Origin of the sequence: Streptomyces asoensis (genome assembly GCF_016860545.1) — a bacterium.
Lineage (GTDB): Bacteria > Actinomycetota > Actinomycetes > Streptomycetales > Streptomycetaceae > Streptomyces > Streptomyces asoensis.
The window spans coordinates 571,119-801,804 of record NZ_BNEB01000002.1; the positions used below are offsets into that span (position 1 = coordinate 571,119).

The 230,686-nt window shown below is 72.0% G+C and carries 192 protein-coding genes, 7 tRNA genes, 3 rRNA genes, 3 pseudogenes and 2 riboswitches (1 of these 207 running past the window's edge); of the genes and pseudogenes, 149 read left to right on the plus strand and 56 right to left on the minus strand.

Features of this window, described 5'->3' with window-relative positions; genetic code table 11:
• Positions 1 to 25: 25 nt before the first annotated feature.
• The 5 genes from Saso_RS05690 to Saso_RS05710 all read left to right on the plus strand — a co-directional run bounded on the left by Saso_RS05690 (position 26) and on the right by Saso_RS05710 (position 9,133).
• Positions 26 to 664, plus strand: a complete 639-nt coding sequence (locus tag Saso_RS05690; protein ID WP_189926277.1) for a GNAT family N-acetyltransferase — start codon at positions 26 to 28, stop codon at positions 662 to 664.
• Positions 665 to 760: 96 nt separating this feature from the next.
• A complete protein-coding gene (gene cbiE, locus Saso_RS05695) occupies positions 761 to 1,984 on the plus strand; it encodes a precorrin-6y C5,15-methyltransferase (decarboxylating) subunit CbiE (RefSeq protein ID WP_189926275.1) in 1,224 nt (407 codons plus the stop codon).
• Between the two features lie 378 nt (positions 1,985 to 2,362).
• On the plus strand, positions 2,363 to 6,829 hold the full coding sequence (gene cobT / locus Saso_RS05700; RefSeq protein ID WP_189926272.1) for a nicotinate-nucleotide--dimethylbenzimidazole phosphoribosyltransferase: 4,467 nt from the start codon (positions 2,363 to 2,365) through the stop codon (positions 6,827 to 6,829).
• 153 nt (positions 6,830 to 6,982) lie between these two features.
• The gene (cobA, locus tag Saso_RS05705) at positions 6,983 to 8,215 is read left to right on the plus strand and encodes a uroporphyrinogen-III C-methyltransferase (RefSeq protein ID WP_189926270.1); all 1,233 of its coding nucleotides are present in this window, start codon (positions 6,983 to 6,985) and stop codon (positions 8,213 to 8,215) included.
• 63 nt (positions 8,216 to 8,278) lie between these two features.
• Positions 8,279 to 9,133, plus strand: coding sequence for a TrmH family RNA methyltransferase (locus tag Saso_RS05710; protein WP_189926269.1), 855 nt, complete (start codon positions 8,279 to 8,281; stop codon positions 9,131 to 9,133).
• Positions 9,134 to 9,206: 73 nt separating this feature from the next.
• Here the strand turns inward: Saso_RS05710 and Saso_RS05715 are convergent, their stop codons facing one another.
• Positions 9,207 to 9,548 carry a hypothetical protein gene (locus Saso_RS05715; protein ID WP_189926267.1) on the minus strand — a complete coding sequence of 114 codons (342 nt, stop codon included), beginning with the start codon at positions 9,546 to 9,548 and terminating at the stop codon, positions 9,207 to 9,209.
• Positions 9,549 to 10,039: 491 nt separating this feature from the next.
• On the opposite strand from Saso_RS05715, the gene sigK reads away from it, so the two are divergent.
• A complete protein-coding gene (sigK, locus tag Saso_RS05720) occupies positions 10,040 to 10,606 on the plus strand; it encodes an ECF RNA polymerase sigma factor SigK (RefSeq protein WP_229901465.1) in 567 nt (188 codons plus the stop codon).
• The gene (locus Saso_RS05725) at positions 10,603 to 11,355 is read left to right on the plus strand and encodes an anti-sigma factor (RefSeq protein WP_189926264.1); all 753 of its coding nucleotides are present in this window, start codon (positions 10,603 to 10,605) and stop codon (positions 11,353 to 11,355) included. Before sigK ends, Saso_RS05725 begins: the two co-directional genes overlap by 4 nt.
• Positions 11,356 to 11,379: 24 nt before the next feature.
• Here Saso_RS05725 and Saso_RS05730 read toward each other — a convergent pair whose 3' ends face one another.
• Entirely contained in the window at positions 11,380 to 12,738 is a 1,359-nt protein-coding gene (locus tag Saso_RS05730; protein WP_189926467.1) for a serine/threonine-protein kinase, read from the minus strand.
• Between the two features lie 613 nt (positions 12,739 to 13,351).
• On the opposite strand from Saso_RS05730, the gene Saso_RS05735 reads away from it, so the two are divergent.
• The 3 genes from Saso_RS05735 (at position 13,352) to Saso_RS05745 (ending at position 15,113) form a co-directional block, all read left to right on the plus strand.
• On the plus strand, positions 13,352 to 13,546 hold the full coding sequence (locus Saso_RS05735; protein ID WP_189926263.1) for a hypothetical protein: 195 nt from the start codon (positions 13,352 to 13,354) through the stop codon (positions 13,544 to 13,546).
• A gap of 238 nt (positions 13,547 to 13,784) precedes the next feature.
• Entirely contained in the window at positions 13,785 to 14,732 is a 948-nt protein-coding gene (locus tag Saso_RS05740) for a phosphotransferase family protein (protein WP_229901464.1), read from the plus strand.
• Between the two features lie 81 nt (positions 14,733 to 14,813).
• Positions 14,814 to 15,113: a TFIIB-type zinc ribbon-containing protein gene (locus Saso_RS05745; protein ID WP_189926259.1), complete on the plus strand. Its 300-nt coding sequence runs from the start codon at positions 14,814 to 14,816 to the stop codon at positions 15,111 to 15,113.
• Between the two features lie 55 nt (positions 15,114 to 15,168).
• Here the strand turns inward: Saso_RS05745 and Saso_RS05750 are convergent.
• The 5 genes from Saso_RS05750 to Saso_RS05770 form a co-directional block, all read right to left on the minus strand.
• Positions 15,169 to 15,240: transfer RNA gene (locus Saso_RS05750), tRNA-Val, on the minus strand.
• 34 nt (positions 15,241 to 15,274) lie between these two features.
• Positions 15,275 to 15,346, minus strand: a tRNA-Val gene (locus Saso_RS05755).
• A gap of 24 nt (positions 15,347 to 15,370) precedes the next feature.
• A tRNA-Val gene (locus Saso_RS05760) sits at positions 15,371 to 15,442 on the minus strand.
• 1 nt (position 15,443) lies between these two features.
• Positions 15,444 to 15,517 (minus strand) — tRNA-Cys (locus tag Saso_RS05765).
• 38 nt (positions 15,518 to 15,555) lie between these two features.
• Positions 15,556 to 15,628 (minus strand) — tRNA-Gly (locus Saso_RS05770).
• Between the two features lie 190 nt (positions 15,629 to 15,818).
• On the opposite strand from Saso_RS05770, the gene Saso_RS05775 reads away from it, so the two are divergent.
• The 3 genes from Saso_RS05775 to Saso_RS05785 all read left to right on the plus strand — a co-directional run bounded on the left by Saso_RS05775 (position 15,819) and on the right by Saso_RS05785 (position 18,714).
• Positions 15,819 to 16,943, plus strand: coding sequence for a chorismate-binding protein (locus Saso_RS05775; protein WP_229901463.1), 1,125 nt, complete (start codon positions 15,819 to 15,821; stop codon positions 16,941 to 16,943).
• Positions 16,940 to 17,761, plus strand: a complete 822-nt coding sequence (locus Saso_RS05780; protein ID WP_189926257.1) for an aminotransferase class IV — start codon at positions 16,940 to 16,942, stop codon at positions 17,759 to 17,761. The genes Saso_RS05775 and Saso_RS05780 overlap by 4 nt, the downstream gene beginning before the upstream one ends.
• 128 nt (positions 17,762 to 17,889) lie before the next feature.
• Positions 17,890 to 18,714: a GNAT family N-acetyltransferase gene (locus Saso_RS05785; protein ID WP_189926255.1), complete on the plus strand. Its 825-nt coding sequence runs from the start codon at positions 17,890 to 17,892 to the stop codon at positions 18,712 to 18,714.
• 25 nt (positions 18,715 to 18,739) lie between these two features.
• Here Saso_RS05785 and Saso_RS05790 read toward each other — a convergent pair whose 3' ends face one another.
• On the minus strand, positions 18,740 to 19,303 hold the full coding sequence (locus Saso_RS05790) for a DsbA family protein (RefSeq protein ID WP_189926253.1): 564 nt from the start codon (positions 19,301 to 19,303) through the stop codon (positions 18,740 to 18,742).
• Between the two features lie 333 nt (positions 19,304 to 19,636).
• On the opposite strand from Saso_RS05790, the gene Saso_RS05795 reads away from it, so the two are divergent.
• Positions 19,637 to 20,095: a hypothetical protein gene (locus Saso_RS05795; protein WP_189926251.1), complete on the plus strand. Its 459-nt coding sequence runs from the start codon at positions 19,637 to 19,639 to the stop codon at positions 20,093 to 20,095.
• Between the two features lie 211 nt (positions 20,096 to 20,306).
• Positions 20,307 to 20,459 (plus strand): hypothetical protein, encoded by a 153-nt coding sequence (locus tag Saso_RS05800; RefSeq protein ID WP_189926250.1) that lies wholly within the window; start codon positions 20,307 to 20,309, stop codon positions 20,457 to 20,459.
• A gap of 210 nt (positions 20,460 to 20,669) precedes the next feature.
• On the opposite strand, the gene Saso_RS05805 is transcribed toward Saso_RS05800, so the two are convergent.
• Positions 20,670 to 21,230 carry a CGNR zinc finger domain-containing protein gene (locus Saso_RS05805; protein ID WP_189926248.1) on the minus strand — a complete coding sequence of 187 codons (561 nt, stop codon included), beginning with the start codon at positions 21,228 to 21,230 and terminating at the stop codon, positions 20,670 to 20,672.
• A 296-nt stretch (positions 21,231 to 21,526) separates the two neighbouring features.
• Complete coding sequence (locus tag Saso_RS05810; protein WP_004002642.1) at positions 21,527 to 21,940, minus strand: SsgA family sporulation/cell division regulator; 414 nt, start codon at positions 21,938 to 21,940, stop codon at positions 21,527 to 21,529.
• A 191-nt stretch (positions 21,941 to 22,131) separates the two neighbouring features.
• Between Saso_RS05810 and Saso_RS05815 the strand changes: the two genes are divergently transcribed.
• The 7 genes from Saso_RS05815 to Saso_RS05845 all read left to right on the plus strand — a co-directional run bounded on the left by Saso_RS05815 (position 22,132) and on the right by Saso_RS05845 (position 30,751).
• Positions 22,132 to 22,590 (plus strand): TIGR02611 family protein, encoded by a 459-nt coding sequence (locus Saso_RS05815; RefSeq protein ID WP_189926246.1) that lies wholly within the window; start codon positions 22,132 to 22,134, stop codon positions 22,588 to 22,590.
• A gap of 78 nt (positions 22,591 to 22,668) precedes the next feature.
• Positions 22,669 to 22,740: transfer RNA gene (locus Saso_RS05820), tRNA-Val, on the plus strand.
• 1,431 nt (positions 22,741 to 24,171) lie between these two features.
• Positions 24,172 to 25,461 carry an ABC transporter substrate-binding protein gene (locus tag Saso_RS05825; protein WP_189926244.1) on the plus strand — a complete coding sequence of 430 codons (1,290 nt, stop codon included), beginning with the start codon at positions 24,172 to 24,174 and terminating at the stop codon, positions 25,459 to 25,461.
• A gap of 14 nt (positions 25,462 to 25,475) precedes the next feature.
• Positions 25,476 to 26,432 carry a carbohydrate ABC transporter permease gene (locus Saso_RS05830; RefSeq protein WP_189926242.1) on the plus strand — a complete coding sequence of 319 codons (957 nt, stop codon included), beginning with the start codon at positions 25,476 to 25,478 and terminating at the stop codon, positions 26,430 to 26,432.
• Positions 26,429 to 27,304 carry a carbohydrate ABC transporter permease gene (locus Saso_RS05835; protein ID WP_189926240.1) on the plus strand — a complete coding sequence of 292 codons (876 nt, stop codon included), beginning with the start codon at positions 26,429 to 26,431 and terminating at the stop codon, positions 27,302 to 27,304. The genes Saso_RS05830 and Saso_RS05835 overlap by 4 nt, the downstream gene beginning before the upstream one ends.
• A 10-nt stretch (positions 27,305 to 27,314) precedes the next feature.
• Positions 27,315 to 27,914, plus strand: a complete 600-nt coding sequence (locus Saso_RS05840; RefSeq protein WP_189926239.1) for a hypothetical protein — start codon at positions 27,315 to 27,317, stop codon at positions 27,912 to 27,914.
• 101 nt (positions 27,915 to 28,015) lie between these two features.
• A complete protein-coding gene (locus tag Saso_RS05845; RefSeq protein WP_189926237.1) occupies positions 28,016 to 30,751 on the plus strand; it encodes an exo-rhamnogalacturonan lyase family protein in 2,736 nt (911 codons plus the stop codon).
• Between the two features lie 7 nt (positions 30,752 to 30,758).
• Here the strand turns inward: Saso_RS05845 and Saso_RS05850 are convergent, their stop codons facing one another.
• Positions 30,759 to 33,158 carry an SCO7613 C-terminal domain-containing membrane protein gene (locus Saso_RS05850; protein ID WP_229901462.1) on the minus strand — a complete coding sequence of 800 codons (2,400 nt, stop codon included), beginning with the start codon at positions 33,156 to 33,158 and terminating at the stop codon, positions 30,759 to 30,761.
• 102 nt (positions 33,159 to 33,260) lie between these two features.
• On the opposite strand from Saso_RS05850, the gene Saso_RS05855 reads away from it, so the two are divergent.
• Together Saso_RS05855 and Saso_RS05860 are read left to right on the plus strand one after the other, a co-directional pair.
• Positions 33,261 to 33,707, plus strand: a complete 447-nt coding sequence (locus Saso_RS05855) for an SRPBCC family protein (RefSeq protein ID WP_189926233.1) — start codon at positions 33,261 to 33,263, stop codon at positions 33,705 to 33,707.
• A 39-nt stretch (positions 33,708 to 33,746) separates the two neighbouring features.
• A tRNA-Val gene (locus Saso_RS05860) sits at positions 33,747 to 33,818 on the plus strand.
• A gap of 56 nt (positions 33,819 to 33,874) precedes the next feature.
• Here Saso_RS05860 and Saso_RS05865 read toward each other — a convergent pair.
• Positions 33,875 to 34,600 (minus strand): 3'-5' exonuclease, encoded by a 726-nt coding sequence (locus tag Saso_RS05865; protein WP_189926231.1) that lies wholly within the window; start codon positions 34,598 to 34,600, stop codon positions 33,875 to 33,877.
• Between the two features lie 168 nt (positions 34,601 to 34,768).
• Between Saso_RS05865 and Saso_RS05870 the strand changes: the two genes are divergently transcribed.
• The 3 genes from Saso_RS05870 to thrS all read left to right on the plus strand — a co-directional run bounded on the left by Saso_RS05870 (position 34,769) and on the right by thrS (position 38,642).
• Positions 34,769 to 35,335, plus strand: coding sequence for a DUF4365 domain-containing protein (locus Saso_RS05870; RefSeq protein WP_189926229.1), 567 nt, complete (start codon positions 34,769 to 34,771; stop codon positions 35,333 to 35,335).
• Positions 35,332 to 36,576, plus strand: a complete 1,245-nt coding sequence (locus Saso_RS05875; protein ID WP_189926227.1) for a hypothetical protein — start codon at positions 35,332 to 35,334, stop codon at positions 36,574 to 36,576. Before Saso_RS05870 ends, Saso_RS05875 begins: the two co-directional genes overlap by 4 nt.
• Before the next feature lie 89 nt (positions 36,577 to 36,665).
• The gene (thrS, locus tag Saso_RS05880) at positions 36,666 to 38,642 is read left to right on the plus strand and encodes a threonine--tRNA ligase (RefSeq protein WP_189926225.1); all 1,977 of its coding nucleotides are present in this window, start codon (positions 36,666 to 36,668) and stop codon (positions 38,640 to 38,642) included.
• Positions 38,643 to 38,676: 34 nt separating this feature from the next.
• On the opposite strand, the gene Saso_RS05885 is transcribed toward thrS, so the two are convergent.
• Complete coding sequence (locus tag Saso_RS05885; RefSeq protein WP_189926223.1) at positions 38,677 to 39,336, minus strand: potassium channel family protein; 660 nt, start codon at positions 39,334 to 39,336, stop codon at positions 38,677 to 38,679.
• A gap of 67 nt (positions 39,337 to 39,403) precedes the next feature.
• Here Saso_RS05885 and Saso_RS05890 point away from each other — a divergent pair, with 67 nt between their 5' ends.
• Positions 39,404 to 39,970, plus strand: a complete 567-nt coding sequence (locus Saso_RS05890; protein WP_189926221.1) for an HIT family protein — start codon at positions 39,404 to 39,406, stop codon at positions 39,968 to 39,970.
• 184 nt (positions 39,971 to 40,154) lie between these two features.
• Here Saso_RS05890 and Saso_RS05895 read toward each other — a convergent pair whose 3' ends face one another.
• Together Saso_RS05895 and Saso_RS05900 are read right to left on the minus strand one after the other, a co-directional pair.
• On the minus strand, positions 40,155 to 41,816 hold the full coding sequence (locus tag Saso_RS05895) for a hypothetical protein (protein ID WP_189926219.1): 1,662 nt from the start codon (positions 41,814 to 41,816) through the stop codon (positions 40,155 to 40,157).
• A gap of 198 nt (positions 41,817 to 42,014) precedes the next feature.
• Positions 42,015 to 44,210: an elongation factor G-like protein EF-G2 gene (locus Saso_RS05900; protein WP_189926217.1), complete on the minus strand. Its 2,196-nt coding sequence runs from the start codon at positions 44,208 to 44,210 to the stop codon at positions 42,015 to 42,017.
• Between the two features lie 235 nt (positions 44,211 to 44,445).
• On the opposite strand from Saso_RS05900, the gene pgsA reads away from it, so the two are divergent.
• From pgsA to Saso_RS05975, 15 genes are all read left to right on the plus strand, one after another.
• Entirely contained in the window at positions 44,446 to 45,195 is a 750-nt protein-coding gene (gene pgsA / locus Saso_RS05905; protein ID WP_189926465.1) for a phosphatidylinositol phosphate synthase, read from the plus strand.
• A complete protein-coding gene (locus Saso_RS05910) occupies positions 45,192 to 46,109 on the plus strand; it encodes a phosphatidylinositol mannoside acyltransferase (protein ID WP_189926215.1) in 918 nt (305 codons plus the stop codon). The genes pgsA and Saso_RS05910 overlap by 4 nt, the downstream gene beginning before the upstream one ends.
• Complete coding sequence (locus Saso_RS05915) at positions 46,106 to 47,275, plus strand: glycosyltransferase family 4 protein (RefSeq protein ID WP_189926213.1); 1,170 nt, start codon at positions 46,106 to 46,108, stop codon at positions 47,273 to 47,275. The genes Saso_RS05910 and Saso_RS05915 overlap by 4 nt, the downstream gene beginning before the upstream one ends.
• 33 nt (positions 47,276 to 47,308) lie before the next feature.
• Positions 47,309 to 47,860, plus strand: coding sequence for a LemA family protein (locus tag Saso_RS05920; protein ID WP_189926211.1), 552 nt, complete (start codon positions 47,309 to 47,311; stop codon positions 47,858 to 47,860).
• Between the two features lie 163 nt (positions 47,861 to 48,023).
• Positions 48,024 to 48,935, plus strand: coding sequence for a pyridoxal 5'-phosphate synthase lyase subunit PdxS (pdxS, locus tag Saso_RS05925; RefSeq protein ID WP_189926209.1), 912 nt, complete (start codon positions 48,024 to 48,026; stop codon positions 48,933 to 48,935).
• A 7-nt stretch (positions 48,936 to 48,942) separates the two neighbouring features.
• Positions 48,943 to 49,554 (plus strand): pyridoxal 5'-phosphate synthase glutaminase subunit PdxT, encoded by a 612-nt coding sequence (pdxT, locus tag Saso_RS05930; RefSeq protein WP_189926207.1) that lies wholly within the window; start codon positions 48,943 to 48,945, stop codon positions 49,552 to 49,554.
• Between the two features lie 74 nt (positions 49,555 to 49,628).
• Positions 49,629 to 50,381 carry a YebC/PmpR family DNA-binding transcriptional regulator gene (locus Saso_RS05935; protein ID WP_189926205.1) on the plus strand — a complete coding sequence of 251 codons (753 nt, stop codon included), beginning with the start codon at positions 49,629 to 49,631 and terminating at the stop codon, positions 50,379 to 50,381.
• Between the two features lie 217 nt (positions 50,382 to 50,598).
• Positions 50,599 to 51,147, plus strand: a complete 549-nt coding sequence (ruvC, locus tag Saso_RS05940; protein WP_189926203.1) for a crossover junction endodeoxyribonuclease RuvC — start codon at positions 50,599 to 50,601, stop codon at positions 51,145 to 51,147.
• Positions 51,144 to 51,749 carry a Holliday junction branch migration protein RuvA gene (ruvA, locus tag Saso_RS05945; protein WP_189926201.1) on the plus strand — a complete coding sequence of 202 codons (606 nt, stop codon included), beginning with the start codon at positions 51,144 to 51,146 and terminating at the stop codon, positions 51,747 to 51,749. The genes ruvC and ruvA overlap by 4 nt, the downstream gene beginning before the upstream one ends.
• Positions 51,750 to 51,758: 9 nt before the next feature.
• Positions 51,759 to 52,817 (plus strand): Holliday junction branch migration DNA helicase RuvB, encoded by a 1,059-nt coding sequence (ruvB, locus tag Saso_RS05950; RefSeq protein ID WP_189926200.1) that lies wholly within the window; start codon positions 51,759 to 51,761, stop codon positions 52,815 to 52,817.
• Positions 52,818 to 52,992: 175 nt separating this feature from the next.
• Entirely contained in the window at positions 52,993 to 53,493 is a 501-nt protein-coding gene (yajC, locus tag Saso_RS05955; RefSeq protein ID WP_189926199.1) for a preprotein translocase subunit YajC, read from the plus strand.
• Positions 53,494 to 53,627: 134 nt separating this feature from the next.
• Positions 53,628 to 55,409: a protein translocase subunit SecD gene (secD, locus tag Saso_RS05960; RefSeq protein ID WP_189926198.1), complete on the plus strand. Its 1,782-nt coding sequence runs from the start codon at positions 53,628 to 53,630 to the stop codon at positions 55,407 to 55,409.
• A 3-nt stretch (positions 55,410 to 55,412) separates the two neighbouring features.
• Complete coding sequence (secF, locus tag Saso_RS05965; protein WP_189926197.1) at positions 55,413 to 56,534, plus strand: protein translocase subunit SecF; 1,122 nt, start codon at positions 55,413 to 55,415, stop codon at positions 56,532 to 56,534.
• A complete protein-coding gene (locus tag Saso_RS05970) occupies positions 56,531 to 57,079 on the plus strand; it encodes an adenine phosphoribosyltransferase (RefSeq protein WP_189926196.1) in 549 nt (182 codons plus the stop codon). The genes secF and Saso_RS05970 overlap by 4 nt, the downstream gene beginning before the upstream one ends.
• A 181-nt stretch (positions 57,080 to 57,260) precedes the next feature.
• Complete coding sequence (locus Saso_RS05975; RefSeq protein ID WP_189926195.1) at positions 57,261 to 59,783, plus strand: RelA/SpoT family protein; 2,523 nt, start codon at positions 57,261 to 57,263, stop codon at positions 59,781 to 59,783.
• An 80-nt stretch (positions 59,784 to 59,863) separates the two neighbouring features.
• Here the strand turns inward: Saso_RS05975 and Saso_RS05980 are convergent, their stop codons facing one another.
• Together Saso_RS05980 and Saso_RS05985 are read right to left on the minus strand one after the other, a co-directional pair.
• Positions 59,864 to 61,093, minus strand: coding sequence for a DUF349 domain-containing protein (locus tag Saso_RS05980; RefSeq protein WP_189926194.1), 1,230 nt, complete (start codon positions 61,091 to 61,093; stop codon positions 59,864 to 59,866).
• Positions 61,094 to 61,249: 156 nt separating this feature from the next.
• Positions 61,250 to 62,068: a peptidylprolyl isomerase gene (locus Saso_RS05985; protein ID WP_189926193.1), complete on the minus strand. Its 819-nt coding sequence runs from the start codon at positions 62,066 to 62,068 to the stop codon at positions 61,250 to 61,252.
• A gap of 180 nt (positions 62,069 to 62,248) precedes the next feature.
• On the opposite strand from Saso_RS05985, the gene Saso_RS05990 reads away from it, so the two are divergent.
• From Saso_RS05990 to nusB, 18 genes are all read left to right on the plus strand, one after another.
• Positions 62,249 to 62,965 carry an MBL fold metallo-hydrolase gene (locus Saso_RS05990; protein ID WP_189926191.1) on the plus strand — a complete coding sequence of 239 codons (717 nt, stop codon included), beginning with the start codon at positions 62,249 to 62,251 and terminating at the stop codon, positions 62,963 to 62,965.
• A 13-nt stretch (positions 62,966 to 62,978) separates the two neighbouring features.
• Positions 62,979 to 64,241 carry a histidine--tRNA ligase gene (gene hisS, locus Saso_RS05995; protein WP_189926189.1) on the plus strand — a complete coding sequence of 421 codons (1,263 nt, stop codon included), beginning with the start codon at positions 62,979 to 62,981 and terminating at the stop codon, positions 64,239 to 64,241.
• 303 nt (positions 64,242 to 64,544) lie between these two features.
• Positions 64,545 to 65,207 carry a vitamin K epoxide reductase family protein gene (locus tag Saso_RS06000; protein ID WP_189926187.1) on the plus strand — a complete coding sequence of 221 codons (663 nt, stop codon included), beginning with the start codon at positions 64,545 to 64,547 and terminating at the stop codon, positions 65,205 to 65,207.
• Positions 65,208 to 65,323: 116 nt separating this feature from the next.
• The gene (locus Saso_RS06005; RefSeq protein WP_189926185.1) at positions 65,324 to 66,679 is read left to right on the plus strand and encodes a replication-associated recombination protein A; all 1,356 of its coding nucleotides are present in this window, start codon (positions 65,324 to 65,326) and stop codon (positions 66,677 to 66,679) included.
• 298 nt (positions 66,680 to 66,977) lie between these two features.
• Positions 66,978 to 67,592 (plus strand): 30S ribosomal protein S4, encoded by a 615-nt coding sequence (gene rpsD, locus Saso_RS06010; RefSeq protein ID WP_189926184.1) that lies wholly within the window; start codon positions 66,978 to 66,980, stop codon positions 67,590 to 67,592.
• A gap of 178 nt (positions 67,593 to 67,770) precedes the next feature.
• A complete protein-coding gene (locus Saso_RS06015) occupies positions 67,771 to 68,220 on the plus strand; it encodes a DUF948 domain-containing protein (protein ID WP_189926183.1) in 450 nt (149 codons plus the stop codon).
• A 6-nt stretch (positions 68,221 to 68,226) separates the two neighbouring features.
• Positions 68,227 to 68,574 carry a hypothetical protein gene (locus Saso_RS06020; RefSeq protein ID WP_189926182.1) on the plus strand — a complete coding sequence of 116 codons (348 nt, stop codon included), beginning with the start codon at positions 68,227 to 68,229 and terminating at the stop codon, positions 68,572 to 68,574.
• Complete coding sequence (gene alaS / locus Saso_RS06025; protein ID WP_189926181.1) at positions 68,574 to 71,246, plus strand: alanine--tRNA ligase; 2,673 nt, start codon at positions 68,574 to 68,576, stop codon at positions 71,244 to 71,246. Before Saso_RS06020 ends, alaS begins: the two co-directional genes overlap by 1 nt.
• Positions 71,247 to 71,254: 8 nt before the next feature.
• Positions 71,255 to 71,719, plus strand: coding sequence for a Holliday junction resolvase RuvX (gene ruvX / locus Saso_RS06030; RefSeq protein WP_189926180.1), 465 nt, complete (start codon positions 71,255 to 71,257; stop codon positions 71,717 to 71,719).
• Between the two features lie 122 nt (positions 71,720 to 71,841).
• A complete protein-coding gene (gene mltG / locus Saso_RS06035; protein WP_189926179.1) occupies positions 71,842 to 73,662 on the plus strand; it encodes an endolytic transglycosylase MltG in 1,821 nt (606 codons plus the stop codon).
• Positions 73,643 to 74,500: a shikimate dehydrogenase gene (locus Saso_RS06040; protein ID WP_189926177.1), complete on the plus strand. Its 858-nt coding sequence runs from the start codon at positions 73,643 to 73,645 to the stop codon at positions 74,498 to 74,500. Before mltG ends, Saso_RS06040 begins: the two co-directional genes overlap by 20 nt.
• A 174-nt stretch (positions 74,501 to 74,674) precedes the next feature.
• Entirely contained in the window at positions 74,675 to 75,859 is a 1,185-nt protein-coding gene (gene aroC / locus Saso_RS06045; RefSeq protein WP_189926175.1) for a chorismate synthase, read from the plus strand.
• Positions 75,856 to 76,371: a shikimate kinase gene (locus Saso_RS06050; protein WP_189926173.1), complete on the plus strand. Its 516-nt coding sequence runs from the start codon at positions 75,856 to 75,858 to the stop codon at positions 76,369 to 76,371. The genes aroC and Saso_RS06050 overlap by 4 nt, the downstream gene beginning before the upstream one ends.
• Positions 76,368 to 77,462, plus strand: a complete 1,095-nt coding sequence (gene aroB / locus Saso_RS06055; protein ID WP_189926171.1) for a 3-dehydroquinate synthase — start codon at positions 76,368 to 76,370, stop codon at positions 77,460 to 77,462. The genes Saso_RS06050 and aroB overlap by 4 nt, the downstream gene beginning before the upstream one ends.
• Before the next feature lie 249 nt (positions 77,463 to 77,711).
• Positions 77,712 to 78,569, plus strand: a complete 858-nt coding sequence (locus Saso_RS06060; protein ID WP_189926169.1) for a Pro-rich N-terminal domain-containing protein — start codon at positions 77,712 to 77,714, stop codon at positions 78,567 to 78,569.
• A 171-nt stretch (positions 78,570 to 78,740) separates the two neighbouring features.
• Complete coding sequence (locus Saso_RS06065; protein WP_189926167.1) at positions 78,741 to 79,847, plus strand: aminopeptidase P family protein; 1,107 nt, start codon at positions 78,741 to 78,743, stop codon at positions 79,845 to 79,847.
• 51 nt (positions 79,848 to 79,898) lie between these two features.
• The gene (efp, locus tag Saso_RS06070; RefSeq protein ID WP_020117452.1) at positions 79,899 to 80,465 is read left to right on the plus strand and encodes an elongation factor P; all 567 of its coding nucleotides are present in this window, start codon (positions 79,899 to 79,901) and stop codon (positions 80,463 to 80,465) included.
• Between the two features lie 2 nt (positions 80,466 to 80,467).
• On the plus strand, positions 80,468 to 80,896 hold the full coding sequence (gene nusB, locus Saso_RS06075) for a transcription antitermination factor NusB (RefSeq protein WP_189926165.1): 429 nt from the start codon (positions 80,468 to 80,470) through the stop codon (positions 80,894 to 80,896).
• Between the two features lie 234 nt (positions 80,897 to 81,130).
• Here the strand turns inward: nusB and bldD are convergent, their stop codons facing one another.
• A complete protein-coding gene (bldD, locus tag Saso_RS06080; protein ID WP_189926163.1) occupies positions 81,131 to 81,631 on the minus strand; it encodes a transcriptional regulator BldD in 501 nt (166 codons plus the stop codon).
• Between the two features lie 241 nt (positions 81,632 to 81,872).
• On the opposite strand from bldD, the gene pyrR reads away from it, so the two are divergent.
• The 14 genes from pyrR (at position 81,873) to Saso_RS06150 (ending at position 98,551) form a co-directional block, all read left to right on the plus strand.
• Positions 81,873 to 82,490, plus strand: coding sequence for a bifunctional pyr operon transcriptional regulator/uracil phosphoribosyltransferase PyrR (gene pyrR / locus Saso_RS06085; RefSeq protein ID WP_189926161.1), 618 nt, complete (start codon positions 81,873 to 81,875; stop codon positions 82,488 to 82,490).
• Positions 82,491 to 82,585: 95 nt separating this feature from the next.
• Positions 82,586 to 83,566 (plus strand): aspartate carbamoyltransferase catalytic subunit, encoded by a 981-nt coding sequence (locus Saso_RS06090; RefSeq protein WP_189926159.1) that lies wholly within the window; start codon positions 82,586 to 82,588, stop codon positions 83,564 to 83,566.
• Positions 83,567 to 83,569: 3 nt separating this feature from the next.
• Entirely contained in the window at positions 83,570 to 84,856 is a 1,287-nt protein-coding gene (locus Saso_RS06095; RefSeq protein WP_189926157.1) for a dihydroorotase, read from the plus strand.
• The gene (locus Saso_RS06100) at positions 84,853 to 85,443 is read left to right on the plus strand and encodes a PH-like domain-containing protein (RefSeq protein WP_189926156.1); all 591 of its coding nucleotides are present in this window, start codon (positions 84,853 to 84,855) and stop codon (positions 85,441 to 85,443) included. Before Saso_RS06095 ends, Saso_RS06100 begins: the two co-directional genes overlap by 4 nt.
• Positions 85,440 to 86,582 (plus strand): glutamine-hydrolyzing carbamoyl-phosphate synthase small subunit, encoded by a 1,143-nt coding sequence (gene carA / locus Saso_RS06105; RefSeq protein ID WP_189926154.1) that lies wholly within the window; start codon positions 85,440 to 85,442, stop codon positions 86,580 to 86,582. Before Saso_RS06100 ends, carA begins: the two co-directional genes overlap by 4 nt.
• On the plus strand, positions 86,575 to 89,883 hold the full coding sequence (gene carB, locus Saso_RS06110; RefSeq protein ID WP_189926152.1) for a carbamoyl-phosphate synthase large subunit: 3,309 nt from the start codon (positions 86,575 to 86,577) through the stop codon (positions 89,881 to 89,883). Before carA ends, carB begins: the two co-directional genes overlap by 8 nt.
• Positions 89,884 to 89,934: 51 nt before the next feature.
• On the plus strand, positions 89,935 to 91,041 hold the full coding sequence (locus Saso_RS06115; RefSeq protein ID WP_189926149.1) for a quinone-dependent dihydroorotate dehydrogenase: 1,107 nt from the start codon (positions 89,935 to 89,937) through the stop codon (positions 91,039 to 91,041).
• The gene (pyrF, locus tag Saso_RS06120) at positions 91,038 to 91,880 is read left to right on the plus strand and encodes an orotidine-5'-phosphate decarboxylase (protein WP_189926147.1); all 843 of its coding nucleotides are present in this window, start codon (positions 91,038 to 91,040) and stop codon (positions 91,878 to 91,880) included. Before Saso_RS06115 ends, pyrF begins: the two co-directional genes overlap by 4 nt.
• Positions 91,881 to 92,158: 278 nt before the next feature.
• Entirely contained in the window at positions 92,159 to 92,482 is a 324-nt protein-coding gene (locus Saso_RS06125) for an integration host factor (RefSeq protein ID WP_003977346.1), read from the plus strand.
• Positions 92,483 to 92,542: 60 nt separating this feature from the next.
• On the plus strand, positions 92,543 to 93,136 hold the full coding sequence (gene gmk / locus Saso_RS06130; RefSeq protein ID WP_189926145.1) for a guanylate kinase: 594 nt from the start codon (positions 92,543 to 92,545) through the stop codon (positions 93,134 to 93,136).
• Between the two features lie 51 nt (positions 93,137 to 93,187).
• Positions 93,188 to 93,460: a DNA-directed RNA polymerase subunit omega gene (rpoZ, locus tag Saso_RS06135; protein ID WP_003988945.1), complete on the plus strand. Its 273-nt coding sequence runs from the start codon at positions 93,188 to 93,190 to the stop codon at positions 93,458 to 93,460.
• Between the two features lie 122 nt (positions 93,461 to 93,582).
• Positions 93,583 to 94,785 (plus strand): bifunctional phosphopantothenoylcysteine decarboxylase/phosphopantothenate--cysteine ligase CoaBC, encoded by a 1,203-nt coding sequence (gene coaBC / locus Saso_RS06140; protein WP_189926144.1) that lies wholly within the window; start codon positions 93,583 to 93,585, stop codon positions 94,783 to 94,785.
• A gap of 240 nt (positions 94,786 to 95,025) precedes the next feature.
• The gene (gene metK, locus Saso_RS06145; RefSeq protein WP_189926143.1) at positions 95,026 to 96,234 is read left to right on the plus strand and encodes a methionine adenosyltransferase; all 1,209 of its coding nucleotides are present in this window, start codon (positions 95,026 to 95,028) and stop codon (positions 96,232 to 96,234) included.
• A gap of 163 nt (positions 96,235 to 96,397) precedes the next feature.
• Entirely contained in the window at positions 96,398 to 98,551 is a 2,154-nt protein-coding gene (locus Saso_RS06150) for a primosomal protein N' (protein WP_189926142.1), read from the plus strand.
• Between the two features lie 768 nt (positions 98,552 to 99,319).
• On the opposite strand, the gene Saso_RS06155 is transcribed toward Saso_RS06150, so the two are convergent.
• Positions 99,320 to 99,898: a hypothetical protein gene (locus Saso_RS06155; protein ID WP_189926141.1), complete on the minus strand. Its 579-nt coding sequence runs from the start codon at positions 99,896 to 99,898 to the stop codon at positions 99,320 to 99,322.
• 224 nt (positions 99,899 to 100,122) lie between these two features.
• On the opposite strand from Saso_RS06155, the gene fmt reads away from it, so the two are divergent.
• The gene (gene fmt, locus Saso_RS06160; protein ID WP_189926140.1) at positions 100,123 to 101,055 is read left to right on the plus strand and encodes a methionyl-tRNA formyltransferase; all 933 of its coding nucleotides are present in this window, start codon (positions 100,123 to 100,125) and stop codon (positions 101,053 to 101,055) included.
• Positions 101,056 to 101,191: 136 nt separating this feature from the next.
• Positions 101,192 to 102,619: an RsmB/NOP family class I SAM-dependent RNA methyltransferase gene (locus tag Saso_RS06165; RefSeq protein WP_189926139.1), complete on the plus strand. Its 1,428-nt coding sequence runs from the start codon at positions 101,192 to 101,194 to the stop codon at positions 102,617 to 102,619.
• A gap of 318 nt (positions 102,620 to 102,937) precedes the next feature.
• On the opposite strand, the gene argG is transcribed toward Saso_RS06165, so the two are convergent.
• Positions 102,938 to 104,392 carry an argininosuccinate synthase gene (argG, locus tag Saso_RS06170; RefSeq protein WP_189926138.1) on the minus strand — a complete coding sequence of 485 codons (1,455 nt, stop codon included), beginning with the start codon at positions 104,390 to 104,392 and terminating at the stop codon, positions 102,938 to 102,940.
• Between the two features lie 27 nt (positions 104,393 to 104,419).
• Positions 104,420 to 106,579, minus strand: coding sequence for an MMPL family transporter (locus Saso_RS06175; protein WP_189926136.1), 2,160 nt, complete (start codon positions 106,577 to 106,579; stop codon positions 104,420 to 104,422).
• Between the two features lie 161 nt (positions 106,580 to 106,740).
• On the opposite strand from Saso_RS06175, the gene rpe reads away from it, so the two are divergent.
• The 6 genes from rpe (at position 106,741) to Saso_RS06205 (ending at position 112,824) form a co-directional block, all read left to right on the plus strand.
• Positions 106,741 to 107,427 carry a ribulose-phosphate 3-epimerase gene (rpe, locus tag Saso_RS06180; protein ID WP_189926135.1) on the plus strand — a complete coding sequence of 229 codons (687 nt, stop codon included), beginning with the start codon at positions 106,741 to 106,743 and terminating at the stop codon, positions 107,425 to 107,427.
• 90 nt (positions 107,428 to 107,517) lie between these two features.
• Complete coding sequence (locus Saso_RS06185; protein WP_189926134.1) at positions 107,518 to 108,561, plus strand: sugar-binding transcriptional regulator; 1,044 nt, start codon at positions 107,518 to 107,520, stop codon at positions 108,559 to 108,561.
• 119 nt (positions 108,562 to 108,680) lie between these two features.
• Positions 108,681 to 108,986, plus strand: a complete 306-nt coding sequence (locus Saso_RS06190; protein ID WP_189926133.1) for a barstar family protein — start codon at positions 108,681 to 108,683, stop codon at positions 108,984 to 108,986.
• 131 nt (positions 108,987 to 109,117) lie between these two features.
• On the plus strand, positions 109,118 to 110,557 hold the full coding sequence (locus Saso_RS06195) for a GuaB1 family IMP dehydrogenase-related protein (protein ID WP_189926463.1): 1,440 nt from the start codon (positions 109,118 to 109,120) through the stop codon (positions 110,555 to 110,557).
• Between the two features lie 328 nt (positions 110,558 to 110,885).
• Positions 110,886 to 112,361, plus strand: a complete 1,476-nt coding sequence (locus Saso_RS06200) for an amino acid permease (protein WP_189926132.1) — start codon at positions 110,886 to 110,888, stop codon at positions 112,359 to 112,361.
• Between the two features lie 10 nt (positions 112,362 to 112,371).
• A complete protein-coding gene (locus Saso_RS06205) occupies positions 112,372 to 112,824 on the plus strand; it encodes an Lrp/AsnC family transcriptional regulator (protein ID WP_189926131.1) in 453 nt (150 codons plus the stop codon).
• 59 nt (positions 112,825 to 112,883) lie between these two features.
• On the opposite strand, the pseudogene Saso_RS06210 reads toward Saso_RS06205, so the two are convergent.
• Positions 112,884 to 113,536: pseudogene (locus Saso_RS06210) on the minus strand (GntR family transcriptional regulator); the annotation flags it as partial.
• 137 nt (positions 113,537 to 113,673) lie between these two features.
• On the opposite strand from Saso_RS06210, the pseudogene Saso_RS06215 reads away from it, so the two are divergent.
• The 3 genes and pseudogenes from Saso_RS06215 to Saso_RS06225 form a co-directional block, all read left to right on the plus strand.
• Positions 113,674 to 114,201, plus strand: a pseudogene (locus Saso_RS06215) (MFS transporter); the annotation flags it as partial.
• A 174-nt stretch (positions 114,202 to 114,375) separates the two neighbouring features.
• Positions 114,376 to 115,164 (plus strand): carbon-nitrogen hydrolase family protein, encoded by a 789-nt coding sequence (locus Saso_RS06220; protein WP_189926130.1) that lies wholly within the window; start codon positions 114,376 to 114,378, stop codon positions 115,162 to 115,164.
• A 68-nt stretch (positions 115,165 to 115,232) separates the two neighbouring features.
• Positions 115,233 to 116,930, plus strand: a complete 1,698-nt coding sequence (locus Saso_RS06225) for a flavin monoamine oxidase family protein (protein ID WP_189926129.1) — start codon at positions 115,233 to 115,235, stop codon at positions 116,928 to 116,930.
• A 4-nt stretch (positions 116,931 to 116,934) separates the two neighbouring features.
• On the opposite strand, the gene Saso_RS06230 is transcribed toward Saso_RS06225, so the two are convergent.
• A complete protein-coding gene (locus Saso_RS06230) occupies positions 116,935 to 117,690 on the minus strand; it encodes a DUF5995 family protein (protein ID WP_268253245.1) in 756 nt (251 codons plus the stop codon).
• A gap of 142 nt (positions 117,691 to 117,832) precedes the next feature.
• On the opposite strand from Saso_RS06230, the gene Saso_RS06235 reads away from it, so the two are divergent.
• Complete coding sequence (locus tag Saso_RS06235) at positions 117,833 to 118,948, plus strand: glycoside hydrolase family 6 protein (RefSeq protein WP_189926459.1); 1,116 nt, start codon at positions 117,833 to 117,835, stop codon at positions 118,946 to 118,948.
• Here the strand turns inward: Saso_RS06235 and Saso_RS06240 are convergent.
• Positions 118,927 to 120,306: a uracil-xanthine permease family protein gene (locus tag Saso_RS06240; RefSeq protein ID WP_189926127.1), complete on the minus strand. Its 1,380-nt coding sequence runs from the start codon at positions 120,304 to 120,306 to the stop codon at positions 118,927 to 118,929. The genes Saso_RS06235 and Saso_RS06240 overlap by 22 nt on opposite strands.
• Before the next feature lie 143 nt (positions 120,307 to 120,449).
• Here Saso_RS06240 and Saso_RS06245 point away from each other — a divergent pair, with 143 nt between their 5' ends.
• Positions 120,450 to 120,923, plus strand: coding sequence for an acyl-CoA thioesterase (locus Saso_RS06245; protein WP_189926457.1), 474 nt, complete (start codon positions 120,450 to 120,452; stop codon positions 120,921 to 120,923).
• On the opposite strand, the gene Saso_RS06250 is transcribed toward Saso_RS06245, so the two are convergent.
• Entirely contained in the window at positions 120,883 to 122,103 is a 1,221-nt protein-coding gene (locus tag Saso_RS06250; RefSeq protein ID WP_189926125.1) for an MFS transporter, read from the minus strand. The two genes, Saso_RS06245 and Saso_RS06250, sit on opposite strands and share 41 nt — an antisense overlap.
• Positions 122,104 to 122,239: 136 nt before the next feature.
• On the opposite strand from Saso_RS06250, the gene Saso_RS06255 reads away from it, so the two are divergent.
• The gene (locus Saso_RS06255; RefSeq protein ID WP_189926124.1) at positions 122,240 to 123,508 is read left to right on the plus strand and encodes an ROK family transcriptional regulator; all 1,269 of its coding nucleotides are present in this window, start codon (positions 122,240 to 122,242) and stop codon (positions 123,506 to 123,508) included.
• A gap of 9 nt (positions 123,509 to 123,517) precedes the next feature.
• Here Saso_RS06255 and Saso_RS06260 read toward each other — a convergent pair whose 3' ends face one another.
• A complete protein-coding gene (locus Saso_RS06260) occupies positions 123,518 to 124,264 on the minus strand; it encodes an SDR family oxidoreductase (protein ID WP_189926122.1) in 747 nt (248 codons plus the stop codon).
• A gap of 372 nt (positions 124,265 to 124,636) precedes the next feature.
• Positions 124,637 to 124,767: riboswitch (FMN riboswitch) on the plus strand.
• A 146-nt stretch (positions 124,768 to 124,913) separates the two neighbouring features.
• On the opposite strand from Saso_RS06260, the gene Saso_RS06265 reads away from it, so the two are divergent.
• From Saso_RS06265 to Saso_RS06305, 9 genes are all read left to right on the plus strand, one after another.
• Positions 124,914 to 125,519 carry a riboflavin synthase gene (locus Saso_RS06265; RefSeq protein WP_189926120.1) on the plus strand — a complete coding sequence of 202 codons (606 nt, stop codon included), beginning with the start codon at positions 124,914 to 124,916 and terminating at the stop codon, positions 125,517 to 125,519.
• Positions 125,516 to 126,157 (plus strand): nicotinamide riboside transporter PnuC, encoded by a 642-nt coding sequence (gene pnuC / locus Saso_RS06270; protein ID WP_189926118.1) that lies wholly within the window; start codon positions 125,516 to 125,518, stop codon positions 126,155 to 126,157. Before Saso_RS06265 ends, pnuC begins: the two co-directional genes overlap by 4 nt.
• On the plus strand, positions 126,154 to 127,443 hold the full coding sequence (locus Saso_RS06275) for a bifunctional 3,4-dihydroxy-2-butanone-4-phosphate synthase/GTP cyclohydrolase II (RefSeq protein WP_189926117.1): 1,290 nt from the start codon (positions 126,154 to 126,156) through the stop codon (positions 127,441 to 127,443). Before pnuC ends, Saso_RS06275 begins: the two co-directional genes overlap by 4 nt.
• Positions 127,444 to 127,480: 37 nt before the next feature.
• On the plus strand, positions 127,481 to 127,966 hold the full coding sequence (gene ribH / locus Saso_RS06280; protein WP_020128903.1) for a 6,7-dimethyl-8-ribityllumazine synthase: 486 nt from the start codon (positions 127,481 to 127,483) through the stop codon (positions 127,964 to 127,966).
• Positions 127,967 to 127,999: 33 nt separating this feature from the next.
• A complete protein-coding gene (locus Saso_RS06285; protein WP_189926115.1) occupies positions 128,000 to 128,272 on the plus strand; it encodes a phosphoribosyl-ATP diphosphatase in 273 nt (90 codons plus the stop codon).
• A gap of 68 nt (positions 128,273 to 128,340) precedes the next feature.
• Complete coding sequence (gene hisG / locus Saso_RS06290; RefSeq protein WP_189926113.1) at positions 128,341 to 129,189, plus strand: ATP phosphoribosyltransferase; 849 nt, start codon at positions 128,341 to 128,343, stop codon at positions 129,187 to 129,189.
• Between the two features lie 14 nt (positions 129,190 to 129,203).
• A complete protein-coding gene (locus Saso_RS06295; protein WP_189926111.1) occupies positions 129,204 to 129,671 on the plus strand; it encodes a PH domain-containing protein in 468 nt (155 codons plus the stop codon).
• A 206-nt stretch (positions 129,672 to 129,877) separates the two neighbouring features.
• Positions 129,878 to 131,203, plus strand: a complete 1,326-nt coding sequence (locus Saso_RS06300) for a hemolysin family protein (protein WP_189926109.1) — start codon at positions 129,878 to 129,880, stop codon at positions 131,201 to 131,203.
• Positions 131,200 to 132,330 carry a hemolysin family protein gene (locus tag Saso_RS06305; protein ID WP_189926107.1) on the plus strand — a complete coding sequence of 377 codons (1,131 nt, stop codon included), beginning with the start codon at positions 131,200 to 131,202 and terminating at the stop codon, positions 132,328 to 132,330. The genes Saso_RS06300 and Saso_RS06305 overlap by 4 nt, the downstream gene beginning before the upstream one ends.
• Positions 132,331 to 132,348: 18 nt before the next feature.
• On the opposite strand, the gene Saso_RS06310 is transcribed toward Saso_RS06305, so the two are convergent.
• Entirely contained in the window at positions 132,349 to 134,211 is a 1,863-nt protein-coding gene (locus Saso_RS06310; protein ID WP_189926106.1) for an AAA family ATPase, read from the minus strand.
• Positions 134,212 to 134,650: 439 nt separating this feature from the next.
• Complete coding sequence (locus tag Saso_RS06315; RefSeq protein ID WP_229901461.1) at positions 134,651 to 135,256, minus strand: uridine kinase family protein; 606 nt, start codon at positions 135,254 to 135,256, stop codon at positions 134,651 to 134,653.
• Positions 135,257 to 135,840: 584 nt separating this feature from the next.
• On the opposite strand from Saso_RS06315, the gene Saso_RS06320 reads away from it, so the two are divergent.
• The 3 genes from Saso_RS06320 to Saso_RS06330 all read left to right on the plus strand — a co-directional run bounded on the left by Saso_RS06320 (position 135,841) and on the right by Saso_RS06330 (position 138,193).
• Entirely contained in the window at positions 135,841 to 137,226 is a 1,386-nt protein-coding gene (locus Saso_RS06320) for a peptidase C39 family protein (protein ID WP_189926104.1), read from the plus strand.
• A gap of 92 nt (positions 137,227 to 137,318) precedes the next feature.
• Positions 137,319 to 137,459 (plus strand): SCO1431 family membrane protein, encoded by a 141-nt coding sequence (locus Saso_RS06325; protein ID WP_189926102.1) that lies wholly within the window; start codon positions 137,319 to 137,321, stop codon positions 137,457 to 137,459.
• A 74-nt stretch (positions 137,460 to 137,533) separates the two neighbouring features.
• On the plus strand, positions 137,534 to 138,193 hold the full coding sequence (locus Saso_RS06330) for a TetR/AcrR family transcriptional regulator (RefSeq protein WP_189926100.1): 660 nt from the start codon (positions 137,534 to 137,536) through the stop codon (positions 138,191 to 138,193).
• Positions 138,194 to 138,279: 86 nt separating this feature from the next.
• Here Saso_RS06330 and Saso_RS06335 read toward each other — a convergent pair whose 3' ends face one another.
• From Saso_RS06335 to Saso_RS06345, 3 genes are all read right to left on the minus strand, one after another.
• Positions 138,280 to 139,542 carry a glycoside hydrolase family 18 protein gene (locus Saso_RS06335; RefSeq protein ID WP_189926098.1) on the minus strand — a complete coding sequence of 421 codons (1,263 nt, stop codon included), beginning with the start codon at positions 139,540 to 139,542 and terminating at the stop codon, positions 138,280 to 138,282.
• Positions 139,543 to 139,872: 330 nt separating this feature from the next.
• Positions 139,873 to 140,004, minus strand: coding sequence for a hypothetical protein (locus tag Saso_RS38915; RefSeq protein WP_307822200.1), 132 nt, complete (start codon positions 140,002 to 140,004; stop codon positions 139,873 to 139,875).
• Between the two features lie 323 nt (positions 140,005 to 140,327).
• On the minus strand, positions 140,328 to 140,789 hold the full coding sequence (locus tag Saso_RS06345) for a uroporphyrinogen-III synthase (protein ID WP_189926094.1): 462 nt from the start codon (positions 140,787 to 140,789) through the stop codon (positions 140,328 to 140,330).
• 274 nt (positions 140,790 to 141,063) lie between these two features.
• Between Saso_RS06345 and Saso_RS06350 the strand changes: the two genes are divergently transcribed.
• The 4 genes and pseudogenes from Saso_RS06350 to fxsA all read left to right on the plus strand — a co-directional run bounded on the left by Saso_RS06350 (position 141,064) and on the right by fxsA (position 145,585).
• Complete coding sequence (locus Saso_RS06350; RefSeq protein WP_189926093.1) at positions 141,064 to 141,504, plus strand: Lrp/AsnC family transcriptional regulator; 441 nt, start codon at positions 141,064 to 141,066, stop codon at positions 141,502 to 141,504.
• Positions 141,505 to 141,559: 55 nt separating this feature from the next.
• Entirely contained in the window at positions 141,560 to 143,176 is a 1,617-nt protein-coding gene (locus Saso_RS06355; protein ID WP_189926091.1) for an amidohydrolase, read from the plus strand.
• A gap of 584 nt (positions 143,177 to 143,760) precedes the next feature.
• Positions 143,761 to 144,561: pseudogene (locus Saso_RS06360) on the plus strand (polyprenol monophosphomannose synthase); the annotation flags it as partial.
• A 478-nt stretch (positions 144,562 to 145,039) separates the two neighbouring features.
• Positions 145,040 to 145,585 (plus strand): FxsA family membrane protein, encoded by a 546-nt coding sequence (gene fxsA, locus Saso_RS06365; protein ID WP_189926089.1) that lies wholly within the window; start codon positions 145,040 to 145,042, stop codon positions 145,583 to 145,585.
• A 204-nt stretch (positions 145,586 to 145,789) separates the two neighbouring features.
• Here fxsA and Saso_RS06370 read toward each other — a convergent pair whose 3' ends face one another.
• The 4 genes from Saso_RS06370 to yczE all read right to left on the minus strand — a co-directional run bounded on the left by Saso_RS06370 (position 145,790) and on the right by yczE (position 149,327).
• Positions 145,790 to 146,164, minus strand: a complete 375-nt coding sequence (locus Saso_RS06370; RefSeq protein WP_020128921.1) for an RNA polymerase-binding protein RbpA — start codon at positions 146,162 to 146,164, stop codon at positions 145,790 to 145,792.
• A 277-nt stretch (positions 146,165 to 146,441) separates the two neighbouring features.
• On the minus strand, positions 146,442 to 147,806 hold the full coding sequence (locus tag Saso_RS06375; protein WP_189926087.1) for an MFS transporter: 1,365 nt from the start codon (positions 147,804 to 147,806) through the stop codon (positions 146,442 to 146,444).
• Between the two features lie 52 nt (positions 147,807 to 147,858).
• Positions 147,859 to 148,629 (minus strand): glycerophosphodiester phosphodiesterase, encoded by a 771-nt coding sequence (locus Saso_RS06380; protein ID WP_189926085.1) that lies wholly within the window; start codon positions 148,627 to 148,629, stop codon positions 147,859 to 147,861.
• Complete coding sequence (gene yczE / locus Saso_RS06385) at positions 148,626 to 149,327, minus strand: membrane protein YczE (protein WP_229901460.1); 702 nt, start codon at positions 149,325 to 149,327, stop codon at positions 148,626 to 148,628. Before yczE ends, Saso_RS06380 begins: the two co-directional genes overlap by 4 nt.
• A 99-nt stretch (positions 149,328 to 149,426) precedes the next feature.
• Here yczE and Saso_RS06390 point away from each other — a divergent pair, with 99 nt between their 5' ends.
• The gene (locus tag Saso_RS06390; protein ID WP_189926083.1) at positions 149,427 to 150,923 is read left to right on the plus strand and encodes an SCO1417 family PLP biosynthesis transcription factor; all 1,497 of its coding nucleotides are present in this window, start codon (positions 149,427 to 149,429) and stop codon (positions 150,921 to 150,923) included.
• A 305-nt stretch (positions 150,924 to 151,228) separates the two neighbouring features.
• On the opposite strand, the gene Saso_RS06395 is transcribed toward Saso_RS06390, so the two are convergent.
• Both Saso_RS06395 and Saso_RS06400 read right to left on the minus strand, forming a co-directional pair.
• Complete coding sequence (locus Saso_RS06395; protein WP_229901459.1) at positions 151,229 to 153,025, minus strand: hypothetical protein; 1,797 nt, start codon at positions 153,023 to 153,025, stop codon at positions 151,229 to 151,231.
• 40 nt (positions 153,026 to 153,065) lie between these two features.
• Positions 153,066 to 153,260 (minus strand): hypothetical protein, encoded by a 195-nt coding sequence (locus Saso_RS06400; RefSeq protein ID WP_020128927.1) that lies wholly within the window; start codon positions 153,258 to 153,260, stop codon positions 153,066 to 153,068.
• 262 nt (positions 153,261 to 153,522) lie between these two features.
• Here Saso_RS06400 and Saso_RS06405 point away from each other — a divergent pair, with 262 nt between their 5' ends.
• The 5 genes from Saso_RS06405 (at position 153,523) to Saso_RS06425 (ending at position 159,289) form a co-directional block, all read left to right on the plus strand.
• Positions 153,523 to 153,915, plus strand: a complete 393-nt coding sequence (locus tag Saso_RS06405; protein WP_189926081.1) for an ankyrin repeat domain-containing protein — start codon at positions 153,523 to 153,525, stop codon at positions 153,913 to 153,915.
• A 323-nt stretch (positions 153,916 to 154,238) separates the two neighbouring features.
• The gene (locus Saso_RS06410) at positions 154,239 to 155,660 is read left to right on the plus strand and encodes a HEAT repeat domain-containing protein (protein ID WP_189926078.1); all 1,422 of its coding nucleotides are present in this window, start codon (positions 154,239 to 154,241) and stop codon (positions 155,658 to 155,660) included.
• 217 nt (positions 155,661 to 155,877) lie between these two features.
• Entirely contained in the window at positions 155,878 to 157,005 is a 1,128-nt protein-coding gene (locus tag Saso_RS06415) for a glycosyltransferase family 4 protein (protein ID WP_189926076.1), read from the plus strand.
• The gene (locus tag Saso_RS06420; RefSeq protein ID WP_229901458.1) at positions 157,002 to 158,351 is read left to right on the plus strand and encodes a glycosyltransferase; all 1,350 of its coding nucleotides are present in this window, start codon (positions 157,002 to 157,004) and stop codon (positions 158,349 to 158,351) included. Before Saso_RS06415 ends, Saso_RS06420 begins: the two co-directional genes overlap by 4 nt.
• Positions 158,348 to 159,289, plus strand: coding sequence for an SGNH/GDSL hydrolase family protein (locus Saso_RS06425; protein ID WP_189926074.1), 942 nt, complete (start codon positions 158,348 to 158,350; stop codon positions 159,287 to 159,289). The genes Saso_RS06420 and Saso_RS06425 overlap by 4 nt, the downstream gene beginning before the upstream one ends.
• Positions 159,290 to 159,362: 73 nt before the next feature.
• Here the strand turns inward: Saso_RS06425 and Saso_RS06430 are convergent, their stop codons facing one another.
• The 5 genes from Saso_RS06430 to Saso_RS06450 are packed head-to-tail and all read right to left on the minus strand — an operon-like array spanning position 159,363 to position 163,843.
• Complete coding sequence (locus tag Saso_RS06430; RefSeq protein ID WP_189926072.1) at positions 159,363 to 160,232, minus strand: 5-oxoprolinase subunit C family protein; 870 nt, start codon at positions 160,230 to 160,232, stop codon at positions 159,363 to 159,365.
• The gene (locus tag Saso_RS06435) at positions 160,229 to 160,882 is read right to left on the minus strand and encodes a 5-oxoprolinase subunit B family protein (protein WP_189926450.1); all 654 of its coding nucleotides are present in this window, start codon (positions 160,880 to 160,882) and stop codon (positions 160,229 to 160,231) included. Before Saso_RS06435 ends, Saso_RS06430 begins: the two co-directional genes overlap by 4 nt.
• Positions 160,883 to 160,884: 2 nt before the next feature.
• On the minus strand, positions 160,885 to 161,649 hold the full coding sequence (locus Saso_RS06440; RefSeq protein ID WP_189926069.1) for a LamB/YcsF family protein: 765 nt from the start codon (positions 161,647 to 161,649) through the stop codon (positions 160,885 to 160,887).
• 20 nt (positions 161,650 to 161,669) lie between these two features.
• Positions 161,670 to 162,530, minus strand: coding sequence for a putative hydro-lyase (locus Saso_RS06445; RefSeq protein WP_189926448.1), 861 nt, complete (start codon positions 162,528 to 162,530; stop codon positions 161,670 to 161,672).
• Between the two features lie 11 nt (positions 162,531 to 162,541).
• Entirely contained in the window at positions 162,542 to 163,843 is a 1,302-nt protein-coding gene (locus tag Saso_RS06450) for an MFS transporter (RefSeq protein WP_189926067.1), read from the minus strand.
• 171 nt (positions 163,844 to 164,014) lie between these two features.
• Between Saso_RS06450 and Saso_RS06455 the strand changes: the two genes are divergently transcribed.
• The 4 genes from Saso_RS06455 (at position 164,015) to Saso_RS06470 (ending at position 172,086) form a co-directional block, all read left to right on the plus strand.
• Positions 164,015 to 164,716, plus strand: a complete 702-nt coding sequence (locus tag Saso_RS06455; protein WP_189926066.1) for a GntR family transcriptional regulator — start codon at positions 164,015 to 164,017, stop codon at positions 164,714 to 164,716.
• A 129-nt stretch (positions 164,717 to 164,845) separates the two neighbouring features.
• Positions 164,846 to 166,375 (plus strand): hypothetical protein, encoded by a 1,530-nt coding sequence (locus Saso_RS06460; RefSeq protein ID WP_189926064.1) that lies wholly within the window; start codon positions 164,846 to 164,848, stop codon positions 166,373 to 166,375.
• A gap of 52 nt (positions 166,376 to 166,427) precedes the next feature.
• Positions 166,428 to 167,306 (plus strand): hypothetical protein, encoded by an 879-nt coding sequence (locus Saso_RS06465; protein ID WP_189926061.1) that lies wholly within the window; start codon positions 166,428 to 166,430, stop codon positions 167,304 to 167,306.
• A gap of 151 nt (positions 167,307 to 167,457) precedes the next feature.
• On the plus strand, positions 167,458 to 172,086 hold the full coding sequence (locus tag Saso_RS06470) for a hypothetical protein (RefSeq protein WP_189926059.1): 4,629 nt from the start codon (positions 167,458 to 167,460) through the stop codon (positions 172,084 to 172,086).
• A gap of 135 nt (positions 172,087 to 172,221) precedes the next feature.
• On the opposite strand, the gene Saso_RS06475 is transcribed toward Saso_RS06470, so the two are convergent.
• Positions 172,222 to 172,884: a hypothetical protein gene (locus tag Saso_RS06475; protein WP_189926057.1), complete on the minus strand. Its 663-nt coding sequence runs from the start codon at positions 172,882 to 172,884 to the stop codon at positions 172,222 to 172,224.
• A 420-nt stretch (positions 172,885 to 173,304) separates the two neighbouring features.
• Here Saso_RS06475 and Saso_RS06480 point away from each other — a divergent pair, with 420 nt between their 5' ends.
• The 4 genes from Saso_RS06480 (at position 173,305) to Saso_RS06495 (ending at position 177,741) form a co-directional block, all read left to right on the plus strand.
• Positions 173,305 to 176,223 carry a nitrate- and nitrite sensing domain-containing protein gene (locus Saso_RS06480; RefSeq protein ID WP_189926446.1) on the plus strand — a complete coding sequence of 973 codons (2,919 nt, stop codon included), beginning with the start codon at positions 173,305 to 173,307 and terminating at the stop codon, positions 176,221 to 176,223.
• Positions 176,220 to 176,654, plus strand: a complete 435-nt coding sequence (locus tag Saso_RS06485; RefSeq protein WP_189926055.1) for a roadblock/LC7 domain-containing protein — start codon at positions 176,220 to 176,222, stop codon at positions 176,652 to 176,654. Before Saso_RS06480 ends, Saso_RS06485 begins: the two co-directional genes overlap by 4 nt.
• A 9-nt stretch (positions 176,655 to 176,663) precedes the next feature.
• Complete coding sequence (locus tag Saso_RS06490) at positions 176,664 to 177,059, plus strand: DUF742 domain-containing protein (protein ID WP_189926053.1); 396 nt, start codon at positions 176,664 to 176,666, stop codon at positions 177,057 to 177,059.
• Positions 177,060 to 177,135: 76 nt separating this feature from the next.
• Positions 177,136 to 177,741, plus strand: coding sequence for a GTP-binding protein (locus Saso_RS06495; protein ID WP_189926051.1), 606 nt, complete (start codon positions 177,136 to 177,138; stop codon positions 177,739 to 177,741).
• A gap of 486 nt (positions 177,742 to 178,227) precedes the next feature.
• Here Saso_RS06495 and Saso_RS06500 read toward each other — a convergent pair whose 3' ends face one another.
• From Saso_RS06500 to Saso_RS06510, 3 genes are all read right to left on the minus strand, one after another.
• Positions 178,228 to 179,889 carry a GGDEF domain-containing protein gene (locus Saso_RS06500; RefSeq protein WP_189926049.1) on the minus strand — a complete coding sequence of 554 codons (1,662 nt, stop codon included), beginning with the start codon at positions 179,887 to 179,889 and terminating at the stop codon, positions 178,228 to 178,230.
• Between the two features lie 192 nt (positions 179,890 to 180,081).
• A complete protein-coding gene (locus Saso_RS06505; protein WP_189926047.1) occupies positions 180,082 to 181,272 on the minus strand; it encodes a lipid-transfer protein in 1,191 nt (396 codons plus the stop codon).
• On the minus strand, positions 181,269 to 181,694 hold the full coding sequence (locus Saso_RS06510; protein WP_189926444.1) for a Zn-ribbon domain-containing OB-fold protein: 426 nt from the start codon (positions 181,692 to 181,694) through the stop codon (positions 181,269 to 181,271). The genes Saso_RS06505 and Saso_RS06510 overlap by 4 nt, the downstream gene beginning before the upstream one ends.
• A 231-nt stretch (positions 181,695 to 181,925) precedes the next feature.
• On the opposite strand from Saso_RS06510, the gene Saso_RS06515 reads away from it, so the two are divergent.
• Entirely contained in the window at positions 181,926 to 182,462 is a 537-nt protein-coding gene (locus Saso_RS06515) for an NUDIX domain-containing protein (protein WP_189926046.1), read from the plus strand.
• Here Saso_RS06515 and Saso_RS06520 read toward each other — a convergent pair.
• Positions 182,453 to 184,831 carry a TIM-barrel domain-containing protein gene (locus Saso_RS06520; protein WP_189926044.1) on the minus strand — a complete coding sequence of 793 codons (2,379 nt, stop codon included), beginning with the start codon at positions 184,829 to 184,831 and terminating at the stop codon, positions 182,453 to 182,455. The genes Saso_RS06515 and Saso_RS06520 overlap by 10 nt on opposite strands.
• Positions 184,832 to 185,045: 214 nt before the next feature.
• Between Saso_RS06520 and Saso_RS06525 the strand changes: the two genes are divergently transcribed.
• Positions 185,046 to 187,022 carry an acetoacetate--CoA ligase gene (locus Saso_RS06525; protein WP_189926042.1) on the plus strand — a complete coding sequence of 659 codons (1,977 nt, stop codon included), beginning with the start codon at positions 185,046 to 185,048 and terminating at the stop codon, positions 187,020 to 187,022.
• A gap of 241 nt (positions 187,023 to 187,263) precedes the next feature.
• Positions 187,264 to 188,157 carry a hypothetical protein gene (locus tag Saso_RS06530; protein WP_189926040.1) on the plus strand — a complete coding sequence of 298 codons (894 nt, stop codon included), beginning with the start codon at positions 187,264 to 187,266 and terminating at the stop codon, positions 188,155 to 188,157.
• Positions 188,158 to 188,241: 84 nt separating this feature from the next.
• Here the strand turns inward: Saso_RS06530 and ptsP are convergent, their stop codons facing one another.
• On the minus strand, positions 188,242 to 189,912 hold the full coding sequence (gene ptsP / locus Saso_RS06535) for a phosphoenolpyruvate--protein phosphotransferase (protein ID WP_189926039.1): 1,671 nt from the start codon (positions 189,910 to 189,912) through the stop codon (positions 188,242 to 188,244).
• 78 nt (positions 189,913 to 189,990) lie between these two features.
• Entirely contained in the window at positions 189,991 to 190,440 is a 450-nt protein-coding gene (locus tag Saso_RS06540; protein ID WP_189926038.1) for a PTS sugar transporter subunit IIA, read from the minus strand.
• Positions 190,441 to 191,010: 570 nt separating this feature from the next.
• On the opposite strand from Saso_RS06540, the gene Saso_RS06545 reads away from it, so the two are divergent.
• From Saso_RS06545 to Saso_RS06610, 14 genes are all read left to right on the plus strand, one after another.
• Positions 191,011 to 192,536: ribosomal RNA gene (locus Saso_RS06545) — 16S ribosomal RNA — on the plus strand.
• A 318-nt stretch (positions 192,537 to 192,854) separates the two neighbouring features.
• A 23S ribosomal RNA gene (locus Saso_RS06550) occupies positions 192,855 to 195,977 on the plus strand.
• A gap of 85 nt (positions 195,978 to 196,062) precedes the next feature.
• Positions 196,063 to 196,179 (plus strand): 5S ribosomal RNA (gene rrf / locus Saso_RS06555).
• Together the 16S, 23S and 5S rRNA genes form the textbook arrangement of a ribosomal RNA operon.
• A gap of 109 nt (positions 196,180 to 196,288) precedes the next feature.
• Complete coding sequence (locus tag Saso_RS06560; RefSeq protein ID WP_189927336.1) at positions 196,289 to 196,900, plus strand: CDP-alcohol phosphatidyltransferase family protein; 612 nt, start codon at positions 196,289 to 196,291, stop codon at positions 196,898 to 196,900.
• A 112-nt stretch (positions 196,901 to 197,012) separates the two neighbouring features.
• A complete protein-coding gene (locus Saso_RS06565) occupies positions 197,013 to 199,508 on the plus strand; it encodes a mannose-1-phosphate guanyltransferase (protein ID WP_189927337.1) in 2,496 nt (831 codons plus the stop codon).
• 106 nt (positions 199,509 to 199,614) lie between these two features.
• A complete protein-coding gene (locus Saso_RS06570; RefSeq protein WP_229901531.1) occupies positions 199,615 to 200,511 on the plus strand; it encodes a DUF881 domain-containing protein in 897 nt (298 codons plus the stop codon).
• Positions 200,508 to 200,840: a small basic family protein gene (locus Saso_RS06575; RefSeq protein WP_020133151.1), complete on the plus strand. Its 333-nt coding sequence runs from the start codon at positions 200,508 to 200,510 to the stop codon at positions 200,838 to 200,840. The genes Saso_RS06570 and Saso_RS06575 overlap by 4 nt, the downstream gene beginning before the upstream one ends.
• Before the next feature lie 5 nt (positions 200,841 to 200,845).
• On the plus strand, positions 200,846 to 201,679 hold the full coding sequence (locus Saso_RS06580; RefSeq protein ID WP_189927339.1) for a DUF881 domain-containing protein: 834 nt from the start codon (positions 200,846 to 200,848) through the stop codon (positions 201,677 to 201,679).
• Positions 201,680 to 201,761: 82 nt separating this feature from the next.
• Entirely contained in the window at positions 201,762 to 202,646 is an 885-nt protein-coding gene (locus Saso_RS06585; protein WP_189927497.1) for an FHA domain-containing protein, read from the plus strand.
• Positions 202,647 to 202,689: 43 nt separating this feature from the next.
• Positions 202,690 to 203,427, plus strand: coding sequence for a transcriptional regulator FtsR (ftsR, locus tag Saso_RS06590; RefSeq protein WP_189927340.1), 738 nt, complete (start codon positions 202,690 to 202,692; stop codon positions 203,425 to 203,427).
• Positions 203,428 to 203,511: 84 nt separating this feature from the next.
• Positions 203,512 to 203,985, plus strand: a complete 474-nt coding sequence (locus tag Saso_RS06595; RefSeq protein WP_004934251.1) for a bifunctional nuclease family protein — start codon at positions 203,512 to 203,514, stop codon at positions 203,983 to 203,985.
• Positions 203,986 to 204,269: 284 nt separating this feature from the next.
• On the plus strand, positions 204,270 to 204,953 hold the full coding sequence (locus Saso_RS06600; protein ID WP_189927341.1) for a MerR family transcriptional regulator: 684 nt from the start codon (positions 204,270 to 204,272) through the stop codon (positions 204,951 to 204,953).
• Positions 204,954 to 205,019: 66 nt separating this feature from the next.
• Positions 205,020 to 206,519: a DNA polymerase IV gene (locus Saso_RS06605; RefSeq protein ID WP_189927342.1), complete on the plus strand. Its 1,500-nt coding sequence runs from the start codon at positions 205,020 to 205,022 to the stop codon at positions 206,517 to 206,519.
• 97 nt (positions 206,520 to 206,616) lie between these two features.
• Positions 206,617 to 207,081: a nucleotidyltransferase domain-containing protein gene (locus tag Saso_RS06610; protein WP_189927343.1), complete on the plus strand. Its 465-nt coding sequence runs from the start codon at positions 206,617 to 206,619 to the stop codon at positions 207,079 to 207,081.
• 173 nt (positions 207,082 to 207,254) lie between these two features.
• Here the strand turns inward: Saso_RS06610 and Saso_RS06615 are convergent, their stop codons facing one another.
• Positions 207,255 to 207,626 (minus strand): PRC-barrel domain-containing protein, encoded by a 372-nt coding sequence (locus Saso_RS06615; protein WP_189927344.1) that lies wholly within the window; start codon positions 207,624 to 207,626, stop codon positions 207,255 to 207,257.
• 112 nt (positions 207,627 to 207,738) lie between these two features.
• Positions 207,739 to 207,834: riboswitch (glycine riboswitch) on the plus strand.
• A 183-nt stretch (positions 207,835 to 208,017) separates the two neighbouring features.
• Here Saso_RS06615 and gcvP point away from each other — a divergent pair.
• Positions 208,018 to 210,903: an aminomethyl-transferring glycine dehydrogenase gene (gene gcvP, locus Saso_RS06620; protein ID WP_189927345.1), complete on the plus strand. Its 2,886-nt coding sequence runs from the start codon at positions 208,018 to 208,020 to the stop codon at positions 210,901 to 210,903.
• 49 nt (positions 210,904 to 210,952) lie between these two features.
• Here the strand turns inward: gcvP and Saso_RS06625 are convergent, their stop codons facing one another.
• A complete protein-coding gene (locus tag Saso_RS06625; protein ID WP_189927346.1) occupies positions 210,953 to 211,372 on the minus strand; it encodes a TOBE domain-containing protein in 420 nt (139 codons plus the stop codon).
• 119 nt (positions 211,373 to 211,491) lie between these two features.
• Positions 211,492 to 213,444, minus strand: coding sequence for an APC family permease (locus tag Saso_RS06630; protein WP_189927347.1), 1,953 nt, complete (start codon positions 213,442 to 213,444; stop codon positions 211,492 to 211,494).
• A gap of 417 nt (positions 213,445 to 213,861) precedes the next feature.
• On the opposite strand from Saso_RS06630, the gene Saso_RS06635 reads away from it, so the two are divergent.
• The 4 genes from Saso_RS06635 to Saso_RS06650 all read left to right on the plus strand — a co-directional run bounded on the left by Saso_RS06635 (position 213,862) and on the right by Saso_RS06650 (position 218,184).
• Positions 213,862 to 215,154, plus strand: coding sequence for an extracellular solute-binding protein (locus Saso_RS06635; RefSeq protein WP_189927348.1), 1,293 nt, complete (start codon positions 213,862 to 213,864; stop codon positions 215,152 to 215,154).
• A 6-nt stretch (positions 215,155 to 215,160) separates the two neighbouring features.
• Entirely contained in the window at positions 215,161 to 216,159 is a 999-nt protein-coding gene (locus tag Saso_RS06640) for a carbohydrate ABC transporter permease (protein ID WP_189927349.1), read from the plus strand.
• A gap of 125 nt (positions 216,160 to 216,284) precedes the next feature.
• Positions 216,285 to 217,049, plus strand: coding sequence for a carbohydrate ABC transporter permease (locus Saso_RS06645; RefSeq protein WP_229901542.1), 765 nt, complete (start codon positions 216,285 to 216,287; stop codon positions 217,047 to 217,049).
• Between the two features lie 49 nt (positions 217,050 to 217,098).
• Positions 217,099 to 218,184: an endo-1,4-beta-xylanase gene (locus tag Saso_RS06650; RefSeq protein WP_189927350.1), complete on the plus strand. Its 1,086-nt coding sequence runs from the start codon at positions 217,099 to 217,101 to the stop codon at positions 218,182 to 218,184.
• On the opposite strand, the gene Saso_RS06655 is transcribed toward Saso_RS06650, so the two are convergent.
• From Saso_RS06655 to Saso_RS06665, 3 genes are all read right to left on the minus strand, one after another.
• Positions 218,177 to 219,232, minus strand: coding sequence for a LacI family DNA-binding transcriptional regulator (locus Saso_RS06655; RefSeq protein ID WP_189927351.1), 1,056 nt, complete (start codon positions 219,230 to 219,232; stop codon positions 218,177 to 218,179). The genes Saso_RS06650 and Saso_RS06655 overlap by 8 nt on opposite strands.
• Before the next feature lie 225 nt (positions 219,233 to 219,457).
• Positions 219,458 to 219,646 carry a DUF5999 family protein gene (locus Saso_RS06660; protein WP_057580598.1) on the minus strand — a complete coding sequence of 63 codons (189 nt, stop codon included), beginning with the start codon at positions 219,644 to 219,646 and terminating at the stop codon, positions 219,458 to 219,460.
• Between the two features lie 347 nt (positions 219,647 to 219,993).
• Positions 219,994 to 220,584 (minus strand): hypothetical protein, encoded by a 591-nt coding sequence (locus Saso_RS06665; protein WP_189927352.1) that lies wholly within the window; start codon positions 220,582 to 220,584, stop codon positions 219,994 to 219,996.
• 588 nt (positions 220,585 to 221,172) lie between these two features.
• Between Saso_RS06665 and Saso_RS06670 the strand changes: the two genes are divergently transcribed.
• Positions 221,173 to 222,690 carry a glutamate--cysteine ligase gene (locus tag Saso_RS06670; protein WP_189927353.1) on the plus strand — a complete coding sequence of 506 codons (1,518 nt, stop codon included), beginning with the start codon at positions 221,173 to 221,175 and terminating at the stop codon, positions 222,688 to 222,690.
• 336 nt (positions 222,691 to 223,026) lie between these two features.
• Positions 223,027 to 223,806 carry a CPBP family intramembrane glutamic endopeptidase gene (locus tag Saso_RS06675; RefSeq protein WP_229901533.1) on the plus strand — a complete coding sequence of 260 codons (780 nt, stop codon included), beginning with the start codon at positions 223,027 to 223,029 and terminating at the stop codon, positions 223,804 to 223,806.
• A gap of 20 nt (positions 223,807 to 223,826) precedes the next feature.
• On the opposite strand, the gene Saso_RS06680 is transcribed toward Saso_RS06675, so the two are convergent.
• Positions 223,827 to 224,645 (minus strand): PhzF family phenazine biosynthesis protein, encoded by an 819-nt coding sequence (locus Saso_RS06680; RefSeq protein ID WP_189927355.1) that lies wholly within the window; start codon positions 224,643 to 224,645, stop codon positions 223,827 to 223,829.
• A 230-nt stretch (positions 224,646 to 224,875) separates the two neighbouring features.
• Between Saso_RS06680 and Saso_RS06685 the strand changes: the two genes are divergently transcribed.
• The 6 genes from Saso_RS06685 to Saso_RS06710 all read left to right on the plus strand — a co-directional run.
• Positions 224,876 to 227,596, plus strand: coding sequence for a LuxR C-terminal-related transcriptional regulator (locus Saso_RS06685; protein ID WP_189927499.1), 2,721 nt, complete (start codon positions 224,876 to 224,878; stop codon positions 227,594 to 227,596).
• A gap of 461 nt (positions 227,597 to 228,057) precedes the next feature.
• Positions 228,058 to 228,255 carry a hypothetical protein gene (locus tag Saso_RS06690; protein WP_189927356.1) on the plus strand — a complete coding sequence of 66 codons (198 nt, stop codon included), beginning with the start codon at positions 228,058 to 228,060 and terminating at the stop codon, positions 228,253 to 228,255.
• Positions 228,256 to 228,298: 43 nt separating this feature from the next.
• Positions 228,299 to 229,006, plus strand: a complete 708-nt coding sequence (locus tag Saso_RS06695; RefSeq protein ID WP_189927357.1) for an HdeD family acid-resistance protein — start codon at positions 228,299 to 228,301, stop codon at positions 229,004 to 229,006.
• Between the two features lie 111 nt (positions 229,007 to 229,117).
• Entirely contained in the window at positions 229,118 to 229,549 is a 432-nt protein-coding gene (locus Saso_RS06700) for an SHOCT domain-containing protein (RefSeq protein WP_189927358.1), read from the plus strand.
• Positions 229,550 to 229,691: 142 nt separating this feature from the next.
• Positions 229,692 to 230,126, plus strand: coding sequence for a DUF7144 family membrane protein (locus Saso_RS06705; RefSeq protein WP_189927359.1), 435 nt, complete (start codon positions 229,692 to 229,694; stop codon positions 230,124 to 230,126).
• Positions 230,127 to 230,173: 47 nt separating this feature from the next.
• On the plus strand, positions 230,174 to 230,686 hold the 5' portion of the coding sequence (locus Saso_RS06710; RefSeq protein WP_189927360.1) for a class II glutamine amidotransferase. 327 nt of this gene lie beyond the right edge of the window; the window shows 513 of its 840 coding nt (coding positions 1–513); it begins with the start codon at positions 230,174 to 230,176; the stop codon falls past the right edge of the window.

Sequence of the window (230,686 nt, forward strand, 5' to 3'; positions counted from 1 at the left end):
GGTCCCGAAGGTTACGGAGCGGCGCATGACGAGCACCTTCCCCACCATCTCCATCAGCACGGAGCGGTTGGTGCTGCGTCCCTTCGACGAGGACGACGTGCCGGCCTTGGCCGACATGATGAACGACGAACAGGTCGCGGCCTGGACCTCCGTCCCCCAGCCCTACGACCAGGCGGCCGCCCGCCGCTGGATCACCGAGCAGGCGCCCGCCGAACGGGCCGCGGGCCGCGGTCTCGACCTCGCCGTCACCGAGTTCCTCACCCAGCGGCTGGTCGGCGTCGTCCGGCTCGCCACGACCGACTGGCACGTGCGGTCCACCGAGCTGTCGTACATCGTCGCCCCGTGGGCGCGCGGTGAGGGCTACGCCTCCGAGGCGGCGCTGGCCACCGCCCAGTGGCTCTTCGACCACCAGGGCTTCGAGCGCGTCGAACTGCGCACGGCCGCCGACAACACCGCCTCCCAGCAGGTCGCGCAGAAGATCGGCTGTATCAGCGAGGGGGTGCTGCGCGGCGCCTGCATAGCCCGCGCCCGTACCGAGGACGGCACCTGGACCGACGTGCGCACCGACTACATCGTGTGGAGCCTCCTCCCGGAGGACCTGGAAGGCGCGGGCGGCCCCTTCGCGGAGAGCGGCGGCTTCACCTCGTACACCGACTGGAACTGACCTCGGGACCGGTGCCACCACCGTTGCCGTGACCCGCCGACCAGGTACCCTCACGGAGCCCGCTGCCTGCGTGAACCCCGGGGGAGACTGACGACGATGGCCGACCGCGTCACGGTGATCGGCTGGGACGGTTCGCCGCTGACCGCAGCGGCCCGCTCGGCCCTGGGAGCCGCCACCCTGGTGGCCGGCGCCCCCCACCATCTGACGCTGCCCGAGGTGCCGCCCGCGGCGGAACGCGTCCGGCTCGGCAGTGTCTCCCTCGCCGCCCGCCGCATCGCCGGCCACCGCGGCACCGCGGTCGTCATCGCCGACGGCGACCCCGCCTTCTTCGGCGTCGTCCGCACCCTGCGCGCACCCGAGTTCGGCCTGGAGGTCGAGGTCGTCCCGGCCGTCTCCGCCGTCGCCGCCGCCTTCGCCCGCGCCGGCATGCCCTGGGACGACGCCCAAGTGGTCGTCGCACACCGGCGTACCCTGCGCCGCGCGGTGAACGTGTGCCGCGCCCACACCAAGGTCGCCGTCCTCACCTCCCCGGGCGCCGGCCCCGCCGAACTCGGCCTGCTCATGGAGGGCGTGCACCGCACGTTCGTCGTCTGCGAGGAACTCGGCACCACCCGCGAACAGGTCAGCGTCGTCACCTCCGACAAGGCCGCCGACCACACCTGGCGCGACCCCAACGTCGTCATCGTCATCGGCGGTTCCACCGGGCCCGCCGCCGCCGCGGACGGCGGCTGGATCGCCGGCCGCGACCCGGGCACCGGCCCGCGCGGCTGGGCGCTGCCCGCCGGGGCGTACGACGGCGAACTCGGCGAGGGCGAGGCTCCGCTGCTGCGCGCCGCCCAACTCGCCCGGCTCGGCCCGCGCGTCGGCGACCTCGTCTGGGACATCGGCTGCGCGAGCGGTGCCTTCGCGACCGAGGCCGCGCGTGCGGGCGCCGCCGTCATCGCCGTCGACCGCGACATCGAGGCGTGCGCCCGCACCGACGCCTCGGCGCGCCGGTACGGCGTCCAGCTCCAGATCGTCCACGGCACCGCCCCGCACGTCCTGGAGAACCTGCCCGAACCGGACGTCGTCCGGGTGGGCGGCGGGGGAGCGGCCGTGATCTCCGCGGTCGCCGACCGCCGTCCCCAGCGCATCGTGACGCACGCCGCGACCCGCGACGCCGCCGAACTCGTCGGCCGGGACCTGTCCGAGCACGGGTACCGCGTCGAGTGCGCCCTCGTCCAGTCCGTCGAACTCGACACGCGGGCCTGGACGGAGCGGGAGCGCACGGTCGCCTTCCTCCTGACCGGAGAAATCGTGCGGAGCGCGTCTCCCCGCTGAGTCCGCGGCCGGGTGACGGACGGGGGACCGTGATCCTGTTGTCGTACCGCGCGCGGTAGGCTGGCCGATCGTCGTACCGCTTCCGTTCGCCCGGCTTTTCGTCGGTCAATGTCCGGAAAACGCATCCCTTTTGGGGTGGGTGTGGTACGGCAGAACCGGAGGGTGCGCAACGTGGCGCAGTCCACAGCGGAGCGTCGCGGATCATGCTGTCGCGACGCGACCACGACCGGGACAATGCCACTGAATGGCTTTGTCGCTTTTTCGGGCGGGTCGTTCGTGCCGCTGGGCAGGGACGCTCGTTCTTCACTGGGGGCGGTCGGTGCGCCGTTCCGGGTGAGCTGGTCGTAGAAGGCACTAACCGATGGGCGAGGGGTACGCATGACCGACACCGGCCAGGTTCCGGGCGAGGGACTGCCGGAGAACGCAGGCATGGTGGAACAGCCGGGCGCCCCCGCGCACGGTGCGTACACCTACCTCTCCGAGACCACCGCCGAGGACGAAGACCTGTTGCTGCTGCCGGGTGCCCAGAGCGCGTGGGGCAACGAGGTGGCGCCGCCGGCCCCGGAACCGGTGGTCGAGACGGTGCACGAGCCGGGTGCGCACGAGACCGGCGGCCGTGACAGCGGCTCGGTCGACCTCAGCGGCGTCCGGCTGCCCGGCCCGTCCGTGCCGCAGACGGCCCCGCGCCGCCCCCTGCACCTCGGTCCGCCGATCCCCGACGCCTCCGCGAGCCCGGTCCGCTCCCTCGCCGACCGGGGTCCGGCCGGCGCGCCGGTGCGGCAGCCGGGTCCGTCGGCCGCAGGCCCGGACTACCTCGACGCCCCCCAGCTGCGCGAGCCGGCCCCGCAGGGCGCGTCCCCCTGGGGCGCCGCGCAGGCCACGGCCCAGGCGCCGGTCGCCCACGGGGTGACGGCTGCCGAAACGGTTGTTCCGGCACCGGCCGCGGCACCGCAGCGGCCCGAGCCGGTCGGCGTCGCCCAGGCCGTCGTGGCCCGGGTCGCGACCGAGGCGATCGCCGCGACCGCCGCCCAGGAGACCCCCGCGGCGCCGGAGACCGCCGACGCCGTCACCGAGACCGTGCGGACCACGGCGCCCGTGGCCGGTTACGGGCTCGTCGACCCCGGAGAGCTGCTCGGAGCCGCGATGATGGCGGAGGCCGAGCAGGAGGCTCCGTTCGCCGAGGACGGGCAGCCGGGACAGGAACAGCCCGGCGTCCCCTCCGCCGGTGACGGCGAGACGCCCGGCGTGCCCGGGGTCACCGCCGTCGCGGACACCGCGGCCCCCGTGCCCGCGGGCGAGGAGCCCGAAGAGTCGCCGAGCCCCGAGACCGCGCCCGCGCAGGACCAGCAGGCCGCCGCCCCGGCGGACGGCCGACCGGCCGAACCCGTCGTGGCCGAGCCGGCGAGACCGGCCGAAGCCGTGGCACACGCCGAAGCGGCGGATCCGACGGAGACGGCAGCACCGGCGCAGGCCTTCGAGGCCGCCGGGGCCGTCGAGCCCGTGGGCGTTCCCGAGGCGGACGCCGGACAGGCGGCCGTCGCAGAGGTGACCGGGGCCGCTCAGGCGAGCCCGGCCGAGGCCGGCCCCGAGCACGAGGCTTCAGCGACGCAGGCGCCCGTGGAACCCCAGGAGACACAGGAGCCCCACGCCGGCCCCGGCGAGAACCCGACCCCGGCCCCGGCCGACGAGGTGTCCGCCGACGAGTCGGTTCCGGCCGTCGGTGTCCTTCCCGTGGCCGACCCGGGCGCTGCCTCCGAGACCACAGGGATCTCCGAGGCCACACCCCCGCAGACTCCCGTACCCGAAGCCGCTGAGGCGTCCGCGCCCGCGCCGACGGTGATCCCCGACGCGCTCGGACCGGCGACGCCCGCCACGGAAGCGGCCGTGACCGCGCCCGCGGCCGGGACGGCCGACACGCCCGCCGAACCGGAGGCGCCCGCCACGCCGCTGGTCGAGGCCGTCACGGCTGCCGAAGCCCCCGCGCTCGCCGACGCGGCCGTGGCGCCCGTCGCGGCCGCCCCCGAAGAGCCCGCCGCGCCGCCGGCCGAGGCCGGGCCCGAGTCCGCGTCGCCGGTGGACAACGCTCCGGAGCCGGCCGAGGCGGCGGCTGCGGACGTGCACCCGGTGCCCGCGCCGCAGTCGGACGCGCAGCTCCCGTCGGACGCGCAGCTCCCGTCCGACGTGCAGCCCTCGTCGGTGGCGGAGGCCGGGCAGGTGGCTCCCGTCCCGGTGTCCCAGGAAGCGGACCTCGCGTCCCACACCCCGGACGAGCCGGTCGCGGAGACGGCCGTCGCGGCCGGTCCCGAAGCCGTGCCCGGATCCGGACCCGCGGCCGTGACCGCGGTCCCCGCCGAGCAGTCGGCACCCGTCCTCGCCGCACCTCTCGCGGGGCCTCAGCAGCAGCCCCAGCCCCAGGGACTTCCGGACCCGGAGCCCGTGTCGGAGCCGCAGACGGCCTCCGCCCCGGAACCGGTGACCGCCGTCTCGCCCGTCGAGGCACCGGCCGGGTCCGCCGCCGCCGCCGGGTCCTTGGCCCCCTCCGTGGAGGCGTCCGACCCCGCGCACCCGCAGCAGCCCGTGACGGTCGCGTCCACCGGTCTCCCCGTCACCGCCCCCGAGCCGCTCGCCGACGCCCCCGCAGTGGAACCCCTCGCGATGGCCGCCCCCTCGGCGGGACCGGACCGGGTCGGCCCGGCGAACGGGCCGCGCGAGCCCGGCCGGGCCGACGCGCCCGAGCCGGCGGACGGCGCGGTGCGGCTCGTCGCGGACCAGCCCCTGAACCGGTTCGTGCCGGTCGAGGGCACGGTGCCCACCACCCCGCACCTGGCTCCCACCCCGCCGCACCCCCTCACGCTCCCCACGCAGGAGCAGGCCCCCGACGCGGTGGCGGACGGCCCGCGGACCGCCGGCACGCCCGGCGCGCAGCCCGCCGTCACCGTCCCCGCTCCCCGCGGGGCCGCCCCCGCTCCCGCCCCGGCGATCCCGGACACGGAGCACCAGACCGACGCCGACCACGACCCCGAGGTCGCGCAGAGCCCGGAGGACCTGGAGACCAGGGCCGCCGACCAGGAAGAGGGCCCGGCCGCAGTGGAAGAAGCGCAGGAGTCCACCGGCCCCGCCGCACCCGCGTACGACGACGCCGAGCGCGAGGCCGTGCTCAAGGTCATGCGGGAGCGCCGGGACATCCGCAACGGTTTCCGCGCCGACCCGATCCCGCACGAGGTGCTGCTGCGTGTCCTGGAGGCCGCCCACACCGCGCCCTCCGTCGGCCACTCGCAGCCCTGGGACTTCGTCGTCATCCGCTCCGCCGACACCCGGCGCGCGATGCACGAGCTGGCCACCCGTCAGCGCGACGCCTACGCGAAATCGCTGCCCAAGGGCCGGGCGAAGCAGTTCAAGGAACTGAAGATCGAGGCCATCCTCGACACCCCGGTGAACATCGTCGTCACCGCCGACCCGACCCGCGGCGGCCGGCACACCCTCGGCCGGCACACCCAGCCGCAGATGGCGCCGTACTCCTCCGCGCTCGCGGTCGAGAACCTGTGGCTCGCCGCCCGCGCCGAGGGCCTCGGCGTCGGCTGGGTCAGCTTCTTCGACGAGCGGGAGATGGTCCGCGCGCTGGGCCTGCCCGAGCACCTCGAAGTCGTCGCCTACCTGTGCGTCGGCTACGTCGACGAGTTCCCGGACGAGCCCGAGCTGATGCAGGCGGGCTGGGCCAAGCGCCGTCCGCTGTCCTGGGTCGTCCACGAGGAGACGTACGGCCGTCGCGCGCTGCCCGGCGAGGACCCGCACGACCTGCTCGCCGAGACCGTGGCCAGCGTCCGGCCGCTCGACGCCAAGGCGCTCGGCGAGGCCTGGGAGCGGCAGAAGCGGATGACGAAGCCGGCCGGCGCGCTCGGCATGCTCGAGATCATCTCGGCGCAGCTCTCCGGGCTCTCCCGGCAGTGCCCGCCGCCGATCCCGGAGCCCGCGGCCGTCGCGATCTTCGCCGGTGACCACGGCGTGCACGCGCAGGGCGTCACTCCCTGGCCGCAGGAGGTGACGGCCCAGATGGTCGCCAACTTCCTCGGCGGGGGAGCGGTCTGCAACGCCTTCGCCACCCAGGTGGGCGCCGAGGTCTGCGTGGTGGACGTGGGCGTCGCCGCCGACCTCCCCGCCACCCCGGGTCTGCTGCCCCGCAAGATCCGCGCGGGCACGTCCGACATGACCACCGGTCCCGCGATGACCCGCGAGGAGGCCAAGCAGGCCATCGAGGTCGGGATCGAGACCGCCCGCGACCTGGTCGCGGCCGGCAACAAGGCGCTGCTCACGGGTGAGATGGGCATCGCCAACACCACGGCGTCGGCGGCCCTCATCTCGGTCTTCACGGGCGCCGACCCGGCCGAGGTCACCGGCCGGGGCACGGGGATCAACGACGAGACCCTCGCCCGCAAGACCGAGGTCGTGCGCCGCGCCCTGGAGGTCCACCAGCCGGACCCGGCCGACCCCATCGGCGTCCTGGCCGCGATCGGCGGCTTCGAGCACGCGGCGATGGTCGGCCTCCTCCTCGGCGGCGCCTCCCTGCGCACGCCCGTGATCCTGGACGGCGTCAGCGCCGGCGCCGCCGCCCTGGTCGCCCGCGCCATCGCCCCCGAGGTCCTCGCGGCCTGCATCGCGGGGCACCGCAGCGCCGAACCGGGGCACGTCGCCGCCCTGAACAAGCTGGGCCTGCGACCCCTGGTCGACCTCGACCTCCGCCTCGGGGAGGGGACCGGCGCGCTGCTGGCCCTGCCGCTGGTGCAGAGCACGGCCCGCGCCATGCACGAGGTGGCGACGTTCGACTCGGCGGGCGTGACCGAGAAGTAGGGCCCGTTCCGGGGCCGGCGGGCACGCGCTTGTGCTGCCCCCGGCCCCGCCGCATGCTGAACCCACCTCTAAAATGCGCACGTCAGGGCCGCTCCAGAGCCGCAGCGCCCATTCCCCTGCTCTCTGTCCGCCCGTACGAGGAGCCGCACCCTCATGGCCGAACACCCCGCCTATCCCGTAGGCCTCCGTCTCGCCGGCCGCAGGGTCGTCGTCCTCGGCGGCGGACAGGTCGCCCAGCGCCGTCTGCCCGCCCTGATCGCGGCGGGCGCCGACATCCACCTGGTGTCGCCCGCGGCGACCCCGTCGGTGGAGGCGATGGCGGACGCCGGTGAGATCACCTGGACGAGGCGCCCGTACACCGAGGGCGACCTCGCCGACGCCTGGTACGCCCTCATCGCCACGAGCGACCGCGAGGCCAACGGCCGGGCCTCCGCGGAGGCCGAGGCCCACCGCGTCTGGTGCGTGCGCTCCGACGACGCCGACCTGGCCACGGCCTGGACCCCGGCGACCGGGCACAGCGAGGGCGTCACGGTCGCCGTGCTCACCACGGACGCGCGGGGCCGCGATCCCCGGCACACCGCGGCCATCCGTGACGCGGTCGTCGAGGGCCTGCGCGACGGCACGCTCGTCGCCCCGCACCACCGCACCCGCACGCCCGGTGTGGCGCTGGTCGGCGGCGGTCCCGGTGACCCGGACCTGATCACGGTCCGCGGACGCCGTCTCCTCGCCGAGGCCGACGTCGTCATCGCCGACCGGCTCGGCCCGCGCGACCTGCTCGCCGAACTCCCGCCGCACGTCGAGGTGATCGACGCGGCGAAGATCCCCTACGGCCGGTACATGGCCCAGGAGGCCATCAACAACGCGCTGATCGAGCACGCCAAGCAGGGCAAGTCGGTGGTCCGCCTCAAGGGTGGCGACCCGTACGTCTTCGGGCGCGGCATGGAGGAGCTCCAGGCCCTCGCCGAGGCGGGCATCGCCTGCACGGTGGTGCCCGGCATCTCCAGTTCCATCTCCGTCCCGGGTGCCGTCGGCATCCCGGTCACGCACCGGGGCGTCGCCCACGAGTTCACCGTGGTCAGCGGCCATGTCGCCCCCGACGACGAGCGTTCCCTGGTCGACTGGGCCTCCCTGGCCAAGCTCACCGGCACGCTGGTGGTCCTCATGGGCGTCGACAAGATCGGGAAGATCGCCGACACACTCGTCGCGCACGGCAAGTCCCCCGACACCCCGGTCGCCCTCGTCCAGGAGGGCACGACGGCCGCGCAGCGCCGCGTCGACGCCACCCTCGCGACGGCCGCCGAGGCGGTCCGCACGCAGGACGTCCGGCCGCCGGCGGTGATCGTCATCGGCGCGGTCGTCGCGGTCGGCTCGCCCACCTCCGAGTAACCGCCGGTAACACAACCGTTCCGAGCCGTTGGCACCACTCCCAGGACAAGGCAGTATCACCCTGTGGCCGATCTCATCAGCGTTGAGGACCCCGACGACCCGCGCCTGCGCGACTACACCGGCCTGACCGACGTCGAGCTGCGCCGCAAGCGCGAGCCCGCGGAGGGCCTGTTCATCGCCGAGGGCGAGAAGGTCATCCGCCGGGCCAAGGACGCCGGCTACGAGATGCGCTCCATGCTGCTGTCCGCCAAGTGGGTCGACGTCATGCGCGACGTCATCGACGAGCTCCCGGCGCCGGTCTACGCCGTCACCCCGGAGCTCGCCGAGCGGGTGACCGGCTATCACGTCCATCGCGGCGCGCTCGCCTCGATGCAGCGCAAGCCCCTGCCGGCCGCCGCCGACCTCCTCCTCGCCGCCCGCCGTGGCGTCGCCCCCGCCGACCCGCCGGACGACGCGGGTCAGCGCGTCGCGATCTTCGAGGGCTTCGTCGACCACGCGAACCTCGGCGCGGCCTTCCGCAGCGCGGCGGCGCTCGGCATCCGGGCGATCCTGCTGTCACCGGACTGCGCGGACCCGCTCTACCGGCGGGCGATCAAGGTGTCGATGGGCGCCGTCTTCTCGGTCCCCTATGCCCGCTTCGACACCTGGCCGGCCGGACTCGACGTCGTCCGCGACGCCGGGTACGACATCCTCGCCATGACCCCGGACGAGAAGGCGACCCCGCTCGACCGGCTGCACCCGGAGCGCTTCGAGCGGTGCGCCATCATGCTCGGGTCGGAGGGCCACGGCCTGTCCACGTACGCCCTGCGGGCGGCCGACGAATGGGTGCGCATCCCGATGTCCGCCGGGATCGACTCGCTGAACGTTGCCGCGGCCTCCGCCGTCGCGTTCTACGCGACCCGCCCGAGGCCCGCCTGAGCCGTCCGCCGGGCACACACCCGGGTGAGGGCCGCACGCCACGGGCGCGGTCCTCACCGGCGGACATCCGCGGTCAGCGGTGGTGGCACTCCCAGTGCCCCTTGACCCACTGCTGATCCCAGTGACCGGGCACGTACACCCACTTGTAGGTGTAGTGGTGCTCCCAGTGGCCGTGGTGCCAGGTCTTGTGATCGACCCGCTTCTTCTCCCAGTGGCCCTTCACCCACTTCTTCTCCCAGTGCCCCTTCACCCAGTGGCAGTTGCCGTCGTGGTCCGTGGTCACCACGGACGCGGCGGACGCGGGAGCGGGGGCGGCGGTCGCCGCGCCGGACATGCCGAGTACGGCGCCCCCGGCCAGCAGGCCCGTCGCGGCGGCTCCGGCCACGAGGCGGCGGACTCGCAGGAAAGCGGTCATCGGACACATCTCCCTCGAAGAGTCGGCGACTGGCACGCCCGACGAGGCCGGGCCGCCCGTGCTCCACGGCCGCACCGAGGACGTGCCGCGGGCGACGAGGACCTTTCCCGTCGCGCTGTGCCGGACGCGAGGGATTCGGACCCGACGGCCGCACGGATGACGCGACGGCGGAAAAACTCCCCGCGCCCTCGCGGCGGGCCGGTCGCCGGCCCGGCCCGACCCGCGGCTGCCGGCCCGGCGCGCGGGCGCCCGCCCGGCGACACGCCCCGCCCGGCTCGGCCACCCGGGTGGCAACCTGCGGCTTTCCGTGTGCACCACCGCGCCATCCGGGTGCCGCGCGGCTACGAATCCCCTGCGCGCGCATGCCGTCCTGGCGCCGTCCGCCCGCCCGGTCACGGACGGAGAAGGGCTTGCGGGTCCTCACCCTCGCCTTCGCCCACGGCCGGGGACGGGCCGTCCGGAGCGGGCACGAGGCACGAGGGAGCGAGAACTTGCCGCACGGTGACGACCCGCCCGCCCGGGTGGAGGATCTGCTGGCCCGGGTGGCCGACGGCGACCGGGACGCCTTCACCGGCGTCTACGACGCGCTCGCGGGCAGCGTCATGGGACTGGCCTGCCGGATCCTGCGGGACGTCGCCCAGGCGGAGGAGGTGACCCAGGAGGTCATGATCGAGATCTGGCGCACCGCGGACCGCTACCGCCCCGAGCGGGGAACGGCGAAGGCCTGGGTGCTCACCGTGGCCCACCGGCGGGCGGTGGACCGCGTCCGCTCCGCCCGGGCGGGCGCCGAGCGCGAACAGCGCACGGGCGTCCTCGCACCGGAGCGCCCCTTCGACGAGGTCGCCGAGATCGTCCAGGACCACGACGAGCACCGCCGGCTGCACCGCTGTCTCACCTCGCTGTCCCGCAAGGAGCGGGTGCCGCTGATGCTCGCCTACTACCAGGGCCTGACCTGTCTCGAGGTCGCCGAGGCCCTCTCCACCCCCGAAGGCACGGTGAAGTCCCGCATGCGGGCGGGGCTGCGGCGGCTGCGCGCCTGTCTGGAGGCCGACACATGACCATCGAGGAGGACCCCCACGCCGGGCTCGGCGCCTATGTGCTGCACGCGCTGTCACCCGCCGACGACGCCGCGTTCGAGAACCACCTCGCCGGCTGCGACCCCTGCCGACGGGAGGCCGCCCGCCTCCTGGAGACCACCGCCCGCCTCGGCGACCGGGCGCGGAGCGTCCCGGTGGCAGCGCAGGCCCGCGCGCGCACCCTGCGGACCGTCGCCCGCACCCGTCAGGACCGCGTCCTCCACCGCTCCCGCGCACCCGGGCCCCGGACGGTGCGCCTCGCGCTCGCCGCGAGTCTCGCGGCGAGCGCGGCCCTCGGTGCCCTGGCCGTGCACCAGCACGTCGAGACCGACGAGCTGCGCACCCAGGCGGTCCGCGCCGAGCGGCAGACCCACGCCGACGGCACCGCGATCACCGAGGTCCTCACCGCGTCCGACGCCGTCGTCCACACGGCCACGCTGGCCGGCGGCACCCCCGCCGCCGTGGTGGTCTCCCGCTCCGAGGAACGGGCCGTCTTCGCCGCGCACGGTCTGCCCGCGCTGACCGGCGGAAGGGTCTACGAGCTCTGGTACGCGGCCGCGGCGGGCGACCGGCGCCCGGCCGGCCTGCTGACCGGGGGGACGGCGAGCGACTCCCGCGTCCTGAAGGGCCCGCCCGCCGACGCCGTCGCCGTGGGAATCACCGTGGAACCGGCCGGCGGCTCACCACAGCCCACCACCAGGCCGCTCGGCGCCGTGCGCCTCGCCGCCTGACGCGGCCCCGGGCGGGGCGCCGGATCAGTCCCCGAGCGGGTCGCCCGGCAGCGGCACCGTGCGCTGCGTCTCCTGCCGTACGACGCCGTCCCGGCCGCCGAGCCCGCGCGCGGGTCCCTCGCAGCCCTGGACGAGAGCGATGCCCAGCGCGACCAGCAGGGTCACCACGACGAACACGAACAGCCGCTGGCGCAGCAGACGCGGGTTGGCGGGCCGCCGCCCGGTTCCCGTGGTCCTCGGCCCGGGACGCCCCGCCCCGCCGGTCCGGGAGGCGGGCCGTCCGGTGCCGGGCCGCGTGCCGCGCGGGGGAGCCGGCCGGGCCCCGGACCGCGAGGAGGCGGCGCCGCCACCGCGTCCGGTGTTCCCCCCGCGGGGCGCGCCGCCCCGGGAAGGAACCGGACCGCGTGCCGACGGCGGCCCGCCGCGCGGCGACGAGGTTCCGGGTCCGGTCTGCTGACGCAGCGTGCGCTCCGGGTGACCGGCGTCGGAGAGGCGGCCCGTCGGGCGGTCCGCCTCGGCCGCCCGGGGCACCGGGGGACGTGCCTCGGCGAGACCCTGGGCCTCCCGGGTGGCGATCTCCTTCAGGCGCAGCGACAGATCGAGCGTGCTGGGCCGTTCCTCGGGGTCCTTCGCCAGACAGGCCCGCACCAGCGGCGCCAGCGCGTCCGGTACGCCGTGCAGATGCGGCTCCTCGTGCACCACGCGGTACAGCATCACCTCGGAACTGCCGTGCCCGAAGGGCGAGTCGGCGGTGGAGGCGTAGGCGAGCGTGGCGCCGAGCGAGAACACGTCCGTGGCCGGGGTGACCAGCGCCCCGCGCACCTGCTCGGGCGCGAGGAACCCGGGGGAGCCGACCGCCGTGCCGACGTGGGTCAGTGTGGAGGCGCCGGTCGCCCAGGCGATGCCGAAGTCGATGATCCGCGGGCCCTTGGGGGAGAGCAGGATGTTGGAGGGCTTCAGGTCGCGGTGCACGACCCCGGCCTCGTGGACGGCGACGAGCCCCTCCGACAGCGCCGCCCCGATCGAGGCCAGCTCGGCGGCCCCGAGCGGCCCCTCGTCGTTGACCTTGTCGTGCAGGGAGGGGCCGGGTACGTACTGCGTGGCGAACCACGGCCGCTCGGCGTCCAGGTCCGCGGCCACCAGCCGGGCCGTGCATCCGCCGCGGATCCGCCGGGCGGCCGACACCTCGCGCGCGAACCGGGACCGGAACTCCTGGTCCTCCGCCAGATCGGGCCGGATCACCTTGAGCGCGACCCGCTGCCCCTTCTTGTCGGAGCCCAGGTAGACGACGCCCATCCCGCCCGCGCCGAGCCGTCGGTGAAGCCTGAACGAGCCGACGACGCGCGGGTCCTCGCGCCTCAGGCGCATCATCGCCATGTTCATCCCCGCTGCCCGGTCCGTGTGACGTGCCACAGCTTACGTTTCCGCGGCCGTTCGCGCGCAGAGGCCGCGCCCTCTCGCGGCGATCGATTGTCGGCGCCGGACGGCGGAGTTGAAGGGTGATCAGGAAGCCTGCGGACAGGCGGGCATTGAGCGGTGGTCGCGCCCAACCGCCTTTTCCGGAAAGCCGATTGAACGCGCCGGTGACGACCGTCCCGGAAGCGCCGCAGCTGCCCACGGCAGGACGCGGACCCGCGGCTCGACGGGCTGCCGGACGCCCCGCCCGACGGGGTCCACGCGCTGGCGGGGAGGGCTGGAAGTGAGTGAAGTCACGCCGGGTCCCGCCCCCGCGGCCCCGCTCGGCGGGGGAAAACCGGAGCGGACCGGACAGCCCCTCCGGGAAGACCCCGAGACCCGCGGCCGCGTCTCCACCCAGGGGAGTACTCCGCAGGTCATGGCTCATCCTCCGGGAGGCCCGGCAATCGGTACGAGGGCATGACGTGCGGCAGCGGCCGTCGGCCTAGATTTGAGGTCAAGCGGCGGGTGCAGCACTCGTCCCCCGAGGTCAGACACCCGCCGCTGCCAAAGGACAACCGATCAGGTCAGGAGAGGGACCATGGCCCTTACGGCACCGCGGACGACGTTCCGCACTCCGGGACGCACCGCGCGTCCCCGTCGCACGGGCCGTCGCCACCCCCTGGTGGCGACGCTGATGGCCCTTCCCCTGGCGGTCCTGCTCCTCGTCGTCTTCGACGGCTGGGAGACGGTGGCCACACAGGCGTCGTCCGTGGGAGTGATGCTGGGGCGCTGAGCGGCGACCCCAGGCCCGGAAGAGCGGTCCGGGCGGGGACATCCACCCATGAAACCCCGTGGGGACGGGGGTGCGGCGGACGGCAATAATGCAGGCGCAGCTGGGGAGCTGCGCCTGCATTGCTTTTCCCGCACATCGCCCGCGCACTCCCGCACCGCCGCACCCCGCCCCGCGACGCGCGGGGGTCCGGCTGCGTACCCTCGCGAGGAGACCCGCACCCCGCCGCCCTGGGAGCCCCGTGACCAGCCCCGCGACCGAGCGCCCCCTGCTCACCGATCTCACCCTGCGGGCCGGCGCCCGGGCCCACGAGATCACCTCGGCCTGTCCGTGCGGCGCGGCGACCCTCGCCGACCGCCCCGACGCCACCGTCGTCCGGCATGCCGGCACCGTCGCCAAGGCCCACGCCCCCGGCACGGACCCGGCCGGTCTCGCCCCCCGCCTCGCCCTGGCCGCCCGCCTCCCCGACGTCTTCCTCCCGCCGCTCGCACCGGCGGCGACCCCGCTGCACGGACGCCTGGTGACCTTCTGGCCGTACGGCACCCCGGTGGACCCGGAGGACCCGGACGCCGCGCCCTGGGAGGCCGCCGGGACCTTGCTCGCCCGGCTGCACCGCGCACCCGCCCCGGCCGCCCTGCCCGCGATGCGCGGACCCGCGAAGGCCGCCCACGCCGTGGCCCGGTTGCGCGCGGCCGGACCGCATCCGGCCGTCGCCCCCGTCCTGTCCGCCTGGCGCGCGCTCCCCGGCTGGGCCCGCGGCGAGGCCCCCGCGCCCGGCGCCGGCTCCGTCTGCCACGGTGACCTCCACCTCGGCCAGCTCGTCCGCCACCCGGCCCCCGACGGCCCCTGGCGCCTGATCGACGTGGACGATCTCGGCGTCGGCGTCCCGGCCTGGGATCTCGCCCGCCCCGCCGCCTGGTACGCGTGCGGGCTGCTCCCGGCCGAGGAGTGGACCCGCTTCCTGACGGCCTACCGGAGCGGACACGGCCCCGCCGTGCCGCCCGACGGCGATCCCTGGGGCGCCCTGGACGTCCCGGCGCGCGCACTCACCGTGCAGAGTGCGGCACGGGCCGTCACCAAGGCGCTCGCGGACGGCCGTCCGCTCGACGAGGTCGAGCTGTGCCTGGTGGACGCCTGTGCCCGAATGGGTTTCGTCCCCCCGCAGTTGGCGGCGGATTCGGCGAAGTAGGGTGCAACCGACCGCAGCCGGACAGTGTCTGTCCTGGCGGCAGCCGAAACAGCACCGACCGGCGAGGAGTTGAGCCGAACCATGCAGTGCCCCAAGTGTCACGCCCAGATGCACACGTACAACCGCAACGGTGTCCAGATCGAACAGTGCAGCAACTGCCGTGGGATCTTCCTGGACTACGGCGAGCTGGAGGCGCTGACCCGCGTCGAGTCCCAGTGGTCCCAGCCGGCGCCGCCGCCCCCGGGAGCCCCGCAGGCGTACCCGGCCGCCCCGGCCGCTCCCGCCTGGGGCGCCCCGCACGGCGGCGGTCACCACGGCGGTGGTCACTACGGCGGCCACCACCGCCACAAGAGCTTCGGCCACATGCTGTTCTCCAGCTGAGCCGGTATCGACAAGAAACCCCCGACCGCGAAGGCGGCCGGGGGTTCTCGGCGTGTGGACGATACTGGGATTGAACCAGTGACCTCTTCCGTGTCAGGGAAGCGCTCTCCCGCTGAGCTAATCGTCCTCGGGGCCACGGCCCGGGTACCGTGTGTGCTGCGTGCGCGATACTGGGATTGAACCAGTGACCTCTTCCGTGTCAGGGAAGCGCTCTCCCGCTGAGCTAATCGCGCGGGTTCGGATCCGCGAAGATCCAGTGGACGATACTGGGATTGAACCAGTGACCTCTTCCGTGTCAGGGAAGCGCTCTCCCGCTGAGCTAATCGTCCTTGGAGGTGGAGACGGGATTTGAACCCGTGTAGACGGCTTTGCAGGCCGTTGCCTCGCCTCTCGGCCACTCCACCAGGAGTGCAGGGGACCGGGAAGACCCCTTGTTCCTTCGAGCGGACGACGAGGCTCGAACTCGCGACCTCAACCTTGGCAAGGTTGCGCTCTACCAACTGAGCTACGTCCGCTTGTCGTTTCCGGTCGGCTCTCGCGTCCCGGCGACGTGTTGAACTCTAGCGGATTCCCGGGCCAGCACAAAAACGCGTTTGCGCAGCGTGCTGCGCTGTCCCCGATCGAGGGCCTGGTCAGGGCAGTCGGCCGGAACATGCGGGACATGCCGGGACCGCGTCCCGCCGGACCCGCCATACACTCGACCACGTGCTCGATCTCCCGCCGTTCGCCCGTTTCGGCACCCGTGTCGCCACCGGCCTCCTGGACGTGACCAGCGATCCCGCGGCCCTCGGCAGTGCCGGATTCTGGGCCGTCGTCGCCGACTTCGAGGGCCGGACGGTCTGCGCGCGCTTCGCCGAGTTGCGCGAGGAGGCCGTACCCGCCCCGGTGCCCGGCGCGTGGCGGGGACCCTCGGCCGGTGACTGGACGTCGTCGCTCGACCGCGCCGCGTACACGGCGGGGGTGCGCCGGATCCGCGAGCACATCGCGGCCGGCGAGGTGTACCAGGCCAACCTCTGCCGGGTGCTGACCGCGCCGGTCGGGTCCGACGCCGACGTGGACGCCCTCGCCGCCCTGCTGGCACGCGGCAATCCGGCGCCCTACGCAGGAACGATTCGCCTCCCCGCGCACGGCGTCGAGACGGCCACCGCGTCCCCCGAGCTCTTCCTGCGCCGCGACGGACGGGTCGTCGAGTCCGGCCCCATCAAGGGCACCGGGCGCACCGAGGCGGACCTCCTCGACAAGGACTACGCCGAGAACGTGATGATCGTGGACCTCGTCCGCAACGACCTCGGGCAGGTCTGCGCCACCGGCACGGTGACCGTCCCCGACCTCTGCGCCGTCGAGAAGCACCCGGGCCTGGTCCACCTCGTCTCCACGGTCCGCGGCGAACTGCGCGAGGGCGCCGGCTGGCCCGAACTCGTCGAGGCCGCCTTCCCGCCCGGTTCGGTCACCGGCGCCCCCAAGTCCAGCGCGCTGCGGATCATCGACGCGCTCGAGACGGCGCCCCGCGGCCCGTACTGCGGCGGCATCGGCTGGGTCGACGCGGACCGGGGGACGGGCGAGCTGGCGGTGGGCATCCGCACCTTCTGGATCGACCGCCCCTCCGCGGACTCGGCCCTGCTCCGCTTCGGCACCGGAGCGGGCATCACCTGGGGCTCGGACCCCGAGGCGGAGTGGGCGGAGACCGAGCTGAAGGCCTCCCGGCTGCTCGCGATAGCGTCGGGAACCCATGAGGTCACAGGGGCGTACGAGGTCAGGGAATCGTACGAGGCGACGGGACCGTGCGGGACGACGGGACCGTACGAGGTCGAGGAAGAAGGACTGACGTGAAGATCTGGCTCGACGGCGGACTCCAGGACAGCGGGTCCGCCCGTGTCTCCGTCTTCGACCACGGGCTGACCGTGGGCGACGGCATCTTCGAGACGGTGAAGACGGTGGACGGCGCGACCTTCGCGCTGACCCGCCATCTCGACCGGCTGACCCGCTCCGCGCGCGGGCTCGGCCTGCCGGATCCCGACCACGACGAGATCCGCCGCGCCTGCGCCGCCGTCGTCGAGGCCAACCCGGTGCCGCTCGGCCGGCTCCGCATCACCTACACCGGCGGCCACGGCCCTCTCGGCTCGGACCGCGGCGAACAGGGCCCCACCCTCGTCGTCGCCCTCGGCGGGACCACCCGGCGCGCCGACTCCACGGCCGTCATCACGGTCCCGTGGACCCGCAACGAACGCGGTGCGCTCACCGGCCTGAAGACCACCTCGTACGCCGAGAACGTCGTCGCCCTGGCCCGCGCCCACCAACACGACGCCACCGAGGCCCTGTTCGCCAACACGGCCGGGCGGCTCTGCGAGGGCACCGGGTCCAACGTCTTCGTCGTCCTCGACGGCGAGATCCACACGCCGCCGCTCGCCTCGGGCTGCCTCGCGGGCATCACGCGGGAACTGACCGTCGAGTGGACCGGCGCGAAGGAGACGGACCTGCCGCTGGACGTGCTGGAGCGGGCCGACGAGGTCTTCCTCACCTCCACCCTGCGCGACGTCCAGGGCGTGCACCGCGTCGACGGGCGCGAACTGCCGGGCGCGCCGGGGCCGGTGACCGCCAAGGCGATGCGGATCTTCACCGAGCGCTCCGGCGACGACCTCGACCCGTAGGACACCCGAAGCGGCCCGCACGCGCACCCGGACGCGGCCGCATGCAGTGACGGGCCGGCGGCACGGGTTCGTGCGGACCCGGGGAAAACAGGCTGACGTCGCCCGCCTTGGCGGGTAGAAAGCCCCTGATGACCACGACCCTGCGGCCGACCGAGCCGCTTCAGCGCACCGCCGACGGGGCGCTGTCGCGCCACTACCAGGTCTGCGTGAACAGCCGTCCCGTCGGATCGGTCCACCTCTCCGCCTCCGCGGCCTCCGGCACCCGGGCCGCCCGGATCACCGACCTGCGCATCGACGAACCGGACCGTCACCGCGGCCGGGGCACGGTGGCCGCGCTGGCCGCCGAGGAGGTGGCCCGCGGCTGGGGCTGCGGGCGGATCGACGTCACGGTGCCCGCCGAAGCGGGGCACGCGCTCCGGCTCGCGACGGCGCTCGGCTACGTCCACCGCAACCGCGGGATGGAGAAGCCGCTCGACGCCACCGCGCCCCGGCTGCCCGACGGCAGCCGGGGCAGGCCCATGACCGAGGCCGAGTACCTGCCCTGGCGCGAGCACGAGGTCGCTTCCTACGCGCGCGACTGGGCGGACCGGGGAATGCCCGAGGACGAGGCGTGGGACCGGTCGCGGCGCGACCACGAGACGCTGCTGCCGCAGGGTCTTGCGACGCAGGACATGCTGTTCAGCGTCCTGGAGCACGACGGCACCCGAGTGGGCACGCTGTGGCTGGCGCTCCTCGGGGACAAGGCCTTCGTCTACGACGTCGAGGCCGACGAGTCCTTCCGCGGCCGGGGCCACGGACGTTCCCTGATGCTGCTGGCGGAGGCCCAGGCTGTCGCCGCCGGCAAGCGCGTCCTCGGCCTCAACGTCTTCGCCGGCAACACCCCGGCCGAGCGGCTCTACGAGTCGCTCGGCTACCTGCCCGTGACCCACTCGATGTACAAGAACCTGCTCTGACGCGCCTGCTCGGGCCCCGGCCGTCTCAGACCTGCTCGGCCAGCAGCCGGTCGGCGATCTCCTCGATGCGCTCGCGCAGCCCCTCCTGGCTCTTGCCGCCGTCGAGGCGCTCTCCGCCGATGACGTACGTCGGGGTGCCGGTGACGCCGATCGCCTTGCCCTCGGCCTGGTCGGCGTCCACGATCAGGATGTGCCGTCCGTCGATCAGGGCGGTGTCGAACTCCTCGGCGTCGAGACCGAGTTCGCGGGCGATCTCGACCAGGAGGGGTTCGCCCCCGCGGTCCAGTTCCTCGGCCCGGCCCAGTACGGCCTCGATGTACGGCCACCCCTGGCCCTGCTCCAGCGCCTCCTCGGCGGCCTGAGCGGCGGCGAAGGCGTGCTTGTGCTTCTCCAGCGGGAAGTGCCGCAGGCGCGGCTCCAGCCGGTCGCCGTACCGCTCGCGCAGGGCGCGCAGGTCGTCGAGAGCGCCGCGGCAGTCCGGGCACTGGAGCTCGCACCAGATGTCGAGGACGACGGCGGGACGGCCGGCCGTGCCGGACGCGGGCAACGGTGCCGGGGCGGGGGAGGAGGTCGGGGACGAGTCGCTCATGGGACAAGTCTCCCAGCCCGCGCGGGCCCCTACCGACCCGGACCGCGGATCCGCCGACCGGCCCGCGCCGACCGCGGATCCGCCGACCGCGAGTCCGGCACCGACGACGTCGTCCCCGAGTTCCCCCCGAGTTCCTCTCGATCTCTCCCCGGCGGTACGTGGGGTGCGGCACCTGCGGAGGAGCCGACCCGGAGATGTCCCTGATGTCCGGCCGGAGGATGGCCCGCGAGTGGTGCGCAGGTGCAGGATGGAAGGGACGAGGCGCGGACCTCACCGGCCGCGCGCCGAGTCGGCGTGACCTCTGCCCGAGTGAGCCGAAGCCTGGAGGACCGGATGATTGCCGAGACCGTCTGTTCCGCCGTCGCCGCGGTGGGCCTGGGTATCGCGGTGGTCACGGCCTACCGCAAGCGTTATCTGGCGGCCGCCCGTATCGCGGCCTACTCCCTCGTGCCGCTGGGCCTCGTGATGACGGGCATCGTCGAGTGGCTCGCCGACACCGCCTTCAGTCCGACGGCCTGGGCGGGCTTCGCCGTCCTCGGCGGGGCCTGGGCCCTGTTCGCCACCACCCGCGCGGTGGAGCGCCGCCGGGGCGGCACCCGCAAGGAACGCAGAGCGGCGGCCCGCTCGGCCCGGGCCGAGGCCGTGGCTCCCGCCGCCTCCGCGCCCTCCCTGGGACAGTCGGGCTCCCGCCCGGCGTCCGGGCCCGCGGCGGCCCCCCGCGCGACCGGCGGCTCCGGCGGCTCCGACGATTTCAGCGACATCGAGGCCATCCTCAAGAAGCACGGCATATGAATCACGCCGGGTGAACCACGCCGGCCGGACCGCGCGAGCCGATGGACCCGGGGCCGAGCGGCGGTCCGGTGATCGAAACGACACAGTCGGCCCCGCCCGCGCGCGGAAGTGATCACCGCCCGACAGCGCCCTCACGGAATCGGCGCACTCCCGTTCATTCCGCGCGCGTGATCGCGCGAGGGGCGTCCCCTACGTCATCATCGCCCGCGAGATGCTGGACACGACACAGAGCGACGCCCCGCCGGAGCAGGACGAGCCGCGCGGTTGCCTCTTCGCCCTTTCCCAGCCACCGCTGATGATCTTCCTTGCGGTGATCGGGTGTCTGCTGCTCATGGCTTCGCTGCATGATCTGCTGCTGCTCTGAGCCGTACCCGCGGTCCCCGGCGTCACCCGCCGGGGCCGCGTCGGCATCGACCGACACGACAGTGCCGCGCTGCCCCGGGTGCCGCGTGCGCCGTGTGAGCCGGGCTCCCGCCGAGCGGGACGGACCGGCCGAGGCGACCCGGTGGGCCGGGTGGGCCGAAAAGACGCCCTGAAGCGGGCCGGCCGAGGTGACCTGGTGCGCCGGCCGCCGTCAGCCCGCCGCTTCCTTGCGACGCGCCCGGTAGGCGGCGACATGCAGACGGTTGCCGCAGGTGCGGCTGTCGCAGTACCGCCGGGAGCGGTTGCGGGAGAGGTCCACGAAGGCACGCCGGCAGTCCGGCGCCTCACAGCGGCGCAGCCGCTCCTGTTCGCCGGCCACCACGAAGAACGCCAGCGCCATGCCGCAGTCGGCCGCCAGGTGGTCGGCGACGGAGGCGCCGGGCGCGAAGTAGTGCACGTGCCAGTCGTAGCCGTCGTGGTCGGTGAGGCGCGGCGTGGTGCCCGCGGCCGCGACCAACTCGTTGATCAGCCCGGCGGCGACGCGCGGGTCCGACGCCGCGAAGATCCCGGCGAACCGTCCACGGATCTTGCGTACCGCGGACAGGTCGAACTCGGAGAGCACGCCCACATCGCTGATCTCGTGCTTTCGTACGAAATCAGCGAGGGCGGCGACATCCGGCAGCGCGTCCGGAGCCGTCTCGTCCTCCGGTGCGGTGTTCACCAGTTCCACCACGGCGTCCAGCGCGCACCGGGTGTCGTGGGTGATCAGCACATTTCGCTCCCTGGCCTGGGGTCGGGCGGGCGCCCGCCGATGCTGGCCGATGGTAGCCGTACCGGGCCGCCGGGCAAGGGCCGCGCGAGGAGCGGATCCCGCGGACGCCGGTGCGGCCGGGCCGGGGGAGACCCCGCGCACCCTCCGTGAGCAGGGCGACGGGTGCCCCGGTGAGCACGCCGACGCCGCCCCACGGCAACCCGTGGCGCGGCGTCGGCGCATGCCCTATTCGGTTGTCCTGGCCCGAGCCGTCTCCCCGAGTGGACGGCGCCGGGCAGCTCGGTGTGAGCCTCGCCCTAGCTCTCCGCCAGGATGTGCGAGAGCTCCTGATCGAGATCGAAGTGCCGGTGTTCCGTGCCGGGTGGCACGGCGGCGTCCGTCCGCTTCAGGAAGGACTCCAGGGCCCTCGCAGGGGCCTCGAGCAGGGCTTCGCCCTCCGGAGAGCTCAGGGCGATGCAGACGACGCCCTGACCGTGACTGCGCGACGGCCAGACACGGACGTCGCCGGTGCCCGTGGGCCGGTGCAGGCCCTCGGCGAGCAGGTCGCGGGCGAACACCCACTCGACGGTCTCCTCGGCACCGGTGTGGAAGGTGGCGTGCACGGCGTAGGGGTCGGCCGTGTCGTACCGCAGGCCTGCGGGGACAGGCAAGGATGACTCGCTCGACACAACGAGGCGCAGGTGCAGCTCGCAGCTGACCGTGGTGTTCATAAGCGCCAGGGCCTTTCGCTCAGTGTGCGCTCGGGGATTCGCACGTCGGCGAAATCGACATGCCACCTACGGTGCCGTTGTAAACCCCTCTGAGTGTTTTGCGTGCCTTTACGTAACTCTTCCGGCCGACAGTGCGTTCGCCCAGTACCACCATTCCGGTGACCGGATTCTCTCGGGTAGGGTCAGGCTGTATGAACACGGGGAGTAACGAGCCGGGCGAGGCGATCGCGGCGGCGGACGGCACGGAATCGGACCGGGCGAAGGCCGGGGACGGCCAGGGGCTCGGCTCCAGGGCCCCCGAATTCGTCAAGGCGCGCCGGGCCCTCCACCTGAGCTGGCAGGTCGGCGTCTTCGTGATCGGCCTCGCCGTCGTGGTCGCCGGCATCATCATGCTGCCGCTGCCCGGACCGGGCTGGGTCGTGATCTTCGGCGGCATGGCGATCTGGGCGACCGAGTTCGTCTGGGCGCAGCTGGCGCTCCGCTGGACCAAGCGCAAGGTCACCGAGGCGGCCCAGCGCGCGCTGGACCCCAAGGTGCGCCGGCGCAACATCGTCCTGACCGTGATCGGCCTCGTGATCATCTCGGTCCTGGTGGGTGTCTACGTGTGGAAGTTCGGTTTCGAGATGCCCTGGAAGATCAAGGATCAGTGATCCCGGGCGGCGGCGCGGGGACCGACCCGTCGTGGTCACAGCCATCCCCTGACATGGGGTAATGTTCTTCCTGCGTCCGGGCGATTAGCTCAGTGGGAGAGCGCTTCGTTCACACCGAAGAGGTCACTGGTTCGAACCCAGTATCGCCCACCCGGAACGTCGGCCCGACTGCGATCACGCGGTCGGGCCGACGCCGTTCTCCCGGCTCGCGCCCCTCGCCCGTCGTCGGCGCCGACGGGCCCGCTCACCGGCCCTGCGTCCGTCATATGCCGTCGGCCCCGCCCGCGACGTCCCGTTCCCCGGGCGGCCGCCCACCCGTCACACCCCGTACCTGTCCGGCCCCCGGGTTCAGGCCACCGACCCGCCCCCGCCCGATCCCGTGCCGCGCCTTCGGGCCGTCATCCGGGTGACAGCCCACCTGACGGCCGTCACCCGGGCGCCCGTCCCATCCGCCGACTGCCTGCCGCCCGCGCGCCCGTCCCGCCCGTCGGCTGCCTGCCGCCCGCGCGCCCGTCCCGCCCGTCGGCTGCCTGCCGCCCGCGCGCCCGTCCCGCCCGTCGGCTGCCTGCCGCCCGCGCGCCCGTCCCGCCCGTCGGCTGCCTGCCGCCCGCGCGCCCGTCCCGCCCGTCGGCTGCCTGCCGCCCGCGCGCCCGTCCCGCCCGTCGGCTGACGGCCAAGACCCGGGCGTTCGGCCGGCCCGCCGGACGGCCGTCACCGGGGGCCGTCCCGTCCACCTGCCGCCTGCCGCCGGGGCGCCTCCCGTCCGCCGCCTGCCCCCGGGTGCCCACCTCGCCCACCTGCCGCTTGCCGCCCGCCGCCTGCCCCCGGGTGCCCACCTCGCCCACCTGCCGCTTGCCGCCTGCCGCCTGCCGCGCGGGGCGCCCCCGCCCGCCGCCTGCCCCCCCCCAGGCGCCCACCTCGCCCACCCGCCGGTTCCCGGCTCGGCACCCGCCCCGACCTGCACTTTGGTCCCGCGCCCGCGCCCTCCGGGCGTCGCCCTCGGTCGCGTGCCTGCCGCGCGCCACCCGATCCGCCACGCCGCGCACCCGTCGGGCCTTTCGGCCCAGGTCGCCAGCTTTCGTCGCCTCTCCCCGAGTCCCACCCCACCCGACGGCCGTCACCCGGCACCCGCCCGGACCTGCCTGCCGGAGCCCGCGCCGGACCTTCCACCTTCCGTCGCCGGGTTGAGCTTCTCCCCCCGGCACCCCCACCCTGCCGTCACCCCCGCTCTCGGCCGACCACCCCACACCCCCCGCCCTGCGCCCCCATCCCGCGCCCCCGCCTCACACCCCTCACTCACCCCAACTCAACCTCCCCAGCCCGGATTCGGCCCCTCCGCCACCGCCCTTCCGCCCCCCACCCCACCGTTCGGCGCATCGAACAACCGCCCCCCACCTGCGCGTTCACGTGACCGCCGCCGCTCCGTCGTCCCGGCGAACGGAGTTCACCCCGCGACCCGCGCGTAAGAAATTCCTGTCCGAATCATTGACGCTCTCTCAACCCCCTCGTACCTTGTGCCAGCAAGCGCTTTCTTGAAACGATTCATGCAAGCGGCAACGACGCTGCGGGGAGGGCCCTACTGTGCGAACCAGCAGGAATGTTGAGAGGCGAACGATCCTGAAGGCCGCGGGGGCGACGGCGGCCACACTGGGCCTGGCCGCGACCACCGGGTGCGGGGGAGACAGCGGCACGTCGGCGGACGGGACGGTGACGATCCGTTACGCCTGGTGGGGCGGCGAGCCGCGGACCATCGCCATCAAGAAGTCGATCGCGCTCTTCGAGAAGAAGTATCCGAAGATCAAGATCAAGCCCGAATTCACCGACTACGAGGCGTTCTGGGAGAAGTTCCAGACCCAGGCCTCCGGCGGGAATCCGCCGGACGTTTTCCAGAATGCGGTGGGCTTTCTGCGCAAGTACGACAAGCGCGGTGTTCTGATGGACCTCAAGTCGCAGGCGGACGCGGGGAACCTGAACCTGGAGAACTTCCGCAACGGCGTTCTCGCCAACGGCCAGGTCGACGGCAAGCAGATCGGCATCCCGGTCGGCGCCAACACCATGGCCCTCGTCATCGACCTCAAGGCCTTCCAGAAGGCGGGCGTGGAGGCGAAGTTCGGCTGGACCTGGGACGACTACTTCGCCGCGCTCCAGAAGATCCAGGACAAGCTGAAGATCGCCGGCGACACCGGCTACTTCGCGATCATGTACCTCTACGATCTGTACCTGCGCCAGAACGGCAAGGCCTTCTTCACCGCCAGCGACCTGGGTTTCACCGAGGCCGACCTGACGCAGTGGTGGGAGGACGGCTACAAGCGGGTGAAGTCCGGGCTGGTCGCCGACCCCAAGAAGATCGAGCAGGTCAAGCCGAAGTCCGGTCTCTCGGTCGGCCTCGCCGCCTCCGAGTTCACCTGGGACAACTTCTCCATCCGCTACCAGGGCGAGGGCGATTCGGACTACGGGCTCGCCCCGATCCCCACCACGAACGGCAAGGACACCGGTCAGTACCTCGGTTCGCTGATGCTGAGCGCCTTCGCCGGGACGAAGCACCCGAAGGAAGTGGCGCAGTTCATCGACTTCATGGTCCACGACCCCGAGGTCGGCAAGATCATGGGATACGACCGCGGCATCCTCGCCACCACCGAGCAGTACACCGCCTTCAAGCCGGCCGACGCCCAGAACAAGGGGGTCGCGGCCTACGAGGACGAGGTCGCCAAGGCGGGCGTACTCGGGAAGATCACCCCGCACCCGTCCGGCGCGGACGTCATCGAGGCGGCCTTCCTGCGGATCGGCGGTGAGGTCGCCCAGGGCAAGACCAAGCCGGCCGACGCCGCGAAGGCGCTGTTCAGCGAGGCCAAGGCCGCGTTCGCGGGCTGAGGGGACGTACCACCATGACGCTCGTCAAGGAAGCGCCCGCGCGCCCGGCGAAGAAGCGGTCCGCCGCTCCTGTCGCCGGGCGGCGCGGGCGGCGCCGCGAGAACCTCGCCGGCTATCTCTTCATGTCGCCGTGGATCGCGGGATTCCTGCTGCTCACGGCGGGGCCGATGATCGCGTCGCTGTACTACGCGTTCACCAGCTACAACCTGTTCACGCCGCCCAAGTGGGTGGGCCTCGACAACTTCACGACGATGTTCCAGGACCCGCGCTGGCAGAAGTCGGTCGAGGTCACCCTGAAGTACGTCGTCGTGGCCACGCCGCTGAAGCTGCTCCTCGCCCTCGGGGTGGCGCTGCTCCTGGCGCAGAAGCGGCGCGGGCAGGCCCTGTACCGGGCCGCGTTCTACATGCCGTCGCTGATCGGCGCGAGCGTCTCCGTGGGCTTCGTGTGGCGGGCGCTGTTCTCCGACGACGCCGTCGTGGACCGTACGCAGAAGGTCTTCGGGCTCGACATCGGCGGCTGGATCGGCAACCCGGACTACGTCCTGTACGCCCTGGTGGCGCTGAGCATCTGGCAGTTCGGCGCGCCGATGGTCATCTTCCTGGCCGGGCTCAAGCAGGTGCCGCAGGAGCTGTACGAGGCCGCCGAGATGGACGGGGCCGGCCCGTTCCGGCGGTTCTGGAACATCACCCTGCCGATGATTTCCCCGGTCCTCTTCTTCAACGTGCTGCTGGAGTCCATCCACGCGTTCCAGGTGTTCGGCTCCGCCTACGTCGTCTCCGACACCCGGTGCGGACCGGCCGACGCCACCCTCGTCTACACCTGTTACCTCTATCAGAAGGGCTTCAAGGAGGCCCAGATGGGCTTCGCCTCCGCGATGGCCTGGACGCTGGTGGTCGCGGTGGCGCTCGTCACGGCGGTCCTGTTCTGGTCGCAGAAGAAGTGGGTGCACTACGAGGAGGCCGCCAAGTGACCAGTGCCACCAGTCCCGCCGTGCGTCCCGCGCCCGAGCGGCGGCGCGTCGGATCCCTCGTCTGGCACGTGGGCGCGATCCTCGTGCTCGCGGTCGTCCTCTACCCGGTCGTCTGGGTGCTCGGCGCCTCGTTCAAGCCGAGCAAGGACATCATCGCCAGCCTGGACCTGCTGCCCACGAAGCCGGTCTGGGCGAACTTCTCCGGGCTCGCCGACGGCATCTCCGGCATCTCCGTCACCAGCTTCTTCGGCAACTCGCTGATGTACGCGGGCCTGGCCGTGGTCGGGGTGGTGCTCTCGAGCTCGCTGACGGCCTACGCCTTCGCCAAGATCCGGTTCGCCGGTCGGAATCTGCTGTTCACCCTGATGATCGGCACCCTGCTGCTGCCGTACCACGTGCTGCTCATCCCGCAGTACGTGCTGTTCCGCAACCTCGGCTACATCGACACGCTCGTGCCGCTCGTCGCGGGGAAGTTCCTGGCCACGGAGGCGTTCTTCGTCTTCCTGATGGTGCAGTTCATGCGGGGGTTGCCGCGCGAGCTGGACGAGGCCGCCAAGCTCGACGGCTGCGGGCATCTGAGGACCTACTGGTCCATCGTGCTGCCGCTGAGCCGTCCCGCCGTCATCACCAGCGCGATCTTCACGTTCATCAACGCGTGGAACGACTTCATGGGGCCGCTGATCTATCTCAACACCCCGTCCAAGTACACCGTCTCGCTGGGCCTGATGATGTTCCGCGACCAGGAGGGCATCTCCAACTACGGCAGCATGATCGCGATGTCGCTGGTCGCGCTGGTTCCGGTCATCGCCTTCTTCATGGCCTTCCAGCGCTACCTCATCGACGGCATGGCGACCTCCGGACTGAAGGGCTGAGGCGGTCACCATGGCGCAAGCAGGGGTGAAGGCCCGTTCCCGCCGCAGGGAGTCCGTGTTCGGCGAGCGCTTCGCGGTCTTCGCCGAGTGTCTGCTCACCGGGGTGTGGATCGCCGTGGCCTGTCTCGGGGTCGTCACCTACCCCGCTGCCTTCGCGGCCGGCGCCCGGCATCTGCGGCGCCGTACCACCCACGAGGACGGCGGCCTGCGGAAGTTCGTCACGGACTTCCGGACGGCGCTGCGCGGGGGATGGGTCGTCGGGCTCGCCGGATGGGCGGCCGCCGGCGTGGTCCGGCTGGACGTCGTGGCCGTGCGGGCCGGCCTCCCCGGTGGGCCGTTCGTCGGGGCCGTCGGTGTCCTCGCGCTGATCGGACTCGCCGTGGCGCTGCTGCGGGCGGCGGCCGTCTGGACCCCGGACCGCGCCTGGCGGGCGCTGCTCGCCGACGCCGTCCGCCGGACCGTGCTCGATCCCGCCGGGTCGTTCCTGGTGGTCTGCGGGCTGGCCGTCGTCACCGCGTCCGCCTTGCTCGTCGCCCCGCTGGCGGTCCCCGTGCTCGGGGCCGTCGCGGCGGCGGCCGTCGCCGTCGAGGAGCGGTACCGGCACCGCTGACCGCCGTGTCCTCCTACCAGGCCGGCGCCCCGGGCGCCGCGTCTCTCTCTGTCATGCCCCTGACCACCCTGCACGCGCACGGAAAGGAAAGGCTGCATCCCATGTCTCCCATCCCCCGTAGGTCCCTCCTCAAGGCGGCCGCCGTCGCCGGAGCCGCCGCCCAGTTCAGCTGGGCTCTGGGCGCCAAGGACGCGCAGGCCGCGCCCGGAGCCGCCGCGGCCGACGCCGATCCCGTCACCCTGGACTGGCTGGAGGACGGCGGCCTCGGCGCCGCACCCGGCTCCACGCTCGGTGTGCCCTGGCCCATGGGCACCTTCCAGGAGGACCAGACCTTCGCGCTCACGGACGCCGACGGCAAGGACGTCCCCGTACAGTCCTGGCCGCTCGCCTACTGGCCGGACGGATCCCTGAAGTGGACGGCCCACGCCGTCGGCTCGGGCTCCGGCAGGCTCACCCTCGCCGCCGGCACCCCGGCTGCACCCGCGAAGAAGGTCACCGTCGACAAGAGCGGCGGCACCGTCGACGTGTCGACGGGTGTCATCACCGTGCGGATCGCCAAGTCGGGCGCCACGATCGTCAAGTCCGTCACCCGCGGCTCCACCGAGATCGCCAAAAACGGCCGGCTCGTGCTGATCCGGCAGCCCGAGATCGAGGACGAGGACCAGGGCACCGTCAAGACCGAGCGCTTCGAGGGCGCCATCGACGGCGTCACCGTCGAGCAGACCGGCCCGGTCCGCGCGGTCGTCCGCATCGACGGCAAACACCGCAAGGGTAGCCGCAGCTGGCTCCCGTTCTCCATCCGCCTGTACTTCTACGCGGGAGCCGACTCCTTCCGCATGGTGCACACCATCACCTACGACGGCAAGCAGGAGCCCGGCAAGGCGAGCGGCGACTTCGTCCGGGGACTGGGCGTCCGCTTCACCGTCCCGATGCGCGACGAGTCCTACGACCGCCACATCCGCGTCGGCGGCGAAGGCACCGGTCTGCTGCGCGAGGCGGTCAAGGGCATCACCGGTCTGCGCCGCGACCCCGGCGCCGCGGTGCAGGCGGCCCAGTACGCGGGCCAGAAGCTCCCCGACCCCGCCACCTGGGACCAGCGGGTCACCACCCGGCTCCAGTACATCCCCGAATGGGGCGACTACACCCTCTCCCAGCTCTCCGCCGACGGCTTCACCCTGCGCAAGCGCACCAAGAAGGGCCACGGCTGGGTCGGCGCGGGCGGCGGCCGGCGCGCCTCCGGCTTCGGGTACGTCGGCGGGGCGAGCGGCGGACTCTCCTTCGGCCTGCGCGACTTCTGGGAGAAGCACCCCGCCCAGCTCGACATCCGCGACGCGCACACCGACGAGGCCGAGGTCACGCTCTGGCTCTGGTCGCCCGAGGCGCAGCCCATGGACCTGCGCTTCTACCACGACGGCATGGGCCAGGACACCTTCCCCGAACAGCTCGAAGGCCTCAACATCACCTACGAGGACTACGAGCCCGGCTTCGGCACCCCCTACGGCATCGCCCGCACCTCCGAACTCCTCTTCTGGGCCAACGAGTCGACACCGGCCCCCGAGAGGCTCGCCGAACAGGTCGAGGCCGTGCGGGTGCTGCCCCAGCTCGCCGCCCCGCCCAAGCAGCTGATCAAGGCGAAGGTGTTCGGCCCGGGTCTGTACTCCGAACCGGACCGCTCCACCCCCGCCAAGGCGAAGATCGAGGACCACCTGGACTTCCTCTTCACCTACTACAAGGGCCAGGTGGAGCAACGCCGCTGGTACGGCTTCTGGGACTACGGCGACATCATGCACACCTACGACACCGTCCGGCACACCTGGCGGTACGACATCGGCGGCTACGCCTGGGACAACTCCGAGCTCTCGCCGGACCTCTGGCTCTGGTTCGCCTATCTGCGCAGCGGCCGCGCGGACATCTTCCGCTTCGCCGAGGCGATGACCCGGCACACCGGCGAGGTCGACGTGTACCACCTCGGCCAGTGGGCGGGGCTGGGCACCCGGCACGGCGTCCAGCACTACGCGGACAGCGCCAAACAGCAGCGCATCGCCAACACCACCTATCGGCGCTACTACTACTTCCTCACCGGCGACGAACGCGTCGGCGACCTCATGCACGCCAACGTCGACTCCGACGAGACCTTCCTCGCCCTCGACCCGCTGCGCAAGATCCGCACCGAGCCGTACACGCCCGACCGGCACGCCCTGTCGATCGGCTTCGGCACCGACTGGAGCGGCCTGGTGTCGGCGTGGCTGACCGAGTGGGAACGCAGGGGCCCCAAGTGGGAGAAGGCCAAGGCCCGCGTCCTGTCCACGATGGAGACCATCGGCGCCCAGCCCAACGGCTTCGTGCAGGGCAGCGGTCTGTACGACCTCGACACCGGGAAGTTCGCCGTGGCCACGGCACCCGTCGTCGGCGTCTCGCACCTGTCCGCCGTCTTCGGTCTCAACGAACTGTGCGCCGAACTCATCCACCTGGTCGACATCCCGAAGTTCAAGGAGGCCTACCTCGACTACTGCCGCTACTTCAACGCCACCAAGGCGGAACAGGCGGCGCGCTACGGCAGCAACTTCGGCACCCTGCTGCTCTTCCAGGGCCACTCGCGGCTCGACGCCTACGCCGCCGTCCAGACCGGCGACCAGACGCTCGCCAAGCGGGCCTGGGCGAAGTTCTACAACTCCGACGGCTACCTGGAGTCGGCGCCGTGGAAGACGGAACCGCTGAGCGGCCCCGCCACCCTGGTCGCGGGCAGCGAGGCCGCCTGGGTGTCCACCAACGACACCGCCCTCTACGGCCTCGCCGCCATCGAGAACCTGGCGCTGCTCGGCGACAGGATGCCGTAGCGCGGGGCTAGTTCATCCGTGCCAGGACCTCCCGTACCCGCCGGACGTCGCGCAGCCGCTGCTCGTACGTGGCACCGAGTGCGAGCAGCAGCAGCCCGGCGAGGGCGGGAGGCACCCAGCGAGGCAGCGCGTCGGTCACCTGGAGCAGGTACGGGGCCAGCTCGTGCAGCGAGACCAGGGCGAGCACCGCACCGCCCAGCACGAGCGGCGCGCGCAGCCGGTGCCGGGCACCGACCAGGGTGAGCAGCAGCGCGGCCGCGCCCAGCAGCAGCGGACGGATCCACTCCGGGTCGCTCCAGGCCGTGACGAGGCTCGGCAGGAGCGTGACGCCCAGACCGGGACCGTAGGCCGTCCAGGACGAGGCCTGCGGGTCACGGCGCCGACGCAGCACTCCCACGAGCAGCGCCGGGACCGTGACCGGCAGGGTGTAGGCCTCCGGGACCCCCACCCGCCAGGCCACGAGCCGGACCCAGGCGGCCAGTACGAAGAGGGCGACGGCCGCGTAGCCGACGTCACGGCGCTCCGGCCGCACGGCCGTGCCCGCGGCGATCACCGCGCACAGGGACAGCACCAGGGCGAGCACGGGCGGATCGCCCGCCGCGAGGCCGACGGCCACGACGGCGGCGACGGCGCCCGTGATCTCGACCGTCGCCGTCGTCACGGTGTCGTCGAGCCGCGCCGCGACCAGCGCCGCGACCGCCGGGACGAGCAGGACCAGCAGCGCGATGTGCTCGGGCCGCCAGCCGGCCGAGGCTCCCGCGGCGCAGGCCAGGGCCGCCGCATGGCCGAGGGCGGCCGCCGCGGCCACCGGCGCGGGACTGCCGCGCCAGGCGGCCGCCGCGAACACGCAGGCCAGCCCCGCGAGGACCGCGAGAGTGGCCGTCTCACCGGCCAGCGCGAGGAGGGCGACGCCGACCGAGGTGAGCACGGCCAGGCCGGTCGCCGTCCGGGCCACGAGCCCCGTGGCCGGGAGCGCGGACGCCAGCGCCGCCAGCGCCAGTACCGTCAGCCCCTGGACGGCCAGGGCGGCGACGTACGGCAGTCGCAGCGCCGCGGGGACGACCAGCGCGGCGGCCCAGGTCAGCGTCAGCGCCGCCGTGTGTGCCCGGGGGCGCCACTTCGCGTCGCGGACCGTCGCCCACACCGTGGCGGCGACCGCGATCAGGACCAGCGGCACGGTGACGGCGTACGGCGGCCAGGGGATGTCGGCGGTGACCGCGGCGCGGGCGTCGGCCGGCACCCCGGACCAGACGTGCCGCAGCCAGGCCGCCGGGCCCAGCAGCGCGACCAGCACGGCGGCCGCCGACCACAGCACCGCGACCGCCTGCACGGCGGCGGAGGCGAGGGCGACACCCCGGCGCACCGCCTCCGGGCCCCGCCGGACGGCCGTGAGCGCGATCCCGCAGGCCAGACAGCCGGGCACCACCCAGATCCCGGGCACCGACACCCGCAGCACGCCGCCCAGCGCGGCCACCACGCACAGCGCGCCGGCCACCGTCGCACCGGTCACCAGGTCCGCCCGGGGCGCCATCCTGGCCACGCCCGCGGCGATGGCCGCCGCGAGCAGGAGCAGCGCCCCCGCGCGGACGGCGGCGCTCGGACCGGACGCCGCGAGGGACAGCAGCCCCGCCGACAGGACGCCCCAGCCGCCCGTGGCGGACGCGCACACCACCGCGACCAGGCGCACCGGCCGCTCGGAGATCCGCAGCGCCAGGGCCGCGTCGAACGCCGCGGTCAGCAGCACCGCGGCCGTCACCGTGAACGGCCCGCCCCCGAACGCCACCGTCCAGAGCAGGAGCGGGAGTTGGGCGACCGCCAGCGCGGCCGGACGGGGGAGCCGCAGCGGCAGCGGCGCCGGGCCCGGCAGCGCGGTGAGCGCCGTGCCGTACGCCGCCCACACCGCCGCGAGCGCCGTCGACGCGGCCGCCGCGTACGTCGTGCCGTCCGCCGCCGAGAACACGGTCTCGTGCAGCGCGTACGCGTCCAGCACCGTCAGCGCCAGACCGAGGCCCGCGACCGACTCGGCGGTCGAACGCAGCCCCCGCCGCAGCAGCGCCACCGGCGCGCCGAGCACCGCCAGCGTGACGGCGCCGAGCACCAGCGAACGGCCGGCGATCCCCAGATGACCCCAGCTGACCAGTGTGAACACCATCGCGGCGATCGTCAGCAGGACGCCGCCCAGCAGCAGGAGGAGGTTCTGCACGCCCGGAGCGGACGCCTCGGGGCGCGGGGACGCCCCCGGCGCCGGACCGTTCGGCCACACCGGCGGGGCCGGCCGGGCCGGCTGCTGGAGCGCCGCGACCAGCCAGGCGCGCCGGGTCAGCAACTGGGCCCGGCGGGCGTCCAGTTGCCGCAGTTCGTTGTCCAGGAACCACAGCTCCTGGGCCAGGGACGGAGAGTGCGTCATACCGAGGAGTGTGGTCGGCGTCACGAACGGCGGCATGAGCGTCCGTACTCAGGGCGTACTCAAATGCCGTGTGCGCCCTCGTGCCCCGGGCACACTCGGCCCATGGACCGGACCCGTTACCGCTTCCGCAGCCTGTGGGCCCTGCCCGCACCCCCCGACCGCGTGTACGACGCGCTGGAGCGGGTCGACGCGTACCCCCGGTGGTGGCCCCAGGTGCGCGAGGTGCGCCGGATCGACGACACGACCGGCGTCCTGCGTATCCGCTCCCTGCTCCCGTACGACCTGACGTTCACCGCCCGCGAGGTCCGGCGCGACGCGTCGGCCGGCGTCCTTCAGAGCGCGTTCTGCGGCGACATCGACGGCTGGGCGCGCTGGACGGTCACCGCCGACGGCCCCGGCACCCTCGCCCGCTACGACCAGGTGGTCGAGGTCCGCAAGCCGCTGCTGAGGCTGCTGGCCGTGCCCGGACGGCCGGTGTTCCGCCTCAACCACCGGCTGATGATGCGGGCCGGACGGCGCGGCCTGACCGCGTACCTGGAAGCGGTTTGAACGAAGCCCGCGAAGCCCTGTATTGTTCGGTGCGTTCCCGGGCGATTAGCTCAGTGGGAGAGCGCTTCGTTCACACCGAAGAGGTCACTGGTTCGAACCCAGTATCGCCCACCGGGAAGAGCCGGTCCGCAGTACGCGGACCGGCTTTTTCGTGTCCTTCGGCCGGACTACGCCGCCGCCGGGAGCTCCGGGCGCACCGGCCAGGAGGTGTCCACGACCTCCGGTGTGCCGCTGCGCGCGAACCAGGCCTGGAGACCCCGGGCCTGAGCCGCGTGCCAGGTCGTCTGGAGCGTGTGCAGCTCGGCCGGGGACAGGCGTTCCAGCCGGGTCGCGAAGCGCCGGCCCAGCGCCCGGACGACCTCCAGCGCGGCCAGCGCGTCCGCCGCCGCGTCGTGCGCGTCGGCCAGCGCCACGCCGTAGTGCGCGCACAGGTCGGTGAGCGTGCGCCGGCCCTTGCGGTAGCGGTCCAGATGCTTGTCCAGGACCCGGGGGTCCAGCACCCGCAGCGGCGTCGCGTCCAGCCAGTTGCCCAGCGCCGAGGCGCGGTGCCTGCGCAGCTCACGGTCGAGCAGCGTCAGGTCGAACGGCGCGTTCATCACCACCAGCGGGCGCCCCGCGGCGGCCTGTTCGGCGAGCAGCTCGGCTATCTCGAACATCACCGGCGACGGCCAGCGGCCGTTGCGCTGGAGATGGTCGTCCGTCAGCCCGTGCACCTCCGTCGCCCCGGCGGGCACCGGCACGCCCGGGTTGACCAGCCAGCGGCTCACCCGCGGCCGCACCCCGGGCGCGTCCTGGACGACGAGGGCGGCCGACACGATCCGGTCGGTCTCCACGTCGACGCCCGTCGTCTCCGTGTCAAAGGCGGCCAGCGGCCCCTCGTACCAGTACGTCATACGCACACAACCCCTCGTTCACCCACGGCAGCTGACGCCCCGTCTTCTGCCTGTTTGGTGATACCCGGGCTGTTTGCGCCGTACGCCGGAAGGACACAACACGAGTACGGGTCATTGCAGTTCAGCGGCCCGTCACGGGGACTGGCTTTGCGTGGAAGGCTGTTGGTCATGGCGATAGCGCAGCCCGAGCGGAGCGGGCTGCTGCCCGAACGCGAGGGGCTTCATCGCGGCACGCTCGCCACCACCGCCTGCATGGAGACACTCCAGGTCGCCTATCTGCACGCCGTCGCGGCGGCGGCGGGCTGCTCGCTGTCCCAGCCGTTCCCGGACAACGGCATCGACTGGCACGTCAGCCACAGCGCACCGCAGCACACCGTCGACGACGAGGTCACCATCAAGGTGCAGCTCAAGGCGACCTACCAGATCCGGCCCGAGCCGCCGGGCCGCTTCTTCTCCTTCACGCTCGACAACGACCACCTGCGCAAGCTCGCCCGCAGCCCGGTGTCGGTGCACAAGATCCTCGTCGTGATGCTCGTACCGAGGTCCCAGGACCAGTGGCTGCGGGCCGGCCACGACCGCCTCGACCTGCGGCACTGCTGCTACTGGGTCAATCTCGCCGGCCACCCGATCACGGGCCGGACCCGGACCACCGTGCGGATACCGACCACACGCATCTTCGACGACCGGGCGCTGTGCGAGATCATGACGCGGGTCGGGACGGGAGGCAGACCGTGACCCACCGCCCCCTCGACGAGCCGCTGCGGCCGGTGCGGCCGCACCCCGAGGCCCCGTGGAACCAGCCCCCCGAGCCCGGCCGCGTCGACCCGGCCGTCCTCGGCGCCCTGCTGCGCCGGCACGGCTGGCAGCGGCGCGGCGGCGCCCCCGGACGCTACGGCCGCTGGACCCCGCCGGGGCCGGGCGGCGGCGGGACCAGCCTCCTCGTGCCGGAGAGCCGGGCCTTCCCCGACAGCGACGACCTGCTCGGCGAGGCGCTCCTCGCGCTCACCCGCAGCGGCACGCCCTCCGCGCGCGAGGTGCTGGTCGGGCTCGCCGTCCCGAGCGACGAGATCCGCTGGTGGCGCGACGCGCCCACCGGACCCGCCGGGGCCGCCTCCTGGGCCGTCGAGGAACAGCTGCGCGGCGCCGCCCGCCAGATGCTGCTGGCCGGCGCGCTCGCCACGCGCGCGCGGGCCGGCTACCACGGCGCCCGGCACCGGCGCGCGGCCCTGGGCGCCCTGGAGAGCGTCCTGGTCGGCTCGGCCGCGGGCGGGCGCTGCCTGACGGCCTTCGCGCCCGTCGAGGAGGCCCGCCCCCTCGCCGTGCGTCTGCACCAGGCGCTGTACGCGGTCCGCGCGGCCGTCGACTACCAGCGGGCCACCGGCGGCCTGGACGCCTTCGACGGGGCCGTCGAGGCCGGCGCCAGCCGCGAGCTCACCGAGGCGCTGATCGCACTCGTCCGGGGCACCGAGGGCGCCCGTGTCGCCGTCGAATGGGCGCCGGCCGCCGGGGTCCCCGAGGCGTGCGCCGCGGGCGGCGAACCGGTCGAGTTCTCGCCCGGCGACCTGTCCGCGCTGCGCGAGGCGGGCGCCCGCTATCTGCGTGAGGAGCCCTCCGTGCCCGTACGGGTCACCGGGGCGGTCGTCCGGCTGCGCAGGTCGGGTCCGCGCGGCGAGGGCGGCGTACGGCTGCGGGTGCTGGCCGGCGCCGACGTCCCGCACGTGCGGCTCACCCTGGACGAGGAGGACTACCGCGCCGCCTGCCAGGCCCACCTGGCCGGACTGCCGGTACGGGTGCAGGGCCGCCTGGAGAGCAGGGGCGGCTTCCGCCGGATCACGGGCGCCTGCGGGGTCGTACCCGTGGAGGTCGACGAGGCCGAGCGGGACCGGCTGATGAAGTCCGCGCAGGGCGAACAGGGGGACGCCGAGGACGCGGACCGCTTCGACGAGGCCTGCGGGGGAGAGCGCCCGCGGGATTGATTTCGCGGTCGGCGGGTGCGGGTCGGTACGATCGCCTCTTGCGCGCGCTCCCGGTATGGCGCCGCACCCCCTTCAGTCAGGAGAGACCGGTGTCAGACGTCCGTGTGATCATCCAACGCGATTCCGAGCGGGAAGAGCGCACGGTGACGACGGGCACCACGGCCGCCGAGCTCTTCGCCGGCGAGCGCTCCGTCATCGCCGCGCGCGTGGCCGGCGAGCTCAGGGACCTGTCCCACGTGCTCGCGGACGGCGACGAGGTCGAGGGTGTCGAGATCTCCTCCGAGGACGGTCTGAACATCCTGCGCCACTCCACCGCCCACGTGATGGCGCAGGCCGTGCAGGAGCTCTTCCCCGAGGCCAAGCTGGGCATCGGCCCGCCGGTCAAGGACGGCTTCTACTACGACTTCGACGTCGAGCGGCCGTTCACGCCCGAGGACCTCAAGGCCGTCGAGAAGAAGATGCAGGAGATCCAGAAGCGGGGGCAGAGGTTCGCCCGCCGCGTGGTCTCCGACGAGGCGGCCCGCGAGGAGCTCGCCGACGAGCCGTACAAGCTGGAGCTCATCGGCATCAAGGGTTCCGCGTCCACCGACGACGGGGCGGACGTCGAGGTCGGCGGCGGCGAGCTGACGATCTACGACAACCTGGACGCCAGGACCGGTGACCTGTGCTGGAAGGACCTCTGCCGCGGTCCCCACCTGCCCACCACCCGCAACATCCCGGCGTTCAAGCTGATGCGCAACGCGGCCGCCTACTGGCGCGGCAGCGAGAAGAACCCCATGCTCCAGCGCATCTACGGCACCGCCTGGCCGACCAAGGACGAGCTGAAGGCGCACCTCGACTTCCTCGCCGAGGCCGAGAAGCGCGACCACCGCAAGCTGGGCTCCGAACTCGACCTGTTCTCCATCCCCGAGCAGATCGGCTCCGGCCTCGCCGTCTTCCACCCCAAGGGCGGCATCGTCCGCCGGGTCATGGAGGACTACTCGCGCCGCCGCCACGAGGAGGAGGGCTACGAGTTCGTCTACACCCCGCACGCGACGAAGGGGAAGCTCTTCGAGACCTCGGGCCACCTGGACTGGTACGCCGACGGCATGTACCCGCCCATGCAGCTCGACGAGGGCGTGGACTACTACCTCAAGCCCATGAACTGCCCGATGCACAACCTGATCTTCGACGCACGCGGCCGCTCCTACCGCGAACTGCCCCTGCGTCTCTTCGAGTTCGGGACCGTGTACCGGTACGAGAAGTCGGGCGTCGTGCACGGTCTGACCCGCGCCCGCGGCTTCACCCAGGACGACGCGCACATCTACTGCACCCGTGAGCAGATGTCGGAGGAGCTCGACAAGACGCTCACCTTCGTCCTCGGCCTGCTGCGCGACTACGGCCTGACCGACTTCTACCTGGAGCTGTCCACCAAGGACCCGGAGAAGTTCGTCGGCTCGGACGAGGTCTGGGAGGAGGCGACCGAGACGCTGCGCCAGGTCGCCGAGAAGCAGGGCCTCCCGCTCGTCCCCGACCCGGGCGGCGCCGCGTTCTACGGCCCGAAGATCTCCGTCCAGACGAAGGACGCCATCGGCCGCACCTGGCAGATGTCGACCATCCAGCTCGACTTCAACCTGCCGGAGCGCTTCGACCTGGAGTACACCGGCCCGGACGGCTCCAAGCAGCGTCCGGTGATGATCCACCGTGCCCTCTTCGGCTCGATCGAGCGGTTCTTCGCGGTGCTCCTGGAGCACTACGCGGGCGCCTTCCCCGCGTGGCTGGCCCCCGTCCAGGCGCTCGGCATCCCGATCGGCGACGCGCACGTGGAGTACCTGGAGAAGTTCGCCGCCGCCGCGAAGAAGCAGGGCCTGCGGGTCGAGGTGGACTCCTCCTCGGACCGCATGCAGAAGAAGATCCGCAACGCCCAGAAGCAGAAGGTGCCCTTCATGGTCATCGCGGGCGACGAGGACATGGCGAACGGCTCGGTCTCCTTCCGCTACCGCGACGGTTCGCAGGAGAACGGCATCCCGTTCGACGAGGCCCTCGCGAAGATCGCGAAGGTCGTCGAGGAGCGCACCCAGGTCTGACCGGCCCGGACCGTCCCGCAGGCCCCCGGAAGGCTCAGCCCTCCGGGGGCCTGCGGTCGCTCTCGCGCGAGAAGATCTGAAGCAGCCACGACGAGAACGAACCGGTCACCGCGCCGAGCAGGGCCAGCCCGCCGGCCATCATGCACATCGCGATCGCCCGGCCGCCCGGCGTCACCGGAGTGATGTCCCCGTAGCCGACCGTGCTCAGGGTCGCGGCGGCCCACCAGATCGCGTCCCCGAACGTCTTCATGGTCGCCCCGGGCGCGCCCCGCTCGCGCTGGTAGACCGCGAGGGCCCCGGCGAAGCCGAGGAGCAGCGTCGACAGACTGGCGTACGCGATCACGCGCGCGTGCAGGGACAGCCGGGGCTCGCCCTGCCGGTTCTGGATGGCGTCGTACAGCGGGACGATCCGCAGCGGCCGCAGCAACGGCAGCAGGACCACCACGGTGTGCAGGAAGTGCGTCCTGACGAACCGCGTGAAGCGCTGTCCGCTGAGGTGACGGCGGACGGCGTAGTCCGCCGCGAACACCAGCCAGAGCGCGAGCATCGTGAACCCGCACAGGCTCTTCCAGACCGACGGCATCGTCTCGGCCAGCACACGGGCCGCATAGGCGGCCAGGAACAGCAGCGACGCCAGGAACAGGGGGATCTCGGTGCGCTGCTCCCAGCGGGCGTAGCGGCTGTCTTCGTCCATCGGCCCAGCTTGGCCCGCGCCGCTCGCGCCGCAACCCCGCCGACACGCCGCGAACGGGCGAAGCAATATGCTGCCTTGCATGACGAGTGAGCCGGAGCAGCAGATCGGAGTGGGCACGCAGGACGCGTTCCAGCGTCTGTGGACGCCCCACCGGATGGCGTACATCCAGGGTGAGAACAAGCCGACCGGCCCGGGTGCGGACGACGGCTGTCCCTTCTGCTCGATCCCGGCCAAGTCCGACGAGGACGGGCTGGTCGTCCGGCGCGGTGAGCACGTCTACGCGGTGCTGAACCTGTACCCGTACAACGGCGGCCACCTGATGACCGTCCCGTACCGGCACGTGGCCGACTACACCGACCTGACGGCGCCGGAGACCGCGGAGCTCGGCGAACTGACCAAGCAGGCGATGACGGCCCTGCGGACCGCGTCCGGCGCCCAGGGCTTCAACATCGGCATGAACCAGGGCTCGGTCGCGGGCGCCGGCATCGCCGCCCACCTGCACCAGCACATCGTGCCCCGCTGGGGCGGCGACACCAACTTCATGCCGGTGGTGGGCCACACACGCGTACTGCCCCAGCTCCTGGCGGACACCAGGAAAATGCTCGCCGAAGCCTGGCCCACACCAACGCCCTAGCACCCCGGGCTCTCCAGCCCGCCCCGGCGGCTCCGGCTGCGAAGGCCTCGGCCGGCCATTCCAGCCCGTCCGGCGTTTGAGGACGAGGCCCCTTCAGTGCCGAGAACACGGGGGTCCGGGGGCGCAGCCCCCGCAGGGAGGCCGCCCCGGACCACCCGCACGATCCCGCCCCACCGCCGGAGGCCTACGCGTCGTAGGTGTCAGCCTTCCGCGGCGACACGTCCTGCACGGCCCCACTGAGCGCCGACGAACGCGAGCTGAACTTCTCGATGTCCACGTCGTGCTCCTTGAGCACCTTGAGTGCGGCGGTGTGCACCACCCGCAGCACCGGGGTGGCCGCGCGCAGCGCGTCGTCGGCCATGAAGCGGTGCCGCCAGGGCTGGTCGGCCCAGGCGTGCCGCAGCCCGAAGGGCTCGGGCAGCCCGATGGAGCCGCCGAGCCACTTCAGCAGCGGCGGGTACCAGCTGATCGTGGCCCGCGCGGCCAGCCGGACCACCTCGTCGGCGGTGACCAGCGGAAGCTTGACCGTCCGCGTCTCCCAGAAGCGGACGCTCTTGGCGACCTCCTTGACGGGCGCCTCGGACTTCGTGGTGAACAGGCCGTTGACCGGTCCCAGCGCGTGTCCGGTGACCTCGATGCGGAGCGTCTCGTGCAGCACCGTCACCGTGATCAGCATGGTGATGATCAACTGGCCGTCCCAGAGCGGCCACTGGACGCCCAGGTAGTGCCGGTCGCCGCCGCCGAACTGCTGGTTGTTGCAGATGTCCTCTATGGCCCGCGGCTTGACCTGGTAGGCCTCGACGTCGGTGCCCTCCGGCCGGGCGACGGCCTTCGCGTTCTCGCCGACCGGGGTGACGATCCAGTGCCGGACCGTGGGCGGCGGGAAGCCGCCGGTCTTCAGGCTCTGGCGGGGCAGCAGCTTCAGCTGGTCGTGGATGGCCCGTACGACCGTCCAGCTGCGGAACTCGTGGACGCCCTTCACCGGGTCGAGCGGCGTCAGCTCCTCGGCGAGGTGCCAGGCGCCCCAGCGCGTGCCCATGCCGAGTATGCCCTTGGGGCCCGCGTAGAAGACCGAGTTGGACTGCTGTTCGGCGCTGAGCCGCGCCAGCGACTGGCGCAGCTGCTCGGCCGCCGTCTGGTTCGGGCTGGTGGGCACCGCCTCGGGGACCTTGGCACCGACGCTGCTGCCGGACAGCAGGCTGTCCCAGCGCTCGCGCAGGTCCTTCGCGGTGCCCTCGCAGATCCGCTTGGCCAGGAACCAGCCGGCCACGGGGGCCACGACACAGCCCCGCGCGTACCAGCCCACCGGGCCGCCGAAGGGCATCTTGACCAGGAAGAGCACGGCCAGGGCGCCCATCGCGACGAGCAGGCCGCTACCCAGGCCGGAGACCCGCTTGTTGTCCAGTTTGCCCACCGTCGCCCGCAGCTGGAAGACGAGGAGCCACACCAGCAGCCCGGGCAGGAAGAGCACCCCGCACAGCAGCATCACGCCGGTCAGCTTCTGGTCGCGCTCGCGGCGGATGCGGTTGGCCGCGAGGCAGTGCTCGACGACCGCTTGGGGCTCGCTCCCGAAGGACTGGATCAGGGGTTTGCGGCCGACGCCCAGCATGCGGTCGATCACCGCCTGGGAGAACGCCTCCCCGAGGTTGGGCCGGAAGATCCGCGCCCAGCTGCGGCCGGGACTGACCGCGGTCTGGTGCCACTCGTTGTCGGCCTTCTTGATGTCCTCGACCGGGTTGTCCCGGTAGGCGGCCGAGGCCAGGGCGAAGGTCGGCGTCTGTCCGCCGTCGCCCGTCTGCGGCACCTGTGGTCCGAAGATGTCCGCGTAACCGCTGTCAACGGTCATATCCGCCCCCCATAGCCGCCGCTCCCGCTTCTGCGGCTTTCCCGACTTCCGTACTCCGCACACCTGTTGATCAGGTCATCAGCGTATCCGCAGGCACCGGCGTCCGTCGGCGGACGGCCGAAGCCGCCCGCCGAATCGGAGGGAAACATTCCACGCGGTCGCCGCACCGGCCCCCTCCGGACCGCCCGACGCCGCCCGTCAGCCGTCCTGGGCCTGTTTGCGGACCCGCTCGGCGACCTGCGCCGGCATCGGCTCGTGCCGGGCGTAGGCGCGGTCGAACCGGGCGGTGCCGTGGGACAGGGAGCGCAGGTCGATCGCGTACCGGCCGATCTCGATCTCGGGCACCTCGGCCTTGATCAGCGTGCGCCCGCCGCTGGTCTGCTCGGTCCCCAGCACCCGTCCGCGACGGCCCGACAGGTCGCTCATCACGGCGCCCACGTAGGCGTCGCCGACCAGGACGGTCACCTCGGCCACCGGCTCCAGCAGATGGATCCGCGCCTCGGCCGCCGCCTCCCGCAGCGCGAGCGCGCCCGCCGTCTGGAACGCGGCGTCGGAGGAGTCCACCGAGTGCGCCTTGCCGTCGAGCAGGGTGATCCGCACGTCGACCAGCGGATGGCCGGCCGCGAGGCCCTTGACCGCCTGCGCCCGGACGCCCTTCTCGACGGAGGGGATGAACTGCCGGGGCACCGCGCCGCCGACGACCTTGTCCACGAACTCGATGCCCGCCCCGCCCGGCAGCGGTTCCACCTCGATCTCGCACACGGCGTACTGACCGTGCCCGCCGGACTGCTTGACGTGCCGTCCACGCCCGGTGGACCTCGCCGCGAACGTCTCCCGCAGGGGGACCCGGTGCGGGACGACGTCGACCTGGACGCCGTAGCGGGAGCGCAGCCGCTCCAGCGCGACGTCCGAGTGGGCCTCGCCCAGGCACCACAGGACGACCTGGTGGGTGTGCTGGTTCTGTTCCAGGCGCATCGTCGGGTCCTCGGCGACCAGCCGCGCCAGCCCCTGGGAGAGCTTGTCCTCGTCGGCCTTGCTGTGCGCCTGGATGGCGAGCGGCAGCAGCGGGTCGGGCATCTGCCAGGGCTCCATGAGCAGGGGGTCGTCCTTGGCGGACAGGGTGTCGCCGGTCTCGGCCCGGCCGAGTTTCGCGACGCACGCGAGGTCGCCCGCGATGCAGTGCGTCAGGCTCCGCTGCTGTTTGCCGAAGGGCGCGGACAGGGCGCCGACCCGTTCGTCGACGTCGTGGTCCTCGTGGCCGCGGTCGGCGAGACCGTGCCCCGAGACATGGACGGTCTCGTCGGGACGGAGCGTGCCGGAGAAGACCCTGACCAGCGAGACCCGGCCCACGTAGGGGTCGGAGGAGGTCTTCACGACCTCGGCGACCAGCGGCCCGTCCGGGTCGCACACGGCCGGCTCGCGCGGCGCGCCGTCGACCGTCGTGATCCGGGGCGCCGTGCGCTCCAGCGGCGTCGGGAACCCCCGTGTGACCAGTTCCAGCAGCTCCACGGTGCCGAGGCCCTGTCGGGCGCCCTCGGCGGCCGGGGCGGCCGCGAGGACGGGGAAGAACGTGCCGCGCGCGACCGCCCGCTCCAGGTCCTCGATCAGCGTCTTGACGTCGATCCGCTCACCGCCGAGGTAGCGGTCCATGAGGGTCTCGTCCTCGCTCTCGGCGATGATCCCCTCGATCAGGCGGTTGCGGGCCTCCTCGATGTCGGGCAGCCGGTCCTCGCCCGGTTCGGACTCTTTGCGCTCGCCCGTCGCGTAGTCGAAGAGCTTGCGGGACAGCAGGCCGACCAGTCCGGTCACGGGCGCGTGCCCGTCGGGTCCCTCCGGCCCGCGCAGCGGCAGGTACAGCGGGAGCACCGCGTCGGGGTCGTCCCCGCCGAAGGCCTCCGCGCAGATCCGCGTCATCTCCTCGAAGTCCGCGCGGGCCGCCTCCAGATGCGTCACGACGATCGCGCGGGGCATGCCGACCGCGGCGCACTCCTCCCACACCATGCGGGTCGAGCCGTCCACGCCGTCCGACGCCGAGACGACGAAGAGGGCCGCGTCCGCGGCGCGCAGACCGGCCCTGAGCTCGCCGACGAAGTCGGCGTATCCGGGGGTGTCGAGGACGTTGACCTTGATGCCGTCCCACTCGACGGGCACCAGGGAGAGCTGGACCGAGCGCTGCTGCCGGTGCTCGATCTCGTCGTAGTCGGAGACGGTGCCGCCGTCCTCCACACGACCCGCCCGGTTCACCGCCCCCGCCGTCAGCGCGAGGGCCTCCACCAGAGTCGTCTTGCCCGATCCACAGTGGCCGACCAGCACCACATTCCGTACGGACGCGGGATGGTCGGCCGCCGTAGCCCTGCCGGCGGCTCCGGGATGTGCATTCGCCTTGTCGCCCATTTTCCTTGCCTCCCGAACACGGTGAGGTCACTGGGGGCGCGGGCACCACGGCCCCGCGTGCGATGGCGGCTCCGGCGACGCCCGCGGTCCTTCGAGCTTTCCACTCCCGTCACGGCGCGTCCATACGGAGGACGCGACCCGGCCCGTGACCCGGACGGCGTCCGCCCGTCACACGGGGAGCCGGGACACGGGGGGCCGGGTGCCCGACCGTCGCACACACGCGCGCGTGGCTACGATGGGCCAGCCGGTGGCCAGCAGGGGCCGCGCGGCGAAACCGACCCTCGGGAAGGCCATGCTGAACAAGTACGCGCGTGCATTCTTCACGCGTGTCCTCACACCGTTCGCCGCGTTTCTCATCCGCCGGGGCGTGAGCCCCGACACGGTCACCCTCCTCGGCACCGCCGGCGTGATCGCGGGCGCGCTGGTCTTCTACCCCAGGGGCGAGTTCTTCTGGGGCACGATCGTGATCACGCTCTTCGTCTTCTCCGACCTGGTCGACGGCAACATGGCGCGCCAGCTCGGCCGCACCAGCCGCTGGGGCGCCTTCCTCGACTCCACGCTCGACCGGGTCGCCGACGGCGCCATCTTCGGCGGCTTCGCCCTCTGGTACGCGGGCAACGGCGACGACAACATCCTGTGCGCGGTCTCGATCTTCTGCCTGGCGAGCGGCCAGGTGGTGTCGTACACGAAGGCCCGCGGCGAGTCGATCGGCCTGCCGGTCGCCGTCAACGGGCTGGTGGAGCGCGCCGAACGCCTGGTGATCTCCCTGGTCGCGGCCGGGCTCGCCGGTCTGCACACCTTCGGCGTCCCCGGCATCCAGGTGCTGCTGCCGGTCGCGCTGTGGATCGTCGCCGTGGGCAGCCTCGTCACGCTGATCCAGCGCGTGGTCACGGTCCGCCGCGAGTCGGCCGAGGCGGAGGCGGAGGCCGCCGCGGCCGAGGGGACGCAGGGACACGAGGCCCAGGGGAGCGAGGCCGCGAAGTGAGCGCCCAGGAGCGCCTGACCGACGCGCTGTACGGACTCGGCTGGAGCACGGTCAAGAAGCTCCCCGAGTCCGTCGCGGTACGCCTCGGCCGTACCGTCGCCGACCTCGCGTGGAAGCGGCGCGGCAAGGGCGTGCGACGGCTGGAGAGCAACTACGCGCGCGTGGTGCCGGGCGCGGGCCCCGAACGCCTGGCCGAGCTCTCCCGCGCGGGGATGCGGTCCTACCTGCGCTACTGGATGGAGTCCTTCCGGCTGCCGGCCTGGAGCACCGACCGGGTCCGCGAGGGCTTCGTGCCCAAGGACGTGCACCATCTGACCGACGGGATCGCCGCCGGCCGGGGAGTCGTGCTCGCCCTGCCGCACATGGCCAACTGGGACCTGGCCGGCGCCTGGGTCACCACCGAGCTGGGCACGCCGTTCACCACCGTCGCCGAACGCCTCAAGCCCGAGACGCTGTACGACCGGTTCGTCGCCTACCGGGAGGGCCTCGGCATGGAGGTGCTGCCGCACAGCGGCGGTAACGCCTTCGGCACCCTGGCCCGCCGGCTGCGCGACGGCGGCCTGGTCTGCCTGGTCGCCGAACGCGACCTGTCCGCCTCCGGGGTCGAGGTCGAATTCTTCGGCGCCGCGGCCCGGATGCCCGCGGGACCCGCCCTGCTCGCCCAGCAGACGGGGGCGCTGCTGCTCCCCGTCACCCTCTGGTACGACGACTCGCCCGTCATGCAGGGCCGCGTGCATCCCCCGATCGAGGTACCCGGGACAGGTACGCGGGCCGAGAAGACGTCTGTCATGACACAGGCGCTGGCCGACGCCTTCGCCACCGGCATCGCCGACCATCCGGAGGACTGGCACATGTTGCAGCGGTTGTGGCTCGCGGACCTGGAACCGCGCCCGGCGGACGGGGACACTGCGTGAGGATCGGCATCGTCTGCCCGTACTCCTGGGACGTGCCCGGGGGCGTCCAGTTCCACATCCGCGACCTCGCCGAGTACTTCATCCGGCTCGGCCACGAGGTGTCCGTGCTGGCCCCCGCCGACGACGACACCCCGCTGCCGCCCTACGTCGTCTCGGCGGGCCGCGCGGTCCCGGTGCCGTACAACGGCTCGGTGGCCCGCCTCAACTTCGGTTTCCTGTCCGCCGCGCGGGTACGGCGCTGGCTGCACGACGGGGCCTTCGACGTCGTCCACATCCACGAGCCGACCTCGCCCTCGCTCGGCCTGCTCACCTGCTGGGCGGCCTCCGGCCCGATAGTGGCCACCTTCCACACGTCCAACCCGCGCTCGCGCGCCATGATCGCCGCCTACTCCATCCTCCAGGCCGCCCTGGAGAAGATCAGCGCGCGCATCGCGGTCAGCGAGTACGCCCGGCGGACGCTGGTGGAGCACCTCGGCGGGGACGCGGTCGTCATCCCCAACGGCGTCGACGTCGACTTCTTCGCCCGGGCCGAGCCGAACCCGCAGTGGCAGGGCGGCACGATCGGCTTCGTCGGACGCATCGACGAGCCCCGCAAGGGCCTTCCCGTGCTGATGCGGGCCCTCCCGAGGATCTTCGCCGAGCGGCCGGAGGCCCGGCTGCTGGTCGCCGGACGCGGCGACGAGAAGGAGGCGGTGGAGAACCTGCCCGAGGAGCTGCACGGGCGCGTGGAGTTCCTCGGCATGGTCAGCGACGAGGACAAGGCCCGCTTCCTGCGCAGCATCGACCTGTACGTCGCGCCCAACACCGGCGGCGAGAGCTTCGGCATCATCCTGGTCGAGGCCATGTCCGCCGGGGCGCCGGTGCTCGCCTCCGACCTCGACGCCTTCGCGCAGGTCCTCGACCAGGGAGCGGCCGGGGAGCTGTTCGCCAACGAGGACGCCGACGCGCTCGCCGAGGCGGCGGTGCGGCTCCTGGGCGACCCCGGGCGCCGGGCCGAACTGAGCGAGCGGGGCAGCGCCCACGTACGGCGCTTCGACTGGTCGACCGTGGGCGCGGACATCCTGTCGGTGTACGAGACGGTGACCGCGGGCGCGGCGGCGGTCGCGGCCGACGACGACCGGGGATCGGCGGGTCTGCGGGCCCGGCTCGGGCTCGCGCGGGACTGACCCGCCCCGCGGCCGCGGGGGTCACGGGTAGCCTTGCCGCCCGTGACCGCAACCCTGATCTGGATCCTGGTCGTCCTCGTCGCGATCGGCCTGTACCTGAGCTGGACGGCGGGACGGCTGGACCGGCTGCACGCCCGCATCGACGCCGCCCGTGCCGCGCTGGACGCCCAGCTGCTGCGCCGGGCGTCCGTGGCCCAGGAGCTGGCCACCTCCAAGGTGCTCGACCCGGCGGCCTCGATCGTCCTGTACGAGGCCGCGCACGCGGCGCGGCAGGCGGAGGAGGAGCAGCGCGAGGTCGCCGAGAGCGAACTCAGCCAGGCCCTGCGGGCCGTCTTCGCGGACACCCGCCAGCTGGACGTCGTGCGCGAGGCGCCCGGCGGGGACGCGGCCGCCCACGAGCTGACGGAGGCCGTCCGCCGGGTTCCCATGGCCCGACGCTTCCACAACGACGCCGTGGGCGCCGTCCGCAGGCTGCGCGAGCACCGCAAGGTCCGCTGGTTCCGGCTGGCCGGCCACGCCCCGTTCCCGATGGCCTTCGAGATGGACGACGAAGCGCCCCCCGCCCTGGCCGACCGCGCGGCCTGAGCGGGGCGGCGGCGGGGCCGGCCCGCACCCCACGATGCCGGTGCGGGCCGCATGATCGTCCGAAAAGGATCCACGGGCTTGTCATTGGCCCTTGCTGTGGACTGGTCCACTCGCGTTTTCTCGGTGCTGCACAAATCCCCTTCCCGACGAGTGAGGTCACCCCGTGTCCAGCACGCTCTCCGCAAACCAGACCCCCGAGACCGGCACCGCGCGCGTGAAGCGCGGGATGGCCGAGCAGCTCAAGGGCGGCGTGATCATGGACGTCGTCACGCCGGAGCAGGCGAAGATCGCCGAGGACGCGGGCGCCGTCGCCGTCATGGCGCTGGAGCGGGTCCCGGCCGACATCCGCAAGGACGGCGGCGTGGCCCGGATGTCCGACCCGGACATGATCGAGGGCATCATCGAGGCCGTGTCCATCCCGGTCATGGCGAAGTCCCGGATCGGCCACTTCGTCGAGGCGCAGGTCCTCCAGTCGCTCGGCGTCGACTACATCGACGAGTCCGAGGTCCTCACCCCGGCCGACGAGGTCAACCACAGCGACAAGTTCGCCTTCACGACCCCGTTCGTGTGCGGCGCCACCAACCTGGGCGAGGCGCTGCGCCGGATCGCCGAGGGCGCGGCGATGATCCGCTCCAAGGGCGAGGCCGGCACGGGCAACGTCGTCGAGGCCGTCCGCCACCTGCGTCAGATCAAGAACGAGATCGCCCGTCTGCGCGGCTTCGACAACAACGAGCTGTACGCCGCCGCCAAGGACCTGCGCGCCCCGTACGAGCTCGTCAAGGAGGTCGCCGAGCTCGGCAAGCTCCCCGTCGTGCTGTTCTCCGCCGGTGGTGTCGCCACCCCGGCCGACGCCGCGCTGATGCGCCAGCTCGGCGCCGAGGGCGTCTTCGTCGGCTCCGGCATCTTCAAGTCCGGCGACCCGGCCAAGCGTGCCGCCGCCATCGTGAAGGCCACCACCTTCTACGACGACCCGAAGATCATCGCGGACGCCTCCCGCAACCTGGGCGAGGCCATGGTCGGCATCAACTGCGACACCCTGCCCGAGGCCGAGCGCTACGCCAACCGCGGCTGGTAACCACCCGATGAGCCACGCAGCCCCTGTCATCGGCGTCCTGGCCCTCCAGGGCGACGTCCGGGAGCACCTCATCGCCCTGGCCGCGGCGGACGCCGTGGCCAGGCCGGTGCGGCGTCCCGAGGAACTCGCCGAGGTCGACGGACTCGTCATCCCCGGCGGCGAGTCCACCACCATCTCCAAGCTGGCCGTCCTCTTCGGCGTGATGGAGCCGCTCCGCGCGCGCGTGCGGGACGGGATGCCCGTCTACGGAACCTGCGCGGGCATGATCATGCTCGCCGACAAGATCCTCGACCCGCGCTCGGGCCAGGAGACCGTCGGCGGCATCGACATGATCGTCCGCCGCAACGCCTTCGGACGTCAGAACGAGTCCTTCGAAGCCGCCCTCGACGTCGACGGCGTCCCCGGCGAACCGGTGGAGGGCGTCTTCATCCGCGCCCCCTGGGTCGAGTCGGTCGGCGCCGGCACCGAGGTGCTCGCCGAGCACGAGGGGCACATCGTCGCCGTGCGCCAGGGCAACGCGCTCGCCACGTCCTTCCACCCCGAACTGACCGGCGACCACCGCGTGCACGCCCTGTTCGTCGACATGGTGCGCGCGAACCGGGCCGCGGAGTCCTTGTAGGATCTGGGGGTTCCCCTAGGCTCTCAGGCCCGGGGAGTTCGTATCAGATTGGGTTACGCGAAGGAGACAGGCAGATGTCCGGCCACTCTAAATGGGCTACGACGAAGCACAAGAAGGCCGTGATCGACGCCAAGCGCGGCAAGCTCTTCGCGAAGCTGATCAAGAACATCGAGGTGGCTGCCCGGATGGGCGGCGTCGACATCGAGGGCAACCCGACCCTTTACGACGCCATCCAGAAGGCCAAGAAGCAGTCGGTCCCGAACAAGAACATCGACTCCGCGGTCAAGCGCGGCGGCGGCCTCGAGGCCGGCGGCGCCGACTACGAGACGATCATGTACGAGGGCTACGGCCCGAACGGTGTCGCGGTCCTCATCGAGTGCCTCACCGACAACCGCAACCGCGCCGCCTCCGACGTCCGCGTCGCCATGACCCGCAACGGCGGCTCCATGGCCGACCCGGGATCGGTGTCCTACCTGTTCAACCGCAAGGGCGTCGTCATCGTCCCCAAGGGTGAGCTGGCCGAGGACGACGTGCTCGACGCGGTCCTCGACGCGGGCGCCGAGGAGGTCAACGACCTCGGTGAGTCCTTCGAGGTCCTCTCCGAGGCCACCGACATGGTCGCGGTGCGCACCGCCCTCCAGGAAGCCGGCATCGACTACGACTCCGCCGAGGCCAACTTCGTGCCGACCATGCAGGTCGAGCTCGACGAGGACGGCGCGAGGAAGATCTTCAAGCTGATCGACGCGCTCGAGGACAGCGACGACGTCCAGAACGTCTTCGCCAACTTCGACGTCAGCGACGAGGTCATGGAGAAGGTCGACGCGTAGCGCCGCCACGAGCCGGACGGCCGCCTCGGGCCGGCGGGACACGCGTCCCGCCGGCCCGACGTCGTTGTCGGTGCCTGCGGATAGCCTGGCCATCGTCACAGATCACCGCCGACGGACCCCGATCCGGGGGACCGTGCGCCGAGGCCGAGGAGCCCCGGCGGTGTCCGGTCATGTCCGCGGGAGCGGCGGCGGCTCGGCCGCGAGGAGGGGAGGGCGCGTGCGGGTACTCGGGGTGGACCCCGGACTGACGCGATGCGGTGTCGGTGTCGTCGAAGGGGTCGCGGGCCGGCCGCTCACCATGCTCGGTGTGGGCGTCGTACGTACGCCCGCGGACGCCGAACTGGGCCGTCGCCTCGTCGGCATCGAAGAGGGCATAGAGCGGTGGCTCGACGAATACCGGCCCGAACACGTCGCCGTGGAACGGGTGTTCAGCCAGCACAACGTCCGCACGGTCATGGGCACCGCCCAGGCCAGCGCCGTCGCCATGCTGTGCGCCTCCCGCCGCGGGATCCCCGTCGCCCTGCACACCCCGAGCGAGGTCAAGGCCGCCGTCACCGGCAGCGGGCGCGCGGACAAGGCCCAGATCGGCGCGATGGTCACCCGCCTGCTGCGCCTCGACGCGCCCCCCAAGCCGGCCGACGCCGCCGACGCCCTCGCCCTCGCCATCTGCCACATCTGGCGCGGCCCCGCGCAGAACCGGCTCCAGCGGGCCGTCGACCGGCACACGGCGGCGGCCCCGTCCCCATCGAAAGGCCGTACGGCATGATCGCCTTCGTCAGCGGCACGGTCGCCGCACTCGCCCCCGACGCGGCCGTGGTAGAGGTGGGCGGTGTGGGCATGGCCGTCCAGTGCTCGCCGAACACGCTGTCCACGCTCCGCCTCGGCAGGCCCGCCAAGCTCGCCACCTCCCTGGTCGTCCGAGAGGACTCCCTGACCCTCTACGGCTTCGTGGACGACGACGAGCGCCAGGTCTTCGAACTGCTCCAGACGGCGAGCGGCGTGGGCCCCCGGCTCGCCCAGGCCATGCTGGCGGTGCACGCCCCGGACGCGCTGCGCCGCGCGGTCGCCACCGGCGACGAGAAGGCCCTCGTCGCGGTGCCGGGCATCGGCAAGAAGGGCGCCCAGAAGCTGCTCCTGGAGCTCAAGGACCGCCTGGGCGAGCCGCTCGGCGCACCCGCCGTCGGCACGCCGGTCACCAGCGGCTGGCGCGACCAGCTGCACGCGGCACTGATCGGCCTCGGCTACGCCACCCGCGAGGCCGACGAGGCGGTCGCCGCCGTGACCCCGCAGGCCGAGGCCGCCGAGGGCGCGCCCCAGGTGGGCCAGCTCCTGAAGGCCGCCCTTCAGACCCTGAACCGCGCCCGCTAGGAGACGTCAGTGAACTGGGACGACACGACCGAAGAGACCGCACCCGAGCGGCTGGTCGGCTCTGTCGCCGACCGGGAGGACCAGGCCGTCGAGGCCGCGCTGCGCCCCAAGGACCTCGGCGAGTTCATCGGCCAGGAGAAGGTCCGCGAACAGCTCGACCTCGTCCTGCGCGCCGCACGCGCGCGGGGCGCCACCGCCGACCACGTGCTGCTCTCCGGCGCCCCCGGCCTCGGCAAGACCACCCTCTCGATGATCATCGCCGCCGAGATGGGCGCCCCGATCCGCATCACCAGCGGCCCCGCCATCCAGCACGCGGGCGACCTCGCGGCGATCCTGTCCTCCCTCCAGGAGGGCGAGGTCCTCTTCCTCGACGAGATCCACCGCATGTCGCGGCCCGCCGAGGAGATGCTCTACATGGCGATGGAGGACTTCCGCGTCGACGTCATCGTCGGCAAGGGCCCCGGCGCCACCGCCATCCCGCTCGAGCTCCCTCCCTTCACCCTGGTCGGCGCCACCACGCGCGCGGGCCTGCTGCCGCCCCCGCTGCGCGACCGCTTCGGCTTCACGGCGCACATGGAGTTCTACGAACCCGCCGAACTGAAGCGCGTCGTCCACCGCTCCGCCGACCTCCTCGACGTGGAGATCGACACCGACGGAGCCGCCGAGATCGCCGGCCGCTCGCGGGGCACCCCCCGCATCGCCAACCGGCTGCTGCGCCGGGTCCGCGACTACGCGCAGGTCAAGGCCGACGGCAGGATCACCCGGTCGATCGCGGAGGCCGCCCTCAAGGTCTACGAGGTCGACGGCCGCGGTCTCGACCGTCTCGACCGGGGGGTCCTGGAAGCCCTGCTCAAGCTCTTCGGCGGCGGCCCGGTCGGCCTGTCCACCCTCGCCGTGGCGGTGGGGGAGGAGCGCGAGACGGTCGAGGAGGTCGCCGAGCCCTTCCTGGTGAGGGAGGGGCTGCTCGCCCGGACCCCGCGCGGGCGGGTGGCGACCCCGGCCGCCTGGGCGCACCTCGGACTCACGCCGGCCCGGGGGAGCGGACAGCAGGACCTGTTCGGGGCGTGACGCGGGGGGCCGCGGCGGCGGCATTGGCCGGGTCAGGAACCCAGGTGCCATGCTGAGCGTTGTTCCATGCGCGCGGACTCGCTTAGACTCCGCCGATGCCGCCGTTGCCGGCGGCACACAACCCCCATCCAACAGGCCGCTCCACCATCGCGGTCGTCCGAAGGAAGTCCGTCCCGTGAGTCCTGTGACCCTCCTCCCGTTCATCGTGCTCATCGGGGCCATGTTCCTGATGACCCGGTCGGCCAAGAAGAAGCAGCAAGCGGCCGCCAGCATGCGAAACGACATGCAGCCCGGAAGTGGTGTCCGCACCATCGGGGGCATGTACGCGACGGTGAAGGAGGTCAACGAGGACACGGTCCTCCTCGACGCCGGTCCCGGCGTCGACCTGCTCTTCGCGAAGAACTCGATCGGCGCCGTCCTGACCGACGACGAGTACAACCGCATCGTCCACGGCATCGAGCACGACCTGAAGTCCGACTCCGACGTCGTCCCGGACGACGCCTCCTCCCTCACCGGGTCCACCGAGGGCGACGACACCGTCGACGAAGCTGCCGCCTCCGACGACAAGGTTGTCGACCTCGGCAAGAAGGACGAGCCCGAAGAGGTGCAGGACAAGGCCGCCGAGGCCGACGAAGAGCCGAAGAAGACCGACGGCGACTCCGACACGAAGAAGTAGCACCGTCCCCGGCGCGCAAGGGTCCCACCCGTCCGTGCCGGGGCGCGCTCATCTCGCCAGGGGATCCCGACACCATGTCATGGCCGCTGCCGCGCCGACCCGGCGCGAGGCGGCCCGAGAGGGAGTACGAGAAGGTGGCAGCACCTAAGAAGGGCCGGAGCGCGAGTGCCCAGAGCAAGCCGGGGCGCTCGCTGGCCCTGATCCTGATCGCCATCGTGGGGCTCACCGCAGGCATGTTCGCCTCCGGTCACACCACCCCGCGTCTGGGCATCGACCTTGCCGGCGGCACCAGCATCACGCTGAAGGCGAAGTCGGACCAGGGGTCCGCGATCAACAAGGCCAACATGAACACCGCGGTCGACATCATGAACCGCCGTGTCAACGGGCTGGGCGTCTCCGAGGCGGAGGTGCAGACCCAGGGCAACGACAACATCATTGTCAACATCCCCAAGGGCACCAACTCCGAGAAGGCCCGGCAGCAGGTCGGCACCACCGCGAAGCTGTACTTCCGTCCGGTCCTGGCCCAGGAGGCCACCGGCTCCGCCGTCACCGCCTCGCCCAGCGCGTCCGCGAGCGGCTCGTCCAGCGCCTCCCCGAGCCCCTCGGCGAGCGCGTCCGGCACCGGTGAGAAGGCGACCTCCTCGTCCTCCCCGTCGGCCTCCGCCACCTCGCAGGGTCGCGCGGTCACCGACGCCCTGAAGGCCGACTCCACCCCGTCGGCCTCCGCGAGCACCAAGGCGGGCTCCTCCGCCAGCCCGTCGGCCTCCGCGAGCGGCGGCGCCGCCGTCTCCGAGGGCGACGCGGCCCTCCAGGCCAAGTACGCGGCCCTCGACTGCTCCAAGGAGTCGGTCCGCAACACGGCCGGCGACGGCGTCAAGCCCGGCGACGCCACCGTGGCCTGCGGCGAGATCGACAAGGTCTGGTACAAGTACCTGCTCGGCCCGGCCGCCGTCGACGGCACCGAGGTCGACAAGGCCCAGGCGGTCTTCGACACCCAGGGCGCCGCGGGCTGGCAGGTCACGATGACCTTCACCAAGCAGGGCGGCAAGAAGTTCGCTGACATCACCGGCAAGCTCGCCCAGAACCAGCAGCCGCAGAACGAGTTCGGCATCGTGCTCGACGGCAACGTCGTCTCCAGCCCGTACGTGAGCTCCTCCATCACCGGCGGCCAGGCCCAGATCTCCGGCAGCTTCACGCAGACCGAGGCCCAGGGCCTCGCCAACATGCTGTCCTACGGTGCGCTCCCGCTCTCCTTCGAGGAGCAGAGCGTGACCACGGTGACGGCCGCGCTCGGCGGCGACCAGCTGCACGCCGGTCTGCTGGCCGGCGCCATCGGCCTCGCCCTCGTCGTGATCTACCTGGTCGCCTACTACCGGGGCCTGGCGCTCATCGCGCTCGCGTCCCTGCTGGTCTCCGCGGCCCTCACCTACGTGCTGATGGCCCTGCTCGGCCCGGCCATCGGCTTCGCGCTGAATCTGCCCGCCGTCTGCGGCGCCATCGTCGCCATCGGTATCACCGCGGACTCGTTCATCGTGTACTTCGAACGGGTCCGTGACGAGATCCGCGAGGGCCGTACCCTGCGTCCCGCCGTCGAGCGGGCCTGGCCGCGCGCCCGTCGCACCATCCTGGTCTCCGACTTCGTGTCGTTCCTCGCCGCCGCGGTGCTCTTCGTCGTCACGGTCGGCAAGGTCCAGGGCTTCGCGTTCACCCTCGGCCTGACCACCGTCCTCGACGTGGTCGTGGTCTTCTTCTTCACCAAGCCGCTGATGACGCTCATCGCTCGGCGGAAGTTCTTCGCGAACGGCCACAAGTGGTCCGGCCTCGACCCGAAGAGCCTGGGTGCCCAGCCGCCGCTGCGCCGCACCCGCCGTCCCGGTGGTCCCGCCGCCGGCCCCGTCGAGACGAAGGAGGCATGAGCGATGTCGAAACTCGGTAACCTCGGCGCCCGCCTGCACCGCGGCGAGATCAGCTACGACTTCATCGGCCACCGCAAGCTGTGGTACGGCATCTCGATCCTGATCACCATCACGGCCATCGTCGGCCTGGCGGTGCGCGGCCTGAACATGGGCATCGACTTCCAGGGCGGCGCCGTCTTCACGACGGAGAAGACCAGCGTCACGGTCTCCCAGGCCGAGGAGTTCGCCAAGGACGCGTCCGGCCACGACGCGGTCGTGCAGAAGCTCGGCAACGGCACGCTGCGCATCCAGATCGCCGGTATGGACATCAAGCAGTCCAACCAGATCAAGGACGACCTCGCCACCGACTTCAAGACCGACCCGGAGACGATCACCGCTGAACTGGTCGGCCCCAGCTGGGGCGACCAGATCGCCAACAAGGCCTGGCAGGGTCTGGCGATCTTCATGGTCCTGGTCGTGATCTACCTGGCGATCGCCTTCGAGTGGCGGATGGCCATCGCCGCCCTCGTCGCCCTGATCCACGACATCACCATCACGGTCGGCATCTACGCCCTGGTGGGCTTCGAGGTCACGCCGGGCACGGTGATCGGTCTGCTGACCATCCTCGGTTACTCGCTGTACGACACGGTCGTCGTCTTCGACTCCCTCAAGGAACAGACGAAGGACCTCACCAAGCAGACCCGCTTCACCTACAGCGAGATCGCCAACCGGTCGATCAACGGCACGCTGGTCCGCTCCATCAACACCACGGTCGTCGCGCTGCTGCCGGTGGCGGGCCTGCTGTTCATCGGCGGCGGCTTCCTCGGCGCGGGCACGCTCAACGACATCTCGCTGTCGCTGTTCGTCGGCCTCGCGGCCGGCGCCTACTCCTCGATCTTCATCGCCACGCCGCTCGTCGCCGACCTCAAGGAACGCGACCCGCAGATCAAGGCGCTGCGCAAGCGCGTCCTGGCCAAGCGGGCCCAGGGCCCGGCCGAGGAGGCGTTCGCCCGCACCTCTGCCGGTGCCGGTCACACGGAGGGCCCGGAGGACGACGACGATGCCGAGGCCGCGGTCGTCGGTCCCCGTCACCAGCCGGCCGCCCGGGGCCGGGGCCGGGGCCGCCCGTCGGGGAAGCGCCGATGACGGAGCTCACCGACATCACGACGCTGCTCCTCAGCCGCATCCGTGACGTGGCCGACTACCCGGAGCCCGGGGTGATGTTCAAGGACATCACCCCGCTCCTGGCGGACCCGGTGGCGTTCACCGCGCTCACCGACGCCTTCGCCGAGGTCGCGGAGCGCACCGGCGCCACCAAGGTCGTCGGCCTGGAGGCCCGGGGCTTCATCCTGGGCGCCCCGGTCGCCGTCCGCGCGGGCCTCGGCTTCGTCCCCGTGCGCAAGGCGGGCAAGCTCCCCGGAGCCACCCTCGCCCAGGCCTACGACCTGGAGTACGGCTCGGCCGAGATCGAGGTGCACGCCGAGGACCTGACCGCCGACGACCGGGTGCTGATCGTCGACGACGTCCTCGCCACCGGCGGCACCGCCGAGGCGTCCATCCAGCTCATCCACCGGGCGGGCGCCGAGGTCGCGGGCGTCGCCGTCCTGATGGAGCTGGGCTTCCTCGAGGGCCGTCCGCGCCTGGAGGCGGCCCTGCGGGGAGCACCCCTGGAAGCGCTGCTCAGGATCTGAGCGGCGTCCCACCAAGCCGTACGCGCAGCGGGCGGGCACCGGAGGAATCCGGCGCCCGCCCCTTGTGTTTCCCCGGTGTACGGCCCTCACATCGGCCTGAAGGCGATCCCCGAGCCCGGGATCGCTACGATGGGTGCTCCGGAGCCTGACCGGGGACCCGGATCGCGCACGAGGAGTCCTCTTGCCAGACGAGGCCCAGCACCTGACCGCCGCCAAGCCCGAGTCCGCCTCGGAGCCCGCGGCCACGCCCGCGTCGCACGCGAAGGACGACAGCCGCGGCGCGGTCGAGCACGACCGTGCCGCCGCGGACAAGCCGGCCGAGCAGCCCCGGCCCAAGCCGGGCACACCCGGGACTCCCGCGCCCGCGTCCGCCGAGCGGCCGGCCGCCGCGCAGCCGTCGGCCCGCTCCGGCTCCTCCAACCGCGTCCGTGCCCGTCTCGCCCGGCTCGGCGTGCAGCGCCAGAACCCGTACAACCCCGTCCTGGAACCGCTGCTGCGGATAGTGCGCAGCAACGACCCCAAGATCGAGACGGCGACCCTGCGCCAGATCGAGAAGTCCTACCAGGTCGCCGAGCGCTGGCACCGCGGCCAGAAGCGCAAGAGCGGCGACCCGTACATCACGCACCCGCTCGCGGTGACCACGATCCTGGCCGAGCTGGGCATGGACCCGGCGACCCTCATGGCCGGCCTGCTGCACGACACCGTCGAGGACACCGAGTACGGCCTGGAGGACCTGCGCCGCGACTTCGGCGACCAGGTCGCCCTGCTGGTCGACGGCGTCACCAAGCTGGACAAGGTCAAGTTCGGCGAGGCCGCGCAGGCCGAGACCGTGCGCAAGATGGTCGTCGCCATGGCCAAGGACCCGCGCGTCCTGGTCATCAAGCTCGCCGACCGGCTGCACAACATGCGGACCATGCGCTACCTCAAGCGTGAGAAGCAGGAGAAGAAGGCGCGCGAGACCCTCGAGATCTACGCGCCGCTCGCCCACCGCCTGGGCATGAACACCATCAAGTGGGAGCTGGAGGACCTCGCCTTCGCGATCCTCTACCCCAAGATGTACGACGAGATCGTCCGGCTGGTGGCCGAGCGGGCACCGAAGCGTGACGAGTACCTGGCCATAGTGACCGACGAGGTCCAGGCCGACCTGCGGGCCGCCCGCATCAAGGCGACCGTCACCGGCCGCCCGAAGCACTACTACAGCGTCTACCAGAAGATGATCGTCCGCGGCCGTGACTTCGCGGAGATCTACGACCTGGTGGGCATCCGCGTCCTGGTGGACACGGTCAGGGACTGCTACGCGGCCCTGGGCACGGTGCACGCGCGATGGAACCCGGTCCCCGGCCGGTTCAAGGACTACATCGCGATGCCCAAGTTCAACATGTACCAGTCGCTGCACACGACGGTCATCGGCCCCAACGGCAAGCCCGTCGAACTCCAGATCCGTACGTTCGACATGCACCGACGCGCGGAGTACGGCATCGCCGCGCACTGGAAGTACAAGCAGGAGGCCGTCGCCGGCGCCTCGAAGGTGCGCTCCGACCAGCCGCGGACCACCGGCAAGGACGACCACCTCAACGACATGGCGTGGCTGCGTCAGCTCCTCGACTGGCAGAAGGAGACCGAGGACCCCGGCGAGTTCCTGGAGTCCCTGCGCTTCGACCTGTCACGCAACGAGGTCTTCGTCTTCACCCCGAAGGGCGACGTGATCGCGCTGCCGGCCGGCGCGACCCCCGTCGACTTCTCCTACGCGGTGCACACCGAGGTCGGTCACCGCACCATAGGAGCCCGCGTCAACGGGCGTCTCGTCCCGCTGGAATCGACCCTGGACAACGGCGACCTGGTGGAGGTCTTCACCTCCAAGGCGGCCGGCGCCGGGCCCTCCCGGGACTGGCTGAACTTCGTCAAGTCGCCGCGGGCCCGCAACAAGATCCGGGCCTGGTTCTCCAAGGAGCGCCGCGACGAGGCCATCGAACAGGGCAAGGACGCCATCGCGCGCGCGATGCGCAAGCAGAACCTGCCCATCCAGCGCATCCTCACCGGCGACTCGCTGGTCACGCTCGCGCACGAGATGCGCTACCCGGACATCTCCTCGCTGTACGCGGCGATCGGCGAGGGCCATGTGGCCGCGCAGAACGTCGTGCAGAAACTGGTGCAGGCCCTCGGCGGCGAGGAGGCGGCCACCGAGGAGATGGACGAGGCGGTCCCGCCGTCGCGCACCCGGGGCCGCAAGCGGCGCAGCAACCAGGACCCCGGTGTCGTCGTCAAGGGCGTCGACGACGTCTGGGTGAAGCTGGCCCGGTGCTGTACGCCCGTACCCGGCGACCCGATCATCGGATTCGTCACCCGCGGCAGCGGTGTGTCGGTGCACCGCAGCGACTGCGTCAACGTGGATTCCCTGTCCCGCGAGCCCGAACGGATCCTCGACGTCGAGTGGGCGCCCACCCAGTCCTCGGTCTTCCTGGTCGCCATCCAGGTCGAGGCGCTGGACCGCTCCCGTCTGCTGTCGGACGTGACGAGGGTCCTCTCCGACCAGCACGTCAACATCCTCTCCGCCGCCGTGCAGACCTCCCGCGACCGGGTGGCCACCTCCCGCTTCACCTTCGAGATGGGCGACCCCAAGCACCTGGGACACGTCCTGAAGGCCGTACGCGGGGTCGAGGGCGTCTACGACGTCTACCGGGTCACTTCGGCGCGCAGGCCCTAGCCGGACACGCGAGAGGCCCCCGTACGCGATGTACGGGGGCCTCTTCGTCGACGGGGGGCGGGCCCCGGCGTCCTGCGGTCTCAGCCGCCGAACTCCTGGAGACCCTTCAGGGCCTGGTCCAGCAGCGCCTGACGGCCCTCGAGCTCACGCTCCAGCTTGTCGGCCTTCGACGCGTTGCCCTGGGCGCGGGCCTGGTCGATCTGCGCCCGCAGCTTGTCCACGGCGGCCTGGAGCTGGCCGGTCAGACCCGCGGCACGCGCGCGTGCCTCCGGGTTGGTCCGGCGCCACTCGGCCTCCTCGGACTCCTGCATCGCCCGCTCGACGGCGTGCATCCGGCCCTCGACCTTCGGCCGGGCGTCGCGCGGCACGTGGCCGATGGCCTCCCAGCGCTCGTTGAGCGAGCGGAACGCGGCACGGGCCGCCTTCAGGTCGCCGATCGGCAGGAGCTTCTCGGCCTCCTCGGCCAGCTCCTCCTTGAGCTTCAGGTTCTCCGTCTGCTCGGCGTCCCGCTCGGCGAACACCGAGCTGCGGGCGGCGAAGAAGACGTCCTGGGCGCCGCGGAAGCGGTTCCACAGGTCGTCCTCGTGCTCGCGCTGCGCACGGCCCGCCGCCTTCCACTCCGTCATCAGCTCGCGGTAGCGGGCCGCCGTCGGACCCCAGTCCGACGAGCCGGACAGCGCCTCGGCCTCGGAGACCAGCCGCTCCTTGGTCCTGCGGGCCTCCTCGCGCTGGGCGTCCAGCTGCGCGAAGTGCGCTTTGCGGCGCTTGGAGAACGCCGACCGCGCGTGCGAGAACCGGTGCCACAGCTCGTCGTCCGACTTGCGGTCCAGACGCGGCAGGCCCTTCCAGATGTCCACCAGCGCGCGCAGCCGCTCGCCGGCCGCCCGCCACTGGTCGGACTGGGCCAGCTGCTCCGCCTCGGTGACCAGGTCCTCCTTGGCCTTGCGGGCCTCGTCGGACTGCTTGGCCCGCTGCTGCTTGCGCTCCTCGCGCCGCGACTCGACGGTCGCCACCAGCTTGTCCAGCCGGTCCCGGAGCGCCTGGAGATCACCGACCGCGTGGTGCGCGTCGACCTGCTCGCGGATGTGGTCGATGGCGACCTGCGCGTCCTTGGTCGACAGATCGGTGGTCTTGACTCGCTTCTCGAGGAGGCCGATCTCGACAACCAGGCCCTCGTACTTGCGCTCGAAGTAGGCCAGCGCCTCCTCAGGGGAGCCTGCCTGCCAGGAACCGACCACCTGCTCGCCGTCGGCCGTACGCACGTACACGGTCCCCGTCTCGTCGACGCGGCCCCACGGGTCGCTGCTCACAGCGCCTCCTCCACATGATGCCTGCGAGGGGCTTCGGCGCCCCGGGCATCGTCCACAGTTTCGTCACGGCCAACATAGGCGACCGGCGGGCCGCCTGTCCGCATCCAGCACGACCGAAATTGCGCAGTTGACCGCACCTCGGCCTGCTGGTCGCCGTCAGGATTTCGTGACCGTCGCCTTGTCGATCACGACGGTCGCGTTCGGGGCGCCGTCACCCCCGCCGGTGTTCTCGCCCGCGGCGGCGATCTTCTTGAGGACCTTCATGCCGTCCGCCGACACCGTGCCGAAGGGCGTGTAGCTCGGCGGCAGCTGGCTGTCCTGGTAGACCAGGAAGAACTGGCTCCCGCCGGTGTGCGCCTGACCGGTGTTGGCCATCGCGATCGTGCCCGCCGGGTAGGTGTTGTTCTTGAGGCTCGCGTCCTTCAGGTTCTCGTCCGGGATCGTGTAGCCGGGACCGCCGCTGCCGCTGCCCGTCGGGTCGCCGCACTGGAGCACGTAGATGCCGTTGGTGGTGAGGCGGTGGCACTTGGTGTGGTCGAAGTAGCCCTTGCCGGCGAGGAAGCTGAACGAGTTCACCGTGTGCGGCGCGGCCTTCGCCTTGAGCGCTATGCCGATGTCGCCGCAGGTCGTCGCCAGCGTCATCGTGTACTTCGCCGACGCGTCGATCGTGACCGCCGGCTCCTTCTTCCAGGTCTGCGTCTTGACCGTGCCCGCGGCCGGCTTCTCGCAGGGGTCCTTCGCCGCGCTGGGCGTCGGGGACGCGGACGTCTGCGCGCTCGCGTCGGTCTTGTCGTCGTCCTTCTTCAGCACGCCCGTCGTGTACAGCGCCAGGCTGCCGATGATGATCACGCCGAGCACCGACGCGATCACCGAGTTGCGCACGCGCGCCTTGCGTCGCGCGGAGGTGCGCCGCTGCTGCTGCCGCAAGAACTTCTCCCGGGCGAGCTGACGCTTCCGCTGTTCCTGGGTGACCACCGGGTTCTCTCCTCGTGCGTCTCGTACGTCGACTGGGACGCGTGCGTCTTGTGAGCCGACCGCCTGCGTGTGCCCCGTACCGTATATGGGTTCGCTGAGGAATCGGCAGCGCCGGTAGGCTCTGACCACTGGCGCAGCCGACCAGAAGCCCACCCGTACCGACACAAACGAAGGACGATCGTGCTCATTGCCGGGTTCCCCGCCGGAGCCTGGGGGACGAACTGTTATCTCGTCGCCCCGGCCGCCGGTGAGGAGTGCGTGATCATCGACCCGGGCCACCAGGCGGCCCCCGGAGTCGAGGAAGCGATCAGGAAGCATCGGCTCAAGCCCGTCGCCGTCGTCCTCACCCACGGCCACATCGACCATGTGGCCTCGGTCGTCCCGGTCTGCGGAGCGCACGGCGTACCGGCCTGGATCCACCCCGCGGACCGCTACATGATGAGCGACCCCGAGAAGGGGATCGGCCGGTCCATCGGGATGCCGCTGATGGGCGAGCTGACCGTGGGGGAGCCCGACGACGTCCGTGAGCTGTCCGACGGCGCGGGACTGGAGCTCGCGGGCCTGGAGTTCTCCGTCGCCCACGCCCCGGGCCATACCAAGGGGTCGGTGACCTTCCGGATGCCCGAGCGGGCCGACGTCCCGTCGGTCTTCTTCTCCGGGGATCTGCTGTTCGCCGGCTCCATCGGACGCACCGACCTGCCCGGCGGCGACATGGCCGAGATGCTCGACTCGCTGGCCCGTGTGTGCCTGCCGCTCGACGACTCGACCGTGGTGCTGTCCGGCCACGGCCCCCAGACGACCATCGGCCACGAGCGCGCCGCCAACCCGTATCTGCGGCAGGTGGCGGCCGACGGCCAGGGAGCGGGTTCGCACGCCCCTCCCCGACGAGGAATGTGACGAGAGACCTTCCGTGAGCACCTTCCAGGCCCCCAAGGGCACGTACGACCTGATCCCGCCGGACAGCGCCGAGTACCTCGCCGTCCGCGAGGCCATCGCCGCGCCGCTGCGCAACTCCGGCTACGGCTACATCGAGACGCCCGGCTTCGAGAACGTGGAGCTCTTCGCGCGCGGTGTGGGCGAGTCGACCGACATCGTGACGAAGGAGATGTACGCCTTCGAGACCAAGGGCGGCGACCGTCTCGCGCTGCGTCCCGAGGGCACGGCCTCCGTCCTGCGCGCCGCGCTGGAGGCCAACCTGCACAAGGCGGGCAACCTGCCGGTCAAGCTCTGGTACTCCGGCTCGTACTACCGCTACGAGCGCCCCCAGAAGGGCCGCTACCGCCACTTCTCGCAGGTCGGCGCCGAGGCGATCGGCGCGGAGGATCCGGCGCTGGACGCCGAGCTGATCATCCTCGCCGACCAGGCGTACCGCTCGCTGGGCCTCAGGAACTTCCGCATCCTGCTCAACAGCCTCGGCGACAAGGAGTGCCGCCCGGTGTACCGGGAGGCGCTCCAGACCTTCCTGCGCGGCCTGGACCTCGACGAGGACACCCTGCGCCGGGCCGACATCAACCCGCTGCGGGTCCTGGACGACAAGCGCGAGTCGGTCCAGAAGCAGCTCGGGGACGCACCGCTGCTGCGCGACTACCTGTGCGACGCCTGCAAGGCGTACCACGAGGAGGTCCGGGAGCTGATCACGGCGGCGGGCGTGGCCTTCGAGGACGACCCGAAGCTCGTCCGCGGCCTGGACTACTACACCCGTACGACCTTCGAGTTCGTCCACGACGGTCTGGGTTCGCAGTCCGCGGTGGGCGGCGGCGGCCGCTACGACGGGCTCTCCGAGATGATCGGCGGCCCCGCGCTGCCGTCGGTGGGCTGGGCGCTGGGCGTCGACCGCACCGTGCTGGCGCTGGAGGCGGAGGGCGTGAAGCTCGAACTGCCCGCCGCGACCTCCGTGTTCGCCGTCCCGCTCGGCGACGAGGCCCGCCGGGTGCTCTTCGCGAAGGTCACCGAGCTGCGCAAGCTCGGTGTGGCGGCCGACTTCTCCTACGGCGCCAAGGGGCTCAAGGGCGCCATGAAGAACGCCAACCGCAGCGGGGCCCGCTACACGGTCGTCGCCGGCGAACGCGACCTCGCCGAGGGCGTCGTGCAGCTGAAGGACATGGAGTCCGGCGAGCAGACGGCGATCGGCGTCAACGAGATCGTGGCGGAGCTGGAGTCGAGGCTGGGCTGACGGGCCCGGCCGCCCGGTCGGCATCGCACGGCGAAGGCGCCGGACCACACGGTCCGGCGCCTTCGCCGTGCCCCGGGGCGTCAACCCTGCGGAGCCCGCTCACCCCTTCCGGAGGACGGCGTCCCGCGCGGCACACGTGCGTACCGCGGGGCCGGCATGCCGTCCGGCCTTGGCCGGAACCGAACGACGGGGCGCCGCCGGACGTACTTCCTTATGTCCACCGAACGGTGCGCACCCGCTCCTGTGCGGCACAATGGCCCCTGCCCGAAGATGGTCCAACTCTCAAGTGACGGAATCGGCGTGATGAGCAAGACGACGACAGTCCAAGACGTCTCCACGGAGCCCGGGTCCGGGCGCGTCGCCGCCGCCGGGCCGCGGACCGTGGGCGGCAGCCGTGCGTTCGCGATCCTGCTGCTGATCACCGGTGCGGCCGGTCTGCTGGCCGCCTGGGTCATCACGCTCGACAAGTTCAAGATCCTCGAGGCCAAGGTCGCGGGCACGACCTTCACGCCCAGTTGCAGCATCAGCCCGATCATCAGCTGCGGCAGCGTCATGGAGAGCAAGCAGGCCGCCGTCTTCGGCTTTCCCAACCCGATGCTCGGCCTCGTCGCCTACGGCATCGTGATCTGCGTCGGCGCGACCCTGCTGACCCGCGTCTCCTTCCCCCGCTGGTACTGGCTGACCTTCAACGCCGGCACCCTGTTCGGCGTGGCCTTCTGCACCTGGCTCCAGTACCAGTCGCTGTACAAGATCAACGCCCTGTGCCTGTGGTGCTCGCTGGCCTGGGTCGCCACGAGCACCATGTTCTGGTACGTGACCTCGCACAACGTGCGCAACGACCTGCTGCCCGCCCCGGGCTGGCTGAAGCGCTTCCTCGGCGAGTTCACCTGGGTGCTGCCGGTCACCCACGTCGGCATCATCGCCATGCTCGTCCTGACCCGCTGGGGAGCCGACCTCTGGGCCTGAGCCCGGCGCAGGACCCGCACCGGACAAGGCGCACGACCCGCACCGGACACGGTCGCGGACCCGCACCGCACGGGCACCGGACGGCGTTGTCGGACCCCTGACGTAGGCTCCGACGTGTGGAGCCCGACCTGTTCACCGCCGCAGCCGAAGACCGCCAGGAGAAGGACCCCGCCGGGAGCCCCCTGGCGGTCAGGATGCGCCCGCGCGCCCTCGACGAGGTGGTGGGCCAGCAGCACCTGCTGAAGCCCGGCTCACCCCTGCGCCGCCTGGTCGGCGAGGGGGCGAGCGGCCCGGCCGGACCCTCCTCGGTGATCCTCTGGGGACCGCCCGGCACCGGCAAGACGACCCTGGCCTACGTCGTCTCCAAGGCCACCGACAAGCGGTTCGTGGAGCTGTCGGCGATCACCGCGGGCGTCAAGGAGGTCCGCGCGGTCATCGACGGCGCCCGCCGCGCCATCGGCGGCTACGGCAAGGAGACCGTCCTCTTCCTCGACGAGATCCACCGCTTCAGCAAGGCCCAGCAGGACTCCCTGCTGCCGGCCGTCGAGAACCGCTGGGTGACCCTGATTGCGGCGACCACGGAGAACCCCTACTTCTCGGTCATCTCGCCCCTGCTCTCCCGCTCCCTGCTGCTGACCCTCGAGTCCCTCACCGACGACGACCTGCGCGGCCTCGTCCGGCGGGCGGTGGCCGACGAGCGCGGTCTCGCCGGAGCCGTCACCCTCCCCGAGGAGACCGAGGACCACCTGCTGCGCATCGCCGGCGGTGACGCCCGCCGCGCGCTCACCGCCCTGGAGGCCGCCGCCGGAGCCGCCCTCGACCAGGACGGGACGGCCGTCACCCTGGAGACCCTGGAGCAGACGGTCGACCGCGCGGCGGTGAAGTACGACCGGGACGGCGACCAGCACTACGACGTCGCCAGCGCCCTCATCAAGTCGATCCGGGGGTCGGACGTCGACGCGGCCCTGCACTACCTGGCCCGCATGATCGAGGCCGGCGAGGACCCCCGCTTCATCGCCCGCCGCCTGATGATCTCCGCCAGCGAGGACATCGGCCTGGCCGACCCCAACGCCCTGCCGATCGCCGTCGCCGCCGCCCAGGCGGTCGCCATGATCGGCTTCCCCGAGGCCGCGCTCACCCTCAGCCACGTCACCATCGCCCTCGCCCTCGCGCCCAAGTCCAACGCCGCGACGACGGCGATCGGCGCCGCCCTGGACGACGTACGCAAGGGACTGGCGGGCCCCGTGCCGCCGCACCTGCGCGACGGCCACTACAAGGGCGCCGCCAAGCTGGGGCACGCCCAGGGCTACGTCTACCCGCACGACCTGCCCGAGGGCATCGCCGCCCAGCAGTACGCACCGGACGCCCTCAAGAACCGCGCGTACTACGAGCCCACCCGGCACGGCGCCGAGGCCCGCTACGCGGACGCGGTGGAGTGGACCAGACAGCGCCTCGGGCGCGAGGGGTCCTGAGCACCCTGTAGACTCGCCCGAAGTGCCGCGTCCCGTGCAGTCAGAACGGGACAGCCGGCCGGAGCGGGTCCCAGGACCGGCTCCAGGAGCGTCGCGCACCGTCGAAGGTGTCGCGGGCAGCCCATCACCACCCGGAATCCCGGGAACGGTCGGTGGGCAACTCGCGTGCTGCACGTATGTGCCCAGACCAGGGGAGCGGCTGCCCGACAGGTCCCGTGCGGACCCGGAGGGTTTCCCCGGCTGCGGATGCGACCTCCCTCAACCCTGACGAGCCGAAGCTTTTGGAAAGTGAGAGACAGTGGCGAACCAGTCCCGCCCCAAGGTCAAGAAGTCGCGTGCCCTCGGCATCGCGCTGACCCCGAAGGCCGTCAAGTACTTCGAGGCCCGCCCCTACCCGCCGGGTGAGCACGGCCGCGGCCGCAAGCAGAACTCGGACTACAAGGTCCGTCTGCTCGAGAAGCAGCGTCTGCGCGCGCAGTACGACGTGTCCGAGCGCCAGCTCGTCCGCGCCTACGAGCGTGCCTCCAAGGTCCAGGGCAAGACCGGTGAGGCCCTGATCATCGAGCTCGAGCGCCGTCTCGACGCGCTGGTCCTGCGTTCGGGCATCGCCCGCACGATCTACCAGGCCCGCCAGATGGTCGTCCACGGCCACATCGAGGTCAACGGCCAGAAGGTCGACAAGCCGTCCTTCCGTGTCAAGCCGGACGACGTCGTCATGGTCCGCGAGCGCAGCCGCGGCAAGACGCTGTTCGAGGTCGCCCGCGCCGGTGGCTTCGCCCCCGACGGCGAGACCCCGCGCTACCTCCAGGTGAACCTCGGCGCCCTGGCGTTCCGCCTGGACCGCGAGCCGAACCGCAAGGAGATCCCGGTGATCTGCGACGAGCAGCTCGTCGTCGAGTACTACGCCCGCTGATCCCACCCGGGATCGGTCCGCGGCCGTAGCCGGACCCCGTGCCCAGGCCCGTCGTCCTCCCGCCCTTCGGGGCGGGCGGGGCGGCGGGCCTTCGCGCACCCCTAATCCGGTACGGAACGCCGGCGCCGGCGCGATAGGCTCGCCTGAAGACAGAGGTGTTCGTGAAGACAGGGAGCGGGTGCGCGCAGTGTCCGGTGGAGAGGTGGCCGGCATCCTGGTTGCCGTGTTCTGGGCGATCCTGGTCTCCTTCCTCGCCGTGGCGCTGGCGAGGCTGGCCCAGACCCTGAGGGCGACGACCAGACTCGTCGCGGACGTGACCGAACAGGCCGTCCCGCTGCTGGCCGACGCCTCCGCGGCGGTCCGTTCCGCGCAGACCCAGATCGACCGGGTCGACGCGATCGCCACCGACGTCCAGGAAGTCACGTCGAACGCCTCGGCACTGTCCACCACGGTCGCCTCCACCTTCGGCGGCCCCCTGGTGAAGGTGGCCGCCTTCGGCTACGGCGTGCGCCGGGCCCTCGGCGGCCGCAAGGACGGCATGCCCGCCCCCGAAGCCCGGCGGACCGTGATCGTGGGCCGTACGGTCTCCCGGCGGGAGAAGCGCAAGCCCCGTGGAAAGAGGGACTGACCAGCGATGTTCCGCCGCACCTTCTGGTTCGGCACCGGCGTCGCCGCCGGTGTGTGGGCCACCACCAAGGTCAACCGCAAGCTGAGGCAGCTGACCCCCGAGAGCCTGGCCGCGGCCGCGGCCGACAAGGCCCTCGAGACGGGAGCACGCCTGAAGGACCGCGCGGTCGGCTTCGCGCTGGACGTCCGCGACAACATGGCCCGGCGGGAGGCCGAGCTCGGCGAGGCACTGGGCATCCACCAGAGCCCCGAACTCCCCGCGCCCCGGCGGATCGCCGCCATCGAGAACGACCGCAGCACCCCCCTGTACCCCGAGCACACGACGTACTCGCACAACCGGAATGAGGACCACTGATGGAGTCGGCCGAGATCCGCCGCCGCTGGCTGAGCTTCTACGAGGAGCGCGGGCACACCGTCGTCCCTTCGGCGTCGCTCATCGCGGACGACCCGACTCTGCTCCTGGTCCCCGCCGGCATGGTCCCCTTCAAGCCGTACTTCCTCGGTGAGGTCAAGCCCCCGTGGGCGCGCGCCACCAGCGTGCAGAAGTGCGTGCGCACACCCGACATCGAAGAGGTCGGCAAGACCACCCGCCACGGCACGTTCTTCCAGATGTGCGGCAACTTCTCCTTCGGCGACTACTTCAAGGAAGGCGCCATCAAGTACGCCTGGGAGCTGCTCACCACGCCCCAGGACGAGGGCGGTTACGGCCTGGAGCCCGAGCGGCTCTGGATCACCGTCTACAAGGACGACGACGAGGCCGAACGCATCTGGCACGAGATCGTCGGCGTGCCGAAGGAGCGCATCCAGCGCCTCGGCATGAAGGACAACTACTGGTCCATGGGCGTCCCCGGACCCTGTGGCCCCTGTTCCGAGATCAACTACGACCGCGGCCCCGAGTTCGGCGTCGAGGGCGGCCCGGCCGTCAACGACGAGCGGTACGTGGAGATCTGGAACCTGGTCTTCATGCAGTACGAGCGCGGCGAGGGCATCGGCAAGGACAACTTCGAGATCCTGGGCGAGCTGCCGAGCAAGAACATCGACACGGGCCTCGGCCTGGAGCGCCTCGCCATGATTCTGCAGGGCGTGCAGAACATGTACGAGATCGACACCTCGATGGCCGTCATCAGGAAGGCCACCGAGCTGACCGGTGTCGAGTACGGCGACTCCCACGCCTCGGACGTCTCCCTGCGCGTGGTCACCGACCACATGCGCACCTCCGTGATGCTCATCGGTGACGGCGTCACCCCCGGCAACGAGGGCCGCGGCTACGTGCTGCGCCGCATCATGCGCCGCGCCATCCGCAACATGCGCCTCCTCGGCGCCACCGGCCCGGTCGTCAAGGACCTCATCGACACCGTCATCGAGATGATGGGCCGGCAGTACCCGGAGCTCGTCTCCGAGCGGCAGCGCATCGAGACGGTGGCCCTCGCCGAGGAGGCCGCCTTCCTCAAGACGCTCAAGGCCGGCACGAACATCCTCGACACGGCCATCACCGAGACGAAGCAGTCCGGCGGCGCGGTCCTCGCCGGCGACAAGGCCTTCCTGCTCCACGACACCTGGGGCTTCCCGATCGACCTCACCCTGGAGATGGCCGCCGAACAGGGCCTCTCCGTGGACGAGGACGGCTTCCGCCGCCTGATGAAGGATCAGCGGGACAAGGCCAAGGCCGACGCCCGGGCCAAGAAGACCGGCCACGCCGGCGCGGGCGCCTACCGCGAGATCGCCGACCAGGCCGGGGCCACCGACTTCATCGGCTACTCCGACACCGAGGGCGAGTCGACGATCGTCGGCATCCTCGTCGACGGCGCCTCCTCGCCCGCCGCCACCGAGGGCGACGAGGTCGAGATCGTCCTCGACCGCACCCCGTTCTACGCCGAGGGCGGCGGCCAGATCGGCGACACCGGCCGCATCAGGCTGGACACCGGCGCCGTCGTCGAGATCCGCGACACCCAGAAGCCGGTGCCCGGCGTGTACGTCCACAAGGGCGTCGTCCAGGTCGGCGAGGTCACGGTCGGCGCCAAGGCCCACGCCTCGATCGACCAGCGCCGCCGCACGGCCATCGCCCGCGCCCACTCGGCCACCCACCTCACGCACCAGGCGCTGCGCGACGCCCTCGGCCCGACGGCCGCCCAGGCCGGTTCCGAGAACCAGCCCGGCCGCTTCCGCTTCGACTTCGGCTCGCCGTCCGCCGTCCCGACGGCCGTGATGACCGACGTCGAGCAGAAGATCAACGAGGTCCTCGCCCGCGACCTGGACGTCCAGGCCGAGGTCATGGGCATCGACGAGGCCAAGAAGCAGGGCGCCATCGCCGAGTTCGGCGAGAAGTACGGCGAGCGGGTCCGGGTCGTGACCATCGGCGACTTCTCCAAGGAGCTGTGCGGCGGCACGCACGTGCACAACACCGCCCAGCTGGGTCTGGTGAAGCTGCTCGGCGAGTCGTCGATCGGCTCGGGTGTCCGCCGCATCGAGGCCCTGGTCGGGGTGGACGCCTACAACTTCCTGGCCCGTGAGCACACGGTCGTCGCCCAGCTCCAGGAGCTGATCAAGGGGCGTCCCGAGGAGCTCCCGGAGAAGGTCTCCGCCATGCTCGGCAAGCTGAAGGACGCCGAGAAGGAGATCGAGAAGTTCCGCGCGGAGAAGGTCCTCCAGGCCGCCGCCGGTCTCGTGGAGTCCGCCAAGGACGTCCGCGGAGTGGCCCTGGTCACCGGTCAGGTCCCGGACGGCACCACTCCCGACGACCTGCGGCGCCTGGTGCTGGACGTGCGCGGCCGCATCCAGGGCGGCCGGGCCGCCGTGGTCGCCCTGTTCACGGTCAGCAACGGCAAGCCGCTGACGGTCATCGCCACCAACGAGGCGGCCCGCGAGCGCGGCCTCAAGGCCGGCGAGCTGGTCCGGACGGCCGCCAAGACCCTCGGCGGCGGCGGTGGCGGCAAGCCGGACGTCGCCCAGGGCGGTGGCCAGAACCCGGCCGCCGTCGGTGACGCCGTCGACGCCGTCGAGCGGCTCGTGGCGGAAACGGCCAAGTGAGCACGGAGATGAGGAAGGGCCGTCGGCTTGCGGTCGACGTCGGGGACGCCCGGATCGGGGTCGCCTCGTGCGACCCCGACGGGATCCTCGCCACGCCGGTGGAGACGGTCCCCGGCCGGGACGTCCCGGCCGCCCATCGCCGGCTGAAGCAGCTGGTCGAGGAGTACGAACCCATCGAGGTCGTCGTCGGTCTGCCCCGCTCCCTCAAGGGGGGCGAGGGCCCCGCCGCGGTGAAGGTCCGCGCTTTCGCACGGGATCTGGCGAACAACATCGCTCCCGTATCCGTACGTCTGGTGGACGAGCGGATGACGACCGTGACAGCCAGTCAGGGTCTGCGTGCCTCGGGCGTGAAGTCGAAGAAGGGCCGCTCGGTGATCGACCAGGCAGCCGCTGTGATCATCCTTCAGCAGGCGCTGGAATCCGAACGGGTGTCAGGTGCGGCGCCGGGCGAGGGCGTCGAAGTGGTCATCTGATCGCGATACGGTAACGTTCCGCGCGATGCGGAGGTGTTCGAACAGCGACCGCACAGAGAGAGGCGGCACGGTGACGGGCCCGACAAGCCGCGTGATCGCCGCCTCGCGGCTCTAGGGGATCGATGACTGAGTATGGCCGGGGCTCCGGCTCCGAACCGTGGCATCCGGAGGACCCGTTGTACGGGGACGGCGGATGGGAAGGGCAGCAGGCCCACACGGGTCATGACCCTGCCTACGGCGGCCAGCAGCACCATCACTACCCGCAGCAGCAGACGCAGCAGTCGCAGTACGGCGACTGGGGCCACGGACAGCCGCAGTCGTACGACCAGCAGCAGTACGACCAGCAACACCACGCGCAGCAGCAGCACCCCCAGCAGTACGACCAGCAGCAGCACCCCCAGGGATACGAGCAGCAGCAGTACGGCCAGCAGTACCAGGGGTACGGCCAGCAGCAGTTCGTCCAGCAGAACCAGCAGACCTACCCCGAGGGGTACCAGGAGGGCGGCTGGGACGGCACCGGCACCCACGCCCACGTCCCCTACGCGGCCGACCCCGGTGACCCCTACGGCCAGCAGGCCGCGGCCTACGGCGCCGAACAGCCCGACTTCTACGGCACCCCGGAGGCGTACCCGCCGCCGGAGCCGCCCGCCCGGCGGCGCGCCGAGCCCGAACCCGACCCGGAGCCCGAGCCCGAGACGGCCGGGGAGGCCGATCCGGCCGCGAAGCCCGACTGGGACCCCGGACCCGACCAGGGCGAGCACGCCTTCTTCGCGGGCGGCGGGGCCGACGAGGACGAGGACGACGAGCCGGAGGGCCGGGGCGACCGGCGGGGCCGGGGCGGCAAGGGCACCAAGCCCAAGAAGAAGAGCCGCAACGGCTGCGCCTGTCTGGTCGTCGTGCTGGTGTTCGGCGGCGGTGTCGCCGGCGTCGGCTACTTCGGCTACGACTACTACAAGAATCGTTACGCCGCGGCTCCCGACTTCGCGGGCTCGGGAACCCGCCAGCAGGTGAGCGTCCAGGTGCCCAAGGGCTCCGGCGGCGCGGCCATCGGCCGGCTGCTCAAGGACGCCGGCGTCGTCAAGAGCGTCGACGCGTTCGTCTCCGCGTTCACCGGCAACCCCAAGGCCGGCAGCATCCAGGCGGGCGCGTACATCCTGAAGAAGGAGATGTCCGCCAAGAGCGCCGTGGAGATGATGCTCGACCCGAAGAGCCAGGCCAACGTGATGGTCACCCCCGGGCAGCGCAACGTGGCCGTCTACAAGGCCATCGACGCCAAACTCGGACTGGCCGCGGGAACCACCAGGAAGGTCGCGGAGAAGGAGTACAAGGCGCTCGGTCTGCCCGGCTGGGCGAACGACAGCGCCGACATCAAGGACCCGCTGGAGGGCTTCCTCTTCCCGGGCACCTACGGCGCGGCCAAGGGCATGAAGCCGGAGGCCGTCCTGAAGCCGATGGTCGCCCACGCCAACGACGTGTACGGCGGCTACGACCTCGCCGCCAAGGCCAAGGCGCTCAAGCTGACCAGCCCGTTGCAGGTCATCACCGTCGCCAGCCTCGTCCAGGCCGAGGGCAAGACCCACGACGACTACCGCAAGATGGCCGAGGTCGTCTACAACCGGCTCAAGCCGACGAACGACCAGACCAACCAACTGCTCCAGTTCGACTCGACCTTCAACTACCTGAAGGGCGAGAGCAACATCAACATCAGCGAGTCCGAGATCAACAGCAACAAGGACCCGTACAACACCTACACCAACAAGGGCCTGCCGCCCGGTCCGATCGGCAACCCCGGTGAGGACGCGCTGAAGGCCACGATGAATCCGACCACCGAGGGCTGGATCTACTTCGTGGCGACCGACGGCGAGAACAACACCGAATTCGCCAAGACGTACGCGCAGTTCAAGAAACTCAAGGAAAAGTTCGATGCCAGCTCGGGCAACTGACGCCCGCCGGGCCGCGGTGCTCGGCAGCCCCATCGCCCACTCGCTCTCCCCGGTGCTGCACCGCGCCGCCTACGAGGCACTGGGCCTCACCGGCTGGACGTACGACCGCTTCGACGTCGGCGAGGAGGCGCTCGCGTCCTTCGTCGACGGGCTCGGCGCCGAGTGGGCCGGGCTGTCCCTGACCATGCCGCTCAAGCGCGCGGTCATCCCGCTGCTGGACGAGATCAGCGAGACGGCGGCCTCCGTGGACGCGGTCAACACCCTGGTGTTCACCGAGGACGGCCGCCGCGTCGGCGACAACACCGACATCCCCGGCATGGTCGCCGCCCTGCGCGAGCACGGCGTCGAGCAGGTCGGCTCGGCCGCGGTCCTCGGCGCCGGCGCCACCGCCTCCTCCGCGCTGGCGGCCCTGGCCCGGGTCTGCTGCGGCGAGATCGTCGCCTACGTCCGCAGCGCGGCCCGCGCCGACGAGATGCGCCGGTGGGGTGAGCGGCTCGACGTCGCCGTCCGGATCGCCGACTGGGCGGACGCCGCCGAGGCCCTGAGCTTCCCGCTCGTCGTCGCGACCACCCCGGCCGGGGCCACGGACGCCCTCGCCGCCTCGGTGCCCGAGCGCCCCGCCACCCTCTTCGACGTCCTCTACGACCCCTGGCCCACCCGGCTGGCGGCCCGCTGGTCCATGTTCGGCGGTGCCGTCGTCAGCGGCCTCGACCTGCTCGTGCACCAGGCCGTCCTCCAGGTGGAGCAGATGACCGGCCGCGTGCCGGCACCGGTGGAGGCGATGCGCAAGGCGGGCGAGCACGCCCTCGCCTCCCCCCGGGACGATCACGGCCACTGACCCGGTCACCGGACACCACGCCGTCCGCTTGCTGGACCGGCGGCCGGTCACGGGGCCGGGACGTGGGAGGATCGGAGGTGGCGGGCCAGGGCCGCGCACCGGTCACGCCGACGACGCACGCGAAGGACGCGCGTGCGCAGAGCAGTACCAGGGCGCGCGTACTGAGGAGCATCGTTGAGCAGGCTGCGTTGGCTGACCGCGGGGGAGTCCCACGGTCCCGCACTTGTCGCGACGCTGGAGGGCCTTCCCGCCGGCGTGCCGATCACCACCGAGATGGTCGCCGACCACCTCGCGCGGCGGCGGCTCGGCTACGGTCGCGGAGCGCGGATGAAGTTCGAGCGCGACGAGGTCACCTTCCTCGGTGGCGTCAGGCACGGCCTGACCATGGGTTCTCCGGTTGCCGTCATGGTGGGCAACACGGAATGGCCGAAGTGGGAACAGGTCATGGCGGCCGACCCGGTCGACCCCGAGGTGCTCGCGGGCCTCGCCCGTAACGCCCCGCTCACCCGCCCGCGCCCCGGCCACGCCGACCTCGCCGGGATGCAGAAGTACGGCTTCGACGAGGCCCGGCCGATCCTGGAGCGCGCCTCCGCGCGGGAGACCGCGGCCCGGGTCGCGCTCGGCGCGGTCGCCCGGTCGTACCTCAAGGAGACGGCCGGCATCGAGATCGTCTCCCACGTCGTCGAGCTGGCCGCCGCCAAGGCGCCCTACGGCGTGTACCCGACCCCGGCCGACGTCGAGCGGCTGGACGCCGACCCGGTGCGCTGCCTGGACGCGGACGCGTCGAAGGCGATGGTCGCGGAGATCGACCAGGCCCACAAGGACGGCGACACCCTCGGCGGCGTCGTCGAGGTGCTCGCCTACGACGTCCCCGTGGGGCTCGGCTCGCACGTGCACTGGGACCGCCGGCTGGACGCCCGGCTCGCCGCCGCGCTCATGGGCATCCAGGCGATCAAGGGCGTCGAGGTCGGCGACGGCTTCGACCTCGCGCGGGTCCCGGGGTCCAAGGCGCACGACGAGATCCTCACCACCGACGAGGGGATCCGGCGCGCCTCGGGCCGCTCCGGCGGCACCGAGGGCGGTCTGACCACCGGTGAGCTGCTGCGCGTGCGCGCGGCGATGAAGCCGATCGCGACCGTGCCGCGGGCCCTGCGCACGGTGGACGTCACCACCGGCGAGGCGACCCAGGCCCACCACCAGCGCTCCGACGTGTGCGCCGTGCCGGCCGCCGGGATCGTCGCCGAGGCGATGGTCGCGCTGGTGCTGGCGGACGCGGTGGCGGAGAAGTTCGGCGGCGACAGCGTCCCCGAGACCCGCCGCAACGTGCGGTCGTACCTCGACAACCTGCACATCCGATGAGCGGGCCGCGCGTGGTCCTGGTCGGCCCCATGGGCGTCGGCAAGTCCACCGTCGGGCAGCTGCTCGCCGAGCGGCTCGGTGTCGCCTACCGCGACACCGACGACGACATCGTCGCCGAGGCGGGCCGCAGCATCGCGGAGATCTTCGTCGACGAGGGCGAGGACGCCTTCCGCGCGCTCGAGAAGCGGGCCGTGCGGCGCGCGCTCACCGAGCACGAGGGCGTCCTGGCGCTCGGCGGCGGCTCGATCCTGGACGCGGACACCCGTGACCTGCTGGCCGGGCAGTGCGTGCTGTACCTGGCCATGGACGTCGAGGAGGCGGTCAGGCGCACGGGCCTCAACACGGCCCGCCCGCTGCTCGCCGTCAACCCGCGCAAGCAGTGGCGCGAGCTGATGGAAGCCCGCCGCCATCTGTACGAGGGCGTCGCCACCGCGGTCGTGGCCACGGACGGCCGAACGCCCGAAGAGGTCAGTCAAGTGGCCTTGGACGCTTTGGAGTTGAAGGAAGCATGAGCAGCGAGTCGGTAACGCGGATCCGGGTCGGCGGCAGCGCGGGCTCGGAGCCGTACGAGGTGCTGGTCGGCCGGCAGCTGCTGGGCGAGCTCGGCGCGCTGATCGGCGACCGGGTGAAGCGGGTCGCCGTGATCCACCCCGAGGCGCTCGCCGGGACCGGGGACGCGCTCCGCGCCGACCTCGCCGAACAGGGCTACGAGGCCGTCGCCATCCAGGTGCCGAACGCCGAGGAGGCCAAGACCGCCGAGGTCGCCGCCTACTGCTGGAAGGCGCTCGGCCAGTCCGGGTTCACCCGCAGCGACGTCGTCGTGGGGGTCGGCGGCGGCTCGACCACCGACCTCGCCGGCTTCGTCGCCGCGACCTGGCTGCGCGGGGTCCGCTGGATCGCCGTCCCGACCACCGTGCTCGCCATGGTCGACGCGGCCGTCGGCGGCAAGACCGGCATCAACACCGCCGAGGGCAAGAACCTCGTCGGTTCCTTCCACCCGCCGGCCGGCGTGCTGTGCGACCTTGCCGCGCTGGACTCGCTGCCGGTCAACGACTACGTCTCCGGGCTCGCGGAGATCATCAAGGCCGGTTTCATCGCCGATCCGGTGATCCTCGACCTGATCGAGTCCGACCCCGAGGCCGCCCGCACCCCGGCGGGTCCGCACACCGCCGAGCTGATCGAGCGCTCCATCAGGGTCAAGGCGGACGTCGTGTCGTCCGACCTGAAGGAGTCGGGTCTGCGGGAGATCCTCAACTACGGGCACACCCTGGCGCACGCCATCGAGAAGAACGAGCGCTACAAGTGGCGCCACGGCGCCGCCGTCTCCGTGGGCATGGCCTTCGCCGCCGAACTGGGCCGCCTCGCGGGGCGGCTGGACGACGCCACGGCCGACCGCCACCGCAGCGTCCTGGAGTCGGTGGGGCTGCCCCTGCACTACCGCTACGACCAGTGGCCCAAACTGCTGGAGAACATGAAGGTCGACAAGAAGTCCCGCGGCGACCTGCTGCGGTTCATCGTCCTCGACGGACTCGCCAAGCCGAACGTCCTGGAGGGCCCCGACCCGGCCGTCCTGCTGGCCGCCTACGGCGAGGTGGGCGAGTAGCAGCGGGGGAGAGGCGGGCTGGTCCGTCCGGTTCCTGCCGCCCGATTCCCTTTCCGCTCGACTTTCCGCCCGATCCGCCTTCCCCTTCGGGCACTCAGGACCGCCCCCGGCCGTTCACCGAACGACGGCCGGGGGCGGTACCGTTCGGGCGGGAGCACCTCCCGAGCCCTTTAGGCTGTGCGGAAGGAACAGGGGGCCCGCGCCCCTACGGCCAGCGCTCATCGCCTGTACGAGACGGAGTGGCACCGGATGCAGCACGCAGTGGGTTCTCCGCTGCCGCCGCCCCATCGGCCGGGCGGCGCTCCCCAGCAGCAGCCGGGGTACCTCGGCGCCCCCTCGGGCCCCGTCCCGCCCGCGCCCCAGCCGGCGGTCCCGCCGGTACCGCACCCTCCCGCCCCGCAGCACGCCCCCGCCCCGCAGCACGCACCCGCGCCGGGCCATGCGCCGGTGGCACAGGGCACCGACACCACCGGGCACGTCCCGCTGCCGCCGGGCGGTCCCGTGCCCATGCCCAGCGCGCCGCCCGCCCCCACCGTCCCCGATCCGGCGGCCACCACGCTCGCCGTCCTGCTGATCGGCCCGGCGGGCGCCGGGAAGACGAGCGTCGCCAAGTTCTGGGCCGACCACCGGCGGGTGCCCACCGCCCACGTCAGCCTGGACGACGTGCGCGAATGGGTCCGCTCGGGCTTCGCCGACCCGCAGTCGGGGTGGAACGACCACTCCGAGGCCCAGTACCGGCTGGCCCGCCGCACCTGCGGCTTCGCCGCGCGCAACTTCCTGGCCAACGGCATCTCGTGCATCCTGGACGACGCGATCTTCCCGGACCGCCCGGCCGTGGGCCTCGGTGGCTGGAAACGGCACGTGGGGCCGGGCCTGCTGCCGGTCGTGCTCCTGCCCGGCCTGGAGGTCGTCCTGGAGCGCAACGCCGAACGCTCCGGCAACCGCCGCCTCGCCGACGAGGAGGTGGCCCGCATCCACGGACGCATGGCCGGCTGGTACGGCTCCGGTCTGCCCATCATCGACAACTCGCAGCTGGATGTCCCCGCCACGGCCAGGGTGCTGGACGACGTCCTGGCCAGGGCGATCGCCAGCCCCCCGAAGTGGTAGCGGGCCGCACGGCCTCCTGACGGCGTCCCGTCGCCGCACGCCCATCCGGGGCGGCGGTCGCGACGGCCTCCCGGCCCGTCGCCGGGGCGACGGTCATGACGGCCTCCCGGCCCGTTCCCCCGAACGCTCTCCCAACCGGCGCGATCCGGCCACTCCTCCTACGCTCGTGTCATGTCAGAGGTCTACGCGTCCCGCCGCACCCGGCTGAGAGAACGCTGCAACGCGAGCGGCAGCGCCACCGCGCTGATCTCCCGCCCCGCCAACGTGAGATACCTCGCGGGCGCCGCCCCGCACGGCGCCGTCCTGCTGCTCGGCGGCCGCGAGGACCTCCTCGTCTGCGCGGGACCGCTCGACGACCGCACGCACGAGGGACGGCCCGACGAGTCCCTGCGCGTCCACCACCTGCGCGCCGCCGGAGGCGATCCGGCGGTCGCCGCCGCGGGCCTCGCGGCCGGCGAGGGCGGGGACTCCCTGGCGGTGGAGGAGCACCACCTCACGGTGGCCCGCCACCGCGAGCTGCGCGCCGTCGCGCCCGGACTGCGGCTCGCCGATCTGGGCGGCGCCGTGGAACAGCTGCGCGTGGTCAAGGACGAGGAGGAGATCTCCTGCCTGCGGATCGGCGCCGAGATCGCCGACCAGGCCCTGGGAGAGCTGCTGGAGTCCATCCTGGTGGGCCGCACGGAACGGCACCTGGCCCTGGAACTGGAACGGCGCCTCGTCGACCACGGCGCGGACGGTCCCGCCTTCCCCACGTCGGTCGCCACCGGCCCGCACGCCGGCCTGCGCGGTCACCGGCCCACCGACCGCCGGGTCGAGGAGGGCGATTTCCTCTCCGTCTGCCTCGGGGCGGGCTACCGCGGCTACCGCTGCGAGATCGGCCGTACCTTCGTGATCGGCACCTCTCCCGCCGACTGGCAGATCGAGCTGTACGACCTCGTCTTCGCCGCTCAGCGGGCCGGGCGTGAGGCCCTGGCCCCGGGCGTTGCCTGCCGTGACGTGGACCGCGCGGCCCGCCAGATCATGAGCTCGGCGGGGCACTCCGAGGGCCTTTCGGCACTCACCGGGCACGGTGTCGGACTCGAAATCGAAGAGGACCCGCAGTTGACTCCCGCGGCCATGGGTAAACTGGACGCTTGCGTGCCGGTCACCGTCGAACCGGGGGTCCACCTCCCGGGCCGGGGCGGTGTCCGGATCGATGACACGCTCGTCGTCCGCCCCGAGGCGGACGGCGGACCCGAGCTACTCACCATCACGACCAAGGAGCTGCTCGCCCTGTAGGCAGGTGCGTGCCCCGGGGTCGTCCACGTCAGTCCAGGAGATTCCGCAACCGTGGCTTCCACGAACGACCTCAAGAACGGCCTGGTGCTCAAGCTCGAAGGCGGCCAGCTCTGGTCCGTCGTCGAGTTCCAGCACGTCAAGCCCGGCAAGGGCCCGGCCTTCGTGCGCACCAAGCTGAAGAACGTGCTTTCCGGCAAGGTCGTCGACAAGACGTTCAACGCCGGCGTCAAGGTCGAGACGGCCACTGTCGACAAGCGCGACATGCAGTTCTCGTACATGGACGGCGAGTACTTCGTCTTCATGGACATGGAGACCTACGACCAGCTGATGGTCGACCGCAAGGCTGTCGGCGACGCCGCCAACTTCCTGATCGAGGGCTTCACGGCCACCGTGGCGCAGCACGAGGGCGAGGTGCTCTTCGTCGAGCTGCCCGCCGCCGTCGAGCTCGTCGTGCAGGAGACCGAGCCGGGCCTCCAGGGCGACCGCTCCACCGGTGGCACCAAGCCCGCCACCCTGGAGACCGGTCACCAGATCCAGGTCCCGCTCTTCATCACCACCGGTGAGAAGATCAAGGTCGACACCCGCACCAGCGACTACCTCGGCCGGGTGAACAGCTAACCGTGGCTGCTCGCAACACGGCCCGCAAGCGCGCCTTCCAGATCCTCTTCGAGGGCGACCAGCGCGGAGTCGACGTCCTGACGGTCCTCGCGGACTGGATCCGGCTGTCCCGGGCCGACACCCGGCAGCCGCCCGTGAGCGAGTACACGATGCAGCTGGTCGAGGGCTACGCGGAGCACGCGCGGCGCATCGACGAGCTGATCTCCCAGTACTCGGTCGGCTGGACGCTGGACCGGATGCCGGTCGTCGACCGCAACATCCTGCGTCTCGGCGCCTACGAGCTGATCTGGGCCGACGAGACGCCGGACGCGGTCGTCCTGGACGAGATGGTGCAGCTGGCGAAGGAGTTCTCCACGGACGAGTCGCCCTCGTTCGTCAACGGCCTGCTCGGCCGGTTCAAGGAGCTCAAGCCGTCCCTGCGGCGCGACTAGCTCCGCCGGGAGCGCCGGGGAACAGAGGCCGCGCGGCCTGCGGGCCGTCTGCGGCCGTCGCGCGGTTCCCCGCACCCCTGGTGGGGTGCGGACATGCCGGAGGGCCCACAGCACACGCTGTGGGCCCTCCGGCATGTCCGCACCGGAAAACACCGGGGGAACGGAAACGGAGATGGCCGGAACCGATGGGTTCCGGCCATCCCGAGGGTACGTTTCTGCTCAACCGTGGGGCGGTCAGGCCTCCTCGTGGGAGACCGCGCGACGCGCGTCCGCGTCGAGGACGCCCCAGCTGATCAGCTGCTCGGTCAGGACCGAGGGCGACTGGTCGTAGATGACGGCCAGGGTGCGCAGGTCGTCCTGGCGGATCGACAGCACCTTGCCGTTGTAGTCACCGCGCTGCGACTGGATGGTGGCCGCGTACCGCTGGAGGGGGCCCGCCTTCTCGACCGGCACGTGCGCCAGCCGCTCCAGGTCCAGGACCAGCTTCGGCGGCGGCTCCGCGGCACCGCCCGGGGTGGTGCCGGGCAGCAGCTCCTGCACGGGAACGCCGTAGAAATCCGCCAGCTCGGCAAGGCGCTGCACGGTCACGGCGCGGTCGCCGCGCTCGTACGAACCGACCACGACCGCCTTCCAGCGTCCCTGGGACTTCTCCTCGACACCGTGGAGGGAAAGGCCCTGCTGGGTGCGGATCGCGCGGAGCTTGGCCCCGAGCTGTTTGGCGTATTCGCTGGACATATAGCTCCCCGGCACTGGGTCGACGCGGCTGCGGCCGCGTGCTGGTAACTCACTGTGAGGTTACGCAGCGTGATTCTTCTGCGTCAAGCCGAATGGTCCACACCGACGCTTCCGTGACGGCGCGGACGCGTTGGGCCAAGGGGGTGATCGAGCGCGCCCCGGCGGCCTGCTACCGTGGATGGCGCAAATCCGACGTCCTTTAAGGTCCGTCCCGTGAGGCGGAGAAGGAGGTCCGTTTCATATGGACAAGCAAGACAAGCAGGACGTCCGGCAAGCCGCCGGACAGGACGCCCCGCAGGACCCTCGGCAGGCCGACGCACGGCCCGTGCTCGAAGGCCCCGACATCGCGCGCGTGCTGACCCGCATCGCCCACGAGATCGTCGAACGCGCCAAGGGCGCCGACGACGTGGTGCTCCTCGGCATCCCGACCCGCGGCGTCTTCCTCGCCCAGCGGCTCGCCGCCAAGCTCGAGCAGATCACCGGCCGCGCGACCCCGGTCGGCTCGCTCGACATCACCATGTACCGCGACGACCTGCGCATGCACCCGCCGCGTGCGCTGGCCCGCACCGAGATCCCCGGTGACGGCCTCGACGGCAGGCTCGTCGTCCTCGTCGACGACGTGCTCTTCTCCGGCCGCACCATCCGCGCCGCCCTCGACGCCCTGAACGACCTCGGGCGCCCGCGCGCGGTCCAGCTCGCCGTGCTCGTCGACCGCGGCCACCGGGAACTGCCCATCCGCGCCGACTACGTCGGCAAGAACCTCCCCACGTCGTTGCGGGAGACGGTCAAGGTCCAGCTCGCCGAGGAGGACGGTCGCGACACCGTGCTGCTCGGTGTGAAGCAGACCGTCCAGCAGTAGCACCCGCGCGTGCGGCCCCGGTGCCGTGCGCCGCGCAGCCGTGCCCCTGCACGCCCTTGATCTCCCCGCCTGAACTGCCTTACGGAGCCTGACAGATGCAGCGTCATCTCATCTCGGCCGCCGACCTCACCCGCGACGACGCCGTCCTGATCCTCGACACCGCCGAGGAGATGGCCCGGGTCGCCGACCGGCCCATCAAGAAACTGCCGACCCTGCGCGGCCGCACGATCGTCAACCTCTTCTTCGAGGACTCCACGCGCACCCGCATCTCCTTCGAGGCCGCCGAGAAGCGCCTCTCCGCGGACGTCATCAACTTCTCCGCCAAGGGGTCGTCGGTGTCCAAGGGCGAGTCCCTGAAGGACACCGCGCAGACCCTGGAGGCCATGGGCGTCGACGCCGTCGTCATCCGGCACGGCGCCTCCGGCGCGCCCTACCGCCTGGCCACCTCCGGCTGGATCGACGCGGTCGTCGTCAACGCCGGCGACGGCACCCACCAGCACCCCACCCAGGCCCTCCTGGACGCCTTCACCATGCGCCGCCGACTCGTCGGCCGGGACGCGGGGATCGGCCAGGATCTCTCCGGCAGGCGCATCACGATCGTCGGCGACGTGCTGCACAGCCGGGTCGCCCGCTCCAACGTCGACCTGCTGCACACGCTCGGCGCCGAGGTCACCCTGGTCGCCCCGCCCACCCTGGTGCCGGTCGGCATCGAGACCTGGCCCTGCGAGGTCTCGTACGACCTCGACAGCACGCTGCCCAAGACCGACGCGGTGATGATGCTGCGCGTGCAGCGCGAGCGGATGAACGCCGCGTTCTTCCCGACCGAGCGCGAGTACTCGCGCCGCTACGGCCTCGACGGCGACCGCATGGCCCGCATGCCCGAGCACGCCATCGTGATGCACCCCGGCCCGATGGTCCGCGGCATGGAGATCACCGCCGAGGTCGCCGACTCCGAGCGCTGCACCGTCGTCGAACAGGTCGCCAACGGCGTGTCCATCCGGATGGCCGTCCTCTACCTGCTCCTGGGCGGCAACGAACCCGCCGTCAGCCACGCCCGCACCACCGAGGAGAAGTAAGACATGAGCAAGATCCTGATCCGTGGTGCGAAGGTGCTCGGCGGCGAGCCGCAGGACGTCCTGATCGACGGCGAGATCGTCGAGGCCGTCGGCACCGGACTGTCCGCCGAGGGGGCCGAGGTCGTCGAGGCCGCGGGCAAGGTGCTGCTGCCCGGCCTGGTCGACCTGCACACCCATCTGCGCGAGCCGGGCCGCGAGGACTCCGAGACCGTCCTGACCGGCACCCGCGCCGCCGCGTCCGGCGGCTACACGGCCGTCTTCGCCATGGCCAACACCTTCCCCGTGGCCGACACCGCCGGTGTGGTCGAGCAGGTCTACCGGCTCGGGCGGGAGCACGGCTACTGCGACGTGCAGCCCATCGGCGCCGTCACCGTCGGCCTGGAGGGCCGCAAGCTCGCGGAACTCGGCGCCATGCACGACTCGGCGGCCGGCGTCACCGTCTTCTCCGACGACGGCAAGTGCGTCGACGACGCCGTGATCATGCGCCGGGCCCTGGAGTACGTGAAGGCCTTCGGCGGGGTCGTCGCCCAGCACGCGCAGGAGCCGCGGCTGACCGAGGGCGCCCAGATGAACGAGGGCGTCGTCTCCGCCGAGCTCGGGCTCGGCGGCTGGCCCGCGGTGGCCGAGGAGTCGATCATCGCCCGGGACGTCCTGCTCGCCGAGCACGTCGGCTCCCGCGTGCACATTTGCCACCTCTCCACCGCCGGATCCGTCGAGATCGTCCGCTGGGCCAAGTCCCGCGGCATCGACGTCACCGCCGAGGTCACCCCGCACCACCTGCTGCTCACCGACGAGCTGGTGCGCAGCTACAACCCGGTCTACAAGGTGAACCCGCCGCTGCGCACCGAGCGGGACGTGCACGCCCTGCGCGAGGCCCTCGCCGACGGCACCATCGACATCGTCGCCACCGACCACGCCCCGCACCCGCACGAGGACAAGGACTGCGAGTGGGCCGCGGCCGCCATGGGCATGGTCGGCCTGGAGACCGCGCTGTCGGTGGTCCAGGAGACGATGGTGGAGACGGGCCTGCTGGACTGGGCCGGGGTCGCGAGCCGCATGTCCTTCAAGCCCGCCCTCATCGGACGGGCCACCGGCCACGGACGTCCCGTCTCGGCAGGTGAGCCCGCCAACCTCACGCTCGTCGACACGGAATACCGTGGGTCCGTGGACCCCGCGGGCTTCGCCTCGCGCAGCCGGAACACCCCCTACGAGGGGCGTGAGCTGCCGGGCCGTGTCACGCACACCTGGCTCCGGGGCAAGGCCACGCTCGTCGACGGGAAGCTCACGTGACATCTGCTGCACTACTGCTCGCGGCCGAGAAGGAATCGGCCGCGGTGACCGACTGGGCCGCGCGGATCGGCTGGGTGGTCGGCCTCGGCCTCTTCGTCGCCCTCGTCTACTGGCTGATGCGCGAGGGCTGGAAGTGGCGGGGCACGCTCCAGGGCGACCTGCCCGAGCTCCCCGACGCGCCCCCGGAGCCCGGCGAGGCGAAACTGACCATGAGCGGGCGCTACCACGGCTCCACCACCGCCGGGCAGTGGCTCGACCGCATCGTGGCGCACGGCCTGGGCACCCGCAGCAGGGCCGAGCTCACCCTGACGGACGCGGGACTGGACGTCGTACGCCCCGGCGCGGCCGACTTCTTCGTCCCGGCCGCGGCGCTGCGCGAGGCCCGGCTCGACAAGGGCATCGCGGGCAAGGTCCTCACCGAGGGCGGACTGCTGGTGGTGACCTGGGAGCACGGCGGCAAGCTGCTCGACTCGGGCTTTCGCTCCGACCACGCGGCCGAACACCACGCGTGGGTCGAGGCCATCAACTCCATGATCGACAAGATCGACAAGACGGACAACCCGACGGAAACGGAAGGCGCACGATGACGACCTCCACCAGGGGAACCACCAGGGTTCCCGCCGTACTCGTCCTGGAGGACGGCCGGATCTTCCGCGGCCGTGCCTACGGGGCCGTGGGGGAGACCTTCGGCGAAGCGGTGTTCTCCACCGGCATGACCGGCTACCAGGAGACCCTCACCGACCCGTCGTACGACCGCCAGATCGTCGTCGCGACCGCCCCGCAGATCGGCAACACCGGCTGGAACGACGAGGACGACGAGTCGGACCGCATCTGGGTCTCCGGCTATGTCGTGCGCGACCCCGCGCGCGTGCCCTCCAACTGGCGTGCCAAGCGCTCCCTCGACGACGAGCTGACCGCCCAGAGCGTCGTCGGCATCTCCGGCATCGACACCCGCGCGCTCACCCGCCACCTGCGGGAGGGCGGCTCGATGCGCGCCGGCATCTTCTCCGGCGAGGCGATCGGGGCCGAGAGCGACCTCGTCGCCCGCGTGCAGGCCCAGCCGCACATGAAGGGCGCGAGCCTCTACGAGGAGGTCGCCACCAAGGAGGCCTATGTCGTCCCGGCGGTCGGCGAGAAGCGGTTCACCGTCGCCGCCGTCGACCTCGGGATCAAGGGCATGACCCCGCACCGCATGGCCGAGCGCGGCATCGAGGTGCACGTGCTCCCGGCGACGGCCACGGCCGAGGAGGTGTACGCCGTCGGGCCCGACGGCGTCTTCTTCTCCAACGGCCCGGGCGACCCGTCCACGGCCGACGGACCCGTCGCGCTGATGACCGAGGTGCTGGAGCGCCGCACGCCCCTGTTCGGCATCTGCTTCGGCAACCAGATCCTCGGCCGCGCCCTCGGCTTCGGCACCTACAAGCTGAAGTACGGCCACCGCGGCATCAACCAGCCGGTCCAGGACCGTACGACCGGCAAGGTCGAGGTCACCGCGCACAACCACGGCTTCGCCGTGGACGCGCCGCTGGACCGGGTCACCGAGACCAGGTTCGGCCGCGCCGAGGTCTCCCACGTCTGTCTGAACGACGACGTCGTGGAGGGGCTCCGGCTGCTCGACCAGCCGGCGTTCTCCGTCCAGTACCACCCCGAAGCGGCAGCGGGCCCGCACGACGCCGCCTACCTGTTCGACCGCTTCGTATCCCTGATGGAGGGCCAGCGTGCCTAAGCGCACCGATATCCAGTCCGTCCTGGTCATCGGCTCCGGCCCGATCGTCATCGGGCAGGCCGCCGAGTTCGACTACTCCGGCACCCAGGCGTGCCGCATCCTGCGCGCCGAGGGCCTGCGGGTGATCCTGGTCAACTCCAACCCGGCGACGATCATGACCGACCCGGAGATCGCCGACGCCACCTACGTCGAGCCGATCACCCCCGAGTACGTCGAGAAGATCATCGCCAAGGAGCGCCCGGACGTCCTGCTGCCGACGCTCGGCGGTCAGACGGCCCTCAACACCGCGATCTCCATGCACGAACAGGGTGTGCTGGAGAAGTACGGCGTCGAGCTGATCGGCGCCAACGTCGAGGCGATCAACAAGGGCGAGGACCGCGACCTCTTCAAGGGTGTCGTCGAGGCCGTCCGCGAGAAGATCGGGCACGGCGAGTCCGCCCGGTCCGTGATCTGCCACTCCATGGACGACGTCATCGCGGGCGTGGAGACGCTCGGCGGCTACCCCGTCGTCGTGCGCCCCTCCTTCACCATGGGCGGCGCCGGCTCCGGCTTCGCCCACGACGAGGAGGAACTGCGCCGCATCGCCGGCCAGGGCCTGACGCTCTCCCCGACCACCGAGGTGCTCCTGGAGGAGTCCATCCTCGGCTGGAAGGAGTACGAGCTGGAGCTGATGCGCGACAAGAACGACAACGTCGTGGTCGTCTGCTCCATCGAGAACTTCGACCCCATGGGCGTGCACACCGGTGACTCGATCACCGTCGCGCCCGCGATGACGCTGACCGACCGCGAGTACCAGCGGCTGCGCGACATCGGCATCGCGATCATCCGCGAGGTCGGCGTCGACACCGGCGGCTGCAACATCCAGTTCGCGGTCAACCCCGAGGACGGCCGCATCATCGTCATCGAGATGAACCCGCGCGTGTCGCGGTCCTCGGCCCTCGCCTCCAAGGCGACCGGCTTCCCGATCGCCAAGATCGCGGCCAAGCTCGCCGTGGGCTACACCCTGGACGAGATCCCCAACGACATCACCCGGGAGACCCCGGCCTCCTTCGAGCCCACGCTCGACTACGTGGTGGTCAAGGCCCCCCGCTTCGCCTTCGAGAAGTTCCCGAGCGCCGACTCCACGCTGACCACGACCATGAAGTCGGTCGGCGAGGCCATGGCCATCGGCCGCAACTTCACCGAGGCCTTCCAGAAGGCGCTGCGCTCGCTGGAGAAGAAGGGCAGCCAGTTCACCTTCGTCGGCGAGCCCGGCGACAAGGACGAGCTGCTGCGGGAGGCCGTACGGCCCACCGACGGCCGCATCAACACCGTCATGCAGGCCATCCGCGCGGGCGCCACCCCCGAGGAGGTCTTCGAGTTCACGAAGATCGACCCGTGGTTCGTCGACCAGCTCTTCCTGATCAAGGAGACCGCCGACGACCTGGCCGCCGCCGACCGCCTGGACGTCGACCTCCTCGCCGAGGCCAAGCGGCACGGCTTCTCCGACCTCCAGATCGCCGAGATCCGCGGACTGCGCGAGGACGTCGTCCGCGAGGTCCGGCACGCGCTGGGCATCCGCCCGGTCTACAAGACCGTCGACACCTGCGCCGCCGAGTTCGCCGCGAGGACGCCGTACTTCTACTCCTCCTACGACGAGGAGAGCGAGGTCGCGCCGCGCGAGAAGCCCGCGGTGATCATCCTGGGCTCCGGCCCGAACCGCATCGGCCAGGGCATCGAGTTCGACTACTCCTGCGTCCACGCCTCCTTCGCGCTGTCCGACGCCGGGTACGAGACCGTGATGGTCAACTGCAACCCGGAGACCGTCTCCACGGACTACGACACCTCCGACCGCCTCTACTTCGAGCCCCTGACGCTGGAAGACGTGCTGGAGATCGTGCACGCGGAGACGCTGGCCGGCCCGGTCGCCGGTGTCGTCGTCCAGCTCGGCGGGCAGACCCCGCTCGGTCTGGCGCAGGCCCTCAAGGACAACGGCGTGCCGATCGTCGGCACCTCGCCCGAGGCCATCCACGCGGCCGAGGACCGGGGCGCCTTCGGGCGCGTGCTCGCCGAGGCCGGCCTGCCCGCCCCCAAGCACGGCACCGCGACCACCTTCACCGAGGCCAAGGCCATCGCCGACGAGATCGGCTACCCGGTCCTCGTCCGGCCGTCCTATGTCCTCGGCGGCCGCGGCATGGAGATCGTCTACGACGAGACCCGGCTGTCGTCCTACATCGCCGAGTCGACCGAGATCAGCCCCAGCCGGCCGGTCCTCGTCGACCGCTTCCTCGACGACGCCATCGAGATCGACGTCGACGCGCTCTACGACGGCGAGGAGCTGTACCTCGGCGGTGTCATGGAGCACATCGAGGAGGCCGGCATCCACTCCGGCGACTCGGCGTGCGCCCTGCCCCCGATCACCCTGGGCGGCTTCGACATCAAGCGCCTGCGCGCCTCCACCGAGGCGATCGCCAAGGGCGTCGGCGTGCGCGGCCTGATCAACATCCAGTTCGCGATGGCCGGCGACATCCTCTACGTCCTGGAGGCCAACCCGCGCGCGTCCCGCACGGTCCCCTTCACCTCCAAGGCGACCGCGGTACCGCTCGCGAAGGCCGCGGCCCGGATCTCCCTGGGCGCGACCGTCGCCGAGCTGCGCGCCGAAGGGCTGCTCCCGGCCACCGGCGACGGCGGCGAACTGCCGCTGGACGCGCCGATCTCCGTCAAGGAGGCCGTGATGCCGTGGACCCGCTTCCGGGACACCTCCGGTCGCGGCGTCGACACCGTCCTCGGCCCGGAGATGCGCTCCACCGGCGAGGTCATGGGCATCGACTCCGTCTTCGGCACGGCGTACGCCAAGTCGCAGGCGGGCGCGTACGGACCGCTGCCCACCAAGGGCCGCGCGTTCATCTCGGTCGCCAACCGCGACAAGCGCTCGATGATCTTCCCGGCCCGTGAGCTCGTCGCGCACGGCTTCGAACTGCTCGCCACCTCCGGTACCGCCGAGGTCCTCAAGCGCAACGGCATCAACGCCACCGTGGTGCGCAAGCAGTCCGAGGGCGCCGGCCCCAACGGCGAGAAGACCATCGTCCAGTGCATCCACGACGGCGAGGTCGACCTCATCGTCAACACCCCGTACGGCACCGGCGGCCGCCTCGACGGCTACGAGATCCGTACGGCGGCCGTGGCCCGCTCGGTGCCGTGCCTGACGACGGTGCAGGCACTCGCCGCGGCCGTCCAGGGCATCGACGCCCTCAACCACGGGGGCGTGGGAGTCCGCTCGCTCCAGGAACACGCGGAACACCTGACCGCGGCCCGCGACTAGCAGCCCGGAGGGGGACACCGGAAACGGTGTCCCCCTCCGCACGAGGGAACCATGTACAAGATCTTCTTCAATCTCGTCTTCCGGCGGATGGACCCCGAGCGCGCCCACCACCTGGCCTTCCGCTGGATCCGGCTCGCCGTCCGCGTCCCGGTGCTGCGCACCTTCGCCGCTGCCGCCCTGGCCCCCCGCTACGAGGAGCTGCGCACCGAGGCCTTCGGGCTGCGCATGCACGGCCCCTTCGGCCTGGCCGCCGGCTTCGACAAGAACGCCGTCGCGATCGACGGCATGTCGATGCTGGGCTTCGACCACGTGGAGATCGGCACGGTCACCGGCGAGCCGCAGCCGGGCAACCCCAAGCAGCGGCTCTTCCGGCTCGTGAAGGACCGGGCGCTCATCAACCGGATGGGCTTCAACAACGAGGGCTCGCTGGCCGTCGCCGCGCGCCTGGCCTCCCGTACGCCCGTCTTCAAGCCCGTGGTCGGCGTCAACATCGGCAAGACCAAGGTCGTCCCCGAGGAGGAGGCCGTCGGCGACTACGTGAAGTCGACCGAGCGGCTCGCGCCCTACGCCGACTACCTGGTCGTCAACGTGTCCTCCCCGAACACCCCGGGGCTGCGCAACCTCCAGGCCACCGAGGCGCTGCGGCCGCTGCTGAGCGCCGTGCGCGAGGCCGCCGACCGGGTGGTGACCGCACGGCGCGTCCCGCTGCTGGTGAAGATCGCCCCGGACCTGGCCGACGAGGACGTCGACGCGGTCGCCGACCTTGCCGTCGAGCTGGGCCTGGACGGGATCATCGCCACCAACACCACCATCGCGCGCGAGGGACTCGGCCTGACCTCGGCGGCGTCCCTGGTGAAGGAGACCGGCGGTCTCTCCGGAGCACCGCTCAATGCGCGCTCGCTGGAGGTGCTGCGGCGCCTGTACGCGCGCGTGGGCGACCGCGTCACCCTGGTGGGCGTCGGCGGCGTGGAGGACGCGGAGGACGCCTGGCAGCGCATCCTGGCCGGTGCCACGCTGGTCCAGGGCTACAGCGCCTTCATCTACGAGGGGCCCTTCTGGGGCCGCGCGATCCACAAGGGCCTCGCCGCCCGGCTGCGGACGAGCCCCTATGCCACCCTCGCCGACGCGGTCGGCGCCGACGTGAGGAAGACGGCATGACCCTGGAGCCCTTCGGCGCCCGCCTGCGCCGTGCCATGGACGAGCGCGGCCCGCTCTGCGTCGGCATCGACCCGCACGCCTCCCTGCTCGCCGAGTGGGGGCTGAACGACGACGTCGCCGGCCTGGAGCGGTTCAGCCGCACGGTCGTCGAGGCCACGGCCGACCGGGTCGCCCTGCTGAAGCCGCAGAGCGCGTTCTTCGAGCGGTTCGGCTCGCGCGGGATCGCCGTCCTGGAGAAGACCGTGCAGGAGGCACGGGCGGCCGGTGCGCTGGTCGTGATGGACGCCAAGCGCGGGGACATCGGCTCGACGATGGCCGCGTACGCCGAGTCGTTCCTGCACAAGGACGCCCCGCTGTTCTCCGACGCCCTCACCGTGTCGCCGTACCTCGGTTACGGATCCCTGGCGCCCGCCGTGGCGGCGGCCCGGGAGAGCGGCGCCGGTCTGTTCGTGCTGGCGCTGACCTCCAACCCGGAGGGCGGCGAGGTCCAGCGCGCGGTACGGGCCGACGGCCGCGACGTCGGCGCGACGATGCTGGCGCACCTGGCCGCGGAGAACGCGGGGGAGGAGCCGCTGGGCTCCTTCGGGGCGGTCGTCGGCGCCACCCTCGGCGATCTGTCGGCCTACGACCTCGACATCAACGGGCCGCTGCTCGCGCCCGGCGTGGGCGCCCAGGGGGCGACCCCGGCCGATCTGCCGCGGGTGTTCGGGTCCGCCGCGCGCAATGTCGTACCGAACGTGAGTCGGGGTGTGTTGCGTCACGGTCCCGACGTCGTCGCTCTGCGTGACGCCGTCGACCGGTTCGCGCGAGAGGTCAAGGCCGCCGTGACCTCCGTCTGAGCGGCGCCGGCCGCCCGACCGGGGGCCCGGTCGGGCGGCCCGGGGGCGACTTGAGCCTGGATACATCCTCAAATCCGGGGCACTATGTCCTAAATGTCTGGCCTGGCGGAGGCTGACCAGGACTTTTCCTCTGTTCTCGCTGACTCCGGGGGAGTTGGCCGCTAGTCTCCGACGGAGAGTGAACGGGCGGCGTGTCTGCCCAAAGCTCACCAGGTGAGGACCGACCAGGTTCCTCACCGGTCCGTATCCGACAGTTCGACATCCGAGGTGACGTAGGCGTGGCTCTTCCGCCCCTTACCCCCGAACAGCGCGCAGCCGCGCTCGAAAAGGCCGCCGCGGCTCGCCGGGAGCGGGCCGAGGTCAAGAATCGACTCAAGCACTCCGGCGCCTCGCTCCACGAGGTCATCAAGCAGGGTCAGGAAAACGACGTCATCGGCAAGATGAAGGTCTCCGCCCTCCTGGAGTCGCTCCCGGGCGTGGGCAAGGTCCGCGCCAAGCAGATCATGGAGCGACTCGGCATCTCCGAGAGCCGCCGCGTGCGCGGTCTCGGTTCCAACCAGATCGCGTCCCTGGAGCGTGAGTTCGGCAGCACCGGATCCTGATTCCCGGCTCCTGCGGGACAGGAGTCCCGGGCACTCCGGGATTGCTGGAATAATCGCTGCATGGCAGTAACACTCCGGGGGACGACCCCCGAACCCCCGGACGCACGTCCGCGGCTGACCGTGCTCTCCGGCCCCTCCGGGGTCGGCAAGAGCACGGTCGTCGCTCATATGCGCAAACAGCACCCCGAGGTCTGGCTCTCGGTGTCGGCGACGACCCGCAGGCCCCGCCCCGGCGAGCAGCACGGAGTCCACTACTTCTTCGTCACCGACGACGAGATGGACAAGCTGATCGCCAACGGCGAACTGCTGGAGTGGGCCGAGTTCGCGGGCAACCGCTACGGCACTCCGCGCGCCGCCGTGCTGGAGCGGCTGGAGTCGGGTGAGCCGGTCCTCCTGGAGATCGACCTCCAGGGTGCCCGGCAGGTCCGTGAGTCCATGGCCGAGGCGCACCTGGTCTTCCTGGCCCCTCCCTCCTGGGAGGAACTGGTGCGCAGGCTCACCGGACGGGGCACCGAACCGCCCGAGGTCATCGAGCGCCGCCTGGCGGCGGCGAAGATCGAACTCGCGGCCGAGCCGGAGTTCGACGTCACCCTGGTCAACACCTCCGTCGAGGACGTGGCGCGTGAGCTGCTAGCCTTGATGGATGTTGTGTGATCACGAGTCTGTGATCATGACCCTTTTTTCCCATCCATCGGAAGGTAGAGCGTGTCCTCTTCCATCTCCGCGCCCGAGGGCATCATCAACCCGCCGATCGACGAGCTCCTCGAGGCCACCGACTCGAAGTACAGCCTCGTGATCTACGCGGCCAAGAGGGCCCGCCAGATCAACGCGTACTACTCGCAGCTCGGCGAGGGCCTCCTCGAGTACGTCGGTCCGCTCGTGGACACCCACGTCCACGAGAAGCCGCTCTCGATCGCCCTCCGCGAGATCAACGCCGGTCTGCTGACCTCCGAGGCCGTTGAGGGCCCGGCTCAGTAGTATTTTCGGCTCGCAGTAGGTTTTTCCACAGGCCCGGCAGCACGACTGCCGGGCCTGTGGTGTCTGATGGACTCGTACGCCGGGAGCCGCGGCGCACGTTTTCCGAGGTACGGGGAGAGACGGTGGACAAGCCGAGGGTCGTTCTGGGCGTCAGTGGCGGCATCGCCGCCTACAAGGCCTGTGAGCTGCTGCGCAGACTGACCGAGTCCGGCCATGACGTCCGGGTGGTCCCCACCGCCTCCGCGCTGCACTTCGTCGGTGCGGCCACCTGGTCCGCCCTGTCCGGCCACCCCGTCTCCACCGAGGTCTGGGACGACGTCCACGAGGTCCCGCACGTCCGCATCGGCCAGCACGCCGACCTGGTGGTCGTCGCCCCGGCCACCGCGGACATGCTCGCCAAGGCAACGCACGGTCTCGCCGACGACCTCCTCACCAACACGCTCCTCACGGCCCGCTGTCCCGTCGTCTTCGCGCCCGCGATGCACACCGAGATGTGGGAGCACCCGGCCACCCAGGAGAACGTGGCGACCCTGCGCCGCCGGGGCGCCGTCGTCGTCGAACCGGCGGTCGGCCGCCTCACCGGTGTCGACACCGGCAAGGGACGCCTGCCCGACCCGGCCGAGATCTTCGAGGTCTGCCGCCGGGTCCTGGCCAGGGGCGTGCGGGAGCCCGACCTGGCGGGCCGGCATGTCGTGGTCAGCGCCGGCGGCACCCGCGAGCCCCTCGACCCGGTCCGCTTCCTCGGCAACCGCTCCTCCGGCAAGCAGGGCTACGCCCTCGCCCGCACCGCCGCCGCCCGCGGCGCCCGGGTCACGCTGATCGCGGCGAACACCGGCCTGCCCGACCCGGCCGGGGTCGACGTCGTCCAGGTCGGCACGGCCGTCCAGCTGCGGGAGGCCGTCCTGAAGGCCGCCGCGGACGCCGACGCGGTCGTCATGGCGGCCGCCGTGGCCGACTTCCGGCCGGAGACCTACGCGGCGGGCAAGATCAAGAAACAGGACGGCCGGGAACCGGACCCCGTCGTTCTCGTACGGAATCCGGACATCCTCGCGGAGATCTCCGCCGACCGGGCGCGCTCCAACCAGGTGGTTGTCGGCTTCGCCGCCGAGACCGACGACGTCCTCGCGAACGGCCGGGCGAAGCTCCGGCGCAAGGGCTGCGATCTGCTGGTGGTGAACGAGGTGGGGGAGCGCAAGACGTTCGGTTCCGAGGAGAACGAGGCCGTCGTGCTGGGTGCCGACGGCAGCGAGACCCCCGTGCCGCACGGGCCCAAGGAGGCCCTGGCCGAAATCGTGTGGGACCTGGTGACAGGGCGGCTGGGCTGACGGTTCGATGCGGCTCGCCGTTGCCTCGTGCCTCGGTCGATTCGGGTGTGGCGACCCTGGCCAACGGTGCTCGGCATTCGGCAGAATGCCCGTGCCGCAGGTCACAGCGCTCCCGAGAGGCGAGACAGGTGGGCCCGTGGCGGGGCACGACCGATAAACTGTTCTCGGACGACGCCGGGCGCAGCTCCCGTCGCGTCCGCCAATGATCAGCCAGCAGCCGCTGCAACCCCAGGGAGCGTTGTGTCCCGTCGCCTGTTCACTTCGGAGTCCGTGACCGAGGGTCACCCCGACAAGATCGCTGACCAGATCAGCGACACCATTCTCGACGCCCTGCTGCGTGAGGACCCGACCTCCCGGGTCGCCGTCGAGACCCTGATCACGACCGGTCTGGTGCACGTGGCCGGTGAGGTCACCACCAAGGCCTACGCGCCGATCCCCCAGCTCGTGCGCGACAAGATCCTCGAGATCGGCTACGACTCCTCCAAGAAGGGCTTCGACGGCGCCTCCTGCGGTGTCTCGGTGTCCATCGGCGCCCAGTCGCCGGACATCGCCCAGGGCGTGGACACGGCCTACGAGAACCGCGTCGAGGGCGACGAGGACGAGCTGGACCGCCAGGGCGCCGGCGACCAGGGGCTGATGTTCGGCTACGCGTCGGACGAGACGCCCACCCTGATGCCGCTGCCGATCTTCCTGGCGCACCGGCTGTCCAAGCGCCTGTCGGACGTCCGCAAGAACGGGACCATCCCCTACCTGCGCCCCGACGGCAAGACCCAGGTCACCATCGAGTACGACGGCGACAAGGCCGTCCGCCTCGACACCGTCGTCATCTCCTCGCAGCACGCGAGCGACATCGACCTGGACTCCCTGCTCGCCCCCGACATCCGTGAGTTCGTGGTGGAGCCGGAGCTGAAGGCGCTCCTGGACGAGGGCATCAAGATCGACACCGAGAACTACCGTCTGCTCGTCAACCCGACCGGCCGCTTCGAGATCGGCGGCCCGATGGGCGACGCCGGCCTGACCGGCCGCAAGATCATCATCGACACCTACGGCGGCTTCGCGCGGCACGGCGGCGGCGCCTTCTCGGGCAAGGACCCGTCCAAGGTCGACCGCTCGGCCGCGTACGCGATGCGCTGGGTCGCGAAGAACGTGGTGGCCGCGGGTCTGGCCGCCCGCTGCGAGGTCCAGGTCGCCTACGCCATCGGCAAGGCCGAGCCGGTCGGCCTGTTCGTGGAGACCTTCGGCACCGCCCAGGTCGACGTCGAGAAGATCGAGAAGGCCATCGACGAGGTCTTCGACCTCCGCCCGGCCGCGATCATCCGCGACCTCGACCTGCTGCGCCCGATCTACGCGCAGACCGCCGCGTACGGCCACTTCGGCCGTGAGCTGCCCGACTTCACGTGGGAGCGCACGGACCGCGTGGACGCCCTGCGCAAGGCCGCCGGACTGTAGTCCCGGCCCCTCAGCGGTTCACCCGAGGCCCGGCCCCTGCGAGGGGGCCGGGCCTCGGCGCGTCCGGAGCGCCCGGCGCCCCCTGGCGGGTATCCAGGTCCGGTGGGCTGCGGGGCCCCCGGTCGTCGGTCGGTTGTCGGTGGGGTTTGGTAAGAATGCAGGTGTGATCAGCGAGAACGGGCAGGGGGACGGCGGTGCGACCGGGGAGGGCGCGCCGCCCGAGCAGCTCGCGCTGATCCGGGAGAGCGTGCGCCAGGCCAAGACGCCGCGGGCCAAGCCCCGGACCTGGCGGGGAGCCGCGCTGGCCGGGGAGCTGCCCGTCGCACGCGTCCTGGTCGACAAGGGCGTACTGCACCTGGACCGGTACTTCGACTACGCGGTCCCCGCCGAGCTGGACGCCGACGCACAGCCGGGGGTGCGGGTGCGCGTCCGGTTCGGGGCCGGGCGTGGGCGGGTGCGGGAAGGGCGGCGCGAGGGCGGCGGGCTCATCGACGGGTTCCTGGTCGAACGGCTCCCGGAGTCGGACTACTCCGGTCCGCTGGCGGCGCTCGCCCAGGTGGTCTCGCCCGAGCCGGTGCTGAGCCCGGAACTGCTGGGGCTGGCCCGGTCCGTCGCCGACCGGTACGCGGGAAGCCTCGCCGACGTCCTGCAACTGGCCGTGCCGCCGCGCAACGCACGCGCCGAGCAGCGGCCCTCTCCCGCACCGCTGCCGCCGCCCGGGGCGCCCCAGGCCGGCTCCTGGACGCGGTACGAACGAGGCGGCGCGTTCCTGGAGTCACTGGCGTCCGGGGGCGCGCCACGAGCGGTGTGGAACGCCCTGCCCGGTCCCGCCTGGAGCGAGGAGCTGGCGCGGGCCGTCACCGCGACCCTCGCCTCGGGGCGCGGGGCCCTGGTCGTCGTACCGGACGGGCGGGCCGCCGCGCGGGTCGACGCGGCGCTGACGGCGGTCCTGGGCGAGGGGCGGCACGCCCTGCTCACCGCGGACGCCGGACCCGAGAAGCGCTACCGGGAGTGGCTGGCTGTGCGTCGGGGGTCCGTGCGGGCGGTCGTCGGCACGCGCGCCGCCATGTTCGCGCCCGTCCAGGACCTCGGCCTGGTCGCGCTCTGGGACGACGGGGACGACAGCCACAGCGAGCAGCACGCCCCGCAGCCCCATGCCCGCGAGGTGCTGCTGCTGCGGGCCGCGCAGGACAGGTGCGGGTTCCTGCTGGGCGGCTGGAGCTGCACGGTGGAGGGCGCGCAGCTCGTCGAGAGCGGCTGGGCGCGCCCGCTGGTCGCCGCCCGGGAGCAGGTACGGCGCAGCGCACCCCTCGTGCGCACCGTGGGCGACCAGGACCTCGCACGCGACGAGGCCGCACGGGCCGCCCGGCTGCCCAGCCTCGCCTGGCAGTCGGTGCGCGAGGGGCTGCGGCACGGGCCGGTGCTCGTGCAGGTCCCCCGGCGGGGCTATGTGCCACGGATGGCGTGTGCCCAGTGCCGGGCCGCGGCCCGGTGCCGGCACTGCTCCGGACCGCTGGAGGCGCGTGACGGGGGAGCGCTGTGGTGCGGCTGGTGCGGGCGGGAGGAGAACGCCTGGCACTGCCCGGAGTGCGGCTCGTTCCGGCTGCGGGCACAGGTGGTCGGGGCGCGGCGGACCGCCGAGGAGCTGGGGCGGGCGTTCCCCGCCGTCGCGGTGCGCACGTCCGGGCGCGAGCAGGTGCTGGACACCGTGCCGGACACGCCCGCGCTGGTGGTCTCCACGCCTGGCGCCGAACCCGTCGCCGACGGCGGCTACGCGGCCGCGCTGCTGCTGGACGGCTGGGCCATGCTCGGACGGCCCGACCTGCGGGCCGGTGAGGACGCGCTGCGCCGCTGGATCGCGGCCGCCGCGCTCGTACGGCCGTCGGGGGACGGGGGGACCGTGGTCGTCATGGCGGAGCCGACCCTGCGGCCGGTGCAGGCGCTGGTGCGCTGGGATCCCGTCGGGCACGCGGTGCGCGAGCTCGCCGAGCGGGCCGAGCTGGGCTTCCCGCCGGTGTCGCGGATGGCCGCGGTCTCGGGCACGGCGACGGCCCTGACCACCTTCCTCCAGGCCGTCGAACTGCCGCGGGAGGCCGAGCTGCTGGGGCCGGTCCCGGTACCGGCCGGCCCGCCGGGGCGGCCCCGACGGCCCGGCGCGCCGCCGCCCGGGCAGGAGTGGGAGCGGATGCTGGTCCGGGTCCCTCCGGGGAAGGGCGCGGACCTGGCGGCGGCCCTCAAGTCGGCACAGGCGGCCCGGATGGCCCGGGGCGGCGAGGAGGCGGTCCGGGTACGGATCGACCCACCGGACATCGGCTGAGGGACGGCGTCCGCCGGGGGCGCGGGGTGGCGGTGCCGCCGGGTGCGCGGGGCTGCCGCCGCCGGGCGTGCGGGATGGCCTTCGCCGGGGCGGGGAGCGGCGTCGTCGGATGCGAAGGACGGCGGCCGCCGGGCGTGGGGGACGGCGGTCCGCGGGCGTGGGGATGGCCTTCGCCGAGGCGGGAGGCGGCGGTCGTCGGGTGTGAGGGACGGCGGTTGTTGGGTGTGGGGGGCGGCGTCCGCCGGGGGCGGGTGGTGGCGGTTGCCGGGTGCGAGGACTGCGGCTGGCGGGCGTGGGGGACGGCGGTCCGCGGGCGTGGGACGGCCTTCGCCGAGGCGGGAGGTGGCGGTCGTCGGGTGTGAGGGACGGCGGTTGTTGGGTGTGGGGGGCGGCGTCCGTCGGGAGCGGGGGGTGGCGGTGTCGCCGAGTGCGAGGGGCTGCCGCCGTCGGGCGTGGGGACGGCCTCTGCCGGGGGTGGGAGGTGGCGGTCGTCGGGTGCGAGGGGCGGCCGCCCGCCGGGCGAGGGGGCGGGTGGTGGGCGCCGGGTGCGGCCGGTCTCGGGGGACCTCGGGAGGGGGGCCAGGTGTTGCGCGCGGCGGCGCGCGGGAAGCTGAGGGGCGGGCCGGTGTGCGGGGAGGGGGCTGGGCGTTGTGCGCGGGAAGCCCGCGGGGGCGGGCGGTGCGTGGGGTGGGTGGGGCAGGCGAATGCCCTCTCGGGAGGGGCCGAGAGGGCGGGGCGGGGAAGCTGCTCGGGGTCGGGTGCGGTGCGTCAGCCGTTGCGCGGGCCGGGGAAGGCGGTCGGCCGTGCCTCGTCGCGCAGGGCCGGGCTGCCTGCCGTCGGCTGGGTCGGCATCGACCGGGCGGCGGGCACCGTGGGGACGGCCGGGATGCCCGCGTTCAGGCCGATCGCGCGGGCGGGGGAGGGCTCGTCCGGCAGCTCCGCCTCGGCGGTGACCGTGGCGGTGGACGGTGCGGTGGTGGAGCCGGCGGCCTGGGCGGCGGCCCGGCGGGCGCCGTAACGGCGGTGCACGGCCTGCTTGGTGACGCCGAGCGCGGAGCCCACCGCGTCCCAGGAGAAGCCGAGCGAGCGGTCGAAGTCCACCGCCGCGGTGACCAGGGTCTCGACGCTGTCCCGCAGTTCCTGGGCGAGGCGGACGGTGGGGGCGGGGGCGCGTCCGTAGACGACGAAGCCCGTGGACGGACCGGAGCGGCGGGGGCGGTAGACGTTGCCCAGCTGCGCCGTGAGGGTGCGCAGTGCGTCCACCTGCCGGCGGACGCGCTCGATGTCCCGCACCAGCAAGTGCAGGCTGGCCCGGGCCTGGGCGTCGTGGGTTGCATGGTCGGCCATGAACAAGCCTCTCGAACCGGCGATGAAGTAGGTGTGGTCAACTCTTTCTTGACCAACGCGGGTTCGCTCCGCTGGTCACGGTGTGGGGGCGTATGGGCATATGCGTACGCCCCCCGGAGGCGGGGTGCTCCCGTGCCGCTCCGCGGGTCGGCGGCCGCCCCGGCCGGCGTCATAAACTGGTGCGTCGCCCGTCGTCCGTCCCGCCCGAGAGGCCCCGCCCACTCATGAAGCTCGTCTTCGCCGGCACCCCCGAGGTCGCCGTTCCCGCTCTGGACGCTCTGATCGCCTCCGGGCGGCACGAGGTGGCCGCCGTCGTCACGCGTCCCGACGCGCCCTCGGGACGGGGACGCAGGCCCGTCGCCTCGCCCGTCGCCCGGCGCGCGCAGGAGGCGGGCATCGAGGTGCTCAGGCCCGCCAAGCCGCGCGATGCGGAGTTCCTGGAGCGGCTGAGGGAGATCGCCCCCGACTGCTGCCCCGTAGTGGCCTACGGGGCGCTGCTGCCCAGGGTGGCGCTGGACATCCCGGCCCGCGGCTGGGTCAACCTGCACTTCTCGCTGCTGCCCGCCTGGCGCGGGGCCGCGCCCGTGCAGCACTCCGTCATGGCCGGGGACGAGATCACGGGTGCCTCCACCTTCCTCATCGAGGAGGGCCTCGACTCGGGGCCGGTGTACGGGACGGTCACCGAGGAGATCCGGCCCACCGACACCAGCGGGGACCTGCTCACCCGGCTCGCCTTCGCCGGTGGCGGGCTGCTGGCCGCGACCATGGACGGCATCGAGGACGGCGTGCTCAAGGCCGTGCCGCAGCCGGGTGAGGGCATCACCCTCGCGCCGAAGATCACCGTCGAGGACGCCCGGATCGACTGGGCCGCCCCGGCCCTGCGGGTCGACCGTGTGGTGCGCGGCTGCACGCCCGCGCCCGGCGCCTGGACCACCTTCCGCGGCGAGCGCCTCAAGCTCGTCCAGGTCCGGCCGGTCCCCGAGCGGACCGATCTCGCCCCGGGCGCGCTGCTCGTGGGCAAGAACAGCGTGCACGTGGGCACGGGGTCGTACGCGGTCGAGCTGCTGTGGGTGCAGGCGCAGGGCAAGAAGCCGATGCGGGCCGCGGACTGGGCGCGGGGTGTCCGGATCGCGGAGGGCGAGAGCGTGGGGGCGTGACGCTTCTGCCCGGCCCGGGTCCCTCGGACGGACGCCGGAGACCCTCCCCGGGGACATTCCTCCCGTCGCCCCGGCCTGCGGGCGCATCGACGTACGCTGGACGCGTCTTTTCTCCTGCAATCCGGAGCACCTTTTCGTGAGCGACCAGCCCCACCGTTCCCGCAAGCCGGGCAAGCCCTACCGGCGGCCTCAGAAGGACCCCGTCCGACTCCTCGCCTTCGAGGCGCTGCGAGCCGTCGACGAGCGGGACGCGTACGCCAACCTCGTGCTGCCGCCCCTGCTGCGCAAGGCGCGTGAGAAGGAGGGCCCCGACAAGTTCGACGGACGGGACGCGGCCCTCGCCACCGAGCTGGTCTACGGCACGCTGCGCCGGCAGGGGACGTACGACGCCGTCATCTCCGCCTGTGTCGACCGGCCGCTGCGCGAGGTGGACCCGCCGGTCCTCGACGTGCTGAGCCTCGGGGTGCATCAGCTGCTGGGGACGCGCATCCCGACCCACGCCGCAGTCTCGGCCACCGTGGACCTCGCCCGGGTCGTGCTCGGGGACGGGCGGGCCAAGTTCGTCAACGCCGTGCTGCGCAAGGTCGCGGCGCACGATCTCGACGAGTGGATCGAGCGGGTCGCCCCGCCCTACGAGGACGACCCCGAGGACCACCTCGCCGTCGTGCACTCGCACCCGCGCTGGGTCGTCTCCGCGCTGTGGGACTCGCTCGGCGGCGGCCGGGCCGGTATCGAGGACCTGCTGGCCGCGGACAACGAGCGGCCCGAGGTGACCCTCGTCGCCCGGCCCGGGCGGGCCACCACCGAAGAGCTGCTGCGCGAGGAGGCCGCGGTCGCCGGGCGCTGGTCGCCGTACGCCGTGCGTCTCAGCGAGGGCGGCGAGCCGGGGGCCGTCGACGCCGTCCGGGAGGGACGCGCGGGCGTCCAGGACGAGGGCAGTCAGCTCGTCGCTCTGGCGCTGGCCGCCGCGCCCGTCGACGGGTCGGACGCGCTGTGGCTGGACGGGTGCGCAGGCCCCGGTGGCAAGGCCGCGCTGCTCGCCGCGCTGGCCGCCGAGCGGGGTGCCGCGCTGCTCGCCTCCGAGAAGCAGCCGCACCGGGCGGGCCTGGTGGCGAAGGCCCTGGCCGGCAACCCGGGGCCCTACCAGGTCATCGCGGCCGACGGGACACGGCCGCCGTGGCGGCCCGGTTCCTTCGACCGGGTGCTGATGGACGTGCCCTGCACGGGCCTCGGGGCCCTGCGCCGGCGTCCGGAGGCGCGCTGGCGGCGCCGCCCGGAGGACCTCGACGGCTTCGGACCGCTCCAGCGCGGGCTGCTGCGGACCGCCCTGGACTCCGTCCGGGTCGGGGGCGTCGTCGGCTACGCGACCTGCTCGCCGCATCTCGCGGAGACCCGTGCCGTGGTCTCCGACGTGCTCAAGCAGTACCCCGAGACCGAGCTGATCGACGCGCGGCCCCTGCTGCCGGGCGTACCGGCGCTGGGCGACGGGCCCGACGTCCAGCTGTGGCCGCACCTGCACGGGACGGACGCCATGTACCTGGCGCTGATCAAAAAGACCGGCTGAGCCGGGCCCGCCCCGGGCTGGGACCGGTCCGTCCCAGGCGTCGCCGGCCCGCGCCGGGCCGGGACCTGCTCGCTCCGGGCTGGGACCGGCCCCAGGCTGAGACCGGCTAGCTCCGGGCTGACGCCGGTCCGCACCCGCTGACGCCGGTCCGCCCCGGCTGGGACCGGTCCGCCCAGGTTGACGTCCGCCTGCACTCGCTGACGTCGGTCCGCACCCGCCCGCACCGGGCGCTGTCATGACGCGGGCATGACGCGAGAGGGGCCGGCCGCACACCTGAATGTGCGGCCGGCCCCTCTCGCGTCGTCACCCCTGCCGGGGTCAGTCCGTGCCGAACTCCATCGCGGCGCGGTCCAGCAGCTCGTCGTCGCCGGAGACCTCGCCGCGGGAGGCGATGGCCTCGGCGCCGCCCTCGGGCAGCTCCGTCATGGTCCCGATGAGGCCGGTCGAGGCGGCCTGGGCGGCACCGATCGCGGGGCTGCCGCTGCCGATCAGACCGAGCGTGGCGTACTGCTCCAGCTTGGCGCGCGAGTCGGCGATGTCGAGGTTGCGCATGGTGAGCTGGCCGATCCGGTCCACCGGGCCGAACGCGGAGTCCTCGGTGCGCTCCATCGACAGCTTGTCCGGGTGGTAGCTGAACGCCGGTCCCGTGGTGTTCAGGATCGAGTAGTCCTCACCGCGCCGCAGCCGCAGGGTCACCTCGCCGGTGACGGCCGCGCCGACCCAGCGCTGGAGCGACTCGCGGATCATCAGCGCCTGCGGGTCCAGCCAGCGGCCCTCGTACATCAGACGGCCGAGCCGCCGTCCCTCGTTGTGGTACTGGGCGAGGGTGTCCTCGTTGTGGATGGCGTTGACGAGGCGCTCGTAGGCCGCGTGCAGCAGAGCCATGCCGGGCGCCTCGTAGATGCCCCGGCTCTTGGCCTCGATGATGCGGTTCTCGATCTGGTCCGACATGCCGAGGCCGTGGCGGCCGCCGATGGCGTTGGCCTCCATCACCAGATCGACGGGGGAGGCGAACTCCTTGCCGTTGACCGTCACCGGGCGGCCCTGGTCGAAGCCGATCGTCACGTCCTCGGTGGCGATCTCGACCGACGGGTCCCAGAAGCGCACGCCCATGATGGGCTCGACGGTCTCGACGCCGGTGTCCAGGTGCTCCAGGGTCTTCGCCTCGTGGGTGGCGCCCCAGATGTTGGCGTCGGTGGAGTACGCCTTCTCCGTGCTGTCCCGGTAGGGCAGCTCATGGGCGACGAGCCACTCCGACATCTCCTTGCGGCCGCCGAGCTCGGTCACGAAGTCCGCGTCCAGCCAGGGCTTGTAGATCCGCAGGTGCGGGTTGGCCAGCAGGCCGTAGCGGTAGAACCGCTCGATGTCGTTGCCCTTGAAGGTCGAGCCGTCGCCCCAGATCTGGACGTCGTCCTCGAGCATCGCGCGCACCAGGAGCGTGCCGGTGACGGCACGGCCGAGGGGCGTGGTGTTGAAGTACGCCCGTCCGCCGGAGCGGATGTGGAACGCACCGCAGGTGATCGCGGCCAGGCCCTCCTCGACGAGCGCGGCGCGGCAGTCGACCAGGCGCGCGATCTCGGCACCGTAGGTCTTCGCGCGGCCGGGCACCGAGGCGATGTCGGGCTCGTCGTACTGGCCGATGTCGGCGGTGTAGGTGCACGGGACGGCGCCCTTGTCGCGCATCCACGCGACCGCGACCGAGGTGTCGAGCCCGCCGGAGAAGGCGATGCCGACGCGCTCGCCGGCGGGAAGGGAGGTGAGGACCTTGGACATAGGAAGATTATGCATGAACTCGCATGGTCATGCAAAGGGTGGTCGGTCCTCCGCGCTCTCGACGGGCTGCGCAGGGTCCTTCGGGGCGATAGCCGGGCTCTCCCGGGCCGACCGGTGCGGCCACCAGATCTTCGGTCCGATGTCCAGGAACAGGCTGGTGACGAGCACCGACCGCACGACGAAGGTGTCGAGCAGGACGCCCAGCGCCACCGCGAAGCCGATCTCGGCGAAGGCGACCATGGGCAGCGTGGCCAGGGCCGCGAAGGTGCCGGCCAGGACCAGCCCCGCCGAGGTGATCACCGCCCCCGTCGCCGCCAGGCCGGTCACCACCCCTCGCCGGGTGCCCTGATGCGCGGCCTCCTCGCGGATGCGGGTGGTCAGGAAGATGTTGTAGTCGATGCCCAGGGCCACCAGGAAGACGAAGACGAACAACGGGAAGTCCGTCGACTCGCCCGCGTAGTCGAAGAGGTGGCGGAACGCCAGCGCACTGAGCCCGAGCGCCGCCGTGAACGACAGGATCACGGTCCCCACCAGCAGCAGCGGAGCGATCAGCGCGCGCAGCAGGGCGCAGAGGATGAGCAGGACGACGCCCAGGACCAGCGGGATGATCAGCCGGTTGTCGTGCGTCGTGGCCTTGTCCATGTCGAGCAGCGCGGCCGTGCCGCCGCCCACCTGCGCGTCGGCGCCGGGCACCTCGTGCACCGCGTCCCGCACCCGCTCCACGGTCTGTTTCGCGGCCTCGCTGTCGGCCGGGTCGGTCATCGTGGCCTCGAACAGCACCTGGCCCTCGTGGACGGGTTTCGTGCCCGGCGGCCGCGTCAGGGACGTCGGCACGACACCCGGCGTCCTCGCGACCGCGAGCTTCACCCGCCCGGATCCCGCCACGTCGCTGACGACGACCAACGGGTCCCCGCTCCCCGCCGGGAAGTACTTCTGCGACACCCGCTGGCCGGTGATCGAGTCGGGCGTGCCGGTGAAGGCGTCGGCGTTGGAGATGCCCTCGGCGCGCAACTGGATCAGACCGAGCGAGCAGACCGCCAGGGCCAGCGCCGTCACCGCCCAGACCAGGCGGGGGCGGCGGGCGATGCCCGTGCCGGTGCGGGCCCAGACACCGCGCTCGGTCGGGTCGGCGGAGCCGTGGTGCGGGATCACCGGCCAGAAGATCCAGCGTCCGCAGATCACCAGCAGGGCGGGGAAGAGGGTTGTCATGGCGAGCAGCGCCACCGCCACGCCGATGGCGGCGACCGGGCCCAGGCCGCGGGTGGAGTTCATCTCGGCGGCCAGCAGCATCAGCATGCTCAGGACGACCGTGGCGCCGGAGGCGAGCACGGCGGGGCCCGCGCGGTGCAGCGCTCTGGCCATCGCCTCGTGCCGGTCCTCGTGGCGGCGCAGCTCCTCCCGGTAGCGGGCCACCAGCAGCAGCGCGTAGTCCGTGCCCGCGCCGAACACGAGCACGGTGAGGATGCCGGCGCTCTGACCGTTCACCGTCAAGCCCGCGTGCGTCGCCAGGAAGTAGATCAGGGCCTGCGCGGTGAACAGGGCGGCGACCACGGCGAGCACCGGGACCACGAGCAGGGTGGGACTGCGGTAGGTGATCAGGAGCATGACGACGACCACGCCCATCGCCGCCAGCAGCAGGGTCGAGTCGATGCCCTCGAAGGCCTTGGAGAAGTCCGCGGACGTGCCGCCGGGGCCCGTGATGTGCACGGCGAGGCCGCTGTCGCCCGGGTCGACGACGTCCCGGATCGACGCGACGGCCGGGGCGATGCGCTGCCAGCCCTGCTCGTCCATGGTGATCGGGACGAAGATCTCGGCGGCGCGGGGATCGACCGGGCGGTCGTAGACCGGGCCGCGGGTCTCGGCGCCGCGGATGCCGTGGGCGGTCAGCCCCCGCAACCGGGCCGCGTCCTCGGTGATGCGGGCCCGGTCCCCGGCCGTCAGCCCGCCGTCACGGGCGTAGACGACGACCGCGGGGATCTGCTCGGGCCGGAACTCCTGCGAAGTCTCCAGGACCTGGGTGGACTCGGCGGATCCCGGCAGCCAGGAGGCCGCGTCGTTGTCCTGTGCGTCGGTGAGCTTCGAGGCGAAGGGCGCGGTCAGGAACAGCACCACCACCCACAACGCCAGCACCAGCCACTTGGCCCGCCGCCCGCAGACCAGATGCGCGACACCGCGTCTCCCGGCCATGACTACCCCCCGGACCGCTCTGTCGTCACCGCGTGCGGCCGCGCCGCACGAGGAGCGCGGGGGACCGCCCGATCGGCCGTCGCAGGTCCCCGGACGCCGAACCACGTTCCCGCCGCGGGACCGATGCCCGCAACCCCCGCAGGGCATGGCAGGCTTGGGTCATGGCCGTGCAGATCAACCCCAGCATCCTGTCCGCCGACTTCTCCCGCCTCGCGGACGAGGCGAAGGCGGTCGCCGGAGCCGACTGGCTCCATGTCGACGTCATGGACAACCATTTCGTCCCGAACCTCACGCTCGGTGTGCCGGTCGTAGAGTCACTGGCCCGTGCGACGGACACTCCGCTGGACTGCCATCTGATGATCGAGGCCCCCGATCGCTGGGCCCCGCAGTACGTCGAGGCGGGTGCCTCGTCCGTCACCTTCCACGTCGAGGCGGCCGCCGCACCCGTACGGCTCGCCCGCGAGATCCGGGCGAAGGGCGCCCGTGCCTCGATGGCGCTCAGGCCCGCCACGCCGATCGAGCCGTACGAGGACCTGCTCCCCGAACTCGACATGCTGCTGATCATGACGGTCGAGCCCGGCTTCGGCGGTCAGGCCTTTCTCGACATCATGCTCCCCAAGATCCGCCGCACCCGCGAGTTGATCAGCAAGCACGGGCTCGACCTGTGGCTCCAGATCGACGGCGGGGTGTCCGCCTCGACGATCGAGCGGTGCGCCGAGGCGGGGGCCGACGTGTTCGTGGCGGGCTCGGCCGTCTACGGGGCGGACGACCCGGCCGAGGCGGTGCGTGGCCTGCGGGCTCAGGCGCAGGCGGCCACCGCCGGAGCCACCTGGGGTTGTGAACACTGAACCAACCACTTACCGACAGGAATGTGAACGGCTCCCATCAGAGCTGATCAACTGCGCCGGATCTGCGAGGATGAACGGCGTATCCAGAGTGTGAACAGCAGTGAGGAGAACGCCGTGTCGGGTATGTCGGCGGGCCGGTCAGCCATGCGGATGGGACCCGCTGAGCTGGTGCAGGCGGCGGCCATGGCCCGCCGCTTCTACCTCGAGGGCAAATCCAAGATCCAGATCGCCGAGGAGTTCGGCGTCAGCCGCTTCAAGGTGGCCCGGGTCCTGGAGACCGCCCTCGAACGGGATCTCGTACGGATCGAGATCCGCGTGCCGGCCGAACTGGACGCGGAGCGCTCCGACGCGCTGCGCGCCCGTTACGGCCTCAGGCACGCCGTCGTGGTCGAGTCCCCGGCCGAGGCCGAGGAGACGACGGACCCCGAGAACCTGGGGGAAGTGGCCGCCGACCTGCTCGGCGAACTGGTCGAGGAGGGGGACGTACTGGGGCTGGCCTGGGGCCGGTCCACCATTCACATGGCGGCGGCGCTGGACCGGCTTCCGCCGTGCACGGTCGTGCAGCTGACGGGCGTGTACGACGCGGGCACCGCGGAGCGCGGCTCGGTCGAGGCCGTCCGCCGCGCCGCCCAGGTGTCCGGCGGGGACGCGCACCCCATCTACGCGCCGATGCTCCTGCCGGACGCCGCCACGGCGACCGCGCTGCGCCACCAGACCGGGATCGCCCGGGCCTTCGAGTACTTCGACAAGGTCACGGTCGCCTGTGTCTCCATCGGCTCCTGGGAGCCCGGCATCTCGACGGTGCACGACATGCTCAGCGACGAGGAGCGGGCGCACTACGCCTCGCTCGGGGTCGCCGCCGAGATGTCCGCGCACCTCTTCGACGCCGACGGCCGCCGGGTCGGGCGCGACCTGGGCGAGCGGTGCATCACGGTCAAGGCCGACCAGCTGCGCCGGATCCCCGAGGTCGTGGCGATCGCGGGCGGTCAGCGCAAGGCCGCCGCGATCGACGCGGTCCTGCGGTCCGGGCTGGTCACCAGCCTGGTGACGGACACCTCCGCCGCCGACTACCTGATGACGGCGGGGCCGACGCCCAAGCCCGCCCTCGGCCGGACGGACCCGGACGGGATCTGAGCGGCGCTCGACGAGGGGACGGCCGTGACAGCAGCGTGCGTGTGCTGCCACGGTCCGTCCCCCGCGTGCTCACGGGCACCCCGACCCCTCACTACGACACCTTTCCGGGCGGTGCTGAGATGACGCAGTTCGTGGTCGTGCTCGATCTCGACGGGGTGACCGACAAGTCCGCCCTGATGGACCGGTGCGCCGAGGCCCTGAGCCTGCCCGGCCATTTCGGACGCAACTGGGACGCCCTCGCCGACAGCCTCACCGACCTCCCCGCCCCGCCCGGGGCCGACGGGCTCCGGATCGTCGTACGCAACTGGCGGCCCTACGCCCGGCAGCGGCCCGGGGAGTGGGAGATCGCCCAGGACGTCTTCGCGCAGGCGGTCGACCGGGTGCCGGCCCTGTCCGTGCTGCTTGCCCTCGGAGGATCCTCCTAGAGCACCCCTGAGCTGCTTGGACGTTCTGTCCGGGCGTCGCACCACGGCCCTCGTGGGAGAATGAAGTACGTGCTTCTCCCCTTGGCTGACCGGTCCGGGGGTCACCTCTGATCGACTGGGATGTGCAGCACGTGCGTTTCCTCAACGACATCCAGCCCGCCTACGACCTCACCTACGACGACGTCTTCATGGTGCCGAGCCGCAGCGCGGTCGGGTCGCGGCAGAGCGTCGACCTCGACGCTCCCGACGGCACGGGGACCACGATCCCGCTGGTCGTCGCCAACATGACCGCCGTGGCCGGCCGCCGGATGGCCGAGACCATGGCCCGGCGCGGCGGACTGGTGGTCATCCCCCAGGACATCCCGATCGACGTCGTCACCGACGTCATCACCTGGGTCAAGAGCCGCCACCTGGTGCTGGACACCCCGATCGTGCTCGCCCCCCACCAGACCGTCGCCGACGCCCTCGCCCTGCTGCCCAAGCGCGCGCACAACGCCGGTGTCGTCGTCGACGAGGAGTTCCGTCCGGTCGGTGTCGTCACCGACGCGGACCTGAGCGGGGTCGACCGCTTCACGCAGCTCGAGGTCGTCATGTCCCGCGACCTGCTGCTCCTGGACGCCGACATCGACCCGCGCGAGGCCTTCAACACCCTCGACGCGGCCAACCGGCGCTACGCCCCGGCCGTGGACGCCGACGGCAAGCTCGCCGGCATCCTCACCCGCAAGGGCGCCCTGCGCGCCACCCTGTACACGCCCGCCGTGGACGCCGACGGCAAGCTGCGGGTGGCCGCCGCCGTCGGGATCAACGGCGATGTCGCGGGCAAGGCCAAGCAGCTGCTCGACGCGGGCGTGGACACGCTCGTCATCGACACCGCGCACGGTCACCAGGAGTCGATGATCAGCGCGATCCGGACCGTGCGCGCGCTCGACCCGCGGGTCCCGATCGTCGCCGGCAACATCGTGTCGGCCGAGGGCGTCAAGGACCTCGTCGACGCGGGCGCCGACATCATCAAGGTCGGGGTCGGCCCGGGCGCCATGTGCACCACCCGCATGATGACCGGCGTGGGCCGCCCGCAGTTCTCGGCGGTCCTGGAGTGCGCGGCCGAGGCCAGGAAGTACGGCAAGCACGTGTGGGCCGACGGCGGTGTCCGTCACCCGCGCGACGTCGCCATGGCGCTGGCCGCCGGTGCCTCCAACGTGATGATCGGGTCCTGGTTCGCCGGCACCTACGAGTCGCCGGGCGACCTCCAGCAGGACGCGGGCGGCCGTCTGTACAAGGAGTCCTTCGGCATGGCGTCCGCGCGTGCCGTCGCCAACCGCACGTCCGACGAGTCCGCCTACGACCGCGCCCGCAAGGCGCTGTTCGAGGAGGGCATCTCCACCTCCCGGATGTTCCTCGACCCGGCCCGTCCGGGCGTCGAGGACCTCGTCGACTCGGTCGTCGCGGGCGTCCGCTCGTCGTGCACGTACGCGGGCGCGGCCTCCCTGGAGGAGTTCGCCGAGAAGGCCGTCGTCGGCATCCAGAGCGCGGCCGGCTACGCCGAGGGCAAGCCGCTGCACGCGAGCTGGTAGGTCCGCGGGGCGCTTTGCCGGCCGGCGCGTGTGAAACGGCGCTGATCGCCGCCCTCCGAGTGCGGGTCCGCTCCGGCCGGTCGCCCCGTTCCCCGCATCCCCTATGGGGCGCGTTCGGTCGAGCTGCAACGAATGTGCAGCTCGGCGCGATGAACGCAAGGATCTTGCGTGTGTGCGCAAGGTTGCAGCATTACAAGCGTGACGGCCCGGCTCATAGGGTCGTGCGCTGTACGTAGCGTGGCGGGGACCCCGCTCGGTGGGTTCCTGCTCGCGCAGGTGTGCCGCCGGTTCCCGTCACGCCGAGAGGCAGCGACGAAGGAGTCAGCGCGTGCTCGATCAAGGCGCACCCCCGCGACAGCGCGGCACAACAGGTCCCGCGTCCCCCGGTGCCGTCGCGCGCCTCATGCGGCGCAAGCCCGTGGAACGGCTGGTCGCCGAGGGCGGACAGGGCGAAGGAGGGTCGCTCAGGCGCTCCCTCGGACTGTGGCAGCTCACGATGATCAGCATCGGGGCGACCCTCGGCACCGGCATCTTCGTCGTGCTCGGCGAGGCGGTGCCCAAGGCCGGTCCCGCCGTCACCCTGTCGTTCGTGATCGCCGGACTCACCGCGCTCTTCTCGGCCCTGTCCTACGCCGAACTCGCGGGCACCATCCCGGTCGCCGGATCCTCGTACTCGTATGCGTACGCAACGATGGGCGAGCTGATCGCCTGGATCTGCGGCTGGTGTCTGGTCCTGGAGTACGGCGTGTCGGTCGCCGCCGTCGCCGTCGGCTGGGGCGAGTACCTCAACGAGCTGCTCGACGGGACGATCGGCGTGACCATCCCGGACGCGCTGTCGGCGCCGCCGGGCGACGGGGGGATCTTCAACCTGCCCGCGCTCATCGTCGTCCTGCTCGCCATGGCCTTCCTGCTCGGCGGCGCCCGCGAGTCCGCGCGGGCCAACACGATCATGGTGGCCGTGAAGATCGCCGCGCTGGTGCTGTTCTGCGCCATCGGCGTCCAGGGCTTCCGCTCCGGCAACTACGAGCACTTCATGCCGCTCGGCATGGCGGGCGTCAGTGCGGCCGGGGCGACGCTGTTCTTCTCGTACATCGGCTTCGACGCGGCCTCCACCGCCGGTGAGGAGGCGAAGAACGCACAGCGCGACCTGCCCCGCGCGATCATGCTGTCGCTCGTCATCGTGACGGCGCTGTACGTCCTCGTCGCCGCGGTCGCCGTGGGCGCCAAGCCCTGGCAGCGGTTCGGCGACTCCGAGGCCGCGCTCGCCCAGATCATGCGCGAGGTGACCGGCCAGTCGTTCTGGGGGACCCTCCTCGCCTTCTGCGCGGTCATCGCCATCGCGAGCGTCGTCCTGACGGTGCTGTACGGCCAGACCCGCATCCTGTTCGCCATGTCCCGGGACGGGCTGGTGCCCAAGGTGTTCTCCCGCGTGCACCCGAGGACCGGCGCGCCCCGGGCGAACACGGTGATCGTGTCGCTGTTCTGCGGGGTGCTGGCCGCCGCGATCCCGCTGGGCCAGCTGGCGGACGCCACCAGCATCGGCACCCTGTTCGCGTTCGGGCTCGTCAACATCGCGGTCGTGGTGCTGCGCCGGACCCGTCCGGGGATGTCCCGCACCTTCCGGGTGCCCTTCTCGCCGGTGCTGCCGGCCGTGGGCCTCGGCCTGTGCGTCTGGATGATGGGCAGCCTTTCGGCCGTCACCTGGGTGGTCTTCGGAGTCTGGATGGCGGTCGGGCTCGTGGTCTACTTCCTCTACGGCCATCGCCGCTCCCGCCTCGCGGAGCCCGCACCATCTGAGAAGTGATCGACCCACTGTGCTGAACGAACTCGACGAACGCATCGTGCACGCCCTCGCCGAGGACGCCCGCCGCTCCTTCGCGGACATCGGGCAACTGGTCGGCCTGTCCGCGCCCGCCGTGAAACGGCGCGTGGACCGGCTGCGGGCCACCGGAGCCATCACCGGCTTCACCGTACGGGTCGATCCGGCGGCCCTCGGCTGGGAGACCGAGGGGTTCGTCGAGATCTACTGCCGGCGCAACACCTCCCCGGAGACCATCCAGCGGGGGCTCGAGCGCTACCAGGAGGTCGTGGCCGCGTCGACCGTCACCGGCGACGCGGACGCGGTCGCCCAGGTGTTCGCCGCCGACATGCGTCACTTCGAGCGGGTGCTGGAGCGCATCGCGGGGGAGCCGTTCGTGGAACGGACCCGCTCGGTCCTGGTCCTGTCGCCGCTGCTGCGCCGCTTCTCCGCGGGCTCCCCGACCTGACGGCGCCCGCCCCGGCGGCCCGACGCTCCGGCACGGCGGCGGTGGTGCTCCCGCGAGGGTCACTCCGCCGTCTTGCGGGCCAGGGCGTTGTTCCCTGTCGAGTTGTGGACGCTGAAGCTGACCGCGTCCGGGCGGTAGCGGTCGTCGGACCACTCCACGGGACGGCCCTCGCGGGTCGTCGTGACCCGGCGGACCCGCAGCAGCGGGCTGGTCCGGCGCACGCCGAGGAGTTCGGCGTCCCGGGCGCCCGCCGCCACCGCGTCGATGACGTGCTCGCCGTAGGCGAAGACCAGGCCGGTGTCGTCCAGGAGTCGCTGGGTCACCGACGGGCAGTCCGGCTCGATCGACTCCACGCCGGGGGAGATCCAGTCCGCGTACACGGTCCGCTCCAGGAGCACCGGCTCGCCGTCCAGGCCGCGCAGCCGCAGCACGTGCAACACCGGTGTCCCGTGCGGTAGTTGCAGGTGCACGGTGTCCTCGGCGGTGGCCGGGAGGTACTCCTGCGCGACCACCCGGCCGCTCGCCTCGCGGCCCATCGCGCGCGCCCACTGGGCGAAGCTGCGCAGTTCCGCGAAGCTCTGGCTGCGCGGCTGGCCAGGACCACCCGGCGGGCGCCCTGGCGGGAGCCGATGAGGCCCTCGGCGGTCAGCGCGGCCACGGCCTGACGGACGGTGCCGCGGGAGACGCCGTACCCGGTCGCGAGGTCGGTCTCGACCACGCCGCTGTGATCACCACCTTCGCCGTCACGGCCGGGCACCGGGAAACCACTGGGCGGCGGGGCGCGGGCTGGCTACGATCGGTGTCATGACCTGGCGACATTGATCCACCACCGGCTCCGACGTCCGTCGACTGACCGCGGCGCTCTACGCGTACGCGTTCCTCGACGAGTTCGTGCTGCTCTACCCGGTGTACGCGCTGCTGTTCGCGGACAGCGGCCTGTCCGTGGGGCAGATCTCCTCGCTGTTCGTCCTGTGGTCGCTGACCGGCGTCCTGCTGGAGGTCCCTTCGGGCGCCTGGGCGGACGCCGTCTCCCGGCGGCTCCTGCTGTGGGTCGGCCCGCTGCTCGGCGCGGCCGGGTTCGCCCTGTGGGTGCTGTTCCCCTCGTACGGCGCCTTCGCGGCCGGCTTCGTCCTGTGGGGCGCGCGCGGCGCACTGGGCTCCGGCGCGCTGGAGGCCCTGGTCTACGAGGAACTGGACCGGGCCGGCGCCGCCGACCGGTACGCCCTGATCATGGGCCGCGCGCACGCGCTGGGCCAGGTGGCCGTGACCATCGCGGTCTACGGCGCGTACGGCGTCCTCGGGGCCCGGTTCCCGCACGGCACGGTGTTCGCCCTGTGCGCGGTGCCCTACCTGCTCACGGCGCTGGCGGTGGCCCGGGGGAGGAGGCGGTGAGGGCCGCGCAACGAATCGCCGCCGCACCGCCCCCGCACGCAACGATCCGCTCACCGGCGCGCAACGGCTCCTTCTTGTCCGGCCCGCGCGGCCGACCGTACCGTCTAGATGGCCCCTGAATCCGGCCCCCGAACCCCCTCGTACCGGTGAGGATCACGCATGCGCACCGCCCTGCTCCAGAGCTCCGGCCGCCCCGGCTCCGTCGACGAGAACCTCAAGGTCCTCGACGAGGCCGCGGACCGGGCCGCCGCCGCGGGCGCCGGGCTGCTCGCCGCTCCGGAGATGTTCCTCACCGGATACGCGATCGGCGACGACATCGGCCGCCTCGCCGAGCCCGCCGACGGCGACTCCGCGGACGCGATCGCCGAGATCGCCGGCCGGCACGGACTCGCCGTCGCCTACGGCTACCCCGAGCGCGACGGCGACACGGTCTTCAACTCCGCGCAGCTGATCTCGGCCGAGGGCGTCCGGCTCGCGAACTACCGCAAGACCCACCTCTTCGGCTGCTTCGAGCGCGACCACTTCCGCCCGGGCGAGCAGCCGGTCGTCCAGGCCGAGCTGAACGGCCTCACCGTCGGCCTCATGATCTGCTACGACGTCGAGTTCCCGGAGAACGTGCGCGCCCACGCCCTCGCCGGCACCGACCTGCTGCTCGTGCCGACCGCGCAGATGCACCCCTTCCAGTTCGTCGCGGAGTCGGTGGTCCCGGTGCGCGCCTTCGAGAACCAGCTGTACGTGGCCTACGTCAACCGGGTCGGCCGGGAAGGGGAGTTCGAGTTCGTCGGCCTCTCCACGCTGGCCGGTCCCGACGGCGTCGCCCGGGCCCGCGCCGGACGCGCGCAGGAGCTGGTGTTCGCCGACGCCGACCCGGTCGCCCTCGCCGGCTCCCGCGAGGCGAACCCGTACCTGAGCGACCGCCGCCCCGGTCTCTACGGGTCCCTGGTCTGAACCCGCCCCGCACCCGTCACCCCGCCGAGCCCCTCCCCGAGTCACCACGCGCAAGGAGTCCGTACCCCATGACGTCCACCGTGCCCAACGCCGTCGAGCACGCAGACGAGCACCAGCCGCCGATCACCATGTTCGGCCCGGACTTCCCCTACGCGTACGACGACTTCCTCGCCCACCCGGCGGGCCTCGGCCAGATACCGGCGACCGAGCACGGCGCCGAGGTCGCCGTCATCGGCGGCGGGCTGTCCGGCATCGTGGCCGCGTACGAACTGATGAAGATGGGCCTCAAGCCGGTCGTCTACGAGGCCGACCGGATCGGCGGACGGCTGCGCACGGTCGGCTTCGAGGGCTGCGACCCCTCCCTGACCGCCGAGATGGGCGCGATGCGCTTCCCGCCGTCCTCGACGGCGCTCCAGCACTACATCGACCTCGTGGGGCTGGAGACCCGGCCGTTCCCCAACCCCCTCGCGGAGACGACCCCCTCGACGGTCGTCGACCTCAAGGGCGAGTCGCACTACGCGGAGAAGGTGGAGGACCTGCCGCAGGTCTACCGCGATGTCGCCGCCGCGTGGAACAAGTGCCTGGAGGAGGGCGCCGACTTCTCCGACATGAACCAGGCCATGCGCGAGCGCGACGTGCCGCGGATCCGCGAGATCTGGGCGAAGCTCGTCGAGAAGCTCGACAACCAGACCTTCTACGGTTTCCTCTGCGACTCCGAGTCCTTCAAGTCCTTCCGGCACCGTGAGATCTTCGGCCAGGTCGGCTTCGGCACCGGCGGCTGGGACACCGACTTCCCCAACTCCATCCTGGAGATCCTCCGCGTCGTCTACACCGAGGCCGACGACCACCACCGCGGCATCGTCGGGGGCTCCCAGCAGCTGCCGCTGCGCCTGTGGGAGCGGGAGCCGGAGAAGATCGTCCACTGGGCGTACGGCACCTCGCTGGCGAGCCTGCACGAAGGCGGGGAGCCCCGCCCCGCCGTGACCCGGCTGCACCGCACCGCCGGCAACCGGATCACCGTGACGGACGCGAACGGCGACATCCGCACCTACCGGGCGGCGATCTTCACCGCCCAGTCCTGGATGCTGCTGTCGAAGATCGCCTGCGACGACTCGCTCTTCCCGATCGACCACTGGACGGCGATCGAGCGCACGCACTACATGGAGTCCAGCAAGCTGTTCGTCCCCGTGGACCGGCCGTTCTGGCTGGACAAGGACGAGGCCACCGGCCGTGACGTCATGTCGATGACGCTCACCGACCGGATGACGCGCGGCACCTACCTGCTCGACGACGGCCCGGACAGGCCCGCGGTCATCTGCCTGTCGTACACCTGGTGCGACGACAGCCTGAAGTGGCTGCCGCTGTCCGCGAACGAGCGGATGGAGGTCATGCTGAAGTCGCTCGGCGAGATCTACCCGAACGTCGACATCAGGAAGCACGTCATCGGCAACCCGGTGACGGTCTCCTGGGAGAACGAGCCCTACTTCATGGGCGCGTTCAAGGCCAACCTGCCCGGCCACTACCGTTACCAGCGGCGTCTGTTCACCCACTTCATGCAGGACCGGCTGCCCGAGGACAAGCGGGGCGTCTTCCTGGCGGGCGACGACATCTCCTGGACCGCGGGCTGGGCCGAGGGAGCCGTCCAGACGGCGCTGAACGCCGTCTGGGGCGTCATGCACCACTTCGGCGGCGCGACCGACGCGACCAACCCGGGGCCGGGCGACGTGTACGACGAGATCGCGCCGGTGGAACTCCCGGAGGACTGAGGTCTCACCGCGCGGGCGCGCACCGCACGAGCCCCGGCAGCGGGGTGAGCATCATGCGTCCCGCGAAGCCGACGGCGGTGTCGAGGCGTTGGGTGAACTCCTCGGCGACGTCGGGCAGCCGGCGCAGCGCCCACAGCGCCCGGGCCGCCGTCCAGGTGGCGTCCCGGGCGCGCTCCAGGCTCCAGGAGCCGAGCAGATGGGTGAGCGGATCGGCGATCTGCAACAGGTCGGGGCCCGGCATCAGTTCTTCGCGGACGCGTTCCTCCAGCGAGCCGAGGAGATCGCCCACACGGTCGAACTCGTCCTCCAGGTCGGCCGGTTCGCAGCCCAGGCCACGACAGGCGTCCACCACGGCGAGCGCGAGGTCGTGCCCGATGTGTGCGTTGACCCCCGCGAGCGCGAACTGGAGCGGGCGTACGCCGGGATGGCGGCGGAACTGGAGCAGCGGACGCCAGCAGGCCGGCGGGCGCCCGTCGTCGCACACCGGGTCGACCGCGTCCAGGTAGCGCTCGGCGAACCGCACGTCCAGCGTGACCGCGGCGTCCGCGTCCGGGAAGCGGCCCGTGTCGATGCGCCGGTCGACCTCCTCGGTGACGGCCAGGTAGACACGGTTGAAGACCGCGACCCCGTCCCCGGGAGGCAGAACCGCGTCGAGGGCGCGCATCCGGGCGAGCACGGCGTCGACGCCCGGGCGGGCCGGGCCGGTACCCGTGTCGACACCGTTCTGGACGTGTGGGGTGATCTGTTCCGATTGCGGCATGGGGGCAGGGTGGCAGTCCTAGGCTGACCCGCGTGCCGGCGGGCCCGGAGCTTCCCCGGAACGGGGGAACGGACCCGTCGTGCGGGAGGGGAGCGGCACGGTGGCAGGGTTGCTGGAGCGACGGTCGGGCCGGCGGGGCGTCATGGTCGCCGCCGCCTCGGTGGTGGTGGTGCTGGGCGCCGCGGCCGGGACGCTGACCGCATACGGCGACGGGGGCGACGACGGCCCGCGCGGCGCCGGCCGGCCCCACCCGAAGGCGAGCGCGTCGCTCGTGGTCCCCGCGTCCGCGCCCCCGCCCTCGCCGTCCGTGTCCGCCTCCGCCTCGGTCCCGGCGGCGCGGCCGAAGCCCTCGCCCGGCCGTACCGCGCGTGTCCCGCGGGCCGCCGCCGGCTCCACCGGCCTCTACCGCCACCCCGACTCCCAGGTGCTCGACTGGGTCCGCGCCAACCCGGGGGATCCGCGCACCGCCGTCATCGAGTCCGAGATCGCGAGCCGGCCGGCGGCCGTGTGGTTCACCGAGTACGACCCGGAGACCGTCACCTCGCGGGTCCGCGCGGTCACCTCCGGCGCGGCCGCCCAGGGCCGGGTGCCCGTGCTGGTGGCCTACGCGATCCCGGACCGGGACTGCGGCGGTGCCTCCGAGGGCGGCGCGCCCGATCTCGACGCCTACGCGGGCTGGATCGACGCCTTCGCCGCCGGGCTCGGCCGGGGCGAGGCCGTGGTGGTCCTGGAGCCCGATTCCGTCGCCCAGACCGACTGCCTCGACGCAGCGGTCCGGGCCGCCCGGCTCGCCGCGCTGGCCCGGGCGGGGCGTGTGCTCAAGGGGGCGGACCCCAGGGCGCGCGTCTACTACGACGCCGGCCACTCGGCCTGGAACTCCCCGGCCGCGCAGGCCGCCCTGCTGAGACAGGCCGGTGCCGCCTCGGCCGCGTCCTCCGACGGGATCTTCAGCAACGTCTCCAACTTCCACCGCACGGCCGACGAGGTCGCCTACGACCGCCGGGTCCTCGACGCCCTCGGCGGCCCGCCGGGCCTGGGCGCGGTGATCGACACCAGCCGCAACGGCAACGGCGCGCCCGCCGACGGCGAGTGGTGCGACCCGGACGGCCGCAGCATCGGCAGCGCCCCCACCTTCCGGACCGGTCAGGACCGCATCGACGCCTATCTGTGGGTGAAGCTGCCGGGGGAGTCGGACGGCTGCAAGGGCGCGGCCGGTGAGTTCAGCCCGTCGTACGCCTACGAGCTGGCCTCGTCGTAGCTGCTGGTGCCCCCGTCCAGCAGGGGCCGCCCCGCCTTGAGATGGGCGGGCGCGAACGCGCGCAGCGCGTGGTAGCCGATGACGACGACGAGCGTGCCGAGCGCGATACCGCTCAGCGAGAAGGTGTCCGTGAACGTCAGCGTCACGTTGCCGACGCCGATGATGATGCCCGCGGCGGCCGGTACCAGGTTGAGCGGGTTGCGCAGGTCGACGCCGGCGGTGATCCAGATCTGCGCGCCGAGCAGGCCGATCATGCCGTACAGGATGACGGTGATGCCGCCGAGGACGCCGCCGGGGATCGCGGCGACGACCGCGCCGAACTTCGGGCACAGGCCGAAGAGGAGGGCGAACCCGGCGGCGGCCCAGTAGGCGGCGGTCGAGTAGACGCGGGTCGCGGCCATCACGCCGATGTTCTCGGAATAGGTGGTGTTGGGCGGGCCGCCCACCGCCGTGGACAGCATGGAGCCCACCCCGTCGGCCGAGATCGCCGTGCCGAGCCGGTCGTCGAGGTCGTCGCCGGTCATCTCGCCGACCGCCTTGACGTGGCCCGCGTTCTCCGCGACGAGCGCGATGACGACGGGGAGCGCCACGAGGATCGCCGACCATTCGAAGGACGGGCCGTGGAAGGACGGCAGTCCGATCCAGTCGGCGTGGGCGACCCCGGACAGGTCGAGCCGCCAGTGGTCGGTGACCTTGCCGCTCGCGTCGGCGGAATGGATCCGGCCGAAGACCCGGTCGAACAGCCACGAGACGCCGTACCCGAAGACCAGGCCGAGGAAGATCGCGATGCGGGAGAGGAATCCGCGCAGGCAGACCACGGCCGTACCGGTGAACGCCATGACGAGCAGGGCCGTCCACTGGTCCTGCGGCCAGTAGGTGGTGGCGGTGACGGGGGCGAGGTTGAAGCCGATGAGCATCACGACCGCGCCCGTCACGATCGGCGGCATGGCGGTGTGGATGATCCCCGCCCCGAACCGCTGCACGGCCAGCCCGACCAGGAACAGCGCGACGCCGACGACGAACACCGCGCCGGTGACGGTGGCGCTGGTGCCGCCCTGGGCCCGGATGACGGCGGCCACGCCCACGAAGGACAGCGAGCAGCCGAGGTAACTGGGCACCCGGCCGCGGGTCGCGAGCAGGAAGATCACCGTCGACACGCCGGACATCATGATGGCGAGGTTGGGGTCGAGGCCCATCAGGACGGGCGCGACGAAGGAGGCCCCGAACATCGCCACCACGTGCTGGGCGCCGAGTCCCGCCGTGCGCGGCCAGGAGAGCCGTTCGTCGGGACGGACCACCGCGCCGGGCGCCGGGGTGCGTCCGTCGCCGTGCAGTTTCCATCGGACGCCAAGATCCATGGTGCGGGTTCGCCTTCCTGGGGTGCGGATGTCCGGACCATTCTCACGCGGAACCGGAGGGTGAGCGACCGCTTAGCGACCCCGTACCATGGCGGTAGTTTCCTCATACATGCACAGGAGCCCCCGCAGTGACCGCCGAACCCGTGACCGCCCCGGCCCCGACCGCCCCGGCCCCGACTGCCTCCGCCGTCCCGTACGGCCGGATCGTCCCCGTCACCGTCCACTTCGACGACCTGGACGCCCTCGGCATGCTGCACAACGCCCGCTACCCGCTCCTCGTGGAGCGGGCCTGGAGCGAGTTCTGGCAGGACAACGGCGTCCGCTTCGACGGGGACTGGGCGAGCGCCGGGGACGCCTGCAACGTCGTCAGGGAACTGCGGATCGGCTACGAGGTCCCGGTGACCCGGTCCGGCCCTTACGCCGTGCACCTCTGGCTGGAGCGGCTCGGCAGGACGGGCCTGACGTACGGTTTCCGGCTCTGCTCCGCCGACGGCGGCACGACGTACGCGCGGGGCACCCGGGTCCTGGTGCGGCTCGACGCGGCCACCCTGCGCCCCACGCCGTGGAGCGAGGCTTTCAGGGCCGCGGGCCGGGCACTGCTGCGGCCTGCGGACTGACCTTCGCGCGGGTGCGCTCGCCGCTGCGCAGCACGCCCGCGAAGAGCACGAGCCCGCACGCCAGCAGCGTCACCACGCCGAACGACACCACCAGGCTGGTCGCCTGCGCCACCCCGCCGATGAGACTCGGGGCGATCAGGCCGGAGGTGTAGGTGATCGTCGCGACGCCCGCGATGGCCTGACTCGGGTTGGGTCCGCTGTGTCCCGCCGCCGCGAAGCACAGGGGCACGACGACCGCGATGCCGAGCCCCATCAGCCCGAACCCGCCCATCGCCACCGCGGGATGCCCCGCGAGGACGATCAGCAGTCCGCCCACCGCGGCGAGGACCCCGCCCGCCCGGACGGTGCGCACCGCGCCGAACCGGTTCACCACGGCGTCGCCCGCGATCCGGGCCACCGCCATCGTGAACATGAAGCCGGTCGTGCAGGCCGCCGCGGCCGCGGCGGACGAGGCCAGCTCGTCGCGCAGGTAGACCGCCGACCAGTCGAGGCTGGCGCCCTCGGCGAAGACCGCGCAGAAGCCGACCGCTCCGATCAGCAGCGCCGAACGGGGCGGCAGGGCGAACCGCGGGGGCGGTTCCTCGTCCTCGGCGGGCCGCAGGTCCAGCACCCAGCGGCAGGCCAGCAGGCCGAGGAGGGTGAGGACGCCCGCCGCCAGCACGTGGTGCACGCGCGCGTCCGCTCCCAGGTGCGCGGCGAGCGTGCCGCCCGCCGAACCGACCAGGGCGCCCGCGCTCCACATGCCGTGCAGCCCCGACATGATCGACCGGTCGAGCAGCCGCTCGACCTCGACCCCCAGGGCGTTCATCGCCACGTCGGCCATGCCCGCGGACGCGCCGTAGGTGAACATCGCCAGGCACAGCGTCAGCAGGTTCGGCGCCAGGGCGGGCAGCGTCAGGGAGAGCGTCCACAGCGCGAGCAGCGCGCGCAGGGCCGTCCGGCTGCCGAAGCGGTGGGTGACCGAGCCGGCCAGCGGCATCGCGCAGGCCGCGCCGAACGCCGTGAAGGCGAGCGCGAAGCCGAGCTGCCCGGTGGACACGCCGGCGTGGTCCTGGATCCACGGCACCCGGGTGGCGAAGGAGCCGGTCACCGCTCCGTGCACGGCGAACACGGCGGCCACGGCGTACCGGGAACGCCTCACCTGCGAGGGTGCGTGGATCGCTCCGCCCACTTGGCTCATTCTCGTGTTCCCTTCCGGATCCGCGCCGCGCCGTCGCGATGCCGTCGTAAACTATCAGGGACCCTGCCTGATAAATAGAGGGCCGTGGTCGGCGTTCATCGACCGGGTCCCCCTCGGCCGTGGGAGGATTCCCGCCATGCCCGCATCCCCGAGCACCGCCCGGGCCATCAACGACCGGCTCGCCCTGCGGCTGCTGCAACAGCAAGGCCCGCTGACGGCAGGACAGTTGAAGCAGCTCACCGGTCTGTCCCGGCCGACCGTCGCCGACCTGGTCGAACGCCTCGCCGCCGCCGGGCTGATCGAGGTCGTCGGAGAGGCGGGCGAGCAGCGCCGCGGGCCGAACGCCCGGCTCTACGGCATCGTCGCCGACCGCGCCCACCTGGCCGCGCTGGACGTGCGCACGGAGGGGGTCGCGGTGCTCGTCTCCGACCTGGTGGGCCGGGTGCTCGCCGAGGCGTCCGTGCCGATCGGCGACGACACGGGCACCGGGACGGCCGTGGAGCAGGCGGTCTCCCTGGTCGAGCGGGCGGTGAAGGAGGCGGAGGCGGCGGGGGCGCCCCCGCGCGCGGGGGAGCGCACCTGGGGCAGGCTGCACACCCTGGGCATCGGCGCGCCCGGCCTGATCGACCCCGCCACCGGGGAACTGCGCGACTCCAGCGGTCTGCCCGAGTGGCACCGCCGTCTGGTGGCGGCGCTCCAGGAACGCTTCCCCGACGCCCGCGCGCACGTGGAGAACGAGACCAACCTCGCCGCCCTGGCCGAGCAGCGCGAGGGGGTCGCCCGCGACCGCGACACCTTCGTCCTGCTGTGGCTGGGCCACGGCACCGGCGCGGCCGTCGTCCTGGACGGCGCGCTGCGCCGGGGCGCCTCGGGCGGCACCGGCGAGATCGGCTTCCTGCCGGTCCCCGGCACGGACGGCCTGCCCTCGGCGACCGACTGCGAGGGCGGCTTCCACTCGCTGGCGGGCTCGGTCGCGATCGCCGAACTGGCCCGGGAGCACGGCCGCACGGCCCGCGCGCACGCCGACGAGCCGGTGGCCGCCGCGCTGGTGCGAGCGGCGGTGGCCGCGGTGGACGCGCCGGACCCCGGGGCCGACGCGGCCGCGGCAGCGGGCTTCCTCGACGCCCTCGCCGACCGTCTCGCCCTCGGCGTCGCCTCCGTGGTGGCCGTCCTCGACCCCGGCTGCGTGGTGCTCGGCGGCGAGGTCGGACAGGCCGGCGGGGAGGCGCTCGCGCGCCGGGTCGCCACGCGGCTGCGCCGGATGGCGCCGCTGCCCACGGAGGTGCGCCCCGCCGTCCTGGGCGGCGGCGCGGTCCTGCGCGGCGCGCTGCTGACGGCCCGGGACGCCGCCCAGGACGACCTCTTCGGCACCGCGCCCGGGACGCCGGGGGTCGGCCCGGCCTGAGGTCCTGCCCTAACGGCGGCGGATGCGCGTCGCAAGGTACGCCTCGAACGTCCCCTTGCCCACCGCGCGTTCCGGCGCCAGGTGCCCGCCGGCCCGGAAGCTGCGGTAGGCGGCGCCCCACAGCGGCACGTTCAGCACCGCGCACCGCCTGCCGCTCGCCTCGAGGAAGGCGCGGGCCAGCGACTCAAGGGTGCGGACCTCGGGCCCGGCCAGGTCGTCGACCCGCCCGGCCGGGGCGCCCGCCGCCAGCTCCGCGAGCCGGTCCGCCACCTCGGCGACCTCCACCGGCTGGTCGCTCACCCCGGCCGGGAGCACCATCACCGGCACCTTGGCCAGCGCCTGGAACACCTGGACCAGGAGGTCGTGGAACTGGGTCGCGCGCAGCACCGTCCAGCCGAGACCCGACCGGGCCACCTGTTCCTCCACCGCGAGCTTGGCCCGGTAGTAGCCGAACGGCACCCGGTCGACGCCGACGATGGAGATGTAGAGCAGATGCCGCACCCCGGAGCGGCGCGCCGCGGCGATCAGGTTCGCGGCGGCCTGTTCGTCCCCTCCGCGCGGGGTGCTCGCGCAGTGCACGACCGTGTCCACGCCGGCGACGGCCGCGTCCAGCCCGGGACCGCCCTCGCGCAGGTCGACGCCGTGCGGACGGCTGTGTCGGCTGAGCACCCGCACCTCGTGCCCGTCCGCCCGCAGCCGTTCGGTGACGAGTCTGCCGAGGGTTCCGGTACCGCCGGTCACGAGGATCGTGGTCATGCCGCTCAGCCCCTTCGGACAACGGGCGGCCCCGGTCGGGCCGCCCTTCGCCTCTCAAGCTTGTCCGGAGGGGCCGTCCTGCGCATGTCGCGCGGCGCGGGGTCCGCCGAAGGGGGCGAGGCCTGCCGAGAGGACCCGGCGGCGGGCAAGGGCCGTCGTCACCGCCGCCGGGTCGTACCCCGGCGACCCTAGAAAGGACTAGACCAGTACGTCAATAGGTATGGACCAATTCACGTCGGTGTCGCGGCGGGTCACGTCCGGGGGTGCCGACCGGACCGAGCGCAACCCGTAGGTGACGACCTGTGAGCCACTCCACATCCTTCACCTGTATGGACGCCTGCCCGGCGTGGCACACTGGCCCTGTAATCAAAGCAGCGCACTCCGGGGTCGGTGAAAGTCCGAACCGGCGGTTATAGTCCGCGACCCGGTCGCTTCCAGCGGCCGGTTGACCAGGTGGAATTCCTGGACCGACGGTTAAAGTCCGGATGGGAGGCAGTGCGCGGCGGGCGGGCATTCGTGCGCGCCGCCGTACGAGTACTCGTCCGTGGACGAGTCTGTCCGGCGTCGCACCCGGTGCCGTTGCCCGTACCTGCTGTCGTCATCGACAGGCCCCGGAGTCCGTGCCCGAAGAGGCAGGAGGACCCGGGAAGTGTTCACCGGAATCGTCGAAGAGCTGGGTGAGGTCACCGCCGTCGAGAATCTCGGCGACGCCTCCCGCTTCCGGCTGCGCGGCCCCGTCGTCACCGACGGCGCGAAGCACGGCGACTCCATCGCCGTGAACGGGGTCTGTCTCACCGTCGTCGAGCACGAGGGCGACGAGTTCACCGCCGACGTGATGGCGGAGACCCTGAACCGCTCCAGCCTCGGAGCCCTCGGCATCGGCTCCCGCGTCAACCTCGAACGCCCCACCGCCGTCGGCGCACGCCTCGGCGGGCACATCGTGCAGGGCCACGTCGACGGCACCGGGACGGTCCTGGAGCGCACGCCCTCCGAGAACTGGGAGATCGTCAAGATCTCCCTGCCCGCCGGCCTCGCCCGGTACGTCGTGGAGAAGGGCTCCATCACGGTCGACGGCATCAGCCTGACGGTCGTCGACGCGGGCGCCGACCACTTCACGGTCAGCCTCATCCCCACCACCCTCGCGCTGACCACGCTCGGCCTCAAGCAGTCCGGTGACCCGGTCAACCTCGAGGTGGACATCGTCGCCAAGTACGTCGAGCGCCTGCTCGCCTCCACGCAGGGAGCGGCGCAGTGAACTCGCTGAACTCCGAGGCCTTCACCCTCCTCGACCAGCACATCCTCTGGTCGGACATGATCGGCAACATCCTGGGCCTGATCACCCTCGCCCTCGGCTGGCGGCGCTCCCTGTGGACCTGGCCGGTGCAGTTCCTCTCCGGACTCGTGCTGTTCGGCGCGTTCTACGGCCATCTGACGGGCAGCGCCGGCAAGCAGGTCGTCGTCATGGTCGTCGCCCTGTACGGCTGGTGGCAGTGGAGCCGCAGCAGGGGACGCTCCGCCGACGGCCAGATCACCCCCCGCTTCGCCGGCCGGCTCGAACGCGCGGCCATGGCCGGCGCCGCCGCCGTCGGCACGGTCGCCGTGGCCCTGCTGTTCAAGGCCTACCCGTCCCTCTCCTGGGACCCCTGGCCGGACGCCTACATCTTCGTCGGCACCATCGTCGCCATGTACGCCCAGGCCCGGGGCATGGTCGAGTTCTGGATCGCCTGGCTCCTCGTGGACGTCGTCGGCGTGCCCCTGAACTTCGCCAACGGCTACGCGTTCTCCGGTTTCGTCTACGTCATCTACGGCGCGCTCGTCCTGTGGGGCATGCGCGACTGGTGGCTGCGCTCGCGCAAGGCCTCGCAACCCGCTCTGGAAGGAGCGCCGGCATGAGTACCGCACCGATCCTCTACAGCACGGACGGCGTCGAGGACTTCGCGCTGGACCCCGTCGAGCAGGCCATCGCCGACATCGCCGCGGGCCGCCCCGTCGTGGTCGTCGACGACGAGGACCGCGAGAACGAGGGCGACCTCGTCATCGCCGCCGAGAAGGCCACCCCCGAGATCGTCGCCTTCATGATGAGCGAGTGCCGCGGTCTGATCTGCGCCCCCATGGAGAGCGACGAACTGGAACGCCTGCGGCTGCCGCAGATGGTCGAGGACAACACCGAGTCGATGAAGACCGCCTTCACCGTCTCCGTCGACGCCTGTGCCGCCCACGGCGTGACCACCGGCATCTCCGCCGCCGACCGGGCCACCACGCTCCGGCTCCTGGCGGGCGGGGCCAGTGAGGCCTCCGACTTCGTGCGCCCCGGCCACATCTTCCCGCTGCGCGCCAAGAGCGGCGGTGTGCTGACCCGCAACGGCCACACCGAGGCGGCCGTCGACCTCGCCCGCCTCGCCGGACTGCGCCCGGCCGGCGCGATCGTCGAGATCGCCGGCGAGGACGGCCGGATGCTCCGCCTGCCCGAGCTGATCCCCTTCGCCCGCAAGCACGGCCTGACGATCATCTCCATCGAGGACCTGATCGCCTACCGCCGCAGTGCGGAGCCCACGGTCCGCCGCGAGGCGCAGACCCGGCTGCCCACCGTCCACGGCACGTTCACCGCCTACGGCTACCGCTCCACCGTCGACGGGGTCGAGCACGTCGCCCTGGTCCACGGCGAGATCGGCGACGGCGAGGACGTCCTCGTCCGGGTCCACTCCGAGTGCCTCACCGGCGACGTCTTCGCCTCCCAGCGCTGCGACTGCGGCCCCCAGCTCGACGCCTCCCTGGAGCGCGTCCAGAGCGAGGGCCGGGGCGTGGTCGTCTACCTGCGCGGACACGAGGGCCGCGGCATCGGTCTGCTCTCCAAGCTGCGCGCCTACGAACTCCAGGAGCGCGGGCACGACACCCTCGACGCCAACCTGGAGCTGGGCCTGCCCGCCGACGCCCGCGACTACGGGGCCGGCGCCCAGATCCTCGAGGACCTCGGCGTGCGCAGCGTGCGCCTGATGACCAACAACCCCGAGAAGAGCGACGCCCTCGTGCGGCACGGCATCGAGGTCGTCCGGCGCGAGCCGATGCCCGTCCAGGCGGGCGAGCACAACATCCACTACCTGCGCACCAAGCGGGACCGGATGGGACACGACCTGCCCTGGCTGGACACGGCCCCCGTGTCCCCCTGCGGCAACCAGTAACGCAAGTCGGCAAGGTACGAGAGGCAAGAGGAGAGACGTGAGCGGCAAGGGCGCACCGGAACTGTCCGTACGCAATGTGGGTGACCTGCGGGTCGCCGTCATCGCGGCACAGTGGCACGAGAAGGTGATGGACGGACTGGTCGACGGCGCGCTGCGCGCCCTGCACGACCTCGGCATCGACGAGCCGACCCTGCTCAGGGTCCCCGGCAGCTGGGAACTCCCGGTCGTCGCCAAGGTGCTGGCCGGACGGGGCTACGACGCGATCGTCGCCCTCGGCGTCGTCATCCGCGGCGGCACCCCGCACTTCGAGTACGTGTGCCAGGGCGTCACCCAGGGCCTCACCCAGGTCTCCGTCGAGACGGGCGTCCCCGTCGGCATGGGCGTCCTCACCTGCGACACCGAGGAGCAGGCCCTGGACCGGGCCGGCCTGGAGGGCTCCAACGAGGACAAGGGGCACGAGGCGGTGACGGCGGCGGTGGCGACCGCGGCCACCCTGCGCTCAGTATCCGAACCCTGGCGGTAGGCAGGCCGGCACAACGGCTAGGGTGGGATCACCATGTCCAAGAAGACGTTCGAGGAGCTCTTCGCCGAGCTCCAGCAGAAGGCCGCCAGCGGCGACCCCGCCACTTCCCGTACCGCGGAACTGGTCGGGAAGGGTGTCCATGCCATCGGCAAGAAGGTCGTCGAAGAGGCCGCCGAGGTCTGGATGGCGGCCGAGTACGAAGGCAAGGAAGCGGCCGCCGAGGAGATCTCGCAGCTGCTCTACCACGTCCAGGTGATGATGGTCGCCCGCGGGATCTCGCTGGACGACGTGTACGCCCACCTGTAAACACCGTTCCGACACCACCGCACACCTCCACCCCGATCGTCACGTTCCACGCGAAGGAAGCCGACCTCATGCTGCGCATCGCCGTCCCCAACAAGGGTTCCCTGTCAGGCCCCGCGGGGGAGATGCTGCATGAGGCCGGCTACCAGCAGCGCCGCGAGTCCAAGGAGCTGCGGATCGTCGACCCGGTCAACGACGTCGAGTTCTTCTACCTGCGCCCCCGGGACATCGCGATCTACGTCTCGTCCGGGCGCCTCGACATCGGCATCACCGGCCGCGACCTGCTGATCGACTCCGGCGCCAACGCCGAGGAGATCCTCCCGCTCGGCTTCGCCCGCTCCACCTTCCGCTTCGCCACCAAGCCGGGCACCGCCGACGGCGTCGAGGACCTCCGGGGCCGTACGGTCGCCACCTCCTACGAGGGCATCGTCGCCAAGCACCTGGCCGAACAGGGCGTCGACGCCTCCGTCGTGCACCTCGACGGCGCCGTCGAGACCGCCATCGAGCTGGGCGTCGCCGAGGTCATCGCCGACGTCGTCGAGACCGGGACCTCGCTGCGCAACGCGGGTCTGGAGGTCTTCGGAGAGCCGATCATGAAGTCCGAGGCCATCGTCGTCCGCCGCACCGGCGCGGACGTCGAGGAGCCCAAGGTGCAGCAGTTCCTGCGCCGCCTCCAGGGTGTCCTGGTCGCCCGGACCTACGTGATGATGGACTACGACTGCCGCGTCGAGCAGCTGGAGAAGGCCGTCGCGCTGACCCCGGGCCTGGAGTCGCCGACCGTCTCCCCGCTGCACAACGAGGGCTGGGTCGCCGTCCGGGCCATGGTCCCCGCCAAGGAGGCGCAGCGGATCATGGACGACCTCTACGACATCGGCGCGCGCGCCATCCTGACCACGGCCATCCACGCCTGCCGCCTCTGACCTCATCCGGGAACATGTCCGACCTGTCGACCCTCCCCGTCACCTTCCGGCCCGGCCGCACCCGCACGGTGCTGCTCGCGGCCGGAGTGGCCATCCTCGTCGTCATCTCCGCCGTCGCGATGCTGCTGGAACAGCTCGGGCCGGGGGAGCGGCTCAGCTTCATCCTCACCGGAGCCCTCATCTTCTGGGTGCTGGCCCAGCTCGCCCGGGTCCGGGTCGTCGCCGACGACTCCGGGGTCACCGTCGTGAACATCGCCAGCCGGCGGCATCTGGACTGGGCCGAGATCGTCCAGGTGAACCTCCGTCCGGGCGATCCCTGGGTCTTCCTCGACCTCAGCGACGGCACCAGCATGCCCGCCCTCGGTATCCAGCCCGGGATCGACAAGCAGCAGGCCATCGCCGACGCGCGCACCCTGCGGACCCTCGCGGAAACCCGGTCCGTCCGGCACCCCGAGGAGCCCACGGGACAAGATCAGGGCTGACTCGGGGCCGTCCACCCTGCCGCTCGGCCCCGTGTCTTGATTAATCTGGTGACGGAGACGTTCCCCTTGCGTCTCCACCCCTGTGGCTCCCTGCCGGGTGCACAGGGGTTCCTGCTACCCGAGGAGTGACTCCCTCCGGCGATGGACGGTTCGTCCTGTAGTACCTGCGCCGCCCCTGTCCGACCTGGTTCACAGGCGGCGGCATCATGACCATCCCCCTGCTGCTCCTCGCAGCCGCGTTCCTGCTCATCCTCGCCAACGGCTTCTTCGTCGCCGCCGAGTTCGGCCTCGTCACGGTCGAGCGCCCGGACGCCGAGAAGGCTGCCGCCGAGGGCGACCGACGGGCCCGTACCGTCGTCGAGTCGCTGAAGGAACTGTCCTTCCAGCTGTCCGGCACCCAGCTCGGCATCACCATCACCTCGCTGGTCGTCGGCATGCTCGCCGAGCCGGCGCTCGCGGAGCTGCTGCACGGCCCCTTCACCGCGATCGGCCTCCCCGCAGGCGCCGTCTCCGGGGTGGCCGTCGTCGTCGGCATGCTGCTGGCCTCCGCCGTGCAGATGGTGGTCGGCGAGCTGGTGCCCAAGAACTGGGCGGTGTCCAAGCCCCTTCAGGTCGCGCGCTTCGTCGCGGGCCCGCAGGCCGGCTTCTCCCGGCTCTTCCGGCCGGTGATCGCCGCCCTCAACACCGTCGCCAACCGGCTGGTGCGCGCGCTGGGCGTCGAGCCCACCGCGGAGCTGGCCTCCGCGCGCACCCCCGGGGAGCTCGTCTCGCTGGCCCGCCACTCGGCCCAGGCCGGGGCGCTCGAACAGGACACGGCCGATCTCTTCGTGCGGACCCTGTCACTGGCCGAGCTGACCGCCCAGCACGTGATGACCCCGCGCGTGAAGGTCAGCGCCCTCCAGTCGTCGGCCACCGCCGAGGACGTGGTCAACCTGACCCGCGCCACCGGCCTGTCCCGGTTCCCGGTGTACCGCGAGAAGATCGACGAGATCGTCGGCATGGTCCACCTCAAGGACGCCCTCGCGGTCCCCGTCCACGACCGGCTGCGCACCCCGCTCGGCCGGATCGCCCGCCCCGCGCTGCTGGTCCCCGAGACCCTGCCCGTCCAGCCGCTGCTGGCCCGGCTGCGCAGCGAACAGCCCATCGCCGTCGTCGTCGACGAGTACGGCGGCACGGCCGGCGTCGTCACGCTGGAGGACATCGTCGAGGAGATCGTCGGCGAGGTCCGCGACGAGCACGACGGCCAGGACACGCCCGAGCTCGCCGCGGCGCCGCCCGAGGAGGGCCGGCCCGCCTGGGACGTCGACGGCAGCTGCCGCGTCGACACCCTGCGGCGCATAGGCCTGGACGTACCCGAGGGACCGTACGAGACGGTCGCCGGGCTGGTCGCCGACCTGCTCGGCCGGATCCCGGCCGTCGGGGACCGCGCCGAACTGCCCGGCTGGCGGCTCTCCGTGCGCCGCGTGGGCCACTACCGGGCCGAGCGGGTCCGGCTGGTACGGACCGGCCAGGTCGTGGAGGTCTCCCGATGAGCGCCCTGCAACTCGTCTTCGCCGCGCTGCTCGTGCTCGCCAACGGCTTCTTCGTCGGCGCCGAGTTCGCACTCGTCTCGGTCCGCCGCAGCCAGATCGAGCCCCTGGGCACCGCCCGGGCCCGCCAGGTCCTGTACGGACTGGAACGCCTGCCCCAGATGATGGCGGCCGCCCAGTTCGGCATCACCGTCTGCTCCCTCACCCTGGGCGCCGTCGCCGAACCGACGGTCGCCCGGCTGCTGGAGCCGGTCTTCGAGGCGGTCCACCTCCCGCACGGCGTGATCCACCCGCTGGGCTACATCGTCGCCCTCGCGGCCGTGGTCTTCTTCCACCTCGTCATCGGCGAGATGGTCCCGAAGAACCTCGCCATGGCGGCCCCCGAGAAGGCCGCGCTCTGGCTCAGCCCCGGCCTGGTCGCCTTCGCCCGGGTCTGCCGGCCGATCACCGTGGCCCTCGGTGCCTGCGCCCAGGGGATCCTGCGGCTCTTCGACGTCGAGCCCAAGGACGAGGTCGAGGCCGTCGTCACCAGCGAGCAGCTGAACCGGCTGCTCGAGGACTCCGGCCAGGCCGGCCTGCTGGCCCCCGAGGAGCAGGAGCGGCTGGAGGACGCGCTGGAACTGGGCTCCCGCCCGGTGACGGACGTGCTGCTCAAGCGCGAGTCCCTGGTCACGGTCAGCCCCTCGGTCACCCCGGGGGAGATCGTCGCGCTGACCGCGCGCACCGGCTACTCCCGCTTCCCGGTCGCCGCGGAGAACCGCCCCGGCGTCTTCATGGGCTACCTGCACGTGAAGGACGTCCTCGACCTGGAGGACTCCGAGCGGGCCGTGCCGCAGCAGGTGTGGCGGCCGATGACGACGCTGCGCTCGGAACTCCCCCTGGACGACGCGCTGACGGTGATGCGCCGGGCCGCCACTCATCTGGCGCAGGTGGCCGACGCGTCCGGCAGGGTCCTCGGTCTGGTCGCGCTGGAGGACGTCCTGGAACTGCTGGTGGGCGAGGTCACCGACCCCGCGCACCGCGAGGTCCCCGGGATCCGGTTGACGGAGCCGAGGGCGGGCTCCCCCAAGGTCGCGGCCCCGCGCGAGCCGGGCGGACCCTCGTCACCCGAGGAAGCGCTCGCGAGCTGAGCGGCGCCGCGGGATCCGTCACACCGACGGATCCTGCGGCCCCCGGCCCGACAGCACCTCCCCGTACGCCTGCATCAGATCCGGCAGCCGCAGGGTCGACAGGTCGTCCCGGGTCAGCGCGCCCGGGTAGGTCGACAGCCGCAGATCCCGGTAGGCGCAGCTCTTCTCGTACAGGGTCCGCAGGAACCGTCCGTTGCCCAGTTCGTCGATCCAGCCCTGGTCCACGACGTGCCCGGCGATGGAGCGCAGCTCGTCCAGGGCCTCCTCGTCCCAGATGTCGCCGTTCTCCGCGGCCAGCACCTCGCCGATGGAGGTCAGTTCGAGGGGGCGGTAGGAGGGGAAGTCCACGCGGGTGGTGAAGCGGGAGGACAGCCCGGGGTTGGCGGCCAGCAGCCGGTCCATGCCCTCCGGATAGCCGGCCAGGATGACCACCAGGTGGTCCCGGTTGTCCTCGGCCCGCTTCAGCAGCACCTGAAGGGCCTCGTCGCCGTACGCGTCGCCCTTGCCGTAGCCGGAGTTGGAGAGCGAGTACGCCTCGTCGACGAAGAGCACGCCACCGAGCGCGGAGTCGATCAGCTCGTTGGCCTTCACCGCGGTCTGCCCGAGGTACTCGCCGACCAGGTCGGCCCGCTGGGCCTCGACGAGATGGTCGCCGCCCAGCAGCCCGAGGGCGTAGAAGACCCGGCCGAGGATGCGGGCCACCGTGGTCTTGCCGGTGCCGGAGGGGCCGGAGAAGACGAAATGCCGTTTCGGCGGCTGGACCGGGAGCCCCTGACCGGTCCGCAGCCGCGCCATGTTGAGCTGCGCGGACAGCGCCTTGACCTGGCGTTTCACCGGTTCCAGGCCGACCATGCGTTCCAGTTCGGCGAGCGCCTCGTCCAGTAAGGCGGGATCGGTGGGCCCGGCCGGCACCGACGAGGCCAGGACGGTCTTCTCCCGCACCGCGGGGTCGCTCACCGACGGCAGCGGGACGACGGGCGGCAGGTCGGACGGCTCGGTGAGCCTCAGGTCCCGGCCCTCCGTGCCGAACAGCGGGTCGAATCCGTCGGGCCCGTCCACCATGTCCTGGCCGACGCCGGTCAGGGTGATCGCCGCGAAGTCGGCGGGGTCGTCGTAGCCGTCCCCCTCGGCGATCGCGGCGAGCCGGGCCGAGGTGTCCATGAAGGCCGCGTCCACGCGGTGCACCGCCCGGTACAGCGGCAGGGCCGCCGCCGACCGTCCGGTCCCCTCGTGGGCCCGGGCCAGCCAGTACCGCAGCTCCTTGCGCTGCGGCTGCTCGCTGCGGCAGCGCATCAGGGCCGCCGACAGCAGCGGCTCGGCCTGTCCGTACATCTCCAGCCGGACCCGGGCCATCCCGCCGAACAGGCCTGCCTCGATGCCCAGCAGGGGATCGTCGAGCAGCGGGTCGGTGTGCCGTACCAGCTGCTCCCAGTCCTTGACGAGATACGCGCGGCAGGCGTGCAGGAAGCGCACCTGATGGTCGGCGTCGACCGGCGGCAGCCCGGCGAGCGCCCGGTCCAGCTCGGGCACGTGTCTGCCGTCCAGCCAGTGCGAGGCGTGCGCGAGGAGCAGATCGCGCGGGCTCTCCAGCACCGGTTGTACCCACCAGCCCAGCCAGTACCAGGAGTTGAGCGTCCGGCGGTGCCGGGTGCGCTGCTCGCCGAAGCGCTCGCGGTGCCGGAACATCCTGAGCAGAGCCGTCGTCGTGTCGACGCGCAGCGCGTGCAGCCCGAGCCAGCCGTCGGCCATCCCCGGATCGATCCGCACCGCGGTGCGGAACTCCTCCTCGGCCTGTGGGTACGCGCCCATCGTGTACGCGTCCACGCCCCGCAGCCAGGCGAGGTCGGCCGGGGCGTCGGGGCCCTGTGTGCCGAAGTCCATCACGTCCCCCACAAACCGTGCCCCCGTCGGTATGCCGCCGGGCCGTCGCCCGTCGGCTGCCTTGGTCGAACCGCTGTGCCGCAGACCGGAGTTGCCAGGTGCGCGCGGCAGCCGTCCTGGTCGCACCGAGGGCATCGTACCTGCGGGGGAGCGGGTCGCCGTAGGGTGCCGCACAGCCCGTTTGCCGAGGTGGGAGCGGACGGGGCGCACACCGCGCGGTGACCCAGGGTGACCGGATCGCGTCACGACACGTCCCGAAACGGGACGGCGGGCGGGGTCAGGGCAGAACGAAGCCCCCGATCACGGGGGAACAACCGGGGGCTTCGCGTTCGAGGGCGGCTGCGATTGCCGCACATTGAGAACGTAAGTCCTGTACGGGCCGCCGGTCAAGCATGCCCGGGCCGGTCGGCGAACTTCGGCCACGAGCGCCTTCACGCGTTCACCACATCGCGGGTGGTCCATCACGGTGGGTGACATGCAGGTCCGGTCCAAGGTTCCCCACGGGTCCCGGCAGCACCTCGTACCCCTGCTCCAACTGCCGTACCAGCAGGGTGGCATGGGGGCGCGAAGGGTCATCGGCGAAGTGACGGGCCTCCGCCGCGACCCACCCCTCCCAGAACTCCCGCTGCTCCTCCCCGTCCCGGGCCCGCCCACGCGCCCAGGCCTCCTCGGCGGGCATCTCCATCCACAGCAGACCCGCGAGGAACGGACGCAGCGCGCGGCGGCCCGCGCCGACCCCCTCGACCAGGACGACGGGGGCCGCGGGCAGCGGTCGCGGCGGCCCGAACCGGCGGGTCCGCCAGTCGTACGGGGCGTAGCGCGCTTCCTCACCGCGGCCGAACGGCTCGATCACCTGGGTCAGCAGCCGTCCGGTCCACGCCAACAGCTCGTCGTGGCTGGCGATGTCGTCGAGGTGCAGTACGGGAGCGCCGCCCAGCGCTGCGGCCAGTTCACCGGCGAGCGTGGACTTGCCCGAACCGGCGTGTCCGTCGACACCGATCAGCCGGACCGGTCCGCAGGACGGGGGCAGGCGGCGCAGCCGCAAGGCGAGCTGGTGGATGGCGGATCCCGGGGCAGTGAGCGGGCGGTCGGAGCGGCGGCCCGTGCGTACGAGAGCCTGCGCGAGTCTACGACCGCTCCCCGCCCACCGACCGACACGGGAACTCGAACCGACCCCGCGGCCCGGCGCACGCCCCACCCCCTGCGCCATGTGCGGCGCCCCACCGGCCGGAGGCCTCGCAGGCCGACCTGCGCGGTGGCCTCGGGGCGATGCGGGCCGCGGCGCGGTTGTGTGCGGGACGCCACCGGCGGGGGCCTCGCAGGCCCCCTGCGGCGGGCCCGGGGCGATACGGGCGGCTGCGCAGGGGAGCCCCGCCCCCTTTGCCGTGTGCGGGGTGCCACCGGCCGGGGCCTCGCAGGCCGACCCGTGTGGCGGTCTCGGGGCGGTACCGGCCGCGGGGCTCGGGGGGCCGCCCCGTGCCAGGGGCGGCGTGGCGCCGGACCGAGAGGGCGGGGGAGCCGCCTCCTGTGGGGCGGGCGGCGCGGCACGGGCCGAAGTGCTGGAAGGTGCCGTCTCCGCCGTCCATAGTGGGCGCACAGCCGTGCAGACACCCTGGGGGTCTCCCGCTCATGAGCAGAGCCGAACAGCCGTCCCGCAGAACTGTCCTCGCCGTCGCGGTCGCCGCCGCCGTGGCAGGCGGCCAGATCCCGGCCGCCACCGCCGCCCCGGCCGCCGACGCGGCCGACGAAGCGGACTCCGCGTCCACCGGGCGGGCCCCGGTCCGCACCGCCGACTACCGCTCGTGGACCACGTACACCGACTGGCGCGCCGGCACCGCGAAGGGCACCCGCGCCGTCGCGGGCCCGCGCCCGGGCGTCGTCCTCGGCACCCCGCTCGGCACCGTCGACTACACCGACCCGCACACCAAGACCACGGCCGCCTGGGAGTACGCGACCTGGACCTCCCCGGCGCAGGCGCTCGCCGTTCCCTCGACGGAGGCGATCGCCTCGTGGAACGCGAGCACCCCGGCCGGCACCTGGCTCCAGATCGAGTTGAAGGGCACGTACTCCGACGGCACGGACACCCCCTGGTACGTGATGGGGCGCTGGGCCTCCGGCGACCAGGACATCAAGCGGACCTCCGTGGACGACCAGACCGACGGGCGCAGCACCGTCTGGACCGACACCTTCTCGATCGACGACGCCTCGACGGGCCTGCGCCTGGCCTCCTGCCGTCTGCGGCTCACCCTGTACCGCCGCCCCGGCACCCGGCTGACGCCGACCGTGTGGCGGCTCGGCGTGATGGGCTCCGACGTGCCGGACCGGTTCACCGTCGCGCCCTCGGTGCCGGGCCTCGCGCAGGAACTGGCCGTCCCGCGCTACTCGCAGGAGATCCACCGGGGCCAGTACCCCGAGTACGACAACGGCGGCGAGGCCTGGTGCAGCCCCACCTCCTCCCAGATGATCATCGAGTACTGGGGCGGCCGGCTCACCGCCGACGACCTGGCCTGGGTCGACCCGGCCTACGCCGACCCCCAGGTGTGCCACGCGGCACGGCACACCTACGACCACCAGTACGCCGGCTGCGGCAACTGGCCGTTCAACGCGGCCTACGCGGCCACCTTCGACGACCTCCAGGCAGTGGTCACCCGCCTCGGCTCACTCACCGACCTGGAGACGCTGATCGCGGCCGGGATCCCGGCCATGACCTCCCAGTCGTTCCTCGAAGAGGAGCTCACCGGCGCGGGCTACGGCACCTCCGGACACCTCATGACGGTGATCGGCTTCACGGCCGAGGGAGACGTGATCGCCAACGACCCGTTCTCCGCGGACGACAGCGCCGTGCGGCGCGTGTACCGGCGCCGGGAGTTCGAGAACGTGTGGCTGCGGACCAAGCGGTACAACGCGAGCGGCAAGGTCGTCTCCGGCACCGGAGGGGTCTGCTACCTCTACTTCCCGGCGCGTCCGACGCCGCGGCAGTGCAGGGCGCTCACGGCGGTGGGGGTCCCCGTGTGAGGAAGGTCTCCGCCGCAAAAGCCCCGGCAGGTGGCAAGGTGGACGGATCGGTGGGGGGATCCACCCGGTAAGTCCTATCCCAGTGAGACGCCATGACCGCACAGACAGCCACCGCCGCCCGCACCCGCACCGGCGGCCCCGGGAGCGACGGCCCGGCCCTCCTCGAGCACCTCGCGGGCTGGGTCCTCGTCGCGGTCGTCGCCATGCTGATCACCGGGCTCGGACTGCTCTGACGGGCGTGACCTGACGCACGGTTGACCTGACATACTGCGGATGTCCCGCCGACCGCCCGAGACCAGGGTCGAAATTGAGTATCAGTGAACAGCGCGAAGTCGCCCGTCCCCGGGCGCGTGGCACCGAGCGCTCACTGGCGCGCCGCGCCGAACTCATCTCCATCGGGCGGAAGTTGTTCGCCGACACGTCCTACGACGCGCTCTCGATGGACGACATCGCCCGGCAGGCGCATGTCGCCAAGGGGCTGATCTACTACTACTTCCAGTCCAAACGCGGCTACTACCTGGCGATCATCCAGGACTCGGTCGCCGACCTGGTCACCTTCGCGGCGAGCGGCCTCGAACTGCCGCAGGTGGACCGGGTGCACCGCACCATCGACGGCTATCTGCGCTACGCCGAGCACAACCAGGCGGCCTACCGCACGATCGTCAGCGGCGGTGTCGGCTTCGACACCGAGGTGCACGCCATCCGGGACGGGGTGCGCGCGGCGATCGTGGCGACCATCGCCGAGGGCGCGTACGGCAGCAGCGACATCCCCGCCCTTCCCCGGATGGGCCTGCTCGCCTGGTTGTGCAGCGTCGAGGGCGCCACCCTGGAGTGGATCGCCCGCCCCGAACTCTCGCGCGAGGTCATGGTCGAGCTGCTGGTGAAGACCCTGGGCGGCTCCCTGCGCGCCATCGAGGAGATGGACCCCGCCTTCACGGCGCCGAAACCGGCCCAACGCGTGGACTGAGGGGCGCCGGGCGGGAGTGCCCCGGGGCGGAGGCTCGTGGTCCCCCGCCCCCGAGTGCCCCGCCCCCGAGTGCCCGGGGTGCCGGGCTACTTGATCGCGTGGATCAGCTCACCGTTCGCCGTGTCCCCGCTCAGCTCCCAGAAGAACGTTCCGCCCAGGCCCTGCGCCGCCCGGTACTTCATCTTCGTCGCGATGGTCCTCGGGGTGTCGTAACTCCACCAGTCGCTGCCGCACTTGGCGTAGGCGGTGCCGCCGACGGTGCCGGTCGCCGGGCACTTGACCTTCAGCACCTTGTAGTCCTCACTGCCCGCCTCGTACGTCCCGGCCGCCGGTCCCGTGGCCGCGCCTCCCGGCTTCGCCTGGGTGACGCCGGTCCAGCCGCGCCCGTAGAAGCCGATGCCGAGCAGCAGCTTGCGTGACGGGATGCCGAGGCTCTTGAGCTTGGCGATCGTGGTGGCGGTGTCGTTGCCCCGCTGGGGAATGCCCCGGTAGGAGGTCAGGGGGGAGTGCGGTGCCGTCGGGCCGGCGGCGGCCCAGGTGCCAAAGTAGTCGTACGTCATCGGGTTGTACCAGTCCAGGTAGCGGGCCGCGCCCGCGTAGTCCGCCGCGTCGATCCGGCCGCCGGCCGTCGCGTCCGCCGTGATCGCGGCGGTGAGCAGCTCGCGCCTGCCGAACTCGGCGCGCAGGGCCGCCATGACGTCCCGGAAGGCCTCGCGGCCGCTGGTGTCGCAGGTGAGGCCGCAGGCGTTCGGGTACTCCCAGTCGATGTCGATGCCGTCGAAGACGTCGGCCCACGCCGGGTTCTCGACCAGGTCGTGGCAGGACCGGGCGAAGGCCGCGGGATCCTTGGCGGCCTCGCCGAATCCGCCCGACCAGCTCCAACCGCCGAACGACCAGATGACCTTGAGCCGAGGGTGCAGCTTCTTCAGCTTGCGCAGCTGGTTGAAGTTGCCGCTGAGCGACTGGCCCGCGGTGTCGGCGACGCCGTCCACGGACTCCCCGGCGGTGAAGGGCTTGTCCGTATCGGCCCAGGGGTCGCCGAGGGCACACTTGCCGTCGACGACGTTGCCGAAGGCGTAGTTGATGTGGGTGAGGCGGTCGGCGGACCCGGACGTCTCGATGTTCTTCACGTAGTACTGGCGGTCGTAGATGCCCCAGTCGGTGAAGTAGCCGACGACCTTCGAGCGGTTCGCGTCGGCCGGGTGCGTCTTGTCGGGGTGGGTCTCGCCGGCGGTGGCGGTGCCCGCACCGGCGAGCAGGGCGGCGCCGACGGCGGCACAGCAGACGGCGGAGACCAGCGTCCGGAGTCTGCCGCGGGGGCCGGGGCGGGGGCGGAGCCTGGTGTGCATCGGGTGTCTCCTCGCAGGGCAGGGGGAGGGGATCGCACGCCGATCGGCATGAACGCGGGGAGGCGTCGGACGGAAACGGTAGGAGGACTAGACCAGTTCGGTCAATGGTTCGGACCAATCCCTCCGCGGGTCGGCCGCCCTGCCGTCCGGCCCGCCCTCCCGTCGGTCCCTCGGGCCGCTGCTGCCTGGCCCGCCCTCCCGTCGGTCCGTCAGGTGGCCGCAGCCCGGTCCGCCCGTCAGCCTGCCGCTCGGCCTGCCCGTTCGCTCACCGCTGGGTCTGCCCGGCTCGTCGGCGCCCGGTGCCCGCCCGGGGGTGGGGCCGGCGGCCGTTCAGCGGCCGTCGCCCAGCGGGTCCGGGAACCCGCTGAACTGACCCGGCCGTACCTGCGGTGCCGCCAGCCGGATCCATTCAGGGTCGTGACGCCCCGGCAGGGTGCGGCCCCGGTCGGCCCAAGTACGCATCAGGTCTTGGTAGATGGGCGGATCCTGCGGGGGTGCCGGCGTCGGCGGAACCGATTCTGCCCGGACCGGTCCGGGGCGCACGGGGACGAACAGCTGGCGGTGACGCCCGGGTGCGACCGTCTGAGTGGGGGTCATACTAGGGCAACGCGAGGCCGCCGGAACAGGTCACCGACGAGGGCGCTCGCGCGTGAGTTCGGCAAGTGCCCCGGCCCGGGCAGGCCGGGCCCTTCGGGCGCGCGGGACCCGCACCACGGCGGTCTGCCGACCGTGGCGCGGGACCGGTTGCGAGAGTTCGACCCGCGACGCGGGCGGGGTGGCGGCGCTCAGGCGGCCGCGCGGCGCAGCACCGGCACGCGCATCGGGCGCGAGCCCGGGCCGCCGACGTGCGAGAACGGCTGGGTGCGCCAGTCCAGTCCCTGAGGAAGTGTCAGCAGGAGGGCGGTGTCCTGCTCCTGGGGCTCCACGGACTCGTCCGCGGGCCGGGCCTCCGAGGCCCCGCGTCCCGTCCCCGCGCACACCGTGAGCCCGAAGGGGTTCCACGGCGAGGCGCACAGCGCGTGCTCCGGCAGGACCTCCTCGTCCGCCAGCAGCGCGATGGGCTGCGCGCAGTCCGGGCAGATCACCCGGTACATCTCGAAGGTGTCGTACGCGTCGAAGTGGTCGGCGTGGTCGGCGTCGAAGCCGTCGGAGTGCTCGGCGTCGGGTTCGACGCCCTCCGGCTCGGGTTCGACGACGGACTGGAGCCGCTTGGGCGCGGTGCGACCAGGGCGCTTAAGACTCTGCATGGGATTCTCCCCCTCGGGCTGGGCCGGGACGGCACTGCGGCCTCGACCACAGCAAGCACTTCCCGCCCGGTCTCGGCGGTAATCACGAGGACATCACGAAGCCTGGGCCATTGCTGTGGCATTCGTCACATGCCGCCAGCAGATGACTCGTGAGCCGGTGGAGGGCTCGCGCGCCGGGCCCGCCCGCCGTCGGCTCCCGGCACGTCACGAACCGGCTATGACCTGGGCTGCATAGGTATACGAGGAGATCGCGCGCACGGTAAGTTCTTGCGTCATGGAGGAGCTGGACCGGCAAATCGTGCAGCTGCTCGTCGAGGACGGGCGGATGAGTTACACCGATCTGGGCAAGGCCACGGGCCTGTCCACGTCCGCCGTGCACCAACGGGTGCGCCGGCTGGAACAGCGCGGCGTCATCCGCGGCTACGCGGCGGTCGTCGACTCCGAGGCCGTCGGGCTGCCCCTGACGGCCTTCATCTCGGTGAAGCCGTTCGACCCCAGCGCCCCCGACGACATCGCCGAACGGCTGGCCGGAGTACCCGAGATCGAGGCCTGCCACAGCGTGGCCGGTGACGAGAACTACATCCTCAAGGTCCGGGTGGCCACCCCGCACGAGCTGGAGGAGCTGCTCGGCCGGCTCCGGGCGCTCGCGGGCGTCTCCACACGCACGACCGTCGTACTGTCCACTCCGTACGAGGCCCGGCCGCCGCGGATCTGAGCGCGACCGGGGGTCCGCGTGCCGGGCGGGCCCGGTGACGCGCGAGACTGTTCCCATGACTGAGCACGCCCCCCAGCCGAAGACCGTCCTGCTCCGCCGGGGCGAGGTCCACAGCCCCGCCGATCCGTTCGCGACCGCGATGGTCGTCGAGCGTGGTCAGGTCGCCTGGGTCGGTTCCGAGGGCGCCGCCGACGCCTTCGCGGACGGCGTCGACGACGTGGTCGACCTGGACGGCGCCCTGGTGACGCCGGCCTTCACCGACGCCCATGTGCACACCACGTCCACGGGCCTCGCGCTCACCGGCCTCGATCTCTCCTCCGCCCTCTGTCTCGCGGACGCCCTCGCCCGCGTCCGGGCCTTCGCCGCCGCCCGTCCGCTGGACAAGGTGCTGCTCGGACACGGCTGGGACGCCTCCCGCTGGCCTGAGGGTCGCCCCCCGCTCCGGCGCGAGCTGGACGAGGCCACGGGTGGCCGGCCGCTCTACCTCAGCCGGATCGACGTCCACTCCGCGGTGGTCACCACCGCGCTGCTGGACCTGGCGCCCGCCGCCCGCGGGCGCGCCGGGTTCACGGACGGCGAGCCGCTGACCCGCGACGCCCATCACGTCGTTCGCGCCGCCGCGTTCGCAGCCGTGACGCCCGTCCAGCGCGCCGAGGCCCAGCGGGCCGCCCTCGCGCACGCCGTCTCCCTCGGCATCGGCTCGGTCCACGAGTGCGCGGGGCCGGAGATCTCGTCCGAGGACGACTTCACGGACCTGCTGCGTCTCGCCGCACAGGAGCCCGGCCCCCGCGTCGTCGGCTACTGGGCCGAGCAGGACGTCGAGAAGGCGCGCCGGCTGGGTGCGACCGGCGCCGCAGGGGACCTGTTCGTCGACGGCGCCCTCGGCTCCCACACCGCCTGTCTGCACGGCCCGTACGCGGACGCCGACCACACCGGCACCGCCTACCTGGACGCCGTCGACGTCGCCGCGCACGTGGTGGCCTGCACGGAGGCGGGCCTCCAGGGCGGCTTCCACGCCATCGGGGACGCCGCCGTCGCCGCCGTCGTCGAGGGCGTCCGCGCCGCCGCCGAGAAGGTCGGTCCGGCCCGCGTCCGCGCGGCCCGCCACCGTGTCGAGCACGCCGAGATGCTCACGCCCGAGACGATCGCCGCCTTCGCCGAGCTGGGGCTCACCGCCTCCGTCCAGCCCGCCTTCGACGCCCTGTGGGGCGGCGAGGAGGGCATGTACGCCCAGCGGCTGGGCGCCGAACGGGCCCGCTCCCTGAACCCCTTCGCCGCCCTCCTGCGCGCCGGGGTCCCGCTCGCCTTCGGCTCCGACAGCCCGGTCACGCCCCTCGACCCCTGGGGCACGGTGCGGGCCGCCGCCTTCCACCGCACTCCCGAGCACCGGGTGTCCGCCCGGGCCGCCTTCACGGCCCACACCCGTGGCGGCTGGCGCGCCGTCGGCCGGGACGACGCCGGGGTCCTGGTCCCGGGCGCTCCCGCCGACTACGCGGTCTGGCGCACGGACGAACTGGTCGTCCAGGCACCCGACGACCGGGTCGCCCGATGGTCCACCGACCCCCGCTCCGGCACCCCCGGCCTGCCGGATCTGACCCCCGGCGGCGAACTCCCGGTCTGCCTGCGCACCGTGGTCGGCGGCCGCACCGTGTTCCTGCGCCCGAGCGAGTGATCTCCCGGGTCCGCCCGACGAAGATCACCCGTCCGCCCGCCGACATACGCTCCGCGCCGCCTCCGCCCTGACCTGGGCATTGAGGGGAAACGCGCAGGTCGGACCGCTGTTGACAGCCGACGGCGGGGGGCCGGTAGGTTCGGCGGAGTCCACCACCGGACGCCCCGCCCCGGGGAACGCCCGCACACTCGCCGCGGCGCCGCTGGGTCAGGGACGGAGTGCCGCACCGGCACACCGCCACTGGCAGCCAGGCTCAGCGCCCGCGCCGCAACGAGGGAACGTTCCGGCCGGTCGGGGAGGTGTGACCCGGATGGGGCCCGGGCGCTCAGTAGACAACGGCTTTCGGTCGACCCGCAGCCAGCGGATCCCGGGCCGGCCCGAAGAGTACCGGGCCCCCATCCGCAGCGGATCCGACCGCACCGGAGTGCGTTCACTCCCGCAGGGCGGGTACGTACATACAAGCCCAAAGGTACGTTCTTACCCCGATCTCGCGGGTCCGACACCACCGTACGAACGTCCCGTCATGTCGGCCCAGGCGGTGGCCACTATGGTGGACCCCTGCGTACGGACTTGAAGGGGCAGTAGTGAACGACGGCGACGGGACCCTCGCGGCACAGGACCGGGGGAGGCAGTTCGGTCCGCTCGGCACGGCCTTGGTGATCATCCCGACCTACAACGAGGCGGAGAACATCAAGTCGATCGTCGGCCGGGTGCGCAAGGCTGTCCCCGAGGCTCACGTCCTCGTGGCCGACGACAACAGCCCCGACGGCACCGGCAAGCTCGCCGACGAGCTGGCCGCGGGCGACGACCGGGTCCGGGTCCTGCACCGCAAGGGCAAGGAAGGCCTCGGCGCCGCCTACCTCGCGGGATTCCGCTGGGGTCTGGAGAACGACTACGGCGTGCTGATCGAGATGGACGCCGACGGCTCCCACCAGCCCGAGGAGCTGCCCCGCCTGCTCACCGCGCTGAAGAGCGCCGACCTGGTGCTGGGCTCCCGCTGGGTGCCGGGCGGCCGGGTGGTGAACTGGCCGAGGTCCCGCGAGGTCATCTCCCGCGGCGGCAGCCTCTACTCCCGTCTCGCCCTCGACCTCCCCCTGCGCGACATCACCGGCGGCTACCGCGCGTTCCGCCGCGAGACCCTCGAGGGCCTCGGCCTGGAAGAGGTCGCCTCCCAGGGGTACTGCTTCCAGGTCGACCTTGCCCGGCGGGCCGTCAAGGCCGGCTTCCACGTCGTCGAGGTCCCGATCACCTTCGTCGAGCGCGAGCACGGCGACTCCAAGATGAGCCGTGACATCCTCGTCGAGGCGCTGTGGCGGGTCACCGCGTGGGGCGTGGGGGAGCGGGTCGGCAAGATCACAGGCCGGGGCGGCGGCCGGGCCGAGCGCCCGGTCACGCCCGGGGATTCGCGGGGCGGCGCGTCCCGTCCGGCCGCGGCCGCGTCCGTCTCCGGTGGCGCCACGGCTCGGGCCGCCGGCGACGCGGTCGGGTCCGACGAGGACGGTCCCGGGACCGAAAGTGCCGCTGTCGTGTCCGGCCACGAGACCTCGGCGGGACCGGGTACCCCCGACGAGACGGGCCGCGAGGCCGGGGGAGCCGCGGGTACCGCCGCCGCCGGGTCCGGCCGCGCCGACGCCGCGTCCGCCACGTCCGACGAGGGTGCCCCCTCGGGCGACGATGCTGCCGACGCGTCCGCCGACGATGCCGGTCCGGCGGGCGGGGAGGCCGTCGAGCCGGCCGAGGCCGCCGGGGACGGTTCCGGGGCCGACGCGAAGGCCGCCGGGTCCGGTGACGAGGGGAAGCCTCACAGCGCCCGCTGACCCGCCCCTTATGCCGCTCTGAGCCGGGTCCGGGCACACTGGACACATGACGACTGGCTCTCCGACCCCCGCGTATCCGACCGACGCCCGGCCCCGCAGCAGTGAACCCCGCCGCTCCCGGCTGCGGACGTTCCTGCCGCTGGGCCTCGCCGCGTGGCTGGTGCTGGAGATCTGGCTGCTGACCGTGGTCGCGGGCGCGACGAGCGGACTGGTGGTCCTGCTCCTGCTCGTCGCCGGATTCGTCCTCGGCGCCGTCGTGATCAAGCGGGCCGGACGCCGGGCCTTCCGCAATCTGAACGAAGCGCTCCAGCGCGGCGCACCGTCCGACCGCAGCGGCGGCAACGGCCTCATGATGCTCGGCGGCCTGCTCCTGATGATCCCTGGGCTGGCCTCCGACGTGGTCGGCCTGCTCCTGCTGCTCCCGCCGGTCCAGAAGGCGGTCAGCGCCTTCGGGGAGCGCAAGCTGCGCGAGGCCGCGCGCACGCCCGGCACCCTGGGCGACGCCTTCCAGCAGGCCCGTATCCACCGCCCCGACGGCAAGGTCGTACCGGGCGAGGTCATCAGGGGCGAGGTCATCCGCGACGAGCGGTGACCTCGACGAGCGGTGACCTCACCGGCCGGTGACCTCACCGGCCGGTGACCTCACCGACGGGGTCCGACCTCCTGGTCGGGCCCCGTCTCCGTGCCGGGGCCCGGGAGGCGGGGACAGCACAAGACCGCGGGCGCCGTACGTGTTTCACGTACGGCGCCCGCGGTCTTGTCGTGCGCTGTGAAGCCGGGCGCAGCCCCTTGGGGGCTACGCGCTTTTACGGCTGTCGCGGGGATGCACCGCAAGGTTCATCGCCCCGGACCGCAGAACGGCGAGCCGCTCCTCGAGGACCTCTTCGAGTTCCTCGCGGGTCCGCCGCTCCATCAGCATGTCCCAATGCGTACGCGCGGGCTTGGCCTTCTTTTCCTCAGGGCCGTCGCCGTCGACGAGGAGTGCAGGGGCTCCACAGACCTTGCACTCCCACTCCGGCGGAATCTCCGCCTCGACCGAGAAGGGCATCTCAAAGCGGTGCCCCTTCTCGCATGCGTACTCCACGGCCTGGCGCGGGGCCAGGTCGATGCCGCGGTCCGTCTCGTAGCTGGTCACCACGAGGCGCGTGCCGCGAAGAGCTCGCTCACTCATGAATCGTGCCTCCCGGGCTTGTCGCCCACAGGACAGGTGTCGCTGTCGTCGTCATCCGGTCAACGTCCGGTCGGCGGTAAAGATTCCCGTTCCGAGCCCGTTCCGGGTGGTGGGTCGCCGTCGTAGCCGCAGCCTTGTCAATCAGTGCAGTACCCACCGGCGCCCGGTATGTCACATCTGAAAGGAGATGTCACCCAGCGTTTCGGCATCTTTGACGCGCAGTAACGGTACGCCTGGCAGGCCAAACGCGTACACTACCGCCCTTTCGCCTTGAGTGCTAAATCCGCTCGGGCACGGGATTGCCCGCGTCGCCGATCGCCCGCCGTACGGGTACCCGGGCGAGCAGCGCGAACCCGACGACGAAGAAGACCACCAGCGAGATGATCGCGTCCCGGTAGCTCCCGGTCAGCTGGTACGTGACGCCGAAGAGAAGAGGGCCCAGCCAGCTCATGCCGCGGTCGCTCATCTCGTACGCCGAGAAGTACTCGGCCTCCTTGCCGGGCGGGACCAGGTGGGAGAAGAGGGAACGGGACAGGGCCTGGCTCCCGCCGAGCACCAGCCCGATCGCGGCCGCGAGCAGGAAGAACCCGACCGGTGCCCCGGCCGGCAGGAAGTACCCGGCGCCCAGGGTGAGCGTCCAGGCGGCCAGCGAGCCGAGGACGGTGCGCTTCGCGCCGTAGGCCCGGGCCAGCCGCCCCATGCCCAGGGCGCCGGCGACGGCCAGCACCTGCACCAGCAGGACGGCGCCGATCAGCGTGGACTGGCCGAGGCCCAGCTCCTGCGAGCCGTAGACGGAGGCCTGGGAGATCACCGTCTGGATGCCGTCGTTGTAGACCAGGTAGGCGAGGAGGAAGGCGAGGGTCAGCGGGTGGCGGCGCATGTCGCGGACCGTGGCCGCGAGCTGGCGCAGCCCCGGAACCGTACGGGGCGTCCCGGAGTCCGCCTTGCGCGCCGCGGACGGGCGGTCGCGCAGGCGCAGCAGCGGGACCAGGGTGAAACCGCCCCACCACAGGCCGGCCGAGGCCAGGCAGATCCGTACGGCCGTCGACTCGGAGACGCCGAAGGAGTCGTGCGCCAGGTAGAGCACCAGATCGGCGACGAGGACCAGCGAGCCCGCCGCGTAGCCGAAGGCCCAGCCGCGGGAGGAGACCGCGTCGCGTTCCTCGGGCGGGGCGATCTGCGGCAGATAGGAGTTGTAGAGCATCATCGCCACCGACTGGGCCGCGTTCGCCACGATCAGCAGGGCCCCGCCGAGCAGATAACGGTCGCCGCCCAGGAAGAACATGGCGGTCGTGGCGGCCGCGCCCGTGTAGGCGGCGGCGCCCAGGAGGGGCTTCTTGCGGCCGCTGCGGTCGGCGGCCGCGCCCACCAGGGGCATCACCAGCACGGCCACGACGACCGACAGGGACACCGCGTAGGGGAAGAAGGAGCCGGCGCGCACCGGGATGCCCAGCGGGTGCACGTACCCGTCGGCGTCCGCCGCCCGTTCGGCGACCGAGGTCAGGTACGGGCCGAGGAACACGGTGAGCACGCTCGTCGAGTAGACGGAGCAGGCCCAGTCGTAGAAGTACCAGCCGCGCTGCTCGCGCCGCCGTCCCGCGGCCTCTTCGGACGCCGTCGTCCGCACGGTGTCGATGTCCACCCGTGCCCTCGCTTCCCGCTCTGCCGCAGCCGCGCGGGCGGCGGGACCGAGGTCAGACCCAGACGCCCCGGTCCTCCATGACCTCGCGCAACGTGTCGATGTGATCGGTCATGATGCCATCGACCCCCAGGTCGAGGAGCCGGTGCATCCGATCCGCGTCGTTGATCGTCCACACGTGCACCTGGAGCCCGCGCGCATGGGCGGCGCGCACGAAGCGGGCGTCCACGACCTGTATGCCGGCGTGGGCCTCGGGAACCTGCGCGGCGACCGCCGAGCGGCGCAGCGCCGCCGGTATCCCCCAGGACCGCAGCCGCAGGTTCAGCACGCCCCGGGTGCCGTACGAGGTCGCCAGCCGCGGTCCGGCCAGCCGCTGGGCGCGCATCACCCGGGCCTCCGAGAACGAGCCGACGCAGACCCGGTCCCACGCGCGCGTGCGGGCGATCAGGTTGAGCAGGGGGTGCAGCGCCGGCTCCGCCTTGAGGTCGACGTTCCACCGCACCTCGGGGAAGGTCTCCAGCAGTTCCTCGAAGAGCGGCACCGGTTCCTCGCCGGCCACGCGCGCGTGGTGTACGTCCGACCACAGCAGATCGGCGATGCGGCCCGCGCCGTCGGTCACCCGGTCCAGCGTCGCGTCGTGGAAGGCGACGAGCTTGCCGTCGCGGGTGGCGTGCACATCGGTCTCGATGTAGCGGTAGCCCGCCTCGACGGCGCGCCGGAACTGCGCCGTCGTGTTCTCCAGGCCGTCGGCGCTGCCACCGCGGTGGGCGAAGGGGATGGGCCCCGGGTGGTCGAGGTAGGGGTGGCGTACGGCACTGGTGGTCACGGACGCAGTATGGCTCCCCGGGGTGACCCGGTGGCAACGACCGTGCTGCCGCCCGGTGCCGCGGGCACGGCGAACACCTTCAGGAAGAGCTGTGCGAGCGGGCCGATGCCCACCGCGTAGAGCAGGGTGCCGACGCCGATGGTGCCGCCGAGGGCGAAGCCGGTCACCACGACCGCGATCTCCACCGCCGTCCGCATCAGCCGGATCGAACGCCCGGTACGCCGGTGCAGTCCCGTCATCAGTCCGTCGCGCGGCCCGGGCCCGAAGGCGGCCGCGATGTAGAGGCCGGTGGCCGCCCCGTTGAGCACGATGCCCACGAGCAGCAACGGGATCCGCACGCCGAGCCCGTGCGCGTCAGGGACGCACGCGAGCGCGCCGTCCATCGCGAGGCCGACGACGAAGACGTTGGAGACCGTGCCGAGCCCCGGGCGCTGGCGCAGCGGGATCCACAGCAGCAGCACCACGGCGCCCACGATGATCGACACCACGCCGATGGTCAGGCCGGTGAGCTCGGCGAGACCCTGGTGGAGCACGTTCCAGGGTTCGAGACCCAGGCCCGCCCGCACCAGCAGGGCGGAGCTGACGCCGTAGAGCGCGAGGCCGGCGTACAGCTGGAACAGCCGGCGGACGAGGCGCCCGCCCGGCTCCGGCCCGGACGACTGCGGCGGTGCCGCTGACGGCGGTGGCGGCTCGGACAAGGGGTCCCCCTGGTGGTGGTAGTGGCCTGACCCATGACACTGTGTGGCTTGGAAGTGAACGCCATCCATGGCCAATTCCAGGAAGGTGGACTGGTAATCATGGCGCAGTGGACCTCGGCGGTGGGAGCCGCACAGCTCGCGCGGCTGCTCAAGTCACAGCAGGACCGCCCGGCGGGCCCCGGGTCGCGCCGTCCGCCCGCCTACCGTGCGCTCGCCGACGGTATCCGTCTGCTGGTCCTCGAAGGGCGGGTTCCGGTCGCCGCCCGTCTGCCCGCCGAACGGGAACTGGCCCTGTCCCTGTCCGTGAGCCGGACGACCGTCGCCGCCGCCTACGAGGCGCTGCGCGCGGAGGGCTTCCTGGAGTCGCGGCGCGGCGCGGGCAGCTGGACGGCCGTCCCGGCGGGCAACCCGGTACCGGCGCGCGGCCTCGAACCGCTGCCGCCCGAGGCCCTCGGTTCGATCATCGACCTGGGCTGCGCGGCCCTTCCCGCGCCCGAGCCCTGGCTCACCCGTGCCGTGCGGGGCGCGCTGGAGGAGCTGCCCCCCTACGCCCACACGCACGGCGACTATCCGGCGGGCCTGCCCGCGCTGCGGTCGATGATCGCCGAGCGGTACACCGCGCGCGGCATCCCGACGATGCCCGAGCAGATCATGGTCACCACCGGCGCCATGGGGGCCATCGACGCCATCTGCCACCTCTTCGGGGGGCGCGGCGAACGCATCGCCGTGGAGTCGCCCTCCTACGCCAACATCCTCCAGCTGATGCGGGAGGCGGGTGCCCGTCTGGTGCCCGTCGCCATGGCCGAGGGGCTCGCCGGCTGGGACATGGACCGCTGGCGCCAGGTCCTGCGCGAGGCCGCGCCGCGCATCGCGTACGTCGTCGCCGACTTCCACAACCCGACCGGCGCGCTCGCCGACGAGGACCAGCGGCGCCGGCTCGTGGAGGCGGCCCGGTCCGCGGGGACGGTGCTGGTCGCCGACGAGACCATGAGCGAACTCTGGCTGGACGACGTCGAGATGCCCCGGCCCGTGTGCGGCTTCGACCCGGCCGGCTCCACGGTGATCACGGTCGGGTCCGCGAGCAAGGCCTTCTGGGCGGGCATGCGCATCGGCTGGGTGCGGGCGGCCCCGGACGTCGTCCGCAGCCTCGTCGCGGCCCGTGCCTACGCCGATCTGGGCACGCCCGTGCTCGAACAACTGGCGGTGAACTGGCTGTTCAGCACCGGCGGCTGGGAACAGGCCGTCGAACTGCGGCGCAGCCAGGCCAGGGAGAACCGCGACGACCTGGTGGCGGCGGTCCGGCGTGAGCTGCCCGAGTGGGAGTTCGCGGTGCCCCGGGGCGGCCTGACGCTGTGGGTGCGGGCGGGTGGGCTCTCCGGATCGCGGCTGGCCGAGGCGGGGGAGCGGGTGGGCCTGCGGGTGCCCTCCGGGCCCCGGTTCGGAGTCGACGGCGCCTTCGAGGGGTACGTCCGGCTGCCGTTCACCGTGGGAGGCGCGGTCGCGGAGGAGGCGGCGGCACGACTGGCGGCCGCGGCACGCATCGTGGAGAGCGGCGGGACGGTGGGCGCGGAGAGCCCCCGCACCTTCGTCGCCTGACGGCGACCGGCCAAGCCCGCCTCACGACGCCCCCTCGCCGCCGGTCCTGTGCGGGGCGTGACACCCGTGCGGGACGCGACGTCCGCGTTGGGCGTGACGCCCGTGCGGGACGCGATGCCCGCGCGGTGCACGACGTGCGTGCGGGACATGGTGAGCGCACCGGCACGGTGCCCGCGCAGGGGCGTGAAGCCCGTGGGGCGACGCCTGCCCGGGTCACGACATGCCCGCGGTTCGCGACACGCGCTCGGGGCACGAGGCCGGCCCGGGGCATGACGGCCGCCTGGGACGCGACGGCCGCTCAAGCCTCAGGATGCCTGTTCGGCGCCCACCGTCTCCGGGTTCCTGGCGTTCGCGTCGGCGGTCTCCGCCGGGTCCGCGGGCGCGTGGTCCGCCTTCGCGGCCACGGTCTTCGCCGGCACGGGGTCCACGATCACCGGCTTCGTGAGCACGGTCCGGACGGGGACGGGCTCGCCGGGCTCGGATGCGGTGGACGCGGACTCCGCGGGGGCCGGATCCGTGATCGCGGGCTGTTCGGTCGGCATCGGCGGCGTCCGCGGATCCTCGGCCGCGGGCACGTGATCCGTGTCCGCCGATTCCTGGCGCGGCGGCAGCAGGTCCAGCACCGCCTGCCGGTGGGCGTCGCTCGTCGCGTCGTCGTACGGGTCCGGGGTGGCCGGCACCTGGAGCCGGTGGACCGGCCCTGATCCGAGCCGCGCGTAGCCGCGCCCCGACGGCACCTGGTCGACGGGGGTGGTGTGCGGCGGTGCGCCGAGGACCGTCTCCAGCTGCTCCCTCGACGCCGGGCCGAGGGCGACCCGCGCGCGGGTGTGCTGGAGCACGGCGTCGCTCAGGGAGTCCAGGGCGTCGAAGTGCTCGGCGACGACCACCGTGACCCCGGCCGCGCGGCCGTGCCGCAGGGGGACCTGGAGGAGGCTCTGCGGATCCTTGCGGCCGTCGGCGTCGGCCAGATGGGTGAAGGCGGTGGGGCGGTCCAGAAGGATCCACAGCGGGTGCTTGGTGTCGTCGGGCTGCGGCCGGCCCTCCTGCCGGGCCTGGTTCGCGGCGACGAGCCGGCGCTCCGTCTCGCCCGCCGCCCACTCCAGGGCCGCCAGCGCGCCGGCGAACCCGATCTCGACCGCCAGGACGCCGTCCCGGCCGGCGAGACAGGCGTACTCGCCGGTGCCGCCGCCCTCGATCACGAGGACGTCGCCGTGCTCCAGCGCCTGGAGGGCGATGGAGCGCAGCAGGGTGGAGGTGCCGCTGCCGGGCCGGCCGACCGCCAGCAGGTGCGGCTCGGTGGACCGGATGCCGGTGCGCCAGACGACCGGGGGGACGTCGCGCCGGTCCTCGCCGTGGGCGAGGGGGAGCGTGCGCTGGACTCCGGCCGGGTCGGTGAAGCCCAGGACCGTCTCGCCCGGGGCGGTGACGAAACGCTGGGCGGCGATGTCGGTGGGGAGGGCGGTGAGGACGGTGAGCGTGAGCTCGTTGCCCTCCTCGTCCCAGTCGAAGTGGTACTCGCGCCCGCGGCCGGACTTCGCGGCGAGCAGCTGCTCGATCCGGGCGCGCGGGCCGGGCTCCCCGTCCGGGAAATAGGCCGGGTAGCGGATCACGAGGCGGGCCACGCGGCCCGAGTCGTCGAACTCCTGCGTCGGGAAGACGTCCTCCCAGTCGCCGCCGTGGGCGTACAGGGGAGCGGGGTCGTCCGCCGTCGAGAAGTACGGGACCAGGGCCTCGTACAGCACCTGGAGCCGCTGGATCTGCGACTCGTCGGGGCCTTCGGGAGCCGGTGGGTTGCGGTCCCTGCCCTGCCAGGCCGCCGCCGCCATCAGGGTGATGACGGCGAGCAGCGGGCCGTACGGCACCAGCACCACGACCAGGATCGACGAGGCCGCCAGGAACAGCAGCGGTCCACGCCTGTCCCTGGGGGTCTCGGCCCACCTGCGCCGCCCGGCCGAGGCCAGTCGGCGCAGTCCGCGGGTGATCGTGATCAGCGGATGGAGGACATCGGTGGCACTGTCGGCCGCCGTCCGGGCCAGCTCCCGGCTCCGGGCGATGTGCGCGCTGCCAGTGCTCAGGATGCTGGGAAGGGGGCGCCGGGCCACTGCTGTCTCCTGGAGGTGCGTACGGACGGGACGGGCGGCGTCAGAACTTGATGCCGCCGAGGAGGCTGGCCAGGCTCTCGCCGCCTGCCTTGATGCTCGGCGCGATGGCCGTGCTGGCCATGTAGAACCCGAAGAGGGCCGAGACCACGGCGTGCGACGCCTTGAGTCCGTCCTTTCGGAAGAAGAGGAAGACGATGATGCCGAGCAGGACCACGCCTGACATGGACAGGATCATTACGGTTCTCCTGGTTCGCGGGGGACAGTCACCATGAGTACTTCCAGGATCACAGCATGTATCCATACTACAAAAGGTGCAAGTGGGTGAAAAAGTGCTGATTTCCACCGGTCGGTCGAGGGCCTGACGGGTTGCCTGAGCAGCGCAGTTGCGTCGAACGGGTCCGCCCGCGATCCTCGCCGCCGAGGGCACCGGCCAGGTGTCCGACGAGCCAGTACGCTGGCGATTCACCCGAACGGTTGCAACGAGAGGCGGACCGGCCATGAGCGAGGCCCTCGACCCCGAGGTCGTGGAGCTGGCGACCAAGATCTTCGACCTGGCCCGCAACGGCCGGTCCGAGGAGCTCGTGGCGTACGTCGACGCGGGCGTCCCGGCCAACCTCACCAACGACCGTGGCGACTCCCTCGTGATGCTCGCCGCGTACCACGGCCACGCCGACGCGGTCCGGGCCCTGCTGGCCCGCGGCGCCGAGGCGGACCGGATCAACGACCGGGGTCAGACCCCGCTCGCCGGCGCGGCCTTCAAGGGTGAGACGGACGTCGTCAGGGTCCTGCTGGAGGCGGGCGCCGACCCGTCGCAGGGGACGCCGTCGGCCGTCGACACCGCTCGCATGTTCGACAGGGCGGACCTGCTGGAACTGTTCGGCGCGCACTGAGCCGGCGGTTCTGAACAGGTGAAATCGAGTTTTTGATCAGCTGAACGGACGACCACGGGGGAGGCGGTACAAGGCCGCCGGAAATTTCGGTCGCGGCAGGTAGAAGAGCCGGGTCATCATGACGTCGTGATTCACGGACGCGATGGCTGGGCAGGTGTTGCCGCACCGCGCGGGCCGTGATGCGGCCCGCATGGGCCACTGACGAGAGGCAGAGGAAAATGGTCTACAGCAAGCAGGAAACGGCGGGCCCCCCGACGTGTTGTCACGCGGCCAGGTAATGCAGGTCCCCGGTTGCGTCGACGCTTGATGTGAGGCTGTTTCCCATGTTCGATCCGGTCATAGCGCCCAGCGGTACGCTGCTCGGCCTGCTCCAGAGGGGCCGCGGCGACGGCACGCTGCACGCGCTCACCGCACCGCGGGCCGAGGCGCTCGCGGCGCTCAACCACTGTGTGCTGCGGGACCCCCGCCACGACTGGCAGGTGGAGAACCGCTCCCTCTACTACGCCCGCCTCTACCTCGACCTGAACGGCGAGCTGGAGGAGATCGAGGCCCACCTCTTCGACGTCGAGGACTTTTTCGACACCGAGGAGTCCCGCACGGGCCTGGCCCTGGCCGTCCTCGGCCACCTCGCCTCCTACGGCAGGCGGGACGCCCTGATCCTCCTGCGCCGGTACGCGGCCACGGGCGCCAACTGGGCCTGGGCCCTGGACGAGCTCGCCCTGCGCGACGACGACGCCGGCCTGCGCGCCCTGGCCGCGCCCGTCCTCGCCCGGTTCGGCACCGATACCGAGGGCGAGGCCGAGCTCGCCGCCGCCGTACGGGACGCCTTCGAGCCACGCCCCTGGCGGCTGTGGGCCGAGGACCCCCGTGAGTACGTCTCCGCACGCGTGCGTGCCGCTCAGGAGGCCGGCTGTTTCGACCGCTGGCAACGCCAGATGAGTCCCGGCGGGCCCCGCCCCGGCTGGAGCGTCCAGGCCGTGTTCGAGTGGGCCCAGCAGGGCGTCGAGCGCGGAGCCGCGCTCCACGTGCCCGCGGCCCGCTGTCTGTCCGCCGTGGCCGGGCCCGAGGACCGGCCCGAGATCGTGCAGGCGGCCAAGGACGGCGCCGAGGGAGCCCGGTGCACCGCACTGCGCTACCTGGCCGACTTCAACGATCCCGACGCCCTCGTGCTCATCGAACAGGCCGTGGCCACCGGCTCGACGCCCGTCGTCGAGGCCGCCGTCGACGCCTTCGAACGCATGCGCAGCGTCGCGGCCGTGGACCGGGCCCGCGGCTGGGCCCACCGGCCCGACCCGCTGGGCGCCGCGGCCGGCCGCATGCTCGCCTGCCGGGGCGGCACCCAGGACAGCGACCTGGTCCTCGGCGCCCTGCGCGAGGCCGTACGCGGCGAAGGCTGCGACGCGCCGACCCTGTGGACCCTCGTCGACGGCGCCGGACGGCTCGGCATCGTCTGCGCGGCCCCCGTGCTGCGCCACATCTACCGGGAGACGGCCTCGTCCCATCTGCGCGGGCGCTGCGCCCGCGCACTCGCCGCCACCGACCCCTCCTACGCCGCGGGCTTCGCCGTCGAGTGCCTGTGGGACTGCGAGGAGGGCACCCGCGAGATCGCCGCCCGGCACGCCGAGACCGGTGACGCCCGGGTCGTCGAGCGCCTGCGCCGGCTCGCCGCCGACCCGGCCGAGGAGGCGGAGGTCCAGACGGCCGTACGGAGCCGTATCGGACCGGACGCCACGTCCGCGATGTGAACACCGGGACCGGCCGCCGCCCGTGGGGAGCCTGGCGGCGGCCGGTCCGGCAGGTGAACACGCGATGGCCCGCCGGGCGGCCCGGCATGGACGCCGCCCGACCTGCGCGGAACGCCGGGGGCGCATACCGGGTGCGCAGCGCAACGCTCACGGGACGTTAGTCGCGCGGAAAGATCCACTTTGACGCGGCCACGTCCAGGACGGCGACAACACGGGTATGCGTGTCGTCATCGTGACCGAATCCTTTCCCCCCGACGTGAACGGCGTGGCCCATTGCGCCTTCCAGACCGCCCGGCACCTCGTCGAGCGCGGTCACACCCCCGTCGTCGTCGCCCCGGCCACCGCCGCCGGGACCGGGCCGGACGCCGGAGCGCCCTGCCCCGTCGTCCGGGTCCCCTCCCTCCCGCTCCCCGGCTACCCCCAGGTCCGCGTCGCCCTCCCCAGCCGACGCGTCGCCGCCGCCATCGCCGAGCACCGCGCCGACCTGGTCCACCTGGCCAGCCCCTTCGTCCTCGGCGTGCGCGGCATGACGGCCGCCGCCCGGCTCGGCATCCCCGCCGTCGCCGTCTACCAGACCGACCTGGCCGGCTACGCCCGCACCTACATGGGCGCCGGCGAGGCAGCGGCCTGGCGCCGCATACGGTCCGTCCACGCGGCCGCCGACCTCACACTCGCCCCCTCCAGCGCCGCCCGGCGCGACCTGGACACGCACGGCGTGCCCCGGGTGAAACTGTGGCCGCGCGGAGTCGACACCACGCGCTTTCGCCCCGACCGCCGCGACGAGACCCTGCGGCGCGCCCTGGCGCCCGACGGCGAGCTGATCGTCGGCTACGTCGGACGGCTCGCCCCGGAGAAACAGGTCGAGCTGCTGGCCGGCGCCCGCGCCCTGCCGGGCGTCCGCCTCGTGGTGGTGGGGGACGGACCCAGCCGGCCCGGCCTGGAGGAGAGCCTGCCGGGCGCGGTCTTCCTGGGCAGGCGCACCGGCGACCAGCTCGCCCGGATCTTCGCCTCCCTGGACGTGTTCGTGCACACCGGCCCGTTCGAGACGTTCTGCCAGACCGTGCAGGAAGCCATGGCCAGCGGCGTTCCGGTGGTCGCGCCCGCCGCGGGCGGCCCGCTGGACCTGGTCGCCCACGGACGCACCGGCCTGCTGGTGCCGCCCCGGGACGCCGACGCCGTGCGGGACGCGGTGGCGGCACTGGCCGCGGACCCCGCCCTGCGGGACGCCTACGGCGCCGCGGGACGGGTCACGGTCGAGGGCCGTACCTGGGACACCGTCGGCGACCGGCTCATCGGCCACTACGAGGACGTGCTCGCCGCGCGCCGACCGGTGGTGGCGGCATGACCGGCCCGCAGCGCACCGACGGCCCGGACGGCACGGACAGGAGCCGTCCGGGCGACCGGGACCGGACCGCCGCGACCCGCGGCACCCTCGGCACGGGCGGCGTCGACGTCCGTTCCGTGCCGGCGGTGCCGACTCCGGGGCCCCTGCGGATCGTGCGGCTCGCCAACTTCGTGGCCCCCGCCTCCGGCGGACTGCGCACGGCGCTGCGCGAGCTCGGCAAGGGATACCGCGCTGCCGGTCACGAACCCGTCCTGATCGTCCCCGGCGAGCGGGTGAGCGACCGGGAGACCGAGCAGGGGCGGGTCATCACCCTGCCCGGGCCGCTGCTGCCGGGCACCGGCGGCTACCGGGTCCTCACCGACCGGCGCCGGGTCGCCCGCCTCCTGGACGGACTCGCCCCGGACCGCCTGGAGGTCTCCGACCGCACGACCCTGCGCTGGACCGGCAGGTGGGCGCGGCGGGCCCGCGTCCCGGCCGTGATGGTCTCCCACGAGACCGCCGACGGCGTCCTGCGCACCTGGGGCGTGCCTGAAGGGGCGGCCCGCCGCGCCGCCGACGCGCTCAACCTGCGGACGGCGCACACCTACGCGCGCGTGGTGTGCACCACCGAGTTCGCCGAGCGGGAGTTCGTGCGCATCGGGGCCCGCAACGTCGTACGGGCGCCCCTGGGCGTCGACCTCGTCGAGCGCCACCCCGCCCTGCGGGACGCGGGGCTGCGGGCACGCCACGCGCGTGAGGACGAGACGCTGCTGGTCATGTGCACCCGCCTGTCCGTGGAGAAGCGGCCCGGTACGGCGCTGGACGCCCTGGAGGCGTTGCTGCGGCGCGGGGAGCGGGCCGTGCTGGTCGTCGCGGGCGACGGACCGCTGCGGCCCCGTCTGGAGCAGCGGGCACGCGAGCGCGGGCTGCCCGTGACGTTCCTGGGGCACGTCTCCGACCGGGGCGCGCTGGGCGCGCTCCAGGCCTCGGCCGACGTGTGCCTGGCCCCGGGGCCCGCCGAGACCTTCGGGCTCGCCGCCCTGGAGGCGATGGCGTGCGGGACGCCCGTGGTCGCGAGCGCGTCCTCGGCGCTGCCCGAGGTCGTCGGAGCGGCCGGGGCCACGGCGGCCGACCGGGGAGAGGCGTTCGCGGACGCCGTCGAGGACCTTCTCGCACGCCCCAGGGCCGCACGCCGGGACGCGGCACGCGCGCGTGCGGAGTGTTTCGGCTGGGGGACGGCCGTCGACGCGTTCCTCGCGGCGCACGATGCGACGGCTGCGGCGGGCCCGGGCGCACCGGTTGCCCCCGGGGCGCGGACGACCGCTCCCGCCGGGCCCCCTCCTCTCGTGCCGGGAGGCCTGGGATGAGACGCGTCCGCTTCATCGCGCTCGGCGACTCGCTCACCGAGGGCGTGGGGGATCCCGTGGGCGACGGATGGCGGGGCTGGGCCGCCCTGCTCGCCCCCGGACTCGTCCAGGAGACCGCCGAGGAGACCGGCGGGAACGGCGTGGAGACCGGAGGAGGGCCCTGCGCGGGCAACGATGAGGAGGCCGGCGGGAGGACGTGGGCGGGGGTGGAGTTCACCAACCTGGCGGTCAGCGGAGCGCAGACGCGGGACGTGCTGGAACGCCAGCTCGCGGCCGCACTCGCGCTGCGGCCCGACCTCGCCTCCGTCGTCGTCGGCGTGAACGACACCCTGCGCTGCACCTTCGACATCCACGCCGTGGCCGCCCGGCTCGACACGGTCTACGCGGCCCTCGCCGAGCAAGGCGCGCTGCTGCTCACCGCGTGTCTGCCGGACCCGGGCGGCACCCTCGGCCTGCCCGGCCCCCTGGCCCGCCCGCTGGCCCGGCGCCAGCGCGCGGTCAACGCCGTAGTCCACGCGCTGTCCGAGCGCCACGGCGCCGTCCACCTGCACGCCTCGCAGGGCGCCTGGCTGAGCGAGCGGGCCATGTGGAGCGCGGACCGCCTCCACCCCGGCGAACGAGGGCACCGTCAGCTGGCCGTCCGCTTCCACGCGCTGCTGGCCGGTGCGGGCCTCGCGACCGGGCCCGCGCCCTCGCCGGAGCCGGATTCCCCCGAGCCCACCACCTCGGCCGGCCTGTGGTGGCTGGCGACCGCGGGCACCGGCTGGGTGGCCCGCCGGTGCACCGACCTGCTCCCGCAACTCCTCACCCTGGCCGCGGACGAGATGCGCCACCGCGCGCGGGGGACGAGCGCGCGGCTCGACCTGCGGGCCTCCGCGGCGGTGTCCGCGGCGCTCGCCGCGTTGTCCGTGCCCGAGCGGCAGCCGGACGCCGCCTGAACCCCGGCCCCGGCGGCTCCCGCCGCTGTCCGGGCGGCACTCCTGCGGCGGGGCGGCGCGCAGCGACCCGGCGTCACCGTCGGCGGACGGCGACGAAGCGGACCGGGGTGCCGGGCGCCGCCTGGGCGGCGGCCGCGAGGTCGGCCGTGCGGACGACCCCGATCACCGGGTAGCCCCCGGTGGTCGGGTGATCGGCGAGGAAGACCACGGGCCGGCCCGCCGGCGGCACCTGCACGGCGCCCAGGACCATGCCCTCGCTCGCCAGCTCGCCACCGCGCGCACGCTCCAGGGCGGGCCCTTCGGTGCGCAGCCCGATGCGGTTGCTGGCCGACGACACCTGGAACGCCCGCGAGACGAAGGCGCGCACCGCGTCCGGGGTGAACCAGTCCTCACGCGGGCCCAGCGTCACCCGCAGGACGAGTTCGGCCGGGGGCGCCGGCTGCGGTGCGGCGTCCACGCGTGCGTGCGGGACGCGGTCCCCGCCCAGGGGCAGGACGGCGCCGTCCGTGAGCGGCGGGGGGCCCAGGCCCGAGAGCAGGTCCGTGGACCGGCTGCCGAGGACCGGCTCGACGACGATGCCTCCCGCCACGGCCACGTACGCGCGTACGCCGGTGACGGCCCGTCCGACCTCCAGCACCGCCCCGGCCCGGATCCGCAGGGGCGAGCCCCAGGCGGCCGGGCGGCCGTCCACGGTGACCCGGCAGTGCGCGCCGCCGACCGCGAGGGTCACGTCGGAACGGGGCCGCAGGGCGCAGCCGTCGAGCGTCGTCTCCAGGACGGCCGCGTCGGCCGGGTTGCCCACGAGCCGGTTGACCAGGGCCGCCGCGGGCGCGTCGAGGGCGCCGGACCGGGGCACCCCGAGATGCGCGTGCCCGGGACGGCCCCGGTCCTGCACCGTGGTGAGCGCCCCGGCACGGACGACGAAGAGTGCGCGGTCGCTCATGAGGTCCCCGTCGCCCTCGCCGGGTCCGCCGGAGCCATCTCCCCGATCGGCACGAAGCGCACGAGCGTGCCCGGCGACAGCAGCGCGGCGGGCACCCGCGCGTGGTCCCACAGGACCGCCTCCGTGCTGCCGATCAGCTGCCAGCCGCCCGGCGACGTACGCGGGTACACGCCCGTGTAGGGCCCCGCGAGCGCCACGGAACCCGCCGGCACGGCGGTGCGCGGGGCCGCCCGGCGCGGGACGTCGTAGCGCGCGGGCAGGCCGGTGAGGTAGCCGAAGCCGGGCGCGAAGCCGCAGAAGGCGACCCGGAACTCGGCTGCCGCGTGGATGCGGGCCACCTCCTCCTGCGGGACGTCCCAGTGCGCGGCGACCTCGGCGAGGTCCGGCCCGTCGTAGCGCACCGGGATCTCCACGGCCGCCTGCTCGCGCGGGGGAGCGGGCGGTACGTCGGAGGCGGCCAGCTCGCTCGCCAGCCTGGCGGGGTCGGTCAGCCCGTCCAGGAGGACGGTGCGGGCCGCGGGCACGATCTCGCGGGCGCTGAGCAGGCCCGCTGCGCGCCGCCGCAGCAGTTCGGCGTGCAGTGCCTCGGCCTGCGCGCCCGACGCCACCTCGACGAGCAGGGCGTCGTCACCGACCGACAGGACACGCACGCTCATGCGAAGGCCTCCACCCGTACGCCCGACTCCTCCAGTTCCCGTCTCACCCGGCGGGCCAGCTCCACCGCGCCGGGCGTGTCGCCGTGCAGGCACAGGGAACGCGCGCGTACCTCGATCGACGCCCCCGCGCGGGAGGTGACCCGCCCGAGACGGCCCAGGGTCAGCGACCGCTCCACGACGGCCTCCGGATCGGTGATCACGGCCCCGGCCTCCGCGCGGGGCACGAGCGTGCCCTCCTCGGTGTAGGCGCGGTCCGCGAAGGCCTCCGGGACGGCCGGGAGCCCCGCGCCGCGAGCCAGTTCCAGCAGGAGTGAGCCGGGAAGTCCCAGGACGGTGAGCGAGGCGTCCACGAGGAGCACTCCGTCGATCACCGCACGGGCCTGCGTCTCGTCGTGCACCACCCGGTTGTAGAGCGCGCCGTGCGGCTTCACGTACGCCACGCGTGCGCCCGCCGCCCGGGCGAACACCTCCAGGGCGCCGATCTGGTAGGCCACCTCCGCGGCCAGTTCGGCGGAGGGCACGTCCATGGCCCGCCGTCCGAATCCCGCCAGGTCCCGGTAGGAGACCTGTGCGCCGATCGTCACACCCCGCTCGGCCGCCAGTTCGCACACCCGGCGCATGGTGGCCGCGTCGCCCGCGTGGAAGCCGCACGCCACGTTCGCGCTGCTCACGACGGACAGCAGCTGCTCGTCGTCGGTCAGCTGCCAGCGGCCGAAGCCCTCGCCGAGGTCGGCGTTCAGATCGATCGCGATCGCGGTCATGGTTCCTTCGTATCTCCTTCTCAGGCCACGCGGTACTGCTCGTCGCGGGCGTCGGTGAGGAACATCTGTCCCGGTGCGTGGGTGAGGGCGAACGGCGGGCGCGAGGCCGTCACCACGGCCTGGGGGGTCACCCCGCAGGCCCAGAACACCGGGATGTCGTCCGGCGTTGCGTCCACCGGCTCGCCGAAGTCCGGCCGGCCGAGGTCGCCGATGCCCAGTCCGGAGGGGGCGCCGCAGTGCACGGGGCCGCCGTGCACCGCCGGGAGCAGGCTGCTCTCCCGGATCGCCGCCGCGAGGTGCTGCGGAGGCACCGGACGCATGGACACCACCATGGGCCCGTGCAGCCGCCCGGCCGGCCTGCACTGACGGTCGGTGACGTACATGGGGACGTTGCGCCCCTGCTCCAGGTGCCGGATCGGCACGCCCGCCTGCGACAGCGCCCACTCGAAGGTGAAGCTGCACCCGATCAGGAAGGACACCAGGTCGTCGCGCCAGTACGCGCGTACGTCCGTCGGTTCGTCGACGAGTTCCCCGTCCGCCCACACCCGGTAGCGCGGCAGGTCGGTGCGCAGATCGGCGCCCTCGGCCAGGACGGTCGTCCAGGAGCCGGCGTCCGTGACGTCGAGCACGGGACACGGCTTCGGGTTGCGCTGGCAGAACAGCAGCATGTCGTACGCCCAGTCGGCGGGCACCGAGATCAGGTTGACCTGGGTGTGGCCCGCCGCCACCCCGGCCGTGGGCCCGGCGAGGCCCGCCCGGAAGCGGGCCCGTGCGGTGGCGGGGCTCCACGCGTACGCGTGCTCGTCGACGAGGGTCACCGGACGGTCCTCCACGAGAGGCGGACGGTCCTCGACGAGGGGCGGACGGTGGTCCTGCGTCAGGATCGGACGGTTCACTCCAGTTCCTTCCCGCGGGTCTCCGGCAGCCCCAGCAGCGCCAGGGCGGCGATGGCGTATCCGACCGCGCCGAAGACCAGCGCGCCGCCCACGCCCCAGCTGTCGGCCAGGAACCCGACGGTGGTGGGGAAGACGGCGCCCACGGCGCGGCCGGTGTTGTACGTGAAGCCCTGCCCGGTGCCGCGCAGCGCCGTCGGGTAGAGCTCGCTCAGGTAGGACCCGAACCCGCTGAAGATCGCCGACATGCAGAAGCCGAGCGGGAAGCCCAGCACCAGGAGCACGGTGTCCGCGCCGCCAGGGATGTTGGCGTACGCGAGGATGCACGCCGCCGACAGCAGGGCGAACAGCCAGATGTTGCGGCGCCGGCCCAGCCGGTCGGTGAGGTAGCCGCCGGTGAGGTAGCCCAGGAACGCGCCGGAGATCAGGAAGGTCAGATAGCCGCCGGTGCCGACCACCGACAGACCGCGCTCGGACTTCAGGTAGGTCGGCACCCAGGTCGCCAGGGTGTAGTACCCGCCCTGGACGCCGGTGGACAGCAGCCCGGCGAAGAGCGTCGTGCGCAGCAGCGGTCCCTTGAAGATCGCGGGGAAGGAGCCCTTCTCGGTGCTCCGCTCGCGTGCCGCGGCCGCTTCCGGCGCGTCCTGCACCCGGCGCCGCATCCACACCACGAGCAGCGCGGGCAGGGCACCCGTCCAGAACATCACGCGCCAGGCCGTGTCGTCGCCGAAGAACGAGAAGACCAGGGTGTACGCGAGGGCCGCGAGCCCCCAGCCGACGGCCCAGGAGCTCTGGATCGCGCCCAGGGTGCGGCCGCGGTGCTTCGGGCTCGCGTACTCGGCGACGAGGATCGCGCCGACCGCCCACTCACCGCCGAAACCGAGCCCCTGAAGGGACCGGAAGACCAGCAGCGTCTCGTAGGTGGGAGCGAAACCGCAGGCCACCGTGAACACCGCGTAGGTGACCACCGTGATCATCAGCGCCCGGACCCGGCCGATCCGGTCGGCCAGCACCCCCGCCGCGGCGCCGCCTATCGCGGAGGCGACCAGCGTCACGGTGGTGAACAGGCCTGTCTGAGCGCTGTCCAGGCCGAAGTACGCGGCCAGCGCGACCATGCTCAGCGGCAGCGTGAAGTAGTCGTAGGAGTCCAGGGCGTATCCGCCGAACGCGCCGGCGAAGGCGCGGCGGCCCCGCGGCCCGAGGGCGCGCAGCCAGGCCAGGGCCCCGTCGTCGGGGACCGTCGCGGTGGTGAGGGGTGCGCTGTCGGAGGTCGTGGTCCGCGGTGGAGGGGATGTGCTCAAGGGGCACCTCGCTGAGGGAGGACGGAGGGTGCGGGAAGTGAGCCGTGCCGTGCGGAGGCGGCCGCCCACGAGGGGGACGGACGGTGCCATGCAAAGGAAGGTAGAGGATCGTTGAACGATCCTTCAATACCCCTGTTGTTTCGTTCTCGTGCCTGCGGTTGAATTCCGGGCATGGCAGAGCAGCTGGCGGGACTGGCCGACGACCGGGCCCTCCTGGGCCGTACGAGCACGGCCGAACGGGTTTCGGACATCCTCAGGAGCCGTATCGCCGAGGGCTACTTCCCGCCCGGGACCCGGCTGTCCGAGGACAGCATCGGCGGAGCGCTCGGGGTCTCCCGCAACACGCTGAGGGAGGCGTTCCGGCTGCTCACCCATGAGCGCCTGCTCGTCCACGAGCTCAACAGGGGGGTCTTCGTCCGGATCCTGACCGTCGAGGACGTCGAGGACATCTACCGCACGCGGACCCTCGTCGAGTGCGCCGTCGTGCGCGGCCTGGGGGAGCCGCCGTACGCCCTGGAGGGCCTGCGGGCGAGCGTCGCCGAGGGCGAGCGGGCGACCGTCGAGAACGACTGGAAAGAGCTGGGCACCGCCAACTTCCACTTCCACCGCGAGCTGGTCGCCCTGGCGGGCAGCGCCCGCACCGACGAGCTGATGCGCAGTGTCTTCGCCGAGCTGCGCCTCGCCTTCCACGTCGTCGACGAGCCGCGCTCGCTCCACGAGCCCTACCTGCGGCGCAACCGCCAGATCCTCCAGGCGCTCGAGGCGGGGGACGGGGCGGAGGCGGAGCGGCTGCTCACGGGATACCTCGCCGACTCCTCGGCCCGGGTGGTCGAGGTGTACCGGCGGAGGGTGGCGGAGGAACGCGCCCTCTGACGGGCGCGGAACCCGCGCGGGGAGCCGCCGGAGCGCGGCCGGGAAGCGTCCGGCCGGCGCCCGCCCGCGCGCCGGAGGCGATCCGGGTCGTTTGGGTCGATGTCAGACCGAGGACCTAGTCTGTGCACCGTGACTTCGCCTGCGACGACGGACCGTGTTCCGCCCCAGCTCAGCGCGGGGCCGCGCCCCGCTCCGGGCCCGGCGGCCGACGAGGGGCTGGCGCGGCGGCTGCGTGCGCTCGCCTGCACCGCGCCGATCCACGACCTCGACGCGCGCAAGGCCAATCTCGCCGGCGAGTACTCCGTCTACGGCATGGCCGAGATCGCCCTGTCGGCCATCGACCTCGTCACGCTCAACATGGACTTCGACACCGGCGCCGACCACGACCAGATAGTGGCCCGCCTGATGCCGCGCATCGCCGCGCAGGCCCCGCGCAGGCCTGTCGCCGAGCACGAGCGGGTGGCCCGCTGGGTCCTGGAGAACCTGATCAACGTCGGCAGCGTCGACCGCGGCTTCCGCGCCGCGTACGGCACCTTCGCGCCGGACGGCACGTACGTGCGCCGCGACTACGACTTCAAGCTGATCGAGGAGGTCCCCGGCTACGGCGGCGCGGTCTACCTGCGCACCACCGACGAGGCGGTCAACGTCCTCGTCGGCGCCCTGGACACCGACGTCACCAGCGCGCAGATCGCCGCCGAGGTCAAGCTCGAGGTGCTCGTCCGGCGCGGCCGTCTCGCGGACGCGCAGCTGGCCGCCGAGCAGGCCCGCTATCGCACCGTGCAGTACTCCGAGACGCTGCGCCGCGCCTTGGAGGCCACCCGGCGCAACGTCCGCGCGGTCGACTGGCTCAACGCCGTGCCCGACATGATCGCCGAGGCCCTCGACCACGTCGCCGACCGCTACCGCCACGAGAACGCGATCCTCACCAACATCCGCAAGGCCCGCGACGAGATCGAGGACCCGGAGAACAAGCGGCGCGCCGCCGAACTGGTCGACATCGTCAAGGACTGCATCCGACGGCACACCCAGTTGCAGTCCAGGCTGCTGGAGGCCGGTCCGCTGTTCCGCGCCGAACAGGACCGCCAGGCCTTCGCCACACCCATGACGTCCGCCGGGACGGACCTCTACGGACACCTCGTCCTGCCGGTGCTGCCGCTGCCCTTGGAGCAGGCGGTCCGCGTCACCGACGCGTTCTTCGCCCACGGGACCGGGCTGCGCACGCCGGTGTCGGTCCGGTTGGGTGATCTCGTCGACCTGCTGTTGACGCCACCCGTGGAGCGGGAGCACCTGGGCGCGGAGATGCCGGAACCCGACCTCATCGCGACACCGGACGACAGCCGGTTCAGCGAGGCCCAGCTGACCATGGCCAAGGAGCTGCTCGATCTGCCGGCGGACGCGCCGCGACGGCTCTCGGGACTCCTCGAGGAGGCCCGCGCCAAGGACGGCGAGGAACTGGCCTACCTCGTCGCCCTGCTGGCCGTGCACGCCGCCAGCCCGGCCGTGGGCACCGCCTACCGCCAGGGCGAGGAGAAGCTGCTGTTCGCCGTGGACGACGGGACCGAACTGGACGACCCGGGCTTCGGCGGGGCCGACCTGATCGTCGGCACCGCGCTGCTGGACGCCGCGGGGATGGCGGCGGACCGTACGGAGGCGGCATGAGACCGGCCGGGGACCCAATGAACGAGCACGAGCACACCGAGGAGCCGAAACCGTGAGCGACCACGTCGAGCGGAGTGAGCAGGAGGCCGTCACCGCGCCGGCCTCCTCCGCCGTCACCCCCGCCGACGCCGCCGACGCGGCGCGGCTCGTCGCGTTCGGCCTGCAACCCAAGGTGCAGCCCGCCCGCGACCAGGAGTACGCGGAACTGCTGCGCCGCTACCGCGAGGACCCGCCGTTCGCGCGGCTCGCCGACGCCGTGGCCGCCGGACTGGGGCTCGTCGTCCTGGAGGTCTCCCCGCGCGCGGGGATGGCCGTGACCGCCGCCGAGGACTCGGTGTTCGCCGTGCGGATGGGGGACTACGCGCGTCGTACCTCCGCCGACGGCGGCGACCGCTTCCTGCACGGGCTGGCGCACCTCTCCGTCGCGGCGATGGCCTTCCCCCGGCCCGAGGACCTGGCCGACGACGGGTACATCGGGCGCGTCAGCGTGAACGGCGTGGACGCCTTCGTGCGCCAGGCCTGCCGCCGTCTGGAGGAGCGCGCGCAGGAACAGGGCGAGAACACCGACCCCGCGACCGACGCGCCCGGCCTGGAGGCCGCCTGGCGGATCTGGGCGAGACGCAGTTCCACCGGAGCCACCAAGGACGCGCGCAGACTCGCCGGTTCGACGACGGGCATCGTCGGCAAGGCCGTCGCGTTCCTCACGGACTCCGGCTTCCTCCAGCGCACCGGCGACGACGGCGGCGGCACCTACCGCACGACCGCCCGCTACCAGCTCCAGGTGCGCGACATGGCGGGTGGCGCCGCGATGGCCGAGCTGCTGGAGCTGGGCGTCGTCCCGGTCACCGACGGCACGCCCACGCTGCTGCCCCCCGAGGAGACCGAGGACCTCGATCTGGTGGCCGACGCCGGACTGCCCTTCCACTCCTGAGGCCCCGCGGCCGCGGACCCCCAACCCGCGAACCCCGAGCCCGAGAAACCCCGAGCTTCCGAAAATCCGATCCCCCCGGGTCCGCAAGGGCCTCCGCGTCCAGAGCTTCCGAAGCGCCCCCCGATCTGCCGAAGACTTACGAGAGTCCGCCATGTACGAGCTGTCCCGGGTCCGTCTCTACTCCATCGGGCCTGCCGGTGCGCGCTATGCCGACACCGTGCTTGACCTGCGGGGCGTCGGCGACGTCGTGCCCGATCCCGCCCCCACCCAGGCGGAGTTCTTCCAGGAGGAGCCCGTCGGCCCGCCGCGCCGGCCCGCGCCGGCGGGCGTGCTCTTCCTGGAGAACGGCGGCGGCAAGTCCGTCCTGCTGAAACTGATCTTCTCGGTGATGCTGCCGGGACACCGCAACACCCTGGGCGGGGCCAGCTCCGGTGTGCTGCGCAAGTTCCTGCTCGCCGACGACTGCGGACACGTGGCGCTGGAGTGGCAGCACGTCCTCACCGGCGAGTGCGTGGTCGTCGGCAAGGCGAGCGAGTGGCGCGGGCGCCAGGTCTCCAACGACCCCCGCAAGTTCGCCGAGGCCTGGTACTCCTTCCGCCCCGGGCCCGGGCTGAGCCTGGACAACCTGCCCGTCGCCGAGTCCACCGCCGTACGTCCGCCCGTCGAGGGCGCGTCCGGCGCCCGGGGACGGCGGCGCACGATGAAGGGGTTCCGGGACGCCCTCACCGAGGCGGGGAAGGCGTATCCGCACCTGGAGGTGCACTGGGAGGAGATCCACGACCGCTGGATCGAGCACCTCGGCGAACTCGGGCTCGACCCCGAACTCTTCCGCTACCAGCGCGAGATGAACGCAGACGAGGGCGAGGCCGCGGGCCTCTTCGCGGTCAAGAAGGACTCCGACTTCACGGACCTCCTGCTGCGCGCGGTGACCGACACCCGGGACACCGACGGCCTCGCGGACCTGGTCAGCGGCTTCGGCAACAAGCTCGGCCGCCGCGCCGAACTGATCGCCGAACGGGACTTCACCGCCGGGTCGGTGGACCTGCTCGGACGCATCGTCGAGGCCGCCGAGACACGGGCACGCGCGCGGGACGTGCATGCCGGTGCCGAGCGGCGCACCCGAGCGCTGGCCCGGCGGCTGTCCGCGCGGGGTGTGCGCGAGAAGGCACGGGCCGGCGATCTCGCCCAGCGGGTCACCGCCGCCGCCTACGCCGTCACCCACTCCGAGGGGGCACGCGGGCGCAGCGCGCTGGTCGCCGCCGAACTCGCCTACCGGCACGCCTCGCTGGCCCTCGCCGCCGCCGAGAAGTCCGCCGCCGCCCAGAAGCGCGAACTCGCCGACGCGCGCACCCTGCACTCCGCCTGGCAGGCCGCCGAGGCCGTGCTCCGCCACCGCGCCGCCGCCGACCGGGTCGCGCGCGTCTCCGTGGCGATCCAGGAAGCCGAGCGCGACGCCGCTCCCGCGCTCGCCGCCCGCGCCAAGGCCGCCGTCGACCTCGTCCGGGCCCTGCACGCGGCCGCCGGGCGAGCCGAGGCCCTCGCCAACGAGGAGGAGGAACGCTCGGCCGCGCTCCAGGAGGTGGGCGAGTCCGCGCACCGGGACTCGACGTCCGCCGCGACCGACGCCCAGCGCGCCCGCAGCGAGGTCGGCCATCTGCGTCAGCGTCTCACCGAGGTCGAACAGGAGACCGCCGAGGCCGTCCGCGCGGGCTGGCTCGACGACAGCGCGCCCGACGCCGACCCGGCCCGCGCCGCCCTGGCCGCCAGCGACGCGGAGAAGACGGCCGTCGCCGCCTGGGACGTCGCACGCGACGCCGCGCGCAAGGCCGGCGACCACGCGCGCGAGGCCGCCTCCGCCGAGTCCCGCGCCGAGCTGACCGCGGCCCGCGCCGCCGACGCGGCGGCGGCCTCGCAACGGTCGTACGAGGCCGAACGGTGCCTCGCCGAGTCCCTGGCCGGTGAGGAACGCCTCGCGGAACTGCTCGGCCTGACCGGCGCCACCCGCCCGCGCATCCCCCAGCCCCGGCAGAACGGCCCGACACCCGACGGCTCCCTCCTGACCCCCGAGGACCTCGACCGCTGCGCCGACGAGCTGCGCGAGCTCCTCGACGACGCCGTCTCCTCCGCCGAACGGCAGCTCTTCGAGCTGCGCACCGCGGCCGCCGACGACTCCCGCATCCTCGGGGCCCTCGGCGACGGCGGCCTGCTGCCGCCCGGCCCGGACGTGCTGGCCACCGTCGAGTTCCTCGGCGAGCACGGCATCCCCGCCCTGCCCGGCTGGCGCTACCTCGCCCAGGCCGTCGACCCGGCCGACCACGCGCGGGTGCTGGCCGCCCGTCCCGAACTGGTCGACGGCGTCATCATCACCGACCCCGCCTCCCACGCACGCGCGCGTGAGGCGCTCGGCGAGGCCGCCCTGCTGCCCCGGTCCGCCGTGGCCGTCGGGACGGCGGCCGCCCTGCTGGCCCCGACTCCGGCGGAAGACGCCGCGGACAGCGACGTCTTCCTCGTCCCGCCGAACCCGGCCATGCACGACGAGCACGCCGCCGACGAGGAACGCCAGACGCTGCGCGCGCGGGCGACCGAGCGCGACGAGGACATCCGGCGGCTCGCGGCGCGGCTCGCCAAGGACCGCGAGCTGACCGCCCGGCTCAGCTCGTGGCGCACCGGCTGCCCGGCCGGCAGGCTCACCGAGCTCGCCGGGGCCGCGACGCAGGCCCGCACGTTCGCCGAGGAGGCCGAGGCCGAACTGTCGGAGGCGCGGACCGTTCGCGCCGAGGCCGACGAGACAGCCGCCGAGGCGGCCCTGATCCGCGACGAGCGACAGGAGGCCGCGCAGAAGGCCCGGCGCGCCGCCGACGCCCTCGCCGGACTCGCCTTCCGGCTGCGCGAGCGCGCAGGCTGGCAGGTCAAGGTACGGGAACTCACCGACGAGGCGGCGGAGTCGGAGGCCCGCGCCCAGACCTGTCTGGAGCGCGCCCGCGCCGCCGACGAGGACCGGCGCGGCGCGCAGCGCGCCGCCGACGACGCCCGCCGTACCGCCCGTGCGCTGCGCGCCGAACGCGCCGAGATCGCCGGCGCGCCCGACGACGTACCGGAGGACGGCACCCAGACCTCGCAGGCGTCCCTGCCCGCCCTGCGCGAGGCCTACCGTGCGGCGTCACAGCTGTACGAGAAGGTCGGCGTCGGCGCCGACCTGCGGGCCGAGCAGGCCCGCGCGGAGAGCGACGAGAGCGCGGCCCGCGCGGAGCTGGACCGGCTCAGCAACAAGGTACGCACCCGCGCCGAGCAGCTGCTCCAGTCGCCGGACGGCTCCGACGGGCCGTCCCGGCAGGCCGCCGCCGCCCGGGCCGAGGAACTGGTCCAGCTCCTGGAGACCAGGGTGTCCACCGCGAGCGAGCAGCTCGGACGGCTGCGCGGCGAGGCCGAGCGGCACGCCCCCGAGGACGGCGGGACCCACACCGAGCTGTCCGAGGAACTCCAGCCGCGCGACGCCGAACACGCCCAGGCCCTGCTGCGCACCGCCACCGCCGAACTCGCCTCGCGCGCCGAGGCGCTGGACCGCTCACGCGACGCCCACGCCGAACTCCTCGCCGCCCACCGCGCCGCCGAGGACGCCGCCGGCGGTTTCGACGAGATCGCCGCGATGCTCCGCGACCTGCTGCGGGAACATCCCGGCGAGGAGGACCAGGAGGAACCGGAGCCCTACCCCGGCACCCTCGAGGAGGCCCGCCACACGGCCGCCGAGGCCCGCCGCTCCCTGCGCGGCTGCGCCGCCGACCTGTCCGCCGCCGAGTCCGCGGTCCGTGAGGCCAGCGACATCCTGGTCCGGCACGCCAACTCCACGCGCTACGAGCAGGTCCGCACCCCGGCCCGCCAGCAGATCCGTGAGCTGCCCGCCGCCGCTCTCCCCGAGCACGCGCAGAAGTGGGCGAACGCCTTCGCGCCCCGGCTGCGCGTCCTGACGGACGAACTCGCGCAGCTCGAACGCAACAGGGACTCGATCGTGGACCGGCTGCGGGGGCTCGTCGAGTCCGCGCTCGCCACCCTGCGCTCGGCCCAGCGGCTGTCCCGGCTGCCGGAGGGGCTCGGCGAGTGGTCGGGGCAGGAGTTCCTGCGCATCCGCTTCGAGGAGCCCGACCAGACCACCCTCACCGAGCGGCTGGGCGAGGTCATCGACGAAGCGACCCGCGCGGCCGTGAAGAAGAACTCCGACCTGCGGCGCGACGGGATGTCGCTGCTGCTGCGAGGGGTCGCCGCGGCCCTTCAGCCCAAGGGCGTCGCTGTCGAGATCCTCAAGCCGGACGCCGTACTGCGCGCCGAGCGCGTGCCCGTCGGCCAGATGGGCGATGTGTTCTCCGGCGGTCAGCTGCTCACCGCCGCCATCGCCCTGTACTGCACGATGGCGGCCCTGCGGAGCAACGACCGGGGCCGGGACAAGCACCGGTACGCGGGCACGCTGTTCCTCGACAACCCCATCGGGCGGGCCAACGCGACCTATCTGCTGGAGCTCCAGCGCGCGGTCTCCGACGCCCTCGGTGTCCAGCTCCTGTACACCACGGGTCTGTTCGACACGACGGCCCTGGCGGAGTTCCCGCTCGTCATCCGGTTGCGCAACGACGCCGACCTGCGGGCGGGCCTGAAGTACATCAGCGTCGAGGAACACCTCAGGCCCGGTCTGCCGCAGCAGGCCCCGGCCTCGGACGACGAGGCGGCCCAGGTGCGCAGCGAGATCACGGCGACCCGGATGTACCGGCGGCCCGCGCCGAAGGCGGGCTGACCGGATCCAGGTGGTCCGCCCTGAGGGGCATGAGGGGCCTCGGCTTTTCGACACACAGCCGCGTGTCGAAAAGCCGAGGCCCCTCATGCCGGGCACCTCCGCGCGCCGTCCTTCGCCCGCGTGGCGCCGACGGTCTCAGGAGTGGGACAGCCGGCCGGTGGCCTGCCTGCGTATCCGTGCCTGCGCGCGCTCGGTGACCCGGGCCTGACGCCGCAGCCGGCGACGCTCGCGACGCAGCGAACGCGCGGTGCTGCTCGGCGTGGACACCACGCCGTTGCGCTGGTTCCACACCTGCCGGGTCACCCAGACGTCCAGCACGCCCCAGGTCGCCAGCACCGTGCTGACCACACTGCTGATCACCATGGGGAACGCCAGCCAGGACCCCGCGAGGGTGCACAGGAAGGCGACCATCGCCTGCACCAGCGTCGCCGCGCTGACCAGCACCGCGCGCACGGCCGCCGTCCGCACCGGGTCCGGCATCCGGCGCCGGCGTGCGGGCTCCTCCACCCACAGCGTGCGCTGTGCCGTGCGCTCCCGCTCCCCGCCGGACGCGCGGCCGGGGCCGCTCGCGCCGCCGTAGGAGCGCCGGACGCCCTCGGGCGCCGTGTCGACGGCTCTTCTGGCCGCAGGGACGTCACGGCCGGTCGCACCGTGTCCGGTCGCCGCGCCGCCGCGCTCGTCGGCTGTCTTCAGCCCGCTCACCGGCACCACGTGATCCGGTTTCTCGGGTTCCCGCAATGCCGTACCGCGCGTCGCCGCGCCCTCCTCGGGCGCCTCACGCCGCTCCGCCGTGCCCATCACTGTGTCACTCCCCACCGCCAGCAGACCGCTCGCCTTCGGATCGAAGACCCGACTCCCCAGTGGCTGCCCGGCTTGCGCTGTTTTACGCCGCCCGGGTGCTGCATACGGCACGTGTGGCCGATTCCGCCCCCGATTCCCAATGAGTAGGACGGTCGACGTGCCCCGAAGATTCCCGAGTTGCGAAAAATTCTGGCCAACTCGTGTACGAGACAGACCGGATCCGGCCGGTTCCCGAGGAGGTGATCCGGGGCGTGAATCTCCTGCAATACCCGGACAACGCACCATCTCTCGCCCGCAGGGCGGAAGTTCAGGTTCCGGACAGCTCTTCGAGTTAACGGCGCGTCGGTAGTAGGCTCGCGCCGTTTGTTGACGCACATGCGTACCCCCGGCCGGTGGGGGTTCGAGCTGGGGGAGGCCATGCGCTTTCGCGGGAAGTCGATCCGCCGGAAGATCGTGGCGCTGCTTCTCGTGCCGCTGGTGTCCCTGACCGCCGTCTGGGGCTTCGCCACGGTACTCACGGGACGCGAGGCGAGCCGCCTGTTCACCGTGTCCTCCCTGGTGGAGAAGGTCGGTTACCCGATCGAGGACACCGTCCGGGTCGTTCAGCAGGAACGCCGCCAGACCCTCGTCTACCTCGCCGACCCGCGTGCCGCCGACGCGCTGACCGCGCTGCGCCGCACCAGGACGGCCACCGACAAGGCGTTCGCCGAGATCCGCCGCAACGCCCAGGACCCCGACGTCCGGGAGGTCCTGGACCAGGACGACGGCGAGGGACTGACCGCGGTGCTCGACGCCTTCGACGGCATCGACTCCCTGCGCCGCGGAGTCGAGGAACGCACCGTCACCCGCGCACAGGCCCTCGACCTCTACACCCAGCTGATCGACCCGTGTTACGAACTGCTGGCCAAGATGGACGTCGTCGACAGCGTGGAGATGGACAAGCAGTACCGGGCGCTCGTCAGCGTCGCCCGCGCGCGTGAACTGGTCTCCCGCGAGGACGCGCTGCTCGGCTCCGCCCTCGTCGTCGGCCGGCTCAGCCGCGAGGAGATCCGCGACGTCTCCGACCTCGAGGCCCAGCGGGAAGTGGTGTACGAGATCAGCCTCGCCCAGCTGCCCGGGGCGGAGCGCGAGCGCTACGAGACGTTCTGGAAGAACGCCACGACCGCCCCGCTGCGCACCGTCGAGCGCGCCGTCGTCGCCACCACCCCCGGCGGTATGCCCAAGGGCGTCAGCGCCCGCAACTGGGACACCGCCGCCGGGAACGTCCTGGAGGAGCTCGGCACCCTCGACGAGCAGGCCAACGACCGCTACCAGGACCGCGTCCGCCCGATCGCGACGGAGGTCATCGTCAAGGCGGTCGTCGCCGGGGTCTTCGGACTGGTCGCCCTGCTGGTCTCGCTCGTCCTGTCCGTGCGGATCGGCCGCGGCCTGATCCGCGACCTGCGCCAGCTGAGGCTGGAGGCCCACGAGGCGTCCGGGGTGCGGCTGCCCAGCGTGATGCGCCGGCTGTCCGCGGGCGAACAGGTCGACGTCGAGACCGAGGTACCGCGCCTGGAGTACGACAAGAACGAGATGGGCGAGGTCGGCCAGGCCCTCAACACCCTCCAGCGCGCGGCGGTCGAGGCAGCCGTCAAGCAGGCGGAACTGCGCTCCGGCGTCTCCGAGGTCTTCGTCAACCTCGCCCGCCGCAGCCAGGTGCTGCTCCACAAGCAGCTGACCCTGCTCGACACCATGGAGCGCCGCACCGAGGACACCGAGGAACTCGCGGACCTCTTCCGTCTCGACCACCTCACCACCCGCATGCGCCGGCACGCCGAAGGCCTGGTGATCCTCTCGGGCGCCGCCCCCTCCCGCCAGTGGCGCAGGCCCGTGCAGCTCATGGACATCGTGCGCGCCGCGGTCGCCGAGGTCGAGGACTACGAACGCATCGAGGTCCGCCGGCTGCCCCGTCTCGCCGCCACCGGCCCGGCCGTCGCCGACCTCACCCACCTGGTGGCCGAACTCCTGGAGAACGCCACCGTGTTCTCCCCGCCGCACACCGCGGTCCAGGTCTTCGGCGAGCGGGTCGCCAACGGTTTCACCCTGGAGATCCACGACCGCGGCCTCGGCATGGCGCCCGAAGCGCTGCTCGAGGCCAACCTCCGGCTGGCCGAGACACCCGAGTTCGAGCTGTCCGACACCGACCGCCTCGGGCTGTTCGTGGTCAGCCGGCTCGCCCAGCGGCAGAACGTCCGCGTCTCCCTCCAGCCCTCGCCCTACGGCGGGACGACGGCGATCGTCTTCATCCCCGAGGCGCTGCTGACCGACGACGTCCCGGACACCAACGGGGTCGGCTTCCGCCTCGACCGCCCGCGGCCCCCGAAGGAGTCCGAGTCCGCGGAGAGCCGCCGGGCCGCGCTCTCGCCGGCCTCGGCGCAGCTTCCCGGCGTGCCCGCCTCGCTGCTCGACGGCCCGGTCGAGCTGGAGGCCCCCGTAGACCTGGACGTCCTGGCCGGCTTCCCGGCCACGCTGGACGAGGACGACGACCACGGTGCCCTGTTCCGGCCGCGGCACTCCCTCGTCCGTGCCGGGGACGAGCCGGCGACGAGCGCGGCCGACCAGCACCACAGGCCGGCCGACGGCGCCGGCCAACCCCTCGGTCCCCTGGCCGACGGCCCGGCCGGCTCCGGGCCGCTGCCGCCCGGTCGTCATCTGCCCAAGCTGGTCAGCTCGCACGGCCGTCCGGTCCCCGACCAGCGCCCCCGGCGCGCCGGGACCGAACCGGAAGGCCCGGCCCGGCCCGGCCCCCGGCGGGTGGAGGCCGACGGCCCGGCGCCCCTGCCGTCGCGCCGCCGTGGCACGTCGGCACAGATCCCCCGGGCCGCGGACGCCGCCGAGCGTCCCGGCCGCGGCACGGACGGGCCTTCCCAGCCCCCGACGCTTCCCCAGCGCACGCGGCAGGCCACGGCCCGGCCCGGCGGTCCCGACGGCACGCCCGCGGGCGCGGACACCCCGCCCGCCGGCACCGCCCCGGACCGGACGGGCGCCGCCCCGCGGAGCACCGGCCCGGGCGGCGGCGCCCGGGCCCGGGACGCCGCCCCCCAGGACACCGGCGCCGGTACGGGCGCGCTGCCCCGGCGGGTACGCCAGGCGAACCTGGCCCCCCAGCTGAGGCAGGGCCCCGCCCCGCGCACCGAGGACCGCACGGATCCCGCGGACCGGGACGCCGACGAGGTACGCAGCCGTATGGCCTCGCTCCAGCGCGGCTGGCAGCGCGGCCGTACCGAGAACGCCGCGGGCGATGACGCCCACAGCGGCACAGCACCACAGGGAACGACAAAGGGGGACGGTCGATGACCGCACCGAAGGCGACCGACCACAGCACCACCGGCAACGGCGAGCTGAACTGGCTCCTCGACGAACTCGTCGACCGCGTCGCCAGCATCCGCAAGGCCGTCGTCCTCTCCGGCGACGGCCTGCCGACGGGCGTGTCCAAAGACCTGTCCCGGGAGGACGGCGAACACCTGGCCGCCGTGGCCTCCGGCTTCCACAGCCTGGCCAAGGGCGTCGGCCGTCACTTCGAGGCGGGCAGCGTCCGCCAGACCGTCGTCGAGCTCGACGAGGCCTTCCTGTTCGTCACCGCGGCCGGCGACGGCAGCTGCCTGGCCGTCCTGTCGGACGCCGACTCGGACGTGGGCCTCGTGGCGTACGAGATGACGCTGCTCGTCAAGCGCGTCGGCGTGCACCTGGGCTCCACCCCACGCTCCGATCTGCCCTCGGGCGGGTAGTGGGACTGCATGAGCACAGACGGTCAGGGAAGAAGTCACTGGTTCGACGACGAGGCAGGACCGGTCGTCCGTCCGTACGCCATGACACGCGGCCGCACCACCAGTGCGGTCCAGCACCGCCTCGACCTGATCGCGCTGGTCGTCGCCGAGCCCCACGCCGAGGACGCGGAGACCGATCCCTCGCTGTCCCCGGAGCACGTGGACATCGTCGCCCTGTGCCTGGTGGCGCCCCAGTCGGTCGCCGAACTCGCCGCCGGACTCGACCTCCCCATCGGGGTGGTCCGGGTCCTCGTCGGTGACCTCGTGGACACCGAGTTCGTCCATGTGAACCGTCCGGTGCCTCCCGCGGAGCTGCCGGACGAGAGCATCCTGCGCGATGTGATCAGCGGCCTGCGGGCGCTGTGACCAGCGCGGGCGTGGGGCACTGGGATGAGCGGAAGGCGGTCCCCCCAGTCAAGCCATCGAGCAGGAGAAGAGAGCAATGATCTTCGGGCGTTCTGAGCGCGGCAAGCCCCCGGTCGAGCCCGTCACGCTCAAGATCCTGGTGGCCGGCGGTTTCGGCGTGGGCAAGACGACCCTCGTCGGGGCCGTGAGCGAGATCAAGCCGCTGCGTACCGAGGAGTACCTCACCGAGGCCGGCCGCCCGGTAGACGACACGACCGGCGTGGAGGGCAAGCACACCACCACCGTCGCCATGGACTTCGGGCGCATCACCCTGCGCGAGGACCTGGTGCTCTACCTGTTCGGGACGCCCGGCCAGGAGCGCTTCTGGTTCATGTGGGACGAGCTCTCGGAAGGCGCGCTCGGCGCGGTCGTCCTCGCCGACACCCGGCGGCTCGAGGACTGCTTCGCCGCCGTCGACTACTTCGAACGGCGCTCCATCCCCTTCCTCGTCGCCGTCAACTGCTTCGAGGGCGCCGCCCGTTACCCGGAGGAGGACGTGCGCGGGGCGCTCGACCTCGACGACGGCGTGCCGGTCATGCTGTGCGACGCACGCGACCGCATCTCGGTCAGGGACGTCCTGGTCGGCGTGGTCCAGCACGCCATGGATTTCGGGGCCGAACGCCGCCGGGCGGTCACCACCTGAGCCGTCCGGGGGCACGGCCCGTACCCCCGCCGACCGGGGTACGAGCCGTGGCTCAACGGGAGCACGCGCGCGTGGCGCACACGAAGGACACGCGTGCGTGCGGTGGTTCGGCGGCACACGCGGCGTCCGGGACAGAAGGGACCGCGGCGGCCGTACCGCGCAGAAGTCTGCGGGACCGCCGTCGAGCCCGGACGGAGCGTGCCTGGATACGCCGAGAATGTACGGCGATGTCGGCCGTCACCGGGAAGTCTTCACCGGCACCAGGTGGGCGTCAAGGAAACGGACGGCAACGACCGAAGTGACGTCCGGGCGAACGGGCTTCGGGGTACCCGGGCCCGTCGCACGGTCCCTTCGGCCTGTGCGTGCACGGCCACGAGCACCCCACGCCCGCTCCCGGGGCAGGGCCGAGGCGCACCGGCCACCTCCGGCTCACCGAACGCCCAAGAGGCCCGGAGAGCGCAGAAGGAGGCGGGGACGGTCGATCCGTCAGCCCACACCCGGCTGCGCCCCGACCGCGCCCATCGGCTCCGGCCCGGCAGGCGCCAGGGGCGATGACCCGCGCCGGACATGGTGCCCCGCCGCTCCCGCGTGCCCGACCACCCAGCTCGCGCCGGGCAGCGCCTTGGCGGCCTTCTTCAGGGGCGCCAGACAGGCTGCCGCCTGGCGGTGATCGGCCACGCTGCCCGGCCGGCACAGGACCGTGGCCAGCGACAGCGTCACCGGGTTCCCGCCCGCCGACCAGGGTGCGTCCAGCACCTCGACCGCCAGCGGCTCCAGGACCTCCGGATCGGCCAGCACCAGGAAGTCGTCCCCGCCGATGTGACCCACGCGCGCGTCGCCCGCCGTCGTCAGCAGCGCCCGCCCCACGGACCGGATCAGCTCGTCACCCGCCGCGAACCCGGCTCCGTCGTTGACCTGCTTGAAGTGGTCGATGTCCAGCCAGCTCAGCGCGAACGCGCGTCCCTCGGCGATCCGCCGGTCCACCTCCGCGGTGATCGTGTCCGAACCGGGCAGCCGGGTCAGCGGATTCAGTCCGACCGCTTCCTCGACGCGGCTCTCGGCCAGCGCCCGCACCAGGTCCGCCAGCCGGACCACGCCCACGCACCGCCCGTCGTGGTCGACGACCGCCACGTCGTCGGAGGTGCGGTCCCGGTCGCCGACCGCGACCACGTCCAGCACCTCCCAGGCGGTCGCGTCGACACCGACCGTCCGCGGTGGATCACCGAGCCTGACCGCGGGGCGGTCGGCGTACAGGGCGTGGCCGTAGCGGCCGGACATCGACAGCAGGAAGCGCGACCGGTGCACGGACCGCACGGGGGTTCCCGCACGGTCCACGAGCAGGACCCCGGTCACCTCCGGCGATCCGGTCAGCAGCGCCCGCACGCGGCCCGCGGAGGCGGTCGCCGGCAGCAGTGCGGCCGGCCGGACGAACTCCCGCACGGACGGCCCCGACCGCGGTGGCGGGCCCGTGGCGGGCCCGAGCGGCGGAACGTACACGTCGGCGGCGGGCAGCCGGCTCGGCGGCGCGAAGAGGGCGCCCTGGGCCAGCTGCGCCCCGGCCGAGACCGCGGCCGCGCACTGGAGCTCGGTCTCCACGCCCTCGACGACCAGCAAGGCGCCCAGTTCGTCGCACAGGGTCCGCATCGCGCGCACCGCGGCGGGCCGCGCCAGAAGCGACGCGTCCAGTTTGATCAGGTCCGGCGCGATGTCGACGAGCAGCCGCAACGGCGCGTCCCCGTCGCCGACCCCGTCCGCGCTGATCCGGAAGCCCTGCCCGCGCAGCACCGCCAGTGCCTCCAGCAGCGCGGGCTGAGGAACGTGCGTGTAGGGCGGGACGACGTCGAGCGTCACCTCCCACGGCAGCCGCCCCGCCTCCCGCACCACGTCGTGCAGCGGGGCGAGTCCGCCCAGGTCGGCGAGCGTGCCCGCGAAGACGTTCACGTGCAGGGGCAACAGAGTCTCCCTGCGGACGGCCGCGCGCAGGGCCAGGACGGCGAGCCGCCCGTCCAGCTCGGGGTCACGGCGGGCCTGCGCCAGGACGTCGCCGGCTTCCGGGCGGGCGAGTATCTCCAGCCCGGCGACTCCTTTGGTGGCCAGGTTGACCACCGGCTGGAAAGCGAAGCGGAGAGTGTCCGTCCAGGAGTGCACGGGAGCATGATTGCGCCGCGCGCGTGCGCCCAGGCGCAGTTCATGAGACGTTCACACACGATTCCCGGGCGATCACGGACGGTGAGACGGGCCGGTCGTGCAACTCGTGGGCCGACGGTGTGCTCGTCCCGCCACCGCGCCCCCGGCGCCCGCCACCACGCCAGGGCACCCGTCACGGTGCCCGGGCTCTCCTCACCGCACCGCGACCACCGCCGAACCGTGCCCGAACAGGCCCTGGTTCGCGGTGACGGCCACGCGCGCGCCCGCGACCTGCCGTTCGCCCGCCTGTCCCCGCAGCTGCCAGGTGACCTCGCAGACCTGGGCGATCGCCTGTGCGGGCACCGCCTCCCCGAAGGAGGACAGACCGCCGCTGGGGTTCACCGGTATCCGGCCGCCCGGTGCCGTCGCACCCTCCCGCAGCAGCTTGGCGGCCTCGCCCTCCGCGCACAGGCCGAGGTCCTCGTACCACTGCAACTCCAGCGCGGTGGACAGGTCGTAGACCTCGGCGAGGGACAGGTCGTCGGGCCCGACGCCCGCCTCCTCGTAGGCGGCGTGCGCGATCGAGGCCCGGAAGGGTTCACCGGCAGGCTCCACCGCCGCCGCGGAATCGGTCGCGATGTCCGGCAGATCCAGCACGGTGGTGGGGTAGCGGGGCGACACGGTGGACACGGCGCTGATCCGCACCGGCCGCGCCACCCCGTGCCGACGGGCGAAGTCCAGGCTGGACAGCACCAGGGCGGCCCCGCCGTCGGAGGTCGCGCAGATGTCCAGCAGGCGCAGCGGGTCGGCCACCACGGCGGATGCCGCGACCTCCTGCGCCGTGACGCGCTTGCGGTAGCGGGCGTTCGGATTCAGCGCGCCCATCGCGGAGTTTTTCACCTTGACCTGGGCGAAGTCCTCCGGAGTGTCCCCGTGCACGGCCATGCGCCTGCGCGCGTACAGCCCGAAGTACGTCGGGTTGGTCGCGCCGAGCACCCGGAACCGCAGCCAGTCCGGGTCGTCCGGCCGGTCCCCGCCCGCGGGCCGGAAGAAGCCCTTGGGGGCGGCGTCGGCGCCCACCACGAGCACCACGTCCGCCAGTCCCGCGAGGATCTGCGCCCGGGCGGCGCCGATCGCCTGGGCGCCCGACGCGCACGCCGCGTAGACGCTCGTGACGCGGGCGCCCTGCCAGCCCAGGGCCCTGGCGAACGTCGCCCCGGCCACGTAGCCCGGATAGCCGCCACGGACCGTGTCCGCGCCCACGATCGCGTCGACGTCCCGCCAGTCCACGCCGGCGTCCACGAGAGCCGCGCGGGCCGCCGCGACGCCGTACTCCACGAAACTCCGTCCCCACTTGCCCCAGGGGTGCATCCCGGCGCCCAGCACCGCCACCTCTGCCGTCATCGCGTCACCCCCGTCGGCCGCCATCGCCAGGTCGTCCAGGTCGTCCGCGCGTCCTCGTGGAGCACGCCCGGGACGGCCTCGACCTCCATGCCCACCGCCAGATCGGCGACGGTGATGCCGGGAACCGCCTGCCCGAGCACCACGATCCGCTCGGCGGCCAGCTCCACAGCGATCAACGTGTACGGCTCCCACGGAAGTTCCGGCTCGGTCACGTAGGGTGACGGAGGGCGGTACCTGCTGTCCGTGTACGACCAGACGCGCCCCCGCCGCGAGAGCGGGACCTCCGCCAGGGCGCCCCCCTGGCAGCCGGGATTGCGGCAGAAGGTGTCCTCGCGCGGGAAGAAGACCGACCCGCACGCCGAGCAGCGTGTGCCGAGCAGCCTGAAGTCGTCCCCGTCCCCGGTGAACCACCCCTCGACCACAGGTGTGCGTGTACGCGACAAGATCCCTCCCCGCACGCGATCTGACGGAACGTCAGAAGTGTGTCACGCGCGTGCCGGAATAGGCAGGGCGCAGGACATGACAACCCGCGCGTCCAGGGCCGGACCCGCGCCGACCCGACCCTCCTCCAGAGCGCCCCCCGCGCCCGTCCCGCGCGGGTTCCGAGCCGCCTCCGCACGACGCCCTCCGCAAGATCGGATACGCTCCGCCGCGTGTCCGAATCTCTGCACCCCACTTCGAACTCCGCGCCCGACTCCCACTGTTCGAGTTGCGGAGCGCCCTACGGGGAGGGCGTCACCGGCTGGCCCCGCACCTGTCCGGCGTGCGCCACCGTGGCCTACCGCAACCCGCTGCCGGTCGCCGTCGCCCTTCAGCCCGTGTACGACACCAAGGGCACCGCACTGGTCGTCATCACCCGGACCATCGCCCCCGCGCGCGGAGGCGTCGCACTGCCCGGCGGCTTCATCGACGACCGCGAGGACTGGCGCCAGGCCGTGGTCCGCGAGCTCAGGGAGGAGACCGGCATCGAAGCGGCCGCCCGCGAGGTACGGCTCGCCGACGCCATGAGCTCCCCCGACGGCCATCTGCTGCTCTTCGGGCTCCTGCCGGAACGGCCCGCGGACCGTCTCCCCGTGACCGCCCCCACGGACGAGACCGAGGGCTGGCACCTCCTGCACCGGCCGGAGGAACTCGCCTTCCCCCTGCACACGCACGCGGTGCGGGCGTTCTTCGAGGGCCGCTACATCTGAACCGGTTCCTCGCCGAGCCCGCGTACCCGCACCGGATGGGACGGCGCGCTCACGCCGTCCTCTCCCTCCCGCTCGACGACGATCCGTGATCCCTGCCAGCGCACGACGTACCGTTCGGTCTCCGGCTCCTCCCAGCCGTCACCCCCGTCCCGTACGACCACCCCGCCGCCCGTCCGCCCCCGGACCGGCGCCCACACCTCCAGCTCCAGCCGCCCGTCGTCCCCCCGCACGGGGATGACGGCGCCCGCCCTCGCCAGCACGGGAACACGCGACAGCGGAGCGTCCACGCGCACCTGACCCGGCCCCTGGTACGCCCGGTCCGTCGCCGTGTCGTACCACCGACCCCTGGGCAGCTGAACCGTCCGCCGGTCGTGCCCCTGGTCGAGCACCGGCGCCACCAGAAGACAGTCGCCCAGCAAGAAGGCGTCCTCACAGTCCCGCAGCGCCCGGTTGCCGGGCGCGCCCCACCACACCGGACGCACATACGGGGCCCCGGTCCGCCGGGCGAGATGCGCGAGCGTCACGAAGTACGGCACCAGCCTCCGACGCCCGACGATCGCCGCACGCGCGTGTTCCAGCACCTCGGGACCGAACTCCCACGCATCGCGGCACCCCGCGCGCCCGCTCGCGTACGTGCGGAACAGCGGCAGGTAGGCGCTCAGCTGGAGTCGGCGCAGATACAGCTCGGGCGACGCATCGCGGTCCGGGCCCTCCTGGGCCGGGCCCGCGTAGGGCACACCGCACAGCCCCAGCCCCAGGACCAGCGACAGCGAGGCCCGCAGCCCCGGCCAGCCCGGCACGGCGCTCGCGGACCAGGTGCCGCCGTAGCGCTGGAGCCCCGCCCAGCCCGACCGCGACAGGACGAACGGGCGCTCCTCCGCGACCAGCTCCCGCAGCCCCTCGTAGGCCGCCCGGGCCATGCACAGGCCGTACACGTTGTGCGCCTCGCGGTGATCACCTCCTCGCCCCTCCAGGTCGTGCCGCGCCGACCGGGGCAGCGTCGGGTCCCCGTAGGCGGCGAACACCGTCGGTTCGTCCATGTCGTGCCAGAACCCGGCGAACCCCTGCCCGATCCGCTCGGCGTACAGGGAACCCCACCAGTGCCGCACACGCGCGTGCGTGAAGTCGGGCAGGACTACGTCACCGGGCCGCGCGACCGACTCGACGAGCCGCCCCGACGCGTCCCGCACGAACGCGTCCTGCGCGACCCCGGCCTCGTACACGCTGTCACCCCGGACGGCCGCGACCGCGGGTTCGACCACCGACAGCAGCCGTATCCCGTCCCGGCGCAGTTCCTCCGCGAGCGCCGCCGGCTTCGGGAAACGCTCCTGGTCGACGGTGAACCCCCGCTGCCCGTCGTGCAGGTCGACGTCCACGAGGACCGCGTCCAGCGGCAGGCCGTGCTCCTGGTGCGCGGCCACGACCCGGCGCACCTCCTCCTCGCCGCCGGGACCCCCGCGCGCGTGCTGATGACCGAGCGCCCACGCGGGCGGCAACGCAGGCGCCCCGGTGAGGGACACCCAGGCGAGCAGCACGCGCGCGGGCGTGCCCACCACCACCCAGCAGCGCAACGGACCACCGTCCATCCGCATCTCGCACGCCCCCGGCCGGTCGTGCCCGGAACCCGCTCCCTCCACGCCCTCCCGCAGCGTCACCGTGCCGTCCCAGGAGGTGTCGTGGAACACCAGGTGAGTTGCCGCGTCCGCCACCACCAGTTGCACCGGCATCGTGAGGCCCGACGGGTGCCCCGCCCGTTCGGAGGCGCGCCCGGGGTCGGCGTTCCACAGCCGGTACGTGCCGTCGCGCAACCGCGGCCCCGGAGCCCGCCCGCCCAGACCGAAGAACCGGGCGTCCGCCGCCACCTCCGAACGCTGCGTCCAGCGCGCCGGACCGCCCCCCTGCGGCTCCCACCACCGGGGCGGCAGATCGCGCCGCAGGACCACGCCCCCGGGCGTGCACACCTCGACCGCTCCGTGCCGCGAGACCACGACCGTCACCCGCTCGGCGACGACCCGCCACCCACCGTCCTTGTCGGGCTCCAGGACCGCGCGCGGATCCGGCTCCGGACAGCGCCCGGCCAGCGCGTACGACGGCTCCGGCCCCGCACCGTCCCACCCCCAGAACACCGCACCGTTCACGGCGACCCGGATCCGCAGCTCGGAACGGGCGAACCGCAGCGTCCCACCCCCGGGCGCCGGCTCCACCTCCCGCACCGGCCCGGGCACCCGCGCACGCTCCGGGCCCCGCACCGGCAGCGCGGCCGCGTCGACCCGGCTCCTGCGCCACGCCGCCCGCACGGTGCGCAACCCCTGGGCAGTTCCCGCGGAACCGACCGCTTTCATCGAACGCACCAGGTCACGACCGTCCATGCTGTTCACCCTGTCACTGACCGCGCTCCGCGCGCGGCTCGTTCAACTGCCGTTCACCTGTGGTGGCCCCACATCTTCACGACGGGGACTGTGGGGAGCCCACCCTGGTGCAGAAGTCGATCACATGGCATCGTCCGTGTCAGCCGCGTCACGCGCACCACCCCCGCTCGTGCGCGGTCGACGCACACGACGCGCACAGTCCGGGAGCCGCCCCATGACGACCGTGAACCACGAGCCGCTCTGGCGGCCCGACCCGCAGCGGATCGCCCGCGCCCAGGTGACCAAGTTCCACACCTGGGCCGCCGAACAGCACGGAGCCCCGTCCCAGGGCGGCTATCCGGCGCTGCACCGCTGGTCCGTCGACGAGCCGGAGACCTTCTGGAAGGCCGTCACCGAGTGGTTCGACGTACGGTTCTCGACGCCCTACGCGCGCGTGCTGGGCGACCGCTCCATGCCCGGCGCCCAGTGGTTCCCCGGCGCCACGCTGAACTACGCCGAACACGCCCTGCGCGCGGCCGCCACCCGACCGGCCGAACCCGCCCTGCTCCACGTCGACGAGACCCATGAGCCCCGCCCCGTGACCTGGGCCGAGCTGCGCCGCCAGGTCGGCTCGCTCGCCGCCGAGCTGCGCGCCCTCGGCGTCCGGCCCGGAGACCGGGTCAGCGGCTACCTCCCGAACGTCCCGCAAGCCGTCGTGGCCCTCCTCGCGACGGCCGCCGTCGGCGGGGTCTGGACCTCCTGCGCCCCCGACTTCGGCGCCCGCAGCGTCCTCGACCGCTTCCAGCAGGTCGAGCCCGTCGTCCTGTTCACCGTCGACGGCTACCGCTACGGCGGCAAGGAACACGACCGCCGCGACGTCGTCGCCGAACTCCGCGCCCAGCTGCCCACCCTGCGCGCCGTCGTCCACATCCCCCTGCTGGGCACGGAAGCACCCGCGGGAGCCCTGGAGTGGTCCGCCCTGACGGCCTCGGAACAGGAGCCCGTCTTCGAACAGGTTCCCTTCGACCACCCCCTCTGGGTGCTGTACTCCTCCGGCACGACTGGCCTGCCCAAGGCCATCGTCCAGTCGCAGGGCGGCATCCTGGTCGAGCACCTCAAACAGCTCGGACTGCACTGCGACCTCGGCCCCGAGGACCGCTTCTTCTGGTACACCTCCACCGGCTGGATGATGTGGAACTTCCTCGTCTCCGGCCTGCTGACCGGCACCACGGTCGTCCTCTACGACGGCAGCCCCGGGTACCCCGACACCGGCGCGCAGTGGCGGATCGCCGAGCGGACCGGCGCCACCCTCTACGGCACCTCCGCCGCCTACGTCATGGCCTGCCGCAAAGCCGAGGTGCACCCGGCCCGCGACTTCGACCTCTCCAAGATCCAGTGCGTCGCCACCACGGGTTCACCGCTGCCTCCCGACGGCTTCCGCTGGCTCCACGACGAGTTCGCGGCGAGCGGCGCCGACCTGTGGATCGCCTCCGTGAGCGGCGGCACCGACGTGTGCTCCTGCTTCGCCGGAGCCGTCCCGACGCTCCCCGTCCACACCGGCGAACTCCAGGCACCCGGCCTCGGCACCGACCTCCAGGCCTGGGACCCCGAGGGGCACCCCGTGACCGACGAGGTGGGCGAGCTCGTCGTCACCAACCCCATGCCCTCCATGCCGGTCCGCTTCTGGAACGACCCCGACGGCAGCCGGTACCACGACAGCTACTTCGACACCTACCCCGGCGTGTGGCGCCACGGCGACTGGATCACCATCACCTCACGCGGGTCCGTCGTCATCCACGGCCGCTCCGACTCCACGCTCAATCGCCAGGGCGTCCGCATGGGCTCCGCCGACATCTACGAAGTGGTCGAACGGCTCCCGGAGATCAAGGAATCCCTGGTCATCGGCGTCGAGCAGCCCGACGGCGGCTACTGGATGCCCCTGTTCGTCCACCTCGCCCCGGGAGCCACCCTCGACGAGGCCCTCCTCGGCCGCATCAAGCAGTCCATCCGCGAACAACTCTCGCCGCGCCATGTCCCCGACGAGGTCATCGAGGTCCCCGGCGTCCCGCACACCCTCACCGGAAAGCGCATCGAGGTCCCCGTCAAACGCCTCCTCCAGGGCACACCGCTCGACAAGGCGGTCAACCCGGGCTCCATCGACAACCTCGACCTGCTGCACTTCTACGAGGACCTCGCCCGCAAACGGAACTGACCACCCGCCCGGGAAGCAGACGCCGGCGCCGGGGGGACCTACAGCCCCGGCGCCACCCACCGTCACCTCCGGCGGCGCCACCGCCCACCCACCCGACCGCGCCGTGCGGATCGCATACGAGCATCGACCTGCGCGTTCGGTGCCCCGTCCGGTCGTCTCCCTGCCCGTACGGCACCCGTTGTCAGTGCTCCCGGTTACTGTGAGTGAGTATTGATCGACCGTGCACCCAGGGGGAAAACACATGGCACACACCGACCACCAGACCATGCGTCGCGTCCTGCGCCGTGAGATCGCCGGCACCATCGGCCTGCTCACCGACGAACACGACTTCCGCGCCATGCGGCGCTACCGCACCTTCACCTTCGACGACCACGCCGTCTACCTCCAGCAGGTCGAAGACCTCCTGAAGGTGCGCGCCCTCCAGGGCACCCACACCACCGTGGCCCTCTTCGACCCCCAGGAATACGCCGAGTACTGCACCGCGCGCGGACTCGACCCCGACATCCCGGCCCACCGGACCCGCTTCACGGCCGAACTCGCCACCACCGGCCCCACCGTCCCCTACGAGGGCCAGCCCCTCGCCGACCTCCTGCCCGACCTCGTCGACGAAGCCGTACGACAGGCGACCTGGGAGTACGCGGCCACCCTGCTCGCGCGCCTCGGTCCCTGCGCGACCTGCGGCGAGGACATCGGCCGCGCCTCCTTCACCCGGGCCTCGGACTTCGTCGCCCGCATCCTCGACACGGCGCCACCCGGCGACCGGCACCTAGTGTGCAGCGTCACCGGCACCCCCGAAACCCTGGTCGCCGTCCTCCACGTGGACGAGAGGGACAGCGGCGCCGCCCGACTCGACGAGGCCGAAGCCCTCGAATTCACCACGATCCTCGCCCTCGGTCTGGCCACCCGGAGCCCCGGCGGCCTCGTCATGCGCACCACCGCCCCCGACACCCCGGACCGCGTCTACGGGTGGCGGCTGCGCGGCGACGGCCTCGAACCCCTGACCGCCGGCGAGGTCTTCGACGCCTACTGCACCGACGCCGAATCGGGGGATCTCATCTCACCAGAGTCCAACGTCGACTACTGCTTCCCACCGGACCTCGGCCACAACGGCCACCCGGAGGGCCACAGCCACTGACCCAGGGCACCGACCGCACACAGCAGGGGCGCCCACCCGAAGGTGAAGCGCCCCTGTTCACGGAACCGGACCCAGCCGTGCCGACTACTCGCCGGACAGCACCGCCTGGGCGGCGGCGCGCGCCTCCTCGGCGCTGTCCGCCGCACGCGCGGCGGCCGCCGCACGCTCACACTGCGCCAGCGTGTACTTCGCCAGCGCGGTCCGCACGTAGGGGAGGGAAGCGGCCCCCATGGAGAGCGAGGTGACGCCCAGCCCCGTCAGCACACAGGCGAGCAGTGGATCGGAAGCCGCCTCGCCGCACACGCCACAGCTCTTGCCCTCGGCCCTCGCCGCCTCGGCCGAGAGGGCGACGAGATCGAGCAGCGCGGGCTGCCACGGGTCCTGGAGCCGGGACACCGCACCCACCTGGCGGTCGGCGGCGAACGTGTACTGGGCGAGGTCGTTCGTGCCCAGCGACAGGAACTCCACCTCCTGGAGGATGGAGCGCGCCCGCAGAGCGGCCGACGGAATCTCCACCATCGCGCCGAACTTGGCCCGCAGCCCCGCCTCGCGGCACGCGTCGGCGAACGCCTTCGCGTCCGCGCGGTCCGCCACCATCGGCGCCATGACCTCGAGGTACACGGGCAGCCCCTCGGCCGCCTTGGCCAGCGCCGTCAGCTGCGTGCGCAGGACGTCGGGGTGGTCGAGCAGGGTCCGCAGCCCCCGCACGCCCAGCGCCGGGTTGGGCTCGTCGGCCGGGGTGAGGAACTCCAGCGGTTTGTCGGCACCCGCGTCCAGCACGCGCACGACGACGCGCCCCTCGGGGAACGCCTCCAGCACCTGCCGGTAGGCCTCGACCTGCTTCTCCTCGGACGGCGCGCTCTTGCTGTCGTCGAGGAAGAGGAACTCGGTACGGAAGAGGCCCACGCCCTCGGCTCCGGCCTCGACCGCGGCCGGGACGTCGGCCGGCCCTCCGACGTTCGCCAGCAGCGGCACCTTGTGACCGTCGGCGGTGGCGCCCGGCCCGGTCGAGGCGGCCAGCGCCGCCCGGCGCTCGGCGGACGCGGCCTCGAGCTGCGTCTTCTTCTCCTCGCTCGGGTTCACGAAGATGTCGCCGGTGCTGCCGTCGACGGCGATCACCGTCCCCTCGGCCAGCTCACCGGCGCCCGGCAGCGCGACGACGGCGGGCACACCGAGCGCGCGCGCCAGGATCGCGCTGTGACTCGTCGGCCCGCCCTCCTCGGTCACGAATCCGAGCACGAGCGTCGGGTCGAGCAGCGCGGTGTCGGCCGGCGCCAGGTCCCGGGCCACCAGCACGTACGGCTCGTCGCTGTCCGGGACACCGGGCATCGGCACGCCCAGCAGCCGGGCGACGATCCGGTTGCGCACGTCGTCGAGGTCGGCCACGCGACCGGCGAGGTACTCACCGGCTCCGGCCAGGAGCTCGCGGTAGGCGGCGAAAGCGTCGTACACGGCCCGCTCGGCCGTGCTCCCGACGGCGATACGCCGGTCCACGTCCACCATCAGCTCGGGGTCCTGCGCCATCATCGCCTGCGCCTCGAGCACCGCCTGGGCTTCACCCCCGGCCAGATTGCCGCGCGCCATCAGGTCGGCCGCCACAGCTTCCACGGCCTGGCGGGCGCGCCCCTGTTCGCGCTCCGCCTCCTCCGCCGGGATCTGCTTGGCGGGCGGTTCGAGCACCGCCGTTCCCATGTGCCGAACCTCGCCGATCGCCACACCGTGGCTCACGCCGACGCCTCGCAGCGTTGTCTCCATCTCACCGTCTCCGATAGTGCGGCGGGTCCCGCCGCCGCCGTGGTTGTCATGCGTGCCGTCGCGGGGACGGCGGGGGCACTACTGCCAGGAAAAGAGAACGTCGCCGACCTTGATGTCGCCGTCTTCGCGGAGTTCGCCGAGCGAGTCGGCCGTGGCCTCCAGGGCGACGACCGGGCAGACCGGGGACTTGCCGGCCTCCTCGACCGCGGCCGGGTTCCACCGCACGATCGCCTGCCCGCGCGTCACGGTGTCGCCCTTGTTCACCAGGAGCTCGAAGCCCTCGCCGTTGAGCTGCACGGTGTCGATCCCGAGGTGGGTGAGCACCCCGTGCCCCTCGGAGTCGACCACGACGAAGGCGTGCGGGTGGAGGGAGACGATGACGCCGTCCACGGGCGAGACCGCCTCGGAGGGCTCACGCACGGGGTCGATGGCGGTGCCGGGGCCGACCATGGCGCCGGAGAACACCGGGTCCGGCACGGCGGTCAGTCCGATGGCGCGTCCTACTAGAGGGGACGTCACGGTGGTCATGGGAAGCCTCCCAGGGGTGGAGATGTACATGGGCCGTTACTGACCGTCCAGGCCGGAGCGCTGTGCAGCAGGGTATGTCATATGAAGTACCGGTTCCGCACGAGAGCTCCCGATCCGTGGTCTAGACCACTAGCCTAGTCGATTTGCAGCGTCTCTGCGGCCCCGTGTACAGTCGTACTCCTGCTTGAGGGTGAGCGACGCGATCAAGCGCGCTTGCCGAGCAGCACCCAACTTGTCAGATCCTAATCTCTGGATCATCTTCTGCATGTCCGCAGAACGGTGGTCAGGGGGCCGGAAAAACCCTGATAGAGTCGGAAACGCAAGACCGAAGGGAAGCGCCCGGAGGAAAGCCTGAAGAAGTTCGGGTGAGTACAAAGGAAGCGTCCGTTCCTTGAGAACTCAACAGCGTGCCAAAAATCAACGCCAGATATGTTGATACCCCGTCCCCGGCAGTGATAGCCGAGGATGAGGTTCCTTTGAAATAAACACAGCGAGGACGCTGTGAACGGCCGGGCTCATTCCGCCTGGCTGTTCCGCTCTCGTGTGTGTGCACCGGATTACCGGTAAACATTCACGGAGAGTTTGATCCTGGCTCAGGACGAACGCTGGCGGCGTGCTTAACACATGCAAGTCGAACGATGAACCACTTCGGTGGGGATTAGTGGCGAACGGGTGAGTAACACGTGGGCAATCTGCCCTTCACTCTGGGACAAGCCCTGGAAACGGGGTCTAATACCGGATATCACTTCCACTCGCATGGGTGGGGGTCGAAAGCTCCGGCGGTGAAGGATGAGCCCGCGGCCTATCAGCTTGTTGGTGAGGTAATGGCTCACCAAGGCGACGACGGGTAGCCGGCCTGAGAGGGCGACCGGCCACACTGGGACTGAGACACGGCCCAGACTCCTACGGGAGGCAGCAGTGGGGAATATTGCACAATGGGCGAAAGCCTGATGCAGCGACGCCGCGTGAGGGATGACGGCCTTCGGGTTGTAAACCTCTTTCAGCAGGGAAGAAGCGAAAGTGACGGTACCTGCAGAAGAAGCGCCGGCTAACTACGTGCCAGCAGCCGCGGTAATACGTAGGGCGCAAGCGTTGTCCGGAATTATTGGGCGTAAAGAGCTCGTAGGCGGTCTGTCGCGTCGGATGTGAAAGCCCGGGGCTTAACCCCGGGTCTGCATTCGATACGGGCAGACTAGAGTGTGGTAGGGGAGATCGGAATTCCTGGTGTAGCGGTGAAATGCGCAGATATCAGGAGGAACACCGGTGGCGAAGGCGGATCTCTGGGCCATTACTGACGCTGAGGAGCGAAAGCGTGGGGAGCGAACAGGATTAGATACCCTGGTAGTCCACGCCGTAAACGGTGGGAACTAGGTGTTGGCGACATTCCACGTCGTCGGTGCCGCAGCTAACGCATTAAGTTCCCCGCCTGGGGAGTACGGCCGCAAGGCTAAAACTCAAAGGAATTGACGGGGGCCCGCACAAGCAGCGGAGCATGTGGCTTAATTCGACGCAACGCGAAGAACCTTACCAAGGCTTGACATACACCGGAAAGCATTAGAGATAGTGCCCCCCTTGTGGTCGGTGTACAGGTGGTGCATGGCTGTCGTCAGCTCGTGTCGTGAGATGTTGGGTTAAGTCCCGCAACGAGCGCAACCCTTGTTCTGTGTTGCCAGCATGCCCTTCGGGGTGATGGGGACTCACAGGAGACTGCCGGGGTCAACTCGGAGGAAGGTGGGGACGACGTCAAGTCATCATGCCCCTTATGTCTTGGGCTGCACACGTGCTACAATGGCCGGTACAAAGAGCTGCGAAACCGTGAGGTGGAGCGAATCTCAAAAAGCCGGTCTCAGTTCGGATTGGGGTCTGCAACTCGACCCCATGAAGTCGGAGTTGCTAGTAATCGCAGATCAGCATTGCTGCGGTGAATACGTTCCCGGGCCTTGTACACACCGCCCGTCACGTCACGAAAGTCGGTAACACCCGAAGCCGGTGGCCCAACCCCTTGTGGGAGGGAGCTGTCGAAGGTGGGACTGGCGATTGGGACGAAGTCGTAACAAGGTAGCCGTACCGGAAGGTGCGGCTGGATCACCTCCTTTCTAAGGAGCACTTCTTACCGATCCCTTCGGGGTGAGGTCAGAGGCCAGTACATCGGCGAATGTTCGATGCTGGTTGCTCATGGGTGGAACGTTGATTATTCGGCATTCTCAGTCATCTCGGGCTGTAAGTACTGCTCTTCGGAGCGTGGAAAGCTGATCACGAGTGGCGGGGGTGCCGGGCACGCTGTTGGGTGTCTGAGGGTGCGGCCGTGAGGTCGTCCTTCTGATGCCGGCCCCAGTGCACTCGGACCGTAAGGGTTCGGGGTGATGGGTGGCTGGTCGTTGTTTGAGAACTGCACAGTGGACGCGAGCATCTGTGGCCAAGTTTTTAAGGGCGCACGGTGGATGCCTTGGCACCAGGAACCGATGAAGGACGTGGGAGGCCACGATAGTCCCCGGGGAGTCGTCAACCAGGCTTTGATCCGGGGGTTTCCGAATGGGGAAACCCGGCAGTCGTCATGGGCTGTCACCCGCTGCTGAACACATAGGCAGTGTGGAGGGAACGCGGGGAAGTGAAACATCTCAGTACCCGCAGGAAGAGAAAACAACCGTGATTCCGGGAGTAGTGGCGAGCGAAACCGGATGAGGCCAAACCGTATACGTGTGAGACCCGGCAGGGGTTGCGTGTACGGGGTTGTGGGATCTCTCTTTCACAGTCTGCCGGCTGTGAGACGAGTCAGAAACCGTTGATGTAGACGAAGGACATGCGAAAGGTCCGGCGTAGAGGGTAAGACCCCCGTAGTCGAAACGTCAGCGGCTCGTTTGAGAGACACCCAAGTAGCACGGGGCCCGAGAAATCCCGTGTGAATCTGGCGGGACCACCCGCTAAGCCTAAATATTCCCTGGTGACCGATAGCGGATAGTACCGTGAGGGAATGGTGAAAAGTACCGCGGGAGCGGAGTGAAATAGTACCTGAAACCGTGTGCCTACAAGCCGTGGGAGCGTCGGACGGAGAGCTTGCTCTTCGTCTCGTGACTGCGTGCCTTTTGAAGAATGAGCCTGCGAGTTTGCGGTGTGTTGCGAGGTTAACCCGGGTGGGGTAGCCGTAGCGAAAGCGAGTCCGAACAGGGCGATTCAGTAGCACGCTCAAGACCCGAAGCGGAGTGATCTAGCCATGGGCAGGTTGAAGCGGAGGTAAGACTTCGTGGAGGACCGAACCCACCAGGGTTGAAAACCTGGGGGATGACCTGTGGTTAGGGGTGAAAGGCCAATCAAACTCCGTGATAGCTGGTTCTCCCCGAAATGCATTTAGGTGCAGCGTCGTGTGTTTCTTGCCGGAGGTAGAGCACTGGATAGGCGATGGGCCCTACCGGGTTACTGACCTTAGCCAAACTCCGAATGCCGGTAAGTGAGAGCGCGGCAGTGAGACTGTGGGGGATAAGCTCCATGGTCGAGAGGGAAACAGCCCAGAGCATCGACTAAGGCCCCTAAGCGTACGCTAAGTGGGAAAGGATGTGGAGTCGCAGAGACAACCAGGAGGTTGGCTTAGAAGCAGCCACCCTTGAAAGAGTGCGTAATAGCTCACTGGTCTAGTGATTCCGCGCCGACAATGTAGCGGGGCTCAAGCGTACCGCCGAAGTCGTGTCATTGCAGCAATACGCCCAACGGCGGCTGTGATGGGTAGGGGAGCGTCGTGTGCCGGGTGAAGCAGCACCGGAAGGTAGTTGTGGACGGTTCACGAGTGAGAATGCAGGCATGAGTAGCGATACACACGTGAGAAACGTGTGCGCCGATTGACTAAGGGTTCCTGGGTCAAGCTGATCTGCCCAGGGTAAGTCGGGACCTAAGGCGAGGCCGACAGGCGTAGTCGATGGATAACCGGTTGATATTCCGGTACCCGCTGTGAAGCGTCAAACATCGAACCAGGCGATGCTAAGTCCGTGAAGCCGTTCCGGACCCTTCGGGGAAAGGAAAGTGGTGGAGCCGACGAACCAGACTTGCAGTAGGTGAGTGATGGGGTGACGCAGGAAGGTAGTCCATCCCGGGCGGTGGTTGTCCCGGGGTAAGGGTGTAGGGCGAACGGTAGGCAAATCCGCCGTTCACGTGTCTGAGACCTGATGCCGAGCCGATTGTGGCGAAGTGGATGATCCTATGCTGTCGAGAAAAGCCTCTAGCGAGTTTCATGGCGGCCCGTACCCTAAACCGACTCAGGTGGTCAGGTAGAGAATACCGAGGCGTTCGGGTGAACTATGGTTAAGGAACTCGGCAAAATGCCCCCGTAACTTCGGGAGAAGGGGGGCCATCACTGGTGATTGGATTTACTCCATGAGCTGGGGGTGGCCGCAGAGACCAGCGAGAAGCGACTGTTTACTAAAAACACAGGTCCGTGCGAAGCCGTAAGGCGATGTATACGGACTGACGCCTGCCCGGTGCTGGAACGTTAAGGGGACCGGTTAGTCACATTTCGGTGTGGCGAAGCTGAGAACTTAAGCGCCAGTAAACGGCGGTGGTAACTATAACCATCCTAAGGTAGCGAAATTCCTTGTCGGGTAAGTTCCGACCTGCACGAATGGCGTAACGACTTCTCGACTGTCTCAACCATAGGCCCGGTGAAATTGCACTACGAGTAAAGATGCTCGTTTCGCGCAGCAGGACGGAAAGACCCCGGGACCTTTACTACAGTTTGATATTGGTGTTCGGTTCGGCTTGTGTAGGATAGGTGGGAGACTTTGAAGCGGCCACGCCAGTGGTTGTGGAGTCGTCGTTGAAATACCACTCTGGTCGTGCTGGATGTCTAACCTGGGTCCGTGATCCGGATCAGGGACAGTGTCTGATGGGTAGTTTAACTGGGGCGGTTGCCTCCTAAAGAGTAACGGAGGCGCCCAAAGGTTCCCTCAGCCTGGTTGGCAATCAGGTGTTGAGTGTAAGTGCACAAGGGAGCTTGACTGTGAGACCGACGGGTCGAGCAGGGACGAAAGTCGGGACTAGTGATCCGGCGGTGGCTTGTGGAAGCGCCGTCGCTCAACGGATAAAAGGTACCCCGGGGATAACAGGCTGATCTTCCCCAAGAGTCCATATCGACGGGATGGTTTGGCACCTCGATGTCGGCTCGTCGCATCCTGGGGCTGGAGTCGGTCCCAAGGGTTGGGCTGTTCGCCCATTAAAGCGGTACGCGAGCTGGGTTTAGAACGTCGTGAGACAGTTCGGTCCCTATCCGCTGCGCGCGCAGGAATATTGAGAAGGGCTGTCCCTAGTACGAGAGGACCGGGACGGACGAACCTCTGGTGTGCCAGTTGTTCTGCCAAGGGCATGGCTGGTTGGCTACGTTCGGGAGGGATAACCGCTGAAAGCATCTAAGCGGGAAGCCTGCTTCGAGATGAGTATTCCCACCCCCTTTGAGGGGTTAAGGCTCCCAGTAGACGACTGGGTTGATAGGCCGGATGTGGAAGCCCAGTAATGGGTGAAGCTGACCGGTACTAATAGGCCGAGGGCTTGTCCTCAGTTGCTCGCGTCCACTGTGTTGGTTCTGAAACCACGAACAGCCCCATGTGCCACACATGGTGCGGCTGGACAGTTTCATAGTGTTTCGGTGGTCATAGCGTGAGGGAAACGCCCGGTTACATTCCGAACCCGGAAGCTAAGCCTTACAGCGCCGATGGTACTGCAGGGGGGACCCTGTGGGAGAGTAGGACACCGCCGAACTCCTTTTAGAGCTCCGGCTCTTGGGCACACAGCCCAAGAGCCGGAGCTTTTTTGCGTTGGGGTAAGGTCAGGGGGCATCGTTGGCTCATTTCCTACTGGAGGCCCCCGGGTGGAGGTCCAGGAGACCCGTGTCCAGACAGATCGGGTCCTCACCATCCCGAACATCCTCAGCATGGCGCGTCTCGTCGGCGTGCCGCTGTTCCTGTGGCTGATCCTCAGGCCTGAGTTCGGAGGCCCGCAGAGTGACGGCTGGGCTCTCCTGGTGCTGGCTCTCAGCGGGATCAGCGACTATCTGGACGGCAAGCTCGCACGGCGCTGGAACCAGATCAGCAGCCTCGGCCGGCTGCTCGACCCCGCCGCCGACCGGCTCTACATTCTCTCGACGCTGGTGGGTCTCACCTGGCGGGAGATCCTGCCCCTCTGGTTGACCGCTGTACTTCTCGCGCGCGAGCTGGTTCTGCTGGTGATGGTCGGCATCCTCAGGCGTCACGGCTATCCGCCGCCGCAGGTGAACTTCCTGGGCAAGGCAGCCACCTTCAACCTGATGTACGCCTTCCCGCTGCTTCTGCTCAGTGACGGAAGCGGATGGCTCGCGTCACTCGCTGCTATTTTCGGATGGGCGTTCGCCGGATGGGGTACAACGCTCTATTGGTGGGCAGGAGTCCTCTACGTGGTACAGGTCCGCCGCCTGGTTCGTGCGGACGCCATGGGTGCCGACTGACCTCGCCGATTGGCAGCTGAAGTGGCTCGATGGCCCGCGGACGAAAAGTGCGGGACAATCTGGACGGGTGAAGTCGGCTAGACAGTCGTCTCTTTAGGAGGACGCTTCCGACATGAAGGCCGTCGTGATGGCCGGAGGCGAAGGCACGCGCCTTCGCCCTATGACCTCGAGCATGCCCAAGCCGCTCCTGCCGGTGGCCAACCGGCCGATCATGGAGCACGTTCTGAGGCTGCTCAAAAGGCATGGGCTCAACGAGACCGTCGTTACCGTTCAGTTCCTGGCCTCGCTGGTCAAGAACTACTTCGGTGACGGCGAGGAGCTCGGAATGGAGCTCAGCTATGCCAATGAGGAGAAGCCACTCGGTACCGCCGGAAGCGTCAAGAACGCAGAGGAGGCGCTGAAGGACGACGCCTTCCTCGTCATCTCCGGTGATGCCCTCACTGACTTCGACCTCACCGATCTGATCTCCTTCCACAAGGAAAAGGGCGCGCTCGTCACGGTCTGCCTGACGCGTGTGCCCAATCCGCTGGAATTCGGTATCACCATCGTCGACGAAGAGGGCAAGGTCGAGCGCTTCCTGGAGAAGCCGACCTGGGGCCAGGTCTTCTCGGACACGGTGAACACCGGTATCTACGTCATGGAGCCGGAGGTCTTCGACTACGTCGAGGCCGACGTGCCCGTCGACTGGTCCGGTGACGTCTTCCCGCAGCTGATGAAGGAAGGCAAGCCGGTCTACGGCTATGTGGCCGAGGGCTACTGGGAGGACGTCGGCACCCACGAGAGCTACGTGAAGGCCCAGGCCGACGTGCTCGAGGGCAAGGTCGACGTCGAGATCGACGGATTCGAGCTCTCGCCGGGCGTGTGGGTGGCGGAAGGCGCGGAAGTGCACCCCGACGCCGTACTGCGCGGTCCTCTCTACATCGGCGACTACGCCAAGGTCGAGGCCGGCGCCGAAATCCGCGAGCACACCGTCGTGGGTTCCAACGTCGTCGTGAAGAGCGGGGCGTTCCTGCACAAGGCCGTCGTGCACGACAACGTGTACGTCGGGCAGCACAGCAATCTGCGTGGCTGTGTGGTGGGAAAGAACACCGACATCATGCGGGCGGCCCGCATCGAGGACGGCGCCGTCATCGGTGATGAATGCCTGATCGGTGAAGAATCGATTGTGCAGGGCAACGTAAGGGTCTATCCGTTCAAGACCATCGAAGCCGGCGCATTCGTCAACACGTCGGTCATCTGGGAATCCCGCGGACAGGCGCATCTGTTCGGCGCGCGGGGGGTCTCCGGAATCCTGAACGTCGAGATCACCCCGGAACTCGCCGTCCGCCTCGCCGGTGCCTATGCCACCACGCTCAAGAAGGGGTCCACCGTCACCACGGCACGTGACCACTCACGTGGTGCGCGGGCGCTGAAGCGGGCGGTCATCTCGGCGCTCCAGGCCAGCGCCATCGACGTCCGGGACCTGGAGAACGTGCCGTTGCCCGTGGCGCGGCAGCAGACCGCGCGGGGCAGCGCCGGCGGGATCATGATCCGGACCTCGCCCGGGGTGCCGGACTCCGTCGACATCATGTTCTTCGACGGACAGGGCGCCGACCTGTCTCAGGGCAGCCAGCGCAAGCTGGACCGGGTGTTCGCGCGGCAGGAGTACCGGCGGGCGTTCCCCGGAGAGATCGGAGACCTGCACTTCCCGGCCAGCGTGTTCGATTCGTACACCGGATCGCTGCTGAGGAACGTGGACACCACGGGGATCTCCGAGGCCGGACTCAAGGTCGTGGTGGACGCCTCGAACGGCAGTGCAGGACTGGTGCTGCCGAGCCTCCTGGGCAAGCTCGGGGTGGATTCGCTGACCATCAACCCCGGACTCAACGAGGCCAGGCCGACGGAGACCGGCGACCAGCGGCGCTCCGGGCTGGTCCGGCTCGGGGAGATCGTGGCGTCCTCGCGGGCCGCGTTCGGTGTGCGGTTCGACCCGGTGGGCGAGCGGCTGTCCCTCGTGGACGAGAAGGGCCGGATCATCGAGGACGACCGGGCGCTTCTCGTGCTCCTGGACCTCGTGGCCGCCGAGCGGCGCAGCGGCCGGGTGGCCCTGCCGGTGACCACGACGAGGATCGCCGAGCAGGTGGCGGCGTACCACGGGACGCAGGTCGAGTGGACGACGACCTCGCCGGACGACCTCACCCGGGTCGGGCAGGACGAGACGACCATCTTCGGCGGGGACGGCAAGGGCGGCTTCATCGTCCCGGAGTTCAGCAGTGTCTTCGACGGCACGGCGGCGTTCGTGCGTCTGATCGGGCTGGTGGCGCGGACGCAGCTCACCCTCAGCCAGATCGACGCCCGGATTCCGCGGGCGCACGTCCTGAAGCGGGATCTGGCGACCCCGTGGGCCGTCAAGGGCCTGGTGATGCGGCGGATCGTCGAAGCGGCTGGAGACCGCTTCGTGGACACCACCGACGGTGTCCGGGTGGTCGAGACGGACGGTCGCTGGGTGATGGTCCTGCCGGACCCGGCCGAGGCCGTCACGCATCTGTGGGCCGAGGGGCCGGACGACGCCTCGGCGCAGGCCCTGCTCGACGAGTGGGCGGCGGTCGTGGACAGCGCCGGGCGCTGATCCACGCGCACGCGTGCGTGCCGGACAAGTGTCCCCAAGGGGGCCTGTCCGGCACGCCGGTAGGGCCATTCGGAGGTACTGGGCGCGACGTGCGACGATGTGCGGCATGCCGCAGCAGCCCCCCGTTCGGAGCACACCCGCGCGCGTGTCGCGTCCGGACGCCTCCATGTCGCTGCTCACCAACGTCATGGACCACAGCCTCGACGACGGATATGCCGAGGCCGCCACCCGCAAGCGGGCCGAAGGCGCCGGTGGTCTGCCCAGGACGGTGCGCGCCAAGCTCGGTCTGGCCGTGGGCCTGGTGCTCGCGGCTCTCGTGGTCACCGTCGGGGCGGCGCAGGCGCGCGTGGCGGCACCGGTCGTCGCCAAGGAGCGCGAGGAGCTCATCGACCGGATCGACAGCGAGACCGACGCGGCCGACGAGCTGGAGAGCACGGTCGACCGGCTGCGCGAGGACGTGAGCGCCCGGCAGCAGGAGGCGCTCAAGGAGAGCGGCGGCAGTGGCCAGGGGGGCCTGGTGGGGATCCTGTCGGGCGCCGTCGCGGTGCACGGGCCCGGCGTCAAGCTGGTCGTGGACGACGCCAAGGAAGCCAGCAGCGGCGGTGACGGCAACCCGCGCGAGACCGCCGGCTTCTCCGACACCGGGCGGGTCCGCGACCGGGACATGCAGCGTGTGGTGAACGGGCTGTGGGCCTCGGGGGCCGAGGCTGTCTCGATCAACGGACAGCGGCTGACGGCGCTCTCGGCGATCAGGGCCGCGGGTGAGGCGATACTGGTCGACAACAAGCCGCTGGTGCCGCCGTACACGGTGCTCGCGGTGGGGGACGGGAAGAACCTGAGCACCACGTTCCAGAACAGCGCCGACGGGCTGTATCTGAACGCGCTCCAGGAGAACTACGGCATCCGGACGGCCATCTCCGTGGTGGACGACGTCCGGCTGCCCGCCGCACCGAGTGTGATCGTACGTACAGCGCAGCCGAGAACTGAGAAGGGCACATCGTGATCGCCGTACTGGGCCTCGTCGTGGGAGTCGTGGCCGGCCTGTTGGTCCAGCCCGAGGTTCCGGCGGCCGTCGTACCGTATCTGCCGATCGCCGTGGTGGCGGCGCTGGACGCCGTGTTCGGCGGGTTGCGGGCCATGCTCGACGGCATCTTCGACGACAAGGTGTTCGTCGTCTCGTTCCTGTCGAACGTGGTCGTGGCCGCGCTGATCGTGTTCCTCGGTGACGAGTTGGGTGTGGGGTCGCAGCTGTCCACCGGTGTCGTGGTCGTCCTCGGCATCCGGATCTTCTCCAATGCCGCGGCGATCCGCCGCCACGTGTTCCGGGCGTGAGGACGATGAGCGAACAGGACGAGACGCCCGGGTACCGGCTGCGCAAGGAGCTGCCCGACGAGGTCCCCGTGACCGCGTCCGCGGAGGAGGCCGCCGAGCAGCCGGCCGAGCCCGTGCTGACCGGTCGGCAGCGGCTGGCGCAGGGTCTGTGGCCGCCGCGGGTGTCCAGGGCCCAACTCATCGTCGCCCTGCTGCTGTTCGGACTCGGATTCGGCCTGGCGGTCCAGGTCGCGTCCAACAGCGACAGCGGGAACGCGCTGCGCGGCGCACGCCAGGAAGATCTTGTGCGCATCCTCGATGAACTCGACGACCGCAGTCAGCGTCTTGAGGACGAGAAGCAGGGTCTCGAGAAGCAGCAGCAGGAGCTGGAGAACAGCTCCGACCAGGCCGAGGAGGCCCGGAAGCAGACGGTCGAGAAGGAGAAACAACTCGGCATCCTGGCGGGCACGGTGGCCGCACAGGGGCCGGGGATCACGATGACCATCGGGGACACGAAGGGGACGGTCCGGGCGGACATGCTGCTCGACGCGATCCAGGAGTTGCGGGCGGCCGGTGCCGAGGCGATCCAGGTGAACGACGTGCGCGTCGTCGCGGGCACCTTCCTGACGGATTCGGGCAAGAGCGTGAGCGTCGACGGGAACAAGATCAACACGCCCTTTCGTTTCAAGGTCATCGGCAACCCGCAGGACCTCGAGCCGGCGCTGAACATCCCTGGAGGAGTGGTGCAGACTCTGGAGAAGGAGCAGGCCACGGTTACCGTCGAGCGTTCGGACAAGATCGTCGTGGACGCCTTGCGAGCGGCGAAGCAGCCTGACTACGCTCGGTCGTCGACCCGGTGAACCGGGGGCGCATGGGGGGTATCCGGCAGGGGCATGAGGTTGCGGGGGGTCGACGCACCGATCGGGTGGTGCGTGGTGGAAACTGTCTGGTGGGCACGGACGTTGTGAAGGTGTCCGGGTCGACCGGTGTATTCAGTCAGGGTTCGTCCTGCCCCACGGGCGGGTCTGTTTCGGTCAAGGGGAATCGCCCGTGAAGTTGTTTGCGAAGTTGTTCGGCAAGAGCGCGCGAGAGGGCAGCGACAACGCGACCGCTCGTCATCGCGCACAGCCCGACGCGGAAGGTCAGCGGCCGCTGTTCCGGGATCAGGTGGGTGCCCCGGGCAGTGACATTTCCGGTGGCCAGGGCGCGGCGTCTGTTGACCCTGCGCAGTCCGGCGGCATAGGTTTCGGCCAACCGTCAGCCTCGAGTGCGGATGGAGGGTTCTCCCCTATGTCGGCCCTGGTGTGTACGAGGTGCGGTAACCGCAACGCGGAGAACAGCCGCTTCTGCTCCAACTGCGGCGCGCCGCTGCGCCCCGGGCTGACGCCCGAGCGCCCGTCGGAGACGACTTCCACGATCTCGATCTCCGGTCTCGAGGCCTACGACGCCGAGGTCACCGGTCAGACGCAGCTGCCCGCGCTCTCGCCCGAGGCGCAGGCCGCGGTCGACGCGCTGCCGCTGGGTTCCGCCCTGCTCGTCGTGAGGCGAGGCCCGAACTCGGGCAGCCGGTTCCTGCTGGACGGCGACCTCACCACGGCCGGCCGTCACCCGCAGAGCGACATCTTCCTGGACGACGTGACGGTCTCGCGTCGCCACGTGGAGTTCCGGCGCAACCCGGACGGCACGTTCAAGGTGGCGGACGTCGGCAGTCTGAACGGCACGTACGTCAACCGGGAGCGGATCGACGAGGTCCCCCTGTCCAACGGCGACGAGGTGCAGATCGGCAAGTACCGGCTGGTCTTCTACGCGAGCCAGCGGGGTTACTGACCCTTCCCGGGCGCCGCCCGGGGGGACTCCCCAGGGAAGGTCCATGCTTCAAACACCGAGGGGCGGTGCCGGGCACGGCACCGCCGCCGCGGACGGCGCCCCGATGAGTATCGGCGCCGTGCTGAACGCGCTGCGGGACGAGTTCCCCGAAGTCACCATCTCCAAGATCCGTTTCCTGGAGTCGGAGGGGCTCGTCGAGCCGCGGCGGACCCCTTCGGGCTACCGGAAGTTCAGCGTCCAGGACGTGGAGCGCCTCGGTCACGTTCTGAGGATGCAACGTGACCACTATCTCCCGCTCAAGGTCATCCGTGAGCATCTGGACGCGATGGAGCGCGGTGAGGCCGTCGCGTTGCCCACCGTGGGCCGGCAGCGGGACGGCGAGGCCGCTCCGGAGCCCTCCGAGGGTCCCACCGTGGCCCGGATCGGCCGGTCCGAGCTGCTGGCCGCCGCGGGGATCGGTGAGCCGGAGCTGGCGGAGTGGGAATCGTACGGTCTCGTCGTGCCCTTGGAGGACGGGGTCTACGACGCCGAATCGGCCACGGTGGCCGCTCTGGTGGCCGAGCTGGGCCGGTTCGGGATCGAGCCCCGGCACCTGCGCGTGATGAAGGCCGCGGCCGACCGTGAGGCGGGGCTCGTGGACCAGGTGGTGGCGCCGCTCAAGCGTCACCGCAATCCGCAGACCAGGGCGCACGCGCAGGCCCGTACGAAGGAACTGGCGGGGCTCACGGTGCGGCTGCACGCGGCGTTGGTACAGACCGCGCTCGGCGTACGCCTGCCCTGAGCGGGCGGTTTCGCCCTGGGCGGATCGGTCACCCGTTCCCGGCCCGACTACCCAAACGTCCCGGGCACGGCCTAGGGTTGCTGTGTGAACGAGCTCGATGTCGTAGGTGTCCGGGTCGAGATGCCCTCCAACCAACCGATCGTGCTGCTGCGTGAAGTGGGAGGCGACCGTTACCTTCCCATCTGGATCGGACCGGGTGAGGCGACGGCGATCGCCTTCGCCCAGCAGGGCATGGCTCCCGCGCGACCGCTGACCCACGACCTGTTCAAGGACGTGCTGGAAGCCGTCGGCCAGGAGCTCACCGAGGTGCGCATCACGGACCTGCGGGAGGGCGTCTTCTACGCGGAGCTGGTGTTCGCCAGCGGGGTCGAGGTGAGCGCGCGTCCCTCGGACGCCATAGCGCTCGCGCTGCGCACGGGAACACCGATCTACGGCAGTGACACGGTGCTCGACGACGCGGGGATCGCCATCCCGGACGAGCAGGAGGACGAGGTGGAGAAGTTCCGCGAGTTCCTCGACCAGATCTCGCCCGAGGACTTCGGCACCAGCAACCAGTAGCCGAGTCGATCACCGGTCGTCGCCTGCGTCGAGCGGATCGCGGCCGGGCCCGACGCGGGCCGGTGACCCGTACGGGCGTACGGGCCGGTGGCGGGCAATTGCCGGTGGTCGGTGCGAGCGTCCTACGGCTACTTGTCAGCGCATTCGGCTAGCCTTTCCCCGCGGTGGGGTGCGGGAAACCACTCTCAGGGTGATTATCACTCGGCGTGCCGAGTGTGGCGATCGTTGACGCACCCCTGGTGACTGCCTACCGTCGACAAGGCAGGTCAAGGACGGAGGTCGGCGTGAGAAGCAGCGGCGACGGTACGGCCGGGGGTGCCCCCGACATCGGTCTCGGGGGAAGCGGTCCGTACCCTCCCTCGAGCTCTCAAGCACGCTTGAGCAGGGGGTATCCCCAGCAGAGCGGTGCGGCCGATCATGCTTCTCAGCGACCAGCGGCCGTGCCGAGCAGCGGAGGGGCGACGTCCATGGCGTCCGAGCAGATCGGCTACCGGGGTCCGACGGCCTGCGCGGCCGCGGGGATCACCTACCGGCAACTGGACTACTGGGCGCGCACCGGGCTCGTGGAGCCGAGCGTGCGCCCGGCCCACGGTTCGGGCACGCAGCGGCTGTACAGCTTCCGGGACGTCGTGGTCCTGAAGATCGTCAAGCGGTTCCTCGACACAGGCGTGTCACTTCAGAACATCCGTACCGCGGTGCAGCACCTGCGGGAGCGCGGGTTCAGCGACCTCGAACGCGTCACGCTCATGAGCGACGGCGCCACGGTCTACGAGTGCGTCTCGCCCGACGAGGTCCACGCGCTGCTCCAGGGCGGCCAGGGCGTCTTCGGCATCGCCGTGGGCGTCGTGTGGCGGGACGTCGAGAGCGCGCTGTCGCAGCTGCACGGCGAGCGGGTGGACACCGGCGAGACCCTCGTCGGGCACAACCCGGCGGACGAGCTGGCACGGCGGCGCAACCGGGCGGTATGAGCCTCCGGCGCCGGTGACGGGCGCTCGGCGACGTCATTGTCAGTGGCGTGGTGCAGCATCGGACATGTGAGAAACGCGCCCACGATCCTGCATCTCGACATGGATGCCTTCTTCGCCCAGGCGGAGCAGGCGTCCAAGCCGAGTCTGCGCGGGAAGGCCGTCGTCGTGGGCGGTCTGGGGCCGCGCGGAGTGGTCGCGACCGCCTCCTACGAGGCGCGGGTCTTCGGGGTGCACTCGGCGATGCCCATGGCCCAGGCGCGCCGGCGGGCGCCTCACGCGGCCTATCTGGTCCCGCGTTTCGCGTTCTACCGTTCGATCAGCGAGCAGGTCATGGGGCTGCTGCGGGCGCTGTCGCCGCTGGTGGAGCCGCTGAGCCTGGACGAGGCCTTCGTGGACCTGGACGCCGGGAGAGCGGCCTGGGACAGCGACTCGGCGCGGCTGGCAGGCATCAGACTGCGCGATGACATACGGGCCGTCACGGGGCTCACCGGTTCCGTAGGGCTGGCGTCCTGCAAGATGCTGGCGAAGATCGCCTCCGAGCAGGCCAAGCCGGACGGGCTGGTGCTCATCGAGCCGGGGACCGAGCGGGCCCTGCTCGGTCCGCTGCCGGTGCGGACCCTGCCCGGGGTGGGGCCGGCCACGGGGGACCATCTGCGGCGGGCCGGCATCACCACGGTCGACGAGATCGCCGAGGCCGGTGAGGACGAGCTGGTGAGGCTGCTGGGCAAGGCGCACGGCCACGCCCTGTACGCCATGGCGCTGGCCCGTGACGACCGTCCGGTGGTGGCGGAGCGGGAGGCCAAGTCGGTGTCGGTCGAGGACACCTACGACGTGGACATCCACGACCGGGTCCGGGTGGAGCTGGAGGTGCAGCGCCTCGCGGGCCGGTGCGTGCGCCGGCTGCGGGGGTCCGGCCTGTCGGGTCGCACCATCGTGCTGAAGGTGCGGCGGTACGACTTCTCCACGCTCACCCGGTCCGAGACCCTGCGGGGGCCCACCGACGACCCGGGCGTCGTCCGGGAGGCGGCGGCCCGGCTGCTGGACTCCGTGGACACCACGGGCGGGGTACGGCTGCTCGGGGTGGGGGTCAGCGGGCTGGCGGACTTCACGCAGGAGGATCTGTTCGCGCAGGCGGCTGAGGAGCTCGCGGACGGGCCGGAGGAGGAGCACGCGGAGGAACCCGCGGGCGATGTCCCGGTACCGGTCGAGCGGCAGTGGCGGCCCGGGCACGATGTGCGGCACGCCGAGCTCGGGCACGGCTGGGTGCAGGGAAGCGGACTGGGCCGGGTCACCGTGCGCTTCGAGACGCCCGAGTCGGAGCCGGGACGGGTGCGGACCTTCCGGACCGACGATCCGGGCCTGGAGCCGGCGGAGCCGTTGCCGTTGGTGAGCAGCAAGCCGCACGGCGCGGGTGGGGCGCCTGCCGGGGAACCGGCTGCGGAGGCCTCCCGAGAAGTCTCCGGAGAAGCGGTCGGAGAAGCGATCGGGGCTGCTGAGGACGAGGTGTCCGGGTCGTCGGGTCGCGGCGGAGATATTTCGGTGGTGGAGTTCGGGAACTCTCCGTGAGGCCGATCAGTTACAGAGAGTGAGGGCGCTTGGTGTGAGGTGGGTCGGAGCGGTGGGTGCGTCCCGAAGGGGGCACCGGTGAGGGACGAGGAGCTGGATGAAACTGCACGGAGGTCACTTCGCGGACCCGCCCGGGGTCTCGCCCACGCGTGAGGCCGAGGTGCGGCGGGTGGTGGACCGGGTCACCCGCTGGGCCGCGAACCGGAGCGACGTGGTCGGGCTGCTCCTCGTCGGTTCCTGGGCGCGTGAGGCCGCGCGTCCCGACTCGGACGTCGACCTGGTGGTGCTGTCGACGGCCCCGGCGGCGTACGCCGAGGGCGACGCGTGGACACGGGAGCCGGCCCTCGGGGAGGTCCTCCGGGTCCGCAAGTGGGGCCCCGTCACCGAATGGCGGTACGTCACCGCATCGGGCCTGGAGGTCGAGGTGGGCGTCGCGGCGGTCCAGTGGGCGCGGACCGATCCGATCGACGACGGCACGCGCCGGGTCGTCACGGACGGTGCGAGACCCTTGTACGACCCCGCGGGGATCCTCGGCGCGCTGATACGGGCCTGCGCCTCCTGAGGGCCGTCCGGGCATGACGGGGTGCGGGGCCACCCCCGGATGCCGGTATGCCGGTGCGGACCGGTCCGCACCGGGAGGCGGGAGCCGCGGGTCCGGTCCCTGCCGCCTCACGCAGCGCCCGGGCCGAACCGGTGCCGCTCCGGGCCATGTCGCTCCGTGCCGCTCCCTGCGGCTCAGCTGTCGTCGGTGCCCGCGAGGCGGCCGAAGTCGTGGTCCGCGAGCGGGGGAGGGGTGCCCACGTCCAGGCCGTAGTGGTGGTAGAGCTGGAGCTCCTGCTCCGGGGAGAGGTGGCGGCCGACGCCGAAGTCCGGGGCGTCCTTGATCAGGGACCGTTCGAAGGGGATGTGCAGGGTGCCCTCGACCAGCCGGCTGGGCTCCAGGGGGACGAAGGCGTCGCGGGAGAACAGACCGGTACGTATCGCAGCCCACTCCGGTACACCGGTGGCGTCGTCGAGGTAGACCTCGTCTACCGTGCCGATCTTGGTGCCGTTGCGGTCGAACGCCTTGCGGCCGATCAGGTTGCGCGGATCGATGTCGGTCTGCACGGGCCCTCCACTTGGTCGCAACTCATCCGTAAGCACTACAAAAGAGCACATTGGGACGGGCGGCCACTCGAGCGAGTCTCGATGACCTCGCTGGTAGTCTGGCAATGGCTGCTGACACCGCGCGGGAGAGTCCTCCGGACACCATCGGAGGCGCCGAAGGAGCAAATCCTCCCCGGAATCTCTCAGGCACACGTACCGCGCGGTCGAGGTCACTCTGGAAAGCAGAGCGGGTTGCCGACGGCGTCGACGGCTCCCGCTCTCACCGACGGTGAAAGCCGGGCGCTCTCGGGCGGCCGGTGAAGCTCTCAGGTTGAGATGACAGAGGGGGAGGCCGTCCGGGTTCCCGCCGTGGTGACCCTCGCAGGTCGTGTCAGACCAGGAGGCCTCCGTAATGACCGCCCATCGCACTCCGCTCGCCCAGCTCGAGCAGGGAATCCCCTTCGAACAGCGCCACATAGGGCCCGACCACGAGGCCCAGGCCAAGATGCTCGCGCAGGTCGGCTACGGCTCGCTCGACGAGCTGACCGCCGCCGCGGTACCGGACGTCATCAAGAACGCCGACGCCCTGGACCTGCCCGGCGCGCGGACCGAGGCCGAGGTGCTGTCCGAGCTGCGTTCGCTGGCCGACCGCAACCAGGTCCTCGACCCGATGATCGGCCTCGGCTACTACGGGACGTTCACCCCGCCGGTCATCCTGCGCAACGTCATGGAGAACCCCGCTTGGTACACGGCCTACACGCCGTACCAGCCGGAGATCTCCCAGGGCCGGCTCGAGGCGCTGCTGAACTTCCAGACCATGGTCGCCGACCTGACCGGGCTGCCGACCTCCGGTGCGTCGCTGCTGGACGAGGGCACGGCCGCGGCCGAGGCGATGGCGCTGTCCCGGCGCATGGGGAAGAACAAGAAGGGCCTCTTCCTCATCGACGCGGACACGCTGCCGCAGACCGTCGCCGTGATCGAGACCCGGGCCGAGCCGACCGGCGTGGAGGTCGTGGTCGCCGACCTCAGCGAGGGCATCCCGGCGGACATCGCCGCGCGCGAGATCAACGGCGTGCTGCTCCAGTACCCCGGCGCCTCCGGTGCCGTGCGCGACCTCGCGCCGGTCGTCGAGCAGGCGCACGGGCTCGGCGCGCTCGTCACGGTGGCCGCGGACCTGCTCGCGCTGACGCTGCTGAAGTCCCCGGGCGAGCTCGGCGCGGACATCGCGGTCGGCACGACGCAGCGGTTCGGGGTGCCGATGGGCTTCGGCGGGCCGCACGCCGGTTACATGGCCGTGCGCGAGCAGTTCGCCCGCAGTCTGCCCGGGCGGCTCGTGGGCGTGTCCCTGGACGCCGACGGGCAGCGGGCCTACCGCCTCGCGCTCCAGACGCGTGAGCAGCACATCCGCCGCGAGAAGGCCACCAGCAACATCTGCACGGCGCAGGTGCTCCTCGCGGTGATGGCGGGCATGTACGCCGTCTACCACGGTCCCGACGGGCTGCGGGCGATCGCTCGTCGTACGCACCGGTACGCCTCGATCCTGGCTGCCGGACTCGAGGCCGGCGGCGTCGAGGTCGTGCACGGCTCCTACTTCGACACGCTGACCGTGCGGGTGCCCGCGAAGGCCTCCGCGGTCGTCGCCGCCGCCCGGGAGAACGGGGTCAACCTGCGGCTGGTCGACGCCGACCACGTGTCGGTCGCCTGCGACGAGACGACCGCCCGGGCCCAGGTGGCCGCCGTCTGGGCCGCCTTCGGGGTGGAGGGCGACATCGAGTCGCTCGACACGGTCACCGGGGAGGCCCTGCCCGACGCGCTGCTGCGGTCCGACGAGATCCTCACGCACCCGGTCTTCCACCAGCACCGCTCCGAGACCGCCATGCTGCGCTACCTGCGCCGGCTCGCCGACCGGGACTACGCGCTCGACCGGGGCATGATCCCGCTGGGCTCCTGCACCATGAAGCTCAACGCCACCACCGAGATGGAGCCGGTGACCTGGCCCGAGTTCGGGCAGCTGCACCCGTTCGCGCCCGCGGAGCAGGCGGAGGGCTACCTCACGCTGATCCGGGAGCTGGAGGAGCGGCTCGCCGAGGTCACCGGGTACGACAAGGTGTCGCTCCAGCCGAACGCCGGATCGCAGGGTGAGCTGGCCGGACTGCTCGCCGTCCGCGGGTACCACCGCGGCAACGGGGACGAGCAGCGGACCGTGTGCCTCATCCCCTCCTCCGCGCACGGCACGAACGCGGCCAGTGCCGTGATGGCCGGCATGAAGGTCGTCGTCGTCAAGACCGCCGAGGACGGCGAGATCGACGTCGAGGACCTGCGGGCGAAGATCGAGAAGCATCGCGAGGAGCTCGCGGTACTGATGATCACCTACCCGTCGACGCACGGGGTGTTCGAGGAGCACGTCGCCGACATCTGCGCCCAGGTCCACGAGGCCGGCGGTCAGGTGTACGTGGACGGCGCCAATCTGAACGCCCTCGTCGGTCTCGCCAAGCCGGGGCACTTCGGCGGGGACGTCTCGCACCTGAACCTGCACAAGACCTTCTGCATCCCGCACGGCGGCGGCGGTCCGGGCGTCGGTCCCGTGGCCGTGCGCTCGCACCTGGCGCCGTACCTGCCCAACCACCCGCTCCAGCCCGCCGCCGGGCCGGAGACCGGCGTGGGTCCGATCTCCGCCGCCCCCTGGGGCTCCGCGGGGATCCTGCCGATCTCGTGGGCGTACGTGCGGCTCATGGGCGGCGAGGGGCTGAAGCGGGCCACGCAGGTGGCCGTCCTCAGCGCCAACTACATCGCCAAGCGGCTCGAGCCGCACTACCCGGTGCTCTACAACGGGCCGGGCGGGCTGGTCGCCCACGAGTGCATCATCGACCTGCGGCCGCTGACCAAGGCGACCGGCGTGAGCGTGGACGACGTGGCCAAGCGGCTCATCGACTACGGGTTCCACGCGCCGACGATGTCGTTCCCGGTGGCCGGGACGCTGATGATCGAGCCGACCGAATCCGAGGACCTGATCGAGCTGGACCGGTTCTGCGAGGCGATGATCGCCATCCGCAGGGAGATCGACAAGGTCGGCGCGGGCGAGTGGCCGGCCGACGACAACCCGCTGCACGGCGCTCCGCACACCGCGGCCGCGCTCGGCGGGGAGTGGAAGCACGCCTACACGCGCGACGAGGCCGTCTTCCCGGCCGGTGTGTCGGCCGGTGACAAGTACTGGCCGCCGGTGCGCCGGATCGACCAGGCCTTCGGTGACCGCAACCTGGTCTGCTCGTGCCCGCCGCTGGACGCGTACCAGGACTGAGCGAGTGGTCGAGGGCCCCCGTCCGTGCCGGGCGGGGGCCCTCGCGCGTTCAGGCCCTGGCCAGGGACACCTCGGTCGCCTTGATCAGCGCGATGACGTCGGACCCGACGAAGAGGCCCAGGTCCTCCGCCGCCTCCTTGGTGATCACGGCGGTGAGCTCGCTGCCCGCCAGCGAGATCTTCACCGAGGCCATGACCCCGCCCGTCACGAGGCGGGTGAGCGCGCCGGGCAGCTGGTTGCGGATCGAGAGGCCCTCGACGCGGGACGTCGCCAGGGCTACTTCTGTCGACTTCACCAGGGCGTGGACGGCGGTGCCGGGGGTGAGGGCGAGTTGCTCCACGGCTTCCAGCGTGATGGCCGCCGTGAGGTCCTGACCGCCGTCCAGACGGATCTTGACGGTGGCCATGACCTCGCCGGGATGCACGGCGGTGACGGTGCCGGGGAGTTGGTTGCGGATGCTCAGGCTCATGAGCGTCAACGGTAGGCGGCCCGGCCCCCGATACGGGGTATGCGCCGGTGTGCGTCGCTCCGGCGGGAGTCGGGCCCGGCAGGCGGGGGCGGGGCGGAGGGGCCGTCCGGTGGGCCTGGTCAGCCCGTGTGGACGCGGGGACGGCGGGCGCGGTCGGGCTCCGCCTCGCGCAGGACCTCCCGGGTGACCGGCGCGACCTCGCCCTGGCCGAAGAGGAAGAAGCGCAGGAAGTTGGCGAAGGGGTTGCCCTCGGTCCACTCGAAGTAGATGTGCGGGATGCAGCCGGTGACGTCGCGGGTGTGCAGCAGGAGCGCGGCCAGGGCGTTGGAGATCGACGAGGATTCCAGGGTCAGCACGCGGTAGCGGTTGTGGAGCACCTCGCCGCGCACGGTCAGGCCGGACTCGAACTCGGACGGGTCGACGACGGTGACCTCGAGGAAGACGAAGTCCTCGCCGGGTATGTCGTTGTCCTGCCGGATCTGCTCGATCTTGTCGCGGTACTCGGCCTTGTCGCGCTGGTCGGGTTCGTTGGCGATGAAACGGATCTTGCGGCTGGCCATGTCCCGGATGAAACGTTCCGCCATGGGGTCGAGCGTCACGCTGGTCACGCGGAGCTCGAAGGCGCGGGCCAGCCGGGACAGGAGGGAGACCAGGATGATGCCGGCGATGAAGCAGGCGCCGATCTTCACGCCGTCCGGGCGTTCGATGACGTTGACGACGGTGACGTACAGGAGGACCGCCGAGACCACGGCGAAGCCGATCGTCCAGCCCCGCTGCCGGGCGCGGCGGGCGGCGATGGTCACCGCGATCGCGGCGGAGGACATCAGCACGAGCACGCCGGTGGCATAGGCGCCGCCCTGGGCGTCGACGTCGGCGTCGAAGATCCAGGTGACCAGGAAGGCGACGAGGGTGAAGACGATGACCATGGGGCGGACGGCGCGTGCCCAGTGCGGGGCCATGCCGTACCGGGGGAGGTAGCGGGGCATCAGGTTGAGCAGGCCGGCCATGGCGGAGGCGCCGGCGAACCACAGGATGGCGATGGTCGAGACGTCGTAGACCGTGCCGAAGGCGTTGCCCAGGTACTCGTGGGAGAGGTAGGCGAGGGCGCGCCCGTTGGCCTGCCCGCCGGACTCGAACTCCTTCTCCGGGATGAGCACCGTGGTGATGAAGCTGGTGGCGATGAGGAAGACGCTCATGATCAGGGCCGCCGTCGTCAGCAGCTTCTTGGTGTCCCGGATGCGGCCCGCGGGGTTCTCCGCGGTGTCGGCCTCGTCCCCCTGTACGTGCGGCATCACGGCCACGCCGGTCTCGAAGCCCGACAGTCCCAGCGCGAGCTTGGGGAAGACCAGCAGGGAGACGCCGATCATCGCGAACACGTTGCCGTGCTCCGCGGTGAGTGCGCTGGACCAGTCGGTGACGACGTGGCTCTCGGTGAGCACGTGCCACAGGCCGACGACCACGACGACGACGTTCAGGCCGAGATAGACGGCCACCAGGGCGACGGCGACCCCGATGGCCTCCAGGAACCCCTTGAGGAACACGGCGCCCAGCAGGGCGACGAGGGCCAGCGTGATCACCATCTGCTTGTCGTGCAGCACGCCGGTCAGATGCGGGTTCTCGACCAGGTGGGTGGAGGCGTCCGCCGCGGACAGGGTGATGGTGATCAGGAAGTCGGTGGCGGCGAAGCCGAGCAGCGTCAGGACGAACAGCTTGCCCTTCCAGAAGGACAGCAGCCGTTCCAGCATCGCGATCGAGCCCTCGCCGTGGGGACTCTCCTCGGCGACGCGCCGGTAGACCGGCAGAGCGCCCGCCAGGGTGACGATCACCAGCACGACCGTGGCCACCGGGGAGAGCAGGCCGGCCGCGAGGGCGGCGATGCCCGGCTGGTAGCCGAGGGTGGAGAAGTAGTCGACACCGGTCAGGCACATCACCCGGTACCAGCGCTGGCCCTTGTGCGCGGGCTCGGGCTCGGCGTGCGGTCCCGGGTGGCCGCCCGGCTTGCCCATGTCGGACAGGCCTTCCAGCATCCACGTCCGCAGACGGCTCGGGGGCGGGTGCTCGGTGGTGGCCATCGGGATGCTCCTGGTGCGCGACTCGGCGTGTGGTTTCGGGCCATCACGCGGACGGCGTCCTCAGCGTAAGCGGAGAGTGATGCCAGGGCCCCTGGATCATGGGCCGGAGGGCGTCAAGCTTCCGTTAAGACTGGTCGGAGCGCCGGCGGGGCGACCGCGTGCTCCTACGGAGCGTCACACGCCGTCAGGATCGATTCCGGCCGTCCGTGGTTCGTTGCGCATCGCTTCGTAATGTTCGCCGCTGAAACCGAATGTTTCGGGACCTCTGGACGCTCCTGCGCGCCTCTTCGTGTGAACACGGCCCCGGATTGCCTGTGTTCAAGGGGTTGCCACCCGTCGGAGGGTGTCTCTAGGGTGCGGCAGCAGCGAAGCTTTCTGAATCTTGTTCGAAACTTTCGATCTAGCAAGGAGCGCATGATGGGCGACCCGGCACTCTCCCGCCGCGGCTTCCTGGCGGCCTCCGCCGCGGCCGGTCTGGGCATGACGGCGCTGAGCGCCTGCGGCGGGGACTCCGACGGAGGGTCGTCGGGGACGACCACCATCGAGTGGTGGAACATCTCCACCACCCAGCCGACCAAGGACGTCTGGGCCGCGCTGGCCAAGCGGTTCGAGGCCCAGAACCCCAAGGTCAAGATCAAGATCGTCCAGCTGGAGAACGACGCCTACAAGTCGAAGATGACGGCGCTGACCGCCTCCGGGAAACTCCCCGACATCTTCCACACCTGGGGCGGCGGCGTCCTGAGACAGCAGGTCGACGCCGGGCTCGTCGAGGACCTCACGGACAGGACGAAGGGCTGGGGCGACGCACTGCTCTCGGTCGCCCGCCAGCCCTACCTGATCGACGACAAGGCCTACGGCGTCCCGTTCGACATCGGCATGATCGGGTTCTGGTACAACAAGGCCCTCTTCAAGCAGGCCGGCGTCAGCGCGCCCCCCACCACCTGGAGCGGCTTCCTCGACGCCGTGCGCAAGCTCAAGGCCGCCGGCATCACCCCCCTCGCGCTCGCGGGCAAGGAGAAGTGGCCCGGCATGTACTACTGGGCGTACCTCGCGATGCGCACCGCGGGAGTGGACGCCCTGGGCAAGGCCGGGGACGCCAAGGACTTCACCGGCGACGGGTTCGTCCAGGCCGGGCAGCACCTCCAGGACCTCGTCGACCTCCAGCCCTTCCAGAAGGGGTTCCTCGGCGCCGCCTACTCGAGCCCCACCGGCCAGGCCGCCGCCGTCGGCAACGGCAAGGCGGCCATGGAACTCATGGGGCAGTGGGCGCCGGTCGTCGAGGCCGACGCGGGCAAGGGCCTCGGGACCGGACTCGGCTTCTTCCCGTTCCCGGCGGTGGAGGGCGGCAAGGGGGTGATCACCGAGGTCTTCGGCGGCGGCGGTGGCCACGCCCTGCGCAAGGGCGCCCCGCAGGCGGCCGTCGACTTCCTGAAGTTCTTCGCCTCCGCGGCGACGGACACCGAACTGGTCGACAAGACCGGCGTGCTGCCCGTCGTACCGGCCGCCGAGAGCGCCATCAAGGACCCCAACATCAAGGCCGTACAAGCCCAGTTGAAGGCCGCCACCGGCTTCCAGCTCTACCTCGACCAGGCGTACGCGCCCGCGCTCGGCCAGGAGGTCAACGACAGCGTCGCCGCCCTCATCGCCGGGTCCAAGTCGCCCCAGCAGGTCACCGAGTCGATCACCAAGATCGCGAAGGAAGAGCAGTAGCAGTCGATGACCTCCACCTTCCTCCCGGACAAGCGCAGCGGCCCGGACGTCGGCGTGCCCTCCCCGGCCGCCGGCCCGGCCCGCGGCCGGACGCGGCGGCGGGCGGTGCACTGGCTGACCGCCGTCGGCTTCCAGGTGCCCGCGCTGGTGCTGTTCGGCACGCTCGTGCTGCTGCCGATGCTGTTCGCGCTGTACGCCTCGTTCTTCCGCTGGGGCGGCTTCGGCATGCCCGACGACTACATCGGCGGCGACAACTTCACCCGGCTCTTCCAGGACCCGGTGTTCCTCGGCGACCTGTGGCGCTGCCTGCTGCTCGTCGGCCTCTCGCTCCTGCTGCAACTGCCCTTCGCGCTGGCCCTCGCGGTCGCGCTGAACCAGCGCATCCGCGGCCGGGCCGTCTACCGGATGCTGTTCTTCGCCCCCTACATCCTCTCCGAGGCCATCACCGGCGTGCTGTTCAGCATGATCTTCGCCCCGGACGACGGCCTCGCCGACCACGTACTGGGCGCGATCGGGCTGGACGGCGTGGGCGGGCAGTGGTTCGCCGACCCCTCCACCGTCATGGCGACCCTGTTCCTGGTCATGACGTGGAAGTACTTCGGCTTCCACATGATGCTCTACCTGGCCGGACTCCAGTCCATCCCGGCCGAGTTGACCGAGGCGGCCCTGATCGACGGAGCCGGTCCCTGGCAGCGCTTCCGCAACGTCACCCTGCCGCTCCTCGCACCGACCCTGCGGATCAGCGTCTTCCTCTCTGTCATCGGCTCGATCCAGCTTTTCGACCTGGTGTGGGTGGTCACCGCCGGTGGCCCCGACCACCACTCCGAGACCATGGCCGTGACCATGTTCCAGTACGGCTTCAAGCGCTACCAGGTCGGCTACGCCAGCGCGATCAGCGTGGCCATGTTCGGCATCAGTCTCGTCTTCGCCCTCGCCTACCAGCGGTTCGTGCTCCGCCGCGACCTCCAGGGCGCCACCACGACCATGCGAGGAGGCGGCTCGTGAGCGTCGTCAAGACCGACCGGGCAGGTCACGGGCGGACCCGGGAGACCTCCGGAGCCGGCCGGACGGCGCGCAGGACCGGCCGGACGTTCCCCCTGCACCTGCTCCTCGCCGCCGTCGGCGCGGTGATGGGCGTACCGCTCGTCTACGCCGTGCTGTCCGGTTTCAAGTCCACCGACCAGCTCTCCCGCAACCCCATCGGCCTGCCCGACCCCTGGATCACCTCCAACTACACCGACATCCTGGGTTCCGGGTCCTTCTGGCAGCTCGTCGGCAGCAGCACGCTCATCGCGGCCGGCACGACCGCGGTCGTCGTCGCGGTGTCCGCGCTCGCCGCGTTCTCCTTCGCCCGCTTCGCCTTCCGCGGCCGGGAGATGCTCTTCACCCTGTTCACGATGGGGCTGATGTTCCCCTTCGCGGTGGCGGCGCTGCCCCTGTTCCTCCTGCTGCGCTCCATGGGCCTGCTGGACAACCCGCTCGGCGTGATCCTGCCGCAGGCCGCGTTCGGACTGCCGATGACCATCGTCATCCTGCGCGGGTTCTTCCGGGAGATCCCCGCCGAGCTGGAGGAGGCGGCCACCCTCGACGGCTGCGGTCCCCTCGGCTTCTTCTGGCGGATCCTGCTGCCCATGGCCCGGCCCGCCCTCGGCACCGTGTCGGTGCTCGCCGTGGTCGGCAGCTGGAACAACTTCCTCCTGCCGCTGCTGGTCTTCAACGAGCCCACCTGGTGGACCATCCCGATCGGCGTCCAGCAGTTCCAGGGCCAGTACTCCGCCGAATACGCGCGCGTGTTCGCCTATCTCGTCCTCGCCATGGTGCCCGCCCTGGCCTTCTACGCCGTCGCCGAGCGCCAGCTCGTCGGCGGCCTCACCGCAGGCGCCACGAAGGGATGACCCGCGCCCCCGACATGTACGGCTCACCCCTACCGTGAGGAGTCGCACCATGCCCAGCACCGCCCACGGCACCGCCGCACGCACCCGGCTCACCCTCGCCGGAGCCCTCGCATCCCTCCTCGTCGCCGCGGGCGTCGCCGGCGGGCCCGCCGCCCGGGCGCACGAGGGTCCGGCGCACGCGAAGCCGCGCACCACCCTCGCCGACCTCGCGCAGCGCCACGGACGCTACTTCGGCAGCGCCACCGACAACCCCGAACTCACCGACACCGCCTACACGAAGACGCTCGGCGACGAGTTCGACATGATCACCCCGGGCAACGGGATGAAGTGGTACGCCACCGAGCCCCGGCAGGGCGTCTTCGACTTCACGGCCGGCGACGAGATCGTCGGCCTGGCGCGCGCCCACCACCAGAAGATCCGCGCCCACACCCTCGTCTGGCACAGCCAGCTGCCGGACTGGCTGACCGCCAGGACCTGGACGGCGGACGAGCTGCGCGCCGTCCTGAAGAACCACATCCAGACCGAGGTGCGCCACTACCGGGGCAAGGTCTACTCGTGGGACGTCGTCAACGAGGCGTTCAACGAGGACGGCACCTACCGCGAGACGGTGTTCTACAAGACCCTCGGCCCCGGCTACATCGCCGACGCCCTGCGTTGGGCCCACGAGGCCGACCCCAGGGCGAAGCTCTATCTCAACGACTACAACATCGAGGCCGTCGGCCCGAAGAGCGACGCCTACTACGCCCTGGCCAAGGAGCTCAAAGCACGGCACGTGCCGCTCGACGGCATCGGCCTCCAGGCCCATCTCGCCCTCCAGTACGGCTATCCGACGACCCTCGAGGACAACCTCCGCCGCTTCTCCCGGCTCGGTCTGGACACCGCCCTCACCGAGGTCGACGTACGGATGCTGCTGCCCGCGACCGAGGAGAAGCTGGCGCAACAGGCCGACTGGTACCGGGATCTCACCGACGCCTGCCTCGACGTACGGCGCTGCGTCGGCATCACCGTGTGGGACTACACCGACAAGTACTCGTGGATCCCCGCGTTCTTCCCCGGCGAGGGCGCGGCGCTGCCCTGGGACGAGCAGCTCGCGCCGAAGCCGGCGTACTTCGCGATCCGGGACGCGCTCAGGTAGCGGAGCGGAGCGGGGCCGCACGGGGCGGAGCGGTGCTGAACCGGACCACCAGCTCCGTGCCCAGTTCGACCCGCGGCGAGTCGGGGCGCTCGCCGCGGGCCAGGCTCAGGACGGTGCGGGCGGCGAGCTTGCCCATGTCGGCGAGCGGCTGGCGGACGGTGGTCAACGGCGGTGCGGACCAGCGGACTTCCGGGAGGTCGTCGAAGCCGACGACGCTCATGTCCTCCGGGGCCCGCAGACCGCGCCGGCGCAGTGCCTCGATCGCGCCGAGCGCCATCTGGTCGCTCGCCGCGAACACGGCGGTCGGCGGTTCGGGCAGGTCGAGCAGGGCCGCGCAACCGGTGAAGCCGGACTCCGGGCGGAAGTCGCCGGGAACCACGAGGGTTTCGTCGAGGGCGAGTCCGGCCGCCTCCAGGGCCGCCCGGTAGCCGTCGAGGCGGGCTCGTGAGCAGAGCAGCCGGGGCGGGCCCGCGATCAGGCCGATCCTGCGGTGCCCCAGCGCGAGCAGGTGCTCGGTGGCCGCCAGACCGCCCGCCCAGTTGGCGGCGCCGATGGTCGGGGTGCCGTCGGCGGGGGAGCCGGTCGGGTCGACGACGACCAGCGGGACGCCCAGGATGCGCAACTGCTCGTGCAGGGTGGGTTCGAGGGCCGAGGTGACGAGGATGACGCCGTCGGAGGCGCGGGAGCGCAGATTGCGCATCCACTCGCGGGCGTCGCCCGAACGGCCGTGGATCGCCGACACCACCGTGCCCGCGCCGGCGGAGTGGGCGACCTCCTCGACCCCCCGGACGATCTCCACCGCCCAGGGGCTGTCGAGGTCGTTGAAGACCAGGTCCAGCAGCGCGGCGCGGGTCCGGGAGGCGGCGGGGCGCTTGCGGTAGCCGTGCAGGCGCAGCAGGTCCTCCACCCGGGCGCGGGTGCCGGGCGAGACGTCGGAGCGGCCGTTGACGACCCGGGACACGGTCGGCACCGAGACACCCGCCTCGCGGGCTATCTCCGTGATCGTGATCCTGCCCCGGGACGAGGGCACCGTGTCCTTCGCCGTCACTTCCGCACCTCCGTCACCTGGTTCCGGCCGCCGCGCCGAAACTTGCAGAAGTCTTCCGGTAGAGAGGTCACCGCGGGAAGGGGCTCAGGGGGCAGGCGTCGGGCCGAGACGGTTCGGCTACGGGGAGTGAACGCCCCCGGACACGCGTCGGGGCCGGTTCGCGTGCGGTCCGCGGGCCGGCCCCTCAAGTCTGCGGACGGCGGTCCCGCGCCGTCCGGCCCGTGCTCAGGCGGCGGTCACGACCCGGTGGGGGGCGATGACCCGGCCGTCGGGCAGGAGCTCACCGGTGTCCTCGAAGAGCAGGACGCCGTTGCACAGCAGGCTCCAGCCCTGTTCCGGGTGGTGCGCCACGAGGCGCGCCGACTCCCGGTCGGCTGAGGTCGCTGTCGGACACGGTGGCTGGTGCTGGCACATGGATGGGAACTTCCGCTCTGGCGTGTGGTGTGAGTTGGTTGTCGTGTCTGTTCCGCGGCGTGAAACGTCGTTCATGGCCGCCCCCCGTTGTGATAAGTCCGTCGGAACCCAGTGTTGCCCCACGGCGGTCGATCCGCAGGGATTTCGCGGCACCGCTCCTCACAGGTTCATGACGCGTCACCCGGGCGGGCGGTTCATCCCAACCGCACTGTCACTTCGGGTGGTTCCTGGTGGCCGGATAGGGCTAGTCCGGACGGAAGAGGGGGCCCGGCCGGGGTGCCGGACGCGCCGCACCCCGCCACCGGGGCCGCGGTGACGGGGTGCGGGGCGGGGTCCGGCCCGGCCGGTCAGGCGGGCGAACCGAGCAGCGGCGGTGCCGCCGGTTTCGCCCGGGGACTGAGCAGCGGGAGCAACTCGTCGACCCGGTGGGCGCGGTGCGCGGCGATCCCGGGCGGCGCCGGCGCCAGCGGTACCAGCACGTCGGTCGGGGCGGGGTGGCCCGTGGTGCCGTCCGAGTCGCTGTCGCCGTGCAGCCAGAGCGTGAGCATGTAGAGCCCGGGCACCGAGAGCAGCCGCGCCTGGACCGGCTGCGGGGTCGACTCGGCCTGGCGCAGGGCGCGTTCGGTGGAGGCGATGTACGGGCCTTCGAAGAAGTGCGAGAACGCCCAGCCGTCCGGGGTGAGCCGGGTGTCGGCCGCCGCCACGGAGCGGTCGCCGCAGCGGATCACGAAGCGCCAGCCGGCCAGCCGGGTCTCGGCCACGCCTTCGGGGGTGATCCGGTCCAGCACGTGCAGGGGCAGCGGGAGTTCGGGGGTGGTGTCGCCCTGGGCGGTGCGCAGGGAGGGGGTACGAGCCTCGCGGACCGCGGTGGGGGAACCGAGTGCCATGAGGACGGAACGCAGGGCGGGCGCGGGAGCCGGGGGGACATGCAAAGGCATGGTGGATCGCCTCTCATTCGACAGGCACGGTGGCGCGAGGGCGTGGGCGGACGGCGCTGTCAGCTTGCTCTCGACAGGTCGGAGAGGCGGGGGCCGGAGTCTGCGGGGGAGTGCGGGGGTACGCGAGCGGCCCGCCGCCATCTCGACGGCAGGCTCCTTCGACCGTGGGCGCCAACCTTCTCTGCCTTGTCCGCGGAGTTTATACGACATGTGTTCAGACTGTGTTTCGTCTAGTCGATCCCGGGACACCCGGCAAGGGTTCATCCGGTCGGCGACAGGTGGTGAAACATCCCGATTCACAACGGGCGGCGAGACGATGACCTCGCCTTATGCCCAGGCAGCGGTCGGCTCATTCCTGTCGGCGTTTTTCACGAGTTCCGGATTTCGTGAAAGGGCGTCCGGCAAAGGGCGCCCGGCCGCATGCCCCGTGAATGTGCCACAGGTCACCTCCAGAGGCTTTCGGTCAGCCTAGCGGGCCCGGCGGCACACCGGGGACGTTATCGATCGGCCGGGCTGGGCATCATCCCACCTGAACGGATCATCCGGCGGCCCGAGCATCGGCCCGCCCACGCGAGGAGGGACGCTTCGATGGGGGAAAAGGTCGTGGCAGGCGCGTTCGACCTGTCCGATCGTCAGCACTACCGGGACAAGCTCCAGCGGTGTCTGACGGGGCTCGAGCGGCTCCTGGCCCAGAAGCGCTTCGACCGTCCCAAGAACCTCATGGGGCTCGAGATCGAACTGAATCTCGCGGGTGCGGACGGTCAGCCGAGAATGCTGAATGGGCAAGTGCTGGAGAGGATCGCCAGCCGGGATTTCCAAACAGAACTCGCCATGTTCAATCTGGAAGTCAACATAGCCCCACACCGGCTGGGCGGCCGTGTTTTCGACCGGCTCGCCGAGGAAATCCGTACGTCACTGGCATATGCCCACCGAAAGGCGGGCGAGGTCGACGCGGGCATCGTGATGATCGGCATTCTGCCGACCCTCGACCGTGACGACCTGGTCTCCTCGAACCTTTCCGAGGTCGACCGCTACACCCTCCTCAACGATCAGATCGTGGCCGCCAGGGGAGAGGACTTCGCCCTCGAGATCGACGGGGTCGAGCGGCTGTCGTGCACCTCGAAGTCGATCGTGCCCGAGGCGGCCTGCACCTCCGTGCAGCTGCACCTCCAGGTCACGCCGGCGCGCTTCCCCGCGGTGTGGAACGCCGCCCAGGCGGTCACCGCCGCGCAGATCGCCGTCGGCGCCAACTCGCCGTTCCTGTTCGGGCACGAGCTGTGGCGGGAGTCGCGGCCCCCGCTGTTCCAGCAGGCCACCGACACCCGGCCGCCCGAGCTCCAGGCGCAGGGCGTACGGCCGCGGACGTGGTTCGGGGAGAAGTGGATCGACTCGGCGTACGAGCTGTTCGAGGAGAACCTGCGCTTCTTCCCGCCGCTGCTGCCGATCTGCGACGAGGAGGACCCGCTGGAGGTCCTGGAGGCGGGCGGGGTGCCCTCGCTCGCCGAGCTCGTCCTGCACAACGGCACGGTCTACCGCTGGAACCGGCCCGTGTACGGCATCGCGGACGGCGTTCCGCACCTGCGGGTGGAGAACCGCGTCCTGCCCGCCGGGCCGACGGTGACCGACGTGATCGCCAACGCCGCCTTCTACTACGGCGTCGTCCGCGCCCTGGCGGAGGAGTCGCGGCCGGTGTGGACCAGGCTGCCGTTCGAGACGGCCGCCGCCAACTTCGACGCGGCCTGCCGGTACGGCATCGAGGCGCGGCTGCAATGGCCCCGGCGGGGGCGGCTGGGCGGCCTGGTCGAGATGGACGCCGTCAGTCTCGTACGGGACGAGCTGCTGCCCCTGGCCGAGGCGGGCCTCACCGGGTGGGGCGTGGAGCCGGCCGACCGCGATCTGTACCTCGGGGTCATCGAGGAACGGTGCCGGCGGCGGACCAACGGGGCGACCTGGCAGGTGGCCACCTTCCACCGGGCGCTCGAGACCGGGCTGTCGCGGGACGCCGCACTGGCGGCGACCACCCGGCGCTACGCGGAACTGATGCACCTGGGCGAGCCCGTGCACACCTGGCCGGTGGGCATCCCCGAGGCGGCACCCCTGGCATGACCGACAGGGGCCCGGCGTCCTGTGCGTGGCGGGTGCGGCGAGGGCCTCGGGGCGTCGTTGTCTCGGGGCGCGGGCGGTCCGGGGTGGGGGTCGCCGACGGCTCGTCCGGGGTGATCGGGCAAGCTGTGCTCTCCCGGGACGGTGACGTCGTCTTCCGGCGGTCGGGCGGCGGGCTCCGCCGCACGACCGCGGAAAACACGCTCCGCACGGGCAGCTCGTCCTCCCGTCGGCCTGTCACGCACGATCTCCACAGCTTCTTCCGAGAGCCTGGCGAGAGGGCCGCGGGCGTGCGGGAGCCCGCGATCAGAGGCAGGTGCGCAGGTGGAGGCAGGGTCGGTGGCTGGTGCTTTTCCGCGGGAACAGCTCTCGCGACGGATTTTCCGTGACGAGACGCTCCTGGTGCTCGGCGTCTCGCTCGGCGCGAGCGGTGTGTCCGCCCTGATCAGTTTCGTCGGATCGGTCACCAAGCCGGGCGGTCTGAAGGACCAGGCGGCCACCCTCAACGCCTCCGCGGCTCCCGGCCGCCCCTGGCTCGACCTCGCCTGGCAGCTGTTCGGGATCGCCACGGCGCTGGTCCCGGTGGCCCTCGTCGCGCACTTCCTGCTGCGCGAGGGACAGAGCCTGCGGACCCTCGGCTTCGACCGGACCCGGCCTTGGCCCGACCTCGGCCGCGGAGCCGCGGTCGCCGCCGTCATCGGCAGCACCGGCATCGCCTTCTACCTGGCGGCCCGTGGCCTCGGATTCAACCTGACGGTGGTGCCCGAGGCGTTGCCGGACGTGTGGTGGAAGTACCCGGTGCTGATCCTGTCCGCGATGCAGAACGCGATCCTCGAAGAGGTCATCGTCGTCGGCTATCTGCTGCGCCGGCTGGGCCAGTTGGGCTGGACGCCGGGCACCGCGCTCGTCGCCAGTTCCGTGCTGCGCGGCTCGTACCACCTCTACCAGGGGATCGGCGGCTTCATCGGCAACATGGTGATGGGCGTGGTCTTCGTCCTGCTGTACCGGCGCTGGGGCCGAGTGGGCCCCCTGGTGGTGGCCCACTCCCTGCTCGACATCGGTGCCTTCGTGGGATACGCGCTGCTCGCGGGCAAGGTGGACTGGCTGCCGACGGCGTGAGCCGGCGGGTGCCGGCCGGGTCAGACGAGCAGATCGCCCTCGATGACGGTGATCGCGCGACCGGTCAACAGCGTCCGCCCGCCCAGCAGTTCGGTACGGACGCGACCGGACCGGGGTGAGGCCTGAAGGCCGGTCAGGACGGTGCCGCCGAGCCGTTCGGACCAGTAGGGCGCCAGGGCGGTGTGCGCACTGCCCGTCACCGGGTCCTCGTCGATGCCGACGTTCGGGAAGAAGCAGCGGGAGACGAAGTCGTACCCCTGGGACGGGTCCTCGGCACGGGCCGTGACGATGATGCCGCGGCGGGAGTGGGCCGCCAGGTCCCGGTGCCGGGGCCGCAGCGCGAGGACGGTCTTCTCGTCGGCGAGCTCGACCAGCAGGTCCCCGACGTTCGGGCCGGTGTCGAAGCAGGCCAGGGGCGCGGCGCCGAGGGCCTCGCCGACCCCGGCCGGGATCTCCACCTCCGTCAGCGGGGCGGTCGGGAAGTCCAGAGTGATCGAGCCGTCCCGGTCCGGCGTCGCGACGAGCACACCGCTGCGGGTGGCGAAACGCACCGGTCCCGTGTGCGCACCCGTGGTGTGCAGGACATGGGCCGTGGCCAGCGTGGCGTGACCGCACAGGTCGACCTCGGTCGCGGGCGTGAACCAGCGCAGCGCCCAGTCCGCCTCGCCGCCCCCGGGGAGCGGGTGGGCGAACGCCGTCTCGGCGTGGTTGACCTCCAGGGCGATCTGCTGGAGCCGGGTGTCGTCCGGGAAGGAGTCCTGGCCGTCCAGGAGCAGGACCCCGGCCGGGTTGCCGGCGAAGGGACGGTCGGTGAAGGCGTCGACGATTCGAATCCGCATGCAGGTGACGGTACGGCGAGCCCCGATCCCCTGGCCAAGGCCAATCCGCGAGTCCTGGCCCCGTTCCGTCCCTCGGCGGCGCGATCGGCGCGGGCGCGCCGGTGAACGTGCGTGGTGCGCGATCTTCCCCCGATACGCTCCGTGACCTTCCGCAGCGCGCTCCGGGCCGAACCCTGGGATGCTGAGGGGGAGCGCTACCCATGACCTGACGAACAGTGGCGGTGAGCGCCATGGACGGGCTCGACGACAGCGGTACCGATCCGACGGCGCCATACGCCGATCCCCAGGGTGACCCCTTTCTGCGCACGCGGTTCGTCGCACCGGCACGGCCGGTGACGTTCCTGCGGCGCGAGCGCCTGGTCCGGCATCTCGACGAGGCCATGCAGACGCCGTTGACCATGGTCAACGGCGCCGCGGGCGCGGGGAAGACCCTGCTGGTCGCCGACTGGGCGGCGTCCCGGGAGCGGGTCGCCTGGCTCACCACGGACGCGGCGGGGCAGGGCCCGGGCATGCTGTGGGCGTACCTGCTCCAGGCCCTGCGCGCCTCGGGAACCGTGCTGCCCGCCGGAGTGGGCTGCCCCGCGGACGCGAGCCGCGTGACGCCCAAGCTGCTGGCCCGGCTCGCCGCGGAGCTGAGCGGCCTTGAGCACCCCGCGATCGTGGTGCTCGACGAGTTCGACCGGGTGGCCGACCCGGAGATCGCGGAGCAGCTGGAGTTCGTGCTGCGGCACGCGGGCGACGGCCTGCGCCTGATCCTCGTCACCCGCACGGAACCGCTGCTGCCGCTGCACCGCTACCGGGCGGCCGGCGAGCTGACCGAGATCCGGGGCGCGGAACTGGCCTTCACCGCCGAGGAGGCCGCCGAACTCCTGGACCTGCACGGACTGCGCCTGCCGGCCCACGCGACCGAGGGGCTCGTCGAGCGCACCCGCGGCTGGGCCGCCGGCCTGCGGCTGTGCGCCCTCGCCGCACGGGAGGACCCGAACCCGGAGACGTACCTCAAGGAGTTCGAGGCCGACCACAGCACGGTCGCGGACTTCCTGCTGGCGGAGGTGCTCAGACGGCAGCCGCCCGCGACACAGGACCTTCTGCTGCGGGTCAGCGTCCTGGACCGGTTCCGTCCCGAGCTGGTGAACGCGCTGACCGGGCGCACCGACGCCGGGCCCGTCCTCGCCGACCTGTGCCGCGAGAACGCGTTCGTCGAGCACCTCGGACAGGACTGGTACCGCCTCCACCCGCTGTTCGGCGAGATCCTCCGGGCCCATCTGCGGCTGCGCTCACCCGGCCTGGAGCCCGACCTGCACCGGCAGGCCGCGCACTGGCTGCGCGGCTGCGGATCCCTCTCGGAGACCCTGGGCCAGGGGGCGGCCGCGGGCGACTGGGAGTTCACCGCCGACGCCCTCATCGACGACCTCGCCATCGGCTGGCTCTTCACCGGCTGGCGCTCCGACGAGATCGCCGACCTGTTCTCCCCGATGGGGCCGGAGGCCACGAGCCCCGCCACGGACCTCGTCCGCGCCGCCCGGGACCTGTCCCGCAGGAACCTCGACCGCGGCCTGACGCACCTGCGCCACGCGGAACAGGGACTGACCGCGGCGCTGGGTCTGACGGCACTGCCGGACGACGTGGCGGAACAGGCCCTGACCGCCGGACGGGGCCCCGAGGACGAGGCGCCCGAGCTCGTCGCGGCCCGGCTCAGCTGCGCGCTTCTGGAGGCGCTGGCCGCCCGGCTGACCGGCGCGCCGGACCGGGCGGAGAAGGCGGCGGCGGCCGCCGAGACCCTGTGCGACCAGGCCCCCGCCCACCTGCTGGAGAAGCACCCCGAACTCACCGCCCTCCTGCTGGCCCACCTGGGCTCCGCGCGCCTGTGGGCCGGACGGTTCGAGGACGCGTGCGCCGTCCTGTCGAAGGTCGTCGGAGCCTCCGCCGGAGCGTCGACCGCGCTCGCCCGTGAGGACTCGCTCGGCCGGCTCGCACTGATCGACCAGCTCAACGGCTGGCCGGGCCTGGCGGAACGCAAGGCGCTGGCGGCCATGACCGAGACGGAACGGTACGGCGTGCCGCAGCCGTCCGGTTCCGGCATGGGACGGCTGGTGCTGGCCGCCGTCGCCGTGGACCGTGACGACCTGGCGCGGGCGCGGACCCTGCTCGACGAGGCGGCCGAATCGCACCCGGCCCTGCGGGACCCCGTGATGGAGGCCGGCCGGGCCCTCGCCACGGCCCGGCTGGAACTGGCCCGCGGCAACCCCCGGGCCGCCCTGAAGGCGGTGGAACGGGTGGTCCCGGCCGCCGTGGACTCCCCGTGGGCCGCGGGGCAGACGGCGCTCGTCGTCTCCGCCGCGCACATCGCCGAGGGCCGCCCCGAGACGGCCGTCGACGTGCTGCGGACGGTGTCCGAGGCGCAGCCCGCCTATGTGGTGGGGGCGGCCCGGGCCGAGCTGGCGGCGGGCCGGCCCGAGGCGGCGATGGAGCTGCTCGACAGCGTCCGCTCCGAGGGCCGGGCGGGGCCCGCGGTGACCGTCCGGGCCACGCTGGTGCGGGCGCAGGCGGCGAACGAGGCGGGCGACACGGCCACCGCGCACCGGCTCGTCGCCCTGGCCCTGCGCGAGGCGCGACGGGACGGGCTGCGACGGCCCTTCCTGGAGGCCGGTCCGTGGATCCGTCCGGTGCTGGACGCCGTGTCGCCCCGTGTCCCGGCGGGGGACCGGCCCGACACCGGCGGCCGCCCCGCCTCCGGCCCTCCGCAGTTCATGATCGTCGAGGAGCTGAGCGGCCGCGAACTCGACGTGCTGCGCCGGCTCGCCCTGACCATGTCGACGGAGGAGATCGCCGCCGACCTCTACGTCTCCGTGAACACGGTCAAGACGCACCTCAAGAGCGCCTACCGCAAGCTGGCCGTCAACCGCCGCAACGAAGCGGTGCGCCGCGCCCGCGAACTCGATCTGCTCTGATCCGAGCGCTCGCGTGTGACGGGTGAGGTCTGCGTGGTGTCTGAGATCGACGTGGCCCATGTGATGCTCACGCGGCGGTGGTGATGTGGGTGATCGGCGGTGTCCACCGCTCGCCGGGGATGCCGTGCCGCTCCCGGGGACACGGCCCCGAGGCCCGGCCGTGAGGCACGCCCCCCGAGGGCTTGGCCCGCGAGTCCCGGCCTGTGGGACACGGCCTGTGGGACACGGCCTGTGGGGCAGGGCTCGTGGGGCAGGGCCCGTGAGATACGGCCCGGTGCTCGGCCCGCGAGGCCCGGCCCGAGACTCGGCTCCCGAGGGCACTGCCCTTGAGACATGGCCCCGGGGCAGGGTGCCCGTGAGTATCGCCCGCTGCGGGTGAGGCCGGGACACGGCGGCGGACGGACCATCGCAGGGTGAGTGCGCAGCCCGCCAGTCCCAGGCCACCCCGGGGAGAGCAGCTCATGCGCTACGAGATCCGCGTGGACGGACACCTGTCTGAGGCCCTGACCAGGTCGTTCCCCGAACTGGACCATGTGGTGATGTCCGGGCAGACGGTCCTGTTCGGTTACGTCGTCGACGAGGCGCACCTGTACGGGCTGCTCGCCCGCTGCCAGTCCCTGGGGCTGCGGGTGCTGGAGATGCGTCAACTGCCGGAGTGACGAGCCGGGGGCCGTCGTCCCCGGCCGGGCGCGAGGAGGAGTCATGAGCGTTTCGCCTGGTCCCGCACCGCACACCGGACCGGACGGCCCGTCCGGCCGGCCGGAGCGGCCGCCCGGCACGGTGGCTCCCGGACCGGCCGCCGGCGGACCGGCGGCCACGGATCCCGCCGAGGCGCTGGCCGTGCTCGGACGGTCCTGGACGTGGATCCTCGGCTCGGCGGTCGCCACCCTCGTGCCGGGCATCCTGATCCTGGTCTGGCCCGACGAGACCCTGCACGTCCTCGCCGTCCTCATCGGCCTGTACCTGCTGGTGACGGGGGTGTTCCGGTTCGTCGCGGCCTTCGGCAGGGAGGAGCACGGCGAACGCCTCACCGGCCTCCTGCTGGCGGTGCTCTACGTGGTCGCCGGCGTGCTGTGCCTGCGCAACCCGCTCCAGACGATCGCCACGCTCTCCCTGATCGTCGGCGTCCTGTGGCTGGTGTCCGGCATCCTCACCCTCCACACCGCGCTCGCCGACAAGAACATGCCCCACCGGGGAGTCGTCCTCGGCGCCGCCGTGTTCGCCATCGTCGCCGGGATCGTGGTCCTCGCGCTGCCCACCGAGTCGGCCCGCGCGCTGACCCGGCTGCTCGGCCTGTGGCTGGTCCTGCTCGGCCTGGTCGAGGCCGCGGTCGCCTTCGCGTGGCGTTCGGCGCTGCGCAGGGCCCGCCGGCAGATCACCGAACCGGGAGCTCCGGTGAACCCGGTATGAGTCGGGCGGCGCACTCACCCGCACCGGGTGATCCGCCGGTACCCGCCCGCACGCACTCTGATGACGGCACACAACGCCATGTCGGGCCTCGGCCCGGAACGGAGAGAAGACATGAGTGGGGACACGTACCTCGCATACGACTATCCGCTGCTGAGCGCCTTCTGGACGATGCTGGTGTTCTTCCTGTGGATCATGTGGTTCGTCCTGCTGTTCCGGATCGTCGTGGACATCTTCCGCGACGACGAGCTCAGCGGCTGGGCCAAGGCCGGCTGGCTGGTGTTCTGCATCGTCCTGCCCTTCCTGGGTGTCTTCGTCTACGTCGTCGCACGGGGCAAGAACATGGGACGCAGGGAGATCGCCCAGGCGCGCGACCAGCAGAAGGCGTTCGACAGCTACATCCGTGAGACCGCCAAGGGCAGCTCCGGCCCGACCAGCAGCGTGGACGAACTCGCCCGGCTGTCCGAGATCCGGGCCCGCGGTGACATCACGGACGAGGAGTTCAACAGGGCCAAGCAGATGGTCCTGAGCGGCTCCGGCCACTGACCGTCCTGCACCGCACGGGCCCGGGCCCCATGGACCCGGTCCGCACCGGACCGACCCCGGTTCGCCCCCCCGAACCACCCCCCATCCCCTTCCACCGATCCGAACCGAAACGAGCCGGACCCAAGCGAAACGAGGCATCGGGATGACAGCGACACACCCCACCCACGCGGCGTCCGCCGGGCAGCGTACGGCCAAGCAGAACTGGGCCGAGGGACTCATGGCCTTCGCCGCCGTCATGCTCCTGCTCGCCGGAGTGCTGGACATCTTCCGGGGCATCATGGGCATCGCGGAGGACGACGTCTTCCTCTCGACCCGCAACTACGTCTTCGCGTTCGACCTCACCGGCTGGGGCTGGGTCCACCTGGCCCTCGGCGTGGTCGCCGTGATCGTCAGCCTGGGCCTCTTCCAGACGGCGATGTGGGCGCGGGTCCTGGGCGTGGCCATCGCAGGGCTGATCGTCATCGCCAACTTCCTCTCCCTGCCGTACTACCCGGTCTGGTCGGTCGTGATGATCGCCTTCTCCGGGTTCGTCATCTGGGCGCTGTGCGTGGTCAAGCCGGACCGGTCCACGGAGTGACCGAGCAGGGCCCGTACCGTCCGGCACTCTCAGGAAGGCGGTAGACGATGTGCCGTTGGCTCGCCTACTCGGGCACTCCCGTACTCCTCGAAACGATCCTCTATCGGCCGGCGCACTCGCTGATCGACCAGAGTCTGCACTCGAAGATGGGCGTCGAGACGACCAACGGTGACGGTTTCGGTGTCGGCTGGTACGGGCCGGACTCGGACGACGGGAGCCCGGCCGTCGTCCGGGAGATCGGCCCGGCCTGGAGCAACCGCAACCTCCGGGAGATCGCCGGTCACGTCCGCTCGCCGCTGTTCTTCGCCCACATCCGGGCCTCGACGGGCACGGCGGTGCAGCAGACCAACTCGCACCCGTTCCGGCACGGCCGCTGGATGTGGATGCACAACGGCGCGATCGCCGGCTTCCACCGGATCCGCCGGGACCTCGCCCTCGCCGTCGATCCCCGGCTGTTCCCGGACATCGAGGGATCGACGGACTCCGAGATGATGTTCTTCCTCGCGCTGACCCTCGGCCTCGAGGAGGATCCGCCGGGCGCCGTCGCACGGATGGTCGGC

What these genes read in the sequence shown, in the direction of transcription:
- Saso_RS05690 (WP_189926277.1), top strand. Translation starts at nt 26, where the DNA reads ATGACGAGCACCTTCCCCACCATCTCCATCAGCACGGAGCGGTTGGTG.
- cbiE (WP_189926275.1), top strand. Translation starts at nt 761, where the DNA reads ATGGCCGACCGCGTCACGGTGATCGGCTGGGACGGTTCGCCGCTGACC.
- cobT (WP_189926272.1), top strand. Translation starts at nt 2,363, where the DNA reads ATGACCGACACCGGCCAGGTTCCGGGCGAGGGACTGCCGGAGAACGCA.
- cobA (WP_189926270.1), top strand. Translation starts at nt 6,983, where the DNA reads ATGGCCGAACACCCCGCCTATCCCGTAGGCCTCCGTCTCGCCGGCCGC.
- Saso_RS05715 (WP_189926267.1), bottom strand. Translation starts at nt 9,548, where the DNA reads ATGACCGCTTTCCTGCGAGTCCGCCGCCTCGTGGCCGGAGCCGCCGCG.
- Saso_RS05725 (WP_189926264.1), top strand. Translation starts at nt 10,603, where the DNA reads ATGACCATCGAGGAGGACCCCCACGCCGGGCTCGGCGCCTATGTGCTG.
- Saso_RS05730 (WP_189926467.1), bottom strand. Translation starts at nt 12,738, where the DNA reads ATGAACATGGCGATGATGCGCCTGAGGCGCGAGGACCCGCGCGTCGTC.
- Saso_RS05735 (WP_189926263.1), top strand. Translation starts at nt 13,352, where the DNA reads ATGGCCCTTACGGCACCGCGGACGACGTTCCGCACTCCGGGACGCACC.
- Saso_RS05745 (WP_189926259.1), top strand. Translation starts at nt 14,814, where the DNA reads ATGCAGTGCCCCAAGTGTCACGCCCAGATGCACACGTACAACCGCAAC.
- Saso_RS05785 (WP_189926255.1), top strand. Translation starts at nt 17,890, where the DNA reads ATGACCACGACCCTGCGGCCGACCGAGCCGCTTCAGCGCACCGCCGAC.
- Saso_RS05790 (WP_189926253.1), bottom strand. Translation starts at nt 19,303, where the DNA reads ATGAGCGACTCGTCCCCGACCTCCTCCCCCGCCCCGGCACCGTTGCCC.
- Saso_RS05795 (WP_189926251.1), top strand. Translation starts at nt 19,637, where the DNA reads ATGATTGCCGAGACCGTCTGTTCCGCCGTCGCCGCGGTGGGCCTGGGT.
- Saso_RS05800 (WP_189926250.1), top strand. Translation starts at nt 20,307, where the DNA reads ATGCTGGACACGACACAGAGCGACGCCCCGCCGGAGCAGGACGAGCCG.
- Saso_RS05810 (WP_004002642.1), bottom strand. Translation starts at nt 21,940, where the DNA reads ATGAACACCACGGTCAGCTGCGAGCTGCACCTGCGCCTCGTTGTGTCG.
- Saso_RS05815 (WP_189926246.1), top strand. Translation starts at nt 22,132, where the DNA reads ATGAACACGGGGAGTAACGAGCCGGGCGAGGCGATCGCGGCGGCGGAC.
- Saso_RS05830 (WP_189926242.1), top strand. Translation starts at nt 25,476, where the DNA reads ATGACGCTCGTCAAGGAAGCGCCCGCGCGCCCGGCGAAGAAGCGGTCC.
- Saso_RS05840 (WP_189926239.1), top strand. Translation starts at nt 27,315, where the DNA reads ATGGCGCAAGCAGGGGTGAAGGCCCGTTCCCGCCGCAGGGAGTCCGTG.
- Saso_RS05845 (WP_189926237.1), top strand. Translation starts at nt 28,016, where the DNA reads ATGTCTCCCATCCCCCGTAGGTCCCTCCTCAAGGCGGCCGCCGTCGCC.
- Saso_RS05850 (WP_229901462.1), bottom strand. Translation starts at nt 33,158, where the DNA reads ATGACGCACTCTCCGTCCCTGGCCCAGGAGCTGTGGTTCCTGGACAAC.
- Saso_RS05855 (WP_189926233.1), top strand. Translation starts at nt 33,261, where the DNA reads ATGGACCGGACCCGTTACCGCTTCCGCAGCCTGTGGGCCCTGCCCGCA.
- Saso_RS05865 (WP_189926231.1), bottom strand. Translation starts at nt 34,600, where the DNA reads ATGACGTACTGGTACGAGGGGCCGCTGGCCGCCTTTGACACGGAGACG.
- Saso_RS05870 (WP_189926229.1), top strand. Translation starts at nt 34,769, where the DNA reads ATGGCGATAGCGCAGCCCGAGCGGAGCGGGCTGCTGCCCGAACGCGAG.
- Saso_RS05885 (WP_189926223.1), bottom strand. Translation starts at nt 39,336, where the DNA reads ATGGACGAAGACAGCCGCTACGCCCGCTGGGAGCAGCGCACCGAGATC.
- Saso_RS05890 (WP_189926221.1), top strand. Translation starts at nt 39,404, where the DNA reads ATGCTGCCTTGCATGACGAGTGAGCCGGAGCAGCAGATCGGAGTGGGC.
- Saso_RS05895 (WP_189926219.1), bottom strand. Translation starts at nt 41,816, where the DNA reads ATGACCGTTGACAGCGGTTACGCGGACATCTTCGGACCACAGGTGCCG.
- Saso_RS05900 (WP_189926217.1), bottom strand. Translation starts at nt 44,210, where the DNA reads ATGGGCGACAAGGCGAATGCACATCCCGGAGCCGCCGGCAGGGCTACG.
- pgsA (WP_189926465.1), top strand. Translation starts at nt 44,446, where the DNA reads ATGGGCCAGCCGGTGGCCAGCAGGGGCCGCGCGGCGAAACCGACCCTC.
- pdxT (WP_189926207.1), top strand. Translation starts at nt 48,943, where the DNA reads ATGAGCCACGCAGCCCCTGTCATCGGCGTCCTGGCCCTCCAGGGCGAC.
- Saso_RS05935 (WP_189926205.1), top strand. Translation starts at nt 49,629, where the DNA reads ATGTCCGGCCACTCTAAATGGGCTACGACGAAGCACAAGAAGGCCGTG.
- ruvA (WP_189926201.1), top strand. Translation starts at nt 51,144, where the DNA reads ATGATCGCCTTCGTCAGCGGCACGGTCGCCGCACTCGCCCCCGACGCG.
- secF (WP_189926197.1), top strand. Translation starts at nt 55,413, where the DNA reads ATGTCGAAACTCGGTAACCTCGGCGCCCGCCTGCACCGCGGCGAGATC.
- Saso_RS05970 (WP_189926196.1), top strand. Translation starts at nt 56,531, where the DNA reads ATGACGGAGCTCACCGACATCACGACGCTGCTCCTCAGCCGCATCCGT.
- Saso_RS06000 (WP_189926187.1), top strand. Translation starts at nt 64,545, where the DNA reads ATGAGCAAGACGACGACAGTCCAAGACGTCTCCACGGAGCCCGGGTCC.
- Saso_RS06020 (WP_189926182.1), top strand. Translation starts at nt 68,227, where the DNA reads ATGTTCCGCCGCACCTTCTGGTTCGGCACCGGCGTCGCCGCCGGTGTG.
- alaS (WP_189926181.1), top strand. Translation starts at nt 68,574, where the DNA reads ATGGAGTCGGCCGAGATCCGCCGCCGCTGGCTGAGCTTCTACGAGGAG.
- ruvX (WP_189926180.1), top strand. Translation starts at nt 71,255, where the DNA reads ATGAGGAAGGGCCGTCGGCTTGCGGTCGACGTCGGGGACGCCCGGATC.
- mltG (WP_189926179.1), top strand. Translation starts at nt 71,842, where the DNA reads ATGACTGAGTATGGCCGGGGCTCCGGCTCCGAACCGTGGCATCCGGAG.
- Saso_RS06040 (WP_189926177.1), top strand. Translation starts at nt 73,643, where the DNA reads ATGCCAGCTCGGGCAACTGACGCCCGCCGGGCCGCGGTGCTCGGCAGC.
- Saso_RS06050 (WP_189926173.1), top strand. Translation starts at nt 75,856, where the DNA reads ATGAGCGGGCCGCGCGTGGTCCTGGTCGGCCCCATGGGCGTCGGCAAG.
- aroB (WP_189926171.1), top strand. Translation starts at nt 76,368, where the DNA reads ATGAGCAGCGAGTCGGTAACGCGGATCCGGGTCGGCGGCAGCGCGGGC.
- Saso_RS06060 (WP_189926169.1), top strand. Translation starts at nt 77,712, where the DNA reads ATGCAGCACGCAGTGGGTTCTCCGCTGCCGCCGCCCCATCGGCCGGGC.
- Saso_RS06065 (WP_189926167.1), top strand. Translation starts at nt 78,741, where the DNA reads ATGTCAGAGGTCTACGCGTCCCGCCGCACCCGGCTGAGAGAACGCTGC.
- bldD (WP_189926163.1), bottom strand. Translation starts at nt 81,631, where the DNA reads ATGTCCAGCGAATACGCCAAACAGCTCGGGGCCAAGCTCCGCGCGATC.
- pyrR (WP_189926161.1), top strand. Translation starts at nt 81,873, where the DNA reads ATGGACAAGCAAGACAAGCAGGACGTCCGGCAAGCCGCCGGACAGGAC.
- Saso_RS06090 (WP_189926159.1), top strand. Translation starts at nt 82,586, where the DNA reads ATGCAGCGTCATCTCATCTCGGCCGCCGACCTCACCCGCGACGACGCC.
- Saso_RS06095 (WP_189926157.1), top strand. Translation starts at nt 83,570, where the DNA reads ATGAGCAAGATCCTGATCCGTGGTGCGAAGGTGCTCGGCGGCGAGCCG.
- carA (WP_189926154.1), top strand. Translation starts at nt 85,440, where the DNA reads ATGACGACCTCCACCAGGGGAACCACCAGGGTTCCCGCCGTACTCGTC.
- Saso_RS06115 (WP_189926149.1), top strand. Translation starts at nt 89,935, where the DNA reads ATGTACAAGATCTTCTTCAATCTCGTCTTCCGGCGGATGGACCCCGAG.
- pyrF (WP_189926147.1), top strand. Translation starts at nt 91,038, where the DNA reads ATGACCCTGGAGCCCTTCGGCGCCCGCCTGCGCCGTGCCATGGACGAG.
- gmk (WP_189926145.1), top strand. Translation starts at nt 92,543, where the DNA reads ATGGCAGTAACACTCCGGGGGACGACCCCCGAACCCCCGGACGCACGT.
- Saso_RS06155 (WP_189926141.1), bottom strand. Translation starts at nt 99,898, where the DNA reads ATGGCCGACCATGCAACCCACGACGCCCAGGCCCGGGCCAGCCTGCAC.
- fmt (WP_189926140.1), top strand. Translation starts at nt 100,123, where the DNA reads ATGAAGCTCGTCTTCGCCGGCACCCCCGAGGTCGCCGTTCCCGCTCTG.
- argG (WP_189926138.1), bottom strand. Translation starts at nt 104,392, where the DNA reads ATGTCCAAGGTCCTCACCTCCCTTCCCGCCGGCGAGCGCGTCGGCATC.
- Saso_RS06175 (WP_189926136.1), bottom strand. Translation starts at nt 106,579, where the DNA reads ATGGCCGGGAGACGCGGTGTCGCGCATCTGGTCTGCGGGCGGCGGGCC.
- rpe (WP_189926135.1), top strand. Translation starts at nt 106,741, where the DNA reads ATGGCCGTGCAGATCAACCCCAGCATCCTGTCCGCCGACTTCTCCCGC.
- Saso_RS06190 (WP_189926133.1), top strand. Translation starts at nt 108,681, where the DNA reads ATGACGCAGTTCGTGGTCGTGCTCGATCTCGACGGGGTGACCGACAAG.
- Saso_RS06220 (WP_189926130.1), top strand. Translation starts at nt 114,376, where the DNA reads ATGCGCACCGCCCTGCTCCAGAGCTCCGGCCGCCCCGGCTCCGTCGAC.
- Saso_RS06225 (WP_189926129.1), top strand. Translation starts at nt 115,233, where the DNA reads ATGACGTCCACCGTGCCCAACGCCGTCGAGCACGCAGACGAGCACCAG.
- Saso_RS06230 (WP_268253245.1), bottom strand. Translation starts at nt 117,690, where the DNA reads ATGCCGCAATCGGAACAGATCACCCCACACGTCCAGAACGGTGTCGAC.
- Saso_RS06235 (WP_189926459.1), top strand. Translation starts at nt 117,833, where the DNA reads ATGGTCGCCGCCGCCTCGGTGGTGGTGGTGCTGGGCGCCGCGGCCGGG.
- Saso_RS06240 (WP_189926127.1), bottom strand. Translation starts at nt 120,306, where the DNA reads ATGGATCTTGGCGTCCGATGGAAACTGCACGGCGACGGACGCACCCCG.
- Saso_RS06250 (WP_189926125.1), bottom strand. Translation starts at nt 122,103, where the DNA reads ATGAGCCAAGTGGGCGGAGCGATCCACGCACCCTCGCAGGTGAGGCGT.
- Saso_RS06255 (WP_189926124.1), top strand. Translation starts at nt 122,240, where the DNA reads ATGCCCGCATCCCCGAGCACCGCCCGGGCCATCAACGACCGGCTCGCC.
- Saso_RS06260 (WP_189926122.1), bottom strand. Translation starts at nt 124,264, where the DNA reads ATGACCACGATCCTCGTGACCGGCGGTACCGGAACCCTCGGCAGACTC.
- Saso_RS06275 (WP_189926117.1), top strand. Translation starts at nt 126,154, where the DNA reads ATGAGTACCGCACCGATCCTCTACAGCACGGACGGCGTCGAGGACTTC.
- Saso_RS06285 (WP_189926115.1), top strand. Translation starts at nt 128,000, where the DNA reads ATGTCCAAGAAGACGTTCGAGGAGCTCTTCGCCGAGCTCCAGCAGAAG.
- hisG (WP_189926113.1), top strand. Translation starts at nt 128,341, where the DNA reads ATGCTGCGCATCGCCGTCCCCAACAAGGGTTCCCTGTCAGGCCCCGCG.
- Saso_RS06295 (WP_189926111.1), top strand. Translation starts at nt 129,204, where the DNA reads ATGTCCGACCTGTCGACCCTCCCCGTCACCTTCCGGCCCGGCCGCACC.
- Saso_RS06300 (WP_189926109.1), top strand. Translation starts at nt 129,878, where the DNA reads ATGACCATCCCCCTGCTGCTCCTCGCAGCCGCGTTCCTGCTCATCCTC.
- Saso_RS06305 (WP_189926107.1), top strand. Translation starts at nt 131,200, where the DNA reads ATGAGCGCCCTGCAACTCGTCTTCGCCGCGCTGCTCGTGCTCGCCAAC.
- Saso_RS06310 (WP_189926106.1), bottom strand. Translation starts at nt 134,211, where the DNA reads ATGGACTTCGGCACACAGGGCCCCGACGCCCCGGCCGACCTCGCCTGG.
- Saso_RS06320 (WP_189926104.1), top strand. Translation starts at nt 135,841, where the DNA reads ATGAGCAGAGCCGAACAGCCGTCCCGCAGAACTGTCCTCGCCGTCGCG.
- Saso_RS06325 (WP_189926102.1), top strand. Translation starts at nt 137,319, where the DNA reads ATGACCGCACAGACAGCCACCGCCGCCCGCACCCGCACCGGCGGCCCC.
- Saso_RS06335 (WP_189926098.1), bottom strand. Translation starts at nt 139,542, where the DNA reads ATGCACACCAGGCTCCGCCCCCGCCCCGGCCCCCGCGGCAGACTCCGG.
- Saso_RS38915 (WP_307822200.1), bottom strand. Translation starts at nt 140,004, where the DNA reads ATGCGTACTTGGGCCGACCGGGGCCGCACCCTGCCGGGGCGTCACGAC.
- Saso_RS06345 (WP_189926094.1), bottom strand. Translation starts at nt 140,789, where the DNA reads ATGCAGAGTCTTAAGCGCCCTGGTCGCACCGCGCCCAAGCGGCTCCAG.
- Saso_RS06350 (WP_189926093.1), top strand. Translation starts at nt 141,064, where the DNA reads ATGGAGGAGCTGGACCGGCAAATCGTGCAGCTGCTCGTCGAGGACGGG.
- Saso_RS06355 (WP_189926091.1), top strand. Translation starts at nt 141,560, where the DNA reads ATGACTGAGCACGCCCCCCAGCCGAAGACCGTCCTGCTCCGCCGGGGC.
- fxsA (WP_189926089.1), top strand. Translation starts at nt 145,040, where the DNA reads ATGACGACTGGCTCTCCGACCCCCGCGTATCCGACCGACGCCCGGCCC.
- Saso_RS06370 (WP_020128921.1), bottom strand. Translation starts at nt 146,164, where the DNA reads ATGAGTGAGCGAGCTCTTCGCGGCACGCGCCTCGTGGTGACCAGCTAC.
- Saso_RS06390 (WP_189926083.1), top strand. Translation starts at nt 149,427, where the DNA reads ATGGCGCAGTGGACCTCGGCGGTGGGAGCCGCACAGCTCGCGCGGCTG.
- Saso_RS06400 (WP_020128927.1), bottom strand. Translation starts at nt 153,260, where the DNA reads ATGATCCTGTCCATGTCAGGCGTGGTCCTGCTCGGCATCATCGTCTTC.
- Saso_RS06405 (WP_189926081.1), top strand. Translation starts at nt 153,523, where the DNA reads ATGAGCGAGGCCCTCGACCCCGAGGTCGTGGAGCTGGCGACCAAGATC.
- Saso_RS06410 (WP_189926078.1), top strand. Translation starts at nt 154,239, where the DNA reads ATGTTCGATCCGGTCATAGCGCCCAGCGGTACGCTGCTCGGCCTGCTC.
- Saso_RS06415 (WP_189926076.1), top strand. Translation starts at nt 155,878, where the DNA reads ATGCGTGTCGTCATCGTGACCGAATCCTTTCCCCCCGACGTGAACGGC.
- Saso_RS06420 (WP_229901458.1), top strand. Translation starts at nt 157,002, where the DNA reads ATGACCGGCCCGCAGCGCACCGACGGCCCGGACGGCACGGACAGGAGC.
- Saso_RS06425 (WP_189926074.1), top strand. Translation starts at nt 158,348, where the DNA reads ATGAGACGCGTCCGCTTCATCGCGCTCGGCGACTCGCTCACCGAGGGC.
- Saso_RS06430 (WP_189926072.1), bottom strand. Translation starts at nt 160,232, where the DNA reads ATGAGCGACCGCGCACTCTTCGTCGTCCGTGCCGGGGCGCTCACCACG.
- Saso_RS06440 (WP_189926069.1), bottom strand. Translation starts at nt 161,649, where the DNA reads ATGACCGCGATCGCGATCGATCTGAACGCCGACCTCGGCGAGGGCTTC.
- Saso_RS06455 (WP_189926066.1), top strand. Translation starts at nt 164,015, where the DNA reads ATGGCAGAGCAGCTGGCGGGACTGGCCGACGACCGGGCCCTCCTGGGC.
- Saso_RS06470 (WP_189926059.1), top strand. Translation starts at nt 167,458, where the DNA reads ATGTACGAGCTGTCCCGGGTCCGTCTCTACTCCATCGGGCCTGCCGGT.
- Saso_RS06475 (WP_189926057.1), bottom strand. Translation starts at nt 172,884, where the DNA reads ATGGGCACGGCGGAGCGGCGTGAGGCGCCCGAGGAGGGCGCGGCGACG.
- Saso_RS06480 (WP_189926446.1), top strand. Translation starts at nt 173,305, where the DNA reads ATGCGCTTTCGCGGGAAGTCGATCCGCCGGAAGATCGTGGCGCTGCTT.
- Saso_RS06485 (WP_189926055.1), top strand. Translation starts at nt 176,220, where the DNA reads ATGACCGCACCGAAGGCGACCGACCACAGCACCACCGGCAACGGCGAG.
- Saso_RS06490 (WP_189926053.1), top strand. Translation starts at nt 176,664, where the DNA reads ATGAGCACAGACGGTCAGGGAAGAAGTCACTGGTTCGACGACGAGGCA.
- Saso_RS06495 (WP_189926051.1), top strand. Translation starts at nt 177,136, where the DNA reads ATGATCTTCGGGCGTTCTGAGCGCGGCAAGCCCCCGGTCGAGCCCGTC.
- Saso_RS06505 (WP_189926047.1), bottom strand. Translation starts at nt 181,272, where the DNA reads ATGACGGCAGAGGTGGCGGTGCTGGGCGCCGGGATGCACCCCTGGGGC.
- Saso_RS06520 (WP_189926044.1), bottom strand. Translation starts at nt 184,831, where the DNA reads ATGGACGGTCGTGACCTGGTGCGTTCGATGAAAGCGGTCGGTTCCGCG.
- Saso_RS06525 (WP_189926042.1), top strand. Translation starts at nt 185,046, where the DNA reads ATGACGACCGTGAACCACGAGCCGCTCTGGCGGCCCGACCCGCAGCGG.
- Saso_RS06530 (WP_189926040.1), top strand. Translation starts at nt 187,264, where the DNA reads ATGGCACACACCGACCACCAGACCATGCGTCGCGTCCTGCGCCGTGAG.
- ptsP (WP_189926039.1), bottom strand. Translation starts at nt 189,912, where the DNA reads ATGGAGACAACGCTGCGAGGCGTCGGCGTGAGCCACGGTGTGGCGATC.
- Saso_RS06540 (WP_189926038.1), bottom strand. Translation starts at nt 190,440, where the DNA reads ATGACCACCGTGACGTCCCCTCTAGTAGGACGCGCCATCGGACTGACC.
- Saso_RS06565 (WP_189927337.1), top strand. Translation starts at nt 197,013, where the DNA reads ATGAAGGCCGTCGTGATGGCCGGAGGCGAAGGCACGCGCCTTCGCCCT.
- Saso_RS06570 (WP_229901531.1), top strand. Translation starts at nt 199,615, where the DNA reads ATGCCGCAGCAGCCCCCCGTTCGGAGCACACCCGCGCGCGTGTCGCGT.
- Saso_RS06580 (WP_189927339.1), top strand. Translation starts at nt 200,846, where the DNA reads ATGAGCGAACAGGACGAGACGCCCGGGTACCGGCTGCGCAAGGAGCTG.
- ftsR (WP_189927340.1), top strand. Translation starts at nt 202,690, where the DNA reads ATGCTTCAAACACCGAGGGGCGGTGCCGGGCACGGCACCGCCGCCGCG.
- Saso_RS06610 (WP_189927343.1), top strand. Translation starts at nt 206,617, where the DNA reads ATGAAACTGCACGGAGGTCACTTCGCGGACCCGCCCGGGGTCTCGCCC.
- gcvP (WP_189927345.1), top strand. Translation starts at nt 208,018, where the DNA reads ATGACCGCCCATCGCACTCCGCTCGCCCAGCTCGAGCAGGGAATCCCC.
- Saso_RS06625 (WP_189927346.1), bottom strand. Translation starts at nt 211,372, where the DNA reads ATGAGCCTGAGCATCCGCAACCAACTCCCCGGCACCGTCACCGCCGTG.
- Saso_RS06630 (WP_189927347.1), bottom strand. Translation starts at nt 213,444, where the DNA reads ATGGCCACCACCGAGCACCCGCCCCCGAGCCGTCTGCGGACGTGGATG.
- Saso_RS06635 (WP_189927348.1), top strand. Translation starts at nt 213,862, where the DNA reads ATGGGCGACCCGGCACTCTCCCGCCGCGGCTTCCTGGCGGCCTCCGCC.
- Saso_RS06640 (WP_189927349.1), top strand. Translation starts at nt 215,161, where the DNA reads ATGACCTCCACCTTCCTCCCGGACAAGCGCAGCGGCCCGGACGTCGGC.
- Saso_RS06645 (WP_229901542.1), top strand. Translation starts at nt 216,285, where the DNA reads ATGGGCGTACCGCTCGTCTACGCCGTGCTGTCCGGTTTCAAGTCCACC.
- Saso_RS06650 (WP_189927350.1), top strand. Translation starts at nt 217,099, where the DNA reads ATGCCCAGCACCGCCCACGGCACCGCCGCACGCACCCGGCTCACCCTC.
- Saso_RS06660 (WP_057580598.1), bottom strand. Translation starts at nt 219,646, where the DNA reads ATGTGCCAGCACCAGCCACCGTGTCCGACAGCGACCTCAGCCGACCGG.
- Saso_RS06665 (WP_189927352.1), bottom strand. Translation starts at nt 220,584, where the DNA reads ATGCCTTTGCATGTCCCCCCGGCTCCCGCGCCCGCCCTGCGTTCCGTC.
- Saso_RS06670 (WP_189927353.1), top strand. Translation starts at nt 221,173, where the DNA reads ATGGGGGAAAAGGTCGTGGCAGGCGCGTTCGACCTGTCCGATCGTCAG.
- Saso_RS06680 (WP_189927355.1), bottom strand. Translation starts at nt 224,645, where the DNA reads ATGCGGATTCGAATCGTCGACGCCTTCACCGACCGTCCCTTCGCCGGC.
- Saso_RS06685 (WP_189927499.1), top strand. Translation starts at nt 224,876, where the DNA reads ATGGACGGGCTCGACGACAGCGGTACCGATCCGACGGCGCCATACGCC.
- Saso_RS06690 (WP_189927356.1), top strand. Translation starts at nt 228,058, where the DNA reads ATGCGCTACGAGATCCGCGTGGACGGACACCTGTCTGAGGCCCTGACC.
- Saso_RS06695 (WP_189927357.1), top strand. Translation starts at nt 228,299, where the DNA reads ATGAGCGTTTCGCCTGGTCCCGCACCGCACACCGGACCGGACGGCCCG.
- Saso_RS06700 (WP_189927358.1), top strand. Translation starts at nt 229,118, where the DNA reads ATGAGTGGGGACACGTACCTCGCATACGACTATCCGCTGCTGAGCGCC.
- Saso_RS06705 (WP_189927359.1), top strand. Translation starts at nt 229,692, where the DNA reads ATGACAGCGACACACCCCACCCACGCGGCGTCCGCCGGGCAGCGTACG.